Genomic DNA, 225,106 nt, shown 5'->3' with positions numbered 1-225,106 from the left:
GCCCGCGCGCTGGTGAGAAGGGAGGCCGACGGATATCTCGCCGGCGTCGAGCGCGCGCTCGCCACCCACAACGACGCGCGTGAGCGGCTGACCGCGACCGCCGAGTGGACCGCTGCCACCGCCAAGGACAACGCGCTCGTACGGGCCATGCTCACCGGCTGCTGGAGCGAGCGCCTGCCCTCCCCGACGCTGTCCGCGGTCCCGTCCTCCTCGGCCGTACCGGCACAGCGCCGGGCCGACGGCCCGCTGCCGTCGCCCGGCGACTTCGTGGCACTGGTCCGCGACCGTGCCGTGACGGTGCTCGGCGGACCCGGCGCGAACAAGGCGGACCTCGCCGACCTCGCCCGCTCCTGCGAGCTGACCGTCCGGATCGCCCTGTCCTGCGTGGCCGCCCCGCCGGGCGAGGGCGGGGTCGCGGACCTGGTACGCAGCGCACTGCACCGACAGCCGGTGTGAGGGCTGTTGCGTGGGCGTGGGGGTGAACTCCTCGGCCTGATGGGCGAGTCGGGCTCCGGGAATGCCGTCCGAGCGGCCCTCAGTGTGCCGAACCGGACAGTTGGAGGCCGATCACGCCCACGATGACCAGGCTGATCGAGACGAGCTTCAGCGTCGACACCAGGTCGCCGAGGAAGATCATGCCGTAGATCGCGGTGCCCGCCGCCCCGATGCCGGTCCACACCGCGTACGCCGGGCCCACGTCGAGCTTCCGCAGCGCCAGGGTCAGCAGACCGAAGCTGCCGAGGGCGAAGATGCAGAACGCGACCGTGGGCCACAGCCGCGTGAAACCGTGCGAGAGCTTGAGACATACGGCGAAACCGGTCTCCAACAACCCGGCGACCACCACCAGCAGCCACGCCATGTGCTGTCCTCCCGTATGTCCGGCTCGGTGCGATTATGCCTTTACCTAACCTGTACGGAGACAAACAACGCGGAGGTCAGTCGCCTTCCTTGCGTTCCCTGGTCGCCAACAGACGGCGGAGCGAGTACAGGCGCGCCGGGTCCGCATGCCCCTCGGCTACCCACTGGTCCAGCGCGCAGTCCGGCTCATCATGACTGCACGCACGGGGACAGCCTTCGGTTCCCGGCACCAGGTCGGGGAACGCGAGGATCACGCGGGACGGATCGACGTGGTGCAGGCCGAACGACCGTACGCCCGGAGTGTCGATCACCCAGCCCGCGTCGCCCGCCAGGGGCAGCGCCAGCGCTGAGGTCGTGGTGTGGCGCCCGCGACCGGTCACCGCGTTCACATGACCCGTCACACGGCGCTGGTCCTCCGGGACCAGCGCGTTCACCAGCGTCGTCTTGCCCACGCCCGAGTGCCCGACGAACGCCGTGATCTTGCCGTCGAGTTCCTCGCGCACCCGGTCCGCCGCGTTGCCGTTCTCCAGCTCCTCGCGGTTGGTGACGACGTACGGGATGTCCAGGTGGCCGTACAGCTCCAGGAGTTTGTCGGGCTGGGCCAGGTCCGACTTGGTCAGGACCAGGAGGGGTGTCAGACCGCCGTCGAACGCCGCGACCAGACAGCGGTCGATGAGGCGGGGACGGGGTTCGGGGTCGGCGAGGGCCGTGACGATCGCCAACTGGTCGGCGTTGGCGACGACCACGCGCTCGAACGGGTCGTCGTCGTCCGCGGTACGTCGCAGGACCGAGGTCCGCGGCTCGATGCGGACGATACGGGCCAGGGTGTCCTTCTGGCCGGAGAGGTCGCCGACGATGGCCACCCGGTCTCCGACGATCGCCGCCTTGCGGCCCAGCTCACGGGCCTTCATCGCCATCACGACCCTGTCCTCGACCAGACAGGTCAGACGGCCCCGGTCGACGGTGAGGACCATGCCCTCGACCGCTTCCTCGTGCTTGGGGCGGATGTTGGTACGCGGCCGGTTGCCCTTGCGGTTCGGGCGGCTGCGGATGTCGTCCTCGTCGGTGTGCTTGCCGTAGCGACGCATGATGTCTAGGCCCCTACGCCCCGAGCATCCCGGTCCACAGTTCGGGGAAGTCCGGCAGGGTCTTCGCCGTCGTCGCCACGTTCTCGATCTGCACGCCCTCCACCGCGAGACCGATGATCGCGCCGGCCGTCGCCATGCGGTGGTCCTCGTACGTGTGGAAGATCCCGCCGTGCAGACGGCGCGGGCGGATGTGCAGTCCGTCGGCCGTCTCGGTCACGTCACCGCCGAGCTCGTTGATCTCCTTGGTGAGCGCGGCCAGGCGGTCCGTCTCGTGCAGACGCAGATGGGACACGCCGCGCAGCGTCGAGGGGGAGTCGGCCAGCGCCGCCACCGCCGCGATGCCCGGAGTCAGCTCACCGACCTCGCTCAGGTCCACGTCGATGCCGTGGATCGCACCCGAACCGGTGAACACCAGGCCGTACTCGGTGAGTTCGCAGGAACCGCCCATCTCGGTGAAGATCTCCCGCAGCTTGTCACCGGGCTGGGTGGTGCGGCTCGGCCAGTCGGGGACGACGACCTTGCCGCCGGTCACCAGGGCCGCCGCCAGGAACGGCTGGGCGTTGGAGAGATCCGGCTCGATCGTCAGGTCCCGGCCGAGCAGCGCACCCGGCGTGACCCGCCAGACATTGGGCTCGCCGCCCGACTCCGGGGTGTCGACCTGGGCGCCGACCGCGCGCAGCATGTCGACGGTCATACGGATGTGGGGGAGCGAGGGGAGGGTGGAGCCGATGTGACGGACCTCCACGCCCTGGTTGAAGCGGGGGCCGCTCAGCAGCAGCGCGCTCACGAACTGCGACGACGAGGACGCGTCGATCTCCACCGGGCCGCCGTCCAGGGCGCCGCCGCCGTGGACCGTCAGCGGCAGCGCGCCGCGGCCGTCGTCGTCGATGCGGGCGCCGAGGACGCGCAGGGCGTCGATGACGCCGTTCAGGGGACGCTCGTACGACCTCGGGTCGCCGTCGAAGCGGATCTCGCCGTCGGCGAGGGCGGCGACCGGGGGGAGGAAGCGCATGACGGTGCCGGCGTTGCCGACGTGCACCGTGGCGGGGCCGCGGAGGCCTGCCGGCAGGACGCGCCAGGACTCGCCCGTGCCGTCGGGGCCCACGCCTTCCTCGATGCCCACTCCCATTTCGCGGAGCGCGGCTGCCATGAGGAGAGTGTCCCGGGAGCGGAGGGGGCGGCGCAGCCAGCCCGGTTCTGAAGCGAGGGCTGCGAGGACCAGGGCACGGTTGGTGACGGATTTGGACCCCGGCACGTGGACCGTTGCGTCGACGGCTCCGCTCGCATGGGGGGCGGGCCAGAGGACGGTGTCTGCGGGGTTCAAAGCCATGGGGTCCACTTTAGTAGGGGGTGGTGTTTCGGGTGCGGCGCCATCGTGGCTGGTCGCGCGGTTCCCCGCGCCCCTGGGTCGGCTGGTCACACCGCCAGTAGCCAGCGACCGCCACCTATCAATGAGCACAGGCTCACCGCGTGGAACAGGAACAACCAGAGTCCTGCGGGTACGTGCGTCAGACGCGACAACTGGTCCGCGTCGGAATCCCCCGCGCCTCCCCGCACCCTCTTCGCCTGCAACTCGAAAGCGGGACGGACGCCGCCCAGCAACAGGAACCACACGGCCGCATAGGCGAACGCGGCCTGCACCTGAGGGCCCGCCAGCCAGGAGACCACCACGAACGTGCCGCCGGTGACGACCACCGTCAGGGCGCCGTACGCGTTGCGGATCATCACCAGCATCGCGATGAGCAGGAGTGTCGCCAGCCACAGCAGCAGCGTGATGCGGCCGGCGGCGAGGAGGGCCGCGCCGCCCAGGCCCAGCAAGGGGGGAGCGGTGTAGCCGGCCGCCGCGGTGAGGATCATGCCGATGCCGTGCGGCTTGCCCCGGCTGACCGTGAGGCCGCTGGTGTCGGAGTGCAGCCGGATACCGGTGAGCTGGCGGCCGGTGAGCAGGGCGATCAGACCGTGGCCGCCCTCGTGGGCGATGGTGATGGCGTTGCGCGAGACGCGCCACAGGCCGTGCGGGACCACTATGGCGAGCGCCGCGACCAGGGTGGCCAGAACCACCCACAGGTCGGGGTCGGGCTGGGTGCCGATCAGCTCGTCCCAGAGAGAGGTCGCTGTGTTGGTGTCCATGTTCGGCGGTGGCTCCCTCTGGTCGTACGGAGTCTGGCAGTGTGGCACGTATGTGCGGACGGTATGCAGCGAGTCGTAGGCCCGAGGATCTCGCAGGAATCTTTGAGATCGAGAAGTGGGAGCCCGAGGAGACACTGGCCCCCGATTACAACGTGGCCCCTACCAAGGAGGTCTACGCCGTCCTCGACCGTCCTCTTAAGGACGCGGATGATCCACGCCCGGTTCGCCAGCTGCGCACGCTCAAGTGGGGACTGGTGCCGAGCTGGTCGAAGACCCCCGAGGGCGGCGCCCGGATGATCAACGCCCGTGCCGAGACCGTCCACGAGAAGCCGTCGTACAAGCGGGCCTTCTCCACCCGCCGCTGCATCATCCCCGCCGACGGCTACTACGAGTGGGTCACCGGGAAGTCCGAACGGGATCTGGAGGTCGAGGGCAAGAAGAAGCGGCCGCGGAAGCAGCCGTACTTCGTGCTGCCGGCCGACGGGTCCGTCTTCGCGATGGCCGGGCTGTACGAGTTCTGGCGCGACAAGACCCTCCCCGACGACCACCCGCAGGCCTGGTGGGTCACCTGCTCGGTCATCACCACCGAGGCCGAGACGACCCCGCTCGCCGTGGCCCCCGCCGACGGACCGCACGTGCTGGCCGACATCCACCCCCGGATGCCGCTGATGCTCACCCCGGACCGCTGGGACTCCTGGCTGGACCCCTCCCGCACGGACGTCGAGGACCTCCGCTCCCTCCTGGATCCGCCCCCGGTCGGCCTGATGCGCGCCTACCCGGTCTCCACGGCCGTCAGCAACGTCCGCAACAACGGACCGGAGCTGCTGACCGAGCTGGAGGGGCCCGAAGAGGGCACACTCTTCTGACGTGACCAAAGTGACCACCGAGATCATCGGTACGGATGCCGGCGACGCCCGCATCACCTGGCACCCCGCGAGGAAGGCACGCCTCGTCCTCGCCGTCAGCCATGGCGCCGGCGGCGGTATCGAGGCGCGGGATCTGCAGGCCCTCGCACAGACCCTCCCGGGCCACGGCGTGACCGTCGCCCTCGTCGAGCAGCCCTGGCGGGTGGCGGGCAGGAAGGTGGCGTCTCCGCCGAAGACGCTCGACGTGGGATGGCGGGGGATCTGGCCCTCAGTGGCCGAGCCGGGGCTGCCCGTCATCTCGGGTGGGCGCAGTGCCGGGGCCCGCGTGGCCTGCCGTACCGCCGTCGAGCTGGGCGCCGCAGCCGTGCTCGCCCTCAGCTTCCCGCTGCATCCGCCCGGCAGGCCCGAGAAGTCCCGGGCCGACGAGCTGCTCGGGTCCGGGGTGCCCACACTGGTCGTACAGGGCGGGAACGACCCCTTCGGAAAGCCGGAGGAGTTCCCGGACGGCGCTTATGAGCTGGTCGAGGTGGCGTACGGGGATCATGGGTTCGCGGTGCCGAAGAAGGCGGACCTCACTCAGGAGCAGGCCGTGACACTCATCACCGACGCGGTGGTGAAGTGGGCCGGGTCACTCGGGTAAAGGCTCGGGAATGTTGAGCCCCGGAGCTCTGTTGTGGCGGACAGAAGTGCTGAAGAACCAGCACCGACCGTCGTAGAGAGGAAGTCCGCCGCATGGGTTCGACCTTCTGCCCGAGCCGCAGCAGCCGCGCTGACCTGGACTGGACGGTGCTGCACGCGACCAAGGCCGGCCCTATTCGGGCGGCGGGCGGACCGGATCGTGTTCTATCCTCCGATTCTGGTGGGATCGGTTTCGGTCCTGCCCGCAATCTTGAGGAGGTGGGTCCGGTTCCCGGTACCGACGCAGGGACCGAACACGGCCAGGCGGAGCAGCCCGAGGGCCAGGGCACGAGCACGGAGACCACCTCGGAGCGCAGCGCGCGCTTCGAGCGGGACGCGCTCGAATTCCTCGACCAGATGTATTCGGCCGCGCTGCGCATGACGCGCAACCCGGCCGACGCCGAGGACCTGGTGCAGGAGACGTACGCCAAGGCGTACGCGTCCTTCCACCAGTTCCGCGAGGGCACCAACCTGAAGGCCTGGCTGTACCGGATCCTGACCAACACCTTCATCAACTCGTACCGCAAGAAGCAGCGTGAACCCCAGCGCTCCGCGGCCGAGGAGATCGAGGACTGGCAGCTCGCACGTGCCGAGTCGCACATGTCGACCGGTCTGCGCTCCGCCGAGTCGCAGGCGCTCGACCACCTGCCCGACTCGGACGTGAAGGCAGCGCTCCAGGCGATCCCCGAGGAATTCCGCATCGCCGTCTATCTGGCGGACGTTGAGGGCTTTGCGTACAAGGAGATCGCGGACATCATGGGGACACCCATCGGTACGGTGATGTCCCGGCTGCACCGGGGCCGTCGCCAACTGCGCGGCATGCTCGAGGACTACGCCCGTGAGCGCGGGCTGGTCCCGGCCGGCGCCGGAGAGTCGAACGAAGCGAAAGGTTCGGGCTCATGAGCTGCGGAGAGCCGCACGAGACGGACTGCAGTGAGGTACTCGATCATCTCTACGAGTTCCTCGACAGTGAGATGCCGGACGTCGACCGCGACAAGTTCAAGCAGCACTTCACGGAGTGCTCGCCGTGCCTGGAGAAGTACGGCCTGGAAGAGGCCGTGAAGAAGCTGGTCAAGCGGTGCTGCGGTCATGACGACGTCCCCACCGACCTGCGCTCCAAGGTCCTGGGGCGGCTCGACCTGATCCGCTCCGGGCAGGCGGTGCCCGAGCACGACATCACCGCGGCCCCGGCCCAGGAGGCCTGAACTCCCTTCTGGGAACGGGCTGTCGTCACTCGAACGTGCTAATCCGCGGGTAATCGGCCCGCGGAACCCCCTCTTGCCCTCCTAGGCTCCGAAGCTGAGCCGGCTCGGGAGATCTCAAAGGGGCGTCATGGAGGGGACAGCGGCACGGGCACGCGTGTACGTGGTCGGTGTCGCCCTCGGTGCCCTGTACTGCGTGCACGCGCTGCCGGCGGTGACCGCCCCCTGGTGGGCGGTGGCCCTGCTCGCCGCCCTCTACGCAGGGGGCGAGCGGTTCTCCGGCACGTGCTATCCCGTGCTGCTCGCCGGGGCCTTCCTGCTGCCGCCCCCCGCCGCCGCGCTCGTCGCGCTGCCGGGGGCGCTGCTCTCCCCGGTCGCGCAGCGGCCGCGGTCGATCCGTCGGATCTGGCGGGCCGCCCAACTCGCCGTCGCCGTCTGGGCGGCGTCCCGGGTGCACTGGGGGCTGGGCGGCAGGGACGCCGTCGTGGCCCCCGACTTTCCCTATGTGCTCTTCCCGGCCGGGGCGGCCGTCATCGCCTTCTGTCTGGTGCTGACCGTTCTGGACGGGGGCATCCTGGTGCTCGCCGAGGGGGTGCCGGTACGACTGGCCTGGCGCGGTCTGTTCGTACGTTCCCTCGCACCGATCGCCGTGCACGGGCTCGCCGGGTTGATGATGGCCGTGCTGTGGCGCAGCCCGTACGGGCCCGTCGCCGCGCTGCTCGTGCTGCTGCCGATGTGTGTGTCCTGGTGGGCCTTCGCGCAGTACCACCGGGAACAGGCCGCCCATCAGGCCACCATCCGCGCACTCGTGCAGGCCGTCGACATCAAGGACGAGTACACCCGCGGGCACAGCGAGCGCGTCGGCCAGGCATCGATGATGATCGCCCGTGAACTCGGCATGGACGCGGGCCGCATCGAGGTGCTCCGGTTCGCCGGGATCCTCCACGACGTCGGCAAGCTGGGCGTGCCGACGCGGCTGCTGCGCAAGGACGGGCCGCTGACCCCGGAGGAGCGGCGCGTCATCGAGCTGCATCCCGAGTACGGGCACGAGATGGTGCGGGGGATCTCGTTTCTGGGGGAGGCGCGGGCGGCCGTCCTGCACCACCACGAACGGCTGGACGGGAGCGGGTATCCGTACGGGCTGGTGGGGAGTCAGATCCCCGAGTCCGCGCGGGTGGTGGCGGTCGCCGACGCCTTCGATGCCATGACGTCGACGCGGTCGTACCGCCGGGCGCGGCCTGTCGCCACCGCGCTGGAGGAGCTGGAGCGGTGCGCGGGGTCGCAGTTCGATCCGCGGATGGTCACGGCGCTGGTGCGCGCGCTGAGCAGACACGGCTGGCACCCCGCGGTGACCGCGGACGAGGAACGCCCACCGCGCCCCCGACGACCGGTCTCCAGCCGCCCCGGAGCACACCGATGAGGCGGCGGGGCCTGTGGTCCGGCGGGGGCGGGGTGGCCGGGGTTCGGGTCTTGCGTGGGTGCATCGGTGGGCGGCGGGGGTTTGAATCCGGTGTGGGTGCGTCGGTCGGGTGGTCGCGGTTCCGGTCTGGTGGGAGTGCGGTGATGGGGCGGTCCGGTGTCTGGCCTGGTGGGAGTGCTCCGGTGGGGTGGTTGGGAGTCGGGTCCGGCGTGGGTGCTCCGGTCGTGCGGCCCGGTGTCCGGCCTGGTGGGAGCGTTTCGGTGGGGTGGCCCGGGCTCCGGTCCGGTGGGGGGTGCGGATGAGGTGGCCCCGGCTGCTTGTGCATGGCTCGGCGGGGCTTCTTGCGCTTGTCTCGCTCGGGGTCATCCTCTGGACGGGGCTGGAGGAGCGCGGGGTCGCGTTGGCCTTCGGGGTGCTGATCACCGGCGGTGAGCTCGCGCGGTGGACCGGTGCCCGGGTCCGGGAGGCCGCGCCGCTCGGGGCCGCCGGGGCGCTGGCGTACGCGCTGCTCGGGGCGGACGCCGGGCGGCCCACCACGCACGGGGTCCTCCAGGTGGTCACCGTCGTGCTCGCCGCCGCCCTCCTCGGCAGCGTGCCGCACATCGCGCGCGGGCAGGGCCCGATGGTCGACCATCTCTCGCGACGCCTGCTCAGCACCGCGTTCTGCGCCGTCTGCTTCCAGCCCCTCTACAACCAGGGCGTCCTCGACGCCTGGGGCGGACCGGCGTACGCCCTCGTACTCATCGCGCTCCTCGCCCTCACCGCACTCTGCGACGCCGTGCTCGCCGCCGCGCTCGCGCACTCCCGCACCCGCTGGCCCTTCGCCCCGCTGCTGAGGCACGAGCTGCGGGCCCTGCTCGGCATCGGGTCCGCCGTCTGCGCGACCGGCGCGGTGATGGCCCTCGCGGTCGCCGTCGTCGGACTGTGGGCGCTGCCCGTCTTCTCCCTGCCGCTCCTCCTCACCCAGCTGGCCTTCCGGCGGTACGCCGCCGTACGGACCACCTACCGGCAGACCATCGCCTCCCTCGCCCGGGCCACCGAGATCGCCGGCTACACCCCCGCGGGGCATGCCCGCCGCGTCGCCGAGCTCAGCAAGGCCGTGGGGCGGGACCTGGGGCTGACCGGACCCGATCTCACCGTCCTGGAGTACGCCGCCCTCATGCACGACATCGGACAGCTCAGCCTGATCGATCCGGTCCCGGCGGGGGCCACCGCGGGGCTGCCCACCGAGGAGCAGCGGCGGATCGCCCTGCTCGGCGGGGCCGTCGTACGGCAGACGGGGGTGGACGGGACGGTCGCCCTGGTCGTGGAGCGGCAGGCCGACCCCTATCGGCAGCAGCCCGTCGCCGCGAGGATCGTGCGGGCGGTGAACGCCTACGAGGAGAAGGCGCGGGACGCCGGGCCCGGCGGGCCCCTCACCGCGCTGGAGGAGCTACGGCTCGCCACCGCGGGGGACTACGCGCCCGAGGTCGTGGAGGCGCTGGCCCGAGTGCTGGCGAGGGACTGTCTTACCCTGCCCTCGGTTGGGTAACCCATGGGTAATGAGCGCCCTTCCAGCCGCGCATGGTTGGATGCGAAGAAGAGGGTGTCCGGGGGCAGTGGCCAGCCCACTGAACGGAACTGGCAGGCGGGAATCGTGAGGATCTTCGGCAAGGGACGGCACCGGCCCTCCGCCTCCTGGCGGCAGGCCACAGACCGCGCGTTCACGCTGATCGGCGACGGTCGGTACGAGGACGCGGGCGCGCTGCTGACGCGGGCCGCCGACCTGGAGCCCTGGCTGTCCGAGTCCTGGTTCAACCTCGCCCTGCTGCACAAGTTCCGGCACGACTGGGAGCAGGCGCGGGCCGCGGGTCTCAGGGCCGTCGCGTTGCTCGACCGGGAGACGGGCGCACCCGACTGGTGGAACGTCGGCATCGCGGCCACCGCCCTCCAGGACTGGCCGCTGGCCCGGCGTGCCTGGCAGGCCTACGGGCTGCGGGTGCAGGGCGGGGCCGCGGACCCCGGGGAGCCGGTCGGCATGGACCTCGGCAGCGCCGCCGTACGACTGTCCCCGGAGGGGGAGGCCGAGGTGGTGTGGGGCCGGCGGCTGGATCCGGCCCGCATCGAGGTGCTGTCGATCCCGCTGCCGTCGTCCGGGCGGCGCTGGGGTGAGGTCGTGCTCCACGACGGGGTGCCGCACGGCGAGCGGACCACTGCCGCCGGGCACTCGTACCCCGTGTTCGACGAGATCGAGCTGTGGGCGCCGTCGCCGGTGCCGACGTGGGTGGTGCTGCTGGAGGCCGCGACGGAGGCCGACCGGGACGCCCTGGAGCAGCTCGCCGCCGACGCGGGGTTCGCCGCGGAGGACTGGTCGTCGTCCGTTCGGCTGCTGTGCCGGATGTGCTCCGAGTCGCAGATGCCGTCCGACGAGGGCGACGGGGACCATCTCGATCCGCATGACCACAGTGAGCCGGGGCATCCGGGGCCGCTGGGGCATCGGACGGACGGGCAGCTGTGGGTGCCGGAGCGGGAGTGCGGGGTGGCTGCGCCGGCCGCGCTGGTCCGGGGGTTGCTGGACGGGTGGGTTGCCGACAGCCCGGATTCGCGGGACTGGCGTGATCTTGAAGAGGTGTGCTGACGGATTTCGGCTGCGGGTCCGTCGTGGCCGGTCGTCGCCCACGCGGCGGAGCCGCATATCGGGCACAGCCCCGCGCCCCTTCGGGGCGCGCTCCCCTTACCCTGTATTCGCAGAATTCCCATGGTTTCAGGAAGGCATACGTCGGTCATGGCGCAGCAGGACACCGATCAGCAGCACGCGGGCGTGCTCCCCGTGGACGACGAGGGCTTCGTCATCGACACCGAGGAGACCGAGGAGCGGGAGAACGGCTGGCGGGAGCGTGGGACCTCGCGGCCCATCACCGTCGTCGGGAACCCGGTGCTGCACAAGGAGTGCAGGGACGTCACCGAGTTCGGCGCGGAGCTGGACCAGCTGGTGGCGGACATGTTCGCCTCGCAGCGCACCGCCGAGGGTGTGGGCCTGGCCGCCAACCAGATCGGCGTCGACCTGAAGGTCTTCGTGTACGACTGCATGGACGACGAGGGCAAGCGGCACGTCGGCGTGGTCTGCAACCCCAAGCTCGTCGACCTGCCCGCCGACCGGCGCGTCCTGGACGACAGTAACGAGGGCTGCCTGTCCGTGCCGACCGCGTACGCGCCGCTCGCCCGCCCCGACTACGCCGAGCTGGCCGGGCAGGACGAGAAGGGCAACCCGATCAAGGTCCGCGGCACCGGGTACTTCGCTCGGTGTTTGCAGCACGAGACCGATCACCTTTACGGATACCTCTACATCGACCGGCTCTCCAAGCGTGAACGCAAGGACGCGCTGCGGCAGATGGCCGAGAACGAGCCCCGCTACCCCGTGGTCGCCAACGACTGAGACCTCTCTGGGTCACACAAGTCCCTTGCGCACGGCGTCTGTTCAGGTTCCTCTCTCTGACCAGGCGCCGTTCGTCTGTCCGTCGCACGTTCGATCGCATGTGCTCCCTTAGTGATCCAGATTCAGTCACACAAGGGGAGATTCTCGGCACTGTGGGGTAGTGAATGGTGCAAATCCGTTCCCAGATCGGTCAGTTGTGGTGCTGAATGGGAAGTGCGGGGATACGCAACGGCGCACGCCCGGCACTGCGGGAGGGGCGCGCGCAACTGGCGGCTGAGAGGGGTTAGTTCGTGCATGCTTTCTCACACGGCACCACACCGACAGCGATCGCGGTCCCACCGTCGCTCTCTCTCCCGGTGATCGAGGCGGCGTTTCCCCGGCAACTCCACTCGTATTGGCCCCAGCTCCAGGAGAAGACACGCACCTGGCTGCTGGAAAAGCGGCTCATGCCGGCGGACAAGGTGGAGGAATATGCCGACGGTCTTTGCTACACCGACCTCATGGCGGGCTACTACCTGGGCGCCCCCGACGAGGTCCTCCAGGCGATAGCGGACTACAGCGCGTGGTTCTTCGTCTGGGACGACCGGCACGACCGCGACATCGTCCACCACCGGCGCGAGGCCTGGCGGCAGCTCAGGTACCGGCTGCACGCGGCACTCGACTCCCCCGAGGAGCACCTGCACCACGAGGATCCCCTGGTCGCCGCGTTCGCCGACACCATGGTGCGGCTGTACGCGTTCCTGCCCGGCACATGGAACGCGCGGTTCGCCCGGCACTTCCACTCGGTGATCGAGGCGTACGACCGGGAATTCCGCAACCGCACCGAAGGTGTCGTGCCGACCGTCGAGGAATACCTCGCGCTCCGGCGCCTCACTTTCGCGCACTGGATCTGGACCGACCTGCTGGAGCCGAGCGCGGGCCGGGAACTCCCGGACCGGGTACGGAAACACCCGGCATTTCGGCGGGCGGCACTCCTGAGCCAGGAATTCGCCGCCTGGTACAACGATCTCTGTTCGCTGCCGAAGGAAATAGCGGGCGACGAGGTCCACAATCTCGGGATCAGCCTCATCAAACACGAGGGGCTGACGCTCGAGGAGGCCATAAGGGAAGTCCGGCGACGAGTCGAGGAATGCATCAGTGAATTCCTTGTCGCCGAGAAATCAGCCCTGCGGCTCGCCGCGTCGCTCGACGACGGAACCCGGCGCGGAAAAGACCTGAGCGCCACCGTGCGGGCCTGTGTCGGCAATATGCGCAACTGGTTCAGCACCGTCTACTGGTTCCACCACGAGTCCGGCCGTTACATGGTCGACAGCTGGGACGACCGGTCCACACCCCCGTACGTCAACAACGAAGCGGCAGGTGAGAAATGACCGTCGAGTCTGTGAAGCCCGAAGCCCCGGTGACACCGAGGACCGGGCCGCGTGAGCCGGTCCTCGCGGGAGGGGCCGTTCCGGTCCTCGGGCACGGGCTGAAGCTGCTGAGGGATCCGCTGGCCTTCATGTCCCAGCTGCGTGACCACGGCGACGTCGTACGGCTCAAGCTCGGCCCCAAGACGGTGTACGCCGTCACCACGCCGGCCCTCACCGGGGCCATGGCACTCAACCCCGACTACGTCATCGACGGGCCGCTGTGGCAGTCCCTGGAGGGGCTGCTCGGCAAGGAGGGCGTGGCCACCGCCAACGGTCCGCGCCACCGGCGGCAGCGGCGCACCATCCAGCCCGCCTTCCGCCTCGACGCGATACCCGGATACGGGGCGATCATGGAGGAGGAGGCGCACGCGCTGACGACGCGCTGGCAGCCCGGGGAGACCGTCGACTGCACCTCCGAGTCCTTCCGGGTGGCGGTGCGCATCGCGGCCCGCTGTCTGCTGCGCGGCGACTTCATGGACGAGCGGGCCGAGCGGCTGTGCGTGGCACTCGCCACCGTCTTCCGCGGTATGTACCGGCGGATGGTCGTCCCGCTCGGACCGCTGTACAACCTCCCCCTGCCGCCCAACCGCAAATTCAACGCGGCCCTGGCCGATTTGCATCTGCTGGTCGACGAGATCGTCGCCGAGCGCCGCGCATCTGGTCAAAAGCCGGACGATTTGCTGACGGCATTGCTGGAGGCGAAGGACGACAATGGCGACCCCATCGGGGAACAGGAGATCCACGACCAGGTGGTCGCCATACTCACCCCGGGCAGCGAAACAGTGGCCTCCACGATCATGTGGCTGCTCCAAGTGCTCGCGGAACATCCGGAACACGCGGACAGGGTGCGCGAGGAGGTTCAATCCGTAACGGGCGGCCGTCCTGTCGCATTCGAGGATGTCCGGGCGCTGACCCACACGAACAATGTCGTCGTCGAGGCCATGCGTTTGCGCCCCGCCGTGTGGATATTGACGCGCCGGGCGGTCGCCGACACGGAACTCGGTGGGTATCGCATTCCGGCCGGTGCCGACATCGTGTACAGCCCGTACGCGATCCAGCGCGATGCGAAGTCGTACAAGGGCAACCTGGAGTTCGACCCCGACCGCTGGCTTCCGGAGCGGGTCAAGGAGGTGCCGAAATACGCCATGAGCCCGTTCAGCGTGGGCAACCGCAAGTGCCCCAGCGACCACTTCTCGATGGCGCAGCTGTCGCTGATCACGGCGGCGGTCGCGACGAAGTACCGCTTCGAGCAGGTGTCGGGCTCCGACGACGGGACGCGGGTGGGTATCACGCTCCGCCCGCACAAGCTGCTGCTGCGGCCCGTCGTGAGGTGACCGCTCAGGCCGCTTCGGGCCCCCTGAACGCCCTTCGGTAGGCGTTCGGGGTGGTCCCCAGTGCCCTGACGAACTGGTGGCGCAGTGCGGCCGCGGTGCCGAATCCCGTCCGACCCGCGACCGCGTCCACCGTCTCGTCGGTCCCCTCCAGCAGCCGCTGGGCCAGCAGTACGCGCTGGCGCAGGATCCAGCGGTAGGGGGTGGTGCCCGTCTCCTGCTGGAAGCGGCGGGCGAAGGTGCGCGGGGACATGTGGGCGCGGTCGGCGAGCTGCTCGACGGTGACGTCCTCGTCGAGGTGGTGCTCCATCCACACCAGCACCTCGCCGACGGTGTCGCACGAGTTCTTGGGCAGGGGCCGTTCGATGTACTGCGCCTGTCCGCCGTCCCGGTGCGGCGGTACGACCATGCGCCGGGCGATCTTGTTGGCGACCTCGGGTCCCTGTTCCTTGCGCACGATGTGCAGACAGGCGTCGATGCCGGCGGCGGTGCCGGCGGAGGTGATCACCGGGTCCTCGTCGACGTACAGGACGTCGGGCTCGATGACCGCCCGCGGGTTGCGCACGGCGAGCTCGTCCGCCTGCCGCCAGTGCACACTGCAGCGCCGCCCGTCGAGGAGTCCGGCGGCGCCGAGCACGAAGACGCCTGAGCAGACGCTGAGCACCCGGGCGCCCCGGTCGACGGCCCTTCTGAGCGCGTCGAGCAGCTCGGGCGGATAGTCGCGCACGACATAGTCCGCCCCCGCCGGTACCGCGATCAGGTCGGCCTCCTCCAGCCGCTCGAGGCCGTACGGCGTGCCCACGGTGAGGCCGCCGACATGGGTGGTGAGCGAGGGGCCCTCCGCCGAGGCGACCGCGAAGTCGTACGTCGGCAGTCCCTCGTCGCTGCGGTCGATGCCGAACACCTCGCAGATCACCCCGAGTTCGAAGGGGTGCACGCCGTCGAGCAGGACGGCCGCCACGTTCTTCAGCATGTTCTCAGTATGCCTCGGAAGTGGCAGTAAATCGAGGTTGTACGGCAGTCCTGCCACTGTCGGTAAGGAGTGTACGGCGCGACAGTGGTGTCATGACTACCGCACAGACAGAAGGACTGATCGGAATGCTCATCGTTCTCGCAATCCTGGTCCTGCTGGTCGCCCCCGCCGTGACCGGCATCGTCCGCGACCGCCGCATGGACCGCCAGATCAAGGAAGCCCAGCACCACAGGCGCACCTCACGCCGGATGGCCCGCACTGTCTGACGACGACCGCACGTGTGGTGTCGGTGGGCGACGCGGTCCCGCTCAAGTGACCACGACCGTGACCGACCAGTCCTGAATGCCCTTGCAGGACACCTTGCCGGTCTCGGTGGCGCACAGCGGGCGGGACGAACCGAGCCGGACCGTGCCCGCCGCGACCGCCTCGAACGCGGCGTTCGCGTCACCCGGCAGCAGCACGATGCCGCTGTTGGCGGCTTCCAGCCCGCTGCCCTCGGTGGTGACCGGTGCCCACGGTCGGTTCCTCGCCCCGTCCAGGGCGACCCGGACCGTGCCGCCCACCGCCAGACAGACCGTGCGGCCGCTGTCGGCGGCGTGCAGTTCCGGTACGGACGTACAGCCGGAAGACGACGGCGACGGCGACACGGAGTCACCGCTGTCACCTCGGTCACCACCGGTCTGGGTTCCGCACCCGGCCAGCAGCAGGGCTGTGACGGCGAGAGTCGCGATACGGCGCATGAAGAATCCCTCCTCACCGTTGTGACGTAACAGCGGCGAGGAGGGATCCACGTTCTACGGTCAGAAGTCCTCGTCCAGATCGACCGTGCCCTCCACAGCGACCTGGTAGGCGGACGGCCGCCGCTCGAAGAAGTTGGTCAGCTCCTGGACGCCCTGCAGCTCCATGAAGGAGAAGGGGTTCTCGGAGCCGTAGATCGGGGCGAAGCCGAGGCGGGTGAGGCGCTGGTCGGCGACGCACTCGAGGTACTGGCGCATCGACTCGGTGTTCATGCCCGGCAGGCCGTCACCGCACAGGTCGCGCCCGAACTGGAGCTCGGCCTCGACGGCCTCCTTCAGCATGTCGACGACCTGCTCCCTGAGCTGGTCGTCGAAGAGCTCGGGCTCCTCCTTGCGGACGGTGTCGACGACCTCGAACGCGAAGGACATGTGCATGGTCTCGTCCCGGAACACCCAGTTGGTGCCGGTGGCGAGGCCGTGCAGCAGACCCCGGCTGCGGAACCAGTAGACGTAGGCGAAGGCGCCGTAGAAGAACAGGCCCTCGATGCACGCGGCGAAGCAGATCAGGTTGAGGAGGAAGCGGCGGCGGTCGGCCTGCGTCTGCAGGCTCTCCAGCTTCTCGACCTCGTTGATCCACTTGAAGCAGAACTCGGCCTTCTCGCGGATGGAGGGGATGTTCTCCACCGCGTCGAAGGCGGCCGCACGGTCCTCCGGGTCGGGGAGGTAGGTGTCCAGGAGGGTCAGATAGAACTGGACGTGCACGGCCTCCTCGAAGAGCTGGCGCGACAGGTACAGGCGCGCCTCCGGGGAGTTGATGTGCTTGTAGAGGGTCAGCACGAGGTTGTTCGCGACGATCGAGTCGCCCGTCGCGAAGAAGGCCACCAGGCGGCCGATCATGTGCTGTTCGCCCTCGGACAGCTTCGCGAGGTCGGCGACGTCCGAGTGGAGGTCGACCTCCTCGACGGTCCAGGTGTTCTTGATGGCGTCCCGGTAGCGCTCGTAGAAGTCCGGGTAGCGCATGGGGCGCAGAGTCAGCTCGAAGCCGGGGTCGAGCAGGTTCTGGTTGCTGGGCATTACTGGCAGGCCTCGCAGGACTCGGGGTTCTCAAGGGAGCAGGCGAGGGCCTCTTCGGAGGTCACCTGCTGGACGGGAATGGTCTTCTCGGGCTGAGCCTGCGCCTGGGCCGCGCGGGCGATCCTCGTCGCCGGGCGCGAGCGCAGGTAGTACGTCGTCTTCAGACCCTGCTTCCAGGCGTACGCGTACATCGAGGAGAGCTTGCCGATGGTGGGCGTCTCCAGGAACAGGTTCAGGGACTGCGACTGGTCGAGGAACGGGGTCCGGTCCGCCGCCATGTCGATCAGGCCGCGCTGCGGGATCTCCCACGCCGTGCGGTACAGGTCGCGGACGTCCTGCGGCACCCAGGTGAAGCCCTGCACCGAGCCGTTGGACTCGCGCAGCGCCTCCCGGGTCTGCGCGTCCCAGACGCCGAGCTGCTTCAACTCGGCCACCAGGTAGGAGTTGACCTGGAGGAACTCACCGGACAGCGTCTCGCGCTTGAAGAGGTTCGAGACCTGCGGCTCGATGCACTCGTACACGCCCGCGATGGACGCGATGGTGGCCGTGGGGGCGATCGCCAGCAGCAGCGAGTTGCGCATGCCGACCGCGGCGACACGCTCCCGCAGCGCGGCCCAGCGCTCCGGCCAGGTGAGCTCCACGTCGTAGTGGTCGGGGTGCAGGACACCCTGCGCGGTACGGGTCTTCTCCCACGCGGGCAGCGGGCCGTTGCGCTCGGCCAGGTCGGCGGAGGCCTCGTACGCGGCGAGCATGATGCGCTCGGCGATCCGGGTGGAGAGCGCCCTGGCCTGCGGGGAGTCGAAGGGCAGCCGCAGCTTGAAGAAGACGTCCTGGAGGCCCATCGCACCCAGGCCCACCGGCCGCCAGCGGGCGTTGGAGCGGCCCGCCTGCTCGGTCGGGTAGAAGTTGATGTCGACGACCCGGTCGAGGAAGGTGACGGCGGTGCGGACGGTCTCGTCCAGCCGCTCCCAGTCGATGTCGTCGCCGAGCACGAACGCGCCGAGGTTGACGGACCCCAGGTTGCAGACCGCCGTCTCCCCGTCGTCGGTCACCTCCAGGATCTCCGTGCAGAGGTTGGACGAGTGGACGACGCTGCCCGCCTCGGCCGTCTGGTTGGCAGTGCGGTTGGCGGCGTCCTTGAAGGTCATCCAGCCGTTGCCGGTCTGCGCGAGGGTGCGCATCATGCGGCCGTACAGGTCACGCGCCGGGATGGTCTTCTTGGCGAGGCCCTTGGTCTCCGCCTCGCGGTACGCCGCGTCGAACTCCGCGCCCCACAGGTCGACCAGCTCGGGCACGTCGGCGGGGGAGAACAGGGACCACTGGCCGTCGGTGTTCACCCGGCGCATGAACTCGTCCGGGATCCAGTGCGCGAGGTTCAGGTTGTGCGTACGCCGGGCGTCCTCACCGGTGTTGTCCCGCAGCTCCAGGAACTCCTCGATGTCGGAGTGCCAGGTCTCCAGGTAGACCGCGGCCGCACCCTTGCGCCGGCCCCCCTGGTTCACGGCGGCGACCGAGGCGTCGAGCGTCTTCAGGAACGGGACGATGCCGTTGGAGTGCCCGTTGGTGCCGCGGATCAGCGAACCGCGGCTGCGGATACGGGAGTACGACAGTCCGATGCCGCCGGCGTGCTTCGAGAGACGGGCGACCTGGTGGTAGCGGTCGTAGATGGAGTCCAGCTCGTCCAGCGGGGAGTCGAGGAGGTAGCAGGACGACATCTGGGGGTGCCGGGTGCCGGAGTTGAAGAGCGTGGGGGAGGAGGGGAGGTAGTCGAGGCGGCTCATGAGCCGGTAGAGCGCGGCGACTTCGTCCAGGGCCCTGGCCGTGTCGTCCTCGGCGAGGCCGGACGCCACCCGGAGCATGAAGTGCTGGGGGGTTTCGATGACCTGACGCGTGATCGGGTGCCGCAGGAGGTAACGGCTGTGCAGGGTGCGCAGCCCGAAGTAGCCGAAGCGGTCGTCGGCGTGCACGTCGATCAAGGCGTCGAGCCTGGAGGCGTGCACCCGGACGAACTCCGCCGTGCGGTCCGCGACCAGGCCCTCACGGTGGCCGACCGCGACCGACCCGGTGAAGGTCGTGACGCCCTGCGAGGCGGCCTCGGCGGCGATGCTGATCGTCAGCAGCCGGGCGGCGAGCCGGGAGTAGGCAGGGTCCTCGGAGATCAGCCCCGCGGCCGCCTCGGTCGCCAGCTCGCGCAGCTCCGACTCGTCGGCCCGGGCGGACCGGCCGCGCAGCGCGGCGGCGGCGACCCGTCCGGGGTCGGCGTCGGGGAGGTCGGCGGTCAGCTCGGTCAGGGTCCGCAGCAGCGCGGTACCGGGACCGTCGGTCTCCGCCTGCGTCACTGAAGCCGGGTCGACTGGCGCGATGGTCACGTGGGGGCTCTCCCTCGCTCGGCACGGGGGCCTTGCGGAGGGCAGGGGGCAGCACACGAGCGCACGGGGCGTCGCGTCCACCGGCCCACTCCACGAGGCCCGGACGTCTTGGCACCCGGGCCACGGCGGCCTGGGCACACTGTCGACAGGTCCTCGGACTGACTCTCATATGTGCTTATGCACGCATGAGTACACCGTTGCGGGACAGTTCCGGATTCGCACCGGATTCCCCTGCGGCGACAGCGAGCATGAGCATACATCTTGTGCCGGGTTCTGTTGGCACCCCTAGATGTTGTGTCGCAGCGACTTCAGAGAGTCAACTCGTAGGTGAGAAGCGTGAACTCGTCACCCGGGATCGGATTCCAGTCGCGTGCGGGGACGCGGGTGAAGCCGAGACGTTCGTAGATGCGGTGCGCGGCGTGCATGATCTGCTGCGTCGACAGGACCATGCCGGTGCAGCCGTCGGCTGCTCTGGCCCGGTCGACGCAGGCGCGGACGAGGGCTTCGCCGGCTCCTCTGCCGCGGGCCGCCCGGGACACGGCCAGCATGCGGATCTCGGCCTCTCCGGGGCGGGCGAGGTTCGCCATGGGGCCGCCGGCGGGGACGTACGTGACGGTGCCGACGGGCTCGCCGCCGAGGGAGGCCACGAGCACTTCGGCCGCGGCGGCCCGCTTGGTGACGTCTCTCAACTCGCCGAGGTACCAGTCGCTCTCGCCGAAGGTCAGGAGGCCGTCCAGGAGGTAGGCCTGGGCTGTGATCTCGCCGATGACGGCGTACTCGGTGGGGTTCGCCGGCCGGATCTCTATGTCCATGCAGGTGAGTGTGCACGAAAGCGGGCCGCCGTTGGTGGTGCTGTCGGCGGCCCGCTGCGGGTGGTTCGTGGCTGGTCGCGCAGTTCCCCGCGCCCCCAGGTCTCTTCAGTGAGCGGAGTCCGCAGTCGCCGGCGGCAGCTCCACCTGTACGCCCGGGTCGCCGGCGTCCGCCGTGTAGTCCTCGGGGCGCGTCTCGTCGACGCCCTCGGGGGCCTTCGCGGCCCTCAGGACGAATGTGAGGACCACCGTGACCACCACGTTGAGCACGAACGCCGTCAGACCGATGTAGCCGATCTCGCCGATGCCCGGGATCTCCTTCGACGAGCCGCCGAAGTGCTTCTGGGTGGGGGAGGCCACGCCGTACGCCGCGACCGTGCCGTAGATCATGCCGACCGCCCAGCCGCCGAGCAGCGCCCAGCGGTGGAACCAGCGGGTGAACAGACCGCCGACCAGTGCCGGGAAGGTCTGGAGGATCCAGATGCCGCCCAGGAGCTGGAAGTTGATGGCGACCGTCTTGTCCATGGTGAGGACGAAGACCAGGGCGCCCACCTTCACCAGCAGCGAGACCAGCTTGGAGATCTTCGTCTCCTGCGCCGGCGTCGCGTCCGGCTTGATGAAGTCCTTGTAGATGTTGCGGGTGAAGAGGTTCGCGGCCGCGATGGACATGATCGCCGCCGGCACCAGCGCACCGATGCCGATCGCCGCGAAGGCCACGCCCGCGAACCAGCTCGGGAACATGTCCTCGAAGAGCTGCGGGATCGCCAACTGCGGGTTGGTGACGTCGACGCCGGCCGCGATCGCCATGAAGCCCAGCAGGGCGAGCAGGCCCAGCATCAGCGAGTACAGCGGCAGGATCGTGGTGTTGCGGCGGATCACCTCACGGCTCTTGGAGGAGAGCGTCGCGGTGATCGAGTGCGGGTACATGAACAGCGCGAGCGCGGAGCCCAACGCCAGCGTGGCGTACGTCCATTGTCCCGCCTCGGGCGGGATCAGGCCGCCCGCCTTGGCGGCGGTGTACTTGTCGTTCGCCGCGCCGAAGATCTCGTCGAACCCGCCCAGCTTGATCGGGATGTAGATGATCGCCACCGCGATGACGATGTAGATCAGCGTGTCCTTCACGAACGCGATCATCGCGGGGGCCCGCAGACCCGAGGAGTAGGTGTACGCCGCCAGCACACCGAAGGCGATGAGGAGCGGGAGGTCCTTGACGAACCAGTTGGTGTTCTCCCCGCCGCCGACGCCCATCACGTCCAGCACCGCCTGGATGCCGACGAGTTGGAGGGCGATGTAGGGCATCGTCGCCAGGATGCCCGTGACGGCCACCGCCAGCGACAGGCCCTTGGAGCCCCACCGGCCGCGCACGAAGTCGGACGTCGTCACATAGCCGTGCTTGTGGGAGACCGACCAGAGGCGGGGCAGGAAGGTGAAGATCAGCGGGTAGACGAGGATCGTGTACGGCACCGCGAAGAAGCCTGCCGCGCCCGCCGCGTAGATCGCCGCCGGTACGGCGACGAAGGTGTACGCGGTGTAGAGGTCGCCGCCGAGCAGGAACCAGGTGATCCAGGTGCCGAACGACCGGCCGCCCAGGCCCCATTCGTCCAGCGTGTGTTCGTTCTCGGCCTTGCGCCAGCGCGAGGCCAGGAAGCCCATGACCGTGACGGCCAGGAAGAAGATGATGAAGACGGCGAGTGCCACGCCGTTCACGCCGTCGTTCACTTGGAGGCACCTTCCCGGCGGGCGCGCTGGTCACGCTGCCACAGCTTGTACGCGACCATCGTCAGCGCGGTGGAGATGAGCACCCACAGCATCTGGTACCAGTAGAAGAACGGGATGCCGATGAACGTGGGGTCGACCTTGGCGTACGAGCCGACCCACAGCATGGCGACGAACGGTGCCAGGAGGCACAGGGCGATGACGACCCGCACGGGTGTCACCACCGGTGGTCTGGCCTCGGGCGAATCTGTTGACATACGGCGGCTCCGATCCCCTCACTGATCACCGTGTAACGCGCAGGCAATCTAGGTCACGGTGTGACAGGAGTGGAAGACCTCGTCCGCATATCGGTATGTCGATTCAGTGAAGGTCCGACATCGGTGTCAGCAGCAGCGGAATCCCTGCCGTGGGTCCGCCTCCTGCCGGTCCGTCCGCATCCGCTCGAACGCCCGCCGGGTCGGCACGTCCGCCTGCGGGTGGTCCCGGCGGACGTGCGCGACATAGCGGTCGTACGCCGACTCGTCGGTCAGCTCGCGCACGTACCAGCGCACGCCCCTAACTGCCCGCCGCAGTGCCGACCTCATGGCGTGCCTCCTCCTTCTCCTCCCGGGTCGGGAACAGCCCGTCCGGGGCGACGATCTTCGACTCGACGTACGGCGACTCGCTGAGCGTGGAGAGCGCGGGACGGCGTACGTGCCGGACGCAGACCCGCAGGGCGTCGGCGATCACCACGACGATCAGCAGCGCGAGGACGGCCGTCAGTACGCCGTCCACCGTGGAGTTGGTGACCACCGTGCGCATGTCGTCCATGCTCTTGGCGGGCGGCAGCACCTCGCCCCGGTCGATGGCGTCCTGGAAGATCTGGCGCTGTTTGAAGAACCCGACCTTGGGATCGCTGGAGAACACCTTCTGCCAGCTCGCCGTCAGCGTGACCGTGGCGTCCCAGGCGAGCGGGATCCCGGTGATCCAGGCCCACTTGAGGCGTCCGGACTTCACGAGCAGCGTGGTGCAGACGGCCAGGGCGACGGCGGCGAGGAGCTGGTTGGAGATGCCGAAGATCGGGAACAGCTGGTTGATCCCGCCGAGGGGTTCGTGGACGCCCACCCAGAGGAAGTACCCCCACAGTCCGCACACGATCGCGCTGGTGATGACCAGGCCGGGCTTCCAACTGATGTTCTTGAAGGGCTTGATGACGTTGCCCAGCATGTCCTGGAGCATGAACCGGCCCACGCGCGTGCCGGCGTCGAGCGCGGTCAGGATGAACAGCGCCTCGAACATGATCGCGAAGTGATACCAGAAGGCCCTCAGGCTCCCGCCGGTGACCTTGGAGAAGATCTCCGAGACCCCGACGGCCAGGGTGGGCGCCCCGCCGGTCCGGGACAACAGGCTTGATTCCTCGACCCGTTCGGCCGCCCGGGCCAGGTCGTCGGGGGAGATCGCGTAGCCCCACCCGGTCACCACCCGCGAGGCCTCCTGCACGGTCGTGCCGATCGCTCCCGAAGGCGCGTTCATCGCGAAGTACAGGCCCGGGTCGATGATGCTCGCCGCCACCAGCGCCATCACGGCGACCGACGACTCCATCAGCATGGAGCCGTAGCCGATCATCCGGACCTGCGTCTCCTTCTGGATCATCTTCGGCGTGGTGCCGGAGGAGATGAGGGAGTGGAAGCCGGACAGGGCGCCGCAGGCGATGGTGATGAAGACGAAGGGGAACAACGACCCCGCGAAGACAGGGCCGTTGCCGCGCGAGGCGAAGTCGGTGACCGGGTCCATCTTCAGGGTCGGCAGGGAGACGACGACACCGAGTGCGAGCAGGAAGATCGTGCCGATCTTCATGAACGTGGAGAGGTAGTCGCGCGGTGCGAGCAGCATCCACACCGGCAGGATCGAGGCGATGAAGCCGTACGCCACCAGCCAGACGACCAGTGTCGAGGGCGCGAGGGTGAAGGTGCCGGCCCACGAGGACTCCGCGACCCAGCGACCCGCGATCAGGGCGAACAGCAGCAGCGCCACGCCGATGAGCGAGACCTCGGCGACCCGGCCGGGGCGCAGGACCCGCAGATAGAAGCCCATGAGCAGGGCGATCGGGATGGTCATCGCGATGGAGAAGGTGCCCCAGGGCGACTGTGCGAGGGCGTTGACGATGACCAGGGCCAGCACACCGAGCAGGATGATCATGATGGCGAAGGCCGCGATGAGCGCCGCCGCGCCGCCGAACGGGCCGATCTCCTCGCGGGCCATCTGGCCGAGCGAGCGGCCGTCGCGCCGGGTCGAGAAGAACAGCACCACCATGTCCTGGACGGCGCCCGCGAAGACCACGCCCACGATGATCCAGATCGTGCCGGGCAGATACCCCATCTGCGCGGCCAGCACGGGGCCGACGAGCGGTCCGGCGCCGGCGATCGCCGCGAAGTGGTGGCCGAGGAGGACGCGCCGGTCGGTGGGGTGGAAGTCGATGCCGTTGTCGAGGCGTTCGGCCGGGGTGGCCCGGGTCCTGTCGACCTTGAGGACCTTGTACGCGATGAACTTCGAGTAGAAGCGGTAGCCGATCGCGTACGAGCCGAGGGCGGCCGCGACCATCCAGGCGGCGGAGACGTCCTCACCGCGGGAGAGTGCGAGCACGGCCCAGCCGGTGGCGGCGATCAGCGCGACGACGGTCCAGATGGCGATGGTTCGGACGTTCGCGGTACGCACAGCGCGGTCCTCCCGTCCATACGGAGACGGGAGGACCGTAGAGCAGGATGTGGAGTTGCGCTACACCGCGTGCGGTATTGAAGTCCGTTACTCGACAGGCCTCTTGAGCCGCGCCACGAACTTGTACCTGTCGCCCCGGTACACCGACCGCACCCACTCCACCGGCTGCCCGTCCCGGTCCAGGGAGTGGCGGGAGAGCATCAGCATCGGCAGGCCCACGTCGGTGCCGAGCAGGCCGGCCTCGCGCGGGGTGGCCAGCGAGGTCTCGATGGTCTCCTCGGCCTCGGCGAGATGGACGTCGTAGACCTCGGCGAGCGCGGTGTAGAGCGACGTGTACTTCACGAGACTGCGCCTCAGTGCCGGGAAGCGCTTGGCGCCGAGGTGGGTCGTCTCGATGGCCATCGGCTCGCCGTTCGCCATCCGGAGGCGCTCGATGCGCAGCACCCGGCCGCCGGCCGTGATGTCGAGGAGCTCGGCGAGACGGTCGTCGGCGGTGATGTAGCCGATGTCCAGGAGCTGCGAGGTGGGTTCGAGGCCCTGGGCCCGCATGTCCTCGGTGTACGAGGTGAGTTGGAGCGCCTGGGAGACCTTCGGCTTGGCGACGAAGGTGCCCTTGCCCTGGATGCGTTCGAGGCGGCCCTCGACGACGAGCTCCTGGAGGGCCTGGCGGACGGTGGTGCGGGAGGTGTCGAACTCCGCGGCCAGGGTGCGCTCGGGCGGGACCGGCGTACCGGGCGACTGTGTCTCCGTCATGTCGAGCAGGTGCTTCTTCAGGCGGTAGTACTTGGGCACGCGCGCGGTACGGACGCCGGCCCCACCCTCGTTCTCCGCACTGCTGACGTCGGTAGTCATGCTCTGCCTTCCCGGCTCCGGATGCGGGTCACATCGTGATCCCTTCTGTATACCGTCGCCGCCTCTTTTGGTCTAGTCCATAGCCCCAGGTGGTCTAGTGGAAGACAGTACTCCGGCGGTGCTGATTTCGCTGGCTTCTTACTTAAAGGTTCTTGCATATGTAGGTCGGATAACGGCTGGTCAGAGCCTATTCGGACACCCTTGACAGGCTTCCTGGTCTGGTCCAAGCTCCCGGTACTGGTCTACACCATTGGTCCAGGTCCCGGCCCAACGCTCGTGCGGGGAGGCAGGGGGGTTTGTGGCATCCCTGAGGAGGGTGGCGTGAAGCGCAAGCTGATAGCCGCGATCGGTATCGCGGGCATGATGGTCTCCATCGCGGCATGTGGGGACAGTGACAGCGGCAGCTCGGACAACAGCGGCGCCGACGCCAAGGAACTGACCGTCTGGCTCACCGTGGACGCGCAGAACAACTGGCCCGAGCTGGTGAAGGCCGCCGACGCGGCGATCGTGAAGAAGCACCCCGGCATCAAGATCAAGCACGAGTACTACGGCTGGCCGGACAAGAACGCCAAGCTCGACGCGGTCCTCGCCACCGACAAGGCCCCCGACGTGGTCGAGATGGGCAACACCGAGATGCTGAGCTACATGGTCAAGGGTGCCTTCGCGCCCGTCGACGCGGCGAAGTTCGACAACTCGGGCGCCTGGCTGGACGGCCTCAAGGCCTCGGTGACCTACGACGGCAAGACCTACGGTGTCCCCTACTACGCCGGTGGCCGCGTCGCCAACTGGCGCAAGGACCTCTTTGCCTCGGTCGGCGTCAAGTCCACGCCGAAGACGTACGACGAGCTCACCGCCGCCCTGGACAAGGTCCAGAAGAAGGAGGGCGACAAGTTCAACGCCTGGTACCAGCCCACCCGTGACTGGTACGCGGCCATGTCCTTCGTCTACGACGCCGGCGGCTCCATCGCCGTCGAGTCCGGCGGCCAGTGGAAGGCCAACCTCTCCTCGCCCGAGTCCGTCAAGGGCCTGAAGGCGTTCCAGAACGTCGTCGACACGTACATGCACGGCGACAAGACCAAGGACGAGTCCGACCGCTACATCGTCTACGGCCAGGGCAAGTCCGGCATGATCTTCGCCCCCGCCTGGGAGGGCGCCACCGCCGCGGCGAAGGAGAACGACAAGACCGGCAAGCTCGAGGGCAACGTCGAGAACTTCGTGATGCCCGGCCCGTCCGGCAAGAACCTCCCCGTCTTCCTGGGCGGCTCCGACCTCGCCGTTCCGGTGAAGTCCGACGCGCAGGCCGTCGCCGCCGAGTGGATCAACGCCTTCACCGGCTCCTCCGGCCAGAAGGGCCTGATGGCCAAGGGCAACCTGCCCAACAACAAGACCGACCTCGCCACCCTGAAGAACGACCCGGCGACGGCGGTCCCGGCCACCGCGGCCGAGTCCAACTGGTTCGTCCCGATGGCGCCCGGCTGGGGCCAGGTCGAGAAGGCCCAGGTCCTGCAGACCATGCTGCAGTCCATCGGCACCGGCAAGAAGTCGGTCGAGGACGCCGCGAAGGAAGCGGACGCCGCGATCGACAAGGTCATCAACACCAAGTGACCATCGGCGGGGCCCCGTTGAGCCTGACGGGGCCCTGCTTCTCGTACGACCTGAGGGACCGCTGAGGAGCGCGCGGATGAGTGCCGCAGACACGACCACTGCCAAAGTGCCGCCGGCGCGGCAGTCACCACCACCAGCACCGGCCGTGGGGAAGAAGCCGGCCAGAAGGCGGAGTCCCGGCGGAGCCGGCACCCCCTGGCTGCTGCTCGCCCCCTGTCTGCTGATCCTGGCGCTCGTCCTCGGCTATCCGCTGGTCCGCCTGGTCACCCTGTCCTTCCAGGAGTTCGGGCAGTCCCAGCTGTGGGGCTTCAAGCCGGCCGAGTCGGTCGGGTTCGACAACTTCGGCAAGGTGCTGGGCGACGGCGAGTTCTGGGCGGTCGTCGTGCGCACGGTCGTCTTCGCGGCCGGCTGCGTCATCTTCACGATGGTCGCCGGCATGCTGATCGCGCTGCTGCTCCAGCGGGTCTCCGGCTGGGTGAAGACCCTCGTCAACATCGCCCTGGTGGCCAGCTGGGGCATGCCGATCATCGTCGCCACCACGGTCTTCAAGTGGCTCTTCGACGCGGACTACGGCATCCTCAACGCGCTGCTCAGCAAGTTGCCCGGGGTCGAGATGGTCGGCCACAACTGGTTCGCGAGCGGGCCGCAGGGCCTGGCCGTGATCATGCTGCTGGTGGTCTGGGGAGCCGTCCCCTTCGTCGTGATCACCCTCAGCGCCGGGCTCACCCAGGTCCCGGCCGAGCTGGAGGAGGCGGCCCGCCTCGACGGCGCGGGCGCCTGGGGCGTCTTCCGTTTCGTCACCCTCCCCATCCTCAAGCCGATCATCGTGATGCTCACGACGCTCTCGGTCATCTGGGACATGGGTGTCTTCCCGCAGGTCTTCGTGATGCGCAACGGGCATCCGGAGGCGGAGTTCCAGCTCCTCACCACCTACTCCTACGACCGTGCCTTCGTGGTCAACGACTACGCCCAGGGCTCGGCGATCGCCCTGCTCACCGTGCTGCTCCTGCTCGGCGTGGTCGCGGTCTACATGCGTCAGATGCTGAAGATCGGAGACGTCGAATGACCAGCATGAGCGCGAGCGCCACGTCGGGGCGCGGTTCGCAGGGCCGTTCAGGGCGCCGGAAGTCCAAGGCCGGCTGGAACCTCCTCGGTCTCCTCGTCTTCGTCACCGCCGGCTTCCCCGTCTACTGGATGCTCAACACGGCCTTCAAGCCGGCCAAGGACGCCATCGACCCGGACCCGAGCCTGCTGCCCACCGGCATCACGTTCTCCAACTTCGACCGGGCGCTGAACATCGCCGACTTCTGGGGCCCGGTCGGCCGCAGCCTCGTCGTGTCCCTCTCGGTGGTGGCGATCGGCATCGTCATCGGCCTGCTGGCCGCGCTCGCCATCTCCCGGTTCGCCTTCCGCGGCCGCAAGATCGTGATCGTCGGCATCCTGGCGGTCCAGATGGTCCCGCTGGTCGCGATGATCATCCCGGTCTTCCTGCTGCTCAACGACCTCGGCCAGTACGACCGGTTGTCCGGCCTGGTCCTCACCTATCTGACCTTCATCCTCCCCTTCACGGTGTGGACGCTGCGCGGCTTCATCGTCAACATCCCGAAGGAGCTGGAGGAGGCGGCGATGGTGGACGGCTGCTCCCGCACGACCGCGTTCCTGCGCGTGGTCTTCCCGCTCCTCGCCCCCGGCATGGTCGCCACCTCGGTCTACGGTTTCATCCAGGCCTGGAACGAGTACCTCTACGCCCTCATGCTGCTCAGCCAGGAGAACCAGACGGCGACCGTCTGGCTGGGCAACTTCACCACCAAGCACGGCACCGAATACGCCCCGATGATGGCCGGATCCACCCTGATGGCCGTGCCGATCGTCGTCCTGTTCCTCCTCGTCCAGCGCAAGATGGCCGCGGGTCTGACCGCCGGCGCGGTGAAGGGATAACGCCACCCGATGACGACTTTCGCCAGCGGTACAGACACACTCACCCGCGACGCCCTGACCGTCCTCCAGCCCGGCTTCACCGGCACCACCGCCCCCGACTGGCTGCTGCGCCGCCTGGGGGAGGGGCTCGCCTCGGTGGGCCTGTTCGGCCGCAACATCGCGTCCCCGGACCAACTGTCCGCGCTCACCGCCCAGTTGCGCGCCGAGCGCGACGACGTCCTGGTCGCCATCGACGAGGAGGGCGGCGATGTCACACGCCTGGAGGTGCGGACGGGCTCCTCCTTCCCCGGCAATCACGCACTCGGCGCGGTCGACGACACGGACCTGACGCGCGAGGTGGCCTCCGAACTGGGCCGCCGCCTCGCCGCCTGCGGGGTCAACCTCAACTGGGCCCCGTCGGCCGACGTGAACTCGAACCCGGACAACCCGGTGATCGGCGTCCGCTCCTTCGGCGCCTCCGCGGACCTGGTAGCCCGGCACACGGCGGCCTACGTCACGGGCCTTCAGTCGGCCGGAGTCGCCGCCTGCACGAAGCACTTCCCGGGCCACGGCGACACGGCGATCGACTCCCACCACGCCCTGCCGCGTATCGACGTGGACCTCCCGGTGCTGATGTCCCGTGAACTCTCCCCGTTCCGCGCCGCGATCGCCGCCGGCTCCCGCGCGGTGATGAGCGCCCACATCCTGGTGCCGGCCCTGGACCCCGAGTACCCGGCGACGCTGTCCCGCAAAGTGCTGACGGACCTTCTTCGCGGCGAACTCGGCTACGACGGCCTGATCGTCACCGACGGCATGGAGATGCGGGCCATCGCGGGCACCTACGGCATCGAACGCGGCAGCGTGCTGGCCGTCGCCGCCGGCGCGGACGCGATCTGTGTGGGCGGCGGCCTGGCGGACGACGAGACGGTACGAAGTCTGCGCGACGCGTTGGTGTCGGCGGTCCGCTCGGGCGAACTCCCCGAGGAGCGCCTGGCGGACGCGGCGGAACGCGTCCGCTCCCTGGCCCGCTGGACCGCGGCGGCATCGGCGGCCGACACGGAGGCCGAGGCGGACCCGGAGGTAGGCCTCCGCGCAGCCCGCCGAGCCCTCACCCTGACCGGCGCCGAGAACTCCACCCCCCTCACCGAACCGCCCTACGTCGCCGCCTTCACCCCGGTCGCCAACTTCGCGGTGGGCGACGAGACCCCGTGGGGAGTGGCGGCGGAACTCACCCGCCTCCTGCCCGGCACGGAGACGGGCAGCTTCGCGGGCGAGGGCGCCGGCATGGCCGCACTGGCGGCAGCGGGTCGGCGCCGCATCGTCGCCGTCGTCCGCGACGAACACCGCCACCCCTGGATGACGGCGGCCCTGGACAGCGTCCTCCGCAGCCGCCCGGACACGATCGTGGTCGAGATGGGCGTCCCCCAGGCCCCCGCACGAGGCGCCCTGCACATCGCCACGCACGGCGCGGCAAGGGTGTGCGGCAGGGCGGCGGCGGAGATCATCGCGGGGGAGTAGTCGCTACGACGAGACAGGCGCCGGTTCCTCGGAAGGGAACCGGCGCCTGTGTGTGCCTTCAGGGGCGCGGGGCTGTATCGATTCGCGGCTCCGCCGCGTGGGCGCGACCAGCCACATCGGACCCGCACCCGGCAGCAAACCGGACCCGGCAGACGAGACCCCGCTAAATCCCCTGCCACTCCGGCTTGTTGACATACGTGTGCCGGAAGTAGTCCGCCAGCTTCAACTTGGACGCGGCACCCTCGTCGACCACAACCGTCGCATGCGGATGCAACTGCAACGCCGACGCCGGACACACCGCAGCGACCGGCCCCTCCACCGTCGCCGCCACCGCGTCCGCCTTCCCCTCGCCCGTGGCGAGCAGCACCAGATGCCGGGCCTCCAGGATCGTCCCGATCCCCTGGGTGATCACGTGATGCGGCACCTGCGAGATGTCCCCGTCGAAGAACCGCGCGTTGTCCACCCGAGTCTGCTCGGTCAACGTCTTGATCCGGGTCCGTGAGGCCAACGAAGAACACGGCTCGTTGAACCCGATGTGCCCGTCGGTCCCGATCCCGAGCAACTGCAGATCCACACCCCCGGCGTTCGCCAGCGCCGCGTCGTACGCCTCGCACGCCCCTTGAACGTCCTCCGCCGTACCGTCCGGCCCGATGAAGGAGGAGATCCCGATCCCCAGCGGCTCCAGCACCTCGCGCCGCAGCACCGACCGGTACGACTCCGGATGCTCGGCAGGAAGCCCCACGTACTCGTCGAGCTGGGCGATCCGCGCCCGCGAGGCGTCCACCGCACCGGCCCGCACCTTCGTGGTGAGTGCCTGATAGATCGGCAGCGGTGTCGAGCCGGTGGCCACGCCGAGCAGCGCGTCGGGCTTGCGCCGCAGAAGCTGCGCCATGGCCTCGGCGATGAGCTCGCCGCCCGACTTGGCGTCCGGAACGATGACAACTTCCACGCTGGGCCTGCCGTTCTGAAAGGGCTATGTGGTTTAGACCAATTTAACAGAATCAGCTTTCCCTGCCCAGGTGAAGCGGCCCGTACGAGACGGCTGCGAACAGGTGTGGACGAGATGCCGAGACGGACGGATCCGCACCCCGCACAGGCGTCTCCGCGCCCGGGGGAGTGGAATAGGAGAGGCCGCCGGCCACTCGAGAACCGGACGCACGGCCCCACCCGGGAGGACCTTCGCATGACCGCCACGACATCGGAGCCCCAGAGCGAACTCCCCGGCCGGATCATGGCCCGTGAGATGGCCGAGCAGCCTGCCGTGCTCCGCCGGATCCTGGAGGAGGGCGCCCCCGGCATCCGGCAGGTCGCCCAGGAGATCGCCGCCCGCAACCCCCGCTTCGTCCTGCTCGCCGCCCGCGGCACCTCCGACAACGCCGCGCTCTACGCCAAGTACCTCCTGGAGATCCGCCTCGGCCTGCCCTGCGGTCTGACCTCGATGTCGACCACTACCGCCTACGGCGCCCGCCCCGACCTCACCGACGTCCTGGTCGTCACCGTCAGTCAGTCCGGCGGCTCCCCGGACCTCGTGGCCTCGACCCGGGCCGCCCGCGAGGCCGGCGCGATCACCCTCGCCGTCACCAACAACCCCGACTCACCGCTGGCCGGCGTCTCCGAGTACCACGTCGACATCATGGCCGGACCGGAGAAGGCCCTCCCCGCGACCAAGACCTACACCGCCTCCCTCCTCGCGCTCTATCTCTTCGTCGAGGGCCTGCGCGGCGGCGACGGCGCCCCCGCGAAAAACCTGCCCGACCTCGCCGAACAGCTCCTCGGCCGGCAGGACGAGGTCCGCGCCCTCGCCTCCCGCTACCGCTTCGCCGAGCGCATGGTGATCACCTCGCGCGGCTACGGCTACCCCACGGCCAAGGAGGCCGCCCTCAAGCTGATGGAGACCAGCTACATCCCCGCCCTCTCCTACTCCGGCGCCGACCTTCTGCACGGTCCCCTCGCCATGGTCGACAACGTCTCCCCGGTCATCGCGGTCGTCACCGACGGCAAGGGCGGCGAGGCTCTCCAGCCCGTCCTCGACCGACTGCGCGGCCGCGGCGCCGACCTGGTCGTCATCGGCCCCGCCGGCCAGGTCGAACAGGCCTCGGCCGGCTTCGTCCTGCCCACCGAGGGCGTCCCCGAGGAGCTCCAGCCCGTCCTGGAGATCCTCCCGCTGCAACTCCTCGCCTACGAGGTCACGATCGCCCGCGGCCAGGACCCGGACGCGCCGCGCGCCCTGGCGAAGGTGACGGAGACCCGCTGACGGGGGCGATCGGCCGGGGAGCCGGTGCAGGCTCAGCAGGGACCCCCGGTCGACCCCGGAGGTCGCGGACTCCCCGCGCGACCGGCGCAACGCCACCATCGCCGCCTTCGAGAGTCGTATCCGGGCGGAACGGGAGGCGCTCGCGGAAATTGCCATGGCCATCTGGCCCCGCACATGAACCCACACGGGTTAGGCTGCGTGGTGGATGCTAGGGCGTCCGATCAGTTCTCCAGCGGGGGTCGAGCCACTTCGGAGACCCTCGGAGAACTGACAACAACGAACAGCCTCCAACGCATGGACACATCGAGTGGTCTAGTCCACAATGCGTTGCAGAGAACTGAATACACAGACTTCCGTCTTCCCCGCACAGGAAGACGGACCGAGGAACCGGTGCTCTCTGCCCTGACTGCCCCGGCTCCTCATCCTTCGGCCGACCGGGACCGCACACCCCGCGGCCGATGTTGCTCCGGGCTGCGGTGCCGAGAGGGTTGAGGGTCCCTCTCAGGCGCCGCGGCCCGCGGGTGTTCTCAGGGCTCGTTCGGACCGGCTCGGTGCGTACGGCCGTACGATCCCCGGCGCTTTTAGGCCATCCACATACCGCCAGGTACGCTCGCACACGTGCCCTCCATGAACGAACTGGTCCGCCAGCACACCGCCCTCGACGACTCCGACCTCGAGTGGCTCCATCTGCTGGTGTCGGAGTGGCAACTGCTCTCCGACCTCTCCTTCGCCGACCTCGTGCTGTGGGTGCCCACCCGGGACGGCGCCCGGTATGTGTCCGTGGCGCAGATGCGCCCCAACACCGGCCCCACCTCCTATCAGGACGACATGGTCGGCCACCTCGTCCCACGCGGCCGCCGCCCGCTCCTCGACGCCGCGCTCGACGAGGGCCGGATCGTGCGCGAAGGCGATCCGGAGTGGCGCGAAGAGGTCCCCGTACGGGTCGAGTCGATCCCCGTACGACGGGAGGGGCGCGTCCTCGGTGTCATCGCGCGCAACACCAACCTGCTCACCGTGCGCACCCCGAGCCGTCTCGAACTGACCTATCTGCAGAGCGCGTCGGACCTCGCGCAGATGATCGCGGCCGGATCCTTCCCGTTCGCGAACCAGCAGATGGACATGGACGCCGCCCCACGCGTCGGCGACGGCCTGATCCGCCTCGACGCCGACGGTGTCGTCCAGTACGCCTCCCCGAACGCGCTGTCCGCCTACCACCGTCTCGGCCTCGCCTCCGACCTGGTCGGCCACCACCTCGGCATGACCACCGCCGAACTCGCCCCCACCCGCGGCCCGGTGGACGAGGCGCTCGCCAAGGTCGCCAGCGGCTGGGCGCCGCGCGAGTTCGAGATCGAGTCGGGTGACGGGGTCATCCAGTTCAGGGCGATCCCGCTGAAGCCCAAGGGCACCCGCATCGGTTCGCTGGTCCTGCTCCGTGACGTCACCGAACTGCGGCGCCGCGAGCGCGAGTTGATCACCAAGGACGCGACCATCCGGGAGATCCACCACCGGGTGAAGAACAACCTCCAGACGGTCGCGGCCCTGCTGCGCCTCCAGGCCCGCCGTATCGAATCCGATCGCGGCCGCGAAGCCCTCGAGGAGGCGGTACGACGGGTCGGGTCGATCGCGATCGTGCATGAGACGCTGTCTCAGAACCTGGACGAGCGCGTGGAGTTCGACGAGATCGCCGACCGGGTCCTGGCGATGGTCGCGGAGATCTCGCCCGGCAAGGTCACCGGCCGGCGCACCGGTCGCTTCGGCATCCTCGACGCCGAGGTCGCCACCCCGCTGTCGATGGTGCTGACCGAGATCCTCCAGAACGCCCTGGAACACGGCTTTCGCGAGGGTGAGACCGGCACGGTCGAGGTCTCGGCCGTCCGCGGTGGTACGACGAAGGACGCCCGCCTCCTGGTCACGGTCCAGGACGACGGGGTCGGTCTGCCCGAGGGCTTCGACCCGCACACCGGGGGCAACCTCGGTCTCCAGATCGTACGGACGCTGGTCGAGGGCGAGTTGGGCGGAACGTTCGACATGGTTCCGGTGCCGGAGGGCGGCACCCGGGTGATCCTGGACGTTCCGGTGAGCGCGAACAAGTAGGAGTGAAACGCGCTGTGTTCAGTAAACGGGCACAGCAAGAAGCCCCGGACCTGAAGTGGTCCGGGGCTCGAATGCTCGTTGCCAGCTTGTGCTGCGCATCGGGGGGTACTGCGCGCTGCGGCTCGGGGGCGGGAGATGCGTACTTGCTGTACGCGCCGCCAAGCTCAGGCGGGGTGGGTGTATCAGGCAGAAGCCTGACGGGCCCGGTTGCGGGCGGCACGGCGCTTCATGGCGCGACGCTCGTCCTCGCTGAGACCACCCCAGACGCCGGAGTCCTGGCCGGACTCGAGCGCCCACTGCAGGCACTGCTCCATGACGGGGCAGCGGCGGCAGACGGCCTTGGCTTCCTCGATCTGCAGCAGCGCAGGACCGGTGTTGCCGATGGGGAAGAAGAGCTCGGGGTCTTCCTCGCGGCAAACGGCGTTGTGACGCCAGTCCATGGCTGCTACCTCTCCTTGGTATTACATGCAAGTTGCTTGTGAATGTGAACGCTTTCACGAATCCCTCAACAAGTGAAGGGCCACCAGTCGGGTTTCCCTGACGAGGTCCTGTGATTGAAGAGGGGTTCCGGTGATCTGTGGAGCCGGTGTTGCGGGCTGTCCCGATCGCCACGTAGAGACTCGCAAACCTCAGCGGCGGATACAACCCCTTCCGGAAAGTTTTTTTTGATTCCTCGGTGTCGACTAGGTCACAGCCGTACTTCCATGGGGTGGATCCTGGCCTAAACGTTCGAGTGAAAGGACTTCAGCCCTTTCTGCTCACACAATCACACGCAGTGCACGGCGTACGCCTGTGAACGTCACGCTCGTACGCAGCCCGAGGTGGTCGCCGTCCATCTGAAGGGGCAGGGGCACCTTGGAATGCAAGGTGAACTGGTCCAGGTCGTGCAGGGAGAACGCATGCTTGCCATGCGGGCCACGCTCGGGGGACGAAGTGAGCAACTGGGTGCCATACCGGGCAACCGCGGTCGTCGTCATTCGGCTGAGACCGAGTACGTCGAGGCCTTTATCGAACGAGGCCTTAGGCGACGCGTACATCGGGTGATTGCCCAGGAACGTCCACGGAGAAGTGTTCGAGACTATGGACAGCACCAGATCGGTCACCGGATCGGCGTCCGGGCGCTCCAATGTGATCGTGCCGTGCCGGCGGTGGGCCTCGCCGAAGAACTGACGCATGGCCTGGCGGACGTACAGCGCATGCGTCGACTTCCTGCCGCGCTCCCGCTGCTGCTCGACCCGGCCGACCACGCCGGCGTCGAAACCGAGGCCCGCGTTGAAGGTGAACCAGCGCGCGGGCACCGCCTCGTCCTCCGTGCCGGGCGTGCCCGAGGTCAGGCCCAGGCCGACCGTGCGCTCGCTGCCGTCGCGCAGTGCGTCCAGGATCGCGCCGGTGGCCTCCACGGCGTCGTTGGGCAGGCCCAGGGCGCGTGCGAAGACGTTGGTGGAGCCGCCGGGGACCACGGCGAGACGGGGGAGCCGCTCCGGATCGGGCCCGGCGTGCAGCAGGCCGTTGACGACCTCGTTGACCGTCCCGTCGCCGCCGAGGGCGACCACCAGATCGACGTCCCGGCTCTCCGCCGCCTGCCTGCCCAGGTCGCGCGCGTGCCCTCGGTACTCGGTGGTGACCGCCTCGAGCTTCATCTCGCTCGCGAGCGCGTGGATCAGCACATCGCGCGTACGTGCGCTTGTGGTGGTAGCTGCCGGATTGACCACGAGAAGTGCACGCATGAGTTGCAGGGTACCTACTGGGTGGTACCCGGCACAGGCCGAGGTAGGGATCAAGTAAGAGATGAGCACGTGAACCTCGCCACGGAGGCACTCGCGCCCGCCGGGTGCGCCCGGCTCCGCGGGGGAGTTTCCGGGTCCGCCGGGAGCGGTGCGCGGAGCTGTCGAGCAGGCGCCGGTGGGTGTCGGCCATGCCTCCCGATCCGCCGGAGAGACGCTCGGGCCCGCCATGGGGGCGCCGTGGGCGGCGGATACCCTTCACAGGTGACCAGTGAGCAGACGCCCGTTCCCGAGGAAACCGTCGGTCCGCGTCCGCGGCGGCTGACCTACGCTGCCGCGCTGGCCGCGCTGGAGGGGCTCGCACTGCTTGTCGGGGGCGTGTGGATGCTCGTGGCGGGGTTCACGGGCGACCCGGACAACAGGCAGACCGGTGTCACCGGCGGCATCACGGTGATCGTCCTCGCCCTGCTGCCGCTGCTCGCCGCACGGGGGCTGCTCGCCCGCCGTGGCTGGAGCCGGGGGCCCGCCGTCATCACACAGATCCTGGCGCTGCCCGTGGCCTACAACCTGCTGCAGGCCGACAGTGTGGCGATCCCGGCGGGGATCGTGCTCGCGGTCGTCGCGGTCACCGCGCTCGTCCTGCTCGTCAACGGAGAGACGACCCGGGCCCTCGGAATCCGCGGGCCCGGCAACGCCGGCGGTGCTGAGAAGTAGGGCCCGGCCCTCGACTACTCCTCCACCAGGAGCTTCTCCCGCAGCTGAGCCAGCGTCCGCGCCAGCAGCCGGGAGACATGCATCTGCGAGATGCCGACCTCCTGCGCGATCTGCGACTGCGTCATGTTGCCGAAGAAACGGAGCAGCAGGATCCGCTTCTCGCGCGGGGGCAGATCCTCGAGCAGCGGCTTGAGGGACTCGCGGTACTCGACGCCCTCCAGGGCCTCGTCGTACGCGCCCAGGGTGTCCGCGACCGCCGGGGACTCGTCGTCCGTGTCGGGGACGTCCAGGGACAGCGTGGAGTACGCGTTGGCGGACTCCAGGCCCTCCAGGACCTCCTCCTCCGAGATGCCCAGCTTCTCGGCCAGCTCGTGGACCGTGGGGGAGCGGCCGTGCCGCTGCGAGAGCTCCGCCGTCGCCGTGGTCAGCGCGAGGCGCAGCTCCTGGAGCCTGCGCGGGACGCGGACCGCCCAGCCCTTGTCCCGGAAGTGCCGCTTGATCTCGCCGACGACCGTCGGGGTCGCGTACGTCGAGAACTCGACGCCACGCTCCGGGTCGAAGCGGTCGACCGACTTGATCAGGCCGATGGTGGCGACCTGGGTCAGATCGTCCAGCGGCTCGCCGCGGTTGCGGAAGCGGCGCGCGAGGTGCTCGACGAGCGGCAGGTGCATACGGACCAGCCGGTTGCGCAGGTCCGCGTACTCCGTGCTGCCGTCGTGCAGCTTGCGCAGCTCGATGAACAGTGCCCGCGCTCCGCTGCGGTCCTGAGGGTTGTGCTGCGTGGCCTGCCCACTCTGTGCGCCCTGTTGGTCGTCTCGCTGGTGCTCGCTCATCGTCCCGCCCGTCGCCCTTCCCCGAGCCCTCGTCTCTGCTCGGACAGGGGAGACCCCGATCCGTCCGTCCAGAGGCACGCTCTGTACGGCGCCTTCCTGATCCCGCTGCCCGTCGTCCAGGAAGCCGGCCTCCGGCGAGTCGTCCTCCGGATGCGGCCGGGCCTGTTCGGGGATGCCGTTGACACCGTCCCCCGTACGTCGGGACCCGCCTGTGCCCTCGGCCGACGGCTCCCGTGTGCCGCGCTCTTCGTCACGCACCGGCCCGTCCCCTGTCCTCACGCCGGCCCGGGTCCCGCGCCGCGCTGTTTGTAGAGGCTGATCGAAACGGTTTTGTCGTCGTCCACGGCGGAGGAGACCTTGCCCGCGAGAGCGGACAGGACGGTCCAGGCGAAGGTGTCACGCGCGGGGGCGTGACCGTCCGTGGTCGGCGCCGAGACGGTGACCTCGAGTGAATCGTCGACGAGGCGGAAGACGCAACTGAGCACCGAGCCGGGCACGGCCTGCTGGAGCAGGATCGCGCAGGCCTCGTCCACCGCGATGCGCAGGTCCTCGATCTCGTCGAGGGTGAAGTCCAAACGGGCCGCGAGGCCGGCTGTCGCCGTACGCAGCACCGACAGGTAGGCACCGGCAGCCGGCAGCCGGACTTCCACGAAGTCCTGGGTCGCGGGCTCGCCTGCGATCTGGGACACCCTCACCTCCAAGGTGGTACAAGCTTTTCGGGGCCGAGGGTCGCCCCCCGGGGTAACGCGAAGTGTGGTTCAGCGGTGACGCTATCGCGCTCTCAACTTTCCTGTCCCCAGGACCCCAACCCCTCGGCGTCACTCACAGTAAAACTGTGGATACGCTCCGTGTCTAGAGGTCTGCGGCTCCAATTGGGAAGAACGCGCGCCGGGTTGACGTACCCAGACGTCAGACGGTCGAACCGTCGAAAACCGGAGCGGTCCGAGGTCATACGAGTACGTGGTCCACGAAGCACCAGCGCCAGCTCTCACCGGGTTCGAATGTCCGCATGATCGGGTGTCCGGAATCCTTGTGGTGCTCGGTGGCGTGTCTGCCCGGCGAGGAGTCGCAGCAGCCGACGTGGCCGCAGTCGAGGCACAGTCGCAGCTGCACCGGGTGCCGGCCCTCGCGCAGACACTCGACACACGTGTCGCTCAGCGGGGCGGGTTCCGGGTGCGGCAGCGCGTCGGCATGCGTGCACTGTTTCATGATTGCCAGATTACGACGGCTGCGCGGAAGGCCGCGCAGAAAAACGAGGGCGGGCGAGGATCATGGACGTGATGCCACTGCTGTTGCTGGTGGCGGGCAGCGCCGCGGTGGCCGCGGCGGCCCGGCGCACCCCGGTGCCGGCACCGCTGCTGCTGGTCGCGGTGGGGCTGGTGCTCTCGTACGTCCCGGGGGTCCCGGAGTACACCCTCGACCCGGACGTCGTCCTGCCCCTCGTGCTGCCCCCGCTGCTGCACTCGGCGGCCACCGACAGCTCCTACCTCGACCTGCGCGCGCAACTGCGGCCCGTGGCGCTGCTGTCCGTGGGGTACGTGCTCTTCGCGACCTTCGTCGTCGGCTGGGCCGCCTACCAGATCGTGCCCGGACTGTCGCTGACCGGGGCACTCGTCCTGGGCGCGGTGGTGGCGCCGCCGGACGCGGTCGCGGCGACGGCGGTCGCGCGCCGGGTGGGGCTGCCGTCCCGGATCACCACGATCCTCCAGGGCGAGTCCCTGGTGAACGACGCCACCGCGATCACCGCCTACCGGGTCGCCCTCGCGGCCGCGGTCGGCGAGGGCGCGTCCTGGGCGGGCGGCATCGGCGAGTTCCTGCTCGCGGCGGTCGGCGGCGTCGCGGTCGGTCTGATCCTGATGGTCCCGATCCACTGGCTGCGCACCCACCTCAAGGAACCGCTGCTCCAGAACACCCTCTCCCTGCTGATCCCCTTCGTCGCCTACGCCGCCGCCGAGCAGTTCCACGCCTCCGGAGTCCTCGCGGTCGTGGTGGTGGCCCTCTTCCTCGGACACCGCGCGTGGGAGGTCGACTTCGCCACACGCCTCCAGGAGGACGCCGTGTGGAAGATGGTCGCCTTCGTCCTGGAGTCGTCGGTCTTCGCCCTCATCGGCCTGCAGCTGCGCGTCGTGGTGAAGGGTCTCGGGGAGTACGAGGGTGGCGACGCCGCCTGGTACGCGGTGGCCGTCTTCGCGGTGGTCGTCGTGTCCAGGTTCGTCTGGGTGTACCCCGCGACCTTCCTGCCGCGCCTGCTCTCCGCGCGGATCAGGGAGCGTGAGGACAACCCCACCTGGAAGGCGCCGTTCGTCATCGCCTGGGCCGGCATGCGCGGTGTCGTCTCGCTGGCCATCGCCTTCTCGATCCCCGAGACCATGCACGGCGGCGAGCCGTTCCCCGGCCGCAACCTCATCCTCTTCCTGACCTTCACCACCGTCATCGGCACCCTGGTGGTCCAGGGCGTCACCCTGCCCCCGCTGATCCGCCTGCTGAAGCTCCCCGGCCGCGACGCCCAGGCCGAGACCCTGGCGGAGGCCAACGCCCAGGCACAGGCCTCCCGGGCCGCCGAACGCACCCTGGACAGCCTTCTCTCCGACGAACGCAACTCCCTCCCACAACCCCTCGCCGACCGCCTCCGCACGGTCCTGGAACGCCGCCGCAACGCCGTCTGGGAGCGTCTCGGCTCGGTGAACCCGGTGACCGGCGAGACCGTCGACGACACGTACCGCCGGCTGTCCCGGGAGATGATCGGCGCCGAACGCGAGGTGTTCGTGAAGCTGCGGGACGGGCGCTACATCGACGACGAGATGCTGCGGACCCTGCTGCGCAGGCTGGACCTGGAGGAGGCGGCGGCGTATCGGGAGGCGGCGTGACGATTTCCGTACTCCCGCGGCGGTCTGACGGGGGATCATAGGCGGGACACGATCGGCACGGGGTGACTCGGGGGGCGGAGTGGCCGACACCTACTTCATCAGTTACGCGGGAGCGGACCGGCCGTGGGCCGAGTGGGTGGCGTGGCATCTCGAGGAGAGCGGCCACTCGACGGTCCTCGACGTGTGGGACTGGGACACCGGGGACGACTTCGTCCAGCGCATGGACGAGGGGCTGAGGCGGGCGGAAGCGGTCGTCGCGCTGTTGTCCACGTCGTACTTCGAGCGGGGGCGCTGGACGCAGGAGGAGTGGTCGGCCGTGGTCGCCCGGCGGGACCGGCTGATACCCCTGGCCGTGGAGCCGCTCGCCGGTGTCGACGTACCCGCGATGCTCGCCGCGAGGATCCGCAAGAACCTGTACGGGCTGGACGAGAAGGCCGCCGTCGAGGCGCTGCGGACCGCGGTGACCGGAAACCGGCGGCCGACCGAACGCCCCGCGTTCCCGGGGAACACGGCCGAGGTGCCCGAGGAGCCGGTCGTGCCGCACGGCCCGAAGCCCCCGCTGCCCGGCGGCACCGGCGAGTCCGGCGTGTGGAATGTGAGCCGCCGCCGCAACCGTGACTTCTCCGGCCGTGAGACCCAGATCGCCCAGCTCCGCGACAGCCTGCCCGCCGACCGGCACTCCGTCGTGGCACTGCACGGGATGGGCGGCATCGGCAAGTCGCAGATCGTCCTGGAATACGCGTACCGGTTCGCCGGCGAGTACGACCTGGTGTGGTGGATCGACGCGGAACAGTCCGACCAGATCCCCGTCCACTACACGGAGTTGGCCGACCGGCTCGGCATCGCGCTGAAGGAAGCGGGCGCCGAGCACAACGCCCGCACGCTGCTGACGGCACTGCGTGACCGGCGACGGTGGCTGATCATCCTCGACAACGCGGAGGATCCCGAACAGGTAGAACGCTGGCTGCCGGAAGGCTCCGGGCACGTCCTGATCACGTCCCGCAACCCCAACTGGCGCCGGCTCGCCCGTCCGATGTCCCTGGACGTGTTCACGCGGGCGGACTCACTGGCGTACTTCAAGAACCGCGTCCCGAGTGTGACCGAGGGCGAGGCCGATGCGCTGGCCGCTGAACTCGGTGATCTTCCGCTGGCGTTGGCTCAGGCGGCGGACATGATCGAGAAGGGGACGCATGCCGGGCTCTATCTGCGGCTGCTGCGCGAGAACACGAGGATCCTGCGGGAGGGGGAGGATCCGGACTACCCCGTGTCGCTGGCGGCCGCGGTGGGTATCGCCGCCGGGGATCTCGCGGACGAGCACCCTGACGCCGCGGCCCTGCTCCGGCTCACGGCGTTCCTCGGCCCGGATCCGATCCCGACCGACTGGTTGGTGAACGCGCGCGCCCGGCTGACCACGGTTCCGGCCCATCCGGACGAGCTGACATGGATGAGATCCACGCTCGAACCCCTGCGCCGCTACAGCCTGGTCCGTATCGACGGCGGGGCCTTCCAGGTGCACCGGCTGACGCAGGCCGTCCTTCGTGACCAGGTCGATGTGACGCAGGCGGAGGCGGTCCACGACGACACGGCTGCCGTCCTGGCCGCTGTCACCCCCGGTGATCCGCAGAACCCAGCCAACTGGCCCATGTGGGCGACTCTGTCCTCGCACCTCGTCTCACCGCACATCGACGTCGCCGGCCGGCCCGAGCTGCGCCCTGTGCTCCGCGACGCGGTGCACTTCCTCATCCGCAGCGCCCAGCCCAAGGCCGCCGCCGAACTCGCCGCCACACTGCGCGAGGCATGGACCGCCCAACTCGGCCCGGACGACCCCGATGTCCTGACCTGCACGCAGTACCTGGGGCACGCGACATCGGACCTCGGCGACCTCAAGGGCGCCAGAACGGTCATCGAGGACGCTTTCACCCGTCGTCGGCGGACACTGGGCGACGACCACCCCGACACGCTGCACTCCGCCAACGACCTTGCCGCGATTCTCTCCATCCTCGGTGAGCGTGTGGCGTCGCGGCGCCTGTACGAGGACACCCTGGCCCGTCGTGAGCGCGTTCTGGGGGCTGACCACCCAGACACACTTCAGTCGGCCAACAACGTGGCCGCGTCCCTCCACTCGCGGGGAGAGTTCGTCGTGGCACGCGAAATGGACGAGGACACACTGGCCCGTCGGCGGCGCGTTCTCGGGGACAACCACCCCGACACACTCCGCTCGTCCCTCAACCAGGCGGAGACCCTCCGCCTGCTCGGTGATGTGGCCGAGGCCCATCGCCGGCAAAGTGAAACCCGGGAACGCTGCCGCAGCACTCTCGGTGACGATCACCCTCTGACGCTCACCGCGGTCGAGCGTCTGGCCATCAGCCTCATGGAGCTGGGCAGACATGATGAGGCCCGGCCCCTGTGCGAGGACACGCTCCTCCGGCGGCGCCGTGCCTATGGAGACGACCATCACGACACCGTGAGATCCATCCACGCTCTCACCAAGGTCCATTACGAGCTGCGTGAGTACGACGAGGCACATCGCCTCCTCGTGGATGTCTTCGCCTGGCGACGGGGTGCTCTGGGGCAGGAGCACCCCGACACCCTGGAGGCGGCCCACGGGCTCGCTGCCACCCTGCACGGGCTGGGCAGGTACGACGAGGCCCGTCGCCTGTTCGAGGACACGCTGGAGAGACGGCGTCGTGTCCTCGGTACGAACCACGAGGACACGGTCAGTACAGAGCACAGCCTCGGCGTCACTCTGTATGAGCTGCGTCTCTTCCGTGAAGCCGTGCCGTTGCTGGAGGCCGCGTACGCCGCTCTCCGTAGCATCTACGGAGACGCTCACTCGGACACGCGGGTCGCCCGCCGCGATCTGGCCGAGGCCTACACGAAGATCGGCAAGGGCCGGCAGGCCCAGAAGCTGATGGGGAAGTCGGCGACGAAGCGAGGGTTCCGCAAGAAGTCCCGATAGTCACTCGGGGAACGGAGCCCCGGTGACCACCGCGACCACCGTGGTCCCCGCCGGGAACGTGTCCTCTTCCGACAACGCGACAAGTCCGTACAGCAACTTGGCGACATACAGCCGCTCCACCCCCACCCCATGCCGTCCTTCGAAGTCCTCCGCGAAGGCCTCGAGTTCGGGTGTCGTCCGTGCGTACCCCCCGAAGTGGAACCGGTCGTCCAGCGACCACTCACCACGACGGCCCCCGAACGCCTCCCGCTGCAGACCCTCTATGTCGGCCGTCAGGAAACCGCCCTTGAGCACCGGTATCCCCAACGCCCGCTGACCCGGCCCCAGTCCCGCCGCCAGCCCCGCGAAGGTGCCGCCCGTCCCGCACGCCACCGCGACCACGTCGGCCCGCCCCCGCAACTCCTCGCCGAGTGCCCGACAGCCCCGTACCGCAAGCGCGTTGCTCCCGCCCTCGGGCACGACGTACGCGTCCTCGGCGCCGGCCGCGCGCAGTACCGCTGCCAGAGTCGACGGCTCGCTCTTGCGGCGATAGGTCGATCTGTCGACGAAAAGCAGCCGCATGCCGTCGGACACGCAGCGGGTCAGGGAGGGGTTCAGGGGGCGGTCGGCCAGTTCGTCGCCGCGGACCACGCCGACCGTCGGCAGGCTCAGCAACCGCCCCGCGGCAGCCGTCGCGCGCAGATGGTTGGAGTAGGCGCCGCCGAAGGTGAGCAGCGTGCGGCCCGCCGCGGCCGTGAGGTTCGGGGCGAGCTTGCGCCACTTGTTGCCGACGAGGTCGGGGTGGATGAGGTCGTCGCGTTTCAGGAGGAGGCGGACGCCCCGGCGGGTGAAGCGGTCGTCCTCGATCTCCTGCAGCGGCGACGGGAGCCGGGGGTGCAGGGCGGCGAGGTCGGTGCTGGTCACGCCCCATTGTCGCCTGTGTGGTCGCCCCCGGAACATCCGTGCCGTTACTTCGGACGGCCCTTTACTTCGGACGGCCCCTCACTTCAGACGGTCCCTGATCCGTGCCCGCATCGACGCCATCGTGAAGCCGCGAGGGTCCACCTTCCCGGGCTGCCACTCCAGGTGGCCGATGACCGACCGTTCCGTCCAGCCGTGGTGGCGGCAGATCGCGGCGGCGACCTTCTCGATCGCGTCCAGTTGGGCCGCCGGCCACGGGTCCCGGCCGTCGCCGAGGTTCTCGCACTCGAAGCCGTAGAAGTGGCGGTTGCCGTCGGTGTTCGCCTCGTTGTCCGGCGGGAGGGCCTTCTCGGCGATCACCGCGCGCAGGATGTCGTCGTCGCCGAGGCCCGCGTGGTTGGCGCGGCCGTAGCCGACGAGGTGGACGCGGCCGTCCTTGGTGATCACGCCGTGGCAGAGCGGGCCGGGGAGTCCCTCGTAGCCGTCGCGGCAGAGTTCGACGGTGCGTTCGCTGCCCTTGGTCACCGTGTGGTGGATCATCACGCCGTGCACCGGGCCCCAAGGGCCCTTGTGATTGCGGTTGTGATGTCTCCAGTCGCCGACCTGGACGACGGTGACGCCCTCGTCCCGCAGTGCGTCCAGGAACGTGCTCGCGGACATGGGTGGGGCCATGCCGCCTCCTTCGTTTGCGCGGCGACCGCCTGTCGCGACCGGCTCGTACCGCTGCTTGTACCCGGGGCGGACAGCCGGGACCACCTGGTTCGTACGGTGTGCGAGCCGTTTCGGACACCGGGCCGGGAACGGTGTGCGAGATCTCGGTATTGCCCAGTTATCGAAGATCCATTCCAACTCTTTCGTGTAATAGCACCGGCACGCTCCGTGATGGAAGGCTGGTCCGCAGATCGATGCCTCGGTGCAGACCGGCGCCGGGGTATGACCGGGAGGGCAATTCTCATATGTCGGTAGGCGAAGAGGTCCGCACCGAGCAGGGCCGGCCGCAGCAGAGTCTCGGCACGGCGGCCGCGCGGAACCTGGCCACCACCACCAAGTCCGCACCCCAGATGCAGGAGATCAGCTCTCGTTGGCTGCTGCGCACGCTGCCCTGGGTGAATGTTCAAGGCGGTACGTACCGCGTGAACCGGCGGCTGACCTACGCCGTGGGGGACGGCCGGGTCACTTTTGTGAAGACGGGCGATCGGGTCGAGGTCATCCCGGAGGAGCTGTGCGAACTGCCGGCGCTTCGGTCGTACGAGGACGAGGAGGTGCTCACGGAGCTCGCCCGGCGGTGTGAGCAGCGCGAGTTCGCGGCGGGGGACGTGATCGCCTCGTTCGGCAGCCAGGCCGACGTGGTCTTCCTGCTGGCGCACGGCAGGGTGGAGAAGATCGGCACGGGCCCCTACGGCGACGACGCCGTCCTCGGAGCTCTCGCCGACGGCGCCTACTTCGGCGACCAGGCGCTGCTCGACCCCGAGGCCATCTGGGAGTACACCGCGCGCGCGGTCACCGGCTGCACGGTGCTCGTCCTTCCGCGGAACGCCGTCGAGCAGGTCGCCGAGCGCACCGACTCCCTGCGTGAGCACCTCCAGGCGCTGCGCGCGATCCCGGAGCAGAGCACCAACAAATACGGTGAGAAGGCGATCGACCTCGCGGCCGGCCACAGCGGTGAGCCGGACATCCCGCACACCTTCGTGGACTACGAGGCCCGGCCCCGTGAGTACGAACTGAGCGTGGCCCAGACCGTGTTGCGCATCCACTCGCGTGTGGCCGACCTCTACAACCAGCCGATGAACCAGACCGAGCAGCAACTGAGGCTGACGGTGGAGGCGTTGCGGGAGCGCCAGGAGCACGAGCTCGTCAACAACCGCGAGTTCGGGCTGCTCAGCAACTGCGAGTACGACCAGCGCATCCAGCCGCACGACGGCGTGCCCGGCCCCGACGACCTGGACGAGCTCCTCAGCAGGCGGCGCGGCACCAAGCTGCTGCTCGCGCATCCGCGCGCGATCTCCGCGATCGGGCGTGAGCTCAACAAGCGCGGACTCGTCCCCGAGACCATCGACGTGGGCGGCAACCGCATCCCCACCTGGCGAGGGGTGCCGATCTACCCGTGCAACAAGATCCCGGTCACCGAGGCCCGTACGACCTCGATCATCGCGATGCGTACCGGCGAGGCCGAGCAGGGTGTCATCGGTCTGCAGCAGGCCGGTATCCCGGACGAGATCGAGCCGAGCCTGTCGGTGCGGTTCATGGGCATCAATGAGCAGGCGATCATCAAGTACCTGGTGACGGCGTACTACTCGGCCGCGGTGCTTGTGCCGGACGCGCTCGGTGTGCTGGAGAACGTCGAGATCGGCCGGTGGAGGTGACGTTTCTGCAGCTGGGAACCGTGTCCCCGCCCCCGCGGGCGGGTACACCCCGGTCGTATGCGCCCAGTCGCAGCGGAAACGCCACCGTCCGCGGACTCTCCGAGGGGACCTCCATGGCCGAGCTCATGAGGGAGGCGACACAGCACCCCGCTGGGACGGAGCCGCTCGACGGGCACGAGGCGGCGGTGATCCTGGAGCGGGCACGGGCGTCGGTCGACCCCGTGCTGCGCGAGGCGATCGAGTCGCTGCCCGGCTCCATGCGCCGGATCGCGCTCCACCACTTCGGCTGGGAGCACGCCGACGGCACCCCGGCGGCGGGCAATGCCGGCAAGGCGATACGGCCCGCACTCGTCCTCACCGCGGCCGCCGCACTGGGGGGAGCGGCGGCGCGGGAGGTGGCCGTGCGGGCGGCCGCCGCGGTGGAGCTGGTCCACAACTTCACGCTGCTGCACGACGACGTGATGGACCGGGACACCACCCGACGGCACCGGCCCACCGCGTGGACGGTGTTCGGTGACGCCGACGCGATCCTCGCCGGGGACACCCTCCAGGCGCTCGCCCTCGGGCTGCTCGCCCAGGACCCGCACCCGGCGGCCGGTGCCGCGGCCGCCCGGCTCACGGCCTGTGTCGTCGAGTTGTGCGCCGGACAGCACGCGGACACGGCCATGGAGACACAGGGCCCCGACGAGGTGACCCTCGACGAGGTGCTCGCCATGGCCGAGGCCAAGACCGGCGCACTGCTCGGATGCGCCTGTGCGCTGGGAGCGCTGTACGCGGGCGCGTCGCGGGAGGACGTCGAGGCGCTGGACGCGTTCGGCCGGGAGGCCGGGCTCGCCTTCCAGCTCATCGACGACGTGATCGGCATATGGGGCGACCCGCGCCACACCGGCAAACCGGCCGGGGCCGACCTCGCGGTCCGCAAGAAGTCCCTGCCGGTGGTCGCCGCGCTGGCCTCCGGCACCCCGGCGGGCGCGGAGCTGGCGGAGCTCTACGCGACTCCGTACGCGAAGGAGGACCTGGACCGGACGGCACTCGCCGTCGAGCGGGCCGGTGGACGTGACTGGGCGCAGGCCCAGGCGGCCGACCGGATGGCCCGCGCGATGGCGGAGCTGTCCCGTGCGGTGCCCGAGCCGGCGGCGGCGGGGGGACTGCTGGCCCTGGCCGAGTTCGTGACACGGCGCACCAGTTGAGCGCTGGTACCTCAGTAGTCCGTACTGCTCTGCGAAAGCAGTCGACCCGGACCCCGGAGCCCCCGGGGCCGTGCGGCTCCTGACCCCGCACGGCCCCGAGGGGCTCCGGTCAGGCGGGTCCCGCACATCCCCACGGCGTGCGGGCCCCGCCCTTTTTTGGGCTCACTCGCCACTTGGACCCCGATAGAGTCAACGCCCGTACGGTCACGGTCAGTTGATTCGAGGGGCGGCGGAACATGGGTGTGGCGATCCGGGCGGCGGGCGAAGAGGATCGTGAGCTGGTCGTCGGACTGTTGGACGCGGCGTTCCAGGACGACCCGGTCAGCCGGTGGGTGTTCCCGGGCGACGAGCACCGTCGTACGACCCACCCTCGGCTCATGGCCGCCTTCACCGACATCGTGCTGGCCGAGGGGCGCGTCGACGTCACCGAGGACGGTACGGCCTGTGCGCTGTGGCTGCCGGTGCCGGACGGCGAGCACGCGGACGAGGAGGGCGCCGATGGTCCCGCCGAGCTGCGCGCGGAGGTCGACCCGGACAACGAGCGCGTCGAGCTGATCGGCCGGCTGACGGCGGACATCCACCCCGCCGGCCGCGCCCACGAATACCTGTGGATGATCGGCGTGGCACCGGAGCACCAGGGCCAGGGCCTGGGCACCGCGCTCATCGCCTCGGTCCTCGACCGCTGCGACCGCGAGGGCCTCTCCGCCTACCTGGAGGCGAGCAGCGCCCGCAGCCGCGCCCTGTACGAACGCCTCGGCTTCCAGCCCACCGGCCCCGCGCTCGACCTCCCGGCCGGCCCCCAGATGTGGCCGATGTGGCGCGAGCCGCGCGGCTGATCCGACGCGAGCGGGACGCACCCGCGAGGGCCTGGGGGACGCCGGGGGCCGCGGTGCGGGGCCCGGCTACCCCTCCGGCACCACCGCCCCCACAACCCGCTCCACCATTCCCTCCGGCACCCCCACTCCCGGCAGCGCCCCGGCCAGTACTCCCGGCAGGGTCAGGTGTTCCAGGATCAGGCCGAGCATCGCGAGGTAGAGGACCACGACCGTTTCGTCGCCGCCGGGGAGTCCCGCGTCACGGTGGAACTGCATGCCGTGGTCGAGGTCTCCGCGCACCGACTTGGTGTAGGACTCCCGGAGTTCGGGGCGGCGGGTGGCTTCGAGGCGCATTTCCAGGAGGGCCAGATAGCCGGTGCGGTCGTGGGTCGCGCGGGCCATGAGGTCGTGCATGAAGGCCGTGACCAGCGCGCGGTCCTTCGGTCCGGTCATCAGCTCGGCGAGCACCGAGGGATCGGGAGCGAGTCGTACATGCAGCCGGGCGTCTATCTGGCGCAGCAGGTCGTCGCGCCCGGTGAAGTAGTTGGAGGCGGTCCCCACCGGCACCCCGGCCTCGGCGTCCACCGCACGGAACGTCAGCCCCCGCGCACCCTCCCGTGAGAGCACCTCGACGCCCGCGTCGACCAGCGCCGCCCGTCGCTCCGGATTGCTCGCCATGCGGAATCCCCTTTCCTACTTGTGCCCGATGCCGAAAACACCTTGCAACCACTACAAGTGAAGCACTACAAATGAAGTCGTTCAACGGGCAGTACACAGCCAGCACACAGCCGACGGAAAGAGACCAGCTTGCGCAAGCTCACGTACTTCATCGCCTGTTCCATCGACGGCTTCATCGGGGACGAGAACGGCGACGCGACGTTCATGATGCCGTTCGTCGACGAGGAGTTCCTGGCGTTCCTCGCGGCCGAGTACCCGGAGACCCTGGCGACCGCGGGCCGCAGGGCCCTCGGACTCGACGGACTCGAGAACAAGCGGTGGGACACCGTCGTCCAGGGGCGCGGCAGCTACAACGAGGGCCTGAAGGAGGGCATCACCAGCCCCTACGCCCACCTGCGCGAGTACGTCGCCTCGCGCACCCTGACCGAGTCGCCCGACCCCAACGTCGAGATCGTCGCCGACGACCTGGTCGGCAAGGTCCGCGAACTGAAGGCCGAGGAAGGGGAGCTGGGGATCTATCTGTGCGGTGGATCCCAGATCGCGGGCGAACTGTTCGACCTGATCGACGAACTCGTCATCAAGACGTACCCGGTCACCATCGGCTCGGGCATGCCGATGTTCGGATCCGGCTTCGCGATCACCGAGTTCGGGCTCGACGACGTCCGCACCTTCAAGAACGGCGTCTTCGTGCGGACGTACAACAGGAAGCGCTGACGCCCTGTCCGCCCTACTCTGAAGGCATGGACAGCGAAAAACATGCCTGTCCCGCCTGTGGACAGTCTGTCGAGACAGTCGTCAAGCGTCACAAGACGCTGGGCGCGTGGGTCCCGGTCTGGGTGGCCGGGCCATGCCGGAATCCCCATTGCGAGACGCACGTCGAGGAGGGCAGTGAGCCCGAGGGCGGGCGCGCGAAGAAGATCGGCGGGAAATCCGCCGCGAAAAAATCCTGAACCCTGTCGAGAACCCGGGCCCGGCTCCGACGTTCCCTGTGAGAGCCGCCCGTAAGGGGTGGCCGGAGCCGAAGGAGTGGACTCATGAAGTACCTGGTCATGGTGCAGGGAACCCAGGCCGACTACGAGGCCATGCGCGGCAAGGCCTCCGCGAACTCCCCGGCCTGGAGCGAGCAGGAGATCCAGGCGATGTACGCCTTCATGAGCGCGATCAACGACGATCTGGCCGAGAGCGGCGAGATGGTCGACGGCCAGGGTCTCGCCGAGCCCGCGAAGGTCCGGCACGTCGGCCTCGGCGCGGACGGCAAGGCCGTGATCACCGACGGGCCGTACAGCGAGACCAAGGAGCTGCTGGCCGGCTACTGGGTGCTGGACTGCGCGAGCCTGGAACGGGTCACGGAGATCGCCGAGCGCATCGCCCGCTGCCCGCAGCCCGCGGGCGCCCCCGAGTACCCCGTGGTGATCCGCCCCATCCTTGACGGCGCCGGGGACATCTGAGCCGCGTGCGACGGACGACCGACGTCGAGGACCTGCTGCGCCTGCACGCGCCGCAGGTCCTCTCCGCGCTGATCAGGCGCTACGGCCATTTCGACACCGCCGAGGACGCCGTACAGGAGGCACTCCTCGCGGCGGCCGGGCAGTGGCCCGAGGCCGGGGTGCCGGACAACCCGCGCGGCTGGCTCATCAAGGTGGCCTCGCGGCGGCTCGTGGACGCGCTGCGGGCGGAGGACGCGCGGCGGGCGCGGGAGGAGAAGGCGGCGGCGCTCGCCCTGCCACCGGCCGAGCGGGTCCCGCAGGACGACGACACCCTCTCCCTCCTCTTCCTGTGCTGCCACCCCGACCTGCCCCCACCCGCGCAGATCGCCCTCACCCTGCGCGCGGTCGGCGGTCTGACGACGGCCGAGATCGCCCGCGCCCACCTGGTGCCCGAGGCGACCATGGCCCAGCGCATCAGCCGTGCCAAGCAGCGCATCAAGGGGGTGCGCTTCGGACGGCCCGACCACGGGGTGGAGCGGCTGCCGGCCGTCCTCCACACGCTGTACCTGATCTTCAACGAGGGCTATACGGCGACCTCCGGCCCGGCGCTGCAACGCCGTGACCTCGCCGGCGAGGCGATCCGGCTGACCCGCACCGTCCACCGCCTCCTCCCCGACACCGGCGAGGTCACCGGACTGCTCGCCCTGATGCTGCTCACCGACGCCCGCCGCGAGGCCCGCACCGGCCCGCACGGCGACCTCGTGCCCCTCGACGAACAGGACCGCGACCGCTGGGACCAGGCCGCGATCGAGGAGGGCGTGGCCCTCATCACCCACGCCCTGAGCAGCGGCCCGGCGGGCCCGTACCAACTGCGCGCGGCCATCGCCGCCGTGCACGACGAGGCACCCTCCGCCGAGGCCACCGACTGGCGGGAGATCCTCGGCCTCTACGACGTCCTGGTCCGCCTCGTCCCCGGCCCCGTCGAACTCCTCAACCGCGCGGTCGCCGTCGCCATGGTCCACGGGCCCGAAGCGGGTCTCGCCGAAGTGGACGCCCTGGAGGGCGAGTTGGGGCACCGCCGGGATGCGGTACGGGCTCATCTGCTGGAGCGCGCCGGATCGTACGACGAAGCCCGCGCCGCCTACGAGTCGGCGGCCGCGCAGACGCTGAGCCTGCCCGAGCAGCGCTATTTGCACGGGCGGGCGGCACGGCTCAGGGCTTAACGTGAGTCCATGTCCACGCCAATCGTGCACCTGACCGAACGCGCCCTCTGGGAAGCCGCCCGCGCCCGCGGCACGTACGAGATGTCGACCCGCGGCAAGACCCTCCAGGAGGAGGGCTTCATCCACTGCTCGACACGCGCCCAGCTCCCGAAGGTCGCGGCCTTCCTCTACGGCTCCTACGACGGCCCGGACGAACTGGTGCTCCTGGTCATCGACCCCGACCGGCTCGGCGTCCCGCTGAAGTACGAGGCCCCGGAGCCGGGCGCCGAGGAGTTCCCGCACATCTACGGGCCGCTGCCGGTGGCGGCAGTGGTCGACGTGGAGCCGTGGGGGTGACACGCCGGCCCCGATGGTGGCAGGGGTCGTGATCGCGTGGGCGGTCCTGGCGGTCGTCGGGGGCGGACTCACCTGGTGGCTTCAGGACTCGGAAGAGCCGCCGAAACCCGTGGGGCGGGGCGAGTTCAGCCCGCAGCCGTCGCTCCCGGAGGACCGGAAGGAGCGCTGCGGGCTCGCCACGCCCAGCCCGCCGGAGGAGGACGGTGCCGGGACGGAGGTCCTGTGCGTCGTCATGACGCCCTAGGCAGACCGCCCGTCTCCGGATCCCGGCCCGTCAGACAGTACGTCCCGCCCGCCGGGTCCCGCAGCACCGTCCAGTGCCTGCCGTGCGCGACCGTCTGCGCGCCCAGCTCCTCGTGCCGGACCCGGGTCGTCTCGATGTCCGCGCAGGCGAGGTCGAGATGGGCGGAGCCGGCGCGTTCCTCGCCGAGCCGCTGGAGCAGGATGCGGACCGGGAGGCCGGGCGGCGGCACGAGTACGTGGAACTCGGGCTGGGAGCCGGGGCGGGACTCCCAGCCGGGCAACAGGGCGCTCCAGAAGGTGACTTCGGCGTCGTAGCGCGAAGGCGCGAGGTCGAGGCAGACCTGGTCGAGGCGGCTGCCGTGGACGACGGGCGGGCGGACCGACTCCCCGTGCCAGGGCACCGCGCAGAACAAGTGCCCGGCGGGGGAACGGAGTACGGCCCACCCCTCGTGCTCGGCGGCCATGGTCGCGCCCAGCCGCAGAGCAGACCGCACGAACTCCGGCAGGCCGTCCACGTCCACGGAGAAGTCGAGGTGGGCACCGCCGCCGCCCTCGTCGACACCCTGGACCTTCACGCAGGCGTCGGCGCCGTCGGGTACCAGGGTCACGAACTCGCCCCGCGAGCCACGCGGCGCGGACAGTCGCGTGTCCGTGACCGCCGTCCAGAACTCATGGGCTCGGTCGAGGAGTTCGATGCGACGGTCGACGAAGGCGTACGTCCAGCGGATGCTCATGCCGGGGATCGTAGATCAGGGGGACTGCATGAACCGCAGCATGTTTCCGGCGGGGTCCCGGAACGCGCAGTCGCGCACCCCGTACGGCATGTCCGTCGGTTCCTGGATCACGTCGGCGCCGGATTCCTGCACGCGGGCGAAGAGGGCGTCGCAGTCCTCGGTGGTGAAGTTGACCCCGCGCAGCACGCCCTTGGCCAGCAGCAGCTCCATCGCGTCCCGGTCGGCGGGGGAGAGGTCGGGGTTGGCCGCGGGCGGCTCCAGGACGATCGACACGTCCGGTTGCAGCGGCGACCCGACGGTCGTCCACCGCATCCCCTCGTACTTGACGTCGTTGCGGATCTCCAGGCCCAGGACGTCGCAGTAGAAGGCGATCGCCTTGTCGTGGTCGTCGACGGCGATGAAACAGGTGTGGAGTTTCAGGTCCATGGGACCAACCTAAGGTCAGAACGGCGTCACGTCCGTCTGGGGCGCGTGTACGCCCGCACCACACAGGGCGGGATCTCCGCGATCTCCTCGTGCGAGCGGGCTCGGTAGGAACTCGGCGTCTCGCCCACCAGTTCGGTGAAGCGGGAGCTGAAGGAGCCGAGGGACGTACAGCCGACCGCCATGCAGACATCGGTGACGGAGAGGTCGCCCCGGCGCAGCAGCATCTTCGCTCGCTCGACGCGACGGGTCATGAGATAGCCGTACGGCGTCTCGCCGTACGCCTCCTTGAAGCTGCGCTGGAAGTGGCCCGGGGACATCAGGGCGGTGCGCGCGAGGGCGGTCACGTCGAGGGGCTCGGTGTACTCGCGGTCCATGCGGTCGCGTGCCTTGCGCAGTCTGACGAGATCCTCACGGTTCACGTCGCCAGCATCGCACGGAGGCACAGGTTCCCGGTACAGCGTTCCTGGTAGAGCCTTTGCCTTCAGTTCGCCCCGCATTGGTCTGGGCTTGTGTGCATTCAGGAATGGACCACATCACGTTCCTCGTGGCGGTCGTCATCGTCACGGCCCTCGCGTTCGACTTCACGAACGGCTTCCACGACACGGCGAATGCGATGGCCACCTCCATCGCCACCGGCGCGCTGAAACCGCGAACAGCCGTACTGATCAGCGGAGTTCTCAACGTCGTCGGCGCCTTCCTGTCCACCACCGAGGTAGCCAAGACCATCTCCGGCGGGATCGTGGACGACACCCTGGTCACCCCGGGCATGATCTTCGCGGGTCTGGTGGGGGCGATTCTGTGGAATTTGCTCACGTGGCTGGTGGGGCTGCCGTCGAGCTCCTCCCACGCGCTGTTCGGCGGGCTGATCGGGGCCGTGTGGGTCGGCGCGGGAGTCTCCGGTGTGCACTTCGACAAGGTCGTCGAGAAGGTGCTGATCCCGGCCGTGGCCTCACCGCTCGTGGCCGGTGTCGCCGCCCTGATCGCGACCTACCTCGCCTACCGGCTCACCGCCCGCGCCCGCAAGGAGTCGGTGACCAAGGGCTTCAGGCTCGGGCAGATCGCCTCGGCCTCACTGGTCTCGCTCGCGCACGGCACGAACGACGCGCAGAAGACCATGGGCGTCATCACGCTGACCGGGAGTGGTGGCGTACGGGATCCATCTGATCGTGCCGCAGTTCCACTGAGCAGACGGAGAAGGGGGCGAGGATCGCTCCCCGCCCCCTCTCGTCACTTCGGGCCCGTCACTTGAGGTAGATCAGCCCGTCCGTCGTCACCGTCGGGCGGCCGCTGGTGGCGACGACCACGATCTTGACGGTGTGTTTGGCACTGCTCGACCAGGTCTTCGTCCAGACGGCGTCGCGGTACTTGGTCGTCGTCGACTTGAGGTCGACGGTGGCGGCCTTCGTGCCGTCCACGTAGACGTACGCCTGGCCCGAGGTCGAGGCCCGCGAGACCGCCCAGGCCGCCGAGCGGCCGGTGAACGTCCAGCTCAGGGAGGCGTTCTTGGTCTTGCTGGTGTACGACTTGCCGCCCAGGTAGCTGGTCGACGACTTGGCCGTCCAGGTACCCGACTTCGTCGCCGAGGTCTCCTGGAGGATCACCGGGGTGCCGCTGACCGAGGCCGTCGCGGTGTTGCCGGCCTGGTCGTACGCCTTCATCGACCAGGCCGTCGCCGTACCGGACTTGGCGGTGTGGGAGGCGCTGATCGTCGTCGGACCGTAGGTCTTGGCGACCGGGGCGGTCAGCCTGACCTCCTTCAGCGCGGCCGTGTCGGTGGCCTTCCACTTCAGCGTGAGCGGGACGGCCGTGGTGCTCACCGTGCCGGTGCGCAGGGCGAGGTTCGGCTTGGTGGAGAAGGTGGGCGCGGTGGTCTCCGCGACGACCGTGGCCGTCGGGGTGGACGCCGTGGCGCCGGACTGGTGGACGGCCCGTACGGCGACCTTGTGGCTGCCGGCCGTGAGGGTCGCCTTGCCGCTGGTGGCGGTGCCCGCGGTGGTCGCGGCGACCCTGCCGTCGACGAGGATCTCGTACTTCGCCATCAGCGCGGACGGGGTGGTGGCCGACCAGTTCAGGGTGACGGAGGCCTTGGCGTACGTCGTCGAGCCGACGGCACCCGCGCCCGTGACCGACTTGAGGGCGAGGTCGGAGACCGGTCCCGCCGCCCAGCCGCGGATCGTGGAGAGCTTGGCGTAGAAGGCGTCCCCCGGGCACTCGGTGTTGTAGCCGTCGCGGTGACCGATGATCGTCGGGAACGTCAGCTGCGTGCCCAGGGTCCACGACTTGCCGAAGTAGTTGTTGCCGTCCGCACCCGCCGTCAGCGTGGTGGTGCCGCCCGGGTCGACCCCGTACTGGCCGAGCTTCCAGGCGGCGATCCGGGCCACGGAGGTCATCGCGGCCGTGCTCGGGGCCGCGTCCGTGTAGGTGCCGAGCACCGAGATACCGGTGGTCTGGCTGTTGAAGCCGTAGGTGTGCGCGCCCAGCACCGGGAGGTCGACACCGCCCTTGCGGCCCTCGTAGACCGTGCCGCACTTGTCCACGAGGAAGTTGTAGCCGATGTCCTTCCAGCCCAGCGTCTTCACGTGGTACGCGTAGATGCCGCGGACGACGGCCGGGGCCTGCTCGCAGGTGTAGTCGTTGGAGTCGACGGTGTGGTGGACCGTGACCGCCTTGATCTTCCCGCCCGGCAGATAGGCCGGCTCCTCCGGGCTGATCGACTCGTCGGCGCCCCAGCCGGCCCGCGAGGTGATCGGCGGCTCCGGCACGGTGGACGGCGGGGCGGAGGGAGCCGTCGAGGACGGGGAGGCCGTCGGCGACGTGGAGGCGCTCGGCGTACCGGTCGTCGGCTCGGTGGTCGTGGGCGTATCGGTCGGGCTCGTGGACGCGCTGGGCGTGCCCGTGCCGTCCGTCTCGCCGGTCGACGGCTCGGAGGAGACCTCCGTCGAGCTCTCGGTGGGGGAGGCGCTCGGCGACTCGGTGACGGCGTCCATCGCGAAGGCGGCCGGCTCCAGGCCGGACACCGTGCCGGAGCCCGGGTCGACCATGTCGAGGCGCAGCCCCTTGGGCAGCTTGGCCGAGGACGTGCCGTCCACCCGCACTTCCACGCCGTCGGACGCCCCGACCCAGGCCGGCTCGGTGCCGGCACGCGTGGCACCCTGCTCTCCCTCGCCGCCGTCGCCCTCCAGCGTCAGCCACTTGGACCAGGTGCCGGTCTCGGCGTCCCGGGTGCGGGCCTCGATCGTGGCGCTCACGCGCGCGGACGTGTCGGACCAGGTGAGGCCGAGCATGCTGAAGGACGCGGTGTCGCGCTTGCCGAGCTGTGCCGAGGTGCCGTCGGCGGCGACGGACAGCTGCGCCGTGCGGGTGCTGCTCTTGACGGGCCGTGACTTGCCGTCGTCCGCCGCGCTGTCCGCCGGACCGCCGGTCATGCCCTGGACGACCAGTGCCCCGGTCACCGTCGCGGCCGTCAACGCGGCCGCCCCCCACCAACGACGTCTCATGTCGACGCGCACACCTTCCGCAACAGTGTCCCCAGCGGCATCACAGATGTGTTGCCAAAGGGAAAGGTATGTGGAGGACAGGCGCCCGACAGTGGAAGACAGTCGCCCGATAGAACGTCAATTCCTCATGAGGCGGGCAATTATGAGCGAGGCGCTCGGGTGATCTCTGTCACCCCTCGTCGTCGTCCAGCGCGAAACGCAGATACCGCTCCGCCGAACGCCGCACCGCGGCCGCCCCGTCGGCGGTGACCACCCGTCCCCAGAACGCCCCGTAGATGCGCTCGAAGCCGAACGGTTCGACCAGCCTCAGTGCGCGCCGGACGGTCCGCGGCCGTTCCGGGATGAAGTTGGGGACGCTGTACATGAAGCTGACCCACCGCCGGTCCATCACCACCATGAAGATGTCGCCGCTGAACAGCGCACCGCGCCCCTCGGGATCGTCCGCCCAGTGCAGCACGGTGCCGCCGGCGAAGTGCGTGCCCGCGTTGATCAGCGTCATGCCGGGGGCGATCGGGCGGGTGTCGCCCGACCAGTACTCGATCAGCGGATCGGGGCGGCCGACCCAGTCGCGGTCGGCGGCGTGGACGTACACGGGGGCGTCGAAGGCCCGGCCCCACTCCGTCATCGCGCCGTGGAAGTGCGGATGGCTGACGGCGATCGCGCTGATGCCGCCCAGCTTCTCGACCTCGGCGGCGAGTTCGTCGTCGAGGTAGCCCACGCAGTCCCACAGCACGTTCCCGGCCGGTGAGCGCAGCAGCAGCGCCCGCTGCCCGATGGCCACGGACGGCTCCGCGGCGACGCCGACGACACCGGGCCCCTCCTCGCGCAGCTGCCCGCGGCGGCCGCAGTCGCGCAACTCGGCCAGGCTGGTCCAGCGCTGGCCCTCCCAGCCGACGTACTGCCGCTCGTCCAGGCAGATCGGGCAGTCGGCGCGGGGTGCGGCGTACTGCACTCCGCAGGTGCGGCAGATCGGGAGTTCGGTACCGGACACGGGCTTGAGGGAGGACACCACGGCTCCTTCGCTCTGGCTGCTTCAGACGCACGCCGGACGAATGCCGAAGGGGTCCGGCCAGAACTTCGGCCGAACCCCTTCAGATCCCCGCTGACCCGCGATGGTGCACCGATCGCCGGTCACGGACGGCTGACTGTGCGTCAGGCCTTCTTGGTCTCCCAGAAGATCTTGTCGATCTGGGCGATGTAGTCCAGCGCCTTCTGCCCGGTGGCCGGGTCGGTGGACGCCTTGGCGGCCGAGAGGGCCTTCAGGGCGTCGTTGACCAGCTGGTGCAGCTCCGGGTACTTCTCGAAGTGCGGGGGCTTGAAGTAGTCGCTCCAGAGCACCGAGACGTGGTGCTTGGCGAGCTCGGCGCGCTGCTCCTTGATGACGGTGGCGCGAGCCTGGAAGTGAGGGTCGTCGTTGGCGGCCATCTTGTCCTGCACGGCCTTCACCGACTCCGCCTCGATGCGGGCCTGGGCCGGGTCGTACACACCGCAGGGCAGGTCGCAGTGTGCGCTGACCTTGACCTTGGGGGCAAACAGGCGGGAAAGCATGGAGCATTCCTTCCTCGTGATCGTCTTCTCAGGTGCGACATTACTCCCTGGGAGAGGCGATTTCGCGAGTGCCCCCATGGGCTTAGGACAAAAGTCCGGGGTCAGTATCAGACTGGTGGATGAACGGACAGGGGAGGTGCCGGGGATGCCGGAGCTGTCACAGGAGACCGAACACAGGGGTGCGCTCCTGCCTTTCGGGCCGGCCGAGGTGACCGGGCCGTCGATGGTGCCCACGCTGCACCACGCGGACCGGCTCGTGGTGCAGTACGGGGCCCGGATCCGGCCGGGTGACGTGGTCGTCCTGCGGCATCCGTTCCAGCAGGACCTGCTGGTCGTCAAGCGGGCCGTGGAGCGCCGCGAGGGCGGCTGGTGGGTGCTCGGGGACAACGCGTACGCCGGCGGCGACAGCACGGATTACGGGGTCGTGCCCGTCGAACTGGTCCTGGGCAAGGTGCGACTGAGGTACCGGCCGCGCAAGCCGGATCAGCGTTCGCCGTTCGCCGTCGCGCGCTGGGTGCTGTCCTGCGCCAGGCCCGTCTTCGCCGACCGGTCGGCCTCCAGGCGTTTGCGGGCGCGGTAGGCGGCCACGTTGGCGCGGGTGGCGCAGCGGTCGGAGCAGTAGCGCCGGGAGCGGTTCGTGGACGTGTCCAGATAGGCGTTGCGGCAGGGCGCCGCCTCGCACAGGCCGAGGCGGTCCACGCCGTACTCCGTGAGGTGGAAGGCGAGCCCCATCGCGGCGATGGCCGCGTAGCCGGCGGTCGCGTTGGACGGGTGGTCCGCCAGGTGCATGTGCCACAACGGGCGGCCGTCGTCGTCGCGGTGGTCGTGCCCGGAGATCTGAGGGCTCACCGGGAACTCCAGGAGGAGCGAGTTCAGCAGGTTCACCGCGAGGCTCTCGTCGCCGTCGTCCGCGGCCTCGAAGACCGTCCTCAGACGTCCGCGGACCGAGCGGAAGCGGCTGACGTCGGCCTCGGCGGCGCGCCGGGCCGCGTCCTGGCTGGCGCCGAACAGGTCGCGAACGGCCTCGACCGAGGTGAGCGAGTCCTTGCCCCGGGCCGGGTCCTCGGTGTTGACGAGGCGCACGGCATAGTCCGAGTAATAGGCCAGTTCCACTTGTAGTCCTTACGGAGGCGTTCTATCGTCGTCGTGCGGTCGGTCGGTAACAGCTGATCGTGCTTCCAGGGTATTACGCATACGTTCGAAGAGGGGGCTCCCATGACGACGACCACCGGAACCGACTGGCAGGCCTGGCAGAAGAGCTGGGACCGGCAGCAGGAGTGGTACATGCCCGACCGGGAGGAGCGCTTCCGGATCATGCTCGACATGGTCGAGGCCCTCGCCGGTCCCCGCCCCCGGGTACTGGATCTCGCGTGCGGCACGGGAAGTATCACGGCCCGGCTGCTCGCCCGGTTCCCGGAGGCCGTCAGCACCGGTGTCGACCTCGACCCGGCGCTCCTCGCCATCGCCGAGGGCACCTTCGCGGCCGACGAGCGGGTCACCCTGGTGACGGCCGACCTCAAGGACCCGGACTGGCCGGCGAAGCTGCCCCACGAGTCGTACGACGCCGTCCTGACCGCCACGGCCCTGCACTGGCTGCACAGCGAACCCCTCGCGGCCCTCTACGGTCAGGTCGCGGGCCTGGTCCGCGACGGCGGTCTCTTCATGAACGCGGACCACATGATCGACGACACCACGCCCCGGATCAACGCGGCCGAACGCGCCCAGCGTCACACCCGTATGGATCAGGCCAAGCGCGACGGTGCCCTCGACTGGTCCGAATGGTGGCAGGTAGCCGCCAACGACCCCGTCCTCGCGGAGCCCACCGCCCGCCGTTTCGAGATCTACGGCGACCACGCCGACGGCGACATGCCCTCCGCCGCGTGGCACGCGCGCGTGCTGCGTGAGAAGGGCTTCGGGGAGGCTCGCCCGGTGTGGTGCTCGCCCTCGGACACCTTGCTGCTCGCGGTGAAGTAGCGCATGCGAGAGGGGCGGTACGGGAATCCCGTACCGCCCCTCTCGCGTCGTACCGCCGCTACAGCACCTTCGACAGGAACGCCTGCGTCCGCTCGTGCTGCGGGTTCGTCAGGACGTCGCGCGGGTTGCCGGACTCGACCACCACGCCGCCGTCCATGAAGACCAGGCTGTCGCCGACCTCGCGGGCGAAGCCCATCTCGTGGGTGACGACGACCATCGTCATGCCGGACTCGGCCAGGTCGCGCATGACGTCGAGGACGTCACCGACCAGCTCCGGGTCGAGGGCCGAGGTCGGCTCGTCGAAGAGCATCAGCTTCGGGTCCATGGCGAGGGCCCGGGCGATGGCGACGCGCTGCTGCTGGCCGCCGGAGAGCTGCGAGGGGTAGCTCTTCGCCTTGTCGGCGAGGCCCACGCGCTCGAGGAGCTCGCCCGCCCGCTCCCTGGCCTGGGCCTTGCTCGTGCCCTTGACCTGGATCGGCGCCTCCATGACGTTCTCGAGAGCCGTCATGTGCGGGAACAGGTTGAACCGCTGGAACACCATGCCGATGTCCCGGCGCTGCAGCGCGACCTCGCTGTCCTTGAGCTCGTACAGCTTGTCGCCCTTCTGGCGGTAGCCGACCAGCTCGCCGTCGACGTACAGCCGGCCGGCGTTGATCTTCTCCAGGTGGTTGATGCACCGCAGGAACGTCGACTTACCGGAGCCGGAGGGGCCGATGAGGCAGAACACCTCGCCCTGCTTGACCTCCAGGTTGATGCCCTTGAGGACCTCCACCAGACCGAAGGACTTGTGGACGCCCTCCGACTTCACCATCGCGGTCATGCCGCACCCCTTTCGCGGCCGAGCGAGAGCATGTTTGCCTTGATCTTCTGCCACGGCGTCGGCGGCAGCTGACGGCTCGTACCGCGGGCGTAGCGCCGCTCCAGGTAGTACTGGAAGACACTGAACACGCTGGTCATGACCAGGTACCAGATGGAGGCCACGAAGAGCAGCTCCATCACGGCGTACGACGTGGAGCCGATCGTCGACGTGGCGCGCAGCAACTCGTTGTACGTCACCGCGTACACCAGCGACGAGGTCTTCAGCATGTTGATGAACTCGTTGCCGGTCGGCGGCACGATCACCCGCATCGCCTGCGGGATGACGATCCGGCGCAGCGTCTTGCCGTGGCTCATGCCGAGCGCGTGCGCGGCCTCGGTCTGGCCCTCGTCGACGGCCATGAGGCCGGCGCGGCAGATCTCCGCCATGTACGCGGCCTCGTTGAGGCCGAGGCCGAGCAGGGCGCACATGAACGGCGTCATGACGTCCGTCATCTCGTCCTTGTAGATCGGACCGAGATTCAGCATCGGGAAGATCAGTGCCAGGTTGAACCACAGCAGGAGCTGGACGTAGACCGGTGTCCCCCGGAAGAACCAGATGTAGGCCCAGGCCACCCAGCTGGTCACCGGGTTCTTGGAGAGCCGCATGACGGCCAGCACGATGCCGAGGACCACACCCAGGATCATCGCCAGGACGCTGATCAGCAGGGTGCGGCCGGCGCCCGCGAGGACCGTGGAGTCGAAGACGGTGTCGCCGACCGCGCTCCACTGGATCTTCTCGGCCGTGGCGAAGGCGTTGACCAGCAGGCCCAACAGGGCCAGGACCACGACGGCGCTGACGTAGCGGCCGTAGTGGCGCACCGGGATGGCCTTAATGGCCTCCGGCGGAACGGAGGCCTCCTTGTCGAACTTGTCAGTCACAGTGACTGCCCTTCAGTGCTGCTGGGTCGGTCACTTGCCGCCGTTGATGGCGGCCTTGTCGATGGCGCCGCTCTCGGCGCCCCACTTCTCCAGGATCGTCTTGTAGGTGCCGTCCTCGATGATCGCGTTGACGGCCTCCTCCAGGGCGGCGGAGAGCTCCTTGTTGTCCTTGTTGACGGCGATGCCGAACGGACCGGCGTCGACCTGCTCGCCGACGACCTCGAAGGCGTTGCCGCCGTCGGCCTTGCGGGCCATGTCGATGGCGACCGGGTAGTCGTTGACGCCGGCGACCGCGCCGCCCGACTTCACGCGGGTCTGGGCCTCGGTGTCGTTCTCGAACGACTCGATCGTGATCTTCTTCTTGCCGTCGTCCGTGCAGGACTTCGACTGCGCCTGCAGGGCCTGCTCGTACGTCGTACCGCGCTGCACGGCGGCCGTCTGGCCGCAGAGGTCCGCGATCGAGTTGATCTTCTTCGGGTTGCCCTTCTGGACGTAGACGGCGGTGCCGGCCGTGAAGTAGTCGACGAAGTCGACGCCCGGGCCGAGCTTCTTGCCCTTGTCGTCCAGACCCTCCTGGCGCGCCTTGGTGTCCGTGATGGAGGACATGGCGACGTCGTAACGGCCCGAGTTCAGGGAAGTGATCAGGCCGTCGAAGGAGCCGGAGGTGAACTTGAACTCCACGCCCAGCTGCTTGCCCAGCGCCGCGGCGATGTCGGGGTCGACACCGACGATCTTGCCGCCCTCCTGGTACTCCATGGGGGCGTACTCGGCGTTGGTGCCGACCTTGATGACACCCGCCTTCTGGATGTCCGCGGGCAGCTTGTCGAAGAGCGGGGCCTTGCTCGACGACGACGTCTCGTTGGAGCTGTCGCCGCCGCTGTCCGTCTGGTCACCGCAACCGGTGAGAATCAGGGCGCCTGCGACCGCGATCGCACCTACCGCGGCAATCCTGGAGCGCGCGATGGTCGTACGACGGGTGGAGCTTGCGGTCATTTTGGGTTCCTCCGGCGGATGGGTGGAGTTGCCGATGGGGCGGGCATCTGCCGACGGGGTCGACGGACGCCTTGGTTTCTCAGGTCGACGAGAGCACACGCCTTCGAGTGTCGCGACCTCGTGTGATTACGGCATCTTGCCATTCGGACTGGACCATTCAGGGGGCCAGCCATGTCAAAATCGGATAACGGGTGACCCCCGAACCGCATCAGGTCGGACATCACGGCCGCACCTTCTGCGGGAATCCGTCCTTCCGGCCGGAGGATCTTCTGCGCATCTCAGGATGCGAGCGTGGCCTTGACGTCCGGGCCCGCTGTTCAAGTCCTTGTCAAGAGGCAATCGAGGACGAGTCCTCATATTTGACCATGATTCATGTCACCGGTCCGTGGCCCACAAGGTCCGCCATGTGACCTTGCACTTATGGACTCGTCGCGGGTGCCGTCCGTCCGGTAAGAAGGTTCTTTACACCCCTCATCCGGGGCTCAGGGCGCGTGTGCGGCGCGCCCGTCGCGCACGGCCCATACGCATCACCGACAGGGTCGTACGCGGTGCCCGCCCACTTCTCAACCAGGAGTGGCCACCCTCAAACCATGAATATCTAAGGGGTAGAACAAGTGGCAGCGGAGATCGTCAATCCTCGCAGCGACAGCGGTACGGGCCAGGACGGGGCGGAGCCCCTCGATTCCTTCGATCCCGCGTTCGCGCTGCATCGCGGCGGCAAGATGGCTGTGCAGGCCACCGTGCCGATCCGCGACAAGGACGACCTGTCCCTCGCGTACACGCCCGGCGTGGCGAAGGTGTGCAGCGCCATCGCCGAGCAGCCCGACCTCGTCCACGACTACACGTGGAAGTCCTCCGTCGTCGCCGTCGTCACGGACGGCACGGCCGTGCTCGGACTCGGTGACATCGGGCCCGAGGCCTCCCTTCCGGTCATGGAAGGCAAGGCCATCCTCTTCAAGCAGTTCGGTGGCGTCGACGCGGTGCCGATCGCGCTGGCCTGCACGGACGTCGACGAGATCGTCGAGACCGTGGTCCGGCTCGCGCCGTCCTTCGGCGGCGTGAACCTGGAGGACATCTCGGCGCCCCGGTGCTTCGAGATCGAGAAGCGCCTCCAGGAAGCCCTCGACATCCCGATCTTCCACGACGATCAGCACGGCACGGCCGTCGTGACCCTCGCCGCCCTGCGGAACGCCGCGCGGCTGACCGGGCGCGGGGTCGGTGAGCTCCGTGCGGTCATCTCGGGCGCCGGTGCGGCCGGTGTCGCCATCGCGAAGATCCTCGTCGACGCCGGGATCGGGGACGTCGCCGTCGCCGACCGCAAGGGCGTGGTGTCGGCCGACCGGGACGATCTGACCCCGGTCAAGCGGGAGCTCGCCGGTTTCACCAACAAGGCCGGCATCGCCGGGTCCCTGGAGGCCGCTCTGGAGGGTGCCGACGTCTTCATCGGCGTCTCCGGCGGCACGGTGGCAGAGGAGGCGGTGGCGTCGATGGCAGAGGGCGCGTTCGTCTTCGCCATGGCCAACCCGAACCCCGAGGTGCACCCGGACGTCGCGCACAAGTACGCGGCGGTCGTGGCCACGGGCCGCTCCGACTTCCCGAACCAGATCAACAACGTCCTCGCGTTCCCGGGCATCTTCGCCGGTGCGCTCCAGGTGCGGGCCTCCCGTATCACCGAGGGCATGAAGATCGCGGCGGCGGAGGCGTTGGCGGCGGTCGTCGGTGACGACCTCGCGGCGGACTACGTGATCCCGTCGCCGTTCGACGAGCGGGTGGCTCCGGCCGTCACCGCGGCTGTCGCGGCCGCGGCCCGTGCGGAAGGCGTTGCCCGCCGCTGAGGCTGGTAGCTGTGGGTGGCCCCGTCCGGTTCGCCGGGCGGGGTCGCTTTTTTACCCGGGCAGAGGGCCGGGCGGGTGGTTCTCCGCCCCCGCCACCCCTACCCGTCCCATCCTCCAGGGGCGGCCGCCCCTTCGACCCCGCTCCTCAAACGCCGGCTGAGTCTGTCGCGCAAGAGGGTGTGTGTCACATGGCTTCACGGTTCCCCGCGTCGCCGGTGGACCCTATCGTCAAGGTCATGTTCGCCGCCTATGCCGCCCGCATCGACCGTGACCAGCCGCTCTCCGGACTCGAGTTGGGGGAGCGTCCGGCCCCCGAGGCCCGAGCCGGCTGGAGCGTGATCGACGTCAGGGCCGCCTCCCTCAACCACCACGACCTCTGGTCCCTCAAGGGCGTCGGCCTGTCCGAGGACAAGTTGCCGATGATCCTCGGCTGTGACGCCGCCGGTGTCGACGAGGACGGCAACGAGGTCGTCCTGCACTCCGTGATCGGCCAGACCGGACACGGCGTCGGCCCCAGGGAGCCCCGCTCCATCCTCACTGAGCACTACCAGGGCACCTTCGCCGAGCAGGTCGCCGTACCGACCTGGAACGTCCTGCCCAAGCCCAAGGAGCTCTCCTTCGCCGAGGCCGCCTGTCTGCCCACGGCGTGGCTGACGGCGTACCGGATGCTCTTCACCAACGCGGGCGTACGCCCCGGGGACTCCGTCCTCGTCCAGGGGGCCGGCGGTGGTGTCGCCACGGCCGCGATCGTGCTCGGCAAGGCCGCCGGTCTGCGGGTCTTCGCCACCAGCCGGGACGAGGCCAAGCGCAAGCGGGCGATCGAGCTGGGCGCCGTGGAGGCGCTGGAGTCGGGGGCGCGGCTGCCGCAGCGGGTGGACGCCGTCATCGAGACCGTCGGCGCTGCCACCTGGTCCCACTCGGTGAAGTCCCTGCGGCCGGGCGGCACGCTGGTCATCTCCGGTGCGACGAGCGGCGACCGGCCCTCGCACGCCGAACTCACCCGGATCTTCTTCCTGGAGCTCAAGGTCGTGGGCTCGACCATGGGCACCAAGGACGAGCTGGAGGATCTGCTGTCCTTCTGCGCGGCAACCGGGGTGCGTCCGGTGATCGACGAGGTGCTTCCGCTGGACCGGGCCCGGGAGGGCTTCGAACGGCTGGCGTCGGGCGAGCAGTTCGGGAAGATCGTGCTCACGCATTCCTGATGTGACGTGATGTGGCCTGAGGCGGGTCCGGGGTGCCGGGCCCGCCTTTCCCGCGCCCGGAGTGTCAACTTTGGTTGACATGCGGCTTGCGTCAACGTAAGTTGACGGCATGACCGAAGCAACGGATCTCGCCGAGCGTGCGGGCGACCGCGATCCACGGGTCGGCCTGCGGGCCGTCGCCGCCCTGCGTCGGCTCCTCGAACAGCTGGAGTCGGTGCAGGTGCGCAGCGCGCGCAACCAGGGCTGGTCGTGGCAGGAGATCGCCGCCGAACTCGGTGTGAGCAGGCAGGCCGTGCACAAGAAGTACGGGAGGCATTGATGTTCGAGCGGTTCACGAAGGACGCCCGCGCCGTGGTCCAGACGGCGGTCGGGCATGCCGAACGGACGGGCACGTACACCGTCGACACCGAGCACATCCTGCTCGCGCTGCTCGACCGGGAGGCGAGCCGCGCGTCCTTCGCGCTGGCCTCGCTCGGGCTCGCGGAGGAACGGAAGGAGTCGGTACGGCAGGCTCTGGGCGACACCCGCCGACGTGCAGGCCTCTCCCAGGCCGAGACCGACGCCCTCGCCGGACTCGGCATCGACGTCGCGGAGATCGTCGCCCGCGTCGAGGAGGTGCACGGCGTCGGGGCGATGTCCGGCGACCGCAAGGACAAGGGCTGGTGGGCGGGCCGCCGGTCCTTCAGCCGCGGCGCCAAGGACGTCCTGGAAGGCGCCCTGCGCACCGCCGTCGCCCGCCGTGACCGGCATGTCGGCGACGAACACATCCTCCTGTCCCTCACGGTCCGCCCCGGCGTACCGGGCGAGGTGCTCGCCGACCACGGGGTGACCCACGAGTCGCTGGTCCGCGTCCTCTACGGCGACGGGGAGGCGAAGGCGGGCTGAGGGGGGCGGTGTGGGCCCGGGGTGGTTGGTCGGCGCCGGGCCCTGACGTGGGGCTGAGGAGACTCAGGCCTTCGGTGTCCGCAGCAGCGCCCCGATGTGCGCCGCCGCCGTCGACAGGTGCCGACGGGTGTCGCGGAGCTGGTCCGAGGTGACGCCGTGGTCCCGGGCCGCGTCGCGGATGTCGTCCCGGAAGCGGTCGAGGAGGCGGTCCAGGTCACGGGCCGAGTCCCCGGTGCCGTCCTCATGGGCCCAGGACGGTTCGTAGTCGGCGGGGAAGTCCTCGGGGGTCTGCGAGTACTCGGGCGCGCCCGGCGCCGACTTCGCCGCGCTCTTCTCCGCGTGCCCGTGCCCGAACCCGAAGTCCTTGCCGAACTCCCTGCCGTAGTCCCGCCCGAACTCGCCGAACTCCTTGGCCAGTTCGGTCAGCCCCTCGCGCACCCCCGTCGGCCAGTCGCCCCGCGCGAAGTGGTCCTGCACCTGCTCCTGGACCCGCCGTGCGATGCGCTGCACCTCCTCCTGAGCCTGGACCCGAGCGTGCTCCTGCGCCTCCTTGGCCTGACGCCGGGCCCGCTGGGCCTCCTCGCGGGCCCGCCGGCTCTCGTCCTTGGCGCGCCGGGCCTGCTCCTTCCACTCCTGCTTGACGCGGCGCATCTCCTCCTTGGCCGCGCGCCACGACTCGTTGTCGGTGTGCTCCCCGAACTCCCCCGGGGAGCCGTCTTGTTCGGCGCCGCCGCGGGCCTGCGAGGCGGCCGCCCGCATCTCGCGCCGCAGGTCGCCCGCCGCACCGCGCACATCGGCCCGGATCTCGGCGGCGAGCTCGGCGACCGACTCCCGGATCTCCAGCTCCAGATCGGCCAGCTCACCGCTGCGGTCGGCCAGTTCGGCGCGGCCCGCGTCCGTGATGGAGTACACCTTGCGGCCGCCCTCGGTGGTGTGGGTGACCAGGCCCTCGGCCTCCAGCTTGGCGAGGCGGGGGTAGACGGTGCCGGCCGAGGGTGCGTACAGCCCCTGGAACCGCTCCTCCAGCAACCGGATCACCTCGTAGCCGTGGCGGGGGGCCTCGTCGAGCAGCTTCAGCAGGTAGAGGCGGAGGCGGCCGTGGGCGAAGACGGGAGGCATGTCAGAGCACCTTCTTGTCGGTCGTGCCGTCGGCCGGGGTGTCGTCGGCGTCGGCCGCGTCCGCGGCGTCGGCGCCCTCACCCGGGCCGGAAACGGAATTGTCCCCCGAGTCGCTCTGCGGATCGGCCACCGGGCCGGTGCCCGCTTCCTCGGGCACCGGGCCCAGGTCCGCCGGGTCCACGTCCCACGGCACGTCCTCGGCCGGCGGTCGACGCAGCAGGGCGATCGAGCCCGAGACGGTGGTCGCCTTGAGGCTGCCGTTGCCCGCGCCCAGCCGGCCGGTGATCCGCTTGGCGCCCCACTGGCCGCCGACCCGCAGGTCCTCGAAGGCGTTGGAGACCTTTCCGCTCGCGGTGTTCGCCTCCACCTCCGCGTCCGCCGGGTGGGGGAGCCGGATGGCGATCTCGCCGGAGACGCTCGTCAGGTTGATGTCGGTCGGGCGGCTCGTCGGATCGAGGTCGACGATCATCGAACCGCTCACCGAGTCCGCCTTGACCGAGGAGCCCGCCTCGACCACGGTCAGGTCCCCGGAGACGGAGTTGAAGCGGAGGTCTCCGCGGAGGGCCTGGGCCTCCAGGTTGCCCGAGACGGTGTCGGCGCGGACCGGACCGGTGAGTCCCACGAGCGTGGTGTCACCGGTGACCCCCTTGACCTCCGCGCGTCCGTCGATCCCCGAGACCACGGCCGCGGCGCCCACCACGCCCACCTCGACCCGGGTGTCGGCCGGCACGGCCAGCGAGACGACGGCACGGCGCCGCCAGCCCTTGCGGTCCAGCCACTTGAGGAAGCCCTTCCAGGGCAGATCGTCGTAGGCCACCGTGAGGGTGCCGCCCTCCTGGGTCACCGCCAGGGGCGGTCCCTCCAGCTCGGAGACCTCCAGACGGGCGGAACCTTCGTCCGTGCCCACGACGTTCACCGTTCCGTTGACGATGCGCACATGGAGCTGGCTCACCGGTTCGTCGAACGTGAGCTTCCTGGGCTCCGATACGGACCACTCGGACATGGTGCAGACCTCCCCGTGACACCGCACACGCCATATCGCGTCTTCCGCTATTCACGATATATCGCGGACACGGAAAGTCAAGACACCCGTTCTGGGGATGTTCGCGGCCCAAAAATGCCCAAACCATATGAATCCGCCTAGCGTGTGAGCATGTCGCCGACGGAAGCCCCTCGCCCCGGTGCCCCTCGTACCGGTCCCGCCCCGGGCGCGCTGCTGCTCTGCCGCGCGGACCCCGAGTCCGTCGCTTCAGCCGCCCAGCTGCTGCGCGAGCGCATGCTGCTCACCAGCGCGGGCGCGCAGTGGAGCGTCCTCGTCCCCGAGGGCAAGCCCTGGCAGCAGGGCGGCGAACCGGTCGACCGTGTACTCACCGGCTGGGCCACGGCACTGGCCGTCGGCGCCCCCTGGCCCGTCCTCGCCCTGTGGTGGGACGCCGACCGCAGCGGCTACACCCTCGCCTCCGGTTTCCGCCGGCCCGTCGGCTACGTCTGGCTCGCCAACGGCACCCCGGCCGGCGAGGACGAGGCCATGCGCACCTTCGCCACCCGCCTGGGCCTGGACCCGGTCCTGGACGTGCAGTCCCTGGACGCCCTCATGGAACCGGACCCGGCAGCCGACGCCCGCGCCCGCCTCCGCGGCCTGCTCGCCGTCCTCACCCGCGCGGGCCTGACCCTCCCCACCGGCCTCACCCCCGGCGAACCCGCCGACCGCCTCCGCGAGGTCGCCCGCGTCCGGCCGGACGCCCGCCCGGTCGAGTGGTCGGGCTGGCGGGACGCGGTCCGCGCGGAGCTCGACGTCGTCGAGAGCGGCCGCCTGGGCCCCTGGCTCCCCTGGGCGGGCACCCCCAGGGCCCGCGTTCTCGCCCTCGCCCAGGTGGCCGCGGGCGTTCCGCTCACGGTCTTCGGGCTGCGCCGCCGCAGCGGCGGCTGGATCACGGCGGGCGCCCTGCTGCTGGCGCACGGGGCGCTGGGGCTGGCGTACGACCTGGCCCGTCCCCGCGACTGACGTACGGCATACCCTGAGGGGAGTAGGTCCCAGGGCAGTGCCCGTCCGTATCAGGAGCGAGAGTTGTACTTCACCGACCGTGGCATCGAAGAACTGGAGAAGCGGCGCGGCCAGGAGGAGGTCACCTTCGAGTGGCTCGCCGAGCAGCTGCGGACGTTCGTCGATCTCAACCCGGACTTCGAGGTGCCGGTGGAGCGGCTGGCCACGTGGCTGGCGCGGCTGGACGACGACGAGGACGACGAGTAGTCAGTCCAGCCGGTCGGCGGCAGGCGGCAGATACCGCGGCCGCCCGTCCGGGTCGGTCACCGCGGTGAACCCGGCGCCCTCCAGCCGGGCGGCGTTCTTGGCCCGGTAGCGCCGGTTGGCGACGAGCAGGAGCGGGACGAGGGCCATCAGCGCGGCCCAGACGACACCGCCGACGATCAGGCCGAGCTTGATCCCGGGGCCGATGGCCAGCCCGGTGAAGCCGAGCGCGGTGATCCCGAACATCTGCTTCTCGGTGAAGCGGGTGGCCAGCTCGAAGCTGATCCGCGCGTTCAAGACCGCCACCGCGTCGTCATCCAGCGGCGGCAGGGCGCCTCCCTGGGCGGCGCCCGGGTATCTCACCCAGTTCTCCGCCGCCCGCGCGCGGGCGGCGGGGCCGTGGGCGGGCACGATCCGGATCACGTACTTCTTGTCGAGTTGACAAGTACTCGCGTACTCGTACCCGAACTGCTCGGCGTAGAAGGCGAGTCGAGCGAGCCCCTTGGTGGTCCCCAGGCCAGTGGTGGCCTGGACGGGCTCACCGCTGCCCATCCGGCGCAGCATCTTCCGTATGTGGCGCTTGCCCACGAACACACCCCCGTAGCGGGAAGGGCCCGGCCCCCGGACGGGGTCGGGCCCTTCTGCGATCAATTGACCAACTGTTGCGAGACCTACGCCTCGAACACCTCACGCACCAGCTGCTCCTGCTCGGCCTGGTGACGCTTGGCCGAACCCACCGCCGGCGACGAGCCGTGCGGACGCGAGATGCGCCGCAGGCGCTCGCCGTGCGGGACGTCCGCGCCGACCGCCAGGTCGAGGTGGTCGATCAGGTTGAGGGCGATGAAGGGCCATGCGCCCTGGTTCGCCGGCTCCTCCTGGGCCCACAGGTACTTCTCGGCGTTCGGGTACTTGGCGATCTCCGCCTGGACCTCGGCGCCGGGCAGCGGGTACAGGCGCTCGATACGGATGATCGCCGTGTCCGTGTTGCCCTGCTTGGTGCGCTCGGCATCCAGGTCGTAGTACAGCTTGCCCGTCACGAAGACGACCTTGCGCACCGCGGCCGGGTCCGGCACCGTCGAGTCGCCGATGACCGGGCGGAACTGACCCGATGTGAACTCCTCCGTCTTCGACGCGGCGGCCTTCAGGCGCAGCATCGACTTCGGGGTGAAGACCACCAGCGGCTTGTGGTGCGGGTTGTGCACCTGCCACCGCAGGAGGTGGAAGTAGTTCGACGGCAGGGTCGGCATCGCGACCGTCATGTTGTTCTGGGCGCAGAGCTGGAGGAACCGCTCGACACGGGCCGAGGAGTGGTCCGGGCCCTGGCCCTCGTAGCCGTGGGGGAGGAGCAGCGTCACACCGCTCGTCTGGCCCCACTTCTGCTCCGCCGCCGAGATGTACTCGTCGACCACCGTCTGAGCGCCGTTGACGAAGTCGCCGAACTGCGCCTCCCACATCACGAGCGCGTCGGGGCGGGCCAGCGAGTAGCCGTACTCGAAGCCCATGACCGCGTACTCGGACAGCAGGGAGTTGTAGACGTTGTAGCGCGCCTGGTCCTCGGCGAGGTACTGGAGCGGGGTGTGCTCCTCGCCCGTCTCACGGTTGATGAGGACCGCGTGGCGCTGGCCGAAGGTGCCGCGCTGGGAGTCCTGGCCGGAGAGACGGACCGGGGTGCCCTCCAGCAGGAGGGAGCCGACGGCCAGCGTCTCGCCCATGCCCCAGTCGATCGTGCCGTCCTCGACCATCGTCGCCCGGCGCTGCAGCTGAGGCAGCAGACGCGGGTGGACGTGGAAGGTGTCGGGGATGTTGACCTGGGACTCGGCGATCCGCTTCACGGTCTCCGAGGTGATCGCGGTGTTCACGGCGACCGGGAAGTCCGCCTGCGGGTCCGAGATCGGTCCCGCGGCCGGCTGGGCCGTGATGGCCTCGCGGACCTCGGTGAAGACCTTCTCCAGCTGGCCCTGGTAGTCCTGGAGCGCCTGCTCGGCCTCTTCCAGGGTGATGTCGCCGCGACCGATGAGGGACTCGGTGTAGAGCTTGCGCACCGAGCGCTTCTTGTCGATCAGGTCGTACATCAGGGGCTGGGTGAAGGCCGGGTTGTCCGACTCGTTGTGACCGCGGCGGCGGTAGCAGATGAGGTCGATCACGACGTCCTTGTTGAACGCCTGACGGAACTCGAAGGCCAGCCGGGCCACGCGGACGACGGCCTCGGGGTCGTCGCCGTTCACGTGGAAGATCGGCGCCTCGATCATGCGGGCCACGTCGGTGGCGTACATCGAGGAACGCGACGACTCGGGAGCCGCCGTGAAGCCGACCTGGTTGTTGATGACGATGTGGACCGTGCCGCCGGTGCGGTAGCCGCGCAGCTGCGACATGTTGAGGGTCTCGGCCACCACGCCCTGGCCCGCGAAGGCCGCGTCACCGTGCAGGGCGACCGGCAGGACCGTGAAGTCCGTGCCGCCCTTGTTGATGATGTCCTGCTTGGCGCGGGCGATGCCCTCGATGACCGGGTCGACCGTCTCCAGGTGGGACGGGTTCGCGGCCAGCGAGACGGTGATCTGCTCGCCGTCCAGGCCGGTGAAGGTGCCCTGGGCGCCCAGGTGGTACTTCACGTCGCCGGAGCCGTGCATCGACTTCGGGTCGAGGTTGCCCTCGAACTCGCGGAAGATCTGGGCGTACGACTTGCCGACGATGTTCGCCAGGACGTTCAGCCGGCCGCGGTGGGCCATGCCGATGACGACCTCGTCCAGGCGCGACTCGGCCGCGCTGTCGATGACCGCGTCCAGGAGCGGGATGACGGACTCGCCGCCCTCCAGGGAGAAGCGCTTCTGGCCGACGTACTTCGTCTGCAGGAAGGTCTCGAAGGCCTCCGCCGCGTTCAGCCGGCGCAGGATGCGCAGCTGCTCCTCGCGCTCCGGCTTGGAGTGCGCGCGCTCGATGCGGTCCTGGATCCACTTGCGCTGCTTGGGGTCCTGGATGTGCATGAACTCGACGCCGGTGGTGCGGCAGTACGAGTCGCGCAGCACGCCGAGGATGTCGCGCAGCTTCATCAGGGACTTGCCCGCGAAACCGCCGACCGCGAACTCGCGCTCCAGGTCCCACAGGGTGAGGCCGTGCTCGGTGATGTCCAGGTCGGGGTGCTTGCGCTGGCGGTACTCCAGCGGGTCGGTGTCGGCCATGACGTGGCCGCGGACCCGGTAGGAGTGGATCAGCTCGAAGACCCGGGCGGCCTTGGTGACGTCGTCGTCGTGCGAGGCGTCGATGTCCTTGAGCCAGCGGACCGGCTCGTAGGGGATCCGCAGCGCCTCGAAGATCTCGTCGTAGAAGCCGCCCTCGCCGAGGAGGTAGTTCGCGACGATGCGCAGGAACTCGCCGGAGGCGGCGCCCTGGATGACCCGGTGGTCGTAGGTCGACGTGAGCGTCATGACCTTCGCGATGCCGAGCTTGTTCAGGGTGTCCTGGGAGGTGCCCTGGAACTCCGCCGGGTAGTCCATGGAGCCGACGCCCATGATGACCGACTGTCCGGGCATCAGACGCGGCACCGAGTGGACGGTGCCGAGACCGCCGGGGTTGGTCAGGGAGACCGTGACACCGGTGAAGTCGTCCATCGTCAGCTTGCCGTCACGGGCGCGGCGGACGATGTCCTCGTAGGCCTGCCAGAACTCGAAGAAGTTCAGCGTCTCGGCCTTCTTGATACCCGCGACGACCAGCTGACGGTCGCCGTTGGGCTTCACCAGGTCGATGGCCAGGCCGAAGTTGACGTGCGCCGGCTTGACCAGGGTCGGCTTGCCGTCCTTCTCCGCGAAGGAGTAGTTCATCGACGGCATGGCCTTGATGGCCTGCACCATCGCGTAGCCGATGAGGTGGGTGAAGGAGATCTTCCCGCCCCGGGCGCGCTTCAGGTGGTTGTTGATGACGATGCGGTTGTCGAAGAGCAGCTTCACCGGGACCGCGCGCACGGACGTGGCCGTGGGCACCTCGATCGAGGCGTTCATGTTCTTCGCGACGGCGGCGGCGGGGCCGCGCAGCGTGACCAGCTCCGGGCCGTCCGAGGACGCGGCGGCGGGCTCGGCCTGCGGCTTGGCCGCGGCGGGCTTCGCAGCGGCCGGAGCCGGAGCCGGGGCGGCGGCCTTCGCGGGCGCCGGAGCGGCGGCCGCGGGCTGCGCAGCCGCAGGCGCGGCGGGAGCCGGCGCGGGCACCGCAGGAGCCGCGGGAGCGGCCGGGGCGGCGGGCGCGGCCTGGGCCGGCGTGGCAGCAGGGGCCGCAGCCGGGGCGGCAGCGGCGCCCGGCTTGTAGTCGGCGAAGAAGTCCCACCAGGCTCGGTCTACCGAGTTCGGGTCCTGGAGGTACTGCTGATAGATCTCGTCGACGAGCCACTCATTGGGACCGAACGCAGCAGCAGGGTTCTTCCCCGCTTGGTCGGTGTCGGTCGAGATGCTCGAGTTACTGGGGGACTGTGACGACACGGCGGCAACCGCCCTCTTCCGCTTCACAAGGTGATGGACAGCGGGAATAAAGGCTACGCCCCCATGGCCGGGAAGTTCAGGCCGGGCAAGGTCATCGTCGTGTAAGTCACATCGGAAAGTGTGTTTCGGGGCCAGAAATGGCGGGAAACAAGCGTGGTTCCGCTTCAGATGGGAAGGGCTGCGCAGGGCCCCGGACGCCGATGGCGCGGGCCTGTGGCCGATCACACGTGTCCGTCAGCGCGGACGCACATGGATCTTGTGGCTCCGGTTCGAACTTTACGTCAACTTGGCAGAGATGGAAGTCCTGGAAGGGTGACAAGGATCCGGCAACCCCGCTCGGATTCGGCCACTCCGATCCGGCCGCCGTGCAGATCCACCGCCCAGCGGGCGATCGCCAGACCGAGCCCCGTACCGCCGTCGCTGCCCGGACCGTGCGGCCGGTTCACGGCCCCCCGGTTGAACCGCTCGAAGACGCGATGCCACTCCGAGCGGGGGATGCCGGGGCCCTCGTCGAGGACCTCCAGCTCCAGGGAGTCCGCCAGCGGCCCGCGCCGGGCCTTCACCGTCACGCGCCCGTGCGGCGGGCTGTGCTTGACCGCGTTGTCGATCAGGTTGGCCACGACCTGGTGGATCCGCTCCGGGTCCGCGTTCGCGGTCAGCTCCGGCGGAGTCACGTCCAAGTGCAGATGGACGTCCGTACGCGTGTGACTGCCCGATCCGGAAGCGATGCCCGCGCGCGCCGAGGCGACCATGTTGGCCTCCTTCAGCACGCCCGACAGATACGGCCACACCTCGAAACGACGCGTCTTCAGCGGTACGACGCCGTTGTCGAGACGGGAGAGGTCAAGGAGCGTCTCGACCAGCCGGCCTAGCCGTTCCGTCTGTTTCAGCGCCGTACGCATCGTCTCGGGGTCCGCGGGCGAGACCCCGTCCACGATGTTCTCCAGCACCGCCCGCAGCCCCGCGATGGGGGTGCGCAGCTCATGGGAGACATTCGCCACGAGCTCCTTGCGCTGCTGTTCCTGGGCCTCCAGGTCGTCGGCCATCCGGTTGATGGTCTCGGCGAGGTCGCCCAGCTCGTCCCGGCGGTTCTCCCGCACCCGGCGCGTGTAGTCGCCGTGCGAGATGGACCGCGCGACCGCGTTCATCTCGTCCAGGGGAGCCGTGAGCGAATGCGCCACGAACTGCGTAATGAGCAGTGTGGCGATCATCGAGAACACCGTGATGAAGCGCAGCTCCGTCTTGGTGCGGACCGCGATCATCGACAGGCCCGTCGTGATCAGGACCGAGGTGACGACGAGCGCACCCAGCTTGGTCTTGATCGAGAACGGGCGCACGCCGCCCCAGGGCTCCCAGGGACCTCTCCGTCCGGCCGGACCGCCGCTCATGGCGTCGGCGTCTCCAGGGCGTAGCCCACGCCGTGCACCGTGCGGATCCGCTCGGCTCCGATCTTCCGGCGCAGCGCCTTGATGTGGCTGTCGACCGTGCGGGTGCCGGAGGCGTCCGCCCAGTCCCACACCTCGGCGAGCAGCTGCTCACGGGAGAGGACCGCGCGCGGGGTGTTCGCCAGGCAGACCAGGAGGTCGAACTCGGTCGGCGTGAGGTGAACGTCCTCACTCCGGACCCGCACCCGGCGCTGCGCGTGGTCGATCTCCAGCTCGCCCAGGCGCAGGATGCCGCTTCTGGGTGTCGCGGCGGCCAGTGCGGCCCGCTCCACCCGGCGCAGCAGTACATGCACGCGTGCGGCCAGCTCCCGCATGGAGAACGGCTTGGTCATGTAGTCGTCGGCGCCGACCCCGAGTCCGACCAGCATGTCGGTCTCGTCGTCGCGCGCGGTCAGCATCAGCACCGGCACCGGCCGGGCGGCCTGCACGCGACGGCAGACCTCCAGACCGTCGAAGCCGGGCAGCATGATGTCGAGGATCAGCAGATCGGGCTGCCAGGCCTCGGCCGTGTCGACCGCCGCCGGACCGTCGCCCGCGGTTTGCACGAGGAATCCCTCGGCACGCAGGCGGGTCGCGATGGCCTCCACGATCGTCGGGTCGTCCTCGACCACCAGCACCCGGCGCTGCGCGCCAGGAGTGGCCGTAGCCGTGCCGTTGTGGGAGGTGTGTGTCTGCTCCATCGCCCGCCCCAAGGGTTGCTTTCCGGAATCAGTGGGGTGATCCCGCTTACTGGCTTATGCCTGCGCATGCTTGCGATTGACGCTTGAATGATCTGCGCCAGGGAAGCAGAGTACGGGGAGTCACCACGCCTCGGCTATCCAGGTCGGACCCCGAGGTGCACGACGTCCGGAACGCCCCGGGCAACCGGGACCTCTTCGGTACGCACCCGCCGGAACCCGGCATTCCGTAGGGATCCTTCGAATTCCGGCGAAGGCTGCGCCGACCATACGGCCAGCACCCCACCGGGCCTCAACACCCTTGCGCAGCTGGCCAGTCCGTTCGCCGAGTACAGCCCGTCGTTGCCCTCGGTGACGGTCCAGTCGGGCCCGTTGTCGATGTCCAGGCACAGCGCGTCATACGTGTCCGATGTCTCATTCACATAAGTGACAAGATCCATTTCCAGAATCTCGGTCCGTGGATCGGCGAGTGCCGGCGCCGAGAGCGCGGACAGCGGGCCGTGCCGGTGCCAGTCGATGATGGCCGTTTCGCGCTCCGCGACCGTGATCCGGCCCCAGCGTGGATCCGCGGCCGCGTGTGCGAGCGAGAACCCGACCCCGAGCCCGCCGATCAGCACACCCGGCTCGGGCCGCCTGTCCAGCGCGTCGAGCGCCATGTCCATCAGCAGCCGCTCCGAGCGCCCGTCGGAGGTGTCCATCAGAAAACACCCGTTGGCGATGATCTGGAGCAGCTCACCGTGCCGGCGCAGCACGACCTCGCCGTGCGGACCCTCACGACGGTCCAGGACCTCGGGGATGTCGTACGAGATGGGCATCCGCCCATCCTGGCAGTTCGGTGGGGGAGGCACAGGGATTTGCCCGGGGCCCGCCCGCCAGGGTGATGCCGGACGGTTCTTGAGAAGTGCCTGTGAATCGGGGGCCGCGTGGCGCCGGTCACAGACAGGAGGGTAGGAGAGCGCGAAGGCTGGGTGAAACGGAAGGAGCGCCTCACGATGGAACGGGCTGCGAAGTCTGCGGACAGGGTGCTCTCTCCGCCGGACGCCTGCTTTCCCGACGTCTCCGGACTGCTGGACGGGGTGCCCGCTCAGCGCGGACCGGCTTCGGTCGCGGATGCCGCCGAGGTCTCCAGGACCGCCGAGCTCCCCAAGGCCCGCTTGAGGATTCGCCCCTGGCGGCTCCTGCCCACCCCCACCGGGACGCCGTTCACCTTCGGTTACGCCGCCGTCCTGGCGCTCACCTCGCTCGTCACGGAGTACGCCGACCCGTCCCTCGTCCACTCCCTGCTCCAGGGCTCCAGCACCGACGTGGCCCATCTCGTGCGCACGCCCGTGCTCGTCCTGACGGCCAGCGCCCTGTGGATCGCGGGCGGGATCGCGTCGCCGTACGTGCTCGGCTTCCTGCTGGTCATGACCGCGCTGGAGCGGCGGATCGGCGGTGTGCGGACGGCAGGTGTTTTTCTGCTGGGTCACGTTCTGGCGACGTTGGCCACCGAACTCCCGGTGGGCCTCGCCGTCCTGGTCGGCCACCTCCCCGACAGCTCTCTGCACCGCCTCGACTACGGCATCAGCTTCGGCGTCGCCGCGGGCACGGGCGCGCTGGCGGGGCTGCTCCCGCCGTGGCTGCGGTGGCCGTTGCTGGGGTTGTACGGGGGGATGCTGGTCCAGGACCTGTTCGCCTTCACGGACCCGATGACCGAGTGGGGGCATCTGATGGCGCTGGCGATCGGGGTGGCGACCTGGCCGGCGGTCCGGCGCTGGGCGAAGACCCCCGGCCGACGCTCTGTCCGGTCCCCCGGACACGTCTCCGTCTAGGCCTTTCGAGCCGCCGCCAGTCCCCTCGCCAACCCCGGTACCCCGAGCCGCTGTTCGTCCTCCGGGCCCGCTCCGTGCAGGCGGTTCCTGAGCTGGTAGGGGTCGGCGCGCAGGTCGTAGTACTCGCGGAAGAGGACCGTGCCGGTGCCGCGCGGACGGCCGTCGGCGGCGAGGCGGGTGCGGTAGTACTCCGTGTACTGCTCCGACCTGCCGATGTACGACGCCCAGGTGTGGATCGGCTGCTTGTCCTGCTGGTTCCACCACCACTCGGCCAGCAGGTGGGTGCGGTCGTTCCCGGCGTCCAGCAGGGAGTGGCCGTCGTGCGGGGTGTCCGGGGTGATGCCGGCCGCGTCCAGGAAGGTCGGGGCGATGTCGACGTGGCCGGTGAGACGGTCGTCGGTGCGGGGCGTGCCGAGGCCGCCGGCCGGCCAGGACAGGTGAAACGGCACTTCCAGACTCGGGCGATAGGGCACCGACTTGCGCAGCCAGCCGTGGTCACCCCAGCAGAGGCCGTGGTCGCTGGTGAACAGGACCAGGGTGTTCTCCAACTGGCCCAGCTCGCGCAGCTTGTCGCGGAAGTCGCGCATCGCGTCGTCCACCGAGAGCAGGGTGCGCAGCTGGCGGGCGCGCAGGGCTCTGCCCTGGGCGAAGGTGTGGTGCGCCTCGCGCAGGAAGTGCGGCTTGTCGCCCTTGCTGGGCTCGAAGACCGACGGGCGGCCCTTCCACTCGGGCACGCGCGTGTGGGCGTACTTCCGCTCCGGGATGTTCACCTCGTGCGCCGAGCGCGTGGCGACGTACGCGAACCACGGCCGGTCGTCGGAGCGGGACCGCTCGATGAATTCGAGGGTGCGGTCCTTGATGACGGTGGTGTTGTACCCGCGGATGTTCCGGACGGTGCCGTTGTCGTTGTAATGGCCGTCGTAATACCGCACCGGCTCCTGGAGCAGCCATTCGTCGAAGTGGGGCGGGGCGTCGCCGGTGTGCCAGTAGTTGAGGTACTTGCCGAACAGGCCCGTGCGGTACCCGGCCTCGCGCAGCTGTCGCTGGACCGTGGTGCGCTGGTCCAGGTGGTACGGGTGGCGGGTGTCGAGCAGACCGTGGTTGTGGGCGTACCGGCCCGACATGATCGAGGCGCGGGACGGGGCGCACAGCGGGGTGTTGGCGTGTGCGCGGGCGAAGGTGGTGCCGTTGCCGCCGAGCCAGTCGAGGGTCTGCGGGAGCGCCCAGTCCGTCTCCTTGGGCTGGTCGTCGGTGAGGACCAGGAGGATGTTGGGGCGGGCGTCCCCGATCGTGCTGGGGGAGGAGGCGGCGCGGCTCGCGACGGGGGCGGCCGTACGGACCTCGTTCGGGGCGGGGGAGTTGGCGCCACCGTCGCCGTCGGCGCCCTTGGTGACGAAGGGGATCGCCGCCCCCGTGGCCGCGACGGCGGCGCCCGCGATCAGCGCCCGCCGTCCCGGCCCACGCCGCTGCTCCTCGGCCATGTGCGTCCCCAAGTCCCCGTAAAAACCCGTATAAGTGCTCAATCGAGCTGTGAACGAGCTTGCAGTGTGCAGGCGGTTCCTGTGAATGCCGTTGCGGGTTCATGACGACGGACCTGCGGTGTTGTGGCGATCGCAGCGCGCGTCAGGCCGTGCGGGGCGGGTTCCAGACGTACGGCGTGGTCGTCGTCACCGCCTCGAAGCCGAGGCGGCGCAGGATGGGCGCGCTGTCGTCGGAGGCGTCCACGTGGAGATACGTGACGCCGCGCGCGGTCGCGAGGGCGGCGCGGGTGGCGACCAGGGCGCGGTAGATCCCTCGTCCCCGCCACTCGGCGAGCGTGGAGCCGCCCCACAGGCTCGCGAACGCGGTGCCCGCGCGGAAGGCCAGCCAGGCCGCGGAGACCACCTCGCCGTCCGCCTCGGCGACGTGGATCGAGATCTCGTCGGGGGCGGTGGCGACCCGGCCGATGAGGTCGTCGGCGAGCCAGCTCCAGTCCTGGCCCCACACGGTGGACTCCATGGCGGCGATGCGGCGCATGTCGGCGTCCGCCGTGACCCGCCGCAGCGTCACGCCGTCCGGCAGGACGGGCTCGCGTACGGCCATGTCGGCCGCGCGTCCGATCAGCACCGTCTCCCGGTCCTCCGGCAGGAAGCCGGCCGCGCTGAGCCGTTCGGTGAGGTCGGCCGGGGTGTCGTGGCCCCGTGTCTTCCACTCCACGGCCTCGCCGCGCGCCGCGAAGTAGTCCCGCTGCCGGACGATGAGCCCGTCCAGCGCGTCCCCGTCGACGCCGAGTTCGCGCGGCCCGCTCACGAACCCCCGGAACTGCCCGACGATCCGCAGCAGCGGGCCGTCGTTCTCGTACGTCACCCCGGCGGGCGGGGTGGGCGGCGCACCGCGCATCTGGTCGTCGTAGGCGGCGAGGAAGATCTTGGTGTCGGTCACGGCACGACCGTACGGCGCCCGGCACAGGAGGCAACCGGTTTTCGGGCGGCGCTCTCAGCCGGTGAACTTCGCGCTGGTCAGGGGTGCGGTCACCGTCCAGCCCAGCGACTCGTACAGCCCCCGCCCCGCGGGCGTCCCCGCCAGGACGCAGGTCTCGGCGCCCTGTTCCGAGGCGGCCCGCTGGAGGGTGCGCATGACGACCGTGCCGAGGCCCTTGCGGCGGTGCCGCGGCGAGGTCTCGATCTGGTCGACGACCGCGGTCGCGCCGGTCGGGGCGAGCTGGCCGCGGGCCGCCCAGGAGCCGTCGGGGGCGGCGAGCATGGTGCGGGTGACGCCGCCGCGGGACCAGGTGCGCAGGCGGTAGCCGTCGGGGACCGTCGGCTCGTCGGGCGCCGTGGTCAGGGGGAGTGTCATCAGGTGGCCGGGCTCGGGGTCGATCCACCAGCCCTCGCCCAGCCAGCCGCCGACCGCGGCAGGATCCCGGAACACCTTGAGCCACACACCGGCGCCGGTGACCGCCCCGGCCACCTTCCGCACGGCCGTCTCCTCGACGTCGTCGTCGATCGCGCCGAACACATGCCGTGCGACATGGCTGTCCACACCCATGTCGATCGTGCAGCCCCACGGCTCGACCACCGGCGGGGCCGCCCCGCGCGAGAGCACCCATCCGTCCACCCATGCCCGCACGGTCCGGTCCATGGCACCCCTCCGGTAATGATTACAAGCCGTCTGGGGTTATTACATTAGCTGGTCACGCATTCCGGCGGACGTGATCGCTCACAGCGAACGCGCCCAGGGGAACAATCGAAGGCTCACGTGCATTGAGTCGGCATAGCTCAACTTGAGTGCCGAAGGGGAGATCATGGCTTCGACGTCCACACCGCTCACTCTGCCCGTGCTGCCGCTCGACGACGAGGTCGTGCTGCCCGGCATGGTGGTCCCGCTCGACCTGAACGACCCCGACGTACGCGCCGCGGTGGAGGCCGCCCAGGCCGCCGCCCGGTCGGAGCCGGGCAAGCCCAAGGTCCTGCTGGTGCCACGCATCGACGGCGCCTACCCCGGTACCGGCGTCCTCGGCACCGTCGAGCAGGTCGGCCGGCTGGCCGACGGCGACCCGGGCGCGCTGATCCGCGGCCGGGGACGGGTGCGCATCGGTGCCGGGACCACGGGGCCGGGTGCCGCCCTCTGGGTCGAGGGCACCCGTATCGACGAGACCGCGCCCGAGCCGCTGCCGGGTCATGTCACCGAACTGGTCAAGGAGTACAAGGCCCTCGCCACCGCGTGGCTGCGCAAGCGCGGCGCCTGGCAGGTCGTGGACCGTGTCCAGGCCATCGACGACGTCTCCGCGCTCGCCGACAACTCCGGTTACTCGCCCTTCCTGACCACCGACCAGAAGGTCGAGCTGCTGGAGACCGCCGACCCGGTGGCCCGCCTCAAGCTCGCGACCCAGCAGCTCCGCGACCACCTCGCCGAGCAGGACGTCGCCGAGACCATCGCCAAGGACGTCCAGGAAGGCGTCGACAAGCAGCAGCGCGAGTTCCTGCTCCGCCGCCAGATGGAGGCCGTCCGCAAGGAACTGCGTGACCTCAACGGCGAGAAGGACGGCGAGGAGTCCGACGACTACCGCGCCCGCGTGGAGGCCGCCGACCTGCCGGAGAACGTCCGCGAGGCGGCCCTCAAGGAGGTCGACAAGCTCGAGCGGTCCAGCGATCAGTCGCCCGAGGGATCGTGGATCCGGACCTGGCTGGACACGGTCCTCGAACTCCCGTGGAACGAACGGACCGAGGACGCCTACGACATCCAGGGCGCCAAGGCGATCCTGGACGCCGAGCACGCGGGCCTGGAGGACGTGAAGGAACGGATCACCGAGTACCTCGCGGTGCGCAAGCGGCGCAACGACCGGGGGCTGGGTGTGGTGGGCGGCCGCCGCGGCGGCGCCGTCCTGGCACTGGTCGGCCCGCCCGGCGTCGGCAAGACGTCCCTGGGCGAGTCCGTCGCGCACGCCATGGGCCGCAAGTTCGTCCGCGTCGCCCTCGGCGGTGTGCGGGACGAGGCCGAGATCCGCGGTCACCGGCGTACGTACGTCGGCGCGCTGCCCGGCCGGATCGTCCGTGCCGTCAAGGAGGCCGGGTCCATGAACCCGGTGGTGCTGCTCGACGAGATCGACAAGGTGGGCTCCGACTACCGGGGTGACCCGGCGGCGGCTCTGCTGGAGGTCCTCGACCCCGCGCAGAACCACACCTTCCGGGACCACTACCTGGAGGTGGAGCTGGACCTGAGCGACGTGGTGTTCCTCGCCACCGCCAACGTCCTGGAGGCGATCCCCGAGGCCCTGCTCGACCGAATGGAGCTGGTCCGCCTCGACGGCTACACCGAGGACGAGAAGGTCGTCATCGCCCGTGACCACCTGCTCCCGCGCCAGCTGGAGCGGGCCGGCCTCGACAAGGACGAGGTGACCCTGGACGAGAGCGCCCTGCGCAAGCTCGCCGGCGAGTACACACGCGAGGCGGGCGTCCGCACCCTGGAGCGGTCCATCGCACGGCTGCTGCGCAAGGTCGCGGCCCAGCACGAACTGGGCGAGCGGAAGCTGCCGTTCACGGTGACGGACGAGGAGCTGCGGGGCCTGATCGGGCGGCCGCACCACGTGCCGGAGTCGGCGCAGGACCCGGCGGAGCGCCGTACCGCGGTGCCGGGTGTGGCGACGGGCCTGGCGGTGACGGGAGCGGGCGGTGACGTGCTCTTCGTGGAGGCGTCCCTGGCGGACCCGGAGACGGGTGCGGCGGGCCTGACCCTGACGGGCCAGCTGGGCGACGTGATGAAGGAGAGCGCGCAGATCGCGTTGAGCTTCCTGCGCTCGCACGGCGCCGAACTGGAGCTGCCGGTGGGCGACCTGAAGGACCGGGGTGTGCACATCCACTTCCCGGCGGGCGCGGTGCCGAAGGACGGCCCGAGCGCGGGTGTCACGATGACGACGGCACTGGCGTCGCTGCTGAGCGGGCGGCTGGTGAGGACCGATGTCGCCATGACGGGCGAGGTGTCGCTGACGGGTCGCGTGCTGCCCATCGGCGGCGTGAAGCAGAAGCTGCTGGCCGCGCACCGGGCGGGCGTCACGACCGTCATCATCCCCAAGCGCAACGAGCCCGACCTGGACGACGTCCCCGCCGAGGTGCTGGACAAGCTCGACGTCCACGCCGTGACGGACGTCCGCCAGGTCCTGGAACTGGCGTTGTCGCCGGCCGTGAACGGGGCGACGTCGGAGGTTCCGGTGGCGGCGTGACTTCCGATGGCGGCGTGACGGACGTCATCGGATGAGGTGAAGGCCCGGGTTCTCGTGAGGGAGGCCCGGGCCTTCGCCGTACCGGGGAGGGGATCAGCCGTTGGCGAGCGCCCGCACCCTGTCGAGCGCCCCGTTGAACCGGTCGTGGTCGCCGACCGTCGGCCCGGACGAGGTGTACTGCCACATCGTGTAGGTGCTCCACCCGGCCGGCAGTGTCCCCACGGTCGAGGCGTAGCGGGCGATCCACAGCGGGTTGGCGGCGAAGCCCGCGTAGTTGCCGGTGCACTGGATCCACCAGCTGGTGGAGGTGTAGATGACGGCGTCGCGGCCGGTGCGGGTCTTGTACTGGTTCAGGAAGTCACGGATCCAGCTCACCATCGCGCTCTTGGTCTTGCCGTAGCAGGAGTCGCCGTACGGGTTCCACTCGATGTCGAGGGTGCCGGGCAGGGTCCTGCCGTCGGCGGACCAGCCGCCCCCGTGGTCGACGAAATAGTTGGCCTGCGTTGCGCCGGTCGTGGTGTCCGGGGTCGCGAAGTGGTACGCACCGCGGATCATGCCGACGCCGTAGGAGCCGCTGTACTGCTGGGAGAAGTAGGGGTTCGTGTAGTACGTCCCCTCGCTCCCCTTGGTGTAGGCCCACCGGACCCCGCTGTTCCAGAGGGTCGTCCAGGCGACGTTGCCCTGGTAGCTGGCCACGTCGACGCCCTCGGTCTGGGCGGCGCGGGTGCGGGCGGGCAGACCGCCCTGTCCGTCGTGGGCGACGACGCCCATGCCCATGCGGGCGGTGCCGCGGGTCGGCGTGGCTGTGGCGTCGGGCGACTCGGCGGCCGACGCCGGGGCTATGGGCAGCAGCGCGTACACGGCTGCGAGGACGCCGGCGAGGAACAGGTGGCGCGGGCGGGGGGATCCGGGTCTGTGCACGGGCATGGCGTGCCTCCGAAGGGCTCGGTGATGCTCGGTGGGGGAACACCCGGCCGGGGGTGTATGGCGTGGGCATGCCAGTCAACGCCTGGTCGAGAAGCTACGCGCGTCGACGAGCGGGTGGGAAGAGGGACCGGTTGCTGCCGTTGGTCCAGCCCTGCGAAATACTTACCGAGCTGCGGTGACGGCGCAATTTGGCAGAAACTTTCAGGACCGGGAAAACCGAGGCAGGGACTGACGTGCGCGAAGACGGGAACGGCGACGGACACGGAGACGGGTCCGACGGGTCCAGGACTGGTCTCGACCAGCCCGAATTCCTGGCGTTGGAACGCGAGTTGACCGTGCTCCTGCGGCGTGCCCGCGCCAACCAGGGCGAGATGGCCCGCGAGGTCCACCCCGACCTGGAATCCGCCGCGTACGGGTTGCTGGTGCGGCTCGAGGAGTCCGGTCAGCAGCGCGCCACGGAACTCGCCGCGTACATCGGCGTGGGCAAGGCCACCATGTCCCGCCAGCTGCGCGCCCTGGAGACCCTCGGCCTCGTCACCCGCGCCCCGGATCCCGCGGATGGCCGCGCCTGGCTCGTCGAGCTCACGGCGGAGGGGCGGTCCCGGGTGGGGCGGGTACGGAACGCGCGACGGGCGCGGTACGCGGGGCGGCTGGCGGACTGGAACCCCCGCGAGGTGTCCGAACTCGCGCGTCTGCTGCATGAGCTGAATCGGGGCATGGAGCGCTGACCCGGCCGGCGATCGGTGGCTCGTCGTCGGGCTCGGCAGCTCGGGGGCGGCCACCGGTCTCACCGCGTACGAACCCGGGAGCAGGCCCCTCGGTCAGCGCCGAGGCGTCCCCGAACCCCTGACCTCGCCTCACAACTCCGCGTACACCACGGTCGCATCGTCATGCGTCTTGCTCCGCCCCAGATACACCCGCCCCTCCGCGTCCGCGCCCTCCAACTCCCGCACCCGCGCCACCAAGGCCCCCGCCCCGTCCTTCCGTACGAAGGTGAAGCAGTCCGTCCAGTCGCCTTCGCGGAACTTCTCCACCCACCGGGTCGCACCGTCCGTCAGCGCGGCCAGGGACCGGACCGACGGGCGCGGTAGTGCGCCCGTCACCGCCCGGCCCGCCACCGACGGATCGGCCGCGGCGGTGAAGAAGCCGTTCTCCTTGTTGCGGAGGGTCAAGTCGATGAGGGCGTCCGAGGTCAGGGAGGAGCGGGGGAGGCGGGAGAGGCGGTCGTCGAGGACGGCCGTCACCGTGCCGTCCTCCGACTCCAGCAGCAGGGCCGAGTCCGAGAGGACCAGGTACTCCAGCGTCCGCGCCGACCAGCGTGCGACAACCACTGTGGCCTGTGGTGTACGTGGGTGAGAAAGGTCACAGGTGTGAGCGTGGGACTCGGAGGTACGCGAGATGGCGAGGCTCAACGCCTCGGTCAGCGGAACATCGGGGAGGGAAAGGGTCAGTTCGGTCAGTGCGCCACCCAGACGTGCCGTGAACCAGGGGACGGAATGCAGACACCCCGTCTCGCCCGCCGGCGGCGTGACGCCGTCCAGGACCACGAGCGCCCCGCCCTGTCCGGAGGCCGGAAGGGCGACACTCGCGAAGTCCTCGTTGGGGCGGGTCCGGTCGCCGGGCTCCGAGATAAGTTCCGTACGCATTCGGCCAGTCTGCACGAGCCCTTCACGGTGTTCACAAAAGGCTGGCAATGGTCGCCGGACGGGCGCAGTCGCGCAGGTCAGGCGCCTGGTTTGGGAGAGAATGGTTCACTCCGGGAAGGCGTGGTGGCGGATAATGCCATCGGTCGGCGGCGACGTCCAACCGGCCCGGCGGTCAAGGTCGCTGACCATGCCAACGGAACTTGCTCGCCAACTCCCGTCCGGGGTTCACTCCTTCGGGTGGCGGGTCGGGTGATGCGCGCCCGCTGCCCAGCGGCACTGGGAGGGTCGGGAAACGTACCCGGTGTGTGACTCCGGTTGACGGAGCGTCACCCGGGCCCATGGGTACACGAGTCAGGAATGCGAGCACCGGTGCAGAAGACGCGGCCTCGTCGTACGAGCAAGCAGACGGCCCCCGCCGATCCCACCACCGCCGACGGTTCCGCCGTCGGCAAGGGCCGCCCCACCCACGTACGCAACCGGCTGATCGTCGCCGCGGCCGTCGTGGCCGCCGCCGTCGTCGGAGCCGGTACCCCCTCGATCCTCGCCGCCTCGGGAGAGCTGAGCGACTCCCAGGACCTGGTGACGCTCGCCGAGCAGACCCAGGACGCCCTGATCCTCGCGCACTCGCTCGCCGACGAGCGGGACGAGGTCACGTCGTACGTCGCCGCCGGGCGCGCCAAGTCCAAGGCGCCCTCCGAGCAGCGCAGCGTCCGCGTCGACCGCCAGGTCGAGGAGTTGCGCGCCGACACCGACACCCCCGCCGACCTCCGTACGGATCTCGAGGGCATCGCCGCCCTGCGCCGCGCCGCGCTCACCGGCAAGAGCTCCGCCCTCGAGGTGCACCAGACCTACTCCGCGGCCATCAACGAGCTGCACCGTCTCGCCGAGCACCTGGCCGAGCAGATGCCGCCCCGCGCGGGCTCCGGCGCCTACGCGCTTGCCGAGCTGGACTCCGCCGTACAGCAGTCGGCCGCCGCCCGCGGCCTGCTCCTCGCGGCGCTCAACGTGCCCCGCACCACCCAGACGGTCACCGACCCCGTCACCGGGCTCGCCTCCACCGTCGTCACCTCCTCGGCCGCCGACACCAAACAGCGCGACGCCCTCACCGCCGCCGCCCAGCAGGCCCGGCTGCGCTCCGACGCCGCCCTCGCCGACTTCCACGACACGGCTCCCGAGGCCGCGAAGAACAGCTTCGACTCCACGGTCACCGGCCCCGAGGTCAACTCCGCCGAGAAGTACCTGGCCGGCCTCACCGACCAGGCCACGCTCTCCGACGGCGAACTCGACACCAGCACCAAGAAGGCCGACGCCGCCCTCTCCGCCCGCGTGGACCTCATGCGGGGCGTGGAGTCCGCGCTCTACAACCAGCGGACCAAGGACCTCGCCCAGCTCCGCGACGACGACGTCACCGCGCTGGAGCTGCGCGTCGCGATCCTCGGCGCCCTCATGCTGCTCGCCGTCGGCATCGCCACCGCCATGGCCCGCACCCTGACCCGACCCCTCGCCGTCCTGCGCCTGGGCTCCGCCCGGTTGGCGCAGGCCGAGGAGCCGACCACTGAGGAACCGGTCAAGTTCACCGGCCGCAACGACGAGTTCGCCCAGGTCGTCCGCTCCGTCAACGCCCTGCACGCGCACACCGTCGCCGTCCAGGAGCGCGTCGCCACCCTGGAGTCCGACCGCAAGCACCTCGTCGGCCAGCGCCAGAAGATGGCCGACGCCCGCGAGGAGCTGCGCACCGAACTCGCCGAGTCCGCCGCCCAGTTGGCGCGCCTTCGCGAGAGCATCGGCGGCACCTTCGTCAACCTCGCCCTGCGCACCCTGGGCCTGGTGGAACGCCAACTCGCCGTCATCGAGGGCCTGGAGGAGCGCGAACAGGACCCCGACCGCCTCGCCACCCTCTTCAAGCTCGACCACTTCGCCACGGTCATGCGCCGCCACAGCGAGAACCTCCTCGTCCTCGCCGGCACGGAACACGTCCAGCAGCACGCCGGTCCGGTCCCGCTGGTGGATGTCGTACGGGCGGCGGTGAGCGAGATCGAGCGCTACGAGCGCGTCCGTATCGCGGCCCTGCCCCCGCACGCGCATGTCGCGGGTTTCGCGGCCGACGACCTGTCCCACCTCCTGGCCGAGCTGATGGAGAACGCCACGTCGTTCTCCCCGCCGGAGATGCCCGTCGAGGTCTCCGGCTGGCTGCTGGAGAGCGGCGAGGTCATGCTCTCCGTCCAGGACGAGGGCATCGGCGTGACCGACGAGCGGCTGACCCGCCTCAACTCCCGTCTCGCCGACTTCGACCCGGACTCGCCGTACGACCAGGAGGGCGAGGAGGGACTCGGCCTCGGCCTGTACGTCGTCGCCCGCCTAGCCCACCGCCACGGCGTCCGCGTCCAGCTCCGCGAGCAGAAGCAGGGCGGCATCGCCGCGGTGGTCGTCCTCCCGAAGGGGCTGCTGGCGTCGGCACCGTCCGCCGCGGTCCCCGCCTCCGCCCCGCTGTCCGGCGCCACCCACGGCTTCTCCCTCCCGGGCGCCGACGCGGAGGCCAACTCCAACGTCCTGCCCACCCGTTCGGGCACCGGCGATGTGCTGGTGGCCCTGGCGGAGAAGGCGGTGCGGACCTCGGAGACGGCGGGGGAGGAGAGCCCTGCCGAGACGACGATGGAGCTGCTGGTACCGATTCCGGCGGAGCCCGAAGCAACCCCTGAACCCGTGGCCGCCGACGGTGCGGAACCCCTACAGGGGCCACCCGCATCCGACGACGAGACGGAACACGAACGCACCCCGGACGAGGACCAGCTCACCGCAAAGGGCCTCCCCAAGCGCACACCCAAGATCACCGCGTCCGCGACCACACCGCGCCCGCGCAGCAGTTCCGTGGACGCCGAGGCCCTCCGCCGGAGGCTCGGCGGCTTCCGCCGGGGGGCGGAGGCCGGCTACCGCGACGTAGAAGCAGAGATCGCCGAACAGACGGGTCGGACGAGGACACCCGCACACAGCGAAGAATCCACGGGGGGAACTCCCGAGGAGGCAAGCAGTTGACCGCGCCCAGTACCTTCGGACTGAGCAGTGAAGCCCGCAACCTGCACTGGCTGCTGACGAACCTGGTCGAGGAGGTGCCGGGCATCCAGTCAGTAGCGGTGGTCTCATCGGACGGCCTGCTCCTGCTCTCCTCCGACCCCGGCACCAACGACGAGGCCCGTCGGACCCGCACCACCGCGAAGGGCCCACGAGGCTCCTCCGCCGACCTCGCGACCATCGTGTCCGGCATCGGCAGCCTCACCATCGGCGCCGCCAAGCTCATGGAGTCGGGCGGGGTGAAGCACACGATGGTCGCGATGGACGAGGGCAGCCTGTTCGTGATGTCGATCAGCGACGGCTCGCTGCTCGGTGTGCACGGCTCCGCGGACAGCGACATGAGCGTCGTGGCGTACCACATGGCGTTGTTCGTCGGCCGTGCCGGCCACGTCCTGACCCCCGAACTCCGCAGCGAGCTACGGCAGTCGCTGGAGTCCGAGACCACGGGGGGCGCGCGATGACCGGCCGTCCGAACCTTCCGGTCCGCGGCGGCGACCGCAAGCCCGCCCGCGTCCGCCCCTACTCGCTCACCGGCGGCCGCACCCGCTTCGGCCACGTCCTCCTCGTGGAGACGTTCGTCGCGGCACTGGAGGCCCCGGAGGAGCGCAAGGAACTGACGAATGGTTCCCTCAACACCCGGGTCATGCCGGAGATGCGGGCCATCGTCGAACTCTGCCGCCGTATGCGCACGGTGGCCGAGATCGCCGCGCTGCTGAAGATGCCGCTCGGCGTGGTCCGCGTGCTCCTGAGCGACCTCGCGGACCAGGGAAAGATCCGTGTGTACGGCACCGGCACCGGTCACGGCACCGGCCGCCCGGACCGCGCTCTGCTCGAAAGGGTGCTGAGTGGACTCCGTCGTCTCTGACGCCGCTCGTGGCGTCGCCCCACTCGTCGAAGTCGAAACCGACGACAACCTCAGGTCCTGGCAGACGGACCGCACCCGGGCCCCGATCGCGACGAAGATAGTCGTGGCCGGCGGCTTCGGCGTCGGCAAGACCACGCTCGTCACCGCAGTCTCGGAGATCAGGCCCCTGGAGACCGAGGCGCTGATGACCGAGGCGAGCGAGGAGACCGACGACCTCACCGCCACGCCCGGCAAGCTCACCACCACCGTGGCCATGGACTTCGGCCGCCTCACGCTCGACGACGACCTGGTGCTCTATCTGTTCGGCACACCGGGACAGCAGCGGTTCTGGTTCATGTGGGACGACCTGGTGCGCGGTGCGATCGGCGCGGTCGTGCTGGCCGACACCCGCCGGCTGAAGGACTGCTTCCCGGCGCTGGACTACTTCGAGAGCTGCGGACTGCCGTACGTCGTCGCGGTCAACCACTTCGACGAGAGTGAGCTGTTCGAACCGGAGGACGTGCGGGAGGCGTTGACGATCCCCGCGCACATCCCTGTAATGATCATGGATGCGCGCCGCCGGATCTCCGTGATCGAGAGCCTCCTGGCCCTCGTCGGCCACGCGCTGGACGAAACACCTGAGTAGTCGCGACCAAGGAGCCACCAGCCGTATGCGGAAGATACTCGTCGTAGGGGCCGGCCAGTCCGGTCTCCAGCTCGCCCTCGGACTCCAGTCGCACGGGTACGAGGTCACCCTGATGTCGAACCGGACGGCGGACGAGATCCGCTCCGGCCGGGTCATGTCGACGCAGTGCATGTTCCACACGGCACTGCAGCACGAGCGCGATCTCCAGCTGAACTTCTGGGAGTCCCAGGCCCCGAAGATCGAAGGACTCGGCGTCTCGGTCGCGGCCCCCGGCTCCTGGGCCGAGGGCCCCGCGGCCCGTGCGATCGACTGGGCGGGCAAGCTCGACGGGTACGCGCAGTCGGTCGACCAGCGCGTGAAGATGGCCGGCTGGATGGAGACGTTCGCCCAGCGCGGCGGCCAGCTCGTCATCCACGGCGCGGCCGTCTCCGACCTCGACTACTTCTCCCGTACGTACGACCTGGTGCTGGTGTCGGCGGGCAAGGGCGAGCTGGTGTCGATGTTCGGCCGGGACGCCTCCCGTTCGCCGTACAGCGAGCCGCAGCGCGCGCTGGCCGTGTCGTACGTCCATGGCCTGGGCTCCCGACCCGAGCACCCGGAGTACGACGCGGTCCGCTGCAACCTGGTCCCCGGTGTCGGCGAGCTGTTCATCATGCCGACCCTCACGACCTCCGGCCGCGCGGACATCCTGTTCTGGGAGGGCATACCCGGCGGCCCGCTCGACGTCTTCAACGGCGTCAAGGACCCCGCGGAACACCTCTCCCTGACCCTGGAACTCATGGAGAGGTTCACGCCGTGGGAGTACGCGCGGGCCACGAAGGTCGAACTGACCGACGCCGGCGGCACATTGGCGGGCCGGTACGCGCCCACCGTCCGTAACCCCGTCGGCCGTCTTCCCGGTGGCGGCCTTGTCCTCGGTGTCGCCGACGTCGTCGTCGCGAACGACCCGATCACCGGCCAGGGCTCCAACTCCGCCTCCAAGTGCGCCGCTTCGTACCTCGCGTCGATCCTCGAGCGCGGGGAGAAGGAGTTCGACGAGGACTGGATGCAGGGCACGTTCGACCGCTACTGGGACACCGCCCAGCACGTCACCAAGTGGACGAACGCCATGCTGGCGCCGCCGCCGGAGCACATCCTGAACCTCATAGGCGCCGCAGGGCAGTTGCAGCCCGCCGCCGACCGGTTCGCCAACGCGTTCGACGACCCGGCAGACTTCGAGAACTTCTTCTACGAGCCCGAGAAGACCGCGGCCTACCTGGCCTCGCTGTCCTGATCAGGGCGTACGGCTCCGAGGATCGGGTTCGACGCGATCGGCGACACCTTGACGTTCTCGCCGGTCCTCGGAGCCTGGACGATCTCGCCCTTGCCCAGGTACATCGCCACGTGCGTGGCGTCGGCGAAGTAGATCACCAGGTCGCCGGGGCGCAGCTCCTTGAGAGGGATACGGGGGAGCCGCGCCCACTGCTCCTCGCTGGTCCGGGGGATGGGCGTCCCCGCGTGACCCCACGCCTCCGAGGTCAGACCTGAGCAGTCGTACTCCTTCGGCCCCTCCGCACCCCACTTGTACGGCTTCCCGAGCTGGTCCATGGCGTAGCGCACCGCCTTGTCGCCCTGGTCCGACGGCTTGCGGTCCCTGTCGCTCAGGGCACCCGACGCGATGAGGTCGTCCTGTGCCTCGGCGATCTCGTCCTCCTCGAACCGGGCGAGCTCCCGCAACTGCTCCTCGCTCAAGGAGGAGAGCAGCTCCTCGACGGCGTGCAGCTTCTTCCGTACGCCGTCCCGGTCCTTCTTCTGGCGTGCGGCCAGCGTGAGTTGGGCGTCCAGTGCCTTGCGGGCCTCGCGCGCCACGCCGTCGGCCTTCTTCTCGCTGCCGGTCAGGCGGCCGACCGTCTCGGCGCGCTCCCGGGCCAACTGGCCGATGACATGGCCCTGGTCGAGGGCGTGCTGGGGGTCGCGGGCCAGGAGCAGACGGACGTACGGGGAGATGTCGGTGCTGTTCTGGTACTGCTGGCGGGCCAGGCGGCCGGCCGCGCCCCGGCTGTCGTGGAGGGAGAGCCGGGCCCGGGACAGCGCGGTGTCCAGGCGGAGCACCTCCGCCTTCTGCTTCTTCAGCTTCTCCTCGGTCGCGTTGTACGTCTCCGTGGCCTGCTCCGCCTCCCGGTACAGGTGCTGAAGGTCCGTCAGCAGTTCGGCGACGGTGCGCTCACCGGGTTCCGGTACGGCGTTCGCGGGCACGGGCGCCAGGGCTGTGCCGGCCGCGATCGCCGCCGTACACGCCAGGCGCAGAAGCCTTCCTGACACGTCATCACCTCCGGTGCGGGGCAGCCACTCTGCTCCGCACGGCGAGCATGGGACGGCTCGGAAGGGCGCGCGCGTCGAGCGTGCGCGGTTCGGCCCAATCACGTCACCCGTCGGTGTCCTCCCGCTTGCCGCCCGGCGTGGCGTCGGGCTTGGTGGCGGGTTTCGACCATGGCCAGCGCAGACGGGAGGGCGTGCCCTCGGGCTCGTACTCGTACTTCCACCCCTGCTGGAGGCCGAGCCGCTTGCTCTGGCCCCGTGGGACACGGCGGTAGACCAGCACGGTGGGCGGGCCGCCGGCGGCGTCCGGAACCGGGATGCGGTACTGCTTGGGCGGGTGGCCGGTGGGGCCCAGGAGGACGGGCAGCACGCGGCCGTCCATCGGTCCGCCCTCGAAGGGGGTGTCTTCGCTCTTCACGGGACCAGTCTCAGATAGGTGACGTGAGGTTCTGCGCCAGCGTCGCCGTCTGCGGGTCGCGGGCGGCGGTGACGGTGAGTACGGCGACGAACTGCTCGACCAGCCAGTCGCGGAGCTCGTCGACGGGAGGCTGCTTGCCCTCGTCGAGCCAGATCAGGGACGCCGCCTCGACGGCGGTGATCCACATGCGCACCGTCATGCGGAGCCGGAGGCCGGGTTCGGTGACCCCGAGGTGGCTGAGGATGTGCTCGGCCGCGGCTCGGCGTACGCCGTCCACGATGGCGGTGGTGCGGGACGTCTCGACCACGCTGCCGCCCTGGAGCAGGGCGCTGAATCCGGCGTCGTGCTGGTCGACGAAGGCGAGGTAGCGGTCGAGGGCACGGGAGAGACGGACGAGGAGCGGTCCCTCGCGGGGCTCGTCGAAGCACTGCTGGAGTTCATCGGCGGCGGATCTGAGGGCGGCCTCGTACAGCTGCTGCTTGCCGCCGGGGAAGTACCGGTACACCAGGGGCCGCGAGACTCCGGCCGCCTCCGCCACGTCGTCGAGAGACACGTCCTCGGGTGCGCGGTGCGCGAAGAGGCCGAGGGCGGCTTCGAGGAGCTGGGTGCGGCGCTCTTCGACGCTGAGGCGGCGGTAGGCGGGGACGGAGGGGGTCATGCCTCGCAGGGTAGTCGGCCGTCTGCGGGTTCGTTGTGGCTGGTCGCGCAGTTCCCCGCACCCCTGGGTGGGTGCAGTCAAGGGAGTACCCGGCTGTCCCGACCTCCAGGGGCGCGGGGAACTGCGCGACCAGCCCCCACCGGCCCGCACCCGACGATCAAGCCAGCAGCCCCGAAGCCCGCCACAGCCGTCGCCCGACACCCCGCAGCACCCCGATGTCGTCCAGGAAGTCCGTCAGCTTCTTCGAGCCCGTCTGCATGACCTCCCGACGGTGGCCGCTGGCCTTCACCTGCGCCATGGCCTCTCGCTGGTCCAGGCCTACGTTCGTGTAGACCTCGGGGTTGACGAAGGCCACGGAGAAGACGCGCGCGAACTCACCGGAGGTGACCCGCGTGAACTCCTGCGACCACCGAGGCGCCGTCATCATCTGGCGGCGCAGTTCCTCACGGGCGTAGCGGACATGGCGGGCCTCCTCCACGACGTGGATGCGGGTCACGCCCCGGACCAGGGGCTGCACCCGCTCGTCCGGGAACGTCAGCCGCTGCATCCAGTCGAGGACCTCCTCGCCGAGCAGCGTGGCCGTGAAGGAGCCGGGGGTGGTGGAGATGGTCTTGAAGAGGCGGCCCAGGTTCTGGTGGGCCCGGCTGACCGGGTACCAGGGGGTGCCGCCGCGCGAGATCAGGCGGGCGAACATCTTCGAGTGCCGGCACTCGTCCTCGATCTCGGTCAACGCGTAGCGCACGTGCGCACTCGTCGCCGCCTTGTCGTAGATGTGCCGGACGAGCAGCTGCATCAGGATGATCTCGAACCAGATGCCCAGCGAGGCCAGCGCCGCCGCCTCGTGCTGGGAGAGCAGGATCCGCTGCTCCTCGCTCATCCGCTTCCACATCGGGGTGTCGTAGAGGGAGACCAGTTCCGGGGGCCAGAACCACTTGCCCTCCTCGAAGGGCGCCTCCCAGTCCAGTTCCTTGTCCGGGTCGAAGGAGTGCTTCGCGGAGGAGTCGAGGAGCCGCTGGGCCACCTGCTCCCGGTCCTTGAGCAGGCCGAGCGCATCGCGCAGTCCCGCGAGCGCGTCGGCGTCCGTCAACGTCGTCATGCCCTTATGAGACTGCTTGTCAGCAAGCTCGTCAATCCCTCGCGCGCGACTTGTTGACCCCGCGTCTACCGCGTGTGAGCCTGCGGGACATGCCGACTTTCGACCTGTACGCCACAGATCCGGGAGACCCTCACTGGCAGGTGCCGGCCACCGGCGCGGCGCGTTTCAGCTGGGAGGCCATGTTTGTTGGCCAAGAGAACGGCTCCGGGCGGGACCGTCTGCTCGCCCTGTACCAGAAGGGCAAGGACAAGCAGTGGGACGGACAGAAGCGCATCGCCTGGGACCTGGAAGTCGATCCGCACGACCCCCTCGGCGTCCCCGACGAGTCCATGTCCCTCTACGGCACCAAACACTGGGCCAAGCTCACCGACCACGACAAGGGCGAGCTGCGGCAGCACTACGCCTCCTGGCAGTTCAGCCAGTTCCTGCACGGTGAGCAGGGCGCGATGGTCTGCGCCGCGCGGATCGTCGAGTCCGTGCCCGATCTCGACGCCAAGCTCTACTCGGCGACCCAGGTGATGGACGAGGCCCGGCACGCGGAGATCTACGGCCGGTTCCTGCACGAGAAGATCGGGATGCTCTACCCGATCAACGACAACCTCCAGTCCCTGCTCGGCGACACACTGCGGGACAGTCGGTGGGACATGCCCTATCTGGGGATGCAGGTCCTCATCGAGGGGCTTGCCCTCGCCGCGTTCGGGATGATCCGCGACACGACCGACAAGCCGCTGCCCAAGCAGATCCTCTCCTACGTCATGCAGGACGAGGCCCGGCACGTGGCCTTCGGGCGGATGGCGCTGCGGGACTACTACAAGCAGCTCGGCGATGCCGAACTGAGGGAGCGGGAGGAGTTCGTCATCGAGGGCTGCTATCTGATGCGGGACCGGCTGCGGGGTGTCGAGGTCCTGGAGAACTTCGGGATCCCGACCGCCGAGGCCGAGGAGTACAGCGAGCAGTCCGAATTCCTCGCCCTGTTCCGGCAGTTGTTGTTCTCGCGCATCGTGCCGTGTGTCAAGGACATCGGGTTGTGGGGCAAGCGGCTCCAGCAGGCCTATGTCGACATGGGGGTCTTCGAGATGGGGGACTCCAACCTCGATCTGCTGATGGCCCAGGACGAGGAGATCGCCGAGAAACTGGATGCGGAACGGTTCGCGGCGGAGGAGCATGAACGGGTCGCTGAGGTGCGGCAGTCGATCGAGCTGGGGGCAAGTGAGTGACCATCGTCTCGGACCGTGTCGTCGCGCGGCGCAGCCTTGAGGGTCTCGCCCTCGGTGACGCGTTCGGCGAGCGGTGGTTCCCGCTCTTCCGCGAGCCCCGGCAGGCGTACAACGAGGTCCGTGACCGTCGTATGCCGCCGGAGCCCGAGTGGCACTGGACCGACGACACGGCCATGGCGCTCGGGATCTTCCGGGTGCTCGACGAGTTCGGTGAGATACGCCAGGAGGAGCTGGCCCGGGCCTTCGCGCTCGGCTACGACGTCGATCCCGCCCGTGGGTACGGTCATGGCATGCACCAGTTGCTGCCCCGGCTGCTCCACGAGTCCGGCCGCTGGCCCGAGTTCGCCCGGGAGCTCTTCGGCGGCGAGGGCAGCCTCGGCAACGGTGCGGCGATGCGGGTGGCTCCGTTGGGCGCGTGGTTCCACACCGATCTGTCCCGGGTGGTCGAGCAGGCCACCCTGTCGGCCGAGGTCACGCACGCCCATCCGGAGGGGGTCGCGGGTGCGGTCGCCGTGGCGGTGGCCGCGGCGCTGTCGGCCGGGCACGAGCTGACGCTGGACGCGGTGGCGTCGCTGACGCCCCGGAGCGCGGTGCAGGAGGGTCTCGTCCGTGCCGCGGAAGTCCCCTTCTCCACGGAACCCTGGAAGGCCTCCGACCTCCTCGGCAACGGACAGCGGATCCGCGCCGACGACACCGTCCCCTTCGCCCTCTGGTCCGCCGCCCGCCACCCCGACGACCTCGTCTCCGCCCTCTGGTCCACCGCCGAGGGCTTCGGCGACGTCGACACCACCTGCGCCATCACGGGCGGCGTCGTCGCCGCCCGTACGGGCGTGGAGGCCGTGCCGGAGGGGTGGCTGCGACGTCGGGAGGCGGTACCCGGCGGAGCCGGCTAGGGCCTGTCCGCCGTACAGGCCCTAGACCCCGCAGCCCAGATCCTCCGGCACCGCGAACGACACCGGCTCCGCGCCCTGGGCCGGGAACGACGTCCGCAGGGTGAAGGCGTACGGTGTCGGGCCGTTCGCCCGGAGATGCAGGAGGCGGGACTCGGCCTCCGCGACCGTCGGGCGATGGCCGGCCGGGACCCACCACAGGGCCGTCATCGCCTCCGCGACCTTCTCGAACCACTCGCGGCGCCGGGCCAGCATCTCGCGGTGCTGTCCCTGGTACATGAAGGCCGTCAGGGCGTTGGTGTCCCGCCACACCGTCAGGTTGATGATCAGCCAGTCGTCGCCGAAGACCTTGATGTCGGTCGCGTCGCCGCCCTCGGACTGCAGGCGCCAGACGTAGCCGTCGGCCGTCTCCGCGGAGGCGTTGACCGGGTCGAGCGCGTCGACGAAGTCCTTCAACTCGGGTGAGTCCAGCGGGAACTTGAGGCGGGAGATATTGACCTGGGCGAGTTCGTACGCGACGGCTGAAGTCATGTACCGAACGGTAGGTCGGGGGCGCCTCTCGTGGTACCCCCGTCTCAGGAACTGAGCACCGCCTCCATCACCGCCCGGGCGATCGGCGCCGCGTCGCCGCCCCCGCTGATCTCCCCCCGGTCCGCCTCCGCGTCCTCCACCACCACGGCGACCGCGACCTTCGGTTCCATGTCGCGCTCGCCCTGCGCCCAGGAGATGAACCAGGCGTACGGCGTCCCGGAGTTGCCGACCCCGTGCTGCGCGGTGCCGGTCTTGCCGCCGACGGTCGCGCCGGGGATCGCGGCGTTGGTGCCGGTGCCCTCCCGCACCACGTCCTCCATCAGCTCCTTCAGACGTACGGCGGTCGACGGGTACATCGCCTGCCGTACCGTCCGGGTGCCGGACGTCGCCACGGTCGCGCCGCCCGAACGGGTCGTACGCTCCACCAGATACGGCGGCCGCACCTGACCCCTGTTCGCGACTGCCGCCGACACCATCGCCATCTGCAGCGGGGTGGCCCGCGTGTTGTACTGCCCGATCGACGACAGTGCGAGCTGCGCCTTGTCCACGGAGACGTCGAAGGTGCTCTCGGCGACGGAGAACGGGATGCCGAGCCCCTGGTCGTTGAAGCCGAACCCCGCCGCCGTGGCCGCCATGTCCGCCACCCCGACCCGCACACCCAGCTTGGCGAACACCGTGTTGCACGACCACACGAAGGCCGCGTGCACCGAGGCGTCCTCACAGCCCGTCGCCTCGTTCACCAGCGAGGTCGAGGTGCCCGGCAGACGGTACGGGTCCGGCGAGTCGGTCGGCTTCTCCACGTCCGTCACCACCCCTGCGTCCAGCGCGGCCGCCGCGGTCACCACCTTGAAGGTCGAGCCCGGCGGATAGGTCTGCCGGATCGCCCGGTTGAGCATCGGCTTGTCCGGGTCCTCGTTCAGCCCCGCCCAGGACCGCTCCACGGCCGCGTCGTTCCCGGACAGCACCCCGGGGTCGTACGACGGACTCGACACCAGTGCCAGGATCCGCCCGCTCGACGGCTCGACCGCCGCCACCGCGCCCTTCCGTCCGGCGAGCCCGGCGTAAGCGGCCTCCTGGGCGGCCCTGTCGATGGTGGTGACCACGTTCCCGGCGGGGCTCTGGGCGCGGGTGAAGTCGTTCCACAGCGGGAACCCCGAGAGCATCGGGTCGGTCCCGGACAGGATGCCGTCCTCGGCGTGCTCCAGGAACGTCGTGCCGTAGATCTGCGAGGCGAACCCGGTGACCGGCGCGTACAACGGGCCCTTCGGATACGTCCGTTCGAAGCGCAGCCGCCCGTCGGTGTCCTGGGAGCCGGTGACCGGCTCCTTGCCGACCAGGATGTCGCCGCGGGGCTGGCCGTAACGGGCGATGGAGGAGCGGCGGTTGGCGGGGTTGTCGTCGTAGGACCGGGCCTCGAAGACCTGGACGCGGGTGGCGTTGACGAGCAGTGCCACGAGCAGCAGGGCGCAGAAGCAGGCGGCGTGCCGGATGTAGCGGGTCATGTGCCGGGTCCTGTCCTGGGTCATGGGGCCACCTCCCCGTCGTACTGGCTGCGGGCCGAGTCGCTCACCCGGATCAGCAGCGCCACGATCGCCCAGTTGGTGACGACCGACGAGCCGCCCTGCGCCAGGAACGGCATCGCCATCCCGGTCAGCGGGATCAGCCCGGTCACCCCGCCGGCGATGACGAACACCTGCAACGCCACGATCGAGGCGAGCCCGACGGCGAGCAGCCGCCCGAAGGGATCGCGCAACGCCAGCCCGGCCCGGATCCCGCGCTCCACCAGCAGGGCGTAGAGCAGGAAGATCGCCGACAGCCCGGCCAGGCCCAACTCCTCGCCCGCCGTGGCCAGGATGAAGTCCGATTTCGCCGCGAACCCGATGAGGATCGAGTGGCCGAGCCCCAGCCCGGTGCCGAGCATGCCACCGGCGGCGAAGGCGAACAGGGACTGCGCGAGCTGGTTCGGCCCCTGGCCGGCCTCGATCGTGGCGAACGGATGCAGCCAGTCCTCGACCCTGCTGTGCACATGCGGCTCCAGCCATCCGACGGCGACCGCGCCGAAGGAGGCCAGCAGCAGGCCCACGGCGATCCAGCCGGTGCGCCCGGTGGCGACGTAGAGCAGGACCACGAACAGTCCGAAGAACAGCAGCGAGGTCCCGAGGTCCCGCTCCAGCACCAGCACGCAGACACTCAGCAGCCAGATCGCCACGATCGGCCCGAGCACGCGCCCGGTCGGCAGCTGGAGCCGCCACACCCGACGCCCCGTGTACGCGAGCGCGTTGCGGTTGGCGGCGAGGTAGGCCGCGAAGAAGACCGCGAGGAGCACCTTCGCGAACTCGCCCGGCTGGATGGAGAATCCGGCGATCCGGATCCAGATCCGGGCACCGTTCACGGAGGGGAAGAAGATCGGCAGGGTGAGCAGCACGAGGGCGGCCGCCACGCAGACGTACGCATACCTCTGGAGCACGCGATAGTCGCGGAGCAGCAGCACGGTCACGATGAACAGGGCGACGCCGACCGTGGACCACACGAGTTGGGTGGGGGCCGCCCGGTCGCCGGGCGTCTCCAGGTCGAGCCGGTAGATGAGGACCAGGCCGAGCCCGTTGAGCAGGACGCCGATGGGCAGAAGCAGCGGATCGGCGTACGGCGCCCGGTAACGCACCACGAGATGCGCGACCAGCGCCAGCACACCGAGCCCGGCGCCGTAGCCGGCGGCGCCGGGCGGGACGGCGCCGTCGGTGGCGAGGCCGACGTCGCAGTAGCCGTACACGGAGAGCAGTACGGCGACGACGATGAGGGCGAGTTCGATGCCACGGCGCCGGGGGAGGCGTACAGCGGGAGCGGGGGGATCCGCTTGAGCCACGGTGGTTCCGGCCTTGGTCATGTCCGGAACTTACCCAAATGGGGCAGGTTGTCTTCCTAGCCTCAGCACCAGCGTGGCGCGGGCCCGATGTTGTCGATGTACCGGGCGGCGCCCCAGGCCCAGGTGCCGTCCGTGAGGAGGTACCAGAGGTGGTTGCCGTCGATGTTCTGACCGCCGGTCTTGCAGAAGATCGAGACGATCTCGCCCTGGTAGGCGTAGCGGATGACCTGGGATCCGGTCGTCGGCTTGCTGCGCAGCCGCAGCGTGCTGGCCGTCACGACGCCTTTGTAGAGGCGCTGGCTGCTCTGGTGGTGCTGACCCCAGTTGCCCTGGGAGTCGCTCTGCGAGTCACCTTGGGAGTTGTTCCAGTTGCCGCCGGACCCGTTCTGGGACTCGCTCTGGGAGTCGCTTTGGTGGCCGCCCCAGTCGTCGTCCGCGACGGCGGGTGCGGCGACGGCCGCGGCGAGGAGGGCGCCGGTGGCGACGGTTATGGAGAGGCGGGAGCGCAGGGACATGTGGGAGACCTCCACGTATGGGGCGAAGCTGACTATTCGCCACATTAGGAGGCGTGTCCGAGGGGCGCCTTTCAGGCTGGGCCATAGGAGAACCCCCTAGGGGCGCGGGGAACTGCGCGACCAGCCACACGCAACCGCCGGACCGCGAACTACCGCAGCACCAACGTCGCAACCGCCCCACCATCAACGGCATTCTCAAAATTCAGCCGGGCCCCAAGTACTTCCGCCTGCCCAAGCGCAATGGTCAACCCCAGCCCATGCCCCTTCGAACCCCCCTCCGTCCGAAACCGCTGCGGCCCATGCTCGACCAGATACTCCGGAAACCCGTCCCCGTGATCACGAACGATCACGACCGGCCCGTCAACCGTCAGAGACACCGGCCCCCGCCCATGCCGATGCGCATTGGCCACCAGATTCCCCAGCACCCGCTCCAGCCGCCGCCGATCCGTCTCCACGGAAACATCCCGTACGACGACGACCTCGGTGTCGGTCCCGGACGCCCGCACCACCCGTTCGGCCAGCGCCCCCAACGGTTCGGTGTCCAGTTCCACCCGCTCGCGCCCGGTGTCCAGCCGCGAGATCTCCAGCAGATCCTCCGTCAGCGTCCGCAGCGCCCCCACCCGATCCCGCACCAACTCCGTGGGCCGCCCCGGAGGCAACAGCTCCGCCGCCGCGTGCAACCCGGTCAACGGCGTCCGCAGCTCATGCGCCACGTCCGCCGTGAACCGCTGCTCGCTCAGCAGCTTCCCCTGCAGCGAGGCCGCCATGGAGTCCAGTGCCGACGCGACCGCGGCGACCTCGTCCTGGGGCCGCGAGGGATCCTTCGTCCGGGGATCGTCGACCCGTGCGTCCAGGTCACCCGCGCTGATCCGCCGGGCCACCCGGGCCGTGGCGTGCAGCCGCCGGGTCACCCGTGTCACCGCGAACGCCCCCACCAGCAGCGTCGCCCCGATCGCCAGCGCCGAGGACCACAGGATCGACCGGTCGAGGGCGGCGATGGTGCGGGCCTGCTGGCGGTAGTCGACGCGGACCGCGAGGGCCCGGTTCCCGTCGGCGGGGCCGGCCGCCCACATCGTGGGGTCCCCGTCCCGGGTGGCGACCATCGTGCCGCGGTCGCCCGCCACGGCCAGGTCCCGCAGCGAGTCCGGCAGCCCCGGCGGATCGACGCCCGAAAAGGGTCCGAGGGTGTCCCCGGCCTCGTACGCCGAGGTCGCGTCCTCGAGTCGCTGGAGCGCGAGGTCGCGGGCCTGGCCGACGGTCTGGTTGGTCACCGAGACATGCACGAGGACGCCGAGCAACGCGGCCAGCGCACAGCACATCACCGTGATGAAGACGGCGGCCTTCACGGCGAGGGTGCCGGCCCACCGGGGGAGCGCGAGCCTCACCGTGAGCTCCCCGACGGGGACGGGCTCTTGCCGATGTGCAGCATCTCGTCGTGGGTCAGCAGCATGACGTGCTGCTCCGGGTCCCAGGTCCACTGGAAGCGGTACTCGTAGTCGGCGAGGTCGGACGGCGCGTGGATGATCACCGAGCGCCCGGCCAGCTCGACCCCGCTCACGGCGTCCTCGTTGGCCATGACCTGGACCAGCCGGCCGCCCTCGAAGGTGTAGACGCGCACCGCCGTCTGGTTGCCCGGCAGCAGCCGGAATCCCAGTGTCAGGTCGTCGTGCCCGTCGCCGGTGAGGTCGCGGTAGTAAGGCTTGAGAAGCGGGCACCGGCTGTCGGCCGGCTTCTTCCCGCAGTACGCCATGCGGCGGGCCGTCTCCCGGTACGGCGCCTTCGCGCCGGAGTACTCGTCGGGATGCTGGGCGATCTCCGCCTTCACGACGGCCACCGGATCCACCTTGCGGACGTCGTCGCCCGGCGCCGTGATGCCCTTCATGGCCTCGGACTCGCCGTCGTCGTAGTTCCAGGCGGGACTGGCGGCCGGGGTCAGATTCGGCCACAGCCGGGCCGGGCTGGTCGCGGTCGAGGTGGGGCCCGCGCCGTGCAGTCCGCCCGCGTCGCCGCAGCCCGCGGTGGTGGCCAGCACCAGGGCTGCGGTGACGAGGGAACGGACGGGGCGTGGCACTGTGCTCCTGGCGGGACGGGCGGGAGGTGACCGGCCCGTACACCTTATTCGTACGGAAGTCCTTTTTGCGCACCTGATGGGCGGGACGTGGGCCTACTCTGCCAGCTCCTCCAGCAGCCGCGCGGTCGGCAGCCCCGCCCGCAGATAGTCGACGAACAGGTCGTTGTGCAGCGCCCATGGCGAGCGGCGGGACCGGATCGTCCGGATCGCCTCCTCCGCGGAGCGCCCGCTCCGGATCAGCGCGTGTGCGATGACCAGTCCCGAGCGGTTGTAGCCGTGGTAACAGCGGACGAGGACCTTGCGGCCCTCGTCCAGTGCGTCGCTCGCGGCCTGCGCGAGGCGTATCACGCCCGCGAGCTGGGTTCCGTCCAGTGGCCCGTCGGGAATCGGCCAGACATGGTGTTCCACTCCCGGGTCGGGCCCGTGCCCCGGCAGCCTCAGCAAGGTCTGGACGAGATCGAACTCGTCCCGTACGACGGCGAATTCCAGTTGCCCCGAGTGCCCCCTGAACTCGTGCCCGCCCATCCACAGGCCGGGCACTATCTCGCTCCATGGACTGTCCGGGGCCGGCACGTCGGGCTGCTTCCTGCGGGTACGCAACAACGCCTCCCCAACTCCCCCACCCAACTACTCCCAAAGGTAACCGCCTTCTTGCCCCTGGAGCACCCCGCCTGTTCCCATGGTCAAGGGGTGATGGTGCATGAGCGGACTGCGCGTCATACCGACCTGGCGCCACGGCCAGGAGCGGCTCTACGTGTGCCTGACGGACGGGCGGAACGTCGCCTGGTACGACCGTGAGGCGGCCCGGGTGAACCTGTTGAGCGAGGACCGCAGAGACGATGTGCTCGAAGTCCTCGGGCCCTTCCTGACCGGCCCGGTGGCGGTGGGGCCGCCCCCGGTGCCGACACCGGCGGAGCTCGCCCGGCTCACCCTCCACCCGGACGACGACCTGGCGCCCAACCGTCCCGGCGAGGCCCTCCAGATCGCCCTCGACCGCGACCCGGGACCACCGCACCGGCTGCGCCCGGACCCGCGCCGCAGGGCGCTGCTGGCCGAGCAGGCGGTGGGGGAGGCGCTGGACCGGCTGGACGGGGCGGGCTGGCACGTCCTGCACTCGGTCCCGTTGCCCGGCGGCGACCGCGTCCACCATCTGGCGATCGGCCCCGGCGGCCTCTTCGCGATCCATTCGGCGTACGCCCGCAAGCAACGGGTGACGGTCGCCGACCCCATGGTCTCCCTGGGCCGCCGCGACCCCCACCCGCTGCTGCGCCGCGTCCGCGCCGACGCCGACCGCGCCTCCTACGCCCTGACCGCCGAGGTCCACCCCGTCCTCGCCCTCGTCGGCCCGACGGACGTCCGGATCACCGTCCCGCCGAGGGAGGTCCGGATCATCACGGACACGGAGACGGAGAGCCTGGCCCGGCTCGGCGGGATGCTCAAGCCGGCGGATGTGGAGGCCCTGCACGCGATGGCGCGCGACCGGCACACATGGACGCGCGTGTGACCACGTCAACGGCGTGAAGTGATGACGGTCACCGAAGCCGGGGCAGTCGAGCCGCGTCAGCGCTTTCGAAGAGCGGGGCGAGCAGGTCGCCGTGGTCCTGGAGGCGGGGTGCGATGTCCGTCGCGAGGAAGGTGAGTTGCCCGGGAGACCGGCACGCCTCGACCTCGTCCCAGGTGACGGGGGCGGAGACGGTGGGCTCCGGTCGGGCCCGCAGGGTGTAGGGCGTGGCGGTCGTCTTCCGGGCCGCGTTCTGGCTCCAGTCGACGAAGACCTTTCCGGGCCGCAGGCTCTTGGTCATCCGGTGCACGGCGAGGCGGGGGAGGGCGCGCTCGGCGGCGACGGCCAGCTCCTTGGCGTACTCGGTCACCCGTTCGGAGGGGGTCGGGTGCACGGCGGCCAGCAGATGCAGCCCCTTGGACCCGGACGTCTTGGCGTACGCCTCGATCCCGTCCTCGGCGAGCCGTTCCCGCAGCCAGAGCGCGACCTCGCAGCAGTCGACGACGGTGGCCGGAGAGCCGGGGTCGAGATCGAGGACGAGCCGGTCGGCATGGTCGGGCCGCTGGATCACCCACTGGTGCGTATGGAACTCCGTGACGAGGTTCGCGGCCCACATCAGGCTCGCCAGATCCTGGACCAGCACCATCCGCGCCGGCCCCTCCGATCTGGGCACCTCGGCGGTGGTGACCCAGTCGGGCGTACCCGGCGGCACGTTCTTGGTGAAGAACACCTGACCGTCGGGGCCGTCCGGATACCGCAGGAAGGACAGCGGCCGGTCCCGCAGATGGGGGAGCAGGGCGTCGGCGGTGGTCGCGTAGTAGTGCAGCACCTCGCCCTTGGTGAACCCGGTCGCGGGATACAGCACCTTGTCCAGATTGCTGAGCGCGAGCCGGTGCCCGTCCACCTCGGTGATCGGCGTCATACGATGAGAATCCCACGTAATGGGTAGATGACACCCTTATGCCCTTTATGTTCAGGAAAGGTGCTGATCGTGCGATCCATATGGAACGGCGCCATCTCGTTCGGACTGGTCAGCATCCCCATCAAGCTGGTCAACGCCACCGAGAGCCACTCGATCTCCTTCCGCCAGATCCATCTGGAGGACGGCGGCCGCATCCGCTACCGCAAGGTCTGCGAGCTGGAGGAGAAGGAGGTCGGCTCGGCCGAGATCGGAAAGGGCTACGAGGACGCAGACGGCACGATCATCCCGATCACCGACGACGATCTCGCCCACCTTCCCCTCCCGACGGCCAAGACGATCGAGATCGTCGCCTTCGTACCGGCCGACCGTATCGACCCGCTCCAGATGGACGCCGCGTACTACCTCGCGGCGGGCGGCGCCCCCGCGGCGAAGCCGTACACGCTGCTGCGGGAGGCGCTGAAGCGCAGCAACAAGGTCGCCATCGCCAAGTTCGCGCTCCGCGGCCGGGAGCGCCTGGGCATGCTGCGGGTGGTGGAGGACGCGATCGCCATGCACGGACTGCTGTGGCCGGACGAGGTCCGGGCCCCGCAGGGTGTCGCACCCGACACCAAGGTCACGGTGAACGACAAGGAGTTGGACCTCGCGGACGCTCTGATGGACACCCTGGGCGAGATCGACCTGGACGACCTCCACGACGAGTACCGCGAGGCCCTGGAGGAGGTCGTCGCCGCCAAGGCGGCCGGCGAGACCGTGCCCGAGGCTCCGGAACCCGCGAAGGGCGGCAAGGTCCTCGACCTCATGGCCGCCCTGGAGAAGAGCGTCCGCGACGCGAAGGAGTCCCGGGGCGAGGAGCCCGCGGAGGTCCGCCGCCTGCCCCAGCGCAAGTCGGCACGCGCCACGCCGAAGCAGGCGGGGGGCAAGAAGTCGACGGCGACGGCGACGGCGGCAGCGAAGAAGACGACCGCTTCCGCGAAGAAGACGGCGGCGTCGGCGAAGAAATCGACGGCGGCGAAGAAGACGACGTCGAAGTCCACGGCGTCAAAGTCCACGGCGTCGAAAACCACGGCTGCGGCGAAGAAGACGACGGCAAGGAAGACGACACCCCGCAAGCGCTCGGCCTGAGACGAGCCCCGCCGTCTCTTCCGACACCGCGGCCCGGCGGTGCCGAACTACCCTCGCCCGAGCCGTCGCAAGGCCAGTACCGCGTTGTGCCCGCCGAACCCGAACGAGTTGCTGAGCGCCAGGTCGCCGTCGACCGGCAACTCCCGTGGCTCCCCGAGCACCACGTCCAGCCCGACCGCGTCGTCGACCTCCCGGCACCCGACGGTCGGCGGCACCACCCCGTGATGCAACGTCAGCACGGCGGCAACCGCCTCGACCCCGCCCGCGGCCCCCTGCAGATGCCCGAGGTGCCCCTTCAACGCGGTCACCGGCACCGACCGTCGCCCCAGCACGGCTCGCAGAGCACCCGCCTCGGCAAGGTCCCCCTCCACGGTCGCCGTCGCATGCGCGTTCACATGGACGACGTCCACCACGTACCCACCCGCATCCCGCACCGCCCGCCGCACGGCCAGCGCGACCCCGCTCCCGGACGGATCGGGCGCGGCCATGTGATGCGCGTCGGCGGAGAGCCCCCAGCCGGCGGCCTCGCAGTAGATCCGCGCACCCCGGGCCCGGGCATGCTCCTCGGCCTCGAGTACGAGCACCCCCGCGCCCTCCCCGTTCACGAACCCGTCCCGGTCCTTGGCGAACGGCCGCGAGGGCGAACCCTCCGCCAACCCCGCCTGGGACAAAGCCCGCATGGAGGCGAACGAGGCCATGATCGCCGGCGTGACGACAGCCTCCGCGCCACCCGCGAGAGCGAGGTCGACCCGGCCGTACCGTATGCGGTCGATGGCCTGCCCGATCGCCTCGGTCCCGGAGGCACAGGCGCTGGTGACGGTCCGTGCCTCGCCGGTGATGTGCAGGTCGAGGGAGACCTGGGAGGCGGCCTGAGAGGGCACGGTCATGGGCGTGGTGAGCGGCGAGACCCCACGGGGCCCCTTGTCCCGCAGCTTCCGGTCCCCGCCCACGAGCACGGACGCGTCCCCGAGAATCGCCCCGAGACTCACCCCCACCCGCGCCGGGTCAAGCCCGCTCTCGACCGTCCCGCCGTCCACGAACCCGGCATCCCCCCAGGCCTCCCGCGCGGCCAGCACGGCGAACTGGGCGGCACGGTTCATCCGCCGGGCGGCAGCGCGGGGCAGCAGCGTGACGGGATCGACGGGTACGGTCCCGGCCACCCGCACCGGCAGCTCACGGAACTCCTCGTCGTCCAACTCCCGTATCCCGTGCCGTCCGTCGAGCAGCCCCCGCCACAGCTCGTCGACCCCGACACCGAGCGGAGTGACGGCCCCGAGTCCGGTGACGACGACCCGCCGAGGTCCGGAGGCGGCGGCCTCACGCGCGGGCCGAGGGTGATGTCGTACGACGAACCCCTCCCGGTCCGCGTCGGCGGCCCACCGTCGCACGTCGGGGTCGGACACGGGCGGCTCGGCACAGTGGTCGAGATCCCGGTGCCAGGACCCCCACCGCCGTACGAAGGTCACCTCGACGGCACCCGGATCGACGGCCCGCAGGGATCCCACCCGGTCCCCGTCCCGGAACTCGACGTCGTCGAGAGGGGGCGAGGAGAGCCGGGGCACGACGGCGACATCCATCCGCCGGCAGGCGACGGTCACCGGCCGCTCCCGCCCGAGCACCTCGTCGCGGTCCACACCACCCAACGGGGGCCGCAACGTCAGCCGGATCGTCTCCGGCGACTCGGGCAGCGTGTGCGTGACGACGTACCACCGAGGCCCCTCGGCATCCTCCGGCGCCAGGGCGACGAGGTCCCCTGGGATGACCTCGGCGGCGCTAACAGGATGGGGATTCATCGGCACTTGCGGATTCCCGGATGATTTGGTCATATCCGTACATGCTTCCTGTGGTCCGAACTGCCTTGCGGCAGGCCGTCCCGAGTGAACTGGACGAAAGCCGGAAAGGCCATAGTTGAAAGGGAAACATGCCCGGTTTCTTGCATTCCGCAAACAAGCCGTGAAACGGACCCGTCGTCAACTCGCCTCGGTCACCGATGAGTTGCCGGACGCGGCTGTGGATGATCTGTGTGGAAGGTCACGGTCGCACACGGGCCGATCACCGCCCGGCATCACCAGTGCGGTACCCAACGCCAGCCCGAGCGCCGACAGCAGGGGAAACCGCCCGTCGGGAGCGAAGCCGTGCACGGCGAAGCGGGCGAGAGACACGACGGCGAAAGCCAGCCCGAGCCAGAGCGTCCAGGAGCGACCCTGTACCGAGAGCCGAGCCCGCCCGTGGATGCCCGCCAACGGCCGTACCCCCGCCACCACCCCGGCCATGACGACCCCGAGCACCACCAGCCAGGGCACCCGCAGCCCCCACCAGGCGAGCGATCCGAGCGCGGGCTGGGGCGCGAGCCCGGTCAGATAGAAGCCGGCGGCCACGATGAGCACGGGCAGCATGTGCCACAGATAGAGCGTCATGCTGGCACCCCCGACACCCCGGACCACCCGCCACACCCGCTCCCGCGCAAGCACCTTCCTGAGGAGGGGTGCGAGCAGAAGGCACCCGCCCACCTGGGCCACCACCCAGGCGAGCATGGCGAGGGAGGGCGGATCGGTGTTGCTGGGGTCCTGCCCGGTGACCCGGATGAGACTGACGGGATAGGGCCCGAGGACCACGAGCCCGACAAAGGCCGCCCCACCACAGCCCACCAGCGCGAGACCCCGGTTCTGCAGCAGTCCGTCCCGCCAGCAGAAGCCGAGCTGATAGGCGACGCCCCACACGAGGACGTACCCGAGGAGCCCTCCGTACGGCACGTACGCCGCCACCCCGGCGACCACCCCCATCCCGACCGGCACGAGCAGCCCCCACCGCAGATGCGCCGCGTACAGCAGCGGCGTCAGCGCACTGAGCACCAGATACACCGGCAGAAACCAGAACTGCATCGCCATGGCCCACCCGACGAGCTCGAGCGTGCCGGCATCCACCCCGACGAGCTGACACACCCCTACGGCGATCAGCACGAGGCCGCTGTAGATCCCGGCCGGCACCAGCAGCCGCAGGGCCCGCCGCCGTACCCACCCCGAGGCGCCACCGCTCGCGGCGGCCCAGGACCCACCCGCCGCGTACCCTCCTGCCAGAAAGAACAGCGGCATGATCTGAAACCCGAGCGTCAGCCACTGCGTCCAGGGAATCTCGGCGAGCAACTCCGGCGCACGGATCGCCCCGTCGGGCTCCCGCACGAGCGCGGTGATGAGCCAGTGCCCGGCGACGACCGACACGATCGCCCAGGCGCGCAGGAAGTCGACGTACCGATCTCTGCCCATGCACGGTGATGCTGCCATCAACTACCTCACCAAGCCCCTGACTTGCCGAAGTCTGCCGACAGGCTGGGCCGGTTCCTGCTCCGACGGCTCGGCGGCGGTCGTCACCGGAGGCGCGCTCGGGAGCCGGCTGTCACCGCCGTAGAGCTCCGACTCCCGTCCGTACGAGCGGTGCAGGGCTTCGACCTCGGCCGGATCGCCGCGGTGGCCCGTCGCCTCCTCGAGCAGACGGTCGTATCGGCTGAGGTCCTCCAGCCGGGTGCGCAGCCGGAGGGCGGAACGTACGGGGCGACGCAACCACCAGGAGCGGATCCAGTCGGACGGCCGGGCCGGCAGCGCGTCCGCGTAGCCGCCCACGTCAAGGGGGTTGACGGCCGCCTTGACCACGCCGGGCACGATCTCGATGAGCTGGTCGACCGTGCCGCCCGCCGTCCGGTCGCCCGGGTCGAGGTCGGCGCACAGGGTCTCCAAGTCCGCCTTCAGACGCTTGCGAGCGGCTCGGGCCTCCCCGAGCGACGAGCCGGTGTCCAGGGTCTGCTGCAGTTCGGCCAGGCTTCGGTGGAGTCTGCGGTGCTGGTGACGCAGGGCGTCCACGGCCGCGGCGCTGTCTCCGTGCGCGCGGAGGTGGTCGAGGAAGAGGGAGAGCGCGACCCATTACCGGGTGTGGCAGGAGGCCCGGCTCCTGGCGCTTCCGCCGGCAGCCGAGACCCCGCCGCTCGCGAGTCGGCCGTATGACCTTCGGCACTCAGCGTTGTCGACGTGGCTCAACGCCGGTGTCGACCCCACCGAGGCGGCCAGGCGTGCTGGCCGTTCGCGGAGCCCGTCAAGCAGATCGGGCGGCCTGGGCGCGTTCTGCGAACAGCAGTTGATCGAGGTTGTTCCGCGCGGCGTTGAGAGCGGCGAGCATCTGCACGCGGGTCTGCTGGAAGTGGGGGTCGACCTCGACGCCGAGGTCGTGTCTCAGCGTCACTCGCAGGAGATACACGCCATCGGACAGCGGGCCGCTGAACCATGTCTTCGCTCGTCGGTACGCCCCATCGAGATCGGGGCTGCTCGGCAGCTGCTTGACGACCGAGTACCCGACTCCGAGCGACCTGTTGAGCGCCGAGGCCACCTCCAGGACATCCTTCGGCAGCGCCATCTGTGCCTGGGAGTACTGGTCGGCCCAGGCCTCCTTGGCGGTGTCGAGGAGTGCCGGGTCGACGCTTTCACCGCGTTGGGCCGCTTGGACGGCGTCTCGGGCTGCGACCCGGTAAGCGCGAGCTGTGGTGTTCAGCTGGGCATAGAGATCGCGCTTGTCCTGCTGCGCTCGATCATTGCGCTCCTGCTCCCGTTCACGGTCGGCACGCTGGTTCTGCTCCACCGCTTCGGCTCGGCCGGCGCGCTGGCTCAGCACTGCCCCACCCAGAGTTCCGCCCAGTGTCCCTCCGACGCTGATGAGCGCAACGGCAAGCGTGGTCACATCCACGAGATCCCCCAACTCGTCCATTGGTCTGCCGGCGGGCGGTGATTGAACTCGGCACGGCAGCCTCCCTCAGCCATGCTCATGGTTCCCGCCCGTGCCATGTGCTCAACGACTGGGACGGCGGGATCGAGGAGCAGGTCCACCTGACTTCAAGGGCCTCATCACCTGCGGGAATGCGCCAAAATCCCGTCCACGCCTCGTCCACGGAGCCCGACATCCTCCCGCTTCGAGCGGCATCCGGCTACGCATACGCGAAGACCCCGCACTCAGCATCGCTGCTGGTTACGGGGTCTCTGGGCACCTCATACAGGGTGCCCCCGGCAGGATTCGAACCTGCGCACACGGCTCCGGAGGCCGTTGCTCTATCCCCTGAGCTACGGGGGCGTGTCGGTCGCGTTGCTCGCGGCGACGGGTAGAACACTACCAGCTCCGTCGGGGTGTTCATGAACGGGTTTATCGGCGCAGGAGCCCTGTCCGGGAGGGGGTGTCGTGGTCGGTTGTGGGGACTGGTGATCTCGTTCGTTCCCCTCTGGGGGCAGAAGTCGGTAAAACCCGGACGCGGTGGCCGGTCCGGACCTACTCTCGAGTTGTGCCAGGCGCATCGGGCCGGGTGCTTGTTGTGGACGACAACAAGGTCATCCGGCAGTTGATCAGGGTCAATCTCGAGCTGGAGGGCATCGAGGTCGTGACCGCGGCCGATGGTGCCGAGTGTCTGGATGTGGTGCATCAGGTGCGGCCCGACGTGGTCACCCTTGATGTCGTTATGCCCCGACTCGACGGGCTTCGGACCGCCGCCCGGCTGCGTTCCGATCCCCGGACCCGTGATCTTCCCCTTGCCATCGTCAGCGCCTGTACGCAGCACGAGGTCGAGAGCGGCCTCGATGTCGGCGTCGACGCCTTCCTGGCCAAGCCCTTCGAACCAGCTGAACTCGTACAGCTCGTACGGCAGTTGATCGAGCGCAGGCACGCCGCGCACCCGGCCGAGGAGGACGGCGACGACGTCTTCGGGCGCGTCCTCGGTGCCGGCGAGACCGAGAGGGCCGGGCGCACCGGCGGCTGAGCCGGTCAATCGCCCCACCCGCCCCCACGTCGGCCCGGCCCGGTCTTGCGCCCCGTCCACATCGCGGACCTTCGCCCAAACCGACTCGCCTACCCACCCCCCTCCTCCCCTACGCTTGTCCCGTGACCCCCGTCGAGCTCTCCCGTACCGTGCTGCGCGCGGTCCGTCGCGCTGTCGACGGCGGGGAGCTGAGCGTGACCGTTCCCGGACGGGCCGTCGTCACGCCCCCCGGGCCCGGTGGCTGCGGTGACTACGCCACCAACATCGCCCTCCAGCTCGCCCGCCCCGCCGGGCAGCCACCGGAAAAGGTCGCCGAGATCCTCCGGCCGCACCTCCTCGACACCCCCGGCGTCACCGACGTCGTCGTCACCGGGCCCGGGTTCCTCAACATCCGCCTGCGCGACACCACCCCTGCCGCGCTCGTCGAGGAGATCCTGCGGCGCGGCCTCCGGTACGGCCACAGCGACCGCCCCACCGGACGGATCGTGCAGCTCCACGCCCCGCACGAGGTCCGCGCCGTCGTCGTCATGGACGCCATCGCCCGCATCCTCGTCTCCCAGGGCGCCCTCGTCCGTACGTCGTCGCAAGCCCCGCCCCGGCCGGAGTGGGCCGACATCCTCGGCGCGCGCGTCGACGCGTCCGGCACCCCCGGGGCGCCCGCCCCCCTCGACGTCAACGTGCGTCCGGCGCCCGCCCCCGCCGACCCCACCCCCCTCGGCCGCGACGCCGCCCGCTGGGCGCTGCTCCACCCCGCCGCACACGACCGGCCCCGCATCACCGACGAGCACCTGGTCCAGCGCGAGAGCAACCCTCTCTTCCGCGTCCGCTACGCCCACGCCCGCACCCGGGCCCTCAGCCGCAACGCCGCCGACCTGGGATTCGCCCCCCACCTCGGAGACGTACACCCCGGAGACGTCCAGCCTGGAGACCCGCACCCCGGCGACCCGCAAGCCGCGCCCGGTGTCCTCATCGCCGCCCTCGCCGACCACCCCCGGATCCTGGGCGCCGCCGCCACGGCACATACGCCGGACCGGCTCGCCCGCCATCTGGTCACCGTCGCCGACGCGACCCTCGCCTTCCTTCCCACGGTCCTCCCGCTCGGCGACGAGAAACCCTCGGTCGCCCACCGCTCCCGGCTCGCCCTCGCCGAAGCCGCCGGGACGGTGCTGGCCGGCGGCCTGACCCTGCTCGGCATCGACGCACCCGACCACATCTAGAGAGCCAGCCACAGACCATGAGCCGTTCCGCACACCCCGCCGGGCCCCGTCACGCCGACGTCCTCCCCGAGGGCCACTACTCCGCGCCGCCCGCCGACCTCAACACCCTCGACCCGAAGGTCTGGGCCCAGACGGTCACGCGCAACGAGGACGGTGTCCTCACCGTCGGCGGTATCACCGCCACGCAGCTCGCCGAGGAGCACGGCACTCCCGCCTACGTCATCGACGAGACCGACTTCCGTGCGCGGGCCCGCGCCTGGCGTTCCGCCTTCGGTGCCGACGCCGACGTCTTCTACGCCGGCAAGGCCTTCCTCTCCCGCGCCGTCGTCCGCTGGCTGCACGAGGAGGGGCTCAACCTCGACGTCTGCTCCGGTGGTGAGCTCGCCACCGCCCTCTCCGCCGGTATGCCCGCCGACCGCATCGCCTTCCACGGCAACAACAAGTCCAAGGAGGAGATCGAAAGGGCGATCCGCGCAGACGTCGGCCGCATCGTCCTCGACTCCTTCCAGGAGATCGTCCGCGTCGCCCACATCGCCCAGGAACTCGGCAAGCGGCAGCGCGTCCAGATCCGTATCACCGTCGGCGTGGAAGCACACACGCACGAGTTCATCGCCACCGCCCACGAGGACCAGAAGTTCGGCATCCCGCTCGCCGGTGGCCAGGCAGCCGAGGCCGTACGACGGGCTCTTCAGCTGGACGGCCTCGAGCTCATCGGCATCCACTCCCACATCGGGTCGCAGATCTTCGACATGTCCGGCTTCGAGGTCGCCGCCCACCGGGTCGTCGGGCTGCTGAAGGACATCCGTGACGAGCACGGCGTAGAGCTTCCCGAGATCGACCTCGGTGGTGGCCTCGGTATCGCCTACACCTCCGACGACGACCCCCGCGAGCCGCACGAGATCGCCAAGGCGCTCACCGAGATCGTCACGCGGGAGTGCGAGTCCGCGAAGCTCCGCACCCCCCGTATCTCCGTCGAGCCGGGGCGCGCCATCGTCGGCCCCACCGCCTTCACGCTCTACGAGGTCGGCACCACCAAGCCCCTCGACGGCCTTCGCACCTACGTCTCCGTCGACGGCGGCATGTCCGACAACATCCGGACCGCGCTGTACGACGCCGAGTACACCGTCGCCCTGGTCTCCCGCACCTCCGACGCCGAGCCCATGCTCGCCCGGGTCGTCGGCAAGCACTGCGAGAGCGGGGACATCGTGGTGAAGGACGCGTTCCTGCCGGCCGACATCGTGCCCGGTGACCTCATCGCCGTACCTGCCACGGGTGCGTACTGCCGGTCCATGGCCAGCAACTACAACCATGTGCTGCGGCCGCCGGTCGTCGCGGTGAACGATGGTGAGTCCCGGGTCATCGTCCGCCGTGAGACGGAGGAGGACCTCCTGCGTCTCGACATCGGGTGAGCCCCCGCCGGCGGGTGGAAGATCTCCTGTCTTGCACCCCCGTACAAATGAAATAGATGTCTCACGATCCGGACGAAGGGTAGAAACTCCCGTCCGGTGAGTGAGACTGGTCCAACCGTAGACGGTATGAGGAAACGAGGTCGGATGATGCGTACGCGTCCGCTGAAGGTGGCGCTGCTGGGCTGTGGGGTTGTCGGCTCAGAGGTGGCGCGCATCATGACGACGCACGCCGACGACCTCGCCGCGCGCATCGGCGCCCCCGTCGAGCTCGCCGGGGTCGCCGTTCGGCGGCCCTCCAAGGTGCGCGAAGGCATCCCGGCCGAGCTGGTCACCACCGACGCCACCGCCCTCGTCAAACGCGGGGACATCGACGTCGTGGTGGAGGTCATCGGCGGTATCGAGCCCGCCCGTTCCCTCATCACCACGGCTTTCGAGCACGGTGCCTCCGTCGTCTCCGCCAACAAGGCGCTCCTCGCCCAGGACGGCGCGGCCCTGCACGCCGTCGCCGAGGAGCACGACGCGGACCTCTACTACGAGGCCGCCGTCGCCGGTGCCATCCCGCTGATCCGGCCGCTGCGCGAGTCCCTCGCCGGCGACAAGGTCAACCGCGTGCTGGGCATCGTCAACGGCACGACCAACTTCATCCTCGACAAGATGGACTCCACGGGCGCCGGCTATCAGGAGGCCCTCGACGAGGCCACCGCCCTGGGGTACGCCGAGGCCGACCCCACCGCCGACGTCGAGGGCTTCGACGCCGCCGCCAAGGCCGCCATCCTCGCCGGTATCGCCTTCCACACGCGCGTGCGCCTCGACGACGTCTACCGCGAGGGAATGGCCGAGGTCACCGCATCCGACTTCGCCTCCGCGAAGAACATGGGCTGCACCATCAAGCTGCTCGCGATCTGCGAGCGGGCCGAGGACGGCGGGTCCGTCACCGCGCGCGTGCACCCCGCGATGATCCCGCTGACCCATCCGCTGGCCTCCGTGCGCGGCGCCTACAACGCCGTCTTCGTCGAGTCCGACGCCGCCGGTCAGCTCATGTTCTACGGCCCCGGCGCCGGTGGTGCCCCCACCGCCTCGGCCGTGCTCGGCGACCTCGTCGCCGTCTGTCGGAACCGGCTCAATGGTGCGACCGGTCCCGGTGAGTCCGCGTACGCCGCCCTTCCCGTGTCGGGCATGGGCGAGGTCTTCACGCGGTACCACATCAGCCTTGACGTGGCGGACAAACCGGGTGTTCTCGCCCAGGTGGCCACCGTGTTCGCCGAGCACGGGGTTTCCATCGATACGGTTCGCCAGCAGGGTAAGGACGGCGAGGCGTCCCTCGTCGTCGTCACCCACCGCGCGTCCGACGCCGCCCTGGGCGGGACCGTCGAGGCGTTGCGCAAGCTCGACACCGTGCGCGGTGTCGCCAGCATCATGCGGGTTGAAGGAGAGTAACCAGCAATGACCCACCAGTGGCGCGGAATCATCGAGGAGTACCGGGACCGGCTGCCCGTCTCCGACAGCACGCCGGTCGTGACGCTCCGCGAGGGCGGCACGCCCCTCGTGCCCGCGCAGGTGCTCTCCGAGCGCACGGGCTGCGAGGTCCACCTCAAGGTGGAGGGCGCGAACCCGACGGGGTCCTTCAAGGACCGCGGCATGACCATGGCCATCACCCGGGCCAAGGAGGAGGGCGCGAAGGCGGTCATCTGCGCCTCCACCGGCAACACCTCCGCCTCCGCCGCCGCGTACGCCGTGCGCGCCGGCATGGTCTGTGCCGTACTCGTTCCGCAGGGAAAGATCGCGCTCGGCAAGATGGGCCAGGCGCTCATCCACGGCGCGAAGATCCTCCAGGTCGACGGCAACTTCGACGACTGCCTCACCCTGGCCCGCGCCCTGAGCGACAACTACCCCGTGGCGCTGGTCAATTCGGTCAACCCGGTGCGCATCGAGGGCCAGAAGACCGCCGCCTTCGAGATCGTGGACATGCTCGGCGACGCACCCGACATCCACGTCCTCCCGGTGGGCAACGCGGGCAACATCACCGCGTACTGGAAGGGCTACAAGGAGTACGCCGCCGACGGCATCGCCGCCAAGACCCCCCGCATGTGGGGCTTCCAGGCGTCCGGCAGTGCCCCGATCGTGCGCGGCGAGGTCGTCAAGGACCCGTCGACGATCGCCACCGCCATCCGTATCGGAAACCCGGCGTCCTGGAACTACGCCCTCGCGGCGCGGGACGAGTCCGGCGGCCTCATCGACGAGGTGACGGACCGTGAGATCCTGCGCGCCTACCGCCTGTTGGCCGCGCAGGAGGGCGTCTTCGTGGAGCCCGCCTCCGCCGCGTCCGTCGCCGGTCTGCTGAAGGCCGCCGAGCAGGGCCTGGTCGACCCGGGCCAGCAGATCGTGTGCACCGTCACCGGCAACGGCCTCAAGGACCCCGACTGGGCCGTCGCCGGCGCCCCGCAGCCGGTCACCGTCCCGGTCGACGCGGCGACGGCGGCCGAGCGCCTCGGCCTCGTATAAGGACATCCCTGGAGCGGCATCCCTATAGGGGGTGCACAGGGGGCTTACGACACGCATCGTGCGCCTCCTGTGCGCCCTATGTCGCCACAGAACCTTCCTTCGATAGGCTGTACTGAACCCGCCCGCCGCATATGCCCCCGCGCATGGCCGGGAGTCGCGTCATCTCCGCGACCCGAGGGTTTCCAGATACGTATCGAATGTCTTCGACAATCACGCAGCTCAAGGAGAGTCATCGAGCGATGGCCGGTCCAGCGTTCCGCGCCGCCGCCGTCCGGGTGCGCGTCCCCGCCACCAGCGCCAACCTCGGCCCGGGCTTCGACGCCCTGGGCCTGTCGCTGGGGCTCTACGACGACGTCGTCGTCCGGGTGGCCGACTCCGGGCTGCACATCGACATCGCGGGTGAGGGCAGCGAGACCCTCCCGCGCGACGAGAAGCACCTTCTTGTACGGTCCCTGCGCACCGCCTTCGACCTGCTCGGCGGACAGCCGCGCGGACTCGAGATCGTGTGCGCCAACCGCATCCCGCACGGCCGTGGCCTGGGCTCTTCCTCGGCCGCCATCTGCGCGGGCATCGTCGCCGCGCGTGCCGTGACCATAGGCGGCGAGTCCAGGCTCGACGACACCGCGCTCCTTGAGCTCGCGACCGAGATCGAGGGTCACCCCGACAATGTCGCGGCGTGTCTGCTCGGCGGTTTCACGCTCTCCTGGATGGAGGCGGGCGCCGCGCGGGCGATCAGGATGGAGCCCGACCGTTCCGTCGTTCCGGTGGTTTTCGTGCCCGGGAAGCCGGTTCTCACCGAGACCGCGCGCGGACTGCTGCCGCGCACCGTGCCGCACGTCGACGCCGCCGCCAACGCGGGCCGTGCCGCGCTGCTCGTCGAGGCACTCACCCGGCGCCCCGAGCTGCTGCTGCCCGCGACAGAGGACCGGCTGCACCAGGAATACCGGGCTCCGGCCATGCCGGAAAGCGCCGCGCTCGTGGAGCGTTTGAGGGCGGACGGAGTTCCGGCCGTGATTTCCGGAGCCGGGCCCACCGTTCTCGCGCTGGCCGATGAGGACAGCGCGGACAAGGTGGCCCATCTGGCAGGTGAGGGCTGGGCCGCCAACCGGCTTGAACTCGATGCTCAGGGGGCGATTGTGCTGCCGCTCGCTTCTACCAGTGACATCTGAATACCGGCGATTGCCGGATTTGGAGAGGGGGAATGTTTGTTGGATCCGGTAGTGTTAACCTCAAGTCTGCACCCGACCCCACCATGGCGAGGTGCTTCACGTCCCCGTCCGGGACAGACATTCTTCCGGGAGCCTCCCAAGCCGCACTGTGTTTCGTACGACGTACGCGGGCTGTACCTCGTACGCGGGCACTGAGCGACTTGCCGGGCACGCTCCGGAACCGGTGCGACCGAGCCACGTGACACAGACCGTCGGTGTCACTGCTCTGGGAAGCGCCATCACCAGATTCCTCCGCCGCCCAGGCGGACAACCGCCCCGGCACGGTCCACAAGGATGGGACCGCCGTCGGACAGCACAAACGGTCGCCGAGCCAGACAGGCCGACGTCCGCTCCAGGGAAGGACCCTTCGTGAGCGACACCACCGATCTGATGGGCGCACGTGTCGAGGAGACCGCTGCCGCGCCCTCCACGGACGCCTCCGCGCCTGCCACCGGTGCCGGCTCCCGGCGGCGCCGCGGTACCGGCCTCGACGGCATGGTGCTGGCCGAGCTGCAGCAGGTCGCATCCGGCCTCGGCATCAGGGGCACCGCGCGTATGCGCAAGAGCCAGCTGATCGAGGTCATCAAGGAGGCACAGGCCGGCGGTGGGGCCGCCCCGGCGAAGGCCGCGTCCGCCCCCGCCGGGGACGCCGCCGAGACCAAGCCCAAGCGCCGCGCCACCTCCAAGGCCCGTACCGGCGAGGCCGCCGAGAAGAAGGCGGAGAAGGCGGCCGAGGCCCCCGCCGAGAAGGCCGTGGCCCAGCAGCAGATCGAGATTCCCGGCCAGCCCGCCAGCGAGGACGCTCCCACGGAGCGCCGTCGTCGTCGTGCCACGGCCGATGCCGGCAGCCCCGAGACGGTGGTCGCCGAGGCGAAGAGCGAGCCGAAGGCCGAGACGCCCGCGCAGACGCAGGGCGACGCCGGTGACGCGGACGGCCGTCAGGGCCGCCGCGACCGCCGGGACCGTGCCGACCGCGGTGACCGTGCCGAGCGCGGTGACCGTGAGCGCGGCGGCCGCGACCGCGACCGCCGCGGCAAGGGCGACGACCAGCAGGGCGGCCAGCGCGGCCAGCAGCAGAGCCAGCAGCAGAGCGGCGGCCGTCAGGACCGTCAGGACCGCAACACCGGCCCGCAGGACGACGACGACTTCGACGGCGGCCGCCGTGGCCGTCGCGGTCGTTACCGGGACCGTCGTGGCCGTCGTGGCCGTGACGAGATGGGTGGCACCGCCGCCGAGCCGCAGCTCGCCGACGACGACGTCCTGATCCCCGTCGCGGGCATCCTGGACATCCTCGACAACTACGCCTTCATCCGTACGTCGGGTTACCTCCCGGGTCCGAACGACGTGTACGTCTCCCTCGCCCAGGTCCGCAAGAACGGCCTGCGCAAGGGTGACCACGTCACCGGTGCGGTCCGTCAGCCGAAGGACGGCGAGCGCCGCGAGAAGTTCAACGCGCTGGTCCGGCTGGACTCCGTCAACGGCATGGCGCCCGAATCCGGGCGCGGGCGCCCGGAGTTCAACAAGCTGACGCCGCTGTACCCGCAGGACCGCCTCCGTCTGGAGACGGACCCGGGCATCCTCACCACCCGCATCATCGACCTCGTCGCGCCGATCGGTAAGGGCCAGCGCGGTCTGATCGTGGCCCCGCCGAAGACCGGCAAGACCATGATCCTGCAGGCGATCGCCAACGCGATCACCGTCAACAACCCCGAGTGCCACCTGATGGTCGTCCTGGTCGACGAACGTCCGGAAGAGGTCACCGACATGCAGCGGTCGGTGAAGGGCGAGGTCATCTCCTCGACCTTCGACCGTCCGGCCGAGGACCACACCACGGTCGCCGAGCTCGCCATCGAGCGCGCCAAGCGTCTGGTGGAGCTGGGCCACGACGTGGTCGTGCTGCTCGACTCGATCACGCGTCTGGGCCGTGCGTACAACCTCGCCGCGCCCGCCTCCGGCCGCATCCTGTCCGGTGGTGTCGACTCGACCGCCCTGTACCCGCCGAAGCGCTTCTTCGGTGCGGCCCGCAACATCGAGGACGGCGGCTCGCTGACCATCCTCGCCACCGCCCTGGTGGACACCGGGTCCCGCATGGACGAGGTCATCTTCGAGGAGTTCAAGGGCACCGGCAACGCCGAGCTCAAGCTCGACCGCAAGCTCGCCGACAAGCGCATCTTCCCGGCGGTGGACGTGGACGCGTCCGGCACCCGTAAGGAAGAGATCCTGCTCGCTCCCGACGAGCTCGGGATCGTCTGGAAGCTGCGCCGGGTGCTGCACGCGCTCGACCAGCAGCAGGCGGTCGAACTGCTCCTCGACAAGATGAAGCAGACGAAGTCGAACGCCGAGTTCCTGATGCAGATCCAGAAGACGACGCCGACGCCGGGCAACGGCGACTGACGTAACTCTTCATAAAGAGGGCCGCCCTTGTTGCAAGGGTGGCCCTCTTTGCTGTCTGTGGCGCGGTGTACGATCGCGCTCTTCGGTCACTTTTTCGACCCTTGAACTTCTGATCCCGAGGGGGGACTTGAGTGGGTACAGCCATGTCCGGAGCCGGTCGCCACAGACGTCGGATGCGGATCGCCCTGCCCATCGGCGCGGCCGGTGTCGCCGCTGCCGTCGCCGCCGCGCTGCTGACCTCGTCGGCGGGTGCCGCGACCGCGCTTCCCAAGCCGACGGTCAAGCCCGCCATCAGCACGGTGTCGCAGGCCGAGCTGGAGAAGCGCGTCGCCGGCGCGGTCGCCGGTGACGACACCGCGGGGGAGAACACCAGCAAGTCGTCGCTGAGCTCGAGCAGCGGCACCGTCGACGCGAAGATCATCGGCGGGTCCACCACGACCATCACCTCGGCTCCGTGGATGGCCCAGCTCTGGTACTACGACGACACCACCGACACCGGCTTCTTCTGCGGTGGCGCCGTCGTCTCGCCCACGAAGATCCTCACCGCCGCGCACTGCGCCAAGGGCTACGACTGGGCCAAGTACGGCGCGATCGTCACCGGTGCCACGCAGCTGCCCGACGACGCGGGCAACACCACGGGCACGGTCTCCGGTGTGGTCCGTCAGTGGACCCACCCGTCGTACAGCTCGCGGACCATCGACAACGACATCGCCGTCCTCACCCTGGCCTCCCCGGTCAAGGCGACGCCGATCCGTATGACGACGTCCACGGACACCGCCTCGTACGCCGCCGGCACCAACGCCAAGGTCTACGGCTGGGGCCGTACCAGCTCCACCACCCAGGACGTCTCCGACACCCTGAAGACGGCCACGCTGCCGATCCAGTCGGACACCACCTGCGCCAACTACTACGGCGCGGACTTCGTCAAGGGCCACATGGTCTGCGCGGGCAAGCCCGCCAGCGGCAGCGACACCGGTACGACGTCCGCCTGCAACGGTGACTCCGGTGGCCCGCTGGTCGTGGGCGGCCGCATCGTCGGTGTCGTCTCCTGGGGTGTCCTGGACTGCGTCGAGAAGGGCGCGTACAGCGTCTTCTCGAAGGTCAAGACGTACCTCGGTGCCGCCTACGCCCAGGTCGACGACGCCAACATGAGCTACACCGACGCCAAGGCCGACCTGTTCGTGCGCAAGTCGTCCACGGACATCGCCTACCAGAAGAACTCCAAGGGCACCTCGTTCGGCGCCCGTCAGGACCTGGGCAACTGGGGTGGCGTCAACCTCGTCACGCAGACCGACCTCGACCGGGACAGCGTCCAGGACCTGATCTACCGCCAGACCTCCACCGGCGACGTCTACCGGCTGTACTACTCGTGGTCCGCAGAGGACTGGGCCGAGAAGAAGATCTTCGACAACTGGAAGAGCCGCACCCGCATCATCACCCCGGGTGACCTGACCGGCGACTACAAGCCCGACCTGGTCTCCGTGGACTCCGCCGGCAAGGCGTGGCTCTACCCGGGCAAGGGCAACGGCACCTTCTCGGCCCGCGTGCAGATCGGCACGGGCACCGGCTGGAACGCGTACAACATGGTCCGCGGCAAGGGCGACTTCAACGGCGACGGCAAGGCCGACCTGCTCGCGCGCAACAAGAGCACCGGTGCCATCTACCTCTACAAGGGCACCGGCAAGGCCTCCAGCCCCTTCTCCGCCCGCGTGAAGGTGCGCACCTGGAGCAACTCGACGTACAACGCCTTCGACGCCATCGGTGACATCACCGGCGACGGCAAGGCCGACTTCCTGGCCCGTACGCCCGGCGGCACCCTGTACCTGTACAAGGGCACCGGCAAGGCCACGAGCGAGATCTTCGCCACAAGGATCTCGGTCGGTACCGATTTCAAGCAGTACGACATCTTCGGATGAAATAGCAGGTGAGCGCGGTACGCCCGCGTTCAACGACTACGCACTGTGCCCACCCTTCCACGGGGTGGGCACAGTGCGTTGTGCAACCCTTTCTCCGGTTTACCCGTCTGACCGGGCGGAGCGACCATGGTGATGTTCGGGTCGTAACGACCACGTCTGACCCTGAAAGCAGGGGGTACCCGACCGGACGAGAACGAGGAGCACATGTCTGCCGAGAGCACGCCGGAACCCGGTATACCCGAGGAGTCCGGCACCACGGGCCCGCGCCACCGCGCCAAGGGCCGGCGCCGCAAGACCCGCGGCAAGCGCAAGGGCCTGCTGATCACGGCCTGGACCGCCGCGGGCATCGTCGTGCTGGGCGGTACGGGCGCCGGCTACCTGTACTTCAAGCTCAACGGCAACATCAAGAGCGTCGACATCGACCAGGCCCTCGGCACCGACCGGCCCACGAAGGTCGACAACGGCTCCGAGAACATCCTGGTCCTGGGCTCCGACACACGTTCCGGCTCCAACAAGAAGCTGGGCGGCGGCGCCGACGACGGCAGCGCCCGCTCCGACACGGCGATGATCGTGCACGTCTACGAGGGCCACAAGAAGGCCAGCGTGGTCTCCATCCCCCGCGACACCCTCGTCGACCGCCCCGAGTGCACTGACTCCGACGGCACCGAGCACGACGCCGCGACCAACGTGATGTTCAACTCCGCGTACACCACGGGCGGCGCCTCCTGCGCGGTGAAGACGGTCGAGTCGCTCACCGGCATCCGCATGGACCACTATCTGGAGGTCGACTTCTCCGGCTTCCAGAAGCTCATCGACGAGCTCGGCGGCGTCCAGGTCACCACCACGAAGAGCATCAGCGACTCCGAGAGCCACCTCGACCTGAAGGCCGGCACGCACACCCTCACCGGCAAGCAGGCCCTCGGCCTGGTCCGCACCCGGCACGGCGTCGGCGACGGCTCCGACCTCGGGCGCATCCAGCTCCAGCAGGCCTTCATCAAGGCCCTGATCAACCAGATCAAGACCGTCGACCTCTTCGACAGCCCGAAGAAGCTCTACAACCTCGCCGACACCGCGACCAACGCCGTGACGACCGACACCGGCCTCGGCTCGGTCAACAAGCTCATGTCCTTCGCGAACGGTCTCAAGGGCATCAGCTCCAAGAACATGACCATGGTGACCATGCCGGTCCAGTACGACCCGCAGGACGGCAACCGGGTGCTGGTGGACGAGGACAAGGCGAAGCTGGTCTGGAAGGCCCTGGAGAACGACCGGGCGATCCCGAAGAGCGCCACCAAGGGCACCGCCACCGGCCAGGCCAAGGGCGTCGTGACCTCGCCGTAGGCCCGTGCACGACCCCCGCCGGGGCGCTGGGAATAGATCGCCCCGCCCCTCGGTTTTGGGGGATGCGGCCAGTGCTGGCAGACTGGTACGTCGGCCCCGGTTCACGCCCCCGCAACCCGCGGACGGCGACCCGGTGCCCTCCCGAAACTAGGAGACACCTTGAAGCGCGACATCCACCCCGAGTACGTCGAGACGCAGGTCAGCTGCACCTGTGGCGCGTCGTTCACCACCCGCAGCACGATCTCCAGCGGCACCGTCCGCGCCGAGGTCTGCTCCGAGTGCCACCCGTTCTACACGGGCAAGCAGAAGATCCTCGACACCGGTGGCCGTGTGGCCCGCTTCGAGGCCCGCTTCGGCAAGGCTGCTGCCAAGAAGTAGCGAGCCACCAGCGCCGGTCCACGCCGCACTCCTCGGAGTGCGCCGGGACCGGCGTTTTTGGTCGCCCGCCTTCCCCCTTCATCCGCAGTACAGGAGCCCTGAGATGTTCGAGGCCGTCGAGGAACTCGTCGGTGAGCACGCCGACCTGGAGACGAAGCTCGCGGACCCGTCGGTCCACGCCGACCAGGCCAACGCGCGCAAGCTGAACAAGCGCTACGCCGAGCTCACCCCGATCGTCGCCACGTACCGCTCCTGGAAGCAGACCGGCGACGACATCGAGACGGCGAAGGAGTTCGTCGCCGACGACCCGGACTTCGCCGCCGAGGTCAAGGAGCTGGAGAAGCAGCGCGAGGAGCTCACCGAGAAGCTGCGCCTGCTGCTCGTTCCGCGGGACCCCAACGACGACAAGGACGTCATCCTCGAGGTCAAGGCGGGCGCCGGCGGCGACGAGTCCGCCCTGTTCGCCGGCGACCTGCTGCGCATGTACCTGCGGTACGCCGAGCGGGTCGGCTGGAAGACCGAGATCATCGACGCCACCGAGTCCGAGCTGGGCGGCTACAAGGACGTCCAGGTCGCCGTGAAGACCAAGGGCGGCCAGGGTGCCACCGAGCCCGGGCAGGGCGTCTGGGCCCGGCTGAAGTACGAGGGCGGCGTGCACCGCGTGCAGCGGGTGCCGGCGACCGAGTCCCAGGGCCGGATCCACACCTCCGCGGCCGGTGTCCTCGTGACCCCCGAGGCCGAGGAGGTCGACGTCGAGATCAACCCGAACGACCTCCGCATCGACGTCTACCGCTCCTCCGGCCCCGGCGGCCAGTCCGTCAACACGACCGACTCCGCCGTGCGCATCACGCACATTCCCACCGGAGTCGTCGCCTCCTGCCAGAACGAGAAGAGCCAGCTGCAGAACAAGGAGCAGGCACTGCGTATCCTGCGCTCCAGGCTGCTCGCCGCGGCGCAGGAGGAGGCGGAGAAGAATGCCGCCGACGCCCGCCGCAGCCAGGTCCGCACCGTCGACCGCTCCGAGAAGATCCGTACGTACAACTTCCCGGAGAACCGCATCTCGGACCACCGCGTCGGCTTCAAGGCGTACAACCTGGACCAGGTCCTGGACGGCGACCTCGACGCGATGATCCAGGCCTGCGTCGACGCGGACTCGGCGGCGAAGCTGGCAGCCGCCTAAAGGCACGTACGCACGACCTAGTACGACACGGAGGACTTGCGTGAACCTGCTGCTCGCAGAGGTGGCCCAGGCCACCCAGCGGCTGGCCGACGCCGGCGTGCCCTCGCCGCGCAACGACGCGGAGGAGCTCGCCGCGTTCGTGCACGGCGTGAAGCGGGGCGCGCTGCACTCCGTGAAGGACTCGGACTTCGACGCCCGGTACTGGGAGGTCATCGCCCGCCGTGAGCAGCGCGAGCCGCTCCAGCACATCACCGGGCGGGCCTTCTTCCGGTACCTCGAGCTCCAGGTCGGTCCCGGGGTCTTCGTGCCACGGCCCGAGACCGAGTCCGTGGTGGGGTGGGCGATAGACGCCGTACGCGCCATGGACGTCGTGGAGCCCTGCATCGTCGACCTGTGCACCGGCTCCGGTGCCATCGCGCTCGCCCTCGCCCAGGAGGTCCCGCGCTCCCGGGTGCACGCCGTGGAGCTGTCCGAGGACGCCCTGCAGTGGACGCGCAAGAACATGGAGGGGTCCAGGGTCGACCTGCGTCAGGGCAACGCCCTGGACGCCTTCCAGGACCTCGACGGCCAGGTCGACCTGGTCATCTCCAACCCGCCCTACATCCCGCTGACCGAGTGGGAGTACGTCGCTCCCGAGGCGCGGGACTACGATCCCGAACTCGCCCTGTTCTCAGGGGAGGACGGCCTCGAACTCATCCGCGGTCTGGAACGGACCGCACACCGGCTCCTGCGCCCCGGCGGTGTCGTCGTCATCGAGCACGCCGACACCCAGGGCGGCCAGGTGCCGTGGATCTTCACCGAGGAGCGGGGCTGGGCCGACGCGGCCGACCACCCGGACCTCAACAACCGCCCCCGGTTCGCCACGGCCCGCAAGGCGATGCCGTGAGCCACACCCCGCAGTCTTCAGAGCAGTACGTGTACGAGGAGGCCCGCTAAATGGCACGGCGATACGACACCAACGACGCGACCGACCGCTCGACCGGTCTGCGCGAAGCCGCGTCCGCCGTCCGCCGTGGCGAGCTCGTGGTCCTCCCGACCGACACGGTGTACGGCATCGGCGCCGACGCGTTCTCCTCGGAAGCGGTGCACGATCTGCTGGAGGCCAAGGGCCGGGGCCGCAACATGCCCACGCCCGTCCTCATCGGCTCCCCGAACACCCTGCACGGCCTCGTCACGGACTTCTCCGAGCTGGCCTGGGAGCTCGTCGACGCGTTCTGGCCGGGCGCGCTGACGCTCGTCGCCAAGCACCAGCCGTCGTTGCAGTGGGACCTGGGGGACACGAGGGGCACGGTCGCCGTCCGGATGCCCCTGCACCCCGTGGCCATCGAGCTGCTGACCGAGGTCGGCCCGATGGCGGTGTCCTCGGCGAACCTGACGGGCCATCCGGCGCCGGAGGACTGTGACGCGGCCCAGGAGATGCTCGGCGACTCGGTCTCCGTGTACCTCGACGGCGGTCCGACCCCGGGCAACGTCCCCTCCTCGATCGTCGACGTCACCCGTGAGGTGCCGCTGCTGCTGCGTGCGGGCGCGATCTCCGCGGAGGAGCTCCGGAAGGTCGTACCCGACCTCGAGGTGGCGAATTGACGGCCCCTGACGCGGGGCGTGGCATATGGGACCCGGAGGAGACGCGGACCTTCACAGGGCTCCCGCGTGACACCTTCCGCATCCTCCACGTCAGCACCGGCAACGTGTGCCGCTCACCGATCACCGAGCGGCTGACCCGGCATGCCCTGGCGGACCGGCTCGGCGACCCGCTGTGGGGCGGGCTCGTCGTGGAGAGCGCGGGGACCTGGGGCCATGAGGGCGCGCCCATGGAGGCCAACGCGGAGACCGTGCTGGCCGACTTCGGCGCGGACGCGACCGGCTTCACGGGCCGCGAACTCCTCGACGAGCACGTCATCATGGCCGACCTGGTCCTCACCGCCACCCGCGACCACCGTCAGCAGGTCATCTCGATGGGCCACTCGGCGGGCCTGCGCACCTTCACCCTGAAGGAGTTCACCCGCCTGGTCCGAGCGATAGACCCGACAACGCTGCCTCCCCTGGAGGACGGCGTGGTGGCCCGCGCCCGCGCCCTGGTCCGCGCCGCGGCGGCTCTACGCGGGTGGCTCCTGGCACCGACGGCGGAGGCGGACGAGGTGTACGACCCGTACGGGGCGCCGCTGCCGTTCTTCCGGTCGATCGGGGACGAGATACATCAGGCGGTGGATCCCGTCGTCACTGCTCTCACCGGAGTAGCCGCCAGGACGTGACGACCGAGCATCCCACCGGTCTCGGGCCTACATTGGACGTACGTCATCGTCGACGCCCCGGAGTCCACCATGTCGGTCACCCATGCCCCCGAGACCACCGACATCCTGCGGCGGCAGGATCCCGAGCTGGCCGAGATCCTGCTCGGCGAGCTAGCGCGGCAGTCGACGTCGTTGCAGTTGATCGCCGCCGAGAACTTCAGCTCGCCGGCCGTGCTGGCCGCGATGGGGTCGCCGCTGGCGAACAAGTACGCCGAGGGATACCCCGGTGCCCGGCACCACGGCGGCTGCGAGATCGTCGACGTCGCCGAGCGGATCGCCGTGGACCGCGCCAAGGCCCTCTTCGGCGCCGAGCACGCCAACGTGCAGGCCCATTCGGGCTCGTCGGCCGTGCTGGCCGCCTATGCAGCACTCCTGCGCCCCGGCGACACCGTCCTCGCCCTCGGCCTGCCCTACGGCGGTCACCTCACCCACGGCTCGCCCGCCAACTTCTCCGGCCGCTGGTTCGACTTCGTGCCGTACGGCGTCGACGCGGAGACCGGGCTCATCGAGTACGACCAGATGCGCACGCTCGCCCGTCAGCACCGGCCCAAGGCCATCGTGTGCGGCTCCATCGCCTATCCCCGGCACATGGACTACGCCTTCTTCCGCGAGGTCGCCGACGAGGTCGGGGCGTATCTCATCGCCGACGCCGCTCACCCCATCGGGCTCGTCGCCGGGGGAGCGGCGCCCAGTCCGGTGCCGTACGCCGACGTCGTCTGCGCCACCACGCACAAGGTGCTGCGCGGACCCCGCGGCGGCATGATCCTGTGCGGTGCCGAGCTGGCCGAGCGGGTCGACCGGGCCGTCTTCCCGTTCACGCAGGGCGGCGCGCAGATGCACACCATCGCCGCCAAGGCCGTCGCGTTCGGCGAGGCGGCAACACCGGCCTTCACGACGTACGCCCATCAGGTGGTCGCGAACGCGAGGGTTCTCGCGGCGGGGCTGGCCGCCGAGGGCCTCGTCGTCACCACGGGCGGGACCGACACCCATCTGGTCACCGCCGACCCGGCACCGCTCGGCGTCGACGGGCGGACCGCGAGGGGCCGGCTCGCGGCGGCCGGCATGGTGCTCGACTGCTGTGCGCTGCCGCACGCGGACGCCCGCGGTCTGCGCCTGGGAACGGCGGCCGTGACCACCCAGGGCATGGGGGAGGCGGAGGTGGCGCGGATCGCCGTACTGCTCGCGGGGGTGCTCAGAGGTGAGGCCGAGACGCAGAAGGCACGTGAAGAAGTCCGGGATCTGGTCGGGGGATTTCCGCCGTATCCGGCCTGAGCGGGGGTAGGCGTTCCGAGGTGCACAGCCACTCGTGCAACCATCGTCGCTACCCGAAAGTCCCCATCCATATGCGTCCATCGCTAGGGTGTGGGGCTGAGATGGCCAGCGAGACCTGTGGGGAAGCCTGTGCGTGAATACCTGCTGACGCTCTGCATCACGGCCGCGGTGACGTATCTGCTGACAGGGCCGGTACGGAAGTTCGCGATCGTGGCCGGGGCGATGCCGGAGATCAGGGCCCGTGACGTGCACCGGGAACCGACTCCGCGGCTCGGCGGTATCGCCATGTTCTTCGGCCTGTGCGCGGGTCTGCTGGTCGCCGACCACCTCACCAACCTCAGCCAGGTCTTCGACAAGTCGAACGAGCCCAGGGCGCTGCTCAGCGGCGCCGCGCTGATCTGGCTGATCGGCGTCCTGGACGACAAGTTCGAGATCGACGCCCTGATCAAGCTGGGCGGCCAGATGATCGCCGCCGGCGTCATGGTCATGCAGGGTCTGACGATCCTGTGGCTGCCGATCCCGACGGTGGGCAATGTCGCGCTGACCCAGTGGCAGGGCACCCTGCTGACGGTGGCGCTCGTCGTCATCACCATCAACGCGGTCAACTTCGTCGACGGCCTCGACGGCCTCGCGGCCGGCATGGTGTGCATCGCGTCGGCGGCGTTCTTCCTCTACGCCTACCGCGTCTGGGTGTCGTACGGCATCGAGGCCGCCGCCCCGGCCACGCTGTTCTCGGCGATCCTGATGGGCATGTGTCTGGGCTTCCTGCCGCACAACATGCACCCCGCGCGGATCTTCATGGGTGACTCCGGCTCGATGCTGATCGGTCTGGTGCTGGCCGCGGGTGCGATCTCCATCACCGGCCAGGTCGACCCCGACGCGTTGAAGCTGTTCGCCGGGTCCGAGAAGGCGGCCGTGCACCAGACGGTGCCGGTCTACATCCCGCTGCTGCTGCCGCTGACCATCATCGCGATCCCGGCGGCCGACCTGGTCCTGGCGATCGTGCGCCGCACCTGGCGCGGTCAGTCGCCGTTCGCCGCCGACCGCGGGCATCTGCACCACCGGCTCCTGGAGATCGGGCACTCGCACAGCCGCGCGGTGCTGATCATGTACTTCTGGTCGGCGCTGATCGCGTTCGGCGCGCTCGCGTACTCCGTGAACTCCGCGTCCATGTGGATCGTCCTGAGCGTGGTGTTCCTCTCCGCGATCGGTCTGCTCCTGCTGCTGCTGCCGCGGTTCACGCCGCGTGCCCCGCTGTGGGCGCAGGCCTTCGTGCCGCCGCGCTACCGCCGCCGCAGGGCCGTTGCGGAATCCGCGCAGGTCACCGAACCGGCCGCCGCGGCCGTGGAGTCGGAGGAAGAGGAGGAGCGCACTCCGGTCGCCGTCGGGGTCTCCGGCGTCAACGGGGCGACCGCCCTCGGCGCCCGTTCGCGCTTCCTGGACAGGCGGAAAGCCGGAACGTCGCGCTGACGCGGCAAGGTAAGAATCTGACTAGAGCATTGCCAAGTCGTGGGAGTGGGTTGGGGGTGCAAAGCGCCCCAATACCAGACAAGTGGGCGGCGTTTTTGCACAGACGCGCACTGTCAGTCTCATGTGTGACAGCGAGCACACCAACCAGGTAAAGACCTCATCAAATAGTTTGTGATACGGTTCACGAGAACCCCGGACAGAGTCGAAGGACCGCAGTGCGACGGTCCATTGGCGTGAGACTCAAGCTCTCCATCCGGGACTACGCTCGTCCATGACGACACCCTGCCCCCTGTGAAAGCGGAGTTGCCGCCATGCCCTCCAATGACGCCCGGAACCTCCTCCAGACCGCTGTGCCAACAGCGGCCGTCGGCGCGGTCACCGTTGCCGTCAGTGGAGTGGTCGCCGGCGGCAAGGGGGCGCTCGGAGCGGCTGTCGGCACCGTGCTGGCCATCCTGTTCATGGGAATCGGTCTGTACGTCCTGCAATGGACGGCAAAAACGCTCCCGCAGTTGTTCCAGGCCATGGGGCTGATGCTCTATGTCGCCCAACTCCTGCTGCTCCTCATCTTCGTCGCCCTTTTCCAGGACACCTCCCTCTTCAACCCGAAGGCGTTCGCGGCCTCGCTTGTCGTCGCGACCGTCGTGTGGATGGCCGCACAGGCCCGTGCGCATATGAAGGCCAAGATCTTCTACGTCGACCCGGACTCCGAGAAGAGCGGGAAGTCGGAGAAGTCAGGGTCGTCGTCGTGAGGGGTAGGGCCGGGATAAAGGCGTGGAAGAACTCCTGCTATCGTCCGGTGCCAACTGCGGCATCGCGGGCGCGGGCATCTGAGCTGACGCCTGCTCAATCGCGAGGCTTGATGCCCCCCAGCCGCCCCCACATCCGTAACACCTGTCCGGTGCCGACCAGCGGCTGCGTGCCGCGCCGACACAACGAGGTAGCCGTACCCATGCGTCACGCCGAAGGAGCCCGCGGTGAGTGCTGACCAGACCCAGCTCGCCTTTGAATGGAGCTGTCGGATCATGTCCGACGGGTGTGGCTTTCCGGCTCCGGGCCTGCACTCGTTCCTGTTCCAGCCCATCGCCGAGGTCGGCGGGTTCGAGTTCAACAAGGTGATGTTGCTCGCGCTCATCACCACCCTGCTCGTCGTCGCCTTCTTCTGGGCCGCGTTCGGCAAGGCCAAGGTTGTTCCGGGCAAGGTGCAGATGATCGGTGAGGCCGGCTACGACTTCGTACGCCGGAACATCGTTTACGAGACCCTCGGTAAGAAGGAGGGCGAGAAGTACGTCCCCCTGATGGTCTCGCTGTTCTTCTTCATCTGGATCATGAACATCTGGTCCGTGATTCCGCTGGCCCAGTTCCCGGTGTCATCGATCATCTCGTTCCCGATCGTGCTGGCAGCCATCGTCTACGTGACCTGGGTCTCCGTGACCTTCAAGCGTCACGGGTTCGTCGGCTTCTTCAAGAACGTCACGGGCTACGACAAGTCGCTCGGCGGCGTGCTGCCGCTCGTCATGATCATCGAGTTCTTCTCGAACCTGCTGGTCCGCCCGTTCACACACGCGGTGCGACTCTTCGCCAACATGTTCGCCGGCCACCTGATGCTGGTGATGTTCACCGTCGCCTCCTGGTACCTGCTGAACAGCTGGATGATCCCGGCGGCCGGTGTCTCGTTCGTCATGACCGTCGTCATGATCCTCTTCGAGCTTTTCGTGCAGGCCGTCCAGGCGTACGTCTTCGTACTCCTCGCCTGCTCGTACATCCAGGGCGCTCTCGCCGAGCACCACTGAGCACCGCCCGCCCCCAAGCCCCAGAACGTCCGGTGGCCAACCCCCGCCGGTCCAAGAAAGAGAAGGAAGAATCAGCATGGCTGCCACTGAGACCCTCGCCGCTGTCTCCGGTTCGCTCGGCTCCATCGGCTACGGCCTCGCCGCCATCGGCCCCGGCGTCGGCGTCGGCATCATCTTCGGTAACGGCACCCAGGCCCTCGCTCGTCAGCCCGAGGCCGCCGGCCTGATCCGCGCCAACCAGATCCTGGGCTTCGCCTTCTGTGAGGCGCTCGCCCTCATCGGCATCGTTATGCCGTTCGTGTTCGGTAAGTAATCACCTCTTACTGACACGAATCGACGAAAGGCACTGATGTGATCGCCAATTGGGTACAGCTGGCGGCCGAGGAAGAGCAGAGCCCGCTCATTCCTCCGGGCCCCGAGCTGCTCGTCGGCACCATCGCCTTCGCCATCGTGTTCTTCTTCTTCTGGAAGAAGCTGCTTCCGAACATCAACAAGGTTCTGGAGGAGCGCCGCGAGGCGATCGAAGGCGGAATCGAGAAGGCCGAGGCGGCTCAGGTCGAGGCCCAGAGCGTCCTTGAGCAGTACAAGGCGCAGCTCACCGAGGCCCGTCACGAGGCCGCGCGACTGCGCCAGGAGGCGCAGGAGCAGGGCGCCACGCTCATCGCCGAGATGCGCGCGGAAGGCCAGCGGCAGCGCGAGGAGATCGTCGCCGCGGGTCACGCGCAGATCGAGGCCGACCGCAAGGCCGCGTCCTCCGCGCTGCGCCAGGACGTCGGCAAGCTCGCCACCGACCTGGCCGGCAAGCTCGTCGGTGAGTCCCTCGAGGACCACGCCCGGCAGAGCCGCGTGATCGACCGCTTCCTCGACGAGCTCGAGGAGAAGGCCGAGGCCGCGCGATGAACGGAGCGAGCCGCGAGGCCCTGGCAGCCGCACGTGAGCGTCTCGACGCGCTGACGGACAACACGTCCGTGAACGTCGGCACGCTCGCCGAGGAGCTGGCCGCCGTCACCGCGCTGCTCGACCGCGAGGTGTCGCTGCGTCGGGTCCTCACCGACCCGGCGCAGGCCGGCGAGGGCAAGGCCGAACTGGCCCAGCGTCTCCTCGGTGGCCAGGTGGGCGGCGAGACCGCCGATCTGGTGTCCGGCATGGTGCGCTCCCGCTGGTCGCAGTCGCGTGACCTCGCGGACGCCCTGGAGGAGCTGGCGAACCTCGCCGACCTCACCGCCGCGCAGCAGGCGGGCGCGCTCGACGACGTCGAGGACGAACTGTTCCGGTTCGGCCGGATCGTCTCTTCGAACACCGAGCTGCGCGCCGCGCTGACCGACCGCGCCGCGACGGCGCCGGCCAAGAGCGAGCTGCTGCGCAGCCTGCTCGGCGGCCGTGCCCATGCGACCACCGAGCGTCTGGTGACGCGTCTCGTCACCGCGCCGCGGGGACGTAGCCTGGAGTCGGGACTGGAGTCCCTGTCCAAGCTCGCCGCCGAGCGCCGGGACCGGCTGGTCGCCGTCGTCACCTCGGCGGTGCCGCTGAGCGACACGCAGAAGCAGCGCCTGGGCGCCGCTCTCGCGAAGCTCTACGGCCACACGATGCACCTCAACATCGACGTGGACCCCGAGGTCCTCGGCGGGATCCGGGTGCAGGTCGGCGACGAGGTCATCAACGGCTCCCTCGCGGACCGCATCGAGGACGCCGGCCGCCGCCTGGCGGGCTGAGCAGCAACTTCATAAGCAGTACGTACAGACGGCCCGGTTGGGCCGTGCAGAGGATTCCTGGGGGTCGCCCCCAGACCCCCAAGTTGAAACTTCGGGCCCAACAAGGAGAGCAGGGAACCCAGATGGCGGAGCTCACGATCCGGCCGGAGGAGATCCGGGACGCGCTGGAGAACTTCGTCCAGTCGTACAAGCCGGACGCGGCCTCGCGCGAGGAGGTCGGTACGGTCACCCTTGCCGGCGACGGCATCGCGAAGGTCGAGGGTCTTCCCTCGGCCATGGCCAACGAACTGCTGAAGTTCGAGGACGGCACCCTCGGACTCGCGCTCAACCTGGAAGAGCGCGAGATCGGTACCGTCATCCTCGGCGAGTTCAGCGGCGTCGAGGAGGGCCAGCCGGTCACCCGCACCGGCGAGGTCCTGTCCGTCGCCGTGGGCGAGGGCTACCTCGGCCGTGTCGTCGACCCCCTCGGCAACCCGATCGACGGCCTCGGCGAGATCGAGACCAGCGGTCGTCGCGCCCTTGAGCTGCAGGCTCCGGGCGTCATGGCCCGTAAGTCGGTGCACGAGCCGATGGAGACCGGCTACAAGGCCGTCGACGCGATGACCCCGATCGGCCGTGGCCAGCGTCAGCTGGTCATCGGTGACCGTCAGACCGGCAAGACCGCCCTGGCCGTCGACACGATCATCAACCAGCGTGACAACTGGCGTTCCGGTGACCCGAAGAAGCAGGTCCGCTGCGTCTACGTCGCCATCGGCCAGAAGGGCTCGACCATCGCCTCCGTGCGTGGCGCCCTCGACGAGGCCGGCGCGCTGGAGTACACGACCATCGTCGCCGCCCCGGCGTCCGACCCGGCCGGCTTCAAGTACCTGGCGCCGTACACCGGTTCGGCCATCGGTCAGCAGTGGATGTACGAGGGCAAGCACGTCCTCATCATCTTCGACGACCTCTCGAAGCAGGCCGACGCCTACCGCGCCGTGTCGCTGCTGCTGCGCCGCCCGCCGGGCCGTGAGGCCTACCCGGGTGACGTCTTCTACCTGCACTCCCGTCTGCTGGAGCGCTGCGCGAAGCTCTCCGACGAGCTGGGCGCCGGTTCGATGACGGGTCTGCCGATCGTCGAGACCAAGGCGAACGACGTGTCGGCGTTCATCCCGACCAACGTCATCTCCATCACCGACGGCCAGTGCTTCCTGGAGTCGGACCTGTTCAACGCCGGTCAGCGCCCCGCGCTGAACGTCGGTATCTCCGTCTCCCGAGTCGGTGGTTCCGCGCAGCACAAGGCGATGAAGCAGGTTTCGGGCCGTCTCCGCCTCGACCTCGCCCAGTACCGCGAGCTGGAGGCGTTCGCCGCCTTCGGTTCCGACCTGGACGCCGCGTCGAAGTCGCAGCTGGAGCGCGGTCAGCGTCTGGTCGAGCTGCTCAAGCAGGCTCAGTACCAGCCGATGCCGACCGAGGACCAGGTCGTCTCCGTGTGGGCCGGTACCACCGGCAAGATGGACGACGTCCCGGTCAACGACATCCGCCGCTTCGAGAAGGAGCTCCTCGAGTACCTGCACCGCAAGGAGCAGGGCCTCATGACCTCCATCAAGGAGGGCGGCAAGATGTCGGACGACACGCTCACCGCCATCGCCGACGGCATCGCGGAGTTCAAGAAGCAGTTCGAGACCTCGGACGGCAAGCTTCTCGGCGAAGACGCGCCGGCCGCCGCGGCCAAGTGACGACGGAAGGGACCTGACTCATGGGAGCCCAGCTCCGGGTCTACAAGCGTCGCATCCGATCCGTCACCGCGACCAAGAAGATCACGAAGGCGATGGAGATGATCGCCGCCTCGCGTGTCGTCAAGGCGCAGCGCAAGGTGGCGGCCTCCACGCCGTACGCGACCGAGCTCACCCGCGCGGTCACGGCGGTCGGAACCGGCTCGAACACGAAGCACCCACTGACCACGCAGGCCGAGACGGTCGTGCGGTCCGCGGTGCTGCTCCTCACGAGCGACCGTGGTCTCGCCGGCGCCTTCAACTCCAACGCCATCAAGGTGGCGGAGAAGCTGACCGAGCGCCTCGAGGCCGAGGGCAAGGAGGTCGACACGTACATCGTCGGCCGCCGCGGTCTGGCTCACTACAACTTCCGCGAGCGCAAGGTCGCGGAGTCGTGGTCGGGCTTCACCGACGAGCCCACGTACGCGGACGCCAAGAAGGTCGCGGGTCCGCTGATCGAGGCCATCGAGAAGGACACGGCCGAGGGCGGCGTGGATGAACTCCACATCGTCTTCACCGAGTTCGTCTCGATGATGACGCAGACGGCGCTCGACGACCGTCTGCTGCCGCTCAGCCTCGAAGAGGTCGCAGCGGAGGCCACGCCCAAGGGCGAGATCCTTCCGCTGTACGACTTCGAGCCCTCGGCGGAGGACGTCCTCGACGCCCTTCTGCCGCGCTACGTGGAGAGCCGTATCTACAACGCGCTGCTCCAGTCGGCCGCTTCGAAGCACGCCGCCACGCGGCGCGCGATGAAGTCGGCCACAGACAACGCGGGAGAGCTGATCACCACTCTCTCCCGTCTTGCCAACGCGGCCCGCCAGGCCGAAATCACCCAGGAAATCAGCGAGATCGTCGGTGGCTCCGCAGCCTTGGCCGACGCGACCGCGGGGAGTGACAGGTAATGACGACGACAGTTGAGACGGCCGCTGCCACGGGCCGCGTCGCCCGGGTCATCGGCCCGGTCGTCGACGTGGAATTCCCCGTCGACGCGATGCCGGAGATCTACAACGCTCTGCACGTCGAGGTGGCCGACCCGGCCCTCGACGGCGCGAAGAAGACGCTGACCCTGGAGGTCGCCCAGCACCTGGGTGACGGCCTGGTCCGCACCATCTCGATGCAGCCCACCGACGGTCTGGTCCGCCAGGCCGCGGTCACCGACACGGGTGCCTCCATCACCGTGCCGGTCGGCGACTTCACCAAGGGCAAGGTGTTCAACACCCTCGGCGAGGTACTGAACACCGACGAGCAGTACGACGGTGAGCGCTGGGGCATCCACCGCAAGGCTCCGAACTTCGACGAGCTCGAGTCGAAGACCGAGATGTTCGAGACCGGCGTCAAGGTCATCGACCTTCTCACCCCGTACGTCAAGGGTGGAAAGATCGGTCTGTTCGGTGGTGCCGGCGTCGGCAAGACGGTGCTCATCCAGGAGATGATCTACCGCGTCGCCAACAACCACGACGGTGTCTCCGTGTTCGCCGGTGTCGGTGAGCGCACTCGTGAGGGCAACGACCTCATCGAGGAGATGGCGGAGTCGGGCGTCATCGACAAGACCGCCCTGGTCTTCGGTCAGATGGACGAGCCCCCGGGCACCCGTCTGCGCGTGGCCCTCGCCGGTCTGACCATGGCGGAGTACTTCCGCGATGTGCAGAAGCAGGACGTGCTGTTCTTCATCGACAACATCTTCCGCTTCACGCAGGCCGGTTCCGAGGTCTCGACCCTGCTCGGCCGTATGCCCTCCGCGGTGGGTTACCAGCCGAACCTGGCCGACGAGATGGGTCTCCTCCAGGAGCGCATCACCTCGACCCGTGGTCACTCGATCACCTCGATGCAGGCGATCTACGTCCCCGCGGACGACCTGACCGACCCGGCCCCGGCCACCACCTTCGCCCACCTCGACGCGACGACGGTTCTCTCCCGTCCGATCTCCGAGAAGGGCATCTACCCGGCCGTGGACCCGCTGGACTCCACGTCCCGCATCCTGGACCCCCGCTACATCGCGGCGGACCACTACAACACGGCCATGCGTGTCAAGGGTGTCCTGCAGAAGTACAAGGACCTCCAGGACATCATCGCGATCCTCGGTATCGACGAGCTGGGCGAAGAGGACAAGCTCGTCGTCCACCGTGCCCGTCGCGTGGAGCGCTTCCTGTCCCAGAACACCCACGTCGCCAAGCAGTTCACCGGCGTCGACGGGTCGGACGTCCCGCTGGAGGAGTCGATCACCGCGTTCAACGCGATCATCGACGGCGAGTACGACCACTTCCCGGAGCAGGCGTTCTTCCTGTGCGGTGGCATTGAGGACCTCAAGGCCAACGCCAAGGAGCTCGGCGTCTCCTGAACTCGGACCTGAAGAGTCCTGAGCTCTGAGTTCGACTGAGGGGGCGGGGCACGTCCCGCCCCCTCTTTCACGCCTACTAGACTTGTAACCAACACCCGGCCGAACAGCCGGGTGGTGACCCGAGGAGCCACCTTGGCTGCTGAGCTGCACGTCGCGCTGGTCGCGGCCGACCGAGAGGTCTGGTCCGGCGAGGCCACCCTGGTCGTCGCGCGCACCACGTCCGGCGACATCGGCGTCATGCCCGGTCACCAGCCGCTGCTCGGTGTGCTGGAGTCGGGCCCGGTGACCATCCGTACGAGTGATGGTGGAACGGTCGTCGCCGCGGTGCACGGCGGTTTCATCTCGTTCGCGGACAACAAGCTGTCGCTGCTGGCCGAGATCGCCGAGCTGTCGGACGAGATCGACGTCCAGCGCGCGGAGCGTGAGCTGGAGCGCGCGAAGGCGGAGGGTGACGCCGCCGCCGAGCGCCGCGCGGACGTACGAATCCGTGCGGCGGCGACGCGCTAGCCTGACGCGAGACCGTATGACGTCACTCAGCCGCGGCTGGGACCGGAGCAATCCGGCCCTGGTCGCGGCTGAGGCAAATGTGGATGTTTTTTCCATTCCGTTACCGAGTAGACGAGGAGGTCGGTGTCGATGGTCCTCGCTCTGACTGTGTGCGGAATCGTCGTGGCACTTGTGGTGCTGGGACTGTTCGTCTTCGGCCTTCGTCGCAGACTCATCCAGCGCTCCGGCGGCACCTTCGACTGTTCGCTGCGCTGGGACGTCCCGGAGAAACCCGATACCAACGGCAAGGGCTGGAGCTACGGAGTCGCCCGCTACAACGGCGACCGCATCGAGTGGTACCGCGTCTTCTCCTACGCCTACCGCCCCCGCCGGGTCCTGGAGCGCGCCGCGATCGAGGTCGCCGGGCGCCGGCTGCCGGAGGGCGAGGAGGAGCTGGCGCTGCTCTCCGACGCCGTCATCCTGACCTGTCTGCACCGGGGCACGCGGCTTGAACTCGCCATGAGCGAAGACGCGCTGACCGGGTTTCTCGCGTGGCTGGAAGCAGCCCCGCCCGGTCAGCGCGTCAATGTCGCCTAGGTCCTACTGAGGGTCGTAACCCGCTTACGACAGCCCGCTGTTGATGGCGCTCACCAGCTCACCGTTGCCGGTGTCGCCGCTGAACTCCCAGAAGAACGCCCCGCCGAGGCCCTGGTTCTTGGCCCAGGTCATCTTGGTGCCGATGGTGGCGGGGGTGTCGTACGACCACCAGTTGTTGCCGCAGTAGGCGTATGCCGTGCCCGCGATGGTGCCGGTGGCCGGGCAGGACGTCTTGAGGACCTTGTAGTCCTCGATGCCCGCCTCGTAGGTGCCCGGGGCCGCGCCGGTCGCCGTGCCGCCGGGGGCGGCCTGGGTGACACCGGTCCAGCCGCGGCCGTAGAAGCCGATGCCGAGCAGCAGCTTCTTGGAAGCCACGCCCTTCGACTTCAGCTTGGCGATCGCGTCGGCGGAGTTGAAGCCCGCCTGCGGGATGCCGGAGTACGAGGTCAACGGCGAGTGCGGGGCGGTCGGGCCCTGCGCGTTGAAGGCGCCGAAGTAGTCGTACGTCATCACGTTGTACCAGTCGACGGAGGCCGAGGCGCCGCCGTAGTCGGCTGCGTCGATCTTGCCGCCGGAGGAGCCGTCGGCCGTGATGGCCGCGGTGACCAGGTAGTTCGAGCCGAACTCGGTGCGCAGGGCCTGCATCAGGTTCTTGAAGGCCGCCGCGCCGGAGGTGTCACAGGTCAGTCCGCAGGCGTTCGGGTACTCCCAGTCGATGTCGATGCCGTCGAAGACATCGGCCCAGCGGGGGTCCTCGACGACCGCCTTGCAGGACTTGGCGAACGCGGCCGGGTTGGCCGCGGCCTGGGCGAAGCCGCCGGAGTAGGTCCAGCCGCCGAAGGAGTACAGCACCTTGATGTGCGGGTACTTGGCCTTCAGCTGGCGCAGCTGGTTGAAGTTGCCGCGCAGCGGCTGGTCCCAGGTGTCGGCCGTGCCGCTGACGGACTGGTCGGCGGTGTAGGCCTTGTCATAGGCGGCGTAGGTGTCGTCGACGGTGCACTGACCGTTCTTGACGTTGCCGAACGCGTAGTTGATGTGCGTGATCTTCGACGCGGAGCCCGAGCTGACCAGGTTCTTCACGTGGTAGTTGCGGCCGTAGACGCCCCACTCGGTGAAGTAGCCGAGCTTGACCTTGTCGCCGGTGGGCGGCGGCTCGGTGGTGCCGCCGGTGGTGGTGACGGCGACTGCGCCGCTGACCGGGCCGGTCTGGTCGGCGGTGTCGCGGGCCTGGACGGTGTACGAGTAGGCGGTGCCGGCGGTCAGGCCGGTGTTGGTGTACGACGTCGTCGTCACGGTGGCGACCTTGGTGCCGTCGCGCAGGACGTCGTAGTTCTTGACGCCGTTGTCGTCGGTGGCGGCGTTCCAGGAGAGCTTCACCGAGGTGTTGGTGATGTCCGAGGCGGTGGGAGTGCCGGGGGCGCTCGGCGCGCTGTCGCCGGGGGTCGTGGTGCCGCCGTCACAACTGCCGCCGTTGAGCTTGCAGTTGGCGGGGGAACCGGACCCGGCGCCGTTGAAGCCGAAGGAGACGGAGGCGCCGGGGGCGAGGGTGCCGTTCCAGGACTTGTTCTTGGCGGTCCAGTGGGTGCCGGAGGAGGTGACGTCGGCATCCCAGGCGGAGGTGACGGACGTGCCGGAGGGGAAGTCCCACTCGACGGTCCAGGAGCTGAGGGCGGTGTCGCCGGTGTTCTTGACGGTCCACTTGCCTTCGAAGCCGGTGCCCCAGTCCTGCGGCTTGGCGTAGGTGGCGGTCGCGGATGTCGCGGCCTGGGCGGGGCTCGCGAGGCCGACGAGGCCGGCGAAGGGGAGCACCAGGGTCGCTATCCCTGCCGCCACTCTGTGTCTGAAGCGCATGCCGCGCCTCCTTGTCTGAATTTTCGGGGCGCCTGAGCCGGTGTCGAGGCGACGACCGTGCTCGCGGCCTCGACACCGGCACGCCCCTTGGGGAGGGGTGTTGGGGCGCGACTGAGCCTTCACGCCCACGGTGCGGCGAGAATAGAAAGGTCTGGACCACGGGTCAATAGGTCTGGACCACTTAGTATGTGATCGCTCAGACACCCAACTCCTGCGCCAACACCGCGGCTTGCACGCGGCTGCGCAGTTCCAGCTTCCCCAGCAGTCGGCTGACGTGCGTCTTCACCGTCGCCTCCGCCATGTCGAGACGGGTCGCGATGTCCGCGTTGGACAATCCCTCGCCCAGACAGGACAGCACCTCGCGCTCCCGGCGGGTGAGGGTGTCCAGGACCGCCGGGTCGACGCTCGGCTGCCGTACCGGCTTGGCGGCGAACTCCGAGATCAGCCGGCGAGTGACGGCCGGAGCGACGATCCCCTCTCCGCGCGCCACCGTACGGACCGCCTCCACGAGATCCCTCGCCTCCGTGTTCTTCAGCAGGAATCCGGACGCCCCGGCCCTGAGCGCCCCGAACACATACTCGTCGAGGTCGAAGGTGGTCAGCACGAGGACGTCCGCGAGCCCCTCCTCCGTGACCTTCCGCGTCGCCGACACCCCGTCCAGACGCGGCATCTGTACGTCCATCAGCACCAGGTCGGGCCGCAGTTCCCGGGCCAGCGCAACCGCCTGTTCGCCGTCCGCGGCCTCGCCGACCACCTCGATGTCGGGCGCGCTGCGCAGGATGAGGACCAGTCCGGCGCGGACGGCGGACTGGTCCTCGGCGACGAGCACGCGGATCATGCGGGATCTCCTTCAGTGACGTCGGCGACGGGCAGGGTGGCGCGTACGGCCCAGATCTTGCCGTTCGCCGAGCTCTCGGGGCCGGACTCGAAGGTGCCGCCGAGCAGTGCCGCCCGCTCCCGCATACCCACCAGACCGGCGCCGGAACCGGGCGCGCTCGGCCCGTCGCGGTCGCCGTACGGGCTGGTCACGGCGATGGCGAGGGAGCCGTTCGCCTGGCGCAGGAGCACGGTGACCCGGCCGGGGCAGGCGTGCTTGAGGGCGTTGGTGAGGGATTCCTGGACGATCCGGTAGGTGGCGAGCTCGACGGGGGCCGGCAGGGTCGTGCCGTGCTCGGCCTCCAGCGTGACGTCGAGGCCGTTGGCGCGGGCGTCGTCGACCAGGACGGTGAGGCCGTCGAGGGTCGGGACCGCGCTGGGTTCGCCGTCGCCGTCCCGCAGGATGCCGATCAGCCGGCGCATCTCCTCAAGCCCCTTGACGCTGTTCTCACGGATGACACCGAGGGCCTGCCGGGACGTCTCCGGATCGTCCAGCGACAGCGCGGCCGTGGAGTGGATCGCGATCGCCGACAGATGGTTGGCGACCATGTCGTGCAACTCCCGTGCCATCCGGGCACGTTCGGCGACGACGGCCTGGGTGCGGTCCATCTCGGCGAGCAGGGCCGTCTGTTCGGCGCGAAGGCGCGCGGCCTCGGCGGCGTCGCGGTGGTTGCGGACGATCCAGCCGGTGGCGGCGGGCCCGTACGCCACGACACCGACGACCACGCCGATCAGCAGCGCCTCCGGCACCCGCCACACCGCGAACGGCACCAGCGTCCCGGCCACCGTGAGCAGACCGGTGATCCACTGGATGCGCCTGGCCGAGGCGAGCGGGCCGTACAGGACGGCCGCGTAGACGACGTCGGTGAACATCAGCACCGACGCGAGGCTGCCCTGGGTCAGCAGGTCCGCGCAGATCGCGACCGTGCCGGTCAGCAGGGCCACGCGGGGTGCCGTGCGGCGCAGCAGCTCGCAGCCGGCCAGCACGGTGAGCGGCACCAGCACCGGCCAGGGGCCGTCGAAGAGGGTGATCGGGTCGTCGGACCGCCGGGTGCCCAGGCCCGCGAGGACGAGCAGCAGCCCGCCGAGCAGACCGCCGGCCGCGATGTACACGTCGAAGCGGTGCGGGCGGGGGAGTCGTACGGCCATGTCCCCATGAAACACGGCCCGCGCGCCGCCCGCCTGATCCCCGGGGACGGTCCTGGACTGCATCTTTCGATGTACGGCGACTTCGTCAGCGGCGACGACGAAAGCGGCGGCGTCCGCCGGGAGCCTGGAAGGGTGAGCGAAGGGAGCGAGCCGTGATCGTCGGACTGATCGTCGCCTGTGAGGTGGCGTTCTGGGTGCTGCTGGCCGCGGGACTGGCCTTCAGGTACGTCTTCGGGATGCCGCGGGTGGGGCTGGTCCTGCTGCTGTGCGAGCCGCTGCTGGAGCTCGTGCTGTTCATCGTCACCGCGGTCGACCTGCGCGGCGGCGCCGAGCCCGACTGGAAGCACGGCCTGGCCGCCGTCTACATCGGCTTCACCGTGGGCCTCGGCCACTCCACGATGCGATGGGCCGACGCCCGCTTCGCCCACCGCTTCGCGGGCGGCCCGCCGCCGGTACGGCCGCCGAAGTACGGAACGGCCCGCGCCGTCCACGAATGGAAGGTCGCGGGCCGCTGGATCCTCGCCGCGGTCGTCGCCATGACCCTGCTCCAGGCCGCGATCTGGTACGTCGGCGGCGAGGGCGGGACCGACTCGCTACGGACGTGGCAGCAGCGCATGGTGTGGCTGATCGGCATCAACGTGATCATCGCCGGCAGCTACACCCTGTTCCCCAAGCGCGAGCGGTAGCGCTCAGCGCTCCCCACCCGGCACCCACAGCACGTCCCCGGTCTCCGTGTTCGCCGACCTCGCCAGGATGAACAGCAGGTCGGACAGGCGGTTCAGATAGGTCGCGGTCAGCGGATTCATGAGCTCTCCGTGCACCTCCAGGGCCGCCCACGTCCGGCGCTCGGCACGTCGTACGACCGTGCACGCCTGGTGCAGCAGGGCCGCACCCGGCGTGCCGCCGGGCAGGATGAAGGAGCGGAGCTTCTCCAGCCGCTCGTTGAAGTGGTCGCAGTCCGCCTCCAGCTTGTCGACGTAGAACTGCTCGACCCGCAGCGGCGGGAACTCGGGGTTCTCCACGACCGGCGTCGACAGGTCCGCACCCACGTCGAACAGGTCGTTCTGCACACGGGTGAGGACCTTGACGATCTCCTCGTCGAGCCCGCCCAGCGCGATCGCCGTGCCGATCACCGCGTTCGCCTCGTTGGCGTCGGCGTACGCCGAGATCCGCAGATCGGTCTTGGCGACCCGGCTCATGTCGCCGAGGGCGGTGGTGCCCTGGTCGCCGGTCCTGGTGTAGATGCGCGTCAGATTGACCATGGGACCAGCGTAGTTACGCCCCGGCCGTTCGGAACACGCGTGTGCCCACCGTCACGGCGAGTGCCGTGAGAGCGAGGGCGACCAGCACGCCGTACGCCATGTGCGCCGAGGCGTACGAGCCGACGTACGCGTCCCTGACCGCGTCCACCAGATAGCGGAACGGCACGAAGTGCGAGAGGACGTCCAGCCAGGCCGGGCCCAGGGTCATCGGGAGCATCAGGCCGGACAGGAGCATCATCGGCATCGTCAGGGCGTTGACCGCCGGACCGAACTCCCCCGGGGTGTGCAGCTTCATGGCCAGCGCGTACGACAGCGAGGCCAGCGACACCGTCAGCAGCGCGACGAACGCGAAGCCGATCAGGATGCCGGGCAGCGGGGCCCGCAGCCCCATCGCCAGCGCGGCCAGCACGAGCAGCACCGCCTGGAGGACGAAGACGGTGGCGTCCCGCAGCACCCGCCCGAGCAGCAGTGCCAGCCGGCTGACCGGCGTCACCCGCATCCGCTCCACCACCCCCTGACTCTTCTCGACGATGATCGTGAACCCCGCGAACGAGGCCCCGAACAGGCCGAGTTGAAGCAGCAGCCCGGGCACGAGCAGCTGCCACGAGCTGCCCGGCCCGCCCAGCGGGAGATCGGTGAGCAGCGGGCCGAAGAAGAGGAGATAGAGCAGCGGCATCAGCACGCCGAAGAGCAGGGCGAAGCGGGAGCGCAGGGACTGGCGGAGATAGCGGCCGTAGATCAGCGCGGTGTCGTGGAGAAGCATCGTCGGGGGATTCCTATACGGCTACGGGGGCGGCGTCGGCCGGTGTGGCGCTGCGGCCGGTGATGGCGAGGAAGGTGTCCTGGAGCGAGGCGTCGATCGAGCCGCCGTACTCCAGCTTGAGCGCGGTCGGGGTGCCCTCCGCGACGACCACGCCCTTGTCGACGACGACCAGACGGTCGGCGAGGGCGTCGGCCTCGTCCAGGTAGTGGGTGGTCAGGAACACCGTCGTGCCGTGCTCGTCGCGCAGCCGGCGGACCAGGTCCCACAGGTCGGCCCGGCTACCGGGGTCGAGGCCGGTGGTGGGCTCGTCGAGGAACAGCACCTTCGGGCGATGCGTGAGGGCCATCGCGATGTCCAGGCGCCGGCGCTGACCGCCCGACAGCGCCCCGCACTTGCGGTCGAGCAGCCCGGTCAGATCCAGATCCCGGGCCAACTCCTCGGTCCGCTCGGCCGCCTGGGTCTTCGTCAGCCGGTAGAGGCGGCCCTGGGTGACCAGTTCCTCCCGCACGGTGATCTGCGGGTCGACCCCGCCCGACTGGGCCACATAGCCGCAGGCTCTCCGCACTCCGGCGGGGTCGGTGGTGAGGTCGTGTCCGGCGACGGTGGCGGCGCCCCCGGTGGGTTTCAACAGGGTCGTGAGCATGCGCAGGGTGGTGGTCTTCCCGGCGCCGTTCGGGCCCAGGAATCCGAGGATCTCGCCCTCGCGGACCCTCAGGTCGATGCCGCGGACGGCCTCCACCGGGCCGAGTTTCGTCTGGAAGGTACGGGCCAGGCCCGCCGTACTGATGACGGTCATGGCCACAGAAAAACAGAGTCTCTTAAATTTTGCAATGACCCCAAAGTTTCAGAGAGTCCAGCGAAGCTAGGATGTGGACCATGGCTGAAGGGCTCAGGGAGCGGAAGAAGCGCGAGACGAGGCAGCGGATCTCGGACATCGCCACCGGGCTGTTCCTGGAGCACGGATTCGTGACCGTGACCATCGCGGAGGTGGCGGAGGCCGCCGATGTCTCCGTGAACACCGTCTACAACTACTTCCCGGCGAAGGAGGACCTCTTCTTCGACCGCTCCTCCGGCGTCGTCGAACAGCTCTCCCGCTGGGTGCGCGGCCGGGACGTGGGGGAGTCGGCCGCGCGGGCCGTGCTGCGCGAACTGCGCGCGGAGGTGGAGGCGGTCTCGCCCCGGGTCGGCCTCATGGCGGGCTACGACCGTTTCATGCGCTGCATCCACGAGGCGCCGCCGCTCCGTTCCCGGCTGTGGAGTCTGCAGCAGGAGATCCACGACCACCTCGAAGCGACCCTCCGGGAGGCGACCGGTGCCGTCGACGCGGACCCGCTGCCGGGGCTGATCGCCGGTCAGATCTGCTGGGTCCACTCGGAGGTGTTCGTCCACATCGGGCGTGAGATGGTCGCCGGGCGCAATCCGGACGAAGTGTCACGAGAGGTGCTGGCGCTTCTCGGCGACATCGAGGAGCTGTTGAGCGAGAACGTGCTCAACTACGCCGTACGAGACCACGGATGAGCCGTGCCGGTGTGATGTCCGTCAGATGAGACGTGACGCGCATTACTAACCGGTCACACAGCACCTCACGCCCGCTAAGGTCCGCCGAAGAGGCAGTCGTAAACAGCATGTAAGGCGTTCAAAGGGGAGTCGCACAGTGGCACGGAAGCTTGCCGTCATCGGCGCCGGCTTGATGGGTTCCGGGATCGCCCAGGTCTCCGCTCAGGCGGGCTGGGACGTCGTCCTGCGGGACGTCACCGACGAGGCGCTCAAGCGTGGCACCGACGGCATCAAGGCCTCGTACGACAAGTTCGTGAGCAAGGGCAAGCTGGAGGCGCACGACGCCGACGCCGCCCTCGGCCGGATCACCGCCACCACCGACCTGGACGCCGCCGCGGACGCCGACATCGTCGTCGAGGCCGTTTTCGAGAAGCTCGAGGTCAAGCACGAGATCTTCCGTGCCCTCGACAAGATCGTGCGCGAAGACGCCGTGCTCGCCTCCAACACCTCCGCCATCCCGATCACCAAGATCGCGGCGGCCACCGAGCGCCCCGAGCGGGTCGTCGGTGTGCACTTCTTCTCGCCGGTGCCGATGATGCAGCTCGTCGAGCTCGTCCGCGGCTACAAGACGAGCGACGAAACCCTCGCCACCGCACGGGAGTTCGCCGAGTCCGTCGGCAAGACCTGCATCGTCGTCAACCGGGACGTCGCCGGCTTCGTGACCACCCGGCTCATCTCCGCCCTCGTCGTCGAGGCGACCAAGCTCTACGAGTCGGGCGTCGCCACCGCCGAGGACATCGACCTCGCCTGCAAGCTGGGCTTCGGCCACGCCATGGGCCCCCTCGCCACGGCCGACCTCACCGGCGTCGACATCCTGCTGCACGCCACGAGCAACATCTACACCGAGACCCAGGACGAGAAGTTCGCCCCGCCGGAGCTGATGCGCCGGATGGTTGACGCCGGTGACATCGGGCGCAAGAGCGGGCAGGGCTTCTACAAGCACTGAAACCGCACAGGCCCCTGAGGCATCACTCCCGGGGGTGAATTCGGTATCGGTTCGCTTACAGACGGCAACCTCTGACCGTCCAACTCAGTCAGACGTTGCATCAACCGGACATCACATTCGCGGAGCACGAGACGCACCACGGGGAGCGCATATGTTCATCAGGGGCGACCACGCCGAGCTGGTCGTCGGGGGCCGCCTCGACGTCCGCAGCGCGGCGGACGCCCGTACGGTCCTGCACACGGCCGTCGACGACGGAGTCGGCGATCTGGTGCTGGATCTGTCCGAGCTCGACTCCTGGGACGCCACCGGACTCGGGGTGATCATGGGGGCCCACCGCAGGGCCGGCCGCTGCGGCCGACGCCTCGTGCTGCGCGATGTACCGCCGCAGATGCAGCGCCTGCTGGTGGCCACCCGGCTGCACCGGATCCTGGCGATCGAGGGCGGCATCGGGGTGGAGTCACTGCCCCGGGTGTGACCCCTTGTGTGAACGCGGTGTGAGGGCCGGGTGCTGCTGCTGTGAAACGCAGGTCGCGCACAATCCTCACGAGACTGTGACGTCTCGGACGGCGCGGTACCCCGGGCTGTCGTAGATACTGTGCGAAGGTTTAGGGTTCGGTCGCCCGCTGAGTGAACATCCCTGAATGAGCGGGCCCGGACCAGAAGCGACAGCGCGGTGTGCAGCAAGGCCGGGAGGGGCTCGGCACACGACGCTTTTGGGGGGCTTGAACCTATGGACCCGAACAACCGGGGACCCGAGGAGTACGGCCATGACGGTGACGGCGATTCGCCGCGCCAGCGCCCGCCCAGGGACCCCCTCACACCCGACTTCGGCCAGAGCACACCCGCCCTGGCCCGCACGGTGCAGCTGGTGTCCGGCGACTACCTGCTCACCGTCAACCCCGTCGACGGCAGCGAGATAGAAGTCTGCCCGCCCGGCGAGCGGCCCTCACGGCCGCGGAAGCTCAGCGCCACCGAACGTGCCGAAGCGGACCGCGCGGCCAAGCCGCCCGTCCCGGCCGGTCTCAACCGGCCCACGCTGCACCTCCTGGCCCGCCAGGACGAGCGGGAACGGCTGGTACGCCTGCTCGCCCGCGGCCGTTCCGTACGTCTCACCGGCCCCGCCGGCTCCGGTCGCACCAGCCTGCTCGACCTCCTCGCCGAGGACTGCTCGGACCTCGCCCCCGACGGCGTGGTCCGGCTGACCGGCTTCCGCCGCACGGCCGACGACCTGCTGTACGACCTCTTCTACGCCGCCTTCGACGCCCCCCTGCACCGGCCCGCACGGGACGAGCTGCTCGGGTACGTCCGGGAGATCGGCGCGGTCGTCGTCCTGGACGACGTCGAGTTCGGCGGTGCCGCGCTCGACGAACTCCTGGACGCCACCCCCGAGTGCGCCTTCCTGGTCGCCACGACACCGGACGTGCCCGCGCCGTCCGCCGACTCGGCCATCGAGGAGGTCTTCCTCAGCGGCCTGGACCGGGCCGGCGGCGTGGAACTCCTGGAGCGCGGTGTCGGCCGGGTCCTCACCGAGGAGGAGGCCAACTGGGCCGGCGACCTCTGGTTCGAGTCCGAAGGGCTGCCGCTGCGTTTCGTCCAGGCCGGCGCCCTGCTCCGGCAGCGCGACGAACTGCGAGCCAGCACGGACGCCTTCGACGAGTTCGGCGTCTTCCAGGAAACCCAGGTCGACGCACCCTTCGAGGCCGGCGACGGACACGATGTACCGCTGCCCTCGCTCGCCGAGGGCGCCGCGCCCGCGGCCCTGCTCGCCACCCGGCTCAGCGACTCGGCGCGCGCCGCACTGCGGTTCGCCGTGGCGCTCGGCGGTGAGGTGCCGCACCAGGCACATCTGCCCGCCCTCGTCGGCGACACCCACGCGGACGCCGCCCTCGGTGAACTGCTGGGCTGCGCGCTGGTCTCCCCGGTCGGCTCCCGCTACCGGCTCGCCGCAGGGGTGCAGGCCCAGCTGGAGGCCGCCGGATACGGCACCGACACCGAGGCCAAGGCCCTGGCCGCCGCCCAGCACTACGCCTGGTGGGCCGGGCATCCGTCGGTCACTCCCGAGCGGGTGTGCGCCGAGGCGGACGCCGTGCTCGCCGCGCTCGGCATCCTCGTGCCGGCCGCCGTCCCGCCCGCCGAGGACGAGGAGTCCGTCACGGTCCAGCTGGCCCGCACCGCGGCGCCCGCGTTCGCCGCGGGGCTGCACTGGAGCGCCTGGGAGCGGACCCTGCAGTTCGGCGCCGAGGCCGCTCGGATCGCCGGTGACGGGGGCGAACGGGCCTACTTCCACCACGAGTTGGGTGTCCTCGCACTCTGCGCCGATCAGCTCGACCGGGCCCGCTCCGAACTGGAGGCCTCCATCGGGCTGCGCGGCGCACTCGCCGACAAGCGCGGCACGGTCGCCGGCCGCCGGGCTCTGGCGCTGGTCTCCGACCGCTCCGGCATCCCGCTCGGTATCGGCGCGACGACCGGTGAAGAGGTGCCCGACGCCCGGTACGAGGAGTCGCAGTCGCCTCCCGGTGGCGTCCCCGCGGCCTTCCCGCCGCTCCAGTCGCCGTTCGACAACTCGACCCTGGTCACCAACCGGGTCCCGGCGGCCCCCGTTCCCAACCGCAAGGCCCGCGGTGGTCTGAAGGGCCTCGCCCGCCGCAACCTCGTCGCGGCCGGCGCGGGCGCGCTGCTCGCGGCGGTGCTCGGCACGGTGGTGACGCTCGGCGCCACCTCCAACCCGGACAACGACAACCCGTCCACCAAGGTCGGCCCCAACCCGTCGGCCAGCCAGGGCGTGGACGACGGCAGCCTGGGCGCCGACGTGCCGAAGAACGGCGACGAGGGTGACACCGGCGAGGCCACCAGCCGGCCGACCGACCCGGGCCCCGACGGCACCTACGGCACCTCCGACGACCCGACACCGACGGACACCGCGGAGCCTTCGGACGACCCGAGCGGGACGAAGGGGACGTCGAGCTCGCCGAGCAAGACGCCCACGACGAAGCCGCCGACCTCGACCTCGAAGCCGCCGACCTCGTCTACGCCGACGGAGTCGCCGACGCCGACACCGACCGAGACGTCCGAGTCGCCCTCGCCCACGACGAGCCCCACGCCGGATCCTTCGGACGAGCCGTCCACCTCGGACTCGGCCAGCGGCCCCGCCGCCTCCAGCGCACCGGCGAGCACCTCCGCCGGCGCCCCGGAGAGCAGCGACGCGGGTTCGCCCAGCACCTCGGGCTCGGCGTCGAACGCGGTGATCTGACGCCGGTACGGCAACACAGGAGGGCCGGATCCTGGGAACAGGACCCGGCCCTCTTCGTCGTGGAAGAACCGGCGTGGAAGAACCGGCGTAGGGGAACCGGCGTAGCGGAAGAGCCCGTCAGAACAGCCGCAGCTTGTCGTCCTCGATGCCGCGCAGGGCGTTGTAGTCGAGGACCGTGCAGCCGATGCCGCGGTCCGTGGCCAGGACGCGGGCCTGGGGCTTGATCTCCTGGGCCGCGAAGACGCCGCGGACCGGGGCGAGATGCGGGTCGCGGTTCAACAGCTCGAGATAGCGGGTGAGTTGCTCCACCCCGTCGATCTCACCGCGCCGCTTGATCTCGACCGCGACGGTCTGGCCCTCGGCGTCCCGGCACAGGATGTCGACCGGGCCGATGGCCGTCATGTACTCGCGGCGGATCAACGTATAGCCGTCGCCGAGGGTTTCGATACGGTCGGCGAGCAGCTCCTGAAGGTGTGCTTCCACGCCGTCCTTGATCAGGCCGGGATCCACGCCCAGTTCGTGCGAGGAGTCGTGGAGGATCTCCTCCATGGTGATGATCAGCTTCTCGCCGCCCTTGTTGACGACGGTCCAGACGCCCACGGCGCCCTCGGGAAACTCCCCCGATTCCTCCTTCAACGTGCAGGGCGGCGACATCCAGTTCAGGGGCTTGTAGGCCCGGTCGTCCGCGTGGATCGACACGCTGCCGTCCGCCTTCACCAGGATGAGACGGGGGGCGGACGGGAGGTGGGCGGTGAGCCGGCCCGCGTAGTCCACGGAGCACCGGGCAATGACGAGACGCATGGTCGGCAACGCTACTCGACGGGCCCGGGTCCACGCGATTCGCCCCAGAAACGCGATGTTCGTTTGTGGCCGATTGTGTCCCCAACCAGGGCTCTCTATGTACGCGTTCGCCTGGTGCCGTCACCGTCCGTTGCTTACCGTAGTAACCGGGAGGTCGTGGAGCGTGCACTCAGCGTGTTCGGATTCGCGAACTCCCTTACCTGTCCGGCAACCCCTGAATTCCTGTTCGGGGGTGCGAGAGGAGAACCCATGTCGCTCGACGTCTCACCGGCCCTACTCGAGAAGGCCGAGCGAGGCGAGGTCGACGAAGCGGAATTCGTCGACTGCGTCCGGACCTCCCTGCCCTACGCATGGGAGATGGTCAGCTCCCTGGTGGCCCAGCTGAAGGTCGACGGCGGTCAGTTCGCCGACAACCAGACGCCTCCGCCGGACGAGCAGGCACGCGGTCAGCTGCTGCGTGCGCTCGCGAGTGACGCGATACGCGGCGCGCTGCAACGGCACTTCGGGGTGCGACTGGCCTTCCAGAACTGCCACCGTGTGGCGGTGTTCCCGCTGGACGGCTCGGTGGACGAGTCACTGGCCCGTTTCACCTCGGTCCGTAGTCAGCTGCTCAACCAGTCACCGGAGTTCCGGGACTGCTGAGACAGCGAACTGCCTGCTTGCCGCTCCGTACGCGGGAGGTGCATCAAGTACCGGGGCGGCAAGCACGGCGGGGTGCGGTACGCACGGTCAGCCGAGGTGGGGGAGCACCTCGGCGCCCAGCCGCCGGACGTTCTCCTCCGTCGCCGCCAGATCCCCCGAGCCCTCCGTGAGCAGGGCGAAGCGCGAGATGCCGGTCCGCTCGCTGGTCGCCGCGAGCCGGTCGGCGCAGAGCCGCGGAGTGCCCACCGGATGCAGCCCGCAGAGCAGTTCGGTGTACGCCACCGGGTCGCGCATCGAGCGATGCCGGCCATCGACCGTCACATGGGCCTCCAGGCCCTGCCGCAGCCAGCCCGGCATCGCCTTCACCAGGGCCTCCACCGCGTCCGTGCGCCGGTCCCCGATCTGGCAGACCCCGGCCGAGACATGGGCCGCGCCCAGTACCTCCTCCGGCGAACGGCCCGCCGCGCGCGCGTGCGTGCGCCACAGGGAGACCATCTCGGCCTTCTCCTCGTCCCCCACGTGCATCCCGAGCAGCATCGGCAGGCCACGCTCGGCGGCCAGCCGCACACTCGCCGGGGAGGTGCACGCCACGACGACCTCGGGTCCCGGCTCCTCCGACAGGGACTCCGACGGCCGCGGCACGACGGCTACTTCACGGAAGTTGAAGCGCTCCCCGGAGGCCGCCACCGACGGTTCGCGCAGCCAGCGCACCAGCAGATCGAGTGATTCCGGGAACCCCGTCTCGTACGCCTCCAGGCCCGAGCCGAACACCTCCAGGTCGACCCACGGCCCGCCGCGCCCCACGCCCAGCGAGAACCGTCCGCCGGACGCGATGTGCAGCAGCGCGGCCTGCTCGCCGAGGGCGACCGGGTGGACGGTGGGCAGCACGCTGACCGCGGTGCCCACCCTGAGGCGACGGGTGCGGCCCAGCAGTAACGCCGCCAGGGTGATCGCCGATGGACAGGTGCCGTACGGCACGAAGTGATGCTCGGCCAGCCAGACCGAGTCGAGGCCGGCCTCCTCGGCCACCTCGGCCGAGCGGACCGCGCGGTGCAGCGCCTCCCCCTGGCCCTGCCCCGGGAACTGGGCCGCCAACACGAAACTTCCAACGTGCATTGCTTTTCCTGCTTCCTTGGCTCCGACGCGGAGCTCCCCCACCCGGCATAACCGTCTGACACGTGCCGAGGACACGGCCTGGCGAAGAGATACTCGGATTGTCTGCAGAATGGGCCGATATGAAGAGGCACTTGTGGGGGTTGGTCCCCTACGCCTACCCAGGCTCGTGACGCGTAGGCTGGACACGGCCCATGCTTCCTGTATAGCCCCGTGAGGTGTCCTGTGTCCCCGCGTCGCAACCGACCCAAAGGAGCCGACCCCTCAGGAGGGGACGACAGCTCGGGACGTTACGGCGGATTTCAGTCCACCGAGAGCTGGCAGGGCGAGGAGTGGAACATCCGTCATGTGGCGGGGGCGAGTGCCCAGGGCAAGTCCTATCGCTGCCCGGGCTGCGACCAGTTGATCCCCGACGGCGTCCCGCATGTGGTGGCCTGGCCGGACCACTCGGGCGTCGACGAGCGCAGGCACTGGCACAAGGCGTGCTGGAACGCGAAGGACCGCCGCACCTCGAGGGTGCAGCGGTCCCGTAACGCGCCGAGGTTCTAGACGTCCCGCTGGTTGAGGAGGGCGTAGGCGCCGGCGAACGCGGCGGCCGTCACCCCCGCGATGATCCACAGCGGGTCCCAGCCGGAGGGGCCGGTCTCGGTGAGCGAGTTGGAGTAGAAGACGCTCAGCTGGTTCGGGATGGAGTACTCGAACAGGGCCGTCCGCAGGTCCTCCAGCGAGGACGAGAACATGAACAGGGCGATGACCAGCGGGGCCAGCACCAGGCCGATCATGATGGTGATGGCGCCCGCCGAGTGCCGGATGATCGAGCCGACGATCAGCGAGAGCAGGCCGAGCAGCGCGATGTAGAGCGAGATGCCCAGGGTGCCCTTGAGCCACTCGCTGCCGGTGGGGTCCTTCACGCCGGTGCCGTCGAGGAGGGCCACGTCGGCGAGGGCGACCAGCAGGACCGACACGAACGTGACGACGAAGGCGACCAGGAAGAAGACGATCGCCTTCGCGGTCAGCACCCGGCCACGGCTCGGGCACGCGGTCATCGTCGTGCGGATCATGCCGGTGCCGTACTCGGAGGCCGTGGTCAGCACGCCGAGTGTGATCACGCACATCGTGCCGAGCAGCAGTCCGAAGAAGCCGAACGACAGCGGGTTCTCCCCGGACAGGCCGCCGTCGCTCGCGCTGCTCGACACCACGGCGGCGGCGAGCAGGCCGATGCCGACGACCAGCAGCACGAAGACGCCCAGCGTCCACATCGTCGAGCGCACCGAGCGGATCTTCGTCCACTCCGAGGCGATCGCGTGCCCGAGGTGCGTGCGCACGACCGGGATCGGCGAGGTGTACGCGGCGTACGAGGGAGCGGGCGCCGCCTGCCAGTCGGGTGCGGCGGCCTGCGGCATCGGGGGCTGGGGCGTGCTCATCGGGCGTCCTCGGACTTCGTCAGGTCGGCGGCGGGCGCGGGGGTCGGCTGCGGGGCCGGCGGGGCGGCGACGGGCTGCTGGGGCGCGGGGGCCGCGGCGGGCTGCGGGGCGGCCGCGGGCGGCGCGGGGGCTGCGGCGGGGGCGCTCGGGGCGGGCTGCTGGGCCGCAGGCGGGGTCGCGGGGCCGGAGGGCTGAGCCGGGGCCTGGGGGGCCTGGGGAGGCGTCTGGGCGTACGGGTTGGGCTGACCCGCGCCAGGGGCGCCGTACGGGCCTGCCGGGGGCTGCCCGGTGCCGTACGCGCCGGCGGGCGCCGGGCCCGTGCCGGGGGCGCCCACGAGCGGCTGGCCGCCCTGCTGCGGCGGCGGAGGCGCGTACCAGCCGGGCTGGCCCTGGCCCGGGACCGGCATCGGCGGCTGGGCTCCCGGCGGGAGGGGCTGCTGAAGGCCGGCCTTCTGGTCGATCGTCGAGCGGTAGTCGACGGCGCCCTGGGTCATCCGCATGTACGCCTCTTCCAGCGAGGCCTGGTGCGGGGAGAGCTCCCAGAGGCGTACGTCCGTGTCGTGGGCGATGTCGCTGATGCGGGGGAGCGGCAGACCCGTGATGCGCAGCGCGCCGTCCTGCTCCGGCAGCACATGCCCGCCCGCCTCGGTCAGCGCGGACGTCAGCTTCTCGCGCAGCTGCGGATCGGTGTCGGGCGTGCGTACGCGAGCGAAGCCGGCGGAGTTCGCGGCGATGAAGTCCTGCACGCTCATGTCGGCCAGCAGCTGTCCGCGCCCGATGACGATCAGGTGGTCGGCGGTCAGCGCCATCTCGCTCATGAGGTGCGAGGAGACGAAGACCGTACGGCCCTCCGCCGCGAGGGACTTCATCAGGTTGCGCACCCAGAGGATGCCCTCGGGGTCGAGCCCGTTGACCGGCTCGTCGAACAGCAGCACCTGGGGGTCGCCGAGCAGCGCGGCGGCGATGCCGAGCCGCTGGCCCATGCCGAGGGAGAAGCCCTTGGAGCGCTTCCTGGCCACGTCCTGGAGTCCGACCACGCCGAGCACCTCGTCCACCCGGCGGGCCGGGATGCCGGACAGCTGGGCGAGGCAGAGCAGGTGGTTGCGGGCGTGCCGGCCGCCGTGCACGGCCTTGGCGTCGAGCAGCGCGCCCACCTGGCGGGGGGCGTTGGGGAGCTTGCGGTACGGGTAGCCGCCGATCGTCACCTGACCCGACGTGGGGTTGTCCAGACCGAGGATCATCCGCATCGTCGTCGACTTGCCGGAGCCGTTGGGGCCCAGGAAGCCGGTGACGGCACCGGGCCGTACCTGGAAGGAAAGGTTGTACACAGCGGTCTTGTCGCCATATTGCTTGGTCAGGCCGACTGCCTCGATCATGCTCCGCACCCATCGAAAGGTTCAGGACAGCAGGGCACACGCCCCCGTAAGGGTTAGGAGCTTAACCGGGCGCTGACGGTTCCACTCAAGAGCGAGCAAAGCTCCGGGGTGTCATGCGTCCCTCTTCTTCAGCAGGACGTACCCTCCCGCGACCGCCGCGAGCACCCACAGCACCATGATCCCGAACCCGCCCCAGGGACCGTACGGAGTGTCGTCGTCGATCGGGGTGACCACCTGCATGATCTTGCTGCCGGCCTGGTCGGGCAGGTACTGGCCGATCTTCTTGGTCGCCGAGACGTTGCCGAGGATGTTGGAGATCAGGAAGAAGAACGGCATCAGGATGCCCAGCGACAGCATCGGCGAGCGCAGCATCGTGGCCACACCCATCGAGAACACCGCGATGAGGGTCATGTACAGCCCGCCGCCGATGACCGCGCGGAGCACTCCCGGGTCTCCGATCTCGGCCCGGTGCGAGCCGAGCATCGCCTGCCCGAGGAAGAAGGTGACGAAACTGGTGACGAGGCCGACGGCGAGGCAGAGGCCGGCCGCCACCGCGATCTTGCTGAACAGGAAGGTGCCGCGCTGCGGTACGGCGGCCAGCGAGGTGCGGATCATGCCGGTGCTGTACTCGTTCGACACCACGAGCACCCCGAACACGATCATCGCGAGCTGACCGAGGCCCATCCCGGCGAAGCTGATGAAGGTGGGGTCGAAGGAGAGCTGGTCGTTGCGGCTCATCTTGTCGAACTCGTTCTTCGACAGGGCCGCGATCAGCATGCCGAGGGCGAGGGTGACGACCACGGCGAGGGAGAGCGTCCACACGGTGGAGGCCACCGACCGGATCTTGGTCCACTCGGACCGTACGACCTGGATCGCCGCCATGATCAGTTCTCCTCCCAGTCGTCGCCCCACTGCTGGGGTGGCGCCGCAACAGGTGTGTCGGAGTGTGCGTGGTACTCGACCGACTCCGCGGTCAGCTGCATGAACGCCTCTTCCAGGGAGGCCTGCTGGGGGCTCAGCTCGTGCAGCACGATCTGGTGCTGCGCGGCCAGCTCCCCGATGTGCTCGGGCTTGCCGCCGTCGACCTCCAGCGTCCCGTTGCCGGTCTCCACGACCGTGACTCCGGCCTCGTGCAGCACGTCGAGCAGCCGCTCGCGCTGGGGTGAGCGGATCCGGACGTACGACCGCGAGTTCTGCTCGATGAACTCGGCCATGGAGGTGTCGGCGAGCAGCCGCCCCTGACCGATGACGACGAGGTGATCGGCGGTCAGCGCCATCTCGCTCATGAGGTGGGAGGAGACGAAGACGGTCCGCCCCTGTGCCGCGAGGGACTTCATCAGGTTGCGGATCCAGTGGATGCCCTCGGGGTCGAGCCCGTTGACCGGCTCGTCGAACATCAGGATCCGCGGATCGCCCAGGAGCGCGCCCGCGATGCCGAGCCGCTGTCCCATGCCGAGGGAGAACCCCTTGGCCTTCTTCCTCGCCACCGCGGTGAGGCCGACGGTGTCGAGGACCTCGGCGACCCGCCTGCGGGGGATGCCGTTGCTCTGGGCGAGGCAGAGGAGGTGGTTGAAGGCGCTGCGCCCGCCGTGCATGGCCTTGGCGTCCAGCAGGGCGCCGATGTACTTCAGCGGTTCTCTGAGGTGGTCGTAGTGCTGCCCGTCGATCCGGACGTCACCGGCGGTGGGGCGGTCGAGGCCGAGCATCATCCGCATCGTCGTCGACTTGCCGGCGCCGTTGGGCCCGAGGAAGCCCGTGACGATGCCCGGTCTGACGGTGAAGGTCAGGTTGTTGACCGCCACCTTCTCGCCGTACCGCTTGGTCAGGCCCTCGAGCTCGATCATGCGGCCACGCTAAGACGGGCGTTCGGGGGCTGCCACTTGAGCGGGCAGGGCGAGTGCGACGAGGGCGGCGAGCACCGTGAAGGCCGTCGACCAGAGGAAGGCGTGCGGGAAGGCCGTGGCTCCCCGCCCGCGTGCCAGTACGGCGGCCAGGACGGCGGTGCCGACGGAGCCGCCGAGCTGCTGCACGATCCGGACGGTGGTGCTGCCGTGCGGGATGCGGTCGGGGCTCAGGCCCTGGTAGGCGCCGACGTTCACGGCGAGGTTGGCTGCGCTCGTCCCGAGGCCCCGGACGACGAGGGCGAGGGGAAGGAGGGCTGCCGCGGGGTGGTGGAGGGCGAAGGGGAGGGTGCCCAGGGCCGACAGCAGCAGGCCCGTGAGGACGACCGGGCGGGGGCCGACGCGGTCGGTGAGGGGGCCCGTCGCCCGGGACAGCAGGCTGCCGAGGCCCTGTGGCGCCAGCAGCAGCCCGGCGGCGACCACGCTCTCGCCGCGCGCCTGCTGGTAGTAGAGCGGCAGCAGGAACATCCCGCCGTACAGGGCGAGGCCGTTCAGGAACATCAGCGTCGCGGAGACGGCGAAGGCGCGGTCCTGGAACAGCCGGAGGTCGACGAGGGGTGCGGGGGAGCGCAGGGCGTGGGCCGTGAACAGGACGACGAGCAGGGCGCCCGCGGGGATCGCGGCGTCCCGGGCGAGGCCGTCCTGGGAGAGGCCGTAGACGAGCGCCGCGAGGCCGGGGGAGAGGAGCAGCAGGCCCTTCGTGTCGAGGCGGCGGTCGGTGCCCGGGCCGTCCTCGGGGACGTACCGCCGGGCCAGCGCGAGGGCGAGCAGGCACAGGGGCAGGTTGACGTAGAAGATCCAGCGCCAGCTGAAGTGGCCGACGATCAGACCGCCGAGGACGGGGCCGAGGATCGGACCGAGGAGCGCGGGCAGCGTGATCACGGCCATGAGGCGGCCGAGGTCGCGTCCGCCGGCGGCCCGCATGACGAGTGTCTGGAGGACCGGCAGCAGCATTCCGCCGCCGATGCCCTGGAGGACCCGGAAGGCGATCAGCGAGCCGATGTTCCAGGCGAGCCCGCACAGCACCGACCCGGCGAGGAAGAGGCCGAGCGAGCCCAGCCATACGCGTCGGGCGCCGTAGCGGTCCACGGCCCAGCCGGACACCGGCACGACCGTCGCGAGGGCCAGCAGATACGCCGTGCTCACCCACTGCACGGCTGTCGTCGAGGTGTCCAGGTCGTGGCCGAGGGTGTGGATGGCTATGGACACGATCGTGCTGTCGAGCAGGGGGGCCAGGGCGCCGAGGACGAGGACGCCGGCCAGTTTGAGGACCGCGGGATCGAGGCGGGTGGTGGGCATGGCGACTCCCTTTGGAGACGGTGCGTCTCTTAATCCCACGATAGGCTGGCGCTCACAAGAGACGCAAGGTCTCCTAAAGGGAGGTGTGCGGATGCCCGGCGAGACCACACGGCGGCGCGGTGCCGTTCTGGAGGCCGACCTTCTCGACGCCGCCTGGGCCGAGCTGAAGGCCGTCGGCTACCCGAAGCTCACGATGGAGGGCGTCGCCGCACGCGCGCGTACCGGCAAGCAGGTCCTCTACCGGCGCTGGAGCAACCGCGCGGAACTGGTCATCGCCGCGATGCGCCACCGCACCGGGTCCATCGCCGACCGGGTGCCCGACACGGGCTCGCTGCGGGAAGACGTACTGGAGGTACTCCGCGCGGGCGTGCGCCGCCAGCGGGAGATCGGCCCGGACACCCTGCACGGGCTGCTCGCGGAGGCCCGGGACGTGGACCCGTCCTTCTTCGTCATCATGCGGGGCGTGCTGCGCACGCTCGTCGAGCGGGCCGCCGAGCGCGGCGAGATCCCCACGGCGGAGCTGCCCCGACGGGTCCTCACCCTCCCCGCGGACCTCCTGCGCCACGAGATCCTGCTGAGCCGGGAACAGGTGACGGACGAGACGCTGACGGAGATCGTCGACGACGTCTTCCTGCCCCTGGTGGGTACGCCAGAGGCCCGCACCTCCGGGGGAGACGGTGCGGGCCTCTGAACGCGCTACTGCTTACCGGGACTGCTGAGCCGGAACCCCACGGGAGATCGGCTCGTCGTCCGTGGCCGGAGAACCGGCTGCGGCCACCGCGGCGCCCGTGAGCGTGGCGAGCATCTCGCGCACGTTCGTCAGCTGGGCGTTGATGCTGTCGCGGCGGTTGGTGAGGGCGGCCAGCTCGCGCTCGGATTCCGAACGGATCCGGTCGGCCTTGGCGTTCGCGTCGGCCACGATGTCCTCGGCCTGGCGCTGCGCCGTCTCGACGGTCTGACGGGCCCGGCGCTCGGCGTCCGTGCGCAGCTTCTCGGCCTCGAGACGCAGCTGCTCCGCGCGGTGCTCGATCTCCGCGAGGCGCTTCTCGGCCTTCTGCTGACGGGACGCCAGGTCGCGCTCGGACTGCTCGCGACGCTTGGCGAGGTTCGTCTCGAAGTCCGCGGCGGCCTGGGCGGCCTTGGCGCGGGTCTCCTCGAAGAGGGCGTCCGCCTCCTCGCGCTTCTGCTGCGCGTCCTTCTGTGCCTCCTGGCGCAGCTGAGAGGAGTCGCTCTTGGCCTTCTCGACGATCCGGACGCCTTCGTCCTCGGCCTTGGCCTTGCGCTCCGCGGCGAACGACTCCGCGTCGTTGCGGACCTGCTGGGCCGCCGACTCGGCGAGTTCGCGGTGCTGCTCCGCCGCGCGACGGGCCTCCTCGCGCAGATCCTTGGCCTCCTCCTCGGCGAGGCGGAGGATCTTCTCGACACGCGCGCCGAGACCGGCGTACGACGGCTCGGCGTCGGTGACCTGAGCCTGCGCGTTCTGCGTTTCGAGGTGGAGCTCCTCGATGCGCTTTTCCAGAGCGGTGATGCGGGAGAGAGCGCTGTCACGGTCGGAGACGAGCTTGGAGATCCGTTCGTCCACCTGAGCGCGGTCGTACCCACGCCGCACAAGCTCGAAGCCGTAGGGGGAAGTGTCGCTCATGGGGTTCCTGTCAAATGAGACCGGTGAGGTGATAGGGGGAATCCTAGGGGCCGAAGCGGTGTGTCATCGAGCGGATACGTGTTTGATCTGGAGAATGACACCCCTTTTGAGTGGCTAACCCCGGGACGGCTTGCCAAAAACTTGGTCAAAGGCCCCAGACGGCACCGGAATTCGACCCGTCGGTCAGCCTTCGGTCAGCTGTCCGTCGCCTAACTGTCTGACGACTTGCCACCCGATCGAGGGGCGCCGACCGTGACGCCGGCCTTGACGCCACCGTCCTTGCCCGCCGAAGGGGCCTCGAAGGATTCCAACGCCTCCAGGACGTCCTGGACACGGGAGATCTCGGCGTTGATGTCCTCGCGGCGGCGCACCAGGATCTCCAGCTCGCGCTTTCCTTCCTCGACCGTGCGCCGGGCCTCGCGGATCGCCTCCGCCTTGAGCTCCTCGGCCTCCCGCACGAGCGCCGACTTCTTCTGCTCGGCCTCCTTCAGGAGCCCCTCGGCCTTCTTCACGGCGGCGATACGGACCTTGCCCGCCTCGGAGTTGGCCTCCGAGACCAGCTCCTTGGCCTTCGCCTGGGCCTTCGCCAGCTGCTCCTCGGACGCCTTGATGAGCGCGTCGCAGCGGTCGCCCGTCGACTTCATCGTCTCGGAGGCCTCGCGGCGGGCCCGCTCGTGCAGGTCCTCGATCTCGGTCGTGATGCGGTCGCGCAGCTCCTCGGCGCGCTCCCTTATGGCGGTCGCGTCCCGGCGGGCGCCGACCAGCAGTTCGTCCGCGTCCGTACGGGCCTTCTCCACCCGGGAGTTGCCCTCGACGGTCGCCTCCGAGACCAGCCGGTCGGCCTCCGTGCGGGCCGCGCCCACCATGGAGTCGGCCTGCCCCTCCGCGTCCGCGGTGGTCTTGTGGGCCTGTTGCTGCGCCTCGGTGAGGAGCTTGTCCGCCTCGGCCGTGGTCTCCGTGATGAGCGTGTCGACCTGCTCGGCCACGTCCTGGCGCCGCTTGTTCGCGTCCTTGCGGGCCTCGTCGAGGGTCCGCTCGGCCTCCTCGCGCGCGGCCGTCGTGACCCGGTCGGCCTCGGCCAGGGCATCGGCCTTGACGCGCTCGGAGTCGCTGCGGACCCGCTCGGCGTGCAGCTGTGCGGAACCGACCGTGTCGGAGGCTTCGGCGCGCAGCCGCTCCGCGTCCCCGGTGGCGTCCGCGATCAGCTTCTCGGCCTTGGCGACCGCCTCGGACCGTACGCGCTCGGCCTCGTTGACCGTGTCCGTGCGCAGCCGGTCGGTGTCGGTGAGCGTCTCCGTGGTGAGCCGCTCGGCCTCGCTGCGCGCCTCGGTGATGAGGGCGTCGGCCTGCGAGGCCGCGTCCGAGCGGATGCGGTTGGCGTCCTCACGGGCGTCCGCCCGGGTACGGGCGGCGGCCTGGTCGGCCTCGGCGATCGCGTTCGAGGCGTCCGTGCGCACCCGCTGGGCGTGCTCGGAGGCGTCCGACCTGAGCCGCTCCGCCTCCGCGATCGCCTCCCCGACGGTGCGCTCGGCGAGCGCCTTGGCGGCCTCCGACTCCTCGTTCGCCTCGCGCCGGACGCGGCCCGCGTCCTCGCTGGCCCGCTCCCGCTCGGCGTAGGCGTCGCCGCGGACCCGGTCCGCCTCTTCCTCGGCCTCGCGCCGGGTGCGGTCCGCCGCGTGCTCGGCGGCGCTGCGCAGCCCGGTGATCTCCTCCTGGGCCTGCTCGTGCAGCCCGGCCACGGAGTCCCGTACCTGCTGGGCGTGCTGTTCGGCCGCCGACACCATCTCGGTGGCGCGCCGGTCGGCCTCCTCGACCAGCCGCACCGCCTCGGCCTGCGCCTCCTCCACACGGTTGCGTGCGGAGGCCAGCAGCTCCTCGCTCTGCTCGCGGGCCCGCTCGCGCTCCTGGTCGGCCTCCTGACGCGCCGAGCCGAGGGTCTCCTCGGCCTCGCGGCGGCGCCGGACGGCCTCCTCCTGGGCGGCGGCCAGCGTCTCGGACGCCTCCGTCGCGAGCCGCTCGGCGGCGCCCTGCGCCTCCGCCCGGACCCGGTCGGCGGTGTCCTGGGCCTCCGCCTTCAGCTGCTCGGCCTCGGCCGCGGCCGCCGAACGCAGCCGTACGGCGATGGCCTCGCCCTCCGCACGGGACGCGGACGCGTCGGAGGCGGCCTCGTCGCGCAGCCGCTCGGCCTCCGCCTCGGCCTGCTGCTGCAGTGTGCGGATCCGCTCGGCGGCCTCGGCGCGCAGCCGCTCGGTCTCCTCGGCGGCCTCGCGACGGATCCGCCCGGCCTCGGCGCGGGCGTCGGTCAGCGCCTGCTCGGCGGCGGCGAGGCGCTCCTCGGTGTCGGTGCGCAGCCGGGTCAGTTCCTCGGCGGCCTCGGCCCGGCGGGCCGCTATGGCCTGCTCGGTCTCCTCGTGCAGCTCCCGCGCGGCCCGCTCGGCGTCCGCCTTGATGCCCTCGGACTGCTCGACGACCTCGGCGCGGTGCCGCTCGGCCTCCTGGCGGGTGCGCTCCAGGGTCTCCTCGGCCTGCCGGCGCAGCGTGGTGGCGCGCTCGATGGCCTCGGTGCGGACCTTCTCGCTGTCCGTCGTGGCCGTCTGACGCAGCTCGTCCGCGTCCTGCCTGGCCTTCGACAGCAGCTCCTCGGCGGTCTTGGCCGCCTCCTCGATCTGCTGGACGGCCTCCTTGCGGGCCTCCGCGCGGATCTTCTCGCCCTCGGCGACCGCGTCGGCGCGCAGCTGCTCGGCCTCGCCGCGCAGCCGACGGGCCTCCTCCTGGAGCTCGACCGTCTTGGCCCGGTACTCCTTGGTGTCGTCCTTCGCCGAGCCCTTGAGCTGCTCGGCGATGTCGTGCGCCTCGGCGCGCAGCCGGTCCGCCTCGGCCTCGGCCTCGGAACGGATCCGCTCGGCCTCCTCGGCGGCGGCCTTGGTGGTGTTACGGGCGTCCTCGGACGCCTTGTTGAGGACGTCCTCGGCGGTCTTGGCCGCCTTGCCCAGCTGGGACGCGGTCTCCTCGGCGGTGATCGTGCGGGCCTTCTCGGAGGCCTCGGCGACGATCTTCTCGGCCTCCGCGCGGGCGTCCGCGACGACCTGCTCGGCGTCCGCCTTGGTGGTCTCGGCCTCCTTGGTGGCCTCCGTGACCAGCCGGGCGACCTGCTCCTTGGCCGTACGCGTGCGCTGTTCGTTGGTCGACTCGGCGCTGGTGAGCGACTTCTCGGCGGTCGCCTTGGCCTCGGCGACGAGCTTCTCGGCCTCGCTCTGCGCCTTGCGCAGCGCCTCCTCGGCCTCCGTGATCCGCTGCTCGGCCGCACGGCTCAGCTCGGTCGCCTCGCGGCGGGCGCTGTCCGACTCGGTCGCCGTGGAGCTGCGCAGCTGCTCGGCGTGGTCGGTGGCCTCCTGGGCCTGCGTGGACGCGGCGTTCAGCAGCCGCTCGGCGTCCGTGCGGGCGCGGCGCAGCAGCTGCTCCGCCTCCGCGCGGGCCGTCTCGGCATCGCTCTGGAGCCGCTGGCGGGCCTCGGCGGCTACCCGCTCGGCCTCCGCGCGGGCGGCGGCCATGGCCTGGTCGGCCTCCGCGCGGGACTCCTCCAGGAGCCGGCGGGCCTGCTGCTCGGTGCGGGCGCGCAGCTGCTCGGCCCACGCCACGTTCTCGTTGACGTGCGACTCGACGGTCTGGCGGCGCTCGGAGAGCTCCTGGTCCAGCTGCTGGCGGCGGGTGACCGCCTCCTGGTGCAGCTCCGCCTGGAGCCGCGCCGCGTTCTCGGCGTGCTCCTGGAGGATGCGCTGCGTCTGCGCCCGCGCCTGGCTCAGCTCACGCTCGGCGTCCTGGCGCAACTGATCGGCCTGGACCTGGGCGTTGCGGAGCAACTGTTCGGCTTGGTAGCCGATGTCGCCGCCGTCGTAGGACGGTCGGGACATGAGGGTGCGCCGCGCCTCGTGCAACTTGGCGCGCAGCACCTCGACCTGGTAGCCGAGGTCCTCGGCGTGCTGGATCGCCTTTTCCCGCTCGGTCTTCAGCCGATCCATCTCGGCCTCGAACCGAGAGAGATGGTCGACGTCAGCCGCCGGCACTCGCTCCTGGCTTTCGTAGCCCCGCACTGCGCGGTCCCATCCGTCCCCTGGTCGCATGTCTGCCCAAACGAGCTCCGTCCATCCGCCGAACGGGGCCCCCGGGGAATGGTGTCAGATCAACGGCGGAGCAAGGGCTGCCGCCCCGACGCTTGTCCCCCGAAACCCGGACCCCGGCCCGCGGTCGCCCCCAAAGAGCGGCGACCGCCCCCAACCCTACCGGCCCATATGTACGGGGGTCAGTGCTCAGGTGACTCAACAGGCGCCGAAGTGACCAGTTCTGTCAGTACTCCATGGCAATCCTTCGGGTGCAGGAACGTGATCCGTGACCCCATGGAGCCGCGTCGCGGCTCCTCGTACAGAACGCGTACGCCCTTGTCGCGGATGTCCGCGGACTCGCCGTCCACATCCGCCGTACCGAAAGCGATGTGGTGCACACCCTCGCCGTTCTTGGCGAGCCACTTCGCGACGGTGGAGTCCTCGCGGGTCGGCTCGAGGAGCTGCAGGTAGGAGGCCCCGCCGTCCGACGTGTCGTTGATCTTGAGCATGGCCTCGCGCACGCCCTGCTCCTCGTTGACCTCGGAGTGGTACACCTCGAAGCCATAGGTGGCCCGGTAGAACTCGACAGTCTTGTCCAGGTCGAAACAGGCGATCCCGATGTGGTCGATTCGCGTCAGCATGGAACTCAGTGCAGCGCTCCGGAGGTGGTTACGCAACGTGCGCGCGATCACACCGACGGGCCGGTGACGGCACGGAGTGCCACTCAGTACATTCGAAGTAAACCCTCGTTCACTCCTCAGCTGTGCAGCTGAAAGGGGATCGCACCTCATGTCTGGTTCGAACAGCACGACGTCCGTCATCGTGGCGGGTGCCCGCACCCCGATGGGACGGTTGCTCGGCTCACTGAAGTCCTTCTCCGGAGCCGACCTCGGCGGCTTCGCGATCAAGGCCGCCCTCGACCGTGCGGGAATCGGCGGCGACCAGGTGCAGTACGTGATCATGGGCCAGGTGCTCCAGGCCGGGGCCGGCCAGATCCCGGCGCGCCAGGCCGCGGTCAAGGCCGGCATCCCGATGGGCGTCCCGGCGCTCACCATCAACAAGGTCTGTCTGTCGGGCCTCGACGCGATCGCGCTGGCCGACCAGCTGATCCGCGCGGGCGAGTTCGACGTGATCGTCGCGGGCGGCCAGGAGTCCATGACCAACGCCCCCCACCTGCTCCCGAAGTCCCGCGAGGGCTTCAAGTACGGTGCCATCGAGATGCTCGACGCCATGGCCCACGACGGTCTGACCGACGCCTTCGAGAACGTCGCCATGGGCGAGTCCACGGAGAAGCACAACGCGCGCCTGGGCATCCGGCGTCCCGAGCAGGACGAGATCGCCGCCCTGTCCCACCAGCGGGCCGCGGCCGCGCAGAAGAACGGCATCTTCGAGGCCGAGATCACCCCGGTCGAGATCCCGCAGCGCAAGGGCGAGCCGGTCGTCTTCAGCAAGGACGAGGGCATCCGCGCCGAGACGACCGCGGAGTCCCTGGGCAAGCTGCGCCCGGCGTTCACCCGCGACGGCACCATCACGGCGGGCACGTCCTCGCAGATCTCCGACGGTGCCGCGGCCGTGGTCGTGATGAGCAAGACCAAGGCGCAGGAGCTCGGCCTGGAGTGGATCGCCGAGATCGGCGCCCACGGCAATGTGGCGGGACCGGACAACTCCCTCCAGTCCCAGCCGTCCAACGCCATCCTCCACGCCCTGAAGAAGGAGGGCCTGGACGTCTCCGACCTCGACCTGATCGAGATCAACGAGGCCTTCGCCGCCGTCGCGGTCCAGTCAATGAAGGACCTCGGCGTGTCCTCCGAAACGGTGAACGTCAATGGCGGTGCCATCGCCCTGGGCCACCCGATCGGCATGTCCGGCGCCCGTCTGGTGCTGCACCTGGCGCTGGAGCTGAAGCGGCGCGGCGGCGGAGTCGGCGCGGCCGCGCTGTGCGGCGGCGGCGGCCAGGGTGACGCGCTCATCGTGCGGGTACCCAAGGCCTGAGCTGTACTTCTCCAACGGAACGGAGCTGTGATGCAGGACGTCTCCTCTCTGGTGGCCCAGGCGAGGGAGGGCAGGCCGCGTGCCGTGGCCCGGTTGATCTCCCTGGTGGAGGGGGCGTCCCCGCAGCTCAGGGAGGTCATGGCGGCGCTGGCCCCGCTCACGGGCAACGCGTACGTCGTGGGCCTGACCGGTTCGCCGGGCGTGGGCAAGTCGACGTCCACGTCCGCCCTGGTCACCGCGTACCGCAAGCAGGGCAGGCGGGTCGGCGTCCTGGCCGTCGACCCGTCATCGCCCTTCTCGGGCGGCGCCCTGCTCGGTGACCGCGTCCGGATGTCGGACCACGCCTCCGACCCGGGCGTCTACATCCGCTCGATGGCCACGCGCGGCCACCTCGGCGGCCTGGCCTGGTCGGCCCCGCAGGCGATCCGTGTCCTGGACGCGGCGGGCTGCGACGTCGTCCTGGTCGAGACGGTCGGCGTCGGTCAGTCGGAGGTCGAGATCGCCTCGCAGGCGGACACCAGCGTGGTCCTGCTGGCCCCGGGCATGGGCGACGGCATCCAGGCGGCCAAGGCCGGGATCCTGGAGATCGGCGATGTGTACGTCGTCAACAAGGCCGACCGGGACGGCGCCGACGCCACCGCCCGTGAGCTCAACCACATGCTGGGCCTCGGCGAGTCCCGCGGCCCCGGGGACTGGCGCCCGCCGATCGTGAAGACGGTCGCCGCCCGTTCCGAGGGCATCGACGAGGTCGTCGAGGCACTGGAGAAGCACCGCGCCTGGATGGAGGAGCGCGGAGTCCTGGCCGAGCGCCGCCGCGCCCGCGCCGCCCGCGAGGTGGAGACCATCGCGGTCACCGCCCTGCGCGAGCGGATCGGCGACCTGCACGGAGACCGACGCCTGGACGCGCTGGCGGACCGGATCGTGGCCGGGGAGCTGGACCCGTACGGGGCGGCGGACGAGCTGGTGGCGGGCCTGACGCAGGGCTGAGGCGGTCTTCGAGGAGTGGGGATCGGCGGATCCGTCCCCCGCCGCACTTCGGTGACCCGCGCTTTCCCGCCCGAGGCGGGGACACGTCTGCCGGTCCCCGTGCCCCCGCCGCCGACCCGACCCGACCCCTGGTCAAGTTCCGCGCGCGGTTGGTACGTTGATCCACATGTTCCTTCTCCTGGCATAGAGCGCGCCTCGCTCGCGACCGGCCGACAGTGGCCGGCGCGGCACTTCGGCGTCCCTCGCTCATGCCTCCAGTAGAGGAACCTCCCCATGTCCGCGTCCTCGCGGCGGCCTTCGTACGCCGCCGTGCTCCGTGTCCCCCATGCCCGCCGGACCTTCCTGGCGGCCCTCAGCGGCCGGCTGTCGTACGGAATGGCCCCGATCGCCGTCATGCTCGCCGTGACCCGGGCGACCGGGTCGTACGCCGTGGCCGGTGTCGTCATGGCCCTGTTCGGTGCCACGGGTGTGCTCCTGTCGCCCTACCGGGCCGCGCTGGTCGACCGTCACGGCCCCCGGCGGGCTCTGATCCCCATGGCCCTGCTCCACGCGGTGCTGCTCTGCGCGCTCGCGGCGGTGAGTTGGCGGCCGGGCGCACCCGCGGTGGTGCTCGGCGTGACAGCTGCGGTCACGGGCGCCTGTGCGCCCCCGCTCGGCCCCACGATGCGCATGGTGTGGGGCGAACTCGTCGGTGACCGGGCGCTGTTGCAGCGCGCCTACAGCCTGGACGGCGTCGCGGAGGAACTCCTCTACGTCACCGGCCCGTTGCTGGTCGGAGTGGTGATCGGCGTGGCCTCCCCGGCCGTCGGCGTCCTGCTGGGCGCCCTGCTCATGGCGGCGGGATCGCTCGCCTTCGTCACCTCGCCCGCCGTCTCCGCGCTGCGTCCCAGCGGGGGCCCCAAGTCCCGGTCGTCCAGAGCCGGTTCGCCGCCCCGTGGGGCCCTGTTGCAGCCGGTGGTCGTGGCGGCGGGCGTGGGTCTGTCGCTGGCCGCGGTCGACCTCCTGGTCGTGGCCTTCGCCGCGGCCCGGCAGCAGGGGGGCGACACCGTCGCCTGGGTCCTCGCGGCACTGTCGGCGGGCAGCGCGGTGGGCGGACTGCTGAACGGCGCCGTCGACTGGCGGATGCCCGCCCGGGTCCGCCTCCCGCTCCTCTGCGCCGGCCTGGGCCTCACCCTGGCCGCCGCGGGCCTGGCCCCCGGCACCGGCATCCTCGCCCTGGCGGCGGCCCTCGCCGGGTCGTTCGTCGCACCGGCCCTGACCACGGCGTATCTGATCGCCGACGAGGCCGCCCAGCCGGGCTTCCGCACGCAGGCCGGCGCCTGGGTCAACACGGCTGTCAATGCCGGGAGTTCGACCGGCGCCGCGACCGCGGGACTGCTGGTGGAGCGGCTGCCGCCGGGGGTGTGCTTCGCGGTGGCGGGGGCGGTCTCGATGGTGGCGGCACTGGTCGGGGCACTGGTTCCGGCACGGCGAAGCGGCCGTACGCCGGAGCGTACGGCCGCCGTGCCCGCTGCGGCTGACGTGCGGGTTCTGTGACCTGCGTCAGTCCTGGTCGTCGTCCGAGCGGTCCGCCGTGACCTTGCCGCTGTTCAGGTCGACCTGCCAGTCCTGGTCGACCGTGCCGGAGGTGCGGGTCTCCACGTCCCAGGCCTGCGAGGCACCGTCCTCGTCGAGGTCCACGGACGTCACGGTGCCCTTGGCGGCGGCCGCCTTCGCCGCCTCCGCGGCCGTCACGGACGTACCCTTCAGGGCGGCCCGCACCTGGGCGGTGTCGTCCTCCTGCTCGGTGTGGGAGCCGAGGACCTTGCCGGTGGCGGGGTCGATCGTGATGCTGTGCCAGGTGGTGCCGTCGCCCAGCACGTCGACGTCCCACACGACCTTGCCGTTGTCGTCCTCGTCGTCCAGGTCGGCGGAGACGGCGGTGCCCGGGACGCTCTTCAGCGCGGCCGCGATCGCCTCGGCGGCGGTGACATCGCCGTCGGCGACCGTCGTACGGTCCTCGGCGTCGTCCTTGCGGTCGTCGGCGTCGTCGTTCACGTCGTCCGCCCGGTCGTCCGCGTCGTCGTGGTCGGCGACCACCTGCGTGCCGGAGCTCGACTGGCGCTGCGCCGCCGTCTCGTCGTCGCCCGCGGCGAAGGCCGCGACGGTGCCGCCGGTGGCCAGGGCTGCGGCGGTGAGGGTGGCGATGACGATGTTGCGCTTCATGAGGGTTCCTTCCCCTTCGATCGTTTTCGCTCGGTTCCAGCGATTCGCTCGCTTTCGACATGACCAAACATCGCCGACCGACGCTGAGGGGAACCTGAAGCCGCCTGAAGGGATCTTCAGCTTCGTTTTGCGAACCTGTACGTATGCGCCTGTTGATCGCGGAGGACGAGTACCGGCTGGAGGGGGGACGGTGAGCAGGTTCTTCGGCTCGGTCCGCTCGCGCGCGACCCTCGGTGCCAGTCTCGTCGTGGCCGTGGCGCTGGTGATGGCCGGGGCGGCGGTGCTGTTCTCGCTGCGGTCCAACCTCATCGACCAGGCGGACACCCAGGCGGAACGCTCGGCGCGCGGGGTGGCCACCCTGCTCGCCACCGGGAAGTCGTACGCCGACCTGGACCTGGACGACGAGAACCCGGTCCAGGTCGTCGACGCGAACGGCACGCTGGTCGCGGTCAGCGACGGTCTGGAGCGGATCAGCGGCACCGCCACCGACGCGGTGAAGGCACCGGCGCAGCCCGGCGGCCCGAGCGGCTCGGGCGACGACGACCCCGATGACGACGCGGACGACGACACCGCCCTCGAACCCGGCGAGATCGGCGACGACGTCGAGCTCACCGACGGCACCGCGACCATCGACGGCGAGAGCGCCGACTACCGATTCGCGGCGCTCCCGGTGGAGACCGACGACGGGGTGAAGCTGACCGTCTACGCCGGTGAGTCCCTGGACACCGAACAGAGCGCCGTGGACACCGCGCTCACCGTCATGCTGATCGGCTTCCCGCTGCTGCTCGGTGTCGTCGCCGCCGCGACCTGGCTCGTCACCCGGCGCGCCCTGCGCCCGGTCGAGGGCATCCGGCGCGAGATGGCCGCGATCACCGCCTCCGAGGACCTCGCTCGACGGGTACCGGAGCCGGACACCCACGACGAGGTCGCCAGGCTCGCCCGCACCACCAACGCGACGCTGGCCGCGCTGGAGACCTCCGTGGAGCGCCAGCGCCGGTTCGTCGCCGACGCCTCGCACGAACTGCGCAGCCCGATCGCGTCCCTGCGCACCCAGCTGGAAGTGGGCGCCGCCCATCCTGAGTTGCTGGACGTGCCGGGCGCGGTCCAGGACACCGTACGACTCCAGCGCCTCGCCGCCGATCTGCTGCTGCTCGCCCGTCTGGACGCGGGGGAGGGAGTCGGCGACAAGCGGCTCGACCTCGGAGAGGTGGTGCGGCGGGAGGCGCGGGGGCGGGACGGGGTGACCGTCGAGGTGGCGGACGTGGCGGTGGCCGGGTCCCGGAGCCAGCTGGAGCGGGTGATCGGCAATCTGCTCGACAACGCGCAGCGGCACGCCCGTGCGGTGATCGGTGTGACCGTACGACGGGACGGGGCGTGGGGCGTCGTCGAGGTCGCCGACGACGGGGACGGGGTGGCCGAGGCCGACCGGGAGCGGATCTTCGAGCGGTTCGTACGGCTCGACGAGGCCCGCGGCCGTGACGACGGCGGCGCCGGGCTCGGGCTCGCCATCGCCCGGGACGTCGCCGCACGTCATGGCGGCACGCTCACGGTCCGCGACGCACCGGCAGGCGGAGCCCTGTTCGAACTCCGCCTGCCGCTCGTCTAGCTGCCGCTACCCGGTCAGGGGCGCCCGCGCTGGCCGCGCAGATGCTCCGCGATGGGCTTGAGGGACTTGTCGAGCTCCGCCATGGAATCGGGGTTCAGCAGGTCGATGAAGTGGCGCCGCACAGACGCCACGTGGTGTGGCGCGACCTTCTTCATCGTCTCCATGCCGTGCTCGGTCAGGACCGCGTACAGACCGCGGCGGTCCGACTCGCAGTTCTCGCGCCGCACCAGGTCCGCGTTCTCCATGCGGGTGATCTGGTGCGAGAGGCGGCTCTTGGACTGGAGGGTGGCGGACGCGAGATCGCTCATCCGCATCCGTACGTCCTCCGACTCGGAGAGATTCACCAGGATCTCGTAGTCGTTCATTGTCAGGCCGAACGGCTGGAGGTCCTTCTCGAGCTGGTACGTCAACAGCCTGTTGACCTCCAGGTGGGTGCGCCAGGCGCACTGCTCCGCATCGGTCAGCCAGGGCGTGGCCGTCTCGGTCTCCATGAATGAAGTCTACCTAAGAAGTTGAAAGGCGAACTAGTGAGGGTTTCGGCGTGACGGCGTGCACACGTTCGACGTCACACTCCGCAGACTACCGCTCACAGCCCGAAGCGACGCTGGAGGTCCCCCAGCTGTCCGGGAAGGCGCGGTGTGCCCGCTTGCTGTGAAGGACCTGTGGACGGCACTCCCGAACCAGGTACTCCGGCCTGCTGGGGAACCGCCCCCGTGGCCTGCTCCGCCATCAGCGCCTCGGAGGACTGGAGCAGTACGGTGCCGGCCCCCACGAACTCGAACTGATGCTCCTCTCCAGAGGCCCCGCCCAGGCCCGTCATCGCACGTAGACCGCCCATCAGGCCGGTCATGTAGCCGTGGTCGTAGTGATGGCACGGCGACGGGCAGTCGGCCCAGCCGACGAGCGCCTGCGGGTCCACCCGGATCGGGGGTTCCATGAACACCACCGGGCCGTTAGATGCGGCCACGAACTTTCCGGTTCCGATCAGGGTCAGAAAACCCGGCACGATCGATTGCTTGAGGGCAAGACTTGGCTGAAAAGCGAGCAGGTTGCCTGAGCGAATGGTCAGGTTGCCGTTCTCGAGGTCGTACGAATTCACGTCGAAGGCCCGGTCGGCGAGGAGCATCTTGCCCGAACCCTCGGCCACGACCCAGTCGCTCGCGTGCAGAGGCGAATGGAAAGACGTACGGACAAGTCGGTCGAGTCGCCCGTGCCCGACGCCGTTGAAGTCGATCGAACCGTAGTAGGCGATCATCTTCCCCTTCTGCAGGAACCACTGGCTCCCCTTGAGCTCCACGCAGAAGGTGTAGTTGTTCACGTTGTCGTCGACGGGCAGCGTCGACGGGTCGTGGACGGTGGGGCCCGCGCCCGGGTAGGTGCTCACAGCTTCTCCTCCGACGCCTGGACGAACACCGTTCCGTGGCCACTGAGCTCCAGCTGGAAGGCCTCGCCGGAGCCGCGGCCCACCATGTCGCGCCAGCCGAGCGCGGTGGACAGCTTGTTGCGGACGTCGCCGTGGTGGGCGACGTAGGCCTGCGGGTCGACATGGACCGGCCGCTGCGGGGTGATCGGCAGCTCGATGACGCCGCCGTGGGCCATCACGGCGACCGAGCCGTGCCCCTTGAGGGTGGTGGTGAACAGCCCCTGGCCGGTGACCTGGCCGCGGACCATGCCCATGACGCCGCCCTGCGAGCCCATGAACATCGTGCCCTGATCCAGGGTGCCCTCGAAGGCGAGGAGGCGGTCCGCCTCGACGTACAGGGTGTCGCCGGTCAGGTTGATCACCTGGACGTGGTGGCCGCCGTGCCCGAACAGGACGGTGCCGCTGCCCTCCACGGTCATCAGGGGAGTGGCCTCGCCCGCGACCCGGCGCCCGATCATCGACGCGATCCCGCCCTGGCCGCCCTGGGTGTTGGGCGTGAAGGACACCTCGCCCTTGTAGGCGAGCATCGCGCCGCGCTGGCTGAACAGCCGCTGCCCGGGCATGACGGTCGCCTCGACCATCTTCGAGTTGAGCTCACGGAAGGCCATCTCAGACATCCCCCGCGATCGTGTTCCGCTCACTGGGCTGGACGTACACCAGGCCGTCCCCCTCGAAGCGGATCTGGAAGGCCTCGCCGCCGCCCTCTCCCATGAGAGTGCGGAATGTCACACCGGACTGGAAGGATTGCCGCAGATTCCCCTGGTGCGCGATGTACGCCCCCGGGTCGACGCTCAGCGGGTACTGCGGGCTGACCCGGAGCACCACGGCCGGTCCGTCCGAGGTGATCGCAGCCTGTCCGTGCCCCTCGACCGTGGTCGTGAACAGCCCGTTGCCCTGCGAGGCGCCGCGCAGCCCCGTGAAACTGGTCCCCGTGCGCAGTCCCCCGTCGGTCGCGAGCAGATTGCTCGACTCCACGTAGAGCTTGTCCCCCTGGAGACCGACGAGATTGATCTCGGAGGCGCGATCGGCGAACCAGCAGGTCCCCTGCCCCCTCACCTCCATCACCGTCATCTGCTCACCGGTGATCCGCCGGGTCACCATGCCCCGGATGCCCTCACCGCCACCGCTGAGCTTCTTGAACGCCATCTGTCCGTCGTACGCGACCATCGAGCCGTTCTTCGCCTTCACGGCGTCCCCGGTCATCTCGACGGCGAGTACCTTGCTGCCTTGAAGTCGGAACATCGCCACGCTGCGAAGGTAGCCCGCGGAAAGGCCTTGCCGACAGGGCCCGTGGGTGGAGAGGGACCCTGATCGCACCCCTAGGGGGTCAGCGGTGGGCCCCGGGCAGCCGTATGACCGCCTTCCCCGAGGTCAGGTCGACGGTGGAGCGCGGGGGTGCGCCGTCCTCCTCGTCGTCCCGCATCACCAGCGCGCTCTGCCGTTCCTTGAGCTCGTGCTGCTTGCCGGGCGAGAGGGCGGCGTGCAGTTGCTCGAAGCCGGTCGCGGAGACCTGCCCCTGGCGGGCAGCATTGCGCCAGGGCAGTACTCCGGCCCGGCCGGCCCGCAGCAGCAGCTGATCGACGAAGGCCAGCACAGTGAGCAGGACGACCAGTCCGGGCAGGGTCATGAAGAAGACGAACCGCACACGCGCTCCTGGCTGCGAGAGGTCGACGACGGACCCCCCAGCCTGTCCCCGCTCAGCCGTTTGCCACAATGGGCAAACGTTTGTGCACGCATTCACAAAGCGTCGACGCCCCTCCACCGAAGGTGACCCGTGGACCTCAAGACCGCCAGCGCCCTCCGCCGCCTCCGCCTCGTCTCCGCCCCCGAGGCGGTCTCGTTCCTGCTCCTGCTCGTCTGCTCGGTCCTGAAGCGGACCACGGACTTCAACGCGGTGCCCGTCATGGGCATGGTCCACGGCGTTCTCTTCGTCCTCTACGTGATCTTCTGGGCCGACGCCTGGAACCGTACGAAGTGGCCCGTGGGCACCGCCGCCCTGTACTTCGTCCTCTCGGTCCTGCCCACCGGCGGCTTCTTCGCCGAGCGCAAGCTCAAGCGTGAGGCCGAGGACGCGGTCATCGCCTCCCGCGCCCGCCAGGAGAGCGCGGTGAAGGCGTCGTGATCGTCGCCTTCTCCGTCACGCCGCTCGGCGTGGGCGACGAGGTGGGGGAGTACGTCGCCGACGCGGTCCGTGTCGTCCGCGAGTCGGGCCTGCCCAACCGCACCGACGCGATGTTCACCTCGATCGAGGGCGACTGGGACGAGGTGATGGACGTCGTGAAGCGCGCCGTCGCCGCGGTCGAGGCACGCGCCCCGCGCGTCTCCCTCGTCCTCAAGGCGGACATCCGCCCCGGCGTGACCGACGGCCTGACCTCCAAGGTCGCGACGGTGGAACGGCACCTCACCGAGTAGCCCCGGCGCGGACCGTCGTAGAGCCGCCGTCGAGGACCCCAGGCGGGACGAGACCCGCGCTGGCGCAACGGCGAGCAGGGGACGTACCCGGGGGTGTCCGCCCGCAGCGTCGGGCGACCGACCAACCGCACCGCCAAAGACACCGCACCGCCCGACCGAGGACGGACACCCCCCGGTGCGGCACCGACCCCCGACGGCGAGCAGTGCGCGACGCACGCCCCCACCGAACCGCAACGGGCCGCCGCAGGCATCCACCCACTCACCCGACGCCGTCCCACCCGCCTGGACCCTCCCAGTTCGACACGCCCCGAATCCTCCACTTGTGTATGGGTATCGGCTCGTTCGATCACTGGAGGGCGCTGTGCGGCCGGAGGGCTACGACTACGACACCCACAGCCGACTTGCCGGACCGCTCACGGAGCCGTCCGAGAAGTACCGGGTGCAGTACACCTCACTCCTCGCAGGCGAGCCGCACCGAATACGCGCGATCCTCCTCATGACCCTCGCGCCCCTGCTCACCGGCGCCCTGCTGGTCTACCTGGTCTGGCCCACCCACTGGGTCGAGCGCGAGGGCGGCGACGAGTGGATGGTCGGCCTCGACATCACGATGCTCATAGCCATCGCGCTCATCGAGCTGTTCATGGTCGTCAATGTCGCCTCCGTCGCACACGCCACCCTCGTGGCCCGCGACCCCGTCCCCGTCACCCCCGAATCCGGCACCCGCGTCGCCTTCCTCACGACGTACGTCCCGGGCAAGGAACCCCTGGAGATGGTCCGCGCCACCCTCGAAGGCGCCACGAAGATCACCCACACCGGCCCCCTGGACGTCTGGCTCCTGGACGAAGGCGACGACGAACCGGCAAAGGCCCTCTGCACGGAACTCGGCGTACGGCACTTCACCCGCCACGGCGTCCCCGAGTGGAACAGACCCAAGGGTGTCCACAAGGCCAACACCAAGCACGGGAACTACAACGCCTGGATCGCCATGCACGGCGACGAGTACGACTTCTTCGCCTCGGTCGACACCGACCACGTTCCGCTCCCCAACTTCCTGGAGCGGATGACGGGTTACCTCCGGGATCCGGACGTCGCCTTCGTCGTGGGCCCGCAGGTGTACGGCAACTACCACAACCCCGTCACCAAGGCCGCGGAGTCCCAGCAGTTCCTCTTCCACGCGCTGATCCAGCGCGCCGGCAACCGCTACCGCGCACCCATGTTCGTCGGCACCAACAACGTCGTACGCATCGCGGCCGTGAAACAGATCGGCGGCCTCTACGACTCCATCACCGAGGACATGGCCACCGGCTTCGAGCTCCACCGCCACCGCAACCCGAGAACCCGCAACCACTGGCGCAGCGTCTACACCCCCGACGTCCTCGCCGTCGGCGAAGGTCCCGCCTCCTGGACGGACTTCTTCACCCAGCAGATGCGGTGGTCGCGCGGCACGTACGAGACGCTCTTCAAGCAGTACTGGAAGGCACCGTTCACGATGCCGCCCGGGCGCCTCTTCTCGTACACGCTGATGCTCGTCTACTACCCGATGACGGCCGTCAACTGGTTGCTGGGCATCCTGAGCTGTTTCCTGTTCCTCTGGTTCGGCGCGTCCGGCACCCAGGTCGCCGCATCGGTCTGGCTGATGCTCTACAGCGACGCGGCCGCCCTCCAGATCGGCCTCTACCTCTGGAACCGCCGCCACAACGTCTCCCCGCACGAGCCCGAGGGCTCCGGCGGCCTCGCGGGCATGGCGATGTCGGCCCTCTCCGCGCCGATCTACCTGAAGTCCTTCGGCGAGGCCCTCATCCGCCGCCCCAGCCGCTTCGTCGTCACCCCGAAGGGCGGCGACGCCAGCCCCGACCGTCTGCTCACCTTCCGCATCCATCTGTTCTGGGCGGCCCTCCTCGCGACCTCGCTGGCCGGTTCGGTCGTCCTGGAGCACACGCATGTGGCGATGCGCACCTGGGCGGTCCTGGCCATGGCGATATCCCTGGCCCCGGTAGGGGTGTGGATCTCCACCCGCCTGAGGGAACGCCAGGCCCACCGCGCCACAGCCGCGGCCACCCCCCGTCCCGTCGACGGCACCGAGCCCGCCCTCGCCACCACCTCCAGCACCACGACAGGAGGCAACTAGGCATGGCCTACCAGCCGTCCCAGCGCACCAAGAAGACCGTCCTCGGCATCGGCGGCATCGCCATCCTGGTCGGCCTGAACGCCCCGGCCGCGCTCGACTTCGCCGGCGACCGGTACTACGCGTACAAGATCGCCCAGCCCGAGTACAAGGCGAAGTACGGGAGTTGGAGCCGGATCGACATCCCGGAGGAGTACCGCACCAACGCGATCCACGCGGCGCTCCTGCACACCGGCAAGGTGCTCATCGTCGCGGGCTCCGGGAACGAGCAGAAGAAGTTCGACGAGGGGTCCTTCGACACCGTTCTCTGGGACCCGGCCACGGACACCTTCAAGAAGATCCCCACCCCCGACGACTTCTTCTGCTCAGGACACGCCCAACTCCCGGACGGCAGACTCCTCGTGGCCGGCGGCACCGCCCGCTACGAGCTGCTCGACGGCGAGGTCGACCGGGCCGGCGGCGGCATGCGCGTGAAGAACGAGAACCCCGACAGGGCGATGGTCCTGAAGAAGGGGACCCGCTTCCGCTCGCCCGCCGGAGTCGAGTACGCCACGAAGTTCGACGTCACCGTCCCCAAGGCGAAGAAGTCCTTCAAGGTCACCTACAACGCCCGCGGTGTGATGCAGCCCTGGCAGACGAAGGTGACGGCCGCCGAGGCACGGGTCTTCGTGGAGGCCGTGGAGAAGGGCCCGATGTCCGTCACCGAGAAGCAGGCCCAGTACGAGATCGTGGGCCTGACCGGCAAGGACGCGGACAACGCCTACGGGCTCAGCGAGAAGATCACCCTCGACAAGCAGGACTTCCAAGGTATCCGCGCCGCCTACGAGTTCGACCCGGTAGCCGAGAAGTACATCCCGGTCGACCCCATGGACAAGGCCCGCTGGTACCCGACCCTGGTCGGCCTCGACGACGGCCGGGTCCTCGCCGTCTCCGGCCTGGACGACGTGGGGATGATCGACCCGGGCGACAACGAGATCTACGACCCGAAGACCAAGAAGTGGTCTCCCGGGCCGAAGCGGTACTTCCCGACGTACCCCGCGCTCTTCCTCACCAAGGGCGGCAAGCTCTTCTATCCGGCCTCCAACGCCGGTTACGGGCCTGCCGACATGGGCCGCGAACCGGGCCTGTGGGATCTGAAGACCAACACCTTCGAGAAGGTCCCCGGTCTGCGTGACGCCGACGAGACGGAGACCTCGGCGTCGCTCCTCCTCCCGCCCGCGCAGGACCAGAAGGTGATGATCCTCGGCGGCGGAGGTGTCGGCGAGTCGAAGAAGTCGACCCCGCGCACGGCCGTCATCGACCTGAAGAAGGACAACCCCGTCTTCGAGGACGGCCCCGACCTCCCGCAGGGCACGCGGTACCTGAACAGCGTGATCATGCCGGACGACACCGTGTTCACCGCGAACGGCGCCGAGGACTACCGCGGCCGCAGCGCCAGCAACATCCTCAAGGCGCAGTTCTACGACCCGAAGGGCAACGTCTTCCACGAGGCCGCGTCCCCGACGGTGGGCCGCAACTACCACTCCGAGGCGCTGCTGCTGCCCGACGGAAGGGTCGCCAGCTTCGGCTCCGACCCGCTCTACGACGATCAGCAGAACACCAAGCTCGGTCACTTCGAGCAGCGCATGGAGATCTTCACACCGCCCGCCCTGCACCGCGGCGGCGACGGCCGTCCCGAACTGAAGGACGGACCGAAGGCACTGGGCGCGAACCACCGTGCGACCTTCCGCACCGACGACGCGGACCGGATCGCCAAGGCCCGGCTGATGCGGCCGAGCGCGGTGACGCACACCACCGACGTCGAACAGCGCTCCATCGAACTCGGCATCACGAAGAACGCGGACGCCGTCACCTTCGATGTGCCGAAGGACCCGGCTCTGGTGCCGCCCGGCTGGTACATGCTGTTCGTGACGGACGCGGACGGCACCTCGTCGGAAGCCAAGTGGATCCAGGTGAAGTAGACGAAGCAGACGAAGCAGAAGAAGCCGGCGGAGCAGGTGAAGTGGCCGGTCAGTTCCGGGAGTTGCCCGCCAGCCCCAGGGCGTACTCCGGCCACCACTGCCCGGCGTCCGGACCGCCCTCGCAGGTCCCGTCCGACTCGCCGGGCCGCTTGACCCACAGATAGGCGTCCAGGGCCGTCTCGCCCGTGCGCGTCGTCGGCGCGGTGCCCAGCGCCCGGCCGGGCGGGTTGCACCACACGCCCGGCAGCGGCCCGTTGCCGTTACGGCTGCTGTCGATGACGAAGTGCTTGCCGTCGAGGTCCTTGGAGAGGTGGCGGCCGTATTCCTTGGTGGCGGCGTCGGTCTGGAAGTTGGAGACGTTGAGCGAGAAGCCGTCGGCCTTCGCGACGCCCGCCCGCCGCAGCGGCTCGACCAGTTTGCGGGGCTCCCGGATCCAGGACGGGTTGCCCGCGTCCAGGTACACCTTGGTGTTCGGCTGCTGCTTCAGCCGGTCGATCGCCTCGCCCAGCAACTGCTCGCGCTCGGCGTGGTATTCGCCCGGTGTGCAGCCGTCCACGATGTGCGCGACCGCGTCGGGTTCGAGGACGACGAGGGCCTCGGCGTCCCCGAGCGCGTCCGCGAACCTCCCGATCCACTGCCGGTATGTGTCCGCGTCCGCTGCCCCGCCCGCCGAGTGCTGACCGCAGTCCCGGTGCGGGATGTTGTACGCGACGAACAGTGCCGTACGGTCCTCGGCCGCGGCCGACGCGACGGCCGCCCTGACGGTCGGACCCGGGTCGACCTCACCGGCCGGCCACAGCGCGGCCGGCTGGTCCGCGATCTTCTGGAGCCGCGCCGCGTCCTGGGTACGGCCCTCCCGCTGCCACAGCTGGATCTGCTGGGCGGCGGAACTGTTGGGGTCCACCCAGAACGGGGACGCCGGATCCGATCCCGACTTCCTGCTGGCCGCGCCGGCGACGGAGGCCTCCTCGACGTCGGACGCGGACGAACAGCCCGCCGCGAGCCCGAGCGCCGTGAGGGTCGCGAGGACCGCGAGGGTGTGGGTCAGCCGGGGCATGCTGCTCCCTTGCGCGAGGATGACGTTGGGTAAGGGTGCGTCACCCATCGTGACATGGATCACATGTCCGATCCGGATGCGACACCGCTCCGCGGGGAGGGCCGGGTTTTGGGTGCGGGTTCGTTGTGGCTGGTCGCGCAGTTCCCCGCGCCCCTGAGTGGGACCGCGGCCTCTAGCGGGGCGCGGTCCCGCTCATGGCGATGCCCAGCGGTGTGCGCTCGTACAGGACCTGGTGGCCGTAGCGTCTCGCGGTGAGCAGGCCCGAATCGCGCAGGACTGTCAGATGTGCGGACACGGACGACGGGGCCAGTCCGAGCCGGTGGGCCAGGGCGGTGGTCGTGGCCGGTTCGTCGAGCGCGGCGAGCACGGCGGCACGGCCGCGGCCCAGGAGTCGTACGAGCGAGTCGGACGTACGGTCGTCGGGCTCGGCCCACAACCCGCCGATGCCCCGCGCCGGATACACGAGGGTCGGCTGCCAGGGCGGGTCGTAGGTGCTGACCACGTCGGGCCAGATGAAGACGCTCGGCATGAGCACCAGCCCCTGGCCTTCGAGCCGTCGCTCGTGCTCGCCCCGGTGCTCGACGGTCAGCGTCCCCGCGTCCCACCCGAACCGCCGGCTGATCTCCGGCAGCAGTCCGCCGAGCCCCACCTCGGCCAGCCGGCGCGAGTGGAAGGCGACGTCGGCCTCCAGCAGGGCGCGCAGCCGAGGCCAGTCCGGGGCGACGAGCGTGCGCCAGACCTCCTCCATCGCGTCGGACAGTTCCCGCACCATCCGGACGGGATCCCGCATCCAGGCCCGCCCGTGCGCCGACGCCGGCGCGCCGGGCGTGGACGCGAGCGACTTCGCGGTGTCCGCGCGTGCGGCCTCCGGATCACTCGCGCGTACGGCCGCGATCTCCTCCTCGAAGGTGGCCGCGGGTCCGAGCGGGGGCGGGCCCAGCCAGTCGGGGGAGTGCCCGCGGCGGGGCATCAGCAGCCACAACGGCGTGAGATCGAGCCCGGCGGCCGCGGTACGGATCCGGCGCAGCCAGGGTGTGTGATAGCCGTGCCGGTCGGGTCGTTTGAGCGTGCGGACGACTTCCTGCGTCTCCCAGAGGGGGGAGATCGCGAAGCGGCAGCGGAGGAAGTCGTCCTCACCGAAGTGCAGTCGCGAAGGCATGAGGGTCCCCGGTGGATGGCGGGAAGATTCGGCTGTGTCCGAAACTCTAGGGCGTGGGCGGGGCGGTCGGCACGCTGCTGCCCATGACGGACGACACCCTCACCGCCGCCCCGCCCACCGGCTACGGCCGCGTCTTCGCCGTACGGGAGTTCCGCGCGGTCTTCGTGGCGCACCTGCTCTCCCTGCTGGGTGTCGTGGTCAGCGAGATCGCGCTCTCGGTCCTCGTCTACGACCTGACCGGCTCGCCCCTGATGAGCGCGCTGGCGTTCGCGCTCGGATTCCTGCCGTACGTCGTCGGCGGCACCCTTCTCGCGGGGATCGCCGACCGCTTTCCGGCCCGGCGGGTGCTGGTGGTGTGCGATCTGGTGTGCGCGGCGTGCGTGCTGCCGATGGCGGTGCCGGGGGCGGGCATCGCGCTGTTGCTGACGCTGCGGTGCTGTCTGGCGGTGGTGGCGCCGGTGTTCCAGGGGACGCGGATGGCGACGCTGGCCGACATCCTCGGGGACGGCGATCTGTTCGTGCTGGGCCGCTCGCTGCTGCGGATCGTGTCGCAGAGCGCGCTGCTCGTGGGGTACGGGGTGGGCGGCCTGCTGCTGACCGTCGTGGCGCCGCGGCATGCGCTGCTGATCACGGTGGCCACGTTCTGTGTGTCGGCGGTGCTGCTGCGCTTCGGCACGCGGCGGCGGCCGGCGCGGGCGGGGGCCGGCACCGCTCTGGTGACGGAGTCTCTGAAGGGCGCGCGGCAGGTGTTCGCGAACCGCCGGGTCCGGGTGCTGCTGTTCCTCTTCTGGGTGCCGCCGATGTTCTCGGTGGTGCCGGAGGCGCTGGCGGCGCCGTACGCGGACGATCTGGGCGCGGGGTCGGTGGGGCTGGGACTGCTGATGTGCGCGCTGCCGGTGGGCACGATCGCGGGGGAGCTGTGGGCGGGGGCGCGGCTGGGGCCGGCGGCCCGGGAGCGGATCGCGTTGCCGCTGGTGTGCGTGACGCTGGTGCCGTACGTGGCGTACGTGCTGCACCCGGGTCTGTCCGTCTCCTTACTGGTGTTGGTGCTGTCGGGGGCGGGGTCGGCGTACACGCTGGGTCTGGACCAGTGGTTCGTGCGGGCGGTGCCGGAGGAGTTGCGGGGCCGGGCGATGACGCTGCTGACGGCCGGCCTGATGACGATCCAGGGGGTGGGGATGGCGCTGGCGGGGGTGGTGGCGGAGTTCGCGGGCGTCGCGGGGACCGTGGCGGGGGCGGGGGTGCTGGGGACGGCGTGCTGTGTGCTGCTGGCCGTGGCGGCCCGCCGGACCGAATGCCAAGACGGTGCTGACCAGCATGTGACCGGCCGGTAAGGTCTGGTGCCGTGCCGAAGCCCCTCAGTCTTCCCTTCGACCCCATCGCCCGCGCCGACGAACTCTGGAAGCAGCGCTGGGGAAACGTGCCGTCCATGGCCGCGATCACCTCGATCATGCGCGCCCACCAGATCCTCCTCGCCGAGGTCGACGCGGTCGTCAAGCCGTACGGACTGACCTTCGCGCGCTACGAGGCCCTGGTCCTGCTCACCTTCTCCAAGGCCGGCGAGCTGACCATGTCCAAGATCGGCGAGCGCCTCATGGTCCACCCCACGTCGGTCACCAACACGGTCGACCGCCTCGTGAAATCGGGCCTCGTGGACAGAAAGCCCAACCCCAACGACGGGCGCGGCACGCTCGCCGTCATCACCGGAAAGGGCCGCGAGGTCGTCGAATCCGCCACCCGCGACCTCATGGCCATGGACTTCGGACTCGGCGTGTACGACGCGGAGGAGTGCGCCGAACTCTTCGCGATGCTGAGGCCACTACGGGTGGCCGCGCACGACTTCGACGAGGACTGAGGCCGTCGGTCAACGTGCGGGCAGCGGGTCGCACCTGAAGGTGATCTCACCGGCGCATGATCGATACGGCAGTCAGGGGCCGATGTTTTCCCTGGGATCTTGTTGGGCGGTCACCGTCCGGGCGGTGGGAGTCCGGGCCCAACACGAACAGGGGTATCGACCTTGTCGAAGCTTCGCGCTGTCACTCGTCGCTTACTGACCGCCGGGAGCGCCGTCGCGGTCATCGGTGCCGTGACGCTGGGCGCCGGAGGAGTGGCGAAGGCCAGCGCCACCGGAACCACCGCGATCGGGACGTTCGACTACGACCTGCGCGGGGCGGGGGTGAAGGTCCCCGTGGGGTGCTTCCTGACGCACTCCATCGACGGCTCGGGCAAGCGCATCACGAGCCAGTTGGCGGGCGTGGACTGCATGGGACTCGCGGCGACCTTCTCCAAGTTCTGCAACTGGAGGATCGACTTCACCTACGCGGACACCAGCAACCGGACGTACAAGACGGCCCGCGGCAAGACACACACCGAGTGCCGACGCGATCCGCTGCGGCGCAACTCCGCGCAGACGCTGCCGAAGTACGGCAAGGCCTGCGCGAGGTTCTACGTGAACGGCAAGCTGCGCGCCACGCAGTGCCACTTCATCACGGCGTGAGCGTCAGGCCGCGGCGGCCTTGGGGGCGGGGTCGTCGACCACGAGCGGCGTGACCTCCCGGGTCACCTTGCGCTCGACGAAGAAGGCGGCGGTCGGGACCGTGCCGGCGAGGAGCACCCAGGCGAGGCGGCCCAGCGGCATCTTCGCCTTGGTGCCCAGGTCGAAGGCGAAGATCAGGTAGATGAGGTACAGCCAGCCGTGGGCGATGCCGACCACCGAGACGAAGCCGTCGAACCCGTCCAGGTCCAGCAGCCGCTTCCCGATCACGCCGATCGTGAGCAGGATGAGCAGGACGGCGGTGACGTAGGCCATCACCCGGTAGCGGGTCAGGACGCTCTTCTTCATGTCGTCGAGAGTAACGGGTGGCTTGCCGTCGACATTTACTAGGACGTCCTAGTAAATTTGAAGCATGGACGCTGACGCCATCGAAGAGGGCCGCCGACGGTGGCAGGCCCGGTACGACGCCTCGCGTAAGCGGGAGGCGGACTTCACCACGTTGTCCGGGGATGCCGTGGAGCCGGTGTACGGGCCTCGGGTGGGGGACCGGTACGAGGGGTTCGAGCGGATCGGGTGGCCGGGGGAGTATCCGTTCACGCGGGGGCTCTATCCGACCGGGTACCGGGGGCGCACGTGGACCATTCGGCAGTTCGCCGGGTTCGGGAACGCCGAGCAGACCAACGAGCGGTACAAGAAGATCCTCGCCAACGGGGGCGGGGGGCTGTCCGTCGCCTTCGACATGCCGACCCTCATGGGGCGGGACTCCGACGACCCCCGGTCGCTCGGAGAGGTCGGGCACTGCGGGGTGGCCATCGACTCGGCCGCCGACATGGAGGTGCTGTTCAAGGACATCCCGCTCGGGGACGTCACCACCTCCATGACCATCAGCGGGCCCGCCGTGCCCGTCTTCTGCATGTACCTCGTCGCCGCCGAGCGGCAGGGTGTCGACCCCGGGGTGCTCAACGGCACTCTCCAGACCGACATCTTCAAGGAGTACATCGCGCAGAAGGAGTGGCTCTTCCAGCCCGAGCCCCATCTGCGGCTCATCGGGGATCTGATGGAGTACTGCGCGGCCGGCATCCCCGCGTACAAGCCGCTCTCCGTCTCCGGGTACCACATCCGGGAAGCGGGCTCCACGGCCGCGCAGGAGCTCGCCTACACGCTCGCCGACGGGTTCGGGTACGTGGAGCTGGGGCTGAGTCGCGGACTCGACGTCGAGGTCTTCGCGCCCGGGCTCTCCTTCTTCTTCGACGCCCACGTCGACTTCTTCGAGGAGATCGCCAAGTTCCGCGCGGCCCGCAGGATCTGGGCGCGGTGGATGCGGGACGTGTACGGGGCGCGGAGCGACAAGGCGCAGTGGCTGCGGTTCCACACCCAGACCGCCGGGGTGTCGCTGACCGCGCAGCAGCCGTACAACAACGTCGTACGGACGGCTGTCGAGGCGCTCGCGGCCGTGCTCGGCGGCACCAACTCCCTGCACACCAACGCCCTCGACGAGACCCTCGCGCTCCCGTCCGAGCAGGCCGCGGAGATCGCGCTGCGGACCCAGCAGGTACTCATGGAGGAGACCGGGGTCGCCAACGTGGCGGATCCGCTGGGTGGTTCGTGGTACGTGGAGCAGCTGACGGACCGTATCGAGGCCGACGCCGAGAAGATCTTCGAGCAGATCAAGGAGCGGGGGCTGCGGGCCCATCCTGACGGGCGGCATCCCATCGGCCCCATCACCTCCGGCATCTTGCGCGGCATCGAGGACGGCTGGTTCACCGGCGAGATCGCCGAGTCCGCGTTCCAGTACCAGCGGTCCGTGGAGAAGGGCGACAAGAGGGTCGTGGGCGTCAACGTCCACCACGGCTCCGTCACCGGCGACCTGGAGATCCTGCGGGTCAGCCACGAGGTGGAGCGGGAGCAGGTGCGCGTGCTGGGGGCCCGCAAGGGCGCGCGGGACGAGGCCGCGGTACGTGCCGGGCTCGACGCGATGCTCGCGGCCGCCCGGGGCGGCGGCAACATGATCGGGCCGATGCTGGACGCCGTACGGGCCGAGGCGACCCTCGGTGAGATCTGCGGGGTGCTGCGGGACGAGTGGGGCGTCTATACGGAGCCGGCGGGGTTCTGAGCGGAGGTCAGGCCCAGGAGCAGCACCCTCGTGAAGCTCCGTACCCACTCCTCGTCCGCCGCGCCCGCGCTCACCAGGGTGCGGTGGACCACCGCGCCCGCGACGACGTCGAAGATGAGATCCACCGTGCGCGCGGCTTCCTCCGGATCCGGCACCGGGGGAAGTTCTCCGCGCTGCTCGGCGCGGGCGCGGCCCTCCAGGACCAGGCGCTTCTGGCGTTCGACGATCGACTCGCGGATGCGTTCGCGCAGCACTTCGTCGCGGGTGGACTCGGCGATCACCGCCATCAGGCCGCTCTTCGCCTCCGGGCGGTCCAGGATCCGCGCGAACTGGAGGACCACGCCCTCGATGTCGGCGGCGAGAGTGCCGCGGTCGGGGAGTTCCAGCTCGTCGAAGAGCTCCGCCACCGCGTCGACGACCAGTTCGTTCTTGCCCGCCCAGCGACGGTAGAGCGTCGTCTTCGCAACCCCCGCCCGCGCCGCCACGTCTCCCAGCGTGAGCTTGGACCAGCCCAGCTCCACCAGGGCCTCCCGGGTCGCCGCGAGGATCGCCGCGTCCGCGGTGGCGCTGCGGGGGCGTCCTGTGGCCCGTGGGGCGGGAGTGCGGCTCTGCATCCCACGACCATAACCGGCGGTTCCTGTGAGGCCGTGAGGGAGATCACCGGGCTCCGGTGGCCCCGAGGCACCCGGTGCCATTACGCTACGACCCGTAGCGAAACCACTGGCGTGGGGTGGGGACCCGGCGCCCGGCAGTACAGAAGCGGTACCGGCTTTCTCAACGCTTTTCACTTGCACGCGCGGACGGGGGAGGATAGACGCATGCAGCCACGGAACATGTCCATGAGCGGAGTCGTCGACCTCGCCGCGGTGAAGGCGGCCCAGGAGGCCAAGGAGAAGGCGGAGCAGGCGCGCGCCGCAGCGGCCCGGCAGGGCGGCGGCGCCGGAGGCGTCTCGCCGGCCGATCTCGTCATCGACGTCGACGAGGCCGGGTTCGAGCGGGACGTCCTGCAGCGCTCCACCGAGGTCCCGGTCGTCATCGACTTCTGGGCCGAGTGGTGCGAGCCCTGCAAGCAGCTGAGCCCGGTCCTTGAGCAGCTCGTCGTCGAGTACAACGGGCGCCTCCTCCTCGCCAAGATCGACGTCGACGCCAACCAGATGCTGATGCAGCAGTTCGGGGTACAGGGGATCCCCGCCGTCTTCGCGGTGGTGGCCGGACAGGCCCTGCCGCTCTTCCAGGGCGCCGCCGGCAAGGAGCAGATCCAGCAGACCCTGGACCAGCTGGTGCAGGTCGCCGAGCAGCGCTTCGGGCTCACCGGGATCACGGTGGACCCGGCCGCCGAGCCCGGCGCCGCACAGGACGCCGCGCCCGAGATGCCGGCCGGACCCTACGACGCGCTGCTCGAGGCCGCCGTACAGGCCCTGGACGCGGGGGACTTCGGCGGCGCGGTGCAGGCGTACAAGAACGTACTGAGTGACGACCCGGGGAACACGGAGGCCAAACTCGGTCTCGCCCAGGCCGAGTTGCTCCACCGGGTGCAGGGCCTGGACCCGCAGCAGGTCCGCAAGGACGCCGCGGAGAAGCCGGCCGACGCGCCGGCGCAGATCGCCGCGGCCGACCTGGATCTGGTGGGCGGGCATGTGGATGACGCCTTCGGGCGGCTCATCGACACCGTGCGACGCACGTTCGGTGACGACCGGGATGCCGTACGTGTACGGCTGTTGGAGCTCTTCGAGGTCGTCGGGGCCGATGACCCCCGGGTGATCGCGTCGCGCCGGGCGCTGGCGCGGGCCCTGTTCTAGGGGGCGGCGCCGACCGGGGCGGGAGCCCCGTTCTGACCAGTCCCTAAACACTCGGGCATGTGGTGCCCGAGTGAAAGATTTGCCGACGGAGTGCCACTGCGGCCGCGCTTTACCAAATCTTGGTAATCGCGGCCGCTGTTACTGCAAGTAAGTTTTGGGCGTTGATCTGTCGGATTCTGTCCGTCCATCAACAACTTTGTCCGCCCCCTGCGGGCCACCCTGAGTCGTCGGCCGAGACCAGCGGGTCGTTGTTCGGTTATCCGGCCGTTACTACCGAGTAACGAAGCCCCTTGTGCGGGCGGCGAGAATGCACCACGATCGGCGACGCTCGGTCCATTCCCCGCACCCCGACAGCCGGTCGGGCCCGCGGGAACTCCTGGGTCCCCACCGAGCAGAGCAGGCAGCAGTGGTGCCTGCTCTTGGGCAGGGGGGTCTTCGCCTTCCGGTGGAGCCTGTCCAGCAAGGTTGTGCGTGATGTGCTCAGGCGCGACCAGTGGTTGTCGCTCGGGGGTGATCGCCGGTGATCGGTGCGCGGTTCGCGCCTCCGAGTACGGGCGCTCCCCTTCCCGAGGACGTAGCACTTCTCCCATCCCTGCCCGGCTGAGCCGTCATGTTCGACAGGGGCAGTCAGGGCCAGGAGATGTACGTCCGAGAAGGAGGAAATATGGAGTCCCAGGTGCGTGGCGGGACCAGATGGAAGCGGTTCGCCGTCGTGATGGTGCCCAGCGTGGCCGCCACGGCTGCGATAGGTGTCGCCCTCGCGCAGGGCGCTCTCGCCGCGTCGTTCAGTGTGTCGGGTCAGTCGTTCAAGGTGACGGCGGACAAGCTTGAGGGCACGGGCTTCTCCCAGTACGGAGCCCTCGACACGGGGTACACCCTTGACGGCAAGAAGACGGCTCACCCCGTCGCGGTCTCCGCGTTCAAGAGCGCGGAGCTCACCAACATGTGCCAGTCGGTGGTCACCCCGAACATCCCGATCCTCGGTTCTGTCAGCCTCACGCTGAAGGCCGGCGGGGGCGGTACGCCGGTCAAGGCCGAGAACCTGTACGTCGACATCGAGGAACTCGAGGCCGACGCGACGTTCACCAACATCGACATCGGTGTTGCGGCCAAGGACGCCAGCAAGGGTCCGGGCATGAAGGGTGGCGGCGAGCAGGCCAACCCCTTCGGCTTCGCCCAGCAGGCCGAGAAGGCCACGCTGACCGACGTGAAGCAGACGGCGTGGGCCACCACCGCCGGAACCTTCAAGCTCAGCGGCCTGAAGATGTCGCTGTCGACGGGTGTCAAGGAGTGCTACTAAGCACTCGCTGACGGGCGGGGGGGCCGGTGGCGCCCCCGCCCGTCCACTGTGAAGCGCGGTTCTTCACGCGCCGTACAACTCACCACCACAGCAACGCCGCACCAGGGAGCTGTTTTTCCATGAGCGCCGAGACTCCTGCCGCACCCGGCCACGATGAGCACTACCTCCGGGTCGCCAAGCGGAAGTTCCGCGCCTGGCGGGGCGACCGGCCGTTCTGGGCCGGGCTGTTCGTCCTTCTGGGCGGAATCCCCATCGCGTACTTCCCTTACGCACACCTCCAGATCGGTCACCTGACCCTCGCGATGGCCACCACCGCGGGCGCCGGGTCGCTGATCATCGGTGTGCTGCTGGGCGTCCTCGGCATCAGCCTCTGGTTCCAGAAGCACGTCCGCACGTTCGCGGGCGTCGCGGCGATCCTGCTGGCCCTGGTGTCCATCCCCGTGTCCAACCTCGGCGGTTTCCTCATCGGCTTCCTCTTCGCCCTCATCGGCGGAGCGATGGCCGTGGCCTGGGTGCCGGGCGAGCCGCCGGTGCAGGAGCCGGTCCAGGAGGACACCACGGGTGCGGGCAACGCACCCGAGGGTGCGGTTCCCACGCTCTCCAAGGACGCGTACGACGTCGGTGAGCCGAACGATCTGTCAGGAACGAGCCCGGCGAACGGGGCGAACGGGAGGCACAGTGCCGGCTGACGAGGTGACCCACGGGGCTGATGTGGAGGGGTCCCGTGCGAGAACCGGGCCAAGGCATGCGGCGCCCAAGAAGCCGCTGTTCACCCGCTTCCACATGCCCGCGGGCAAGGCGATAGCCCTGGCGGCGATGCCGACCGCGGTCCTCATGGGGATGGGGTTCACGCCGACGCTCGCCAACGCCGAGGACCAGCCCGCCTCCAAGAGCCTGACGGCCGACGAGTACAAGGACTGTGTCACGGCGCTGGAGGACGGCGCTTCGGCGTCTGCCTCGCCGTCGCCGTCGGCTTCGGCGTCCGAGAGCGACTCCGACGACGACGCGGAGGCGACTCCCTCGGCGTCCGCTTCCCCGGGCTCCGACTCGGGCGGCGACTCTTCGTCGGATTCAGGTTCCGACGAAGAGGCCGAGCCCACGCCGTCGGCGTCCGCCAGTTCGTCCTCGGCGGGCTCCAACGACGCCCAGTCCGGAGCCACCGCCACGCCCTCGCCCTCCGCCTCCGAGAGCAGCGGGAACGTGCTGGAGGAGATCGGCGACGCCATCGAGGGCATCTTCACGGGCGGTGAGAGTGCCTCGCCGTCCGCGAGCGCCAGCCCGACGCCGTCGGCCTCGCCCTCGGAGAGCTCCTCCGACGACAGCAAGGACGACGACGCGTCCGACGCCGTCAAGGACACCACCGGCAAGGTCGCCGACACGGTCGAGGACACCGTGAAGGACACGACCGACGCGGCGTCCAAGGCTGCCGAGGACACCACCGACGCCGTCGAGAAGGCGGCCGAGGCGGTCACCGCCAGCCCGTCGCCGAGCTCCAGCACGGACGTCGACGACTGCCCGGTCGCCACCGACGCGGAGGGCGGCGTGGACAACACCGTGCCGCTGCCGGCCGACCCCTGGTACCTGAACGCCAGCTCGTTGCTGCTGAAGGGCGCCGACTACAAGGGCATCGTCAAGGTGCGCACGGCCGACGGCACCGTCAAGGAGGTGCTGAAGTACGTCATATCCGACGGCACCGACATCGGCGACCTGCACCAGACGGTGAAGGACGAGCAGTCCGGCAAGACCTACCACGTGCAGGCGGCCAAGGGCTCGACCTCCACGATCCGCGACGGCGACACCGTGATGTACACGGAGAGCATCTCCGGCAACCTGCTGGGGCTGATCCCGGTGACGTTCAGCCCGGAGAGCCCGCCGCCGCTGAACATCCCGCTGATCTACTTCACCAAGGTGACGGTCGTGCAGGCCGGCCAGTTCGGCGGCACCCTGCACGTGCCGGGGCTGCACAGCTACCAAACCGACTGAGTGCCGCCACAGGCCCGTTCGGGAGCCGCAACACGCCTGAGGGCGCCCCCTGATCCAGGGGGCGCCCTCAGCGCCGTACACAGGCCTCCTCGGCCGTCGGGGCCCCCGGAGGGGCCCCGGGGTCCTACTTCTGGCCGCCCAGGTGGTGGACGCGCAGCATGTTGGTGGTGCCGGGGATGCCGGGGGGCGAGCCGGCGGTGATGATGACGATCTCGCCCGGGTTGAAGCGGTTGATCTTGGCGATCTCCTGGTCGACCATGTCGACCATTTCGTCGGTGCTGTTCACGAACGGCACGACGTGCGACTCGACGCCCCAGCTGAGCGTCAGCTGATTGCGGGTGCTCTCGTCGGTGGTGAAGGCGACGATCGGCTGGACCGCGCGGTAACGCGACAGACGACGGGCGGTGTCGCCGGACTGGGTGAACGCCACCAGGCCCCGGCCGCCGAGGAAGTCCGCGATCTCACACGCGGCACGCGCGATCGAACCGCCCTGCGTGCGCGGCTTCTTGCCGGGGACGAGCGGCTGCAGGCCCTTGCTGAGCAGCTCCTGCTCGGCCGCGGAGACGATCTTCGACATCGTCTTGACGGTCTCGATCGGGTACGCGCCCACACTCGACTCGGCGGACAGCATGACCGCGTCCGCGCCGTCCAGGATCGCGTTGGCCACATCGGAGGCCTCGGCGCGGGTGGGACGGGAGTTGGTGATCATCGACTCCATCATCTGGGTCGCCACGATCACCGGCTTGGCGTTGCGGCGGCACAGCTCGATGAGGCGCTTCTGCACCATCGGGACCTTCTCGAGCGGGTACTCGACGGCGAGGTCACCACGGGCGACCATCACGGCGTCGAACGCCATCACGACGTCCTCCATGTTCGCCACCGCCTGCGGCTTCTCCACCTTGGCGATGACCGGGACGCGACGACCCTCCTCGTCCATCACCTTGTGGACGTCCTGCACGTCGCCCGCGTCCCGGACGAAGGAGAGCGCGACCATGTCGCAGCCCATGCGCAGCGCGAAACGGAGGTCCTCGACGTCCTTCTCGGACAGCGCGGGCACGTTCACGGCCGCGCCGGGCAGGTTGATGCCCTTGTGGTCGGAGACGACACCGCCCTCGATGACGATCGTCTTGACCCGGGGGCCCTCGACGTCCAGGACCTTCAGCTCGACGTTGCCGTCGTTGATGAGGATCTGGTCGCCGCGCGAGACATCGCCCGGCAGGCCCTTGTAGGTGGTCCCGCAGATCTGCTTGTCACCCGGGACGTCCTCGGTCGTGATGACGAACTCGTCACCGCGCTCCAGCTCCACCGGGCCCTCGGCGAAGGTCTCCAGGCGGATCTTGGGGCCCTGGAGGTCGGCGAGGACGCCGATGGCCCGGCCGGTCTCCTTGGCGGCGGCACGGACGCGGTCGTACCGCCCCTGGTGTTCGGCGTGCGTGCCGTGGCTGAAGTTGAAGCGGGCCACGTTCATGCCGGCTTCGATCAGGGACACGAGCATTTCGTGGGAGTCGACCGCGGGGCCGAGAGTACAGACGATTTTCGAACGGCGCATGGGGCGATCCTATCGGTTTGTTTCGCTACGGAATATTCCGTCTGGTGGAAGATACAAATGGGCGCCTATCTGCTCAGGCGTGTTACTGCCGTGTATTACTTCCGACCAGCGCGTAGGTCTGTGTGGCGATCTCCAGTTCTTCGTCGGTGGGCACGACGGCCACGGCCACGCGCGCGTACTCCGGGGAGATCAGCCGCGGTTCGTCGCTCCGTACGGCGTTGAGCTCGCTGTCCACCGTGAGGCCCAGCTCCTCCAGGCCCGACACCGCAGCCTCCCGCACCGCACTCGCGTTTTCCCCGACCCCCGCTGTGAAGGCGACCGCGTCCACCCGGCCGAGCACCGCGTAATAGGCGCCTATGTACTTCTTCAAACGGTGAATGTAGATGTCGAAGGCGAGTTGCGCCTGTTCGTCACCCTCGTCCACCCGGCGGCGGATCTCCCGCATGTCGTTGTCCCCGCACAGCCCGATCAAGCCGCTCTTCTTGTTGAGAAGAGTGTCGATCTCGTCCGTGGACATTCCGCCAACACGCATCAAATGGAAGATGACGGCCGGATCCACGTCTCCGGAGCGCGTACCCATCACGAGCCCCTCCAAAGGCGTCAGCCCCATGGAGGTGTCCACGCACCGGCCCTTCTCGACCGCCGAGGCCGAGGCCCCGTTGCCCAGGTGCAGCACGATGACGTTGACCTCCTCCGGCGCCTTGCCCAGCAGCTTCGCGGTGGCGCGGGCGACGTACGCGTGCGAGGTGCCGTGGAAGCCGTAGCGCCGGATGCGGTGCTCGTCGGCGGTGGCGACGTCGATCGCGTACCGGGCGGCCGACTCCGGCATCGTCGTGTGGAACGCGGTGTCGAAGACGGCGACCTGGGGCAGGTCGGGGCGCAGCGCCTGGGCGGTGCGGATGCCGGTGAGGTTGGCAGGGTTGTGCAGCGGGGCGACCGGGATCAGCCGTTCGATCTCGGCGAGCACGGCGTCGTCGACGACGGTGGGCGCGGTGAAGGACTGCCCGCCGTGCACGACGCGGTGGCCGATGGCGGCCAGCTCGGGGGAGTCGAGGCCGAGTCCGTCCTTGGCCAGTTCTTCCGATACGGCCTTCAGGGCGGCCTCGTGGTCGGGGATCGGCCCGGTCCACTCACGGGAGTCGCCCGTGGTGAGGGGCGTGTGCTTGAGCCGGGAGGACTCCTCGCCGATGCGCTCGACGAGGCCCAGGGCCAGCCGGCTGCTGTCCTGCATGTCGAGCAGCTGGTACTTCACCGACGAGGAACCGGAGTTGAGGACGAGGACGCGGGTGCCGCGGGGCGAGCTCACTGCTGGGACGCCTTCTCGGTGGGGGACGGGGCGGGGGACTGGGCCTGGATCGCCGTGATGGCGACGGTGTTGACGATGTCCTGGACGAGCGCGCCCCGGGACAGGTCGTTGACCGGCTTGCGCAGACCCTGGAGCACCGGGCCGACGGCGATCGCGCCGGCCGAACGCTGCACGGCCTTGTAGGTGTTGTTGCCCGTGTTGAGGTCCGGGAAGATCAGGACCGTCGCCTGCCCGGCCACCTCGGATTCCGGCAGCTTGGTCGCCGCGACGGTGGGCTCGACGGCGGCGTCGTACTGGATGGGCCCCTCGATCCTCAGATCGGGCCGCCGCAGCCGTACCAGCTCGGTCGCCTCGCGCACCTTGTCGACGTCGGCGCCGGAGCCGGACGTACCCGTCGAGTACGACAGCATCGCGATCCGCGGGTCCACCCCGAACTGCCCGGCGGTCGCGGCCGCCTGGATGGCGATGTCGGCCAACTGCTCGGCGTTCGGGTCCGGGTTGACCGCGCAGTCGCCGTAGACGAGAACCCGGTCGGCGAGGCACATGAAGAAGACGGACGAGACGATGTCGGCGTCCGGCTTGGTCTTGATGATCTCGAAGGCGGGCCGGATGGTCGCGGCCGTGGAGTGCACGGAGCCGGAGACCATGCCGTCGGCGAGCCCCTCCTGCACCATCAGCGTCCCGAAGTAGTTCACGTCGGAGACGACGTCGTACGCCAGCTCCACCGTCACGCCCTTGTGGGCGCGCACGGTCGCGTACTTCTCGGCGAAGGAGTCGCGCAGCTCGCTGGTGGCCGGGTCGATCAGCTGGGCGGGGCCGAGGTCGATACCGAGGTCGGCGGCCTTCTTGCGGATCTGGTCGACGGGTCCGAGGAGAGTGAGTTCGCAGACCCCGCGGCGCAGCAGCACCTCGGCGGCGTGCAGGATGCGGGGCTCGGTGCCCTCGGGCAGCACGACGCGGCGCTTGTCGGAGCGGGCCTGCTCCAGGAGCTTGTGCTCGAACATCATCGGGGTGACGCGGTCACTGCTCGGTGCCGAGATCCGCTTGAGCAGGTCGCCGCTGTCGATGTAGCGCTCGAAGAGGCCGAGCGCGGTCTCCGCCTTGCGCGGCGTGGCCGCGTTCAACTTCCCTTCCAGGGAGAAGAGTTGCTCGGCCGTCGGGAAGCTGGTGCCGGGCACCGAGAGCACCGGCGTGCCGGGGGCGAGGCGGGCGGCGAGGGTGAGGACGTCGTCGTTCGGCACCTCGCCCAGGGTGAGCAGCACACCGGCTATCGGCGGGGTGCCTGCGCTGTGCGCGGCGAGCGAGCCGACGACCAGGTCGGCGCGGTCGCCCGGGGTCACGACGAGACAGCCCGGGGTCAGCGCGCCGAGGAAGTTCGGCAGCATCGCGCCGCCGAAGACGAAGCCGAGCGCGTCCCTCGCGAGCCCCGAGTCGTCACCGAGCAGCACCTTGGCGCCGAGGGACTGGCCGATCTGCGAGACGGTCGGCGCGGACAGGGCGGGCTCGTCGGGCACGACGTAGCAGGGCACGGGCAGCCGGGAGGAGTCGAGCCGCTCGGCGATGAGGTCCCGGTCCTCGCGGGCGACCCGGTTGGTGACCATGGCGAGGACGTCGCAGCCCAGGCCGTCGTAGGCGCGATACGCGTTACGGGTCTCGGCGAGCACCGACTCCGCGGGCTGCTTGCGGCCGCCGACGACGGGGATGACGGACGCCCCGAACTCGTTGGCGAGCCGGGCGTTGAGCGAGAGCTCGTCGGGGAGCTGGGTGTCGGCGAAGTCCGTCCCGAGGACGAGGACCACGTCGTAGTCACGGGCGACGAGGTGGAAGCGGTCGACGAGCGTCGAGACCAGTTCGTCCGTCCCCTGTTCGGCCTGGAGCGTGGACGCCTCGTGGTAGTCCATGCCGTAGACCGTCTTGGGGTCCTGGGAGAGGCGGTAGCGGGCGCGCAGCAACTCGAACAGGCGATCGGGACTGTGGTGGACGAGGGGCCGGAAGACACCCACCCGGTCGACCTGCCGGGTCAGGAGTTCCATGACCCCCAGCTCGACGACCTGGCGGCCGTCGCCGCGGTCGATACCGGTCACGTACACGCTGCGGGTCACGCGTGCTCTCCGTTCGAAAGAGGGGGCACAAAAATCGCCCACCGAGGTGAGCAGAACCCTCTTGACAATACCTCTCGCGCTGGATAAGGCGCCCGTCAGGAGTGGAGGCGGCAGTGCGGTGTGGGACGTGAAACAATCGGACTGGCTCACCGGTATCAACAGCGAGCAGGAGACACAGCACGATGCGTATCGGAGTTCTCACCGCAGGCGGCGACTGCCCCGGCCTGAACGCAGTGATCCGGTCGGTCGTGCACCGAGCGGTCACGCAGTACGGCGACGAGGTGATCGGCTTCGAGGACGGCTACGCGGGTCTCCTGGACAGCCACTACCGCAGCCTCGACCTGGACGCGGTGAGCGGCATCCTGGCCCGCGGCGGCACGATCCTCGGCTCCTCCCGTCTGGAGCGCGACCGCCTCCGCGAGGCCTGTGAGAACGCGCCCGACATCGCCCGTGACTTCGGCATCGACGCGCTGATCCCGATCGGTGGTGAGGGCACGCTGACGGCGGCGCGGATGCTGTCGGACGCGGGCCTCCCGGTCGTCGGCGTTCCGAAGACGATCGACAACGACATCTCCTCGACGGACCGGACCTTCGGTTTCGACACGGCGGTAGGGGTCGCCACGGAGGCGATGGACCGCCTCAAGACGACGGCCGAGTCCCACCAGCGGGTGATGGTCGTCGAGGTCATGGGCCGCCACGCGGGCTGGATCGCCCTGGAGTCCGGCATGGCCGCCGGTGCCCACGGCATCTGTCTCCCCGAGCGCCCCTTCGACCCGGCCGACCTGGTCAAGATGGTCGAGGAGCGCTTCTCCCGCGGCAAGAAGTTCGCCGTCATCTGCGTCGCCGAGGGCGCGCACCCCGCCGAGGGCTCCATGGACTACGGCAAGGGCGACATCGACCAGTTCGGCCACGAGCGCTTCCAGGGCATCGGTACGGCGCTGGCGTACGAGCTGGAGCGACGGCTCGGCAAGGAGGCCAAGCCGGTCATCCTGGGCCACGTCCAGCGAGGTGGCGTACCGACGGCGTACGACCGCGTCCTGGCGACCCGCTTCGGGTGGCACGCGGTGGAGGCCGCGCACCGGGGTGAGTTCGGGCGGATGACGGCGCTGCGCGGGACGGACGTCGTGACGGTGCCGCTGGCGGAGGCGGTGACCGAGTTGAAGACGGTGCCGAAGGACCGGATGGACGAGGCGGAGTCGGTCTTCTAGACCCTGCTCGCCCGGACCGAGTTCGCCCGGACCGTGTTCACCGGGACGTCGTTTATCCCGTGACCTTCTGGACGTTCGTCCAGAAGTTGTCGACGATCCGGTCGAGGAAGTCTCGGCCCGAGTGGCTCGAATCGCCTGCCGCGCTGCCTTCTCCCCAGCTCAGCGTGGCGACCATCTGCCCCTGGTACTCCTGGTGCAGCTCTTGGAGGACATCCTCCAGGAGCCGCCGGTCCAGGGGCACGATCTTGCTCACGGGACGGACGTACGCCTGCCAGCGCGTGGTGACGGCGCTGCGGAGATGCTCGGTCAGCCGTGGCTCGCGGCCCGTGACGGTGACGAAGTCCGGCAGGGCCAGGTCCAGCACCTCGGCGAGGACGGCGGACTGACGGTCGTTGCCGCGCCAGTCGTTGTTCTCCTCCATGCGCAGATAGGCGAGGAGTTCGAGCCCCAGGGCATGGGCGACGTCCTCGGGGGCCAGGCCCCGCCTGATCCGGTGCTCGCGCAGAGTGCGCGGCTTGCCGATGAGTTCGCCGGCGGAACACCACAACACGCCCGCGAGAGCGGTGAGTTCGGGACTGGTGGGGTTCGTCGTCCCCCGTTCCCACGCGACGACGAGGTCCGGGGTGACGTAGGGCAGCCCGTAGGAGGCCCGCATGCCGTAGGCGACATGTTCGGGGCCCATGTTCAGGGCGGTACGGAGGCGGCGGGCGGCGGGGGCGTTGAAGGGAGGGCCTGGCTGGTTCGGGAGGGCTGGGGGTCGGCGCACGGGGCACAACGTAGGGGCGTTGCGCTCCGAAGACTACGGTCTGTTCGGCCAGGATCACGGATTGTAGGAACGTACGGTTCAGGCCCCGGTCGGGGGTGGCTGAAGATCGGCTGTCGGGTGGGTGGGGGTGGTGGCGAGGATGACGCGCAGTGGCTTGATCGGGATTCCGGAAAGGTGTGTGGATCTTCGTGTACGAGGTGAATGGCAAGGTAGAGGGGCATATTCGCGAGCGGTTGCTGGCGCCGAACTTCTGGCACCTCGCGACGGTGGGGGCGGACGGGTCTCCGCAGGTCTCGCCCATGTGGGCGGATCTCGAAGGGGAGTACGTCATGGTCAACACGGCGATCGGGCGCGTGAAGGAGGAGAATCTTCGGCGCAATCCGAGCGTTTCGCTGTCGCACCATGACCCCGAGAACCCCTACGACCGGGTGGAGATCCGGGGGCGGGTCGTGCGTTTCGTCGAGGGGGAGGAGGCGGAGCGGTCCATGGACCGGCTTACTCGGAAGTACATCGGGGAGGAGCGGTATCCGTGGTTGTTGGCGGGGGAGCGGCGAGTGATGTTGTTGATCGAGCCGGTGAAGGTGCGGAGGGTTGTGGGGGTGGAGCCGTTCCGTCCGGGGGTATTGCCTGAGGGGGCTTAGCGAAGGCGGCGCGGGGGCGGTTCCATGGGTGGCCGGGGCGGGCGGTACGACGGGGATCATCTTGACTTCAGGGGCGGGGAGTTCAAGGGGACCTTTGTCGCGAACGGGGACGTCTACCAGCATGCGGCGGCGCCTACGGCTTTGGAGGCCCTGCCCGCGCGGGTGAGCGGGTTCACCGGTCGAGGTGGTGAGCTGGGTCAGTTGCTCCACGTGTTGGAGCCGGCTGTGTCCAGCGGGCGCGCGGAGGCGGCTCCGGTGCTGGTTGCCGTGCTCTCCGGGCTCGGCGGCATCGGCAAGACAGCGCTCGCGGTGGAGGTCGCTCGCAGGGCATGCGAGCGGGAATGGTTTCCGGGCGGCGCGCTTTTCCTGGATCTCCATGGGTACGACGACGATCCCGTCACGGGGCAGCAGGCGCTCGAAGCCTTGCTGCGGGCGCTCGGTGCGGCGCCGGAGCACGTTCCCGTCCGGGTGGACGAGCGGGCCGCGCTGTACCGCTCGCTACTCGCCGAGCGGGGGCGGGAGCGGGGAGCGGTACTGGTGCTCGCCGACAATGCCTCCTCCCCGGATCAGGTGCGGCCGCTGCTTCCCGGTGACATGCGGCATCGGCTGCTGGTCACCTCGCGCAACCAGTTGCCTCAACTGGGGGCACGGTTGGTGGCGTTGGGGGAGCTGATGCCGGAGGAGGCGTACGAGCTTCTCGACCGGGCCCTGCGGATCGCGGATCCGGCTGACAGGCGGGTCGCCGATGAGACCGAGGCCGCCGCGGAACTCGCGTCTCCTTCGACCGGGCCAACGCTCCCGACCGGGCTGCCGCGGCGCGGACCGCGGCAGCCGAACCCCTCACCCCTTGACCGCCCCACCCAACGCGAACCCTCCGCCCAACCGCCGAGCCACCAGCACGTACAGCAGGATCACCGGCGTCGAGTAGATCACCGAGAACGCGGCCAGCTGCCCGTACGCCACCATCCCCCGGTTCCCGAAGAACTCGTTGATGCTCACCGCCGCCGGCATCTGATCCGGCGTCAGCAGCAGCATGAACGGGACGAAGAAGTTGCCCCACATCATCACGAACGAGAAGACCGTCACCACCGCCACACCGGGCCCCATGAGCGGGAGGACGATCCGGAGCAGGGACTGGAAGGATGACGCGCCGTCCGTCCAGGCCGCCTCCTCCAGTTCCTTCGGTACGCCGTCCATGAAGTTCTTCATCAGCCATATCGCGAACGGCAGTTGAGAAGCCGCGAAGAAGAAGATCGTGCCTTGCAGGGTGTCGATCAGGTTCACCTGGACGAACAGGGCGTACACCGGGACCATGATCGCGGTGATCGGGAGGCTCGTGGCGAAGAGGATCGTCAGGAGGAAGGGGCGGTTCAGGCGGGACCGGAAGCGGGAGAGCGGGTACGCCGCCAGCGCCGCGCACACCACCGTCAGCAGGGTGCCGCCACCGCACAGCAGCAGACTGTTCAACAGCGGCGTGAACGTGATCTCCGGTGTCAGGACCGCGTCGAAGTGGGACAGGGTGACGCCGTCGGGGAGTTTCACGCGGAGGTTCGCGTCCGGGTCCACCGAGGACAGGAGCACCCACGCCAGCGGGAGCATGAATGCCGCGGCCACCACCAGGAGGCCCGTGTCGGCCGCCAGGCGGCGGGTGGTGGTGCTGCGGGATGCCATGGGTGTCAGACCTCCGTCCGGAGCAGGCGTACGTACACCGCCGAGAACAGCGAGCCCACCACCAGAAGCAGCAGCGCCACCGCGGTGCCGTAGCCGATCATGCTCTTCTGGAAAGCCTCCTCGTACATGAAGAGGGGGAGGGTCTGGCTCTTGCCTCCCGGCCCGCCTCTCGTCATCACCCAGATCAGACCGAAGACGGACAGGGTCTGGAGGGTGATGAGCATGAGGTTCGTGCCGATGGAGCGGCGGATCATCGGGAGGGTGATGTGCCACATGCGGCGCCAGCCGCCCGCGCCGTCGACCTCCGCGGCCTCGGTGATCTCCCTGGGGATCTCGTTCAGCGCCGCCGAGTAGACCAGCATGGAGAACGCCGTGCCCCGCCACACGTTCGCGAACGACACCGCGAGGATCGGCAGGGTGAACAGCCAGTTCTGGGTGGGGAGATGGAGCCGGTCCAGGATGGCGTTCAGGGTGCCCTCGCGGCGGAAGAAGGCGTAGAGGAGGAAACCGGCGACCACCTCCGGGAGCACCCACGCCGCGATCACCACCGCGCCGACGACCGTGCGCACCGGCTTCGACGCGCGCCGCATCAGCGCGGCCAGCGCCAGGCCCAGCGTGTTCTGGCCGATCAGCGCCGACACGACCGTGAAGACCAGCGTCAGCCACACCGCGTTCAGGAACGCCTCGTCCCCGAACGCCGTACGGAAGTTCTCGAAGCCGATGAACGACTCCTGGGCCTGGCCGGTGAGTTGGAGGTCGGTGAAGGCGATGTAGGCGCAGTACGCGATCGGGCCGGCCAGGAAGAGGAGCAGGAGGATCACGGAGGGGGCGAGGGGGAGGGCGCGGGCGGTCCTGGTGAGTCTCATGGGAGAGGGCTCACTTCTCGATCACTTTGCCGTCGGCGGCCGTTCTCAGTTCCTCGTCGTAGGCCTTCGCCGCTTCCGCCACCGACATGTCGCCCGTCGTCACACCCTCCATCGCCTCCTGGATCGCGGTGGAGACCTTCGGGTACGCCGGGTAGGCGGGCCGGTAGTGCGTGCTCGCGACCAGGTCGGTGAAGAACTTGATGCCGGGCTGGGCGTCGGCGTACGCGGGGTCTTCGGCGACGTCCTTGCGGACCGAGATGCCGGAGTTGGCGACGTACCACTTCTGGGCGTTCGCCTTCGTCTGCATCGTCTTGATGAAGTCGAAGGCGAGGTCGGGATTGGCCGCCTTCGACGGGATCGCCCATGTCCAGCCGCCGGACATGCTCACCTTGCCGGGGGCCTGGCCATGCTGGGTGGGCATGTACGCGAGGCCCAACTTCTGTGACCACTCGGGCCATTCGTGCCCGCTGCCCTCCAGCCAGTCCTGCGGGAGCCAGGAGCCGTCCAGGTCGATGCCGAGCTTCCCCTTGGGCAGGAGGTCGCCGCGGATGACGGTCTGGATGTTGGGGTCCAGGGCGGTCTCGACGTCCGGGCCGAGCTTCTCCTTGTAGACCGTCTCGACGAAGGAGAGGGCGTCCTTGAAGCCCTGGCCGCCGGCGATCCACTTCTTGGTGGCGGTGTCGTAGAGGGGGTCCGCGGTGCCGTCGGCCGTGCCGTAGAGCAGCATCTCGAAGCCCTGCATCGTCGCGGCCTCACCTGCGGGTTTGCCGGTGTAGACGTTGAGAGGGGTGACGTCGGGAACCTTCTCCTTGATCGTGCGGGCGGCTTCGAGGACGTCGTCCCAGGTCTTGGGCTGCCAGTCGGCGGGGAGGCCGGCCTTGGCGAAGATGCCCTTGTCGAACCAGAGTCCCCGGGTGTCCGTGCCGTCCGGGACGCCGTACGTCTTCCCGTCCTCGGCCTTGGCCGCGGTCTTCGCCGTGTCGATGAACTGGTTCCAGTCCGGCCACTTGGCGAGGTAGGCGTCCAGGGGCTTCAAGTACCCGCTGGTGATGTCGGAGTTGATGAGGAACGTGTCCTCGTAGACCAGGTCCGGGGCGGTCTTGGGGGAGCGGAGCATCTGCTGGACCTTGGTGTAGTACTCCGAGTCCGGGGCCTTGATCGGGACGAGCTCGACCTTCTTGCCGGGGTTCGCCTTCTCGAACTGCTTCTTGATGTCGGCGAGGTACTCGTCCATCACCTTGATGGAGTTGTCCGTGGACTGCTTGAAGGAGACCTTCAGTGTGTCCGGGTCGCTTCCGGAACCGGAGCTGCACGCGGTGAGGGCGGTGGCGGTGAGGGCGGCGGCGAGGAGTACGGGGAGAACGGCGGTGGGGCGCACGGGCATGACCTCCTACGGGCTCACGTGGGGGTGGCCGGGTGGCTGCCCGGTGAACGTAGGGGGAGTGGTCTAGTCAGGTCAATGAGTCTGCGGCGGATTGGGTACGGCAGGCACCGGCCCAGGCATCGAGCGGCGCCTACCGGTCCCCGTCCCCCCGTTCCACCCGCTTGCCCACGAACGGTCCGTTGAACGTGCTGTTCCGGAAGTCGAAGTGGTCCCCTCCGTAGACGGACCCACGAGGGGAACCCTCCTCGGAGTCATCGGCCCCCGCCGAACTCCCCGCCGAACCCGCCGGTGACGACCGCCCACCGAACGGCCGTAGCTCCCGCAACACCGCCACCAAGGCCGAAGCCGCACTCGCGGCCGCCCGGGGCTGCCACCCCTCCCCGTCCACCAGGGACTTGTCCCCGTCGGCCCGATCGCTGATCCCGCGGATCACCAACGCGTCCCCACCCGCGAGGTCCACCGCACTCGCGACCCCCGCGCCCTCCATCTCGATGGCGGCGGCGTCGTTGTAGTACTTGCGCAGATGCTCGGCCAGCGCGGACGACGAGGCCGCCAGCACCACATCCCCCGCGGCGACCGGCTTCAGGTGCGCCCGGGGATCGTCGCGCAACGCGTCCTGAGCCGCGGCCCGCAACCGGTGCGAGGCCCGCCAGGCCTCCGGTCGTACATGGAAGCCCTCGTCCGTGTCCTTGCCCCCGTGCACGGCGTACACCTTGGTCGCCACCACCACGTCACCCAACGCGATGTCGCTCTTCAGCCCCCCGGCGACCCCGACGAAGAAGACGGCTTCCGGCTCCAGCCACGTCATCACCCGCTCCGTGAGCGCGGCGGCCGTCAGATTCCCCTCGCCCAGCTGCACCAGGGCGACCGACCACGGCGTACCCGCCAGCACCCCCACCGCGGCGCGCGTGCCTCGCGGATGCTCCTGCTTCCGTACGTCGGAGAGGTGTCCCCGCACGGCCGTGTACTCAAGGGACAACGCGGTCAACACTGCCACGGTGGGTCGAGTCACTCCCTTAAGGTACGGCCAAGTGACCTGCGCAGGGACGCCGTTGGGGACAAAGGAGAGCTGATGCCGGACCGGTATGACGTGACCGTCGGGCAACTCCTCCTCGCCGAGTACCAGACCCTCAAGGACGAGCAGAAGACCCGCATCGGCTTCCGCGACAACCTCCTCTACGTCACCCTCACCATCGTCGCCGCGGTCATCGCCGCCACCGCCCAGGCGGAACGCCCCGACATGCTGCTCGCGCTCCCGCCCGTGTGCGTCGTGCTCGGGTGGACGTACCTCGTCAACGACGAGAAGATCTCCGCGATCGGCAGGCACGTACGCCACGAACTGGGGCCGAAGCTCGCCCAACTCGCCCGGGCCGAGGACGCGTTCACCTGGGAGACCGCCCACCGCTCAGACTCCCGCCGGCGCCAGCGCAAAGTCATCCAGTGCGGGATCGACCTCCTGGCCTTCTGCGTCGTACCCCTCGCCGGGCTCACCGTCTACTGGGCGGCGGGAGACAACGGCGCCGGACTTCTCGTCCTGTCGCTCGTCGAGGCGCTGACCGTGATCGGGCTGGCGGCCCAAGTCGTCGTATATACGCGGCCGTTCGGTCCTACGGCCCCTTGACCCACCGGTACTGCAACTCCGGCCGCCCCACCGTCCCGTACTGCGGAGCCCTCGCCGCCCTCCCCGCGTCCACCAGATGCTCGAGATAGCGCCGGGCGGTGATCCGGGAGATCCCCACGACCTCCGCGAGTCCGGTGGCGGTCAGCCCCTCCCCGCTGTCCCGCAGCGCCACGGTGACCCGTTCCAGCGTCGGGGAGCTCAACCCCTTCGGCAGCGCCGCCGGTCCCGGCGCGCGCAGTGTCGCCAGCGCCCGGTCCACCTCGTCCTGCCCGCTGGCCTCGCCGGCCGACGCGTGGAACTCGGCGTACCGCACCAGCCGGTCCCGCAACGTGGCGAAGGTGAACGGCTTCAGGACGTACTGGACGACACCCAGCGAGACCCCCTCCCGTACCACCGTCAGGTCCCGCGCCGACGTCACCGCGATCACGTCCGCCTGATGTCCGGCGGCCCTGAGGGAGCGGGCGAACTGGAGACCGTGCACGTCGGGGAGGTGCAGGTCCAGCAGGAGCAGGTCCACCGGAGTACGGTCCAGCAGGCGCCGCGCCTCCGCCCCGGTGTGCGCCTTGCCCACGGCCGTGAAGCCCTGCACCCGGTTGACGTACATGACGTGCGCGTCCGCGGCGACCGGGTCGTCCTCCACGACCAGGACACGGATCGGCTGTGGCTGGGTCGTCATGCGTCGCCTCCAGAAGCGGTACCCCGCGAACCGGCGCCCTCCGGCGCGGGCGCCCCACGCTCGGAGCCCTCCGGTTCGGCACCCTCCGGCCCCGGGGCTCGCGGCTCGATCCCCACCGGTGCGGCACCTGTCGTCGACGCATCTTCGGACGCCGCCGCGCCCACCGTACGCCCGGCCCCCACACCACCGCCCCGCGAGGTCTCCCGCGCCGCCTCCCCGTCGCTCCCCCACGAGGACACCGACGCACCGGTCTCCGACTCGCTCCCGACGCCCGCGGTCTGCGCCGCGCCTCCGGTCTCCGACTCGCTCCCGACGTTCCCGGTCTGCACTCCGCCCCGGGTCTCCGCCCCGCCCCCGACGCTCCCGTCGTCCCCGGTCCCGGTAGCCCCCCGCACCCCGGTCTCCCCCGACCCCCCGCCCCGCAACGGCACGCGAACCTCGAACTCCGCCCCGCCTCCGGTGGCCTCGGCCACCGTCAGCGTGCCCTCGTGGCGGCCGACCGCCTGGCGTACGAGAGCCAGGCCCAGCCCCCGGCCGCCCGGGCCCGCCGGCTTGGTCGAGAAGCCTCGCTGGAACACCGCCTCCGCGTGTGCCGGGTCCACGCCGCCGCCGGTGTCGGAGACGCGCAGGATCAGTTCGTCGGCTTCCGTGTACGCCGTCACCGTGACGCGCGCGCCCACGCTGCCCTGCGCCGCGTCCACCGCGTTGTCGATCAGGTTGCCGAGGATCGTCACCAGGTCGCGGGCGGGGAGTGAGGCCGGCAGGAGACCGTCGTCCAGGCGGCTGTCCTCCGACACCACCAGCTCCACGCCCCGCTCGTTCGCCTGTGCCGTCTTCCCGAGCAGCAAGGCCGCCAGCACTGGTTCGCTCACCGCCGCCACCACCTGGTCGGTGAGCGCCTGCGCCAGTTCCAGTTCGGCCGTGGCGAAGTCCACCGCCTCCTCGGCCCGGTCGAGTTCGATCAGCGAGACGACGGTGTGGAGACGGTTAGCCGCCTCGTGCGCCTGCGAGCGCAGCGCCTGGGTGAAGCCGCGTTCGGAGTTCAACTCGCCCATCAGGGACTGGAGTTCGGTCACGTCGCGCAGGGTCACGACCGTGCCCCGGCGGTCCCCTCCGGACACCGGTGACGTGTTGATGACCAGGACCCGGTCCGCCGTCAGGTGCACCTCGTCCACCCGTGGCTCCGACGCCAGCAGCGCGCCCGTCAGGGGCGCGGGCAGGCCGAGTTCCGCCACCGAGCGGCCCACCACGTCATCGGCCACGCCGAGCAGTTCCCGGCCGCCGTCGTTGATCAGCGCCACCCGGTACTGCCCGTCCAGCATCAGCAACCCCTCGCGCACCGCGTGCAACGCGGCCTGGTGGTAGTCGTGCATATGGCTGAGCTCGGTCGCGTTCATGTTGTGGGTGTGCCGGCGCAGGCGGGCGTTGATGACGTACGTGCCCACCGCGCCCAGCGCCAGCGCGCCCGCGGCGACGCCCAGCAGGGCCGTCAGCTGGCCCTGCACCCGCTCGCTGATCGCCTCGACCCGGATACCCGCGCTGACCAGGCCCACGACCTTGTCGTCCGCCTTGATGGGGGTGACCGCGCGGACCGAGGCGCCGAGCGTGCCCGTGTAGGTCTCGGTGAAGGAGTCGCCGCGCAGGGCGGGGGAGATGTTGCCGAGGAAGTGCTTGCCGATCTCCTCCTCGCGGGGATGTGTCCAGCGGATCCCCTTCGGATTCATGATCGTGACGAAGTCGACGTCGGCGTCGTGCATCACCCGCAGCGCGTACGGCTGGAGCTTCGCCGACGGATCGGACGTACCGATGGCCTCCCGTACGGAAGGGGCGTCCGCGACCGCGCGGGCCACCCCCATCGCCTGGCGGCCGGCCGCGTCCTCGGCCTGGCTGCGGTCGCTGACGTAGGTGAAGAGCGCGTACCCGGCGACGAGCACCGCTATGAGCACGGCCTGCATGGCGAAGAGCTGGCCGGCCAGGCTGCGGGGTCTCGGGACCGGGATGTGCATGTCGTCAGTGTGCCTCCGACAGTAAGTGTGAACTAAATGAACGGAAGGGTGACCGCCCTCACAGGGCGGGAGATAGTCACGGCATTCCTCTAAAGCCCGGACGTGAGCCGCACGCCGGTGTCAACCGACGAAGACGTCAAAGGAGGGCAGCCGTGGCCGCCAGCACCCCCGAAACCGCATCTGCCGCGCCCGCCAAGCGGGACCGCACCCACTATCTGTACATCGCGGTGATCGTCGCGGTCGCCATCGGCATTCTTGTCGGCATGGTCGCGCCGGACTTCGCCGTCGAGCTGAAGCCCATCGGTACGGGCTTCGTGAACCTGATCAAGATGATGATCTCGCCGATCATCTTCTGCACGATCGTGCTGGGTATCGGTTCGGTACGGAAGGCCGCCAAGGTCGGTGCCGTCGGCGGTATCGCGCTGCTCTACTTCACGATCATGTCGATGGTCGCGCTGGGCATCGGCCTCGTCGTCGGCAACATCCTGGACCCGGGCACCGGCCTCGCGGTGACCGACGCGGTCAAGGACGCCGGTCACGCACAGGTCGACGCGGAGGCCAAGGACACCACCGAGTTCCTGCTCGGCATCATCCCGACCACGATGATCTCCGCGTTCACCCAGGGCGAGGTCCTGCAGACGCTGCTCATCGCCCTGCTCGCCGGGTTCGCGCTGCAGGCCATGGGTCCTGCCGGTGCGCCGGTCCTGCGCGGTGTCGAGCACATCCAGCGTCTCGTCTTCCGCATCCTCGCCATGATCATGTGGGCCGCCCCGATCGGTGCCTTCGGTGCCATGGCCGCGGTCGTGGGCTCCGCCGGCGTGGACGCGCTGAAGGACCTCGCCCTGCTGATGCTGGGCTTCTACACCACCTGCATCCTGTTCGTCTTCATCGTGCTCGGCACGCTGCTGCGGGTGATCGCGGGCCTGAACATCCTCACGCTCTTCAAGTACCTCGGCCGTGAGTTCCTGCTCATCCTGTCGACCTCCTCCTCCGAGTCCGCGCTGCCGCGGCTCATCGCGAAGATGGAGCACCTGGGCATCAGCAAGCCCGTCGTCGGCATCACCGTCCCGACCGGCTACTCCTTCAACCTCGACGGCACCATGATCTACATGACCATGGCCTCGCTGTTCATCGCCGACGCCATGGGTACGCCGATGTCGATCGGTGAGCAGATCCCGCTGCTGCTCTTCCTGTTCGTCGCCTCGAAGGGCGCCGCCGGTGTCACCGGCGCGGGTCTGGCCACGCTGGCCGGTGGTCTGCAGTCGCACAAGCCGGCCCTGGTGGACGGCATCGGCCTCATCGTCGGCATCGACCGCTTCATGAGCGAGGCCCGCGCCCTCACCAACTTCGCGGGCAACGCCGTCGCCACGGTCCTGATCGGCACCTGGACCAAGGAGATCGACCGCGAGCGCGTCGACCAGGTCCTCGCCGGTCACCTTCCCTTCGACGAGAAGACCCTCCTCGACGACGGCCACGAGACCGTTGTCGCGGACGTGCCGGAGCAGGGCGGAGAGAAGGAACTCGCCAAGGCCTAGAGGCAGGGCCCGGCCCCGCGAGGGCAACAGACTCCGGGCGGCTGAGTAGCTCCCCCGTCGCTCAGCCGCCCGGGCAGTGGTCAAAGGCAGTACAACTCAATCGCTCAGCTTCGCCACCAGTTCGGTGGCACGAGAGGCGGGTACGCCCGCCGCGGTCAGTACGGTGACCGCGGCGGAGCGGCCCGCCTCTTCGGGTGCCAGGAGGCCGTCGTTCACCGCCTCCATCACCGCGAACACCAGCTGTTCATGGACGTACGCCAGGGCCGGCACGGGCAGCACGGAGACGAAGACGCCCTCGTCCAGGCCGCGCCGCAGCAGCGCCTCGCTGGACTCGCGCACCGGCGCCAGACGTTCCCGGATGCCCTGCATCGTCACGCTGCGCTGGGCCAGCGCGACCAGGATGCGATAGCGGTCGGCGACCTCCCAGACCGCGAGAGTGGAGGCGGCCAGGGCCTGCGCCGGGTCCTCGACGCCCTTGCGCCCCGCCTCGTCGGCGGCCGCCACCGCCTCGACGGCTCCGTCGACGAGGGTGCTCAGCAGCGCCTCGCGGTTGGGGAAGTGCCCGTACACGGTCCGCCGTACGACTCCCGCGGCGCGCGCGATCTGGTCCATCGACGCGTCCGGATCGCGCAGCAGCTCGGCGAGCGCCACGTCGAGGATGCGGCGGCGGTTGGCGTCGGCGCGACTGGTGTTACCCGTGGTCATGGACGCCATTGTGCCTCCTTCCTCACCGATTTGCACAGTGCTGTGCAGTGGGCATACATTGCACATCGTTGTGCAACTGCACAATGCTGTGCAAGCCGTGGAATCAAGTCCGCCGAGGAAGGCCACCCCTGCCATGCGACTCGTCATGACCGAACCGGTCGAGAGGATGGACCGCCCCTACGCCCGTCGTTGGTGGGCGCTCCTCGTCCTCTGTCTGAGCCTGCTGATCATCGTGATGGCGAACACCGCCCTCACGGTCGCCGCGCCCGCCATGACCGAGGACCTCGGTCTGTCCAGCGCCGACCTGCAGTGGGTCATCGACGGCTACACCGTCCCGTACGCCGCGCTGATGCTGCTGCTCGGCGCGATCGGCGACAAGTACAGCCGCCGCGGCGCCCTGCTGCTCGGCCTGGCCGTGTTCGGCGGCGGGTCCGTCTTCGGGTACTTCGCCGACAGCTCCACGACGGTCATAGCGGCCCGTGCCGTGATGGGCACCGGCGCCGCGATGATCATGCCGGCGACGCTGTCCCTGCTCGCCTCGGCCTTCCCGCGCGCCGAGCGGGCCAAGGCGATCACCGTGTGGACCGCCACGTCGGGCGTGGCCATCGCGGCGGGTCCGCTGGTCGCGGGCGCGCTCCTGGAGAACCACGACTGGACCTCGACGTTCCTCATCAACGTCCCCGTCGCCGCGCTCGCGATCGTCGGCGCCCTGGTCCTCGTACCGCCGTCCAAGGCCAGGGACAAGGGCCGGATCGACTACGTCGGCGGGCTGCTGTCGGTGGTGTGGATCGGCTCGCTGGTCTACATGATCATCGAAGGCCCGCACTTCGGGTGGGGCGTGAAGGCGATCGGCGCCGCGGTCGTCGCGGGCGCCGGACTGCTGGCCTTCGTCCTGTGGGAGCTGCGTCACCCCCGCCCCGTCGTCGACGTCCGCCGCTTCACCGACCGCGGTTTCGCCGGCTCCAACCTCGCCGTCGCCCTGTTCTTCCTGGCCGTCTTCGGCGCCTTCTACTACCTCACCCAGCACCTCCAGTTCGTCCTCGGCTACAGCGCCCTGGAGACCGGCCTGCGCATGCTGCCGCTCGCCGGCGCGGTCTTCGCGGGCTCGGCCCTGACCGCCTTCCTCACCCCGCGGGTCGGCATGAAGTGGACGGTCACCGCGGGCATGGTCGGCGGCACCGCGGCGCTCGCGCTGCTGACACAGGTGGACGCCGGTTCGTCGTACGGCGATTTCGTCGCCCCGCTCGCCGTCCTCGGCCTGGCGATCGGCCTCGCCCTCTCGCCCGCCACGGACGCGATCATGGGGGCGTTCCCCGAGTCCGAACTGGGCGTCGGCGGCGCGGTGAACGACACCTCGATCGAGCTCGGCGGCTCGCTCGGCATCGCGATCCTCGGCTCGCTGCTGGCGACGTCGTACTCCGGCCACCTCGCCGATGCCACGGCCGGCAGCAAGCTCCCCGCGTCCACACTCGACACCGCGCAGGACTCGGTCGGTGCCGGGTACACCGTCGCGCAGGGCATCGGGGAGCAGGCCCGGCAGATCGCCGGACAGGCCGCGAAGGCGACGGACCCCCAGCAGGCGGCCCAGCTGAAGGCGCAGGCCGATCAACTCGCCGCCGGGGCCAAGCAGATGGCCGACGCGGTCGGCTCCTCCTTCTCGGACGCGGTCGCCCACACCAGCCTGATCGGGGCCGTGGTCCTGGGCGTCGGCACAGTGCTGGTCGCGGTGCTGCTGCCGGGGCGGAAGAAGGCGGCGGAGCCCGTCGAAGCGGCCGCGGAGGAGAAGGAGTCGGCCGGCAGCCGCTGACTCACCGAACTCTTACCCGTTCCCACTAGCGTGCCGCGTCTGTCCAGTACAGGCGCGGCATGTTGGTGGAGGCAGGGGGATGGCGATCGACTGGGACCGGCGGACGTGCGCGCGGCGCGGACATGTGACGTACGTGCCGGACGACCCCCGGCTGCGGGCGAGGCTGCACGCCGAGACCGCCCTCGGGGAGGTCTGGCGCTGTCTGCGCTGCGGCGACTTCGCACTGGGGGAGCCGCACGGTTCCGGGACGGCCTCCGAAGCCCCGCTGGTGCCGCGCGGCAAGGTCCTGCGCGACCTTTTCATCCTGCGCTTCCTCGCCGTCGAGCGGGCGGTGCGCGGGGTGTTCATCGTGCTGGTGGCGCTGGCGGTCTGGAAGTTCAGTAACAGCCAGGACGCGGTGCGCCGCCTCTTCGACGAGTATCTGGACGTCTTCCGCCCGGTGTTCGGGCACTTCCACTACGACCTGGACCACTCACCGGTCGTGGGCACCATCCAGAAGACCTTCGGCTACCGGCACAACACCCTGCTCCTGGTCGCGGTGCTGCTCCTGGCCTACGCCCTGATCGAACTCGTCGAGGCGGTCGGCCTCTGGTACGCCAAGCGCTGGGCGGAGTATCTGACGGTCGTCGCCACGGCCGCGTTCCTGCCTCTGGAGATCTACGAACTCACCGAGCACATCAGCTGGTTGAAGATCGCCACGTTGGTCCTCAACATCCTGGCCGTCCTCTACATCCTCCTGGCCAAGCGGCTGTTCGGCCTGCGTGGCGGTCACCGCGCCTTCGAGGTGGAACGACGGAGTGCCTCGCTGCTGGAGGTCGAGGAGGCGGCGAAGGTGGGAGCCCCGGCCTAGGCCCAGGGGTCCGTGATCTCCCGCAGCAGCGTCAGGGCCTCGCGCAACTGCTTCATCCGCCGCTTGCCCAGGTGCTCCTCCCACTCCCTCTCGACCTCGGCGACCACCGCGTCGGCGACCTCCTTGGCCGCCCAGGCCTTCGCCGCGCCGCGGACCAGGCGGGCGCGTCCGTCCGTCGGGTCCGGGACCCGCGTCACATAGCCCGTCCTCTCCAGCTGGTCGACCAGGAAGCCGGCGGTCTGCTTGGTGATCTGGGCCTGTTCGGCCAGTTCCGTCAGACGCGTGCCCTCGGGGCCGATGCGCTGCATGACCCGGGCCTGGGCGGGCGTGAAGTCGTCGAAGCCGGCCTCGGCGAGCGCGGCGAAGACGCGGTTCTCCAGGGCCCGGTACGGGAGGAACAGGAGCACGCCCGTCGTGAGCTCGCTCTCCGGAACCATGGTCGACGCCTCCGGTCCGTATTGCTTGACATTGGTCAGAGTCCCTGACTAATTTGGTCAGAGAAGCTTACCACTTGAGTGGGTGATTTCCGTGGGTGCTGTCTCGGATGCCGCGCTGGACACCGACGAGCTCTGGCAGATCGTCGACCGGGAGCGCGCGAGCCTGGCCGACCTCCTGGAGGGGCTGCGCCCCGAGGAGTGGGAGACGCGCACGCGGTGCGGCGACTGGCGGGTGCGGGACGTCGCCGCGCATCTCACCGTCGCGGCGCGCTTCACGTACGGGCAGGTCGTCCGGGAGATGGTCCGCGCCCGCGGCGACTGGAACCGGATGATCCACGACTCGGCCGTACGCGAGGCGGAGCGGCCCGTCGCCGAGATCGTCGCCAACCTGCGCTCCACCATCGGCTCCCGTCGCCTCGCCCCCACCACCTCGCCCCGCGAACCCCTCCTCGACCTCCTCGTCCACGGCCAGGACATCGCCCTCGCGCTCGGCCGGCACCATGAGATGCCCCCGGCCGCCGCCCGCGACTCCGCCGACCGGGTGTGGACCATGCGCTTCCCGCCCCGCCCCTGGCCACTGCCGAAGGCCCGCCTCGTCGCCACCGACATCGAGTGGACGCGGGGTGAGGGGGAGGAGATCAGCGGCCCGGTCTCCGCACTGCTGCTCCTGCTGACGGGACGTACGGAGGCGGCGGCGCCGCGGCTCGACGGGGCGGTTCCGAAGGCGGGCTGAACCGGGGATGCGAAGAGGAGCGGGCTCTGCTCGACGCCACCTGAGTGACGTCTCCCATCCCTTTCCGGTCTGTTCGCGACCACTTGCCCCAAATGCTTTGACCCGCGGCTCGCAGGGGCGCAGGCTGGAGAACCTCGGGGCGGAGCGACGCGGAGGCGGACATGGGGGAGCCCGGTGGGGTGGAGATCGTCAGCAGCGCCGAGTACGAGGCGAGGTACGGGAAGGACCGCGACCCCTCGCCCCTGTCGTTGGACCGGATCAGCGAGCTGTTCTACGAGTTCCTCGCGGCGGTCGCCCGCCCGAAGCGCGCCGACGCCGACGGCAGCCGCGACCTGGCCAAGCGGCTCCGCGACCACCTGGGCTCGGCACCGACGGACCGCCCGGTGGTGAAGGCCGCGTACGCCTCCTACGACCTGCCCAACGTCCACCTCGCCCTGGAGCGCTGGTTCGCCGCCGACGGCCGTACCCATGAACTGATCGGCATGCGCGGCTCCCAGCGCCACGGCGAGCTCGCCCTCGGCGACATCCTCGAAGTCGCCGACCGCCACCAGCGGTTCGTGATCGGCGCCGTCGACTACGCCCACCTGCCGGTCTCCCCGGACGAGGAACTGGCCTGTGTCTCCAGCGGGTTCTACCTCGGCACGGAGGGCGACGAGCGGTTCGCCGTCCTCCTGCGCGGTCCGCAGGACGAGTACGGACGCAACAAGGTCGAGCTCGAAGTCCTCGCCGGAGAGAAGGAGTTCGGGGACCGCTTCCTCGCCGAGATCGACGCCCTCCTGCGCGAGCACAACGTCTTCCGCGGACAGGTCCTCTCCTTCGAGGGCTCGGAGTTCGGCCATGGCCTCGGACCGTTCCGCTTCCACCGCCGCCCCGACCTGACCCGCGACGACATCGTGCTGCCGGCCGGGCTCCTGGACCGCGTGGAGCGCCAGGTCGTGGGTGTGGCCCGGCGCCGCGAACAGCTCCGCGCGGCCGGTCAGCATCTGCGCCGGGGCCTGCTGCTGTACGGCCCGCCCGGCACCGGCAAGACGCACACGATCCGCTATCTCCTCTCCCACCTCCCGCAGTTCACGGTGGTGATCCTGTCCGGCGAGAGCATCGGGGCCATCGGCCCGGCCTGCGCACTGGCCCGGATGCTCCAGCCGGCCCTCGTCGTCCTGGAGGACTGCGACCTCATCGCCGAGGCCCGCGACTACGGCGGCGGCGAACAGCCCCTGCTCTTCCAGGTGCTGAACGAGATGGACGGCCTCGGCGACGACGCCGACGTGACCTTCCTCCTCACCACCAACCGCGCCGACCTCCTCGAACCCGCCCTCGTGCAGCGCCCCGGCCGGGTCGACCTCGCTGTCGAGATCCCCCTCCCGGACACCGCGGGCCGCGCCGCCCTGTTCGGCCTGTACGGAAGCGGGCTGGGCCTCGGCCAGGACATCGCGGACGAGGTCGTGGCCCGCACGGAGGGCACGACCGCCTCCTTCACCAAGGAGCTGGTACGCCGGTCCGTGCTCATCGCCGTCGAACGCGAGTCGGACCGCACCGAGGCACAGGACGTCCGCGAGGCCCTCGACGAGCTGCTGTCCGACCGAGACCGGCTCACCCGCCGGCTGCTGGGGGTGCGGGGCGCCGAGGACATCGAGGACGAGGACTGGATGGCGGACGGCGACGAGGACGGGGGAGGGGAGATGCGGGTCGTCAGAGGGCTGCGCCCGGGGCCGGGCCTGTACCCGGGATACCCGGGGATGCCTCCCGGCCGTTACGACCCGCCGCTGCGCTGAGCGTCCAGCCGCGCCAGCGCCTGCGCACTCAGTACGAGGTCCGCCGCGCCCGCCGAGTCCCGGATCGTCTCCGGCCGGCTCGCCCCGGGAATCGGGATCACGGTCGGCGACTTCGCCAACAGCCAGGCGAGGCACACCTGTTGGGCACTGACCCCGCGTTCGGCCGCGACCTCGTGGAAGGCGCCGAAGCGTTTCGCCCCCGGCAGCCGCGACGGCCCGTCCAGCGCGCTGCGCGAGATACCGCCCAGCGGACTCCACGGAAGGAACGCCAGACCCAGCTCCGCGCACAGCCGCAGCTCGGCCGCACTGTCGCGCGCCTCGGGGGAGTACCGGTTCTGCACCGACACCAGCCGGTCACCGAGGATCGCGCGGGCCGAACGGATCTGCTCCACACCGGTGTTGGATACCCCGGCGAGACGGATCTTGCCCTCGTCGAGCAGTTCCCGCAGTGCGCCGACCGACTCCTCGAAGGGCACGGCCGGGTCGGGCTTGTGCAACTGGTAGAGGCCGATCGCCTCGACGCCGAGCCGCTTGAGGGAGCCCTCGGCGGCCCGCTTCAGATGGCGCGGGTCGCCCGTCACCGTCCAGCCGCCGTCGGCCGGCCGGCCCCGGCCGCCCTTCGTCGTCACCAGCACGTCGGACGTGTCACCGCCGTACGCGGCGAGGGCGCGGGCCACCAGCAGTTCGTTGTGGCCGGGCTCGGCGCCGGGCAGATGGTACGAGTCCGCCGTGTCCAGCAGGGTGACGCCCGCGTCCAGTGCCGCGTGCACGGTGGCCAGGGCCCGCCGCTCGTCCGGCCGCCCCTCCAGGGACAGCGGCATCGCGCCCAGCCCGACGGCACTCACCCGCAGGTCGCCAAGTGTGCGGTACCGCATGTCAGTTGCCGCCCTTCCCGAGGGTCTCGGCGATCGCCGTGGGCAGCCACTGCCGTACGTCGCCGAAGGTGAAACCGAGCCGTGCGGCGCGGGAGTTGTCCATGCCGTAGGAGCGGGAGAAGGAGAACGGCGAGACCTCGCCGACCTCGACGAGCTGGAGCACGACCTTGCCGCGGGGCAGGTGCGCGGTCACCGCCTCGCACAGCTCGACGGTGGTCAGCAGGCCGTGGGAGGCCGCGTTAACCGGTCCCGTGAACTCCTCGCCGGCCGCCCACGCCAGGAAGTCGGCGATCTCCTCGACGTGGATGTAGGTGGCGGGCTGGTTCGAGAAGGGCACCGCGATCGGTTCGCCGGTGCGGATGCGGGAGGCGTAGTGGTCGAGGCGTCCGGTGAAGTCGTCGTCCCCGCCCAGTACATGGGCCACACGGACGGCCGCGTACGGGAAGTCCGGAGCGGCCGCGAACACCGCCTCCGCCTGCCGCTTGCCCTCGCCGTAGTGGGACTCCAGGAACTCCGGCTCCTCCCAGGGAAGTTCGGTGTCGACGGTCACCGTCAGCGGATCCACGGCGTCCTCCCGTACGAGCGCGATGGAGTCCTCGTACTCGTACACCTCGACCGTCGACGTCATCACGTAGCGCCCGGTGCGCCCCGCGAAGACCCGGCGGGCGATCTCCGCCTGCCGCGGGGTGTAGCAGACCTGGTCGACGACGACGTCGAACACCCGTGGACCGAGCGCGTCCGTCAGGGACTTCTCGTCGTTGCGGTCGGCGACCAGATGCGTCGCGCCCGGCGGTGGCGGCGAGGATCCCCGATTCAGTACGGTCACGCGGTTTCCGGCGGCCAGCAGGCGCGCGATGAGGCGCTTGCCGAAATAGCGGTTGCCGCCGATGACCAGTATCTCCCGTGCCTTTTCCATGACCATAATTCTCCCGGCGTACATCCACGTTCTGAAGGGGGAACCATGGGAGTTCAGGCCGCCGCACCGAAAGAACCTCGGCATCTGCGAGCCGCCACCGACGAAACCTCGGTGGCCTTCGACGCGCTGGACCGGCAGATCCTGGAGCTTCTCCAGAGCGACGGCCGGATCAAGCTGAGCGAGCTGGGGCGCCGGGTGCGACTGAGCCCGGCGGCGGTCACCGAGCGGGTCCGGCGGCTGGAGGCGGCGGGAGTGATCAGCGGCTACGGCGCCCATGTCGCCCCCGCCCGGCTCGGCTACGGCATCCAGGCGTTCATCCGGGTCAACCCGCACGGCGGCTACAACCTGAAGCACCCGAGGACCCTGGAGCTGATCGAGCGCCCCGAGATCACCGAGGTGCACCACGTGGTCGGCGAGGACTGCTGGATCCTCAAGGTCGCCGTCCGCGACACGGTCCACCTGGAGGACGTCCTCGAAGCGGTCTCCGCGCTGGGCCGCACGACGACCTCGATCGTGCTCACCTCCCCCGTGGAGCGCAAACCGCTGTTGCCTTGACGTCGGGGTCAAGGCTTACGTTCGTACGTATGCGAATCGGCGAGCTGGCCGCACGGGCCGGGACCACGACGCGGACGCTGCGGTACTACGAGTCCCGGGGGCTGCTGCCCGCGCGGCGCGGCGACAACGGGTACCGGGCGTACGACGAGAGCGATCTGAAGCTGCTGCGGCAGATCAGGACGCTCCAGGACTTCGGGTTCGACCTGGAGGAGACGCGGCCCTTCGTGGAGTGCCTGCGGTCCGGGCATCCCGAGGGCGACTCGTGCCCCGCCTCGCTCGCGGTCTACCGGCGCAAGCTGACGGAGCTGGACGAGCTGATCGGCGAACTGCAGACGGTGCGGGCGCAGATCGGCGTACGGCTGGCGGCCCTGGCCGGGGACGAACCACCGTTGTGCGAACTGGGAGGACAGGAACTGTGATCGATGTGACGGACGCGGATTTCGCGACGGAAGTCATCGGCTCCGAGGTACCGGTGCTGGTGAAGTTCACGGCGGACTGGTGCGGGCCCTGCCGGCAGCTCACGCCGGTGCTGAACAGCATCGCGGCGGAGGAGGGCGAGCGGCTGAAGATCGTCGAGCTGGACGTGGACCGCAATCCGCAGACCACCATCGCGTACGGCGTCATGGCGACGCCCACGCTGATGGTGTTCCGGGGCGGTGAGCCCGTGAGGTCGATGGTGGGGGCCCGGCCCAAGCGCCGTCTGCTGGAAGAACTGGCCGATGTGATCTGATTCCCCGGAACCAAAGAAATCCCCCCGGCAATTGTGCCGGGGGGATTTCTTTGGTTAGACTCAATGGTTCGCGACTTTACGGGAATTAAGTCGCAAGGAAGCTTAGTAGGCACAGTATATCGGCGTGGGAGTGGAATTGTCAAACAGCGGTGAAATTCGCGGTGAGCAGGAATTCATCGACACCCTGTACGCACGCGTGGACGCCCTGCGCGGTGACACCGAGACCGGTGTCACCGACGCGCTCGCCCAGGGCAACACGCCCATGCAGGCCCGCCTGGAGCGGGACATCCTGGTCGCCGAGCGCTCGGGGCTGCTGGCCGCGCTCAACGCGGTGGACGGTTCGCTGTGCTTCGGCCGGATCGATCTCACGTCCGGCACCAGTCACCACATCGGCCGGATCGGCCTGCGCAGGGACGACGCCGAGCGCACCCCGCTCCTGATCGACTGGCGGGCCGCCGTGGCCCGGCCGTTCTACCTGGCCACCGGCCACACCCCGATGGGCCTGCGGCGGCGCCGGCACATCACCACCGAGGGCCGTGAGGTCACCGCCCTGCACGACGAGCTCCTCGATCTGGGCGACGCGACCCGCACCGGCCACGAGGACCCGACCGGCGACGCCGTACTGCTGGCCGCGCTCGACGCCGCCCGCACCGGCCGGATGCACGACATCGTGCAGACCATCCAGGCGGAGCAGGACGAGATCATCCGGGCACCGCACCGTGGGGTACTGGTGGTCGAGGGCGGCCCCGGCACCGGCAAGACGGCCGTCGCCCTGCACCGGGCCGCGTATCTCCTCTACGAATACCGGGAGTTGCTCGCCAAGCGCGCCGTCCTGATCGTCGGCCCGAACCCCGCCTTCCTCGGCTACATCGGCGAGGTGCTGCCCTCGCTGGGTGAGACGGGCGTGCTCCTCGCGACGGTCGGAGAACTGTTCCCCGGTGTGAAGGCGAAGGCGACCGACACCCGCGAGGCGGCCGCGGTGAAGGGGCACGCCGCGATGGCGGACGTCCTGGCCGCAGCCGTACGCGACTGGCAGTCGCTGCCCGATCCGGTGATCGCGATCGAGCACGAACGCGAGATCCTCATGCTCGACGACGACCTGGTGCGGGTCGCCCGCGAGCGCACCCGCGAGGCCGGACTGCCGCACAACGTCGCCCGCGAGCACTTCGAGGGCCACATCCTCAACACGCTCACCGAGCTGTACGCCGAGCGTGTCGGCACCGACCCGTACGACGGCACGAACCTCCTCGACCCGAGCGACGTCACACAGATCCGCGACGAGATCGCCGAGAACCGTGAAGTCTGGGCAGCCATCGACCAGTTGTGGCCCCGCCTGACGCCACAGCGCCTGGTCGCGGACTTCCTCGCCGACCCCGTGGGACACCTCCCCGACGAGGACGCGGCCGCGATCCGGCGCCCGGTGACCCGGGCATGGACCGTGGCGGACGTACCGCTGCTCGACGAGGCGGCCGAACTGCTCGGCGTGGACGAGCGGTTGGCGAGGGCGCGGGCCGAGCGCGAGCGGGAGACCCAGGTCGCCTACGCGCAGGGCGTGCTGGACGTCTCGTACGCCTCACGGACCTATGAGTTCGAGGACATCGACGACGAGGACTCCGAGGTGCTGTCCGCGCACGACATCATCGACGCCGAACGGTTCGCCGAGCGACAGGAGGAGGACGACCACCGCAGCGCCGCCGAGCGCGCGGCGGCCGACCGCACCTGGGCCTTCGGGCACATCATCGTCGACGAGGCGCAGGAACTGTCGCCGATGGCCTGGCGGCTGCTCATGCGGCGCAGCCCGACACGCTCGATGACCCTGGTCGGCGACCCCGCGCAGACCGCGGAGGCGGCGGGCGTCGGCTCCTGGCAGAAGATCCTGGAACCGTATGTCGAGGACCGCTGGGACCACACCCGCCTGGGCGTCAACTACCGCACGCCCGCCGAGATCATGGAGCTGGCGGCAGCCGTCGTACGGGCGGAGAACCCGGACTTCGAACCGCCGAGCTCGGTCCGTTCGACCGGCGTACGGCCCTGGGTCCGGGCCACCGACGACCTCCCCGGCGCCGTGGCCAAGGCGGTCGAGGAGCTGACCCCCGCCGAGGGCCGGCTCGCGGTCATCGCCCCACGCCATCTGCACCCCAGGCTGGCGGCGCACCTGGACGGGGTGACGGCGGGCGCCGAACCGGACCTCACCCAAACCGTCGTGCTCCTCGACCCGCGGCAGTCCAAGGGCCTCGAATTCGACTCCGTGCTGGTGGTCGAGCCGGGGCTGTACGGCACGAGCGATCTGTACGTGGCCCTGACCCGGGCCACCCAGCGGCTGGGGGTGCTGCACACCGGACGGCTGCCGAAGGCGCTGGCCGGTTAGGGCGAGGGCGCCTTGGTCGTCGTCGCGGAGTGGGTCGGGTGCAGCGACGGGGCGAGGGGCTCCAGCGACGCGCAGAGGGCGGTCGGGAAGGCCGGCTCCCTGTCCTGCACGTCCTGGCAGCCCCCCTCCGCGGTGCGGAAGAACGACTTCCAGCCCGACTTCTCGGCCTTGAAGAACCAACGGTCGCCCAGCCGCGAGGTGCAGGCCCCGTTCGTCGTGTCACCGCAGACCGGGCCCGTGCGCCAGGAGAAGTCCAGCACCAGCCACTTGCCGTCGCAATGCTCCGCGTCCCGATAGGTGTGCGCGGGCGCGCCGACCGCCTTCAGCGCCTGCTCGTAGGAGGCGACGGTGCAGCCGGTGGCCGGAGGAGTGCAGCCCAGGTCGCCGCAGAGGCGTAGCGCGGGCGGTTTGGCGCCCTCGGCGGTGAACACGACATCGTTGCCGACCACCAACTCCCGCTCTCCCAGCGGCTCGGGGAGCTTGACCCGGGTCCTGGCCGTGGCCGTCTCGGTACAGCCGGAACGTCTGTCGCCCGCCGGCGAGGTGTAGGTGACCTGGACCCGCACGCTGTTCCCCACGGGTTCGGTGAGCACCGCCTTGAGGTTCCGCACGCACGGGTTCGGGCCGCTGGGCACGTCCGCGGCGATGGTCACCGTGCGTCGGTCGGTGCCGAGCGTGGCGCCGGTGACCCGGATGGGCGCCGACAGCGTCCACGGAAGCCCGGTGACCGGCGCGGTGGCGGTGGCCGACGGCGAGGTCGTCCGGCCGGCCACCTGCGTTCCGCACGCGCCGAGCAGTACGGCGACAGCGCAGAGCAGGGCGGCCAGGGCCGCCCCGCGTGTGTTTCCGGATCGCATGGGCCCGCAACTCCCCGTGGAGCACCGACGTGGACCCGGACCACTCTACGGAGTGCCGCTCCCGGCTACTCGGGCCGTAGCCACACCGTTGCCAGGGGCGGCAGCGTCAGGGTGATGCTGGCCGGGCGGCCGTGCCAGGCGGTCGCCTCCGGCTTGATGACGTCCGGGTTGGTCAGGTCGCCGCCGCCGTACTTGCCGACGTCGGTGTTGAGGGTCTCGTGCCAGGCGGGGATGGAGTCGGGGACACCGAGACGGTAGTCGTGGCGGACGACGGGCGAGAAGTTCGAGACGGCGAGGAGGGGGGTTCCTTCGGCGTCGAGGCGCAGGAAGGCGAAGACGTTGTCGTCGGCCGCGTCTCCCACGATCCACTCGAAGCCGGCGGGGTCCGTGTCCCGCTGCCACAGGGCCGGGGTGTGGCGGTAGACGATGTTGAGGTCGCGGACCAGGTCCCTCACCCCGCGGTGCTCCGCCTCCGCGCCGTACGCTGGATCGAGGAGCCACCAGTCCGGGCCGTGCGCCTCCGACCACTCGGCGCCCTGCGCGAACTCCTGTCCCATGAAGAGGAGTTGTTTGCCGGGGTGGGCCCACATGAAGCCGAGGTAGGCGCGGTGGGTGGCGCGTTGCTGCCACCAGTCGCCGGGCATCTTCGACACCAGGGAGCGTTTGCCGTGGACGACTTCGTCGTGGGAGATCGGCAGGACGTAGTTCTCGCTGTAGGCGTACACCATGGAGAAGGTCATCTCGTGGTGGTGGTACTT

Annotated in this window: 215 protein-coding genes, 1 tRNA gene, 3 pseudogenes and 1 riboswitch (1 of these 220 cut by a window edge); of the genes and pseudogenes, 115 read left to right on the top strand and 104 right to left on the bottom strand. The window is 69.9% G+C overall.

Features of this window, described 5'->3' with window-relative positions:
• Nucleotides 1–456: the 3' portion of a TetR/AcrR family transcriptional regulator gene (locus ACWD3I_RS21630; RefSeq protein ID WP_365392734.1), read on the top strand. It extends 153 nt beyond the left edge of the window; the window shows 456 of its 609 coding nt (coding positions 154–609); its start codon lies beyond the left edge, outside the window; its stop codon occupies nt 454–456.
• A gap of 79 nt (nt 457–535) precedes the next feature.
• Here the strand turns inward: ACWD3I_RS21630 and ACWD3I_RS21625 are convergent, their stop codons facing one another.
• The 4 genes from ACWD3I_RS21625 to ACWD3I_RS21610 form a co-directional block, all read right to left on the bottom strand.
• Nucleotides 536–859: a DMT family transporter gene (locus ACWD3I_RS21625; protein ID WP_030594474.1), complete on the bottom strand. Its 324-nt coding sequence runs from the start codon at nt 857–859 to the stop codon at nt 536–538.
• Between the two features lie 76 nt (nt 860–935).
• On the bottom strand, nt 936–1,946 hold the full coding sequence (rsgA, locus tag ACWD3I_RS21620; protein ID WP_365392737.1) for a ribosome small subunit-dependent GTPase A: 1,011 nt from the start codon (nt 1,944–1,946) through the stop codon (nt 936–938).
• A gap of 13 nt (nt 1,947–1,959) precedes the next feature.
• Entirely contained in the window at nt 1,960–3,276 is a 1,317-nt protein-coding gene (aroA, locus tag ACWD3I_RS21615) for a 3-phosphoshikimate 1-carboxyvinyltransferase (RefSeq protein ID WP_365392740.1), read from the bottom strand.
• An 86-nt stretch (nt 3,277–3,362) separates the two neighbouring features.
• Complete coding sequence (locus tag ACWD3I_RS21610) at nt 3,363–4,076, bottom strand: M50 family metallopeptidase (protein ID WP_365392743.1); 714 nt, start codon at nt 4,074–4,076, stop codon at nt 3,363–3,365.
• 50 nt (nt 4,077–4,126) lie between these two features.
• On the opposite strand from ACWD3I_RS21610, the gene ACWD3I_RS21605 reads away from it, so the two are divergent.
• The 10 genes from ACWD3I_RS21605 (at nt 4,127) to ACWD3I_RS21560 (ending at nt 14,400) form a co-directional block, all read left to right on the top strand.
• On the top strand, nt 4,127–4,942 hold the full coding sequence (locus tag ACWD3I_RS21605; protein WP_365392746.1) for an SOS response-associated peptidase: 816 nt from the start codon (nt 4,127–4,129) through the stop codon (nt 4,940–4,942).
• A gap of 10 nt (nt 4,943–4,952) precedes the next feature.
• Complete coding sequence (locus ACWD3I_RS21600; protein ID WP_365393228.1) at nt 4,953–5,582, top strand: alpha/beta hydrolase family protein; 630 nt, start codon at nt 4,953–4,955, stop codon at nt 5,580–5,582.
• Nucleotides 5,583–5,839: 257 nt separating this feature from the next.
• Complete coding sequence (gene sigR, locus ACWD3I_RS21595) at nt 5,840–6,523, top strand: RNA polymerase sigma factor SigR (RefSeq protein WP_266888268.1); 684 nt, start codon at nt 5,840–5,842, stop codon at nt 6,521–6,523.
• Nucleotides 6,520–6,825: a mycothiol system anti-sigma-R factor gene (gene rsrA, locus ACWD3I_RS21590; RefSeq protein ID WP_046260457.1), complete on the top strand. Its 306-nt coding sequence runs from the start codon at nt 6,520–6,522 to the stop codon at nt 6,823–6,825. The genes sigR and rsrA overlap by 4 nt, the downstream gene beginning before the upstream one ends.
• A gap of 127 nt (nt 6,826–6,952) precedes the next feature.
• Nucleotides 6,953–8,242 (top strand): HD-GYP domain-containing protein, encoded by a 1,290-nt coding sequence (locus tag ACWD3I_RS21585; protein WP_365392754.1) that lies wholly within the window; start codon nt 6,953–6,955, stop codon nt 8,240–8,242.
• A 298-nt stretch (nt 8,243–8,540) separates the two neighbouring features.
• Nucleotides 8,541–9,773 (top strand): HD-GYP domain-containing protein, encoded by a 1,233-nt coding sequence (locus ACWD3I_RS21580; RefSeq protein WP_365392757.1) that lies wholly within the window; start codon nt 8,541–8,543, stop codon nt 9,771–9,773.
• Between the two features lie 105 nt (nt 9,774–9,878).
• Nucleotides 9,879–10,859, top strand: a complete 981-nt coding sequence (locus ACWD3I_RS21575) for a tetratricopeptide repeat protein (protein ID WP_365392759.1) — start codon at nt 9,879–9,881, stop codon at nt 10,857–10,859.
• Between the two features lie 147 nt (nt 10,860–11,006).
• A complete protein-coding gene (gene def, locus ACWD3I_RS21570) occupies nt 11,007–11,657 on the top strand; it encodes a peptide deformylase (protein WP_361542409.1) in 651 nt (216 codons plus the stop codon).
• Between the two features lie 290 nt (nt 11,658–11,947).
• Nucleotides 11,948–13,027, top strand: a complete 1,080-nt coding sequence (cyc1, locus tag ACWD3I_RS21565; RefSeq protein ID WP_365392762.1) for an epi-isozizaene synthase — start codon at nt 11,948–11,950, stop codon at nt 13,025–13,027.
• Nucleotides 13,024–14,400 (top strand): bifunctional albaflavenone monooxygenase/terpene synthase, encoded by a 1,377-nt coding sequence (locus tag ACWD3I_RS21560; protein ID WP_365392765.1) that lies wholly within the window; start codon nt 13,024–13,026, stop codon nt 14,398–14,400. Before cyc1 ends, ACWD3I_RS21560 begins: the two co-directional genes overlap by 4 nt.
• Before the next feature lie 4 nt (nt 14,401–14,404).
• Here the strand turns inward: ACWD3I_RS21560 and ACWD3I_RS21555 are convergent, their stop codons facing one another.
• A complete protein-coding gene (locus ACWD3I_RS21555; protein ID WP_266888224.1) occupies nt 14,405–15,370 on the bottom strand; it encodes a helix-turn-helix domain-containing protein in 966 nt (321 codons plus the stop codon).
• Between the two features lie 92 nt (nt 15,371–15,462).
• Between ACWD3I_RS21555 and ACWD3I_RS21550 the strand changes: the two genes are divergently transcribed.
• The gene (locus ACWD3I_RS21550) at nt 15,463–15,636 is read left to right on the top strand and encodes a hypothetical protein (protein ID WP_365392767.1); all 174 of its coding nucleotides are present in this window, start codon (nt 15,463–15,465) and stop codon (nt 15,634–15,636) included.
• A gap of 42 nt (nt 15,637–15,678) precedes the next feature.
• On the opposite strand, the gene ACWD3I_RS21545 is transcribed toward ACWD3I_RS21550, so the two are convergent.
• From ACWD3I_RS21545 to ACWD3I_RS21505, 9 genes are all read right to left on the bottom strand, one after another.
• Nucleotides 15,679–16,110, bottom strand: a complete 432-nt coding sequence (locus ACWD3I_RS21545; protein ID WP_365392770.1) for a hypothetical protein — start codon at nt 16,108–16,110, stop codon at nt 15,679–15,681.
• Between the two features lie 60 nt (nt 16,111–16,170).
• On the bottom strand, nt 16,171–17,181 hold the full coding sequence (locus tag ACWD3I_RS21540) for a ribonucleotide-diphosphate reductase subunit beta (RefSeq protein WP_365392772.1): 1,011 nt from the start codon (nt 17,179–17,181) through the stop codon (nt 16,171–16,173).
• Entirely contained in the window at nt 17,181–19,550 is a 2,370-nt protein-coding gene (locus ACWD3I_RS21535) for a ribonucleoside-diphosphate reductase subunit alpha (protein WP_365392775.1), read from the bottom strand. Before ACWD3I_RS21535 ends, ACWD3I_RS21540 begins: the two co-directional genes overlap by 1 nt.
• A gap of 127 nt (nt 19,551–19,677) precedes the next feature.
• Nucleotides 19,678–19,806, bottom strand: a riboswitch (cobalamin riboswitch).
• Between the two features lie 52 nt (nt 19,807–19,858).
• Nucleotides 19,859–20,362, bottom strand: coding sequence for a GNAT family N-acetyltransferase (locus ACWD3I_RS21530; protein ID WP_365392777.1), 504 nt, complete (start codon nt 20,360–20,362; stop codon nt 19,859–19,861).
• Between the two features lie 105 nt (nt 20,363–20,467).
• Nucleotides 20,468–22,078 carry a monocarboxylate uptake permease MctP gene (gene mctP, locus ACWD3I_RS21525; RefSeq protein ID WP_365392780.1) on the bottom strand — a complete coding sequence of 537 codons (1,611 nt, stop codon included), beginning with the start codon at nt 22,076–22,078 and terminating at the stop codon, nt 20,468–20,470.
• Nucleotides 22,075–22,332, bottom strand: coding sequence for a DUF3311 domain-containing protein (locus ACWD3I_RS21520; protein ID WP_266822188.1), 258 nt, complete (start codon nt 22,330–22,332; stop codon nt 22,075–22,077). The genes mctP and ACWD3I_RS21520 overlap by 4 nt, the downstream gene beginning before the upstream one ends.
• A 126-nt stretch (nt 22,333–22,458) precedes the next feature.
• Nucleotides 22,459–22,659 carry a YbdD/YjiX family protein gene (locus tag ACWD3I_RS21515; protein WP_171141512.1) on the bottom strand — a complete coding sequence of 67 codons (201 nt, stop codon included), beginning with the start codon at nt 22,657–22,659 and terminating at the stop codon, nt 22,459–22,461.
• Nucleotides 22,631–24,769, bottom strand: coding sequence for a carbon starvation CstA family protein (locus tag ACWD3I_RS21510; RefSeq protein ID WP_365392783.1), 2,139 nt, complete (start codon nt 24,767–24,769; stop codon nt 22,631–22,633). Before ACWD3I_RS21510 ends, ACWD3I_RS21515 begins: the two co-directional genes overlap by 29 nt.
• Nucleotides 24,770–24,856: 87 nt before the next feature.
• Nucleotides 24,857–25,621 (bottom strand): GntR family transcriptional regulator, encoded by a 765-nt coding sequence (locus ACWD3I_RS21505; RefSeq protein WP_365392786.1) that lies wholly within the window; start codon nt 25,619–25,621, stop codon nt 24,857–24,859.
• A gap of 321 nt (nt 25,622–25,942) precedes the next feature.
• On the opposite strand from ACWD3I_RS21505, the gene ACWD3I_RS21500 reads away from it, so the two are divergent.
• The 4 genes from ACWD3I_RS21500 (at nt 25,943) to ACWD3I_RS21485 (ending at nt 30,661) form a co-directional block, all read left to right on the top strand.
• Nucleotides 25,943–27,226, top strand: a complete 1,284-nt coding sequence (locus ACWD3I_RS21500; RefSeq protein ID WP_046260440.1) for an extracellular solute-binding protein — start codon at nt 25,943–25,945, stop codon at nt 27,224–27,226.
• Nucleotides 27,227–27,302: 76 nt separating this feature from the next.
• Nucleotides 27,303–28,292, top strand: coding sequence for a carbohydrate ABC transporter permease (locus ACWD3I_RS21495; RefSeq protein WP_365392789.1), 990 nt, complete (start codon nt 27,303–27,305; stop codon nt 28,290–28,292).
• Nucleotides 28,289–29,164 carry a carbohydrate ABC transporter permease gene (locus ACWD3I_RS21490; RefSeq protein WP_365392792.1) on the top strand — a complete coding sequence of 292 codons (876 nt, stop codon included), beginning with the start codon at nt 28,289–28,291 and terminating at the stop codon, nt 29,162–29,164. The genes ACWD3I_RS21495 and ACWD3I_RS21490 overlap by 4 nt, the downstream gene beginning before the upstream one ends.
• 9 nt (nt 29,165–29,173) lie before the next feature.
• The gene (locus ACWD3I_RS21485) at nt 29,174–30,661 is read left to right on the top strand and encodes a glycoside hydrolase family 3 protein (protein WP_365392795.1); all 1,488 of its coding nucleotides are present in this window, start codon (nt 29,174–29,176) and stop codon (nt 30,659–30,661) included.
• A gap of 163 nt (nt 30,662–30,824) precedes the next feature.
• Here the strand turns inward: ACWD3I_RS21485 and nagB are convergent, their stop codons facing one another.
• Nucleotides 30,825–31,610 (bottom strand): glucosamine-6-phosphate deaminase, encoded by a 786-nt coding sequence (gene nagB / locus ACWD3I_RS21480; RefSeq protein WP_365392798.1) that lies wholly within the window; start codon nt 31,608–31,610, stop codon nt 30,825–30,827.
• Between the two features lie 234 nt (nt 31,611–31,844).
• On the opposite strand from nagB, the gene ACWD3I_RS21475 reads away from it, so the two are divergent.
• The gene (locus ACWD3I_RS21475; protein ID WP_365392801.1) at nt 31,845–32,915 is read left to right on the top strand and encodes an SIS domain-containing protein; all 1,071 of its coding nucleotides are present in this window, start codon (nt 31,845–31,847) and stop codon (nt 32,913–32,915) included.
• Between the two features lie 627 nt (nt 32,916–33,542).
• On the top strand, nt 33,543–35,009 hold the full coding sequence (locus ACWD3I_RS21470) for a sensor histidine kinase (RefSeq protein WP_365393231.1): 1,467 nt from the start codon (nt 33,543–33,545) through the stop codon (nt 35,007–35,009).
• Nucleotides 35,010–35,191: 182 nt separating this feature from the next.
• On the opposite strand, the gene ACWD3I_RS21465 is transcribed toward ACWD3I_RS21470, so the two are convergent.
• Nucleotides 35,192–35,449 carry a WhiB family transcriptional regulator gene (locus ACWD3I_RS21465; RefSeq protein WP_016639615.1) on the bottom strand — a complete coding sequence of 86 codons (258 nt, stop codon included), beginning with the start codon at nt 35,447–35,449 and terminating at the stop codon, nt 35,192–35,194.
• Between the two features lie 318 nt (nt 35,450–35,767).
• Nucleotides 35,768–36,736, bottom strand: a complete 969-nt coding sequence (locus ACWD3I_RS21460) for a diacylglycerol/lipid kinase family protein (RefSeq protein WP_046260433.1) — start codon at nt 36,734–36,736, stop codon at nt 35,768–35,770.
• A gap of 261 nt (nt 36,737–36,997) precedes the next feature.
• Between ACWD3I_RS21460 and ACWD3I_RS21455 the strand changes: the two genes are divergently transcribed.
• The gene (locus tag ACWD3I_RS21455; protein ID WP_365392805.1) at nt 36,998–37,447 is read left to right on the top strand and encodes a hypothetical protein; all 450 of its coding nucleotides are present in this window, start codon (nt 36,998–37,000) and stop codon (nt 37,445–37,447) included.
• Nucleotides 37,448–37,461: 14 nt separating this feature from the next.
• Here the strand turns inward: ACWD3I_RS21455 and ACWD3I_RS21450 are convergent, their stop codons facing one another.
• From ACWD3I_RS21450 to ACWD3I_RS21440, 3 genes are all read right to left on the bottom strand, one after another.
• Entirely contained in the window at nt 37,462–38,538 is a 1,077-nt protein-coding gene (locus ACWD3I_RS21450) for an RNA polymerase sigma factor SigF (RefSeq protein ID WP_451084137.1), read from the bottom strand.
• Nucleotides 38,539–38,555: 17 nt separating this feature from the next.
• Nucleotides 38,556–38,969, bottom strand: coding sequence for an ATP-binding protein (locus ACWD3I_RS21445; RefSeq protein ID WP_030784224.1), 414 nt, complete (start codon nt 38,967–38,969; stop codon nt 38,556–38,558).
• Between the two features lie 259 nt (nt 38,970–39,228).
• Complete coding sequence (locus tag ACWD3I_RS21440; protein WP_095046657.1) at nt 39,229–39,489, bottom strand: UBP-type zinc finger domain-containing protein; 261 nt, start codon at nt 39,487–39,489, stop codon at nt 39,229–39,231.
• Nucleotides 39,490–39,551: 62 nt separating this feature from the next.
• On the opposite strand from ACWD3I_RS21440, the gene ACWD3I_RS21435 reads away from it, so the two are divergent.
• Nucleotides 39,552–41,147 (top strand): Na+/H+ antiporter, encoded by a 1,596-nt coding sequence (locus ACWD3I_RS21435; protein ID WP_365392811.1) that lies wholly within the window; start codon nt 39,552–39,554, stop codon nt 41,145–41,147.
• 79 nt (nt 41,148–41,226) lie between these two features.
• Entirely contained in the window at nt 41,227–44,106 is a 2,880-nt protein-coding gene (gene fxsT / locus ACWD3I_RS21430; protein WP_365392814.1) for an FxSxx-COOH system tetratricopeptide repeat protein, read from the top strand.
• Here fxsT and ACWD3I_RS21425 read toward each other — a convergent pair whose 3' ends face one another.
• On the bottom strand, nt 44,107–45,009 hold the full coding sequence (locus ACWD3I_RS21425) for a 1-aminocyclopropane-1-carboxylate deaminase/D-cysteine desulfhydrase (RefSeq protein WP_365392817.1): 903 nt from the start codon (nt 45,007–45,009) through the stop codon (nt 44,107–44,109).
• Nucleotides 45,010–45,087: 78 nt separating this feature from the next.
• Nucleotides 45,088–45,678, bottom strand: coding sequence for an N-acetylmuramoyl-L-alanine amidase (locus tag ACWD3I_RS21420; RefSeq protein WP_365392820.1), 591 nt, complete (start codon nt 45,676–45,678; stop codon nt 45,088–45,090).
• A gap of 284 nt (nt 45,679–45,962) precedes the next feature.
• Here ACWD3I_RS21420 and ACWD3I_RS21415 point away from each other — a divergent pair, with 284 nt between their 5' ends.
• From ACWD3I_RS21415 to ACWD3I_RS21405, 3 genes are all read left to right on the top strand, one after another.
• Nucleotides 45,963–47,369, top strand: a complete 1,407-nt coding sequence (locus ACWD3I_RS21415) for a family 2B encapsulin nanocompartment shell protein (RefSeq protein WP_365392823.1) — start codon at nt 45,963–45,965, stop codon at nt 47,367–47,369.
• 113 nt (nt 47,370–47,482) lie between these two features.
• Nucleotides 47,483–48,559: a family 2 encapsulin nanocompartment cargo protein polyprenyl transferase gene (locus tag ACWD3I_RS21410; protein WP_365392826.1), complete on the top strand. Its 1,077-nt coding sequence runs from the start codon at nt 47,483–47,485 to the stop codon at nt 48,557–48,559.
• A 236-nt stretch (nt 48,560–48,795) separates the two neighbouring features.
• Nucleotides 48,796–49,395 (top strand): GNAT family N-acetyltransferase, encoded by a 600-nt coding sequence (locus tag ACWD3I_RS21405; protein WP_365392828.1) that lies wholly within the window; start codon nt 48,796–48,798, stop codon nt 49,393–49,395.
• Nucleotides 49,396–49,461: 66 nt separating this feature from the next.
• On the opposite strand, the gene ACWD3I_RS21400 is transcribed toward ACWD3I_RS21405, so the two are convergent.
• The gene (locus tag ACWD3I_RS21400) at nt 49,462–50,052 is read right to left on the bottom strand and encodes a TetR/AcrR family transcriptional regulator (RefSeq protein WP_365392831.1); all 591 of its coding nucleotides are present in this window, start codon (nt 50,050–50,052) and stop codon (nt 49,462–49,464) included.
• Nucleotides 50,053–50,181: 129 nt separating this feature from the next.
• On the opposite strand from ACWD3I_RS21400, the gene ACWD3I_RS21395 reads away from it, so the two are divergent.
• The 6 genes from ACWD3I_RS21395 (at nt 50,182) to ACWD3I_RS21370 (ending at nt 53,282) form a co-directional block, all read left to right on the top strand.
• On the top strand, nt 50,182–50,766 hold the full coding sequence (locus ACWD3I_RS21395; RefSeq protein WP_365392834.1) for a dihydrofolate reductase family protein: 585 nt from the start codon (nt 50,182–50,184) through the stop codon (nt 50,764–50,766).
• Nucleotides 50,767–50,792: 26 nt separating this feature from the next.
• Nucleotides 50,793–51,002, top strand: a complete 210-nt coding sequence (locus ACWD3I_RS21390; protein WP_365392837.1) for an LITAF-like zinc ribbon domain-containing protein — start codon at nt 50,793–50,795, stop codon at nt 51,000–51,002.
• Between the two features lie 84 nt (nt 51,003–51,086).
• Nucleotides 51,087–51,500 carry a YciI family protein gene (locus tag ACWD3I_RS21385; protein ID WP_365392839.1) on the top strand — a complete coding sequence of 138 codons (414 nt, stop codon included), beginning with the start codon at nt 51,087–51,089 and terminating at the stop codon, nt 51,498–51,500.
• Nucleotides 51,501–51,505: 5 nt separating this feature from the next.
• A complete protein-coding gene (locus ACWD3I_RS21380; protein ID WP_365392841.1) occupies nt 51,506–52,702 on the top strand; it encodes an RNA polymerase sigma factor in 1,197 nt (398 codons plus the stop codon).
• A gap of 9 nt (nt 52,703–52,711) precedes the next feature.
• Nucleotides 52,712–53,038 carry a DUF952 domain-containing protein gene (locus ACWD3I_RS21375; RefSeq protein WP_365392844.1) on the top strand — a complete coding sequence of 109 codons (327 nt, stop codon included), beginning with the start codon at nt 52,712–52,714 and terminating at the stop codon, nt 53,036–53,038.
• A gap of 13 nt (nt 53,039–53,051) precedes the next feature.
• Complete coding sequence (locus ACWD3I_RS21370) at nt 53,052–53,282, top strand: hypothetical protein (RefSeq protein ID WP_365392846.1); 231 nt, start codon at nt 53,052–53,054, stop codon at nt 53,280–53,282.
• On the opposite strand, the gene ACWD3I_RS21365 is transcribed toward ACWD3I_RS21370, so the two are convergent.
• Genes ACWD3I_RS21365 through ACWD3I_RS21355 form a run of 3 tightly spaced genes read right to left on the bottom strand, consistent with a single transcriptional unit; the run spans nt 53,269 to nt 54,860 of the window.
• Nucleotides 53,269–54,015, bottom strand: a complete 747-nt coding sequence (locus ACWD3I_RS21365) for a VOC family protein (protein WP_365392849.1) — start codon at nt 54,013–54,015, stop codon at nt 53,269–53,271. The two genes, ACWD3I_RS21370 and ACWD3I_RS21365, sit on opposite strands and share 14 nt — an antisense overlap.
• Before the next feature lie 15 nt (nt 54,016–54,030).
• Nucleotides 54,031–54,441 (bottom strand): VOC family protein, encoded by a 411-nt coding sequence (locus ACWD3I_RS21360; RefSeq protein ID WP_365392852.1) that lies wholly within the window; start codon nt 54,439–54,441, stop codon nt 54,031–54,033.
• Between the two features lie 26 nt (nt 54,442–54,467).
• The gene (locus tag ACWD3I_RS21355; protein ID WP_365392855.1) at nt 54,468–54,860 is read right to left on the bottom strand and encodes a helix-turn-helix transcriptional regulator; all 393 of its coding nucleotides are present in this window, start codon (nt 54,858–54,860) and stop codon (nt 54,468–54,470) included.
• Between the two features lie 104 nt (nt 54,861–54,964).
• Here ACWD3I_RS21355 and ACWD3I_RS21350 point away from each other — a divergent pair.
• Nucleotides 54,965–55,576 (top strand): annotated as a pseudogene (locus ACWD3I_RS21350) (anion permease); the annotation flags it as partial.
• A 106-nt stretch (nt 55,577–55,682) separates the two neighbouring features.
• Here the strand turns inward: ACWD3I_RS21350 and ACWD3I_RS21345 are convergent.
• From ACWD3I_RS21345 to sodN, 3 genes are all read right to left on the bottom strand, one after another.
• Nucleotides 55,683–57,938, bottom strand: coding sequence for an N-acetylmuramoyl-L-alanine amidase (locus tag ACWD3I_RS21345; protein ID WP_365392858.1), 2,256 nt, complete (start codon nt 57,936–57,938; stop codon nt 55,683–55,685).
• Nucleotides 57,939–58,107: 169 nt separating this feature from the next.
• Nucleotides 58,108–58,947, bottom strand: a complete 840-nt coding sequence (locus tag ACWD3I_RS21340) for an MBL fold metallo-hydrolase (RefSeq protein ID WP_365392861.1) — start codon at nt 58,945–58,947, stop codon at nt 58,108–58,110.
• 143 nt (nt 58,948–59,090) lie between these two features.
• Nucleotides 59,091–59,486 (bottom strand): superoxide dismutase, Ni, encoded by a 396-nt coding sequence (gene sodN / locus ACWD3I_RS21335; RefSeq protein WP_005480378.1) that lies wholly within the window; start codon nt 59,484–59,486, stop codon nt 59,091–59,093.
• Nucleotides 59,487–59,631: 145 nt separating this feature from the next.
• On the opposite strand from sodN, the gene sodX reads away from it, so the two are divergent.
• Nucleotides 59,632–60,066 (top strand): nickel-type superoxide dismutase maturation protease, encoded by a 435-nt coding sequence (sodX, locus tag ACWD3I_RS21330; RefSeq protein ID WP_365392864.1) that lies wholly within the window; start codon nt 59,632–59,634, stop codon nt 60,064–60,066.
• Here sodX and ACWD3I_RS21325 read toward each other — a convergent pair.
• Entirely contained in the window at nt 59,970–60,599 is a 630-nt protein-coding gene (locus ACWD3I_RS21325) for a CGNR zinc finger domain-containing protein (protein ID WP_365392866.1), read from the bottom strand. The two genes, sodX and ACWD3I_RS21325, sit on opposite strands and share 97 nt — an antisense overlap.
• Nucleotides 60,600–60,701: 102 nt before the next feature.
• On the opposite strand from ACWD3I_RS21325, the gene ACWD3I_RS21320 reads away from it, so the two are divergent.
• Nucleotides 60,702–61,460, top strand: a complete 759-nt coding sequence (locus tag ACWD3I_RS21320; protein WP_365392869.1) for a class I SAM-dependent methyltransferase — start codon at nt 60,702–60,704, stop codon at nt 61,458–61,460.
• A gap of 58 nt (nt 61,461–61,518) precedes the next feature.
• On the opposite strand, the gene ACWD3I_RS21315 is transcribed toward ACWD3I_RS21320, so the two are convergent.
• Genes ACWD3I_RS21315 through ACWD3I_RS21305 form a run of 3 tightly spaced genes read right to left on the bottom strand, consistent with a single transcriptional unit; the run spans nt 61,519 to nt 64,190 of the window.
• Nucleotides 61,519–62,280: an amino acid ABC transporter ATP-binding protein gene (locus ACWD3I_RS21315; protein WP_365392875.1), complete on the bottom strand. Its 762-nt coding sequence runs from the start codon at nt 62,278–62,280 to the stop codon at nt 61,519–61,521.
• On the bottom strand, nt 62,277–63,197 hold the full coding sequence (locus ACWD3I_RS21310) for an amino acid ABC transporter permease (RefSeq protein WP_365392878.1): 921 nt from the start codon (nt 63,195–63,197) through the stop codon (nt 62,277–62,279). The genes ACWD3I_RS21315 and ACWD3I_RS21310 overlap by 4 nt, the downstream gene beginning before the upstream one ends.
• A 30-nt stretch (nt 63,198–63,227) precedes the next feature.
• Nucleotides 63,228–64,190, bottom strand: a complete 963-nt coding sequence (locus ACWD3I_RS21305; RefSeq protein ID WP_365392881.1) for an ABC transporter substrate-binding protein — start codon at nt 64,188–64,190, stop codon at nt 63,228–63,230.
• Between the two features lie 614 nt (nt 64,191–64,804).
• On the opposite strand from ACWD3I_RS21305, the gene ACWD3I_RS21300 reads away from it, so the two are divergent.
• The 4 genes from ACWD3I_RS21300 (at nt 64,805) to ACWD3I_RS21285 (ending at nt 68,112) form a co-directional block, all read left to right on the top strand.
• On the top strand, nt 64,805–66,025 hold the full coding sequence (locus tag ACWD3I_RS21300) for an NAD(P)-dependent malic enzyme (RefSeq protein ID WP_365392884.1): 1,221 nt from the start codon (nt 64,805–64,807) through the stop codon (nt 66,023–66,025).
• Nucleotides 66,026–66,261: 236 nt separating this feature from the next.
• A complete protein-coding gene (locus ACWD3I_RS21295) occupies nt 66,262–67,227 on the top strand; it encodes a zinc-binding dehydrogenase (RefSeq protein WP_365392887.1) in 966 nt (321 codons plus the stop codon).
• Between the two features lie 109 nt (nt 67,228–67,336).
• Entirely contained in the window at nt 67,337–67,546 is a 210-nt protein-coding gene (locus ACWD3I_RS21290) for a helix-turn-helix domain-containing protein (RefSeq protein WP_007384656.1), read from the top strand.
• A complete protein-coding gene (locus tag ACWD3I_RS21285; RefSeq protein WP_365392890.1) occupies nt 67,546–68,112 on the top strand; it encodes a Clp protease N-terminal domain-containing protein in 567 nt (188 codons plus the stop codon). Before ACWD3I_RS21290 ends, ACWD3I_RS21285 begins: the two co-directional genes overlap by 1 nt.
• 63 nt (nt 68,113–68,175) lie before the next feature.
• On the opposite strand, the gene ACWD3I_RS21280 is transcribed toward ACWD3I_RS21285, so the two are convergent.
• Together ACWD3I_RS21280 and ACWD3I_RS21275 are read right to left on the bottom strand one after the other, a co-directional pair.
• A complete protein-coding gene (locus ACWD3I_RS21280; protein WP_365392892.1) occupies nt 68,176–69,231 on the bottom strand; it encodes a PadR family transcriptional regulator in 1,056 nt (351 codons plus the stop codon).
• 1 nt (nt 69,232) lies between these two features.
• Nucleotides 69,233–70,234, bottom strand: a complete 1,002-nt coding sequence (locus ACWD3I_RS21275) for a DUF4097 family beta strand repeat-containing protein (protein WP_365392895.1) — start codon at nt 70,232–70,234, stop codon at nt 69,233–69,235.
• A 150-nt stretch (nt 70,235–70,384) separates the two neighbouring features.
• Here ACWD3I_RS21275 and ACWD3I_RS21270 point away from each other — a divergent pair, with 150 nt between their 5' ends.
• Entirely contained in the window at nt 70,385–71,236 is an 852-nt protein-coding gene (locus tag ACWD3I_RS21270; RefSeq protein ID WP_365392898.1) for a hypothetical protein, read from the top strand.
• A gap of 63 nt (nt 71,237–71,299) precedes the next feature.
• Nucleotides 71,300–71,482: a DUF6104 family protein gene (locus ACWD3I_RS21265; RefSeq protein WP_046261288.1), complete on the top strand. Its 183-nt coding sequence runs from the start codon at nt 71,300–71,302 to the stop codon at nt 71,480–71,482.
• On the opposite strand, the gene ACWD3I_RS21260 is transcribed toward ACWD3I_RS21265, so the two are convergent.
• The 5 genes from ACWD3I_RS21260 to ACWD3I_RS21240 form a co-directional block, all read right to left on the bottom strand.
• A complete protein-coding gene (locus ACWD3I_RS21260) occupies nt 71,483–72,130 on the bottom strand; it encodes a hypothetical protein (RefSeq protein WP_365392902.1) in 648 nt (215 codons plus the stop codon).
• 20 nt (nt 72,131–72,150) lie between these two features.
• On the bottom strand, nt 72,151–75,942 hold the full coding sequence (locus ACWD3I_RS21255) for a multifunctional oxoglutarate decarboxylase/oxoglutarate dehydrogenase thiamine pyrophosphate-binding subunit/dihydrolipoyllysine-residue succinyltransferase subunit (RefSeq protein ID WP_365392905.1): 3,792 nt from the start codon (nt 75,940–75,942) through the stop codon (nt 72,151–72,153).
• A gap of 281 nt (nt 75,943–76,223) precedes the next feature.
• On the bottom strand, nt 76,224–77,330 hold the full coding sequence (locus ACWD3I_RS21250; protein ID WP_365392908.1) for a HAMP domain-containing sensor histidine kinase: 1,107 nt from the start codon (nt 77,328–77,330) through the stop codon (nt 76,224–76,226).
• On the bottom strand, nt 77,327–78,067 hold the full coding sequence (locus ACWD3I_RS21245; RefSeq protein ID WP_046261291.1) for a response regulator transcription factor: 741 nt from the start codon (nt 78,065–78,067) through the stop codon (nt 77,327–77,329). The genes ACWD3I_RS21250 and ACWD3I_RS21245 overlap by 4 nt, the downstream gene beginning before the upstream one ends.
• A gap of 134 nt (nt 78,068–78,201) precedes the next feature.
• Nucleotides 78,202–78,879 (bottom strand): spermidine synthase family protein, encoded by a 678-nt coding sequence (locus ACWD3I_RS21240; RefSeq protein WP_365392911.1) that lies wholly within the window; start codon nt 78,877–78,879, stop codon nt 78,202–78,204.
• A 177-nt stretch (nt 78,880–79,056) separates the two neighbouring features.
• Between ACWD3I_RS21240 and ACWD3I_RS21235 the strand changes: the two genes are divergently transcribed.
• Nucleotides 79,057–79,875: a rhomboid-like protein gene (locus ACWD3I_RS21235; RefSeq protein WP_365392914.1), complete on the top strand. Its 819-nt coding sequence runs from the start codon at nt 79,057–79,059 to the stop codon at nt 79,873–79,875.
• Here ACWD3I_RS21235 and ACWD3I_RS21230 read toward each other — a convergent pair.
• The 3 genes from ACWD3I_RS21230 to ACWD3I_RS21220 all read right to left on the bottom strand — a co-directional run bounded on the left by ACWD3I_RS21230 (nt 79,872) and on the right by ACWD3I_RS21220 (nt 82,995).
• Nucleotides 79,872–81,356 (bottom strand): sulfatase family protein, encoded by a 1,485-nt coding sequence (locus ACWD3I_RS21230; protein WP_365392917.1) that lies wholly within the window; start codon nt 81,354–81,356, stop codon nt 79,872–79,874. The two genes, ACWD3I_RS21235 and ACWD3I_RS21230, sit on opposite strands and share 4 nt — an antisense overlap.
• A gap of 142 nt (nt 81,357–81,498) precedes the next feature.
• Nucleotides 81,499–82,254, bottom strand: a complete 756-nt coding sequence (locus ACWD3I_RS21225) for a GNAT family N-acetyltransferase (RefSeq protein ID WP_365393234.1) — start codon at nt 82,252–82,254, stop codon at nt 81,499–81,501.
• Between the two features lie 96 nt (nt 82,255–82,350).
• Complete coding sequence (locus ACWD3I_RS21220; RefSeq protein WP_365392920.1) at nt 82,351–82,995, bottom strand: GNAT family N-acetyltransferase; 645 nt, start codon at nt 82,993–82,995, stop codon at nt 82,351–82,353.
• Between the two features lie 163 nt (nt 82,996–83,158).
• Here ACWD3I_RS21220 and lon point away from each other — a divergent pair, with 163 nt between their 5' ends.
• A complete protein-coding gene (gene lon, locus ACWD3I_RS21215) occupies nt 83,159–85,573 on the top strand; it encodes an endopeptidase La (RefSeq protein ID WP_365392922.1) in 2,415 nt (804 codons plus the stop codon).
• Nucleotides 85,574–85,666: 93 nt separating this feature from the next.
• Here lon and ACWD3I_RS21210 read toward each other — a convergent pair whose 3' ends face one another.
• A complete protein-coding gene (locus ACWD3I_RS21210; protein ID WP_365392925.1) occupies nt 85,667–86,500 on the bottom strand; it encodes a lysozyme in 834 nt (277 codons plus the stop codon).
• A gap of 233 nt (nt 86,501–86,733) precedes the next feature.
• Here ACWD3I_RS21210 and ACWD3I_RS21205 point away from each other — a divergent pair, with 233 nt between their 5' ends.
• Complete coding sequence (locus ACWD3I_RS21205) at nt 86,734–87,228, top strand: MarR family winged helix-turn-helix transcriptional regulator (RefSeq protein ID WP_365392928.1); 495 nt, start codon at nt 86,734–86,736, stop codon at nt 87,226–87,228.
• Nucleotides 87,229–87,357: 129 nt separating this feature from the next.
• On the opposite strand, the gene ACWD3I_RS21200 is transcribed toward ACWD3I_RS21205, so the two are convergent.
• Entirely contained in the window at nt 87,358–88,146 is a 789-nt protein-coding gene (locus ACWD3I_RS21200) for a protein phosphatase 2C domain-containing protein (RefSeq protein ID WP_365392931.1), read from the bottom strand.
• Between the two features lie 369 nt (nt 88,147–88,515).
• Here ACWD3I_RS21200 and ACWD3I_RS21195 point away from each other — a divergent pair, with 369 nt between their 5' ends.
• From ACWD3I_RS21195 to ACWD3I_RS21175, 5 genes are read left to right on the top strand one after another with little or no spacing between them, the layout of a single operon-like run.
• Nucleotides 88,516–91,179, top strand: coding sequence for a sensor histidine kinase (locus ACWD3I_RS21195; protein WP_365392935.1), 2,664 nt, complete (start codon nt 88,516–88,518; stop codon nt 91,177–91,179).
• Nucleotides 91,176–91,676: a roadblock/LC7 domain-containing protein gene (locus ACWD3I_RS21190; RefSeq protein ID WP_365392938.1), complete on the top strand. Its 501-nt coding sequence runs from the start codon at nt 91,176–91,178 to the stop codon at nt 91,674–91,676. Before ACWD3I_RS21195 ends, ACWD3I_RS21190 begins: the two co-directional genes overlap by 4 nt.
• On the top strand, nt 91,673–92,080 hold the full coding sequence (locus tag ACWD3I_RS21185; protein ID WP_365392940.1) for a DUF742 domain-containing protein: 408 nt from the start codon (nt 91,673–91,675) through the stop codon (nt 92,078–92,080). Before ACWD3I_RS21190 ends, ACWD3I_RS21185 begins: the two co-directional genes overlap by 4 nt.
• Nucleotides 92,061–92,705: a GTP-binding protein gene (locus ACWD3I_RS21180; RefSeq protein WP_365392942.1), complete on the top strand. Its 645-nt coding sequence runs from the start codon at nt 92,061–92,063 to the stop codon at nt 92,703–92,705. The genes ACWD3I_RS21185 and ACWD3I_RS21180 overlap by 20 nt, the downstream gene beginning before the upstream one ends.
• A gap of 25 nt (nt 92,706–92,730) precedes the next feature.
• Nucleotides 92,731–93,978: a styrene monooxygenase/indole monooxygenase family protein gene (locus ACWD3I_RS21175; RefSeq protein WP_365392945.1), complete on the top strand. Its 1,248-nt coding sequence runs from the start codon at nt 92,731–92,733 to the stop codon at nt 93,976–93,978.
• Here ACWD3I_RS21175 and ACWD3I_RS21170 read toward each other — a convergent pair.
• The 4 genes from ACWD3I_RS21170 to ACWD3I_RS21155 form a co-directional block, all read right to left on the bottom strand.
• The gene (locus tag ACWD3I_RS21170; protein WP_365392948.1) at nt 93,957–95,006 is read right to left on the bottom strand and encodes a C40 family peptidase; all 1,050 of its coding nucleotides are present in this window, start codon (nt 95,004–95,006) and stop codon (nt 93,957–93,959) included. The genes ACWD3I_RS21175 and ACWD3I_RS21170 overlap by 22 nt on opposite strands.
• A gap of 103 nt (nt 95,007–95,109) precedes the next feature.
• Nucleotides 95,110–95,421 carry a hypothetical protein gene (locus ACWD3I_RS21165; protein WP_267014882.1) on the bottom strand — a complete coding sequence of 104 codons (312 nt, stop codon included), beginning with the start codon at nt 95,419–95,421 and terminating at the stop codon, nt 95,110–95,112.
• A gap of 10 nt (nt 95,422–95,431) precedes the next feature.
• Entirely contained in the window at nt 95,432–96,079 is a 648-nt protein-coding gene (locus ACWD3I_RS21160; RefSeq protein WP_365392952.1) for a TetR/AcrR family transcriptional regulator, read from the bottom strand.
• 157 nt (nt 96,080–96,236) lie between these two features.
• On the bottom strand, nt 96,237–97,175 hold the full coding sequence (locus ACWD3I_RS21155; RefSeq protein WP_266888070.1) for an AurF N-oxygenase family protein: 939 nt from the start codon (nt 97,173–97,175) through the stop codon (nt 96,237–96,239).
• 89 nt (nt 97,176–97,264) lie between these two features.
• Between ACWD3I_RS21155 and ACWD3I_RS21150 the strand changes: the two genes are divergently transcribed.
• Together ACWD3I_RS21150 and ACWD3I_RS21145 are read left to right on the top strand one after the other, a co-directional pair.
• Complete coding sequence (locus ACWD3I_RS21150) at nt 97,265–98,392, top strand: ferritin-like domain-containing protein (RefSeq protein WP_365392955.1); 1,128 nt, start codon at nt 97,265–97,267, stop codon at nt 98,390–98,392.
• On the top strand, nt 98,389–99,285 hold the full coding sequence (locus ACWD3I_RS21145) for an ADP-ribosylglycohydrolase family protein (RefSeq protein WP_365392958.1): 897 nt from the start codon (nt 98,389–98,391) through the stop codon (nt 99,283–99,285). Before ACWD3I_RS21150 ends, ACWD3I_RS21145 begins: the two co-directional genes overlap by 4 nt.
• Before the next feature lie 21 nt (nt 99,286–99,306).
• Here ACWD3I_RS21145 and ACWD3I_RS21140 read toward each other — a convergent pair whose 3' ends face one another.
• The 7 genes from ACWD3I_RS21140 to ACWD3I_RS21110 all read right to left on the bottom strand — a co-directional run bounded on the left by ACWD3I_RS21140 (nt 99,307) and on the right by ACWD3I_RS21110 (nt 105,862).
• Nucleotides 99,307–99,813: a DUF3291 domain-containing protein gene (locus tag ACWD3I_RS21140; protein ID WP_365392960.1), complete on the bottom strand. Its 507-nt coding sequence runs from the start codon at nt 99,811–99,813 to the stop codon at nt 99,307–99,309.
• A gap of 44 nt (nt 99,814–99,857) precedes the next feature.
• On the bottom strand, nt 99,858–101,315 hold the full coding sequence (locus tag ACWD3I_RS21135; protein ID WP_365393237.1) for a penicillin-binding transpeptidase domain-containing protein: 1,458 nt from the start codon (nt 101,313–101,315) through the stop codon (nt 99,858–99,860).
• A 20-nt stretch (nt 101,316–101,335) separates the two neighbouring features.
• Nucleotides 101,336–102,697: an FtsW/RodA/SpoVE family cell cycle protein gene (locus ACWD3I_RS21130; protein WP_365392963.1), complete on the bottom strand. Its 1,362-nt coding sequence runs from the start codon at nt 102,695–102,697 to the stop codon at nt 101,336–101,338.
• A 41-nt stretch (nt 102,698–102,738) separates the two neighbouring features.
• Entirely contained in the window at nt 102,739–103,191 is a 453-nt protein-coding gene (locus ACWD3I_RS21125) for an SH3 domain-containing protein (protein WP_365392967.1), read from the bottom strand.
• Nucleotides 103,192–103,340: 149 nt separating this feature from the next.
• Complete coding sequence (locus tag ACWD3I_RS21120) at nt 103,341–104,576, bottom strand: HAMP domain-containing sensor histidine kinase (protein WP_365392970.1); 1,236 nt, start codon at nt 104,574–104,576, stop codon at nt 103,341–103,343.
• Nucleotides 104,573–105,262, bottom strand: coding sequence for a hypothetical protein (locus ACWD3I_RS21115; protein WP_365392972.1), 690 nt, complete (start codon nt 105,260–105,262; stop codon nt 104,573–104,575). The genes ACWD3I_RS21120 and ACWD3I_RS21115 overlap by 4 nt, the downstream gene beginning before the upstream one ends.
• A 93-nt stretch (nt 105,263–105,355) precedes the next feature.
• Nucleotides 105,356–105,862, bottom strand: a complete 507-nt coding sequence (locus tag ACWD3I_RS21110) for a protein-tyrosine phosphatase family protein (RefSeq protein WP_266888053.1) — start codon at nt 105,860–105,862, stop codon at nt 105,356–105,358.
• A 100-nt stretch (nt 105,863–105,962) separates the two neighbouring features.
• On the opposite strand from ACWD3I_RS21110, the gene ACWD3I_RS21105 reads away from it, so the two are divergent.
• Entirely contained in the window at nt 105,963–106,766 is an 804-nt protein-coding gene (locus ACWD3I_RS21105) for a nuclease-related domain-containing protein (protein WP_365392975.1), read from the top strand.
• A 28-nt stretch (nt 106,767–106,794) separates the two neighbouring features.
• Here ACWD3I_RS21105 and ligD read toward each other — a convergent pair whose 3' ends face one another.
• On the bottom strand, nt 106,795–107,685 hold the full coding sequence (gene ligD / locus ACWD3I_RS21100) for a non-homologous end-joining DNA ligase (protein WP_365392978.1): 891 nt from the start codon (nt 107,683–107,685) through the stop codon (nt 106,795–106,797).
• Between the two features lie 69 nt (nt 107,686–107,754).
• Here ligD and ku point away from each other — a divergent pair, with 69 nt between their 5' ends.
• Nucleotides 107,755–108,807: a non-homologous end joining protein Ku gene (gene ku, locus ACWD3I_RS21095; RefSeq protein WP_365392981.1), complete on the top strand. Its 1,053-nt coding sequence runs from the start codon at nt 107,755–107,757 to the stop codon at nt 108,805–108,807.
• Nucleotides 108,808–108,854: 47 nt separating this feature from the next.
• Here ku and ACWD3I_RS21090 read toward each other — a convergent pair whose 3' ends face one another.
• The 3 genes from ACWD3I_RS21090 to ACWD3I_RS21080 form a co-directional block, all read right to left on the bottom strand.
• Nucleotides 108,855–110,600, bottom strand: a complete 1,746-nt coding sequence (locus ACWD3I_RS21090) for a beta-ketoacyl-[acyl-carrier-protein] synthase family protein (RefSeq protein WP_365393240.1) — start codon at nt 110,598–110,600, stop codon at nt 108,855–108,857.
• A gap of 177 nt (nt 110,601–110,777) precedes the next feature.
• On the bottom strand, nt 110,778–112,070 hold the full coding sequence (locus ACWD3I_RS21085) for an acyltransferase family protein (protein ID WP_365392984.1): 1,293 nt from the start codon (nt 112,068–112,070) through the stop codon (nt 110,778–110,780).
• A gap of 21 nt (nt 112,071–112,091) precedes the next feature.
• Nucleotides 112,092–112,661, bottom strand: a complete 570-nt coding sequence (locus ACWD3I_RS21080) for a hypothetical protein (RefSeq protein ID WP_365392987.1) — start codon at nt 112,659–112,661, stop codon at nt 112,092–112,094.
• Nucleotides 112,662–112,710: 49 nt separating this feature from the next.
• Here ACWD3I_RS21080 and ACWD3I_RS21075 point away from each other — a divergent pair.
• Nucleotides 112,711–112,881 (top strand): annotated as a pseudogene (locus ACWD3I_RS21075) (tyrosine-type recombinase/integrase); the annotation flags it as partial.
• A 9-nt stretch (nt 112,882–112,890) separates the two neighbouring features.
• Here the strand turns inward: ACWD3I_RS21075 and ACWD3I_RS21070 are convergent.
• Together ACWD3I_RS21070 and ACWD3I_RS21065 are read right to left on the bottom strand one after the other, a co-directional pair.
• Nucleotides 112,891–113,535, bottom strand: a complete 645-nt coding sequence (locus ACWD3I_RS21070) for a hypothetical protein (RefSeq protein ID WP_451084136.1) — start codon at nt 113,533–113,535, stop codon at nt 112,891–112,893.
• Between the two features lie 309 nt (nt 113,536–113,844).
• A tRNA-Arg gene (locus ACWD3I_RS21065) sits at nt 113,845–113,916 on the bottom strand.
• Nucleotides 113,917–114,031: 115 nt separating this feature from the next.
• On the opposite strand from ACWD3I_RS21065, the gene ACWD3I_RS21060 reads away from it, so the two are divergent.
• From ACWD3I_RS21060 to ACWD3I_RS20935, 26 genes are all read left to right on the top strand, one after another.
• Complete coding sequence (locus tag ACWD3I_RS21060) at nt 114,032–114,592, top strand: response regulator (protein ID WP_451084139.1); 561 nt, start codon at nt 114,032–114,034, stop codon at nt 114,590–114,592.
• A gap of 122 nt (nt 114,593–114,714) precedes the next feature.
• Nucleotides 114,715–115,809: an ArgS-related anticodon-binding protein NrtL gene (gene nrtL, locus ACWD3I_RS21055; RefSeq protein ID WP_365392996.1), complete on the top strand. Its 1,095-nt coding sequence runs from the start codon at nt 114,715–114,717 to the stop codon at nt 115,807–115,809.
• A 17-nt stretch (nt 115,810–115,826) separates the two neighbouring features.
• Nucleotides 115,827–117,218 (top strand): diaminopimelate decarboxylase, encoded by a 1,392-nt coding sequence (gene lysA, locus ACWD3I_RS21050; protein ID WP_365392999.1) that lies wholly within the window; start codon nt 115,827–115,829, stop codon nt 117,216–117,218.
• A gap of 144 nt (nt 117,219–117,362) precedes the next feature.
• Nucleotides 117,363–118,655, top strand: a complete 1,293-nt coding sequence (locus tag ACWD3I_RS21045; RefSeq protein ID WP_365393002.1) for a homoserine dehydrogenase — start codon at nt 117,363–117,365, stop codon at nt 118,653–118,655.
• A 6-nt stretch (nt 118,656–118,661) separates the two neighbouring features.
• Nucleotides 118,662–119,720: a threonine synthase gene (thrC, locus tag ACWD3I_RS21040; protein ID WP_365393005.1), complete on the top strand. Its 1,059-nt coding sequence runs from the start codon at nt 118,662–118,664 to the stop codon at nt 119,718–119,720.
• Nucleotides 119,721–119,959: 239 nt separating this feature from the next.
• Nucleotides 119,960–120,889: a homoserine kinase gene (thrB, locus tag ACWD3I_RS21035; protein ID WP_365393007.1), complete on the top strand. Its 930-nt coding sequence runs from the start codon at nt 119,960–119,962 to the stop codon at nt 120,887–120,889.
• A gap of 408 nt (nt 120,890–121,297) precedes the next feature.
• Nucleotides 121,298–123,322: a transcription termination factor Rho gene (gene rho / locus ACWD3I_RS21030; RefSeq protein ID WP_365393010.1), complete on the top strand. Its 2,025-nt coding sequence runs from the start codon at nt 121,298–121,300 to the stop codon at nt 123,320–123,322.
• A 173-nt stretch (nt 123,323–123,495) separates the two neighbouring features.
• On the top strand, nt 123,496–125,238 hold the full coding sequence (locus ACWD3I_RS21025) for a trypsin-like serine protease (RefSeq protein WP_365393012.1): 1,743 nt from the start codon (nt 123,496–123,498) through the stop codon (nt 125,236–125,238).
• 204 nt (nt 125,239–125,442) lie between these two features.
• Nucleotides 125,443–126,579, top strand: coding sequence for an LCP family protein (locus ACWD3I_RS21020; protein ID WP_365393015.1), 1,137 nt, complete (start codon nt 125,443–125,445; stop codon nt 126,577–126,579).
• Between the two features lie 159 nt (nt 126,580–126,738).
• Nucleotides 126,739–126,957: a 50S ribosomal protein L31 gene (gene rpmE / locus ACWD3I_RS21015; protein WP_020122779.1), complete on the top strand. Its 219-nt coding sequence runs from the start codon at nt 126,739–126,741 to the stop codon at nt 126,955–126,957.
• A gap of 103 nt (nt 126,958–127,060) precedes the next feature.
• Complete coding sequence (prfA, locus tag ACWD3I_RS21010) at nt 127,061–128,137, top strand: peptide chain release factor 1 (protein WP_266888014.1); 1,077 nt, start codon at nt 127,061–127,063, stop codon at nt 128,135–128,137.
• A 40-nt stretch (nt 128,138–128,177) separates the two neighbouring features.
• Nucleotides 128,178–129,023: a peptide chain release factor N(5)-glutamine methyltransferase gene (gene prmC / locus ACWD3I_RS21005; RefSeq protein WP_365393019.1), complete on the top strand. Its 846-nt coding sequence runs from the start codon at nt 128,178–128,180 to the stop codon at nt 129,021–129,023.
• Between the two features lie 50 nt (nt 129,024–129,073).
• Complete coding sequence (locus tag ACWD3I_RS21000) at nt 129,074–129,721, top strand: L-threonylcarbamoyladenylate synthase (RefSeq protein ID WP_046262518.1); 648 nt, start codon at nt 129,074–129,076, stop codon at nt 129,719–129,721.
• Nucleotides 129,718–130,389, top strand: coding sequence for an arsenate reductase/protein-tyrosine-phosphatase family protein (locus ACWD3I_RS20995; RefSeq protein WP_046262517.1), 672 nt, complete (start codon nt 129,718–129,720; stop codon nt 130,387–130,389). The genes ACWD3I_RS21000 and ACWD3I_RS20995 overlap by 4 nt, the downstream gene beginning before the upstream one ends.
• 69 nt (nt 130,390–130,458) lie before the next feature.
• Nucleotides 130,459–131,700, top strand: a complete 1,242-nt coding sequence (locus tag ACWD3I_RS20990) for a serine hydroxymethyltransferase (protein WP_365393024.1) — start codon at nt 130,459–130,461, stop codon at nt 131,698–131,700.
• A gap of 129 nt (nt 131,701–131,829) precedes the next feature.
• Nucleotides 131,830–133,170: an MraY family glycosyltransferase gene (locus ACWD3I_RS20985; protein WP_365393026.1), complete on the top strand. Its 1,341-nt coding sequence runs from the start codon at nt 131,830–131,832 to the stop codon at nt 133,168–133,170.
• Nucleotides 133,171–133,481: 311 nt separating this feature from the next.
• Complete coding sequence (locus ACWD3I_RS20980; RefSeq protein ID WP_361542136.1) at nt 133,482–133,919, top strand: hypothetical protein; 438 nt, start codon at nt 133,482–133,484, stop codon at nt 133,917–133,919.
• Between the two features lie 273 nt (nt 133,920–134,192).
• Nucleotides 134,193–134,960, top strand: coding sequence for a F0F1 ATP synthase subunit A (gene atpB / locus ACWD3I_RS20975; RefSeq protein WP_266829795.1), 768 nt, complete (start codon nt 134,193–134,195; stop codon nt 134,958–134,960).
• A gap of 76 nt (nt 134,961–135,036) precedes the next feature.
• On the top strand, nt 135,037–135,273 hold the full coding sequence (locus tag ACWD3I_RS20970; protein WP_015657805.1) for an ATP synthase subunit c family protein: 237 nt from the start codon (nt 135,037–135,039) through the stop codon (nt 135,271–135,273).
• 38 nt (nt 135,274–135,311) lie between these two features.
• Nucleotides 135,312–135,860: a F0F1 ATP synthase subunit B gene (locus tag ACWD3I_RS20965; protein WP_365393031.1), complete on the top strand. Its 549-nt coding sequence runs from the start codon at nt 135,312–135,314 to the stop codon at nt 135,858–135,860.
• Nucleotides 135,857–136,672 carry a F0F1 ATP synthase subunit delta gene (locus ACWD3I_RS20960; RefSeq protein WP_365393034.1) on the top strand — a complete coding sequence of 272 codons (816 nt, stop codon included), beginning with the start codon at nt 135,857–135,859 and terminating at the stop codon, nt 136,670–136,672. Before ACWD3I_RS20965 ends, ACWD3I_RS20960 begins: the two co-directional genes overlap by 4 nt.
• Nucleotides 136,673–136,794: 122 nt before the next feature.
• Complete coding sequence (gene atpA, locus ACWD3I_RS20955; RefSeq protein ID WP_365393037.1) at nt 136,795–138,387, top strand: F0F1 ATP synthase subunit alpha; 1,593 nt, start codon at nt 136,795–136,797, stop codon at nt 138,385–138,387.
• A gap of 20 nt (nt 138,388–138,407) precedes the next feature.
• Nucleotides 138,408–139,325, top strand: a complete 918-nt coding sequence (locus ACWD3I_RS20950) for a F0F1 ATP synthase subunit gamma (RefSeq protein ID WP_266888001.1) — start codon at nt 138,408–138,410, stop codon at nt 139,323–139,325.
• Nucleotides 139,325–140,761, top strand: a complete 1,437-nt coding sequence (gene atpD, locus ACWD3I_RS20945; protein ID WP_046262508.1) for a F0F1 ATP synthase subunit beta — start codon at nt 139,325–139,327, stop codon at nt 140,759–140,761. Before ACWD3I_RS20950 ends, atpD begins: the two co-directional genes overlap by 1 nt.
• 132 nt (nt 140,762–140,893) lie before the next feature.
• On the top strand, nt 140,894–141,268 hold the full coding sequence (locus ACWD3I_RS20940; protein ID WP_046262507.1) for a F0F1 ATP synthase subunit epsilon: 375 nt from the start codon (nt 140,894–140,896) through the stop codon (nt 141,266–141,268).
• A 129-nt stretch (nt 141,269–141,397) separates the two neighbouring features.
• The gene (locus ACWD3I_RS20935) at nt 141,398–141,844 is read left to right on the top strand and encodes a DUF2550 domain-containing protein (RefSeq protein WP_266887997.1); all 447 of its coding nucleotides are present in this window, start codon (nt 141,398–141,400) and stop codon (nt 141,842–141,844) included.
• 24 nt (nt 141,845–141,868) lie between these two features.
• Here the strand turns inward: ACWD3I_RS20935 and ACWD3I_RS20930 are convergent, their stop codons facing one another.
• From ACWD3I_RS20930 to ACWD3I_RS20920, 3 genes are all read right to left on the bottom strand, one after another.
• Entirely contained in the window at nt 141,869–143,695 is a 1,827-nt protein-coding gene (locus ACWD3I_RS20930; RefSeq protein WP_365393042.1) for a glycoside hydrolase family 18 chitinase, read from the bottom strand.
• A gap of 196 nt (nt 143,696–143,891) precedes the next feature.
• Nucleotides 143,892–144,533: a response regulator transcription factor gene (locus tag ACWD3I_RS20925; RefSeq protein ID WP_365393044.1), complete on the bottom strand. Its 642-nt coding sequence runs from the start codon at nt 144,531–144,533 to the stop codon at nt 143,892–143,894.
• A complete protein-coding gene (locus tag ACWD3I_RS20920) occupies nt 144,530–145,720 on the bottom strand; it encodes a sensor histidine kinase (protein WP_365393047.1) in 1,191 nt (396 codons plus the stop codon). The genes ACWD3I_RS20925 and ACWD3I_RS20920 overlap by 4 nt, the downstream gene beginning before the upstream one ends.
• Nucleotides 145,721–145,872: 152 nt before the next feature.
• Between ACWD3I_RS20920 and ACWD3I_RS20915 the strand changes: the two genes are divergently transcribed.
• The gene (locus ACWD3I_RS20915) at nt 145,873–146,406 is read left to right on the top strand and encodes a hypothetical protein (protein WP_365393050.1); all 534 of its coding nucleotides are present in this window, start codon (nt 145,873–145,875) and stop codon (nt 146,404–146,406) included.
• Nucleotides 146,407–146,409: 3 nt separating this feature from the next.
• On the opposite strand, the gene ACWD3I_RS20910 is transcribed toward ACWD3I_RS20915, so the two are convergent.
• Genes ACWD3I_RS20910 through ACWD3I_RS20900 form a run of 3 tightly spaced genes read right to left on the bottom strand, consistent with a single transcriptional unit; the run spans nt 146,410 to nt 148,541 of the window.
• Nucleotides 146,410–146,982, bottom strand: coding sequence for a cob(I)yrinic acid a,c-diamide adenosyltransferase (locus ACWD3I_RS20910; protein WP_365393053.1), 573 nt, complete (start codon nt 146,980–146,982; stop codon nt 146,410–146,412).
• 13 nt (nt 146,983–146,995) lie between these two features.
• Nucleotides 146,996–147,745 carry an ABC transporter permease gene (locus tag ACWD3I_RS20905; RefSeq protein ID WP_365393056.1) on the bottom strand — a complete coding sequence of 250 codons (750 nt, stop codon included), beginning with the start codon at nt 147,743–147,745 and terminating at the stop codon, nt 146,996–146,998.
• Nucleotides 147,746–147,758: 13 nt separating this feature from the next.
• Nucleotides 147,759–148,541: an ABC transporter ATP-binding protein gene (locus ACWD3I_RS20900; RefSeq protein ID WP_365393059.1), complete on the bottom strand. Its 783-nt coding sequence runs from the start codon at nt 148,539–148,541 to the stop codon at nt 147,759–147,761.
• Nucleotides 148,542–148,621: 80 nt separating this feature from the next.
• Between ACWD3I_RS20900 and ACWD3I_RS20895 the strand changes: the two genes are divergently transcribed.
• The 4 genes from ACWD3I_RS20895 (at nt 148,622) to ACWD3I_RS20880 (ending at nt 153,498) form a co-directional block, all read left to right on the top strand.
• The gene (locus tag ACWD3I_RS20895) at nt 148,622–149,263 is read left to right on the top strand and encodes a TetR/AcrR family transcriptional regulator (RefSeq protein WP_365393061.1); all 642 of its coding nucleotides are present in this window, start codon (nt 148,622–148,624) and stop codon (nt 149,261–149,263) included.
• 136 nt (nt 149,264–149,399) lie between these two features.
• The gene (locus ACWD3I_RS20890; RefSeq protein WP_307025789.1) at nt 149,400–150,248 is read left to right on the top strand and encodes a 3-hydroxyacyl-CoA dehydrogenase family protein; all 849 of its coding nucleotides are present in this window, start codon (nt 149,400–149,402) and stop codon (nt 150,246–150,248) included.
• A gap of 151 nt (nt 150,249–150,399) precedes the next feature.
• Nucleotides 150,400–150,723: an STAS domain-containing protein gene (locus ACWD3I_RS20885; RefSeq protein ID WP_067029557.1), complete on the top strand. Its 324-nt coding sequence runs from the start codon at nt 150,400–150,402 to the stop codon at nt 150,721–150,723.
• Between the two features lie 255 nt (nt 150,724–150,978).
• Nucleotides 150,979–153,498, top strand: coding sequence for an ATP-binding protein (locus tag ACWD3I_RS20880; protein WP_365393065.1), 2,520 nt, complete (start codon nt 150,979–150,981; stop codon nt 153,496–153,498).
• A 117-nt stretch (nt 153,499–153,615) separates the two neighbouring features.
• Here ACWD3I_RS20880 and nucS read toward each other — a convergent pair whose 3' ends face one another.
• A complete protein-coding gene (nucS, locus tag ACWD3I_RS20875) occupies nt 153,616–154,299 on the bottom strand; it encodes an endonuclease NucS (protein WP_266887974.1) in 684 nt (227 codons plus the stop codon).
• A gap of 249 nt (nt 154,300–154,548) precedes the next feature.
• Here nucS and ACWD3I_RS20870 point away from each other — a divergent pair, with 249 nt between their 5' ends.
• Nucleotides 154,549–154,941, top strand: coding sequence for an SCO5389 family protein (locus ACWD3I_RS20870; RefSeq protein WP_266887972.1), 393 nt, complete (start codon nt 154,549–154,551; stop codon nt 154,939–154,941).
• An 87-nt stretch (nt 154,942–155,028) separates the two neighbouring features.
• On the opposite strand, the gene ACWD3I_RS20865 is transcribed toward ACWD3I_RS20870, so the two are convergent.
• Nucleotides 155,029–156,057 (bottom strand): LLM class flavin-dependent oxidoreductase, encoded by a 1,029-nt coding sequence (locus ACWD3I_RS20865; RefSeq protein ID WP_365393069.1) that lies wholly within the window; start codon nt 156,055–156,057, stop codon nt 155,029–155,031.
• Between the two features lie 222 nt (nt 156,058–156,279).
• Here ACWD3I_RS20865 and ACWD3I_RS20860 point away from each other — a divergent pair, with 222 nt between their 5' ends.
• Nucleotides 156,280–156,603 (top strand): hypothetical protein, encoded by a 324-nt coding sequence (locus ACWD3I_RS20860; protein ID WP_046262493.1) that lies wholly within the window; start codon nt 156,280–156,282, stop codon nt 156,601–156,603.
• On the opposite strand, the gene ACWD3I_RS20855 is transcribed toward ACWD3I_RS20860, so the two are convergent.
• From ACWD3I_RS20855 to ACWD3I_RS20835, 5 genes are all read right to left on the bottom strand, one after another.
• Entirely contained in the window at nt 156,600–157,478 is an 879-nt protein-coding gene (locus ACWD3I_RS20855) for an ABC transporter permease (RefSeq protein WP_365393072.1), read from the bottom strand. The two genes, ACWD3I_RS20860 and ACWD3I_RS20855, sit on opposite strands and share 4 nt — an antisense overlap.
• A complete protein-coding gene (locus tag ACWD3I_RS20850; protein WP_365393075.1) occupies nt 157,475–158,854 on the bottom strand; it encodes an ABC transporter ATP-binding protein in 1,380 nt (459 codons plus the stop codon). The genes ACWD3I_RS20855 and ACWD3I_RS20850 overlap by 4 nt, the downstream gene beginning before the upstream one ends.
• Nucleotides 158,855–158,965: 111 nt before the next feature.
• Nucleotides 158,966–159,736 carry an ABC transporter permease subunit gene (locus ACWD3I_RS20845; RefSeq protein WP_365393078.1) on the bottom strand — a complete coding sequence of 257 codons (771 nt, stop codon included), beginning with the start codon at nt 159,734–159,736 and terminating at the stop codon, nt 158,966–158,968.
• A 2-nt stretch (nt 159,737–159,738) separates the two neighbouring features.
• On the bottom strand, nt 159,739–160,698 hold the full coding sequence (locus ACWD3I_RS20840) for an ABC transporter ATP-binding protein (RefSeq protein WP_365393081.1): 960 nt from the start codon (nt 160,696–160,698) through the stop codon (nt 159,739–159,741).
• Nucleotides 160,699–160,707: 9 nt separating this feature from the next.
• On the bottom strand, nt 160,708–162,054 hold the full coding sequence (locus ACWD3I_RS20835; protein WP_365393083.1) for an MDR family MFS transporter: 1,347 nt from the start codon (nt 162,052–162,054) through the stop codon (nt 160,708–160,710).
• Nucleotides 162,055–162,145: 91 nt separating this feature from the next.
• Between ACWD3I_RS20835 and ACWD3I_RS20830 the strand changes: the two genes are divergently transcribed.
• Nucleotides 162,146–162,745, top strand: coding sequence for a TetR/AcrR family transcriptional regulator (locus ACWD3I_RS20830; protein WP_365393086.1), 600 nt, complete (start codon nt 162,146–162,148; stop codon nt 162,743–162,745).
• Between the two features lie 12 nt (nt 162,746–162,757).
• Here ACWD3I_RS20830 and ACWD3I_RS20825 read toward each other — a convergent pair whose 3' ends face one another.
• Both ACWD3I_RS20825 and scy read right to left on the bottom strand, forming a co-directional pair.
• Nucleotides 162,758–163,696, bottom strand: coding sequence for a coiled-coil domain-containing protein (locus tag ACWD3I_RS20825; RefSeq protein ID WP_046263072.1), 939 nt, complete (start codon nt 163,694–163,696; stop codon nt 162,758–162,760).
• A 209-nt stretch (nt 163,697–163,905) separates the two neighbouring features.
• A complete protein-coding gene (scy, locus tag ACWD3I_RS20820; protein ID WP_365393089.1) occupies nt 163,906–167,787 on the bottom strand; it encodes a polarized growth protein Scy in 3,882 nt (1,293 codons plus the stop codon).
• Here scy and ACWD3I_RS20815 point away from each other — a divergent pair.
• Nucleotides 167,769–168,011 (top strand): annotated as a pseudogene (locus ACWD3I_RS20815) (hypothetical protein); the annotation flags it as partial. The gene scy and the pseudogene ACWD3I_RS20815 overlap by 19 nt on opposite strands.
• Here the strand turns inward: ACWD3I_RS20815 and mce are convergent.
• Nucleotides 167,997–168,437, bottom strand: a complete 441-nt coding sequence (mce, locus tag ACWD3I_RS20810) for a methylmalonyl-CoA epimerase (protein WP_361479318.1) — start codon at nt 168,435–168,437, stop codon at nt 167,997–167,999. The pseudogene ACWD3I_RS20815 and the gene mce sit on opposite strands and share 15 nt — an antisense overlap.
• A 148-nt stretch (nt 168,438–168,585) precedes the next feature.
• On the opposite strand from mce, the gene ACWD3I_RS20805 reads away from it, so the two are divergent.
• The 3 genes from ACWD3I_RS20805 to ACWD3I_RS20795 all read left to right on the top strand — a co-directional run bounded on the left by ACWD3I_RS20805 (nt 168,586) and on the right by ACWD3I_RS20795 (nt 172,311).
• Nucleotides 168,586–169,788 (top strand): acetyl-CoA C-acetyltransferase, encoded by a 1,203-nt coding sequence (locus ACWD3I_RS20805; protein WP_365393093.1) that lies wholly within the window; start codon nt 168,586–168,588, stop codon nt 169,786–169,788.
• A 30-nt stretch (nt 169,789–169,818) separates the two neighbouring features.
• Nucleotides 169,819–170,775, top strand: coding sequence for a methylmalonyl Co-A mutase-associated GTPase MeaB (gene meaB, locus ACWD3I_RS20800; RefSeq protein WP_266887950.1), 957 nt, complete (start codon nt 169,819–169,821; stop codon nt 170,773–170,775).
• A gap of 273 nt (nt 170,776–171,048) precedes the next feature.
• Nucleotides 171,049–172,311: an MFS transporter gene (locus ACWD3I_RS20795; RefSeq protein WP_365393096.1), complete on the top strand. Its 1,263-nt coding sequence runs from the start codon at nt 171,049–171,051 to the stop codon at nt 172,309–172,311.
• Between the two features lie 6 nt (nt 172,312–172,317).
• Here the strand turns inward: ACWD3I_RS20795 and ACWD3I_RS20790 are convergent, their stop codons facing one another.
• Entirely contained in the window at nt 172,318–172,980 is a 663-nt protein-coding gene (locus ACWD3I_RS20790) for a PepSY domain-containing protein (protein WP_365393099.1), read from the bottom strand.
• A gap of 190 nt (nt 172,981–173,170) precedes the next feature.
• Here ACWD3I_RS20790 and ACWD3I_RS20785 point away from each other — a divergent pair, with 190 nt between their 5' ends.
• Nucleotides 173,171–174,586 carry a sensor histidine kinase gene (locus tag ACWD3I_RS20785; protein ID WP_365393102.1) on the top strand — a complete coding sequence of 472 codons (1,416 nt, stop codon included), beginning with the start codon at nt 173,171–173,173 and terminating at the stop codon, nt 174,584–174,586.
• Between the two features lie 14 nt (nt 174,587–174,600).
• On the opposite strand, the gene ACWD3I_RS20780 is transcribed toward ACWD3I_RS20785, so the two are convergent.
• The 5 genes from ACWD3I_RS20780 to ACWD3I_RS20760 all read right to left on the bottom strand — a co-directional run bounded on the left by ACWD3I_RS20780 (nt 174,601) and on the right by ACWD3I_RS20760 (nt 177,654).
• Nucleotides 174,601–175,077 (bottom strand): MarR family winged helix-turn-helix transcriptional regulator, encoded by a 477-nt coding sequence (locus ACWD3I_RS20780; protein WP_361542074.1) that lies wholly within the window; start codon nt 175,075–175,077, stop codon nt 174,601–174,603.
• Between the two features lie 95 nt (nt 175,078–175,172).
• Nucleotides 175,173–175,970 (bottom strand): AIM24 family protein, encoded by a 798-nt coding sequence (locus ACWD3I_RS20775; RefSeq protein ID WP_365393105.1) that lies wholly within the window; start codon nt 175,968–175,970, stop codon nt 175,173–175,175.
• The gene (locus ACWD3I_RS20770) at nt 175,967–176,617 is read right to left on the bottom strand and encodes an AIM24 family protein (protein ID WP_365393243.1); all 651 of its coding nucleotides are present in this window, start codon (nt 176,615–176,617) and stop codon (nt 175,967–175,969) included. The genes ACWD3I_RS20775 and ACWD3I_RS20770 overlap by 4 nt, the downstream gene beginning before the upstream one ends.
• A 1-nt stretch (nt 176,618) precedes the next feature.
• Nucleotides 176,619–177,251, bottom strand: a complete 633-nt coding sequence (locus ACWD3I_RS20765; RefSeq protein ID WP_365393246.1) for an AIM24 family protein — start codon at nt 177,249–177,251, stop codon at nt 176,619–176,621.
• 85 nt (nt 177,252–177,336) lie between these two features.
• Nucleotides 177,337–177,654, bottom strand: coding sequence for a DUF6191 domain-containing protein (locus ACWD3I_RS20760; protein ID WP_365393107.1), 318 nt, complete (start codon nt 177,652–177,654; stop codon nt 177,337–177,339).
• Nucleotides 177,655–177,783: 129 nt separating this feature from the next.
• Between ACWD3I_RS20760 and ACWD3I_RS20755 the strand changes: the two genes are divergently transcribed.
• The 4 genes from ACWD3I_RS20755 (at nt 177,784) to ACWD3I_RS20740 (ending at nt 182,507) form a co-directional block, all read left to right on the top strand.
• Complete coding sequence (locus tag ACWD3I_RS20755) at nt 177,784–178,131, top strand: DUF3817 domain-containing protein (protein ID WP_266887937.1); 348 nt, start codon at nt 177,784–177,786, stop codon at nt 178,129–178,131.
• A complete protein-coding gene (locus tag ACWD3I_RS20750; RefSeq protein ID WP_365393111.1) occupies nt 178,128–178,421 on the top strand; it encodes an MTH1187 family thiamine-binding protein in 294 nt (97 codons plus the stop codon). Before ACWD3I_RS20755 ends, ACWD3I_RS20750 begins: the two co-directional genes overlap by 4 nt.
• Before the next feature lie 361 nt (nt 178,422–178,782).
• Entirely contained in the window at nt 178,783–180,549 is a 1,767-nt protein-coding gene (locus ACWD3I_RS20745; protein ID WP_365393114.1) for a glycosyltransferase family 2 protein, read from the top strand.
• 2 nt (nt 180,550–180,551) lie between these two features.
• Nucleotides 180,552–182,507, top strand: a complete 1,956-nt coding sequence (locus ACWD3I_RS20740; protein WP_365393117.1) for a radical copper oxidase GlxA — start codon at nt 180,552–180,554, stop codon at nt 182,505–182,507.
• Between the two features lie 49 nt (nt 182,508–182,556).
• On the opposite strand, the gene ACWD3I_RS20735 is transcribed toward ACWD3I_RS20740, so the two are convergent.
• Entirely contained in the window at nt 182,557–183,564 is a 1,008-nt protein-coding gene (locus tag ACWD3I_RS20735; protein WP_365393120.1) for a glycoside hydrolase family 6 protein, read from the bottom strand.
• A gap of 172 nt (nt 183,565–183,736) precedes the next feature.
• Entirely contained in the window at nt 183,737–184,723 is a 987-nt protein-coding gene (locus tag ACWD3I_RS20730; protein WP_365393123.1) for an ArsR/SmtB family transcription factor, read from the bottom strand.
• An 83-nt stretch (nt 184,724–184,806) separates the two neighbouring features.
• On the opposite strand from ACWD3I_RS20730, the gene ACWD3I_RS20725 reads away from it, so the two are divergent.
• The 3 genes from ACWD3I_RS20725 to ACWD3I_RS20715 all read left to right on the top strand — a co-directional run bounded on the left by ACWD3I_RS20725 (nt 184,807) and on the right by ACWD3I_RS20715 (nt 187,220).
• Nucleotides 184,807–186,057, top strand: coding sequence for an MFS transporter (locus ACWD3I_RS20725; protein ID WP_365393126.1), 1,251 nt, complete (start codon nt 184,807–184,809; stop codon nt 186,055–186,057).
• Nucleotides 186,058–186,068: 11 nt separating this feature from the next.
• A complete protein-coding gene (locus ACWD3I_RS20720; protein WP_365393129.1) occupies nt 186,069–186,578 on the top strand; it encodes a MarR family winged helix-turn-helix transcriptional regulator in 510 nt (169 codons plus the stop codon).
• Nucleotides 186,579–186,740: 162 nt separating this feature from the next.
• A complete protein-coding gene (locus ACWD3I_RS20715; protein ID WP_365393132.1) occupies nt 186,741–187,220 on the top strand; it encodes a hypothetical protein in 480 nt (159 codons plus the stop codon).
• A gap of 3 nt (nt 187,221–187,223) precedes the next feature.
• On the opposite strand, the gene ACWD3I_RS20710 is transcribed toward ACWD3I_RS20715, so the two are convergent.
• Complete coding sequence (locus ACWD3I_RS20710; protein ID WP_365393135.1) at nt 187,224–187,565, bottom strand: DUF3817 domain-containing protein; 342 nt, start codon at nt 187,563–187,565, stop codon at nt 187,224–187,226.
• A gap of 64 nt (nt 187,566–187,629) precedes the next feature.
• On the opposite strand from ACWD3I_RS20710, the gene ACWD3I_RS20705 reads away from it, so the two are divergent.
• Nucleotides 187,630–189,330 carry an acyl-CoA mutase large subunit family protein gene (locus ACWD3I_RS20705; RefSeq protein ID WP_365393138.1) on the top strand — a complete coding sequence of 567 codons (1,701 nt, stop codon included), beginning with the start codon at nt 187,630–187,632 and terminating at the stop codon, nt 189,328–189,330.
• Here ACWD3I_RS20705 and ACWD3I_RS20700 read toward each other — a convergent pair.
• Nucleotides 189,306–189,944 (bottom strand): TetR/AcrR family transcriptional regulator, encoded by a 639-nt coding sequence (locus tag ACWD3I_RS20700; RefSeq protein WP_365393141.1) that lies wholly within the window; start codon nt 189,942–189,944, stop codon nt 189,306–189,308. The genes ACWD3I_RS20705 and ACWD3I_RS20700 overlap by 25 nt on opposite strands.
• Nucleotides 189,945–190,148: 204 nt before the next feature.
• On the opposite strand from ACWD3I_RS20700, the gene ACWD3I_RS20695 reads away from it, so the two are divergent.
• From ACWD3I_RS20695 to ACWD3I_RS20680, 4 genes are all read left to right on the top strand, one after another.
• Entirely contained in the window at nt 190,149–191,129 is a 981-nt protein-coding gene (locus ACWD3I_RS20695; protein ID WP_365393144.1) for a tetratricopeptide repeat protein, read from the top strand.
• A gap of 664 nt (nt 191,130–191,793) precedes the next feature.
• Nucleotides 191,794–192,429 carry a DUF6230 family protein gene (locus ACWD3I_RS20690; protein ID WP_365393146.1) on the top strand — a complete coding sequence of 212 codons (636 nt, stop codon included), beginning with the start codon at nt 191,794–191,796 and terminating at the stop codon, nt 192,427–192,429.
• Nucleotides 192,430–192,548: 119 nt separating this feature from the next.
• A complete protein-coding gene (locus ACWD3I_RS20685) occupies nt 192,549–193,118 on the top strand; it encodes a DUF6114 domain-containing protein (RefSeq protein ID WP_365393149.1) in 570 nt (189 codons plus the stop codon).
• Nucleotides 193,108–194,412: a hypothetical protein gene (locus ACWD3I_RS20680; protein ID WP_365393152.1), complete on the top strand. Its 1,305-nt coding sequence runs from the start codon at nt 193,108–193,110 to the stop codon at nt 194,410–194,412. The genes ACWD3I_RS20685 and ACWD3I_RS20680 overlap by 11 nt, the downstream gene beginning before the upstream one ends.
• Nucleotides 194,413–194,536: 124 nt before the next feature.
• Here ACWD3I_RS20680 and pyk read toward each other — a convergent pair whose 3' ends face one another.
• The 3 genes from pyk to pta all read right to left on the bottom strand — a co-directional run bounded on the left by pyk (nt 194,537) and on the right by pta (nt 199,369).
• Nucleotides 194,537–195,961, bottom strand: coding sequence for a pyruvate kinase (gene pyk / locus ACWD3I_RS20675; protein ID WP_365393155.1), 1,425 nt, complete (start codon nt 195,959–195,961; stop codon nt 194,537–194,539).
• Between the two features lie 82 nt (nt 195,962–196,043).
• Nucleotides 196,044–197,267 carry an acetate kinase gene (locus ACWD3I_RS20670; protein WP_365393158.1) on the bottom strand — a complete coding sequence of 408 codons (1,224 nt, stop codon included), beginning with the start codon at nt 197,265–197,267 and terminating at the stop codon, nt 196,044–196,046.
• The gene (pta, locus tag ACWD3I_RS20665) at nt 197,264–199,369 is read right to left on the bottom strand and encodes a phosphate acetyltransferase (protein ID WP_365393161.1); all 2,106 of its coding nucleotides are present in this window, start codon (nt 199,367–199,369) and stop codon (nt 197,264–197,266) included. Before pta ends, ACWD3I_RS20670 begins: the two co-directional genes overlap by 4 nt.
• A 182-nt stretch (nt 199,370–199,551) precedes the next feature.
• Here pta and ACWD3I_RS20660 point away from each other — a divergent pair, with 182 nt between their 5' ends.
• On the top strand, nt 199,552–200,577 hold the full coding sequence (locus ACWD3I_RS20660; protein ID WP_266887900.1) for an ATP-dependent 6-phosphofructokinase: 1,026 nt from the start codon (nt 199,552–199,554) through the stop codon (nt 200,575–200,577).
• Nucleotides 200,578–200,629: 52 nt separating this feature from the next.
• Here ACWD3I_RS20660 and ACWD3I_RS20655 read toward each other — a convergent pair whose 3' ends face one another.
• Nucleotides 200,630–201,343 (bottom strand): helix-turn-helix domain-containing protein, encoded by a 714-nt coding sequence (locus ACWD3I_RS20655; protein ID WP_365393164.1) that lies wholly within the window; start codon nt 201,341–201,343, stop codon nt 200,630–200,632.
• 188 nt (nt 201,344–201,531) lie between these two features.
• Between ACWD3I_RS20655 and ACWD3I_RS20650 the strand changes: the two genes are divergently transcribed.
• Nucleotides 201,532–201,984 (top strand): PPOX class F420-dependent oxidoreductase, encoded by a 453-nt coding sequence (locus ACWD3I_RS20650; protein WP_266887896.1) that lies wholly within the window; start codon nt 201,532–201,534, stop codon nt 201,982–201,984.
• Between the two features lie 840 nt (nt 201,985–202,824).
• Here the strand turns inward: ACWD3I_RS20650 and ACWD3I_RS20645 are convergent.
• The 4 genes from ACWD3I_RS20645 to ACWD3I_RS20630 form a co-directional block, all read right to left on the bottom strand.
• Complete coding sequence (locus tag ACWD3I_RS20645) at nt 202,825–203,655, bottom strand: carbohydrate ABC transporter permease (protein ID WP_365393167.1); 831 nt, start codon at nt 203,653–203,655, stop codon at nt 202,825–202,827.
• A 5-nt stretch (nt 203,656–203,660) separates the two neighbouring features.
• Entirely contained in the window at nt 203,661–204,521 is an 861-nt protein-coding gene (locus ACWD3I_RS20640; protein WP_365393170.1) for a carbohydrate ABC transporter permease, read from the bottom strand.
• 10 nt (nt 204,522–204,531) lie between these two features.
• A complete protein-coding gene (locus tag ACWD3I_RS20635; RefSeq protein WP_365393173.1) occupies nt 204,532–205,905 on the bottom strand; it encodes an extracellular solute-binding protein in 1,374 nt (457 codons plus the stop codon).
• 130 nt (nt 205,906–206,035) lie between these two features.
• Nucleotides 206,036–206,902 carry a 5'-methylthioadenosine/S-adenosylhomocysteine nucleosidase gene (locus tag ACWD3I_RS20630; protein WP_365393176.1) on the bottom strand — a complete coding sequence of 289 codons (867 nt, stop codon included), beginning with the start codon at nt 206,900–206,902 and terminating at the stop codon, nt 206,036–206,038.
• A gap of 75 nt (nt 206,903–206,977) precedes the next feature.
• Here ACWD3I_RS20630 and ACWD3I_RS20625 point away from each other — a divergent pair, with 75 nt between their 5' ends.
• Entirely contained in the window at nt 206,978–207,526 is a 549-nt protein-coding gene (locus ACWD3I_RS20625; RefSeq protein ID WP_365393179.1) for a hypothetical protein, read from the top strand.
• Here ACWD3I_RS20625 and ACWD3I_RS20620 read toward each other — a convergent pair.
• Both ACWD3I_RS20620 and ACWD3I_RS20615 read right to left on the bottom strand, forming a co-directional pair.
• Complete coding sequence (locus tag ACWD3I_RS20620; protein WP_266887881.1) at nt 207,513–208,202, bottom strand: response regulator; 690 nt, start codon at nt 208,200–208,202, stop codon at nt 207,513–207,515. The genes ACWD3I_RS20625 and ACWD3I_RS20620 overlap by 14 nt on opposite strands.
• Nucleotides 208,199–210,208 carry an ATP-binding protein gene (locus tag ACWD3I_RS20615; RefSeq protein ID WP_365393181.1) on the bottom strand — a complete coding sequence of 670 codons (2,010 nt, stop codon included), beginning with the start codon at nt 210,206–210,208 and terminating at the stop codon, nt 208,199–208,201. Before ACWD3I_RS20615 ends, ACWD3I_RS20620 begins: the two co-directional genes overlap by 4 nt.
• A gap of 152 nt (nt 210,209–210,360) precedes the next feature.
• Here ACWD3I_RS20615 and ACWD3I_RS20610 point away from each other — a divergent pair, with 152 nt between their 5' ends.
• On the top strand, nt 210,361–211,743 hold the full coding sequence (locus ACWD3I_RS20610; RefSeq protein WP_323185128.1) for a cation:dicarboxylate symporter family transporter: 1,383 nt from the start codon (nt 210,361–210,363) through the stop codon (nt 211,741–211,743).
• A 96-nt stretch (nt 211,744–211,839) separates the two neighbouring features.
• Here the strand turns inward: ACWD3I_RS20610 and ACWD3I_RS20605 are convergent, their stop codons facing one another.
• Nucleotides 211,840–212,457 (bottom strand): TetR/AcrR family transcriptional regulator, encoded by a 618-nt coding sequence (locus tag ACWD3I_RS20605; RefSeq protein ID WP_365393184.1) that lies wholly within the window; start codon nt 212,455–212,457, stop codon nt 211,840–211,842.
• A 124-nt stretch (nt 212,458–212,581) separates the two neighbouring features.
• Here ACWD3I_RS20605 and ACWD3I_RS20600 point away from each other — a divergent pair, with 124 nt between their 5' ends.
• Both ACWD3I_RS20600 and ACWD3I_RS20595 read left to right on the top strand, forming a co-directional pair.
• Nucleotides 212,582–214,255 (top strand): MFS transporter, encoded by a 1,674-nt coding sequence (locus tag ACWD3I_RS20600; protein WP_365393187.1) that lies wholly within the window; start codon nt 212,582–212,584, stop codon nt 214,253–214,255.
• Nucleotides 214,256–214,334: 79 nt separating this feature from the next.
• A complete protein-coding gene (locus ACWD3I_RS20595; RefSeq protein WP_365393190.1) occupies nt 214,335–215,105 on the top strand; it encodes a DUF2127 domain-containing protein in 771 nt (256 codons plus the stop codon).
• On the opposite strand, the gene ACWD3I_RS20590 is transcribed toward ACWD3I_RS20595, so the two are convergent.
• Nucleotides 215,102–215,542 (bottom strand): MarR family winged helix-turn-helix transcriptional regulator, encoded by a 441-nt coding sequence (locus ACWD3I_RS20590; RefSeq protein WP_365393193.1) that lies wholly within the window; start codon nt 215,540–215,542, stop codon nt 215,102–215,104. The two genes, ACWD3I_RS20595 and ACWD3I_RS20590, sit on opposite strands and share 4 nt — an antisense overlap.
• Before the next feature lie 91 nt (nt 215,543–215,633).
• Here ACWD3I_RS20590 and ACWD3I_RS20585 point away from each other — a divergent pair, with 91 nt between their 5' ends.
• Complete coding sequence (locus ACWD3I_RS20585; RefSeq protein WP_451084135.1) at nt 215,634–216,275, top strand: maleylpyruvate isomerase family mycothiol-dependent enzyme; 642 nt, start codon at nt 215,634–215,636, stop codon at nt 216,273–216,275.
• A gap of 161 nt (nt 216,276–216,436) precedes the next feature.
• The gene (locus ACWD3I_RS20580) at nt 216,437–218,047 is read left to right on the top strand and encodes an ATP-binding protein (protein ID WP_365393199.1); all 1,611 of its coding nucleotides are present in this window, start codon (nt 216,437–216,439) and stop codon (nt 218,045–218,047) included.
• Here ACWD3I_RS20580 and ACWD3I_RS20575 read toward each other — a convergent pair.
• Together ACWD3I_RS20575 and ACWD3I_RS20570 are read right to left on the bottom strand one after the other, a co-directional pair.
• Nucleotides 218,026–218,922: an aldo/keto reductase gene (locus tag ACWD3I_RS20575; RefSeq protein ID WP_365393202.1), complete on the bottom strand. Its 897-nt coding sequence runs from the start codon at nt 218,920–218,922 to the stop codon at nt 218,026–218,028. The two genes, ACWD3I_RS20580 and ACWD3I_RS20575, sit on opposite strands and share 22 nt — an antisense overlap.
• Before the next feature lies 1 nt (nt 218,923).
• A complete protein-coding gene (locus ACWD3I_RS20570) occupies nt 218,924–219,838 on the bottom strand; it encodes an NAD-dependent epimerase/dehydratase family protein (RefSeq protein WP_451084134.1) in 915 nt (304 codons plus the stop codon).
• 45 nt (nt 219,839–219,883) lie between these two features.
• Between ACWD3I_RS20570 and ACWD3I_RS20565 the strand changes: the two genes are divergently transcribed.
• The 4 genes from ACWD3I_RS20565 to ACWD3I_RS20550 all read left to right on the top strand — a co-directional run bounded on the left by ACWD3I_RS20565 (nt 219,884) and on the right by ACWD3I_RS20550 (nt 223,491).
• Nucleotides 219,884–220,393, top strand: a complete 510-nt coding sequence (locus tag ACWD3I_RS20565; protein ID WP_451084133.1) for an Lrp/AsnC family transcriptional regulator — start codon at nt 219,884–219,886, stop codon at nt 220,391–220,393.
• A 29-nt stretch (nt 220,394–220,422) separates the two neighbouring features.
• Entirely contained in the window at nt 220,423–220,812 is a 390-nt protein-coding gene (locus ACWD3I_RS20560) for a MerR family transcriptional regulator (RefSeq protein ID WP_365414003.1), read from the top strand.
• Complete coding sequence (locus ACWD3I_RS20555; protein WP_365414005.1) at nt 220,809–221,123, top strand: thioredoxin family protein; 315 nt, start codon at nt 220,809–220,811, stop codon at nt 221,121–221,123. The genes ACWD3I_RS20560 and ACWD3I_RS20555 overlap by 4 nt, the downstream gene beginning before the upstream one ends.
• A gap of 154 nt (nt 221,124–221,277) precedes the next feature.
• Nucleotides 221,278–223,491, top strand: coding sequence for a HelD family protein (locus tag ACWD3I_RS20550; RefSeq protein WP_365414009.1), 2,214 nt, complete (start codon nt 221,278–221,280; stop codon nt 223,489–223,491).
• On the opposite strand, the gene ACWD3I_RS20545 is transcribed toward ACWD3I_RS20550, so the two are convergent.
• Together ACWD3I_RS20545 and ACWD3I_RS20540 are read right to left on the bottom strand one after the other, a co-directional pair.
• Nucleotides 223,488–224,348, bottom strand: coding sequence for a hypothetical protein (locus tag ACWD3I_RS20545; protein WP_365414007.1), 861 nt, complete (start codon nt 224,346–224,348; stop codon nt 223,488–223,490). The genes ACWD3I_RS20550 and ACWD3I_RS20545 overlap by 4 nt on opposite strands.
• 65 nt (nt 224,349–224,413) lie before the next feature.
• Nucleotides 224,414–225,106 (bottom strand): alpha amylase C-terminal domain-containing protein (locus ACWD3I_RS20540; protein ID WP_451084132.1); only part of this gene is annotated, 693 nt, incomplete at its 5' end.

This window comes from Streptomyces sp. NPDC002817 (genome assembly GCF_053592055.1).
This window is presented reverse-complemented; position numbering and strand designations above follow the sequence as displayed.

Bases quoted from the DNA above. Each gene is read 5' to 3' on its own strand.
- ACWD3I_RS21625 (WP_030594474.1), bottom strand. From the start codon at position 859: ATGGCGTGGCTGCTGGTGGTGGTCGCCGGGTTGTTGGAGACCGGTTTC.
- rsgA (WP_365392737.1), bottom strand. From the start codon at position 1,946: ATGCGTCGCTACGGCAAGCACACCGACGAGGACGACATCCGCAGCCGC.
- aroA (WP_365392740.1), bottom strand. From the start codon at position 3,276: ATGGCTTTGAACCCCGCAGACACCGTCCTCTGGCCCGCCCCCCATGCG.
- ACWD3I_RS21610 (WP_365392743.1), bottom strand. From the start codon at position 4,076: ATGGACACCAACACAGCGACCTCTCTCTGGGACGAGCTGATCGGCACC.
- ACWD3I_RS21605 (WP_365392746.1), top strand. From the start codon at position 4,127: ATGTGCGGACGGTATGCAGCGAGTCGTAGGCCCGAGGATCTCGCAGGA.
- rsrA (WP_046260457.1), top strand. From the start codon at position 6,520: ATGAGCTGCGGAGAGCCGCACGAGACGGACTGCAGTGAGGTACTCGAT.
- ACWD3I_RS21585 (WP_365392754.1), top strand. From the start codon at position 6,953: ATGGAGGGGACAGCGGCACGGGCACGCGTGTACGTGGTCGGTGTCGCC.
- ACWD3I_RS21580 (WP_365392757.1), top strand. From the start codon at position 8,541: ATGAGGTGGCCCCGGCTGCTTGTGCATGGCTCGGCGGGGCTTCTTGCG.
- def (WP_361542409.1), top strand. From the start codon at position 11,007: ATGGCGCAGCAGGACACCGATCAGCAGCACGCGGGCGTGCTCCCCGTG.
- ACWD3I_RS21560 (WP_365392765.1), top strand. From the start codon at position 13,024: ATGACCGTCGAGTCTGTGAAGCCCGAAGCCCCGGTGACACCGAGGACC.
- ACWD3I_RS21555 (WP_266888224.1), bottom strand. From the start codon at position 15,370: ATGCTGAAGAACGTGGCGGCCGTCCTGCTCGACGGCGTGCACCCCTTC.
- ACWD3I_RS21550 (WP_365392767.1), top strand. From the start codon at position 15,463: ATGACTACCGCACAGACAGAAGGACTGATCGGAATGCTCATCGTTCTC.
- ACWD3I_RS21545 (WP_365392770.1), bottom strand. From the start codon at position 16,110: ATGCGCCGTATCGCGACTCTCGCCGTCACAGCCCTGCTGCTGGCCGGG.
- ACWD3I_RS21540 (WP_365392772.1), bottom strand. From the start codon at position 17,181: ATGCCCAGCAACCAGAACCTGCTCGACCCCGGCTTCGAGCTGACTCTG.
- ACWD3I_RS21530 (WP_365392777.1), bottom strand. From the start codon at position 20,362: ATGGACATAGAGATCCGGCCGGCGAACCCCACCGAGTACGCCGTCATC.
- ACWD3I_RS21520 (WP_266822188.1), bottom strand. From the start codon at position 22,332: ATGTCAACAGATTCGCCCGAGGCCAGACCACCGGTGGTGACACCCGTG.
- ACWD3I_RS21515 (WP_171141512.1), bottom strand. From the start codon at position 22,659: ATGAGGTCGGCACTGCGGCGGGCAGTTAGGGGCGTGCGCTGGTACGTG.
- ACWD3I_RS21505 (WP_365392786.1), bottom strand. From the start codon at position 25,621: ATGACTACCGACGTCAGCAGTGCGGAGAACGAGGGTGGGGCCGGCGTC.
- ACWD3I_RS21495 (WP_365392789.1), top strand. From the start codon at position 27,303: ATGAGTGCCGCAGACACGACCACTGCCAAAGTGCCGCCGGCGCGGCAG.
- ACWD3I_RS21490 (WP_365392792.1), top strand. From the start codon at position 28,289: ATGACCAGCATGAGCGCGAGCGCCACGTCGGGGCGCGGTTCGCAGGGC.
- ACWD3I_RS21485 (WP_365392795.1), top strand. From the start codon at position 29,174: ATGACGACTTTCGCCAGCGGTACAGACACACTCACCCGCGACGCCCTG.
- ACWD3I_RS21475 (WP_365392801.1), top strand. From the start codon at position 31,845: ATGACCGCCACGACATCGGAGCCCCAGAGCGAACTCCCCGGCCGGATC.
- ACWD3I_RS21470 (WP_365393231.1), top strand. From the start codon at position 33,543: ATGAACGAACTGGTCCGCCAGCACACCGCCCTCGACGACTCCGACCTC.
- ACWD3I_RS21465 (WP_016639615.1), bottom strand. From the start codon at position 35,449: ATGGACTGGCGTCACAACGCCGTTTGCCGCGAGGAAGACCCCGAGCTC.
- ACWD3I_RS21460 (WP_046260433.1), bottom strand. From the start codon at position 36,736: ATGCGTGCACTTCTCGTGGTCAATCCGGCAGCTACCACCACAAGCGCA.
- ACWD3I_RS21440 (WP_095046657.1), bottom strand. From the start codon at position 39,489: ATGAAACAGTGCACGCATGCCGACGCGCTGCCGCACCCGGAACCCGCC.
- ACWD3I_RS21435 (WP_365392811.1), top strand. From the start codon at position 39,552: ATGGACGTGATGCCACTGCTGTTGCTGGTGGCGGGCAGCGCCGCGGTG.
- ACWD3I_RS21420 (WP_365392820.1), bottom strand. From the start codon at position 45,678: ATGGCCCCACCCATGTCCGCGAGCACGTTCCTGGACGCACTGCGGGAC.
- ACWD3I_RS21415 (WP_365392823.1), top strand. From the start codon at position 45,963: ATGTCGGTAGGCGAAGAGGTCCGCACCGAGCAGGGCCGGCCGCAGCAG.
- ACWD3I_RS21410 (WP_365392826.1), top strand. From the start codon at position 47,483: ATGGCCGAGCTCATGAGGGAGGCGACACAGCACCCCGCTGGGACGGAG.
- ACWD3I_RS21405 (WP_365392828.1), top strand. From the start codon at position 48,796: ATGGGTGTGGCGATCCGGGCGGCGGGCGAAGAGGATCGTGAGCTGGTC.
- ACWD3I_RS21400 (WP_365392831.1), bottom strand. From the start codon at position 50,052: ATGGCGAGCAATCCGGAGCGACGGGCGGCGCTGGTCGACGCGGGCGTC.
- ACWD3I_RS21390 (WP_365392837.1), top strand. From the start codon at position 50,793: ATGGACAGCGAAAAACATGCCTGTCCCGCCTGTGGACAGTCTGTCGAG.
- ACWD3I_RS21385 (WP_365392839.1), top strand. From the start codon at position 51,087: ATGAAGTACCTGGTCATGGTGCAGGGAACCCAGGCCGACTACGAGGCC.
- ACWD3I_RS21375 (WP_365392844.1), top strand. From the start codon at position 52,712: ATGTCCACGCCAATCGTGCACCTGACCGAACGCGCCCTCTGGGAAGCC.
- ACWD3I_RS21370 (WP_365392846.1), top strand. From the start codon at position 53,052: ATGGTGGCAGGGGTCGTGATCGCGTGGGCGGTCCTGGCGGTCGTCGGG.
- ACWD3I_RS21365 (WP_365392849.1), bottom strand. From the start codon at position 54,015: ATGAGCATCCGCTGGACGTACGCCTTCGTCGACCGTCGCATCGAACTC.
- ACWD3I_RS21360 (WP_365392852.1), bottom strand. From the start codon at position 54,441: ATGGACCTGAAACTCCACACCTGTTTCATCGCCGTCGACGACCACGAC.
- ACWD3I_RS21345 (WP_365392858.1), bottom strand. From the start codon at position 57,938: ATGAGACGTCGTTGGTGGGGGGCGGCCGCGTTGACGGCCGCGACGGTG.
- sodN (WP_005480378.1), bottom strand. From the start codon at position 59,486: ATGCTTTCCCGCCTGTTTGCCCCCAAGGTCAAGGTCAGCGCACACTGC.
- sodX (WP_365392864.1), top strand. From the start codon at position 59,632: ATGCCGGAGCTGTCACAGGAGACCGAACACAGGGGTGCGCTCCTGCCT.
- ACWD3I_RS21320 (WP_365392869.1), top strand. From the start codon at position 60,702: ATGACGACGACCACCGGAACCGACTGGCAGGCCTGGCAGAAGAGCTGG.
- ACWD3I_RS21315 (WP_365392875.1), bottom strand. From the start codon at position 62,280: ATGACCGCGATGGTGAAGTCGGAGGGCGTCCACAAGTCCTTCGGTCTG.
- ACWD3I_RS21305 (WP_365392881.1), bottom strand. From the start codon at position 64,190: ATGACCGCAAGCTCCACCCGTCGTACGACCATCGCGCGCTCCAGGATT.
- ACWD3I_RS21295 (WP_365392887.1), top strand. From the start codon at position 66,262: ATGTTCGCCGCCTATGCCGCCCGCATCGACCGTGACCAGCCGCTCTCC.
- ACWD3I_RS21290 (WP_007384656.1), top strand. From the start codon at position 67,337: ATGACCGAAGCAACGGATCTCGCCGAGCGTGCGGGCGACCGCGATCCA.
- ACWD3I_RS21285 (WP_365392890.1), top strand. From the start codon at position 67,546: ATGTTCGAGCGGTTCACGAAGGACGCCCGCGCCGTGGTCCAGACGGCG.
- ACWD3I_RS21280 (WP_365392892.1), bottom strand. From the start codon at position 69,231: ATGCCTCCCGTCTTCGCCCACGGCCGCCTCCGCCTCTACCTGCTGAAG.
- ACWD3I_RS21275 (WP_365392895.1), bottom strand. From the start codon at position 70,234: ATGTCCGAGTGGTCCGTATCGGAGCCCAGGAAGCTCACGTTCGACGAA.
- ACWD3I_RS21270 (WP_365392898.1), top strand. From the start codon at position 70,385: ATGTCGCCGACGGAAGCCCCTCGCCCCGGTGCCCCTCGTACCGGTCCC.
- ACWD3I_RS21250 (WP_365392908.1), bottom strand. From the start codon at position 77,330: ATGAGCGGCGGTCCGGCCGGACGGAGAGGTCCCTGGGAGCCCTGGGGC.
- ACWD3I_RS21245 (WP_046261291.1), bottom strand. From the start codon at position 78,067: ATGGAGCAGACACACACCTCCCACAACGGCACGGCTACGGCCACTCCT.
- ACWD3I_RS21240 (WP_365392911.1), bottom strand. From the start codon at position 78,879: ATGCCCATCTCGTACGACATCCCCGAGGTCCTGGACCGTCGTGAGGGT.
- ACWD3I_RS21235 (WP_365392914.1), top strand. From the start codon at position 79,057: ATGGAACGGGCTGCGAAGTCTGCGGACAGGGTGCTCTCTCCGCCGGAC.
- ACWD3I_RS21230 (WP_365392917.1), bottom strand. From the start codon at position 81,356: ATGGCCGAGGAGCAGCGGCGTGGGCCGGGACGGCGGGCGCTGATCGCG.
- ACWD3I_RS21225 (WP_365393234.1), bottom strand. From the start codon at position 82,254: ATGCGCGGTGCGCCGCCCACCCCGCCCGCCGGGGTGACGTACGAGAAC.
- ACWD3I_RS21220 (WP_365392920.1), bottom strand. From the start codon at position 82,995: ATGGACCGGACCGTGCGGGCATGGGTGGACGGATGGGTGCTCTCGCGC.
- lon (WP_365392922.1), top strand. From the start codon at position 83,159: ATGGCTTCGACGTCCACACCGCTCACTCTGCCCGTGCTGCCGCTCGAC.
- ACWD3I_RS21210 (WP_365392925.1), bottom strand. From the start codon at position 86,500: ATGCCCGTGCACAGACCCGGATCCCCCCGCCCGCGCCACCTGTTCCTC.
- ACWD3I_RS21200 (WP_365392931.1), bottom strand. From the start codon at position 88,146: ATGCGTACGGAACTTATCTCGGAGCCCGGCGACCGGACCCGCCCCAAC.
- ACWD3I_RS21185 (WP_365392940.1), top strand. From the start codon at position 91,673: ATGACCGGCCGTCCGAACCTTCCGGTCCGCGGCGGCGACCGCAAGCCC.
- ACWD3I_RS21175 (WP_365392945.1), top strand. From the start codon at position 92,731: ATGCGGAAGATACTCGTCGTAGGGGCCGGCCAGTCCGGTCTCCAGCTC.
- ACWD3I_RS21160 (WP_365392952.1), bottom strand. From the start codon at position 96,079: ATGACCCCCTCCGTCCCCGCCTACCGCCGCCTCAGCGTCGAAGAGCGC.
- ACWD3I_RS21155 (WP_266888070.1), bottom strand. From the start codon at position 97,175: ATGACGACGTTGACGGACGCCGACGCGCTCGCGGGACTGCGCGATGCG.
- ACWD3I_RS21150 (WP_365392955.1), top strand. From the start codon at position 97,265: ATGCCGACTTTCGACCTGTACGCCACAGATCCGGGAGACCCTCACTGG.
- ACWD3I_RS21140 (WP_365392960.1), bottom strand. From the start codon at position 99,813: ATGACTTCAGCCGTCGCGTACGAACTCGCCCAGGTCAATATCTCCCGC.
- ACWD3I_RS21135 (WP_365393237.1), bottom strand. From the start codon at position 101,315: ATGACCCGCTACATCCGGCACGCCGCCTGCTTCTGCGCCCTGCTGCTC.
- ACWD3I_RS21130 (WP_365392963.1), bottom strand. From the start codon at position 102,697: ATGACCAAGGCCGGAACCACCGTGGCTCAAGCGGATCCCCCCGCTCCC.
- ACWD3I_RS21125 (WP_365392967.1), bottom strand. From the start codon at position 103,191: ATGTCCCTGCGCTCCCGCCTCTCCATAACCGTCGCCACCGGCGCCCTC.
- ACWD3I_RS21105 (WP_365392975.1), top strand. From the start codon at position 105,963: ATGAGCGGACTGCGCGTCATACCGACCTGGCGCCACGGCCAGGAGCGG.
- ligD (WP_365392978.1), bottom strand. From the start codon at position 107,685: ATGACGCCGATCACCGAGGTGGACGGGCACCGGCTCGCGCTCAGCAAT.
- ACWD3I_RS21090 (WP_365393240.1), bottom strand. From the start codon at position 110,600: ATGAATCCCCATCCTGTTAGCGCCGCCGAGGTCATCCCAGGGGACCTC.
- ACWD3I_RS21085 (WP_365392984.1), bottom strand. From the start codon at position 112,070: ATGGGCAGAGATCGGTACGTCGACTTCCTGCGCGCCTGGGCGATCGTG.
- lysA (WP_365392999.1), top strand. From the start codon at position 115,827: ATGAGCCGTTCCGCACACCCCGCCGGGCCCCGTCACGCCGACGTCCTC.
- ACWD3I_RS21045 (WP_365393002.1), top strand. From the start codon at position 117,363: ATGATGCGTACGCGTCCGCTGAAGGTGGCGCTGCTGGGCTGTGGGGTT.
- thrC (WP_365393005.1), top strand. From the start codon at position 118,662: ATGACCCACCAGTGGCGCGGAATCATCGAGGAGTACCGGGACCGGCTG.
- thrB (WP_365393007.1), top strand. From the start codon at position 119,960: ATGGCCGGTCCAGCGTTCCGCGCCGCCGCCGTCCGGGTGCGCGTCCCC.
- ACWD3I_RS21025 (WP_365393012.1), top strand. From the start codon at position 123,496: ATGCGGATCGCCCTGCCCATCGGCGCGGCCGGTGTCGCCGCTGCCGTC.
- ACWD3I_RS21020 (WP_365393015.1), top strand. From the start codon at position 125,443: ATGTCTGCCGAGAGCACGCCGGAACCCGGTATACCCGAGGAGTCCGGC.
- prfA (WP_266888014.1), top strand. From the start codon at position 127,061: ATGTTCGAGGCCGTCGAGGAACTCGTCGGTGAGCACGCCGACCTGGAG.
- ACWD3I_RS21000 (WP_046262518.1), top strand. From the start codon at position 129,074: ATGGCACGGCGATACGACACCAACGACGCGACCGACCGCTCGACCGGT.
- ACWD3I_RS20990 (WP_365393024.1), top strand. From the start codon at position 130,459: ATGTCGGTCACCCATGCCCCCGAGACCACCGACATCCTGCGGCGGCAG.
- ACWD3I_RS20980 (WP_361542136.1), top strand. From the start codon at position 133,482: ATGCCCTCCAATGACGCCCGGAACCTCCTCCAGACCGCTGTGCCAACA.
- atpB (WP_266829795.1), top strand. From the start codon at position 134,193: ATGTCCGACGGGTGTGGCTTTCCGGCTCCGGGCCTGCACTCGTTCCTG.
- ACWD3I_RS20970 (WP_015657805.1), top strand. From the start codon at position 135,037: ATGGCTGCCACTGAGACCCTCGCCGCTGTCTCCGGTTCGCTCGGCTCC.
- ACWD3I_RS20960 (WP_365393034.1), top strand. From the start codon at position 135,857: ATGAACGGAGCGAGCCGCGAGGCCCTGGCAGCCGCACGTGAGCGTCTC.
- atpA (WP_365393037.1), top strand. From the start codon at position 136,795: ATGGCGGAGCTCACGATCCGGCCGGAGGAGATCCGGGACGCGCTGGAG.
- ACWD3I_RS20950 (WP_266888001.1), top strand. From the start codon at position 138,408: ATGGGAGCCCAGCTCCGGGTCTACAAGCGTCGCATCCGATCCGTCACC.
- atpD (WP_046262508.1), top strand. From the start codon at position 139,325: ATGACGACGACAGTTGAGACGGCCGCTGCCACGGGCCGCGTCGCCCGG.
- ACWD3I_RS20935 (WP_266887997.1), top strand. From the start codon at position 141,398: ATGGTCCTCGCTCTGACTGTGTGCGGAATCGTCGTGGCACTTGTGGTG.
- ACWD3I_RS20930 (WP_365393042.1), bottom strand. From the start codon at position 143,695: ATGCGCTTCAGACACAGAGTGGCGGCAGGGATAGCGACCCTGGTGCTC.
- ACWD3I_RS20925 (WP_365393044.1), bottom strand. From the start codon at position 144,533: ATGATCCGCGTGCTCGTCGCCGAGGACCAGTCCGCCGTCCGCGCCGGA.
- ACWD3I_RS20920 (WP_365393047.1), bottom strand. From the start codon at position 145,720: ATGGCCGTACGACTCCCCCGCCCGCACCGCTTCGACGTGTACATCGCG.
- ACWD3I_RS20910 (WP_365393053.1), bottom strand. From the start codon at position 146,982: ATGGTCAATCTGACGCGCATCTACACCAGGACCGGCGACCAGGGCACC.
- ACWD3I_RS20905 (WP_365393056.1), bottom strand. From the start codon at position 147,745: ATGCTTCTCCACGACACCGCGCTGATCTACGGCCGCTATCTCCGCCAG.
- ACWD3I_RS20900 (WP_365393059.1), bottom strand. From the start codon at position 148,541: ATGACCGTCATCAGTACGGCGGGCCTGGCCCGTACCTTCCAGACGAAA.
- ACWD3I_RS20895 (WP_365393061.1), top strand. From the start codon at position 148,622: ATGGCTGAAGGGCTCAGGGAGCGGAAGAAGCGCGAGACGAGGCAGCGG.
- ACWD3I_RS20885 (WP_067029557.1), top strand. From the start codon at position 150,400: ATGTTCATCAGGGGCGACCACGCCGAGCTGGTCGTCGGGGGCCGCCTC.
- ACWD3I_RS20880 (WP_365393065.1), top strand. From the start codon at position 150,979: ATGGACCCGAACAACCGGGGACCCGAGGAGTACGGCCATGACGGTGAC.
- nucS (WP_266887974.1), bottom strand. From the start codon at position 154,299: ATGCGTCTCGTCATTGCCCGGTGCTCCGTGGACTACGCGGGCCGGCTC.
- ACWD3I_RS20870 (WP_266887972.1), top strand. From the start codon at position 154,549: ATGTCGCTCGACGTCTCACCGGCCCTACTCGAGAAGGCCGAGCGAGGC.
- ACWD3I_RS20865 (WP_365393069.1), bottom strand. From the start codon at position 156,057: ATGCACGTTGGAAGTTTCGTGTTGGCGGCCCAGTTCCCGGGGCAGGGC.
- ACWD3I_RS20855 (WP_365393072.1), bottom strand. From the start codon at position 157,478: ATGAGCACGCCCCAGCCCCCGATGCCGCAGGCCGCCGCACCCGACTGG.
- ACWD3I_RS20850 (WP_365393075.1), bottom strand. From the start codon at position 158,854: ATGATCGAGGCAGTCGGCCTGACCAAGCAATATGGCGACAAGACCGCT.
- ACWD3I_RS20845 (WP_365393078.1), bottom strand. From the start codon at position 159,736: ATGGCGGCGATCCAGGTCGTACGGTCCGAGTGGACCAAGATCCGGTCG.
- ACWD3I_RS20840 (WP_365393081.1), bottom strand. From the start codon at position 160,698: ATGATCGAGCTCGAGGGCCTGACCAAGCGGTACGGCGAGAAGGTGGCG.
- ACWD3I_RS20835 (WP_365393083.1), bottom strand. From the start codon at position 162,054: ATGCCCACCACCCGCCTCGATCCCGCGGTCCTCAAACTGGCCGGCGTC.
- ACWD3I_RS20830 (WP_365393086.1), top strand. From the start codon at position 162,146: ATGCCCGGCGAGACCACACGGCGGCGCGGTGCCGTTCTGGAGGCCGAC.
- ACWD3I_RS20825 (WP_046263072.1), bottom strand. From the start codon at position 163,696: ATGAGCGACACTTCCCCCTACGGCTTCGAGCTTGTGCGGCGTGGGTAC.
- mce (WP_361479318.1), bottom strand. From the start codon at position 168,437: ATGCTGACGCGAATCGACCACATCGGGATCGCCTGTTTCGACCTGGAC.
- ACWD3I_RS20805 (WP_365393093.1), top strand. From the start codon at position 168,586: ATGTCTGGTTCGAACAGCACGACGTCCGTCATCGTGGCGGGTGCCCGC.
- meaB (WP_266887950.1), top strand. From the start codon at position 169,819: ATGCAGGACGTCTCCTCTCTGGTGGCCCAGGCGAGGGAGGGCAGGCCG.
- ACWD3I_RS20795 (WP_365393096.1), top strand. From the start codon at position 171,049: ATGTCCGCGTCCTCGCGGCGGCCTTCGTACGCCGCCGTGCTCCGTGTC.
- ACWD3I_RS20790 (WP_365393099.1), bottom strand. From the start codon at position 172,980: ATGAAGCGCAACATCGTCATCGCCACCCTCACCGCCGCAGCCCTGGCC.
- ACWD3I_RS20780 (WP_361542074.1), bottom strand. From the start codon at position 175,077: ATGGAGACCGAGACGGCCACGCCCTGGCTGACCGATGCGGAGCAGTGC.
- ACWD3I_RS20770 (WP_365393243.1), bottom strand. From the start codon at position 176,617: ATGGCCTTCCGTGAGCTCAACTCGAAGATGGTCGAGGCGACCGTCATG.
- ACWD3I_RS20765 (WP_365393246.1), bottom strand. From the start codon at position 177,251: ATGTTCCGACTTCAAGGCAGCAAGGTACTCGCCGTCGAGATGACCGGG.
- ACWD3I_RS20740 (WP_365393117.1), top strand. From the start codon at position 180,552: ATGGCCTACCAGCCGTCCCAGCGCACCAAGAAGACCGTCCTCGGCATC.
- ACWD3I_RS20735 (WP_365393120.1), bottom strand. From the start codon at position 183,564: ATGCCCCGGCTGACCCACACCCTCGCGGTCCTCGCGACCCTCACGGCG.
- ACWD3I_RS20730 (WP_365393123.1), bottom strand. From the start codon at position 184,723: ATGCCTTCGCGACTGCACTTCGGTGAGGACGACTTCCTCCGCTGCCGC.
- ACWD3I_RS20725 (WP_365393126.1), top strand. From the start codon at position 184,807: ATGACGGACGACACCCTCACCGCCGCCCCGCCCACCGGCTACGGCCGC.
- ACWD3I_RS20710 (WP_365393135.1), bottom strand. From the start codon at position 187,565: ATGAAGAAGAGCGTCCTGACCCGCTACCGGGTGATGGCCTACGTCACC.
- ACWD3I_RS20705 (WP_365393138.1), top strand. From the start codon at position 187,630: ATGGACGCTGACGCCATCGAAGAGGGCCGCCGACGGTGGCAGGCCCGG.
- ACWD3I_RS20700 (WP_365393141.1), bottom strand. From the start codon at position 189,944: ATGCAGAGCCGCACTCCCGCCCCACGGGCCACAGGACGCCCCCGCAGC.
- ACWD3I_RS20695 (WP_365393144.1), top strand. From the start codon at position 190,149: ATGCAGCCACGGAACATGTCCATGAGCGGAGTCGTCGACCTCGCCGCG.
- ACWD3I_RS20690 (WP_365393146.1), top strand. From the start codon at position 191,794: ATGGAGTCCCAGGTGCGTGGCGGGACCAGATGGAAGCGGTTCGCCGTC.
- ACWD3I_RS20685 (WP_365393149.1), top strand. From the start codon at position 192,549: ATGAGCGCCGAGACTCCTGCCGCACCCGGCCACGATGAGCACTACCTC.
- pyk (WP_365393155.1), bottom strand. From the start codon at position 195,961: ATGCGCCGTTCGAAAATCGTCTGTACTCTCGGCCCCGCGGTCGACTCC.
- ACWD3I_RS20660 (WP_266887900.1), top strand. From the start codon at position 199,552: ATGCGTATCGGAGTTCTCACCGCAGGCGGCGACTGCCCCGGCCTGAAC.
- ACWD3I_RS20645 (WP_365393167.1), bottom strand. From the start codon at position 203,655: ATGGCATCCCGCAGCACCACCACCCGCCGCCTGGCGGCCGACACGGGC.
- ACWD3I_RS20640 (WP_365393170.1), bottom strand. From the start codon at position 204,521: ATGAGACTCACCAGGACCGCCCGCGCCCTCCCCCTCGCCCCCTCCGTG.
- ACWD3I_RS20635 (WP_365393173.1), bottom strand. From the start codon at position 205,905: ATGCCCGTGCGCCCCACCGCCGTTCTCCCCGTACTCCTCGCCGCCGCC.
- ACWD3I_RS20625 (WP_365393179.1), top strand. From the start codon at position 206,978: ATGCCGGACCGGTATGACGTGACCGTCGGGCAACTCCTCCTCGCCGAG.
- ACWD3I_RS20620 (WP_266887881.1), bottom strand. From the start codon at position 208,202: ATGACGACCCAGCCACAGCCGATCCGTGTCCTGGTCGTGGAGGACGAC.
- ACWD3I_RS20615 (WP_365393181.1), bottom strand. From the start codon at position 210,208: ATGCACATCCCGGTCCCGAGACCCCGCAGCCTGGCCGGCCAGCTCTTC.
- ACWD3I_RS20605 (WP_365393184.1), bottom strand. From the start codon at position 212,457: ATGGCGTCCATGACCACGGGTAACACCAGTCGCGCCGACGCCAACCGC.
- ACWD3I_RS20600 (WP_365393187.1), top strand. From the start codon at position 212,582: ATGCGACTCGTCATGACCGAACCGGTCGAGAGGATGGACCGCCCCTAC.
- ACWD3I_RS20595 (WP_365393190.1), top strand. From the start codon at position 214,335: ATGGCGATCGACTGGGACCGGCGGACGTGCGCGCGGCGCGGACATGTG.
- ACWD3I_RS20590 (WP_365393193.1), bottom strand. From the start codon at position 215,542: ATGGTTCCGGAGAGCGAGCTCACGACGGGCGTGCTCCTGTTCCTCCCG.
- ACWD3I_RS20580 (WP_365393199.1), top strand. From the start codon at position 216,437: ATGGGGGAGCCCGGTGGGGTGGAGATCGTCAGCAGCGCCGAGTACGAG.
- ACWD3I_RS20575 (WP_365393202.1), bottom strand. From the start codon at position 218,922: ATGCGGTACCGCACACTTGGCGACCTGCGGGTGAGTGCCGTCGGGCTG.
- ACWD3I_RS20570 (WP_451084134.1), bottom strand. From the start codon at position 219,838: ATGGAAAAGGCACGGGAGATACTGGTCATCGGCGGCAACCGCTATTTC.
- ACWD3I_RS20565 (WP_451084133.1), top strand. From the start codon at position 219,884: ATGGGAGTTCAGGCCGCCGCACCGAAAGAACCTCGGCATCTGCGAGCC.
- ACWD3I_RS20560 (WP_365414003.1), top strand. From the start codon at position 220,423: ATGCGAATCGGCGAGCTGGCCGCACGGGCCGGGACCACGACGCGGACG.
- ACWD3I_RS20545 (WP_365414007.1), bottom strand. From the start codon at position 224,348: ATGCGATCCGGAAACACACGCGGGGCGGCCCTGGCCGCCCTGCTCTGC.